The following is a 202,535-nucleotide window of genomic DNA, read 5'->3' as shown; positions in this document are numbered from 1 at the left end:
TGAAAAAGTTTTTTTAAGTTGTTTTGCTCGGTTGTCGTTGTCTGTTGTGACAACTTCTATATCTTATCATCTCGTTTGTTATTTGTCAACAACTTTTTTGTTGTTTTTTCAAACTTTTTTCGAGAGATTTGAAATCAAGAATTGTTATTTAATTATTGATTTCTGAATCGCTCAGCTGTGTGACTCGCCTTGCGACATGTAATAATATACCAAGATTTCAAGCATTGGTCAATCATTATTTTCACTTTTTTTAAACTTTTTTTCAATACCGATTATTATGATTGGTCTAGGTGTTTTCGTTCGTTTTTTACCCCCTTTCATCCTTTTTTGGCTATAGTTTATTAACTTTTAGCAAAATCTTCTAAATTTATCGTAATATATCAAGGATTTTGTCCTTTTTAGCGATTATTTGTTAAAATATGGAAAAGAGATTTTTTTATATAATGGAGGAAATGAACGCTTATGAAAATTTTAGTTGCAGATGATGATAAAGAAATTGTAGAACTGTTGAGTATTTACATTCATAATGAAGGATACGAAGTCGTGAAAGCTTATGATGGAAAAGAAGCGTTATCCAAATTGCACACAACACCAGATATTGATTTATTAATCTTGGACATTATGATGCCAATCATGGATGGAATGGAAGTAGTAAAAGAACTTCGAAAAGAATCGCAAATTCCAATTATTATGTTAACAGCAAAAACAACCGATATGGATAAAATCAAAGGCTTAGTTGCTGGTGCAGACGATTATGTCACCAAGCCTTTTAATCCTTTAGAAGTAATGGCTCGGGTAAAGTCTATTTTACGTAGAAGCCAAATGCAATTAACCAAAGAAGAACCCGATGAATTAGAAGTCGGCCCATTAATGATTAATAAGGACTCTCACGAAGTCAAAACAATAGAAGGAAAAGAAATTCAATTAACCGCTTTGGAGTTTGGTATCCTCTATCTATTAGCTAGTCATCCAAATCGTGTGTTTAGTGCGGATGAAATTTTTGAGCGTGTGTGGCAACAAGAAAGTATTGTTTCTGCTAAAACCGTGATGGTTCACGTCAGTCATTTAAGAGATAAGATTGAAGAAGCAACTGGTGGAGAAAAAGTCATTCAAACAGTGTGGGGAGTTGGATATAAGATCGATGCTCGTTAAACCTAAAAAGATTGAAAAACAAAAACGAATTACCTTAACTTCTAAAGAAATCAGCGAGTTATTAGCAGAAGCAATTGTGACAATTGTTTTATTACTACTATTAAATGTCTCAATTATGTTCCTTTTAGGACAACTACTTAGTGAAAACTCGCCCTTAGCTGGTGTCATCTGGGCCACTAAAGATGCGGTCGCTAAAGAATTAAATACTGATTTGTTTTGGAGCTGGAATAAATTTGTCTTACCCATTTTCTTTTTAGTAGATGCAGCTGTTCTCTATTGGCGCTTAATTCGTCGCTACCATCAAATGCAATTGCGTCATATTATCAGTGAGTTACATTACATCGCTGATGGTAATTACAATCACCGCATTCCGTTTGAATTAAGTGGTGACTTAGCAAAAGTCGTGACGAGTATTAACGGTCTGGTGGATAGTACTGTCGCAGCCATTGAAGATGAACGGCGAATTGAAAAATCAAAAGATGAATTAATTACGAATGTCAGTCATGATATTCGGACACCGTTAACTTCTATTATTGGCTATCTGGGATTGATTGAAGATCGTCAATTTCATAGCCAAGAAGATTTACTGAAATATACGCATACCGCTTACGTCAAAGCGAAACAAATGAAATTATTAGTTGATGATCTTTTTGAATATACAAAAGTCCGTCAACCAAGTGTACCGATTCATACGACGACTTTTGATATGGCACAATTAATTGAACAGCTTGCTGCCGATTTTGAATTGGAAGCGAAAAAGATTAATATGCAAATCCAAGTAAAAGCCAATCCAGCTTCTTTAATGATGGAAGGCGATACGGAAAAACTAGTCCGAGTCTTTAACAACCTTCTTTCAAACGCTTTGAAATATGGCAAAGGCGGCCATCATATTGTGATGGAAGTAGACAAAGTCGGCACCGAAGCAATTATCGCTGTTCGCAATGATGGTCCAGCTATCCCTAAACATTCTTTAGATCAGTTGTTTGACCGCTTCTATCGTGTCGAAGAATCCCGATCACAAGAAACAGGGGGTACTGGTTTAGGTCTGGCTATTGCACAAAGTATTGTCGCTTTACATGGTGGATATATTTATGCGAAGTCTGATCAAAAGTGGACTTCCTTTATTATTCATCTACCCTTACAGCGTACCAACAAGAAATCAGAGAGTTAATTGACATCCCTGAACTTTTTCGGTATTCTATAGAAAAGAGAAAACTAAGAGAAAAAGTATTTATGGCACTGAATTCCAGAGAGTTTGCGGGGGTGCGAGCAAACATTCATCTATAAAGAAGTCCGTCTCTTCCAGGTGTCCAGCGAAATAAGTTGGAACGGTCTGCAGCCGTTATCTGCAAATCAAGGGCAGTAACATTACTGAACTTGGGTGGTACCGCGAGATTTCCAGTCATTTCGTCCCAAGAATATTTATTTTTGGGGTGAGATGGCTTTTTTGTTGTTTTCTACAACAGTTATTATTGATTATGTACTAATTTTAAGGAGGAAAAAATATGTTAGATGTAAAAATGATGCGTCAAAATTTTGACGAAGTAAAAGCAAAGCTACAAACCCGTGGCGTAAAAGAAGAAATCTTAGTGGAATTTCTGCGTTTAGATGAAAGTCGCCGTGATTTATTAGTCAAAGTCGAAGAAATGAAAAAATACCGGAACGATGTGTCTGCTGAAATTGCTCAATTAAAACGGAACAAAGAAGAAGCAACGGCTAAAATCGCGGAAATGAAAGAAGTCGGCGGCAATATTAAAGCATTAGATGCAGAAATTAATGCTATTGACGAAGAGCTACGTGGGATCACAACTACTTTACCGAACTTGCCAGATGATTCTGTGCCTGTTGGTGCTGGTGAAGAAGAAAATGTAGAAGTACGTCGTTGGAGTGAACCAAGAACTTTTGCTTTTGAACCAAAACCACACTGGGAAGTCGCTGAAAACTTAGGCATTCTAGATTTTGAACGTGGTGCCAAAGTAGCTGGTAGCCGTTTTGTTTATTACAAAGGCCTAGGTGCTCGCTTAGAACGTGCGTTATACAACTTCATGTTAGATTTACATGTTTATGAACATGGCTATACAGAAATGATTACGCCTTATATCGTTAATGACACCGCCATGTTCGGAACTGGCCAATTTCCTAAGTTTAAAGAAGATGTCTTCCAATTACAAGATACGGATTTAACGTTAATTCCAACTGCGGAAGTCCCTTTAACCAATTACTACAACAATGAAATTTTAGATGGCAAGGATTTACCGATTTACTTTACGGCCTTGAGCCCTTCTTTCCGTTCTGAAGCTGGTAGCGCTGGTCGTGACACACGTGGGTTAATTCGTTTACACCAATTTAATAAAGTCGAAATGGTTAAATTTAGTGATGCAGAGCATTCTTATGAGGAATTAGAAAAAATGACGAATAATGCCGAAGAAATTCTGCAAAAACTGGGATTACCTTACCGTGTCATGGCTCTTTCAACAGGTGACATGGGCTTCTCAGCTGCGAAAACTTATGACTTGGAAGTTTGGATTCCTGCTCAAGAGACGTACCGTGAAATCAGTTCATGCTCAAACTGTGAAGATTTCCAAGCGCGCCGTGCGATGATTCGTTACCGTGATGAAAACGATAAAGTCCAATATGCGCATACACTCAATGGTTCTGGTTTAGCCGTGGGACGGACAGTCGCTGCTATTTTAGAAAACTACCAAAACGAAGATGGCTCTGTAACTGTACCAGAAGTCCTAGTTCCTTACATGGGTAACCTAACAGTTATTAAATAAAGGGAGAATAAAAGTCGTTGTCTGATATCAGATAACGGCTTTTATTCTATAGGAAAAGGAGCCTGTAACAAAAATCACTTTGGATTTTTGTTACAGGCTTAAAAATTGATAAACAGTGGAAACAGAAGCACCTCCTTTATTCTAAAGAAAAAGAGGCAGACGTCGAAATGACGTCTGCCTCTTTAAATTTTAAAAAAATCAGCTTTTATTTTATTGAACAGAATAGTTTGGTGCTTCTTTTGTGATTTGAACGTCATGTGGATGTGATTCTTTCAATCCGTTACCACTCATTTGAACAAATTGTGCTTCTTCACGCAACGCTTTCAGGTCCGCTGCACCGACGTAACCCATCCCAGATTTCAAGCCACCGATTAATTGGAAGACAATATCAGAAACGCTTCCTTTGTAAGCAACACGTCCTTCAATTCCTTCTGGCACTAATTTGTTTGCTTCATTGACACTTCCTTGGAAGTAACGATCACTTGATCCTTTTTCCATTGCGCCCAATGAGCCCATGCCACGGTAAGTTTTGAAACGACGGCCTTGATAAATTTCAAATTCGCCTGGAGATTCATCTGTACCTGCTAACATACTTCCTAGCATTACAGCATGTCCACCAGCAGCTAAGGCTTTCACGATATCACCAGAATATTTAATACCGCCATCAGCGATAATTGCTTTACCATATTCTCTAGCTACAGAAGCAGCATCATAAATCGCTGTTAATTGAGGAACACCAACACCGGCAACGACACGTGTTGTACAAATTGAACCAGGTCCAATACCAACTTTAACAACGTCAACGCCGACATCATACAATGCTTTGGTTGCTTCAGCAGTGGCAACATTACCAGCAATTAATGTTGCTTCAGGGAACGTTTCACGAATTTCTTTAATTTTGCGAATAACGCCGGCACTATGGCCATGTGCAGTATCGATAACAATCGCATCGGCACCTGCTTCTAATAATGCTTCCGCACGTTCGAACGTATCACTAGTAACACCGACTGCTGCCGCCACAAGTAAACGACCGTGTTCGTCTTTGGCAGCATTTGGGAATTCAATCACTTTTTCAATGTCTTTAATTGTAATTAAGCCACTTAAGCGACCTGCTTCATCAACGATTGGTAATTTTTCGATTTTATGTTTCTGTAAGATTTTTTCTGCATCTTTTAAAGATGTGCCAACTGGCGCAGTGACTAAATGATCTTTTGTCATGACTTCTTCAATTTTGATTTGGTAGTCGGTTACAAAACGCATATCACGGTTTGTAATAATTCCGACTAATTTACGGTTTTCCATTGTTTCTACAATTGGCACACCGCTAATACGGTAACGACTCATTAATTCTTCTGCATCCGCTACTAAGTTTGTTGGTGTTAGAAAGAATGGATCAATGATAACGCCGCTTTCAGAACGTTTGACTTTACGTACTTCGTCTGCTTGTTGGGCGACAGTCATATTTTTATGTACGACACCTAGTCCACCTTGACGAGCCATCGCAATTGCCATATTACTATCTGTAACAGTATCCATACTGGCACTCATCAATGGAATATTTAACTTGATATTTTTAGCTAATTGTACACTCATGTCTACATCATTTGGTAAGACATGGCTTTCTGCAGGGATTAATAGCACATCATCAAATGTAAGACCTTTTTTCGCAAATTTTGTTTCCCAATTTGACATTTTTTTGTCCACTCCTCGACTTAATTTTATATATGAAAATAACAGATAATACTAAGGAAGTCAACTAGATTTGTTTAAATAATCAATGAGGAATAAAGGACAAAATGCCGAAATCGGTTTGTCCTTTATTCAACTCTTCCTAATTAAGGTCCTACTTTCATCGTTGTTCTTTTATCTTGTGTTTCTTTTTTTGTTGTAAAAATCGGCTAAATCCAAAACCACCAACAGAAAGCAAGGTAATCATTGTCCCTATTTTTTGCACTTTTGTTCTTTGGTAACGGATGTCGACATGTCCTGTACCAGATAAAGAAAGAGCGGCTAAGCCTCCTTGATTGGTTAGGCTCATTTTTTTAGCGCCCGTTTGGTTTTTCATTTGAATCGTGGCTTGATAGCCTAAGTAATAAATAAAAGGAACGGTCACCTTCGCTGATTGCTTCACCACTTGGTAGTCAAATGAAATTTTCCCATAAGGCATTCTAACATTTGTAATGGTTACTTGTTCTGCCGAATAATCAAGTGGTCGTTTTTTCTGTTTCAATAATTCCTGATAATTGATTTCATCTGGCAAATATTCATGGCCCGCACCGATATAAAAAGGCGTTGGTTGCTCATACTCAGCTTTTGTTAACAGGCGGCCTTGTTGTGACTGAATACTTTGATATTGATAAATGCCTAAATTGCTGATGGCAAGGAAAACCAACAAAGCCACGGTCCAAGATTTACGGAAAACGCTCCATTCGTCTTGTGCAACGAAAAAAGCGAGCATTACGGAAAGAATCCCTAAAAACCGCCAAGGAAACTGAATCGTATTTAAAGGCGTGTGGTTCAGCAAGTGCCAAGGAAAAAGCTTGGTAATCATCAATAAGAGTACCAGCGTCAAACCAATAAACCGTTTGTCCTGAATTTTTTTGCTAGCAAGCGAAACCACTGCTACAACAAGCCCTACAAACAAAAGGGTTCCTAGATTCGCTGTTTTCGCGTGAAAAACACTGCTCTTTAAACTATTAATGAAAACAGAAACAATGGGATAACTTCTTTCGGAAATATAAGTGAGTGGATTGGATGTAACTTTAAACACTTGATTTTTCATTTGTTCAGCAACTGGTAAAAGATAAAAGGCCAGCCAAAGCAATGTCAGACCTGCAGCCTTCGCTAATGCCCACAGGACCTCCTTTTTAAAAAACTGCTGCCAATAAAACAGAATGTATAACCCAATCCAAATAGAAACCATTTCAATAGAAATAAAGTGAGCCAACCCAATCCCAGTCATCGCCAGCGTTAACAACGGCCAATATTTCGTGGTTCCCTTTCGTAATAAAAACAGGCTCGCTAAGACCAACGGAAAAAAACTTAGCGCCAAAAATTCTCCTAACGCTTGGCGATTAAACAAGTCTTGCATGCGGTAAATAGATAAGCCATACAAAATGGCAAAGATATAGCTTCTTTTTTTAGAGAGCGCCATTAATCGGCCTGCATAATAAGTAAGACTAAATGTTGCCAAGTTTACTGCCAACACAAAAATCGCCATACTAGCGACAAAGGAAATCCCCAGAACACGCAAAAGCGCAGGTAAATAAAGATACGCATCTGGATAAAACAAACTAGAGGCATAGCCATAGCCTCCCAAGAAAAAATAATTGATTTTAGGAAACCAGTCGTTGTTTTTAATTGCTAATGCGAGACCTTCCACTCGATTTTGATGAAAGCGGAAATCACTTGCTCGTAAAAAATTCTCTTGAAAATAGACAAAATAGAGAGAAAGTCCACTTAATAAGAGAAAACTAATAAAAATGAGTAGCCGCTCGTGTTGACGGCACCAAGACTTCACTTGTTGTCCCATAAGAGGCTCCTTTCTTTAGCAAACTTCTGAAAACAGAAGCCTGGGACACTAGTTTTTTCGACTAATCCCCCAGGCTTTAACTGTTAAAACGCTCTATTGAGAGAGCGACTTTGCTTGTTGCAGTTTCTGCGTCAGCCGAGCGCCTTCACAATTGAGCGCGCGCCGTTTATTGACGTGTCATGAAACTACCTTGAATATTGTATTTTTTCTTGAAGAAATAGCGTGCTACAAAGGCTAACGCACCGATTACTAAAGCAATCATCGGATCTAAAATGGGATTGATCACTGGTGGCAGCATTGCTGAACCAGCGAAAACTGCAATCCACAAGAACATTCCGCCAAATAGAATGGCAGTCGTTTTTAACCAACCAGGACGTTTGCTTTTGTCGCCACCTTGACGATCAAAACGGTAAACATATTTGTGCATTAGATAGAAAACATAACCCCCAGCCATCGCACCTAAGATATATGTGGTTAATCCGAGAGGTTGTGCGGTTCCTTTTGAAAATAGAGACATCGCCGCTAACATGATTGTTAATAAACCAAGTAATAGTAAGGTATTGTCGAGCCAAATCATCCAGCCCGCTGGTTCTTTGACTTCTGCTGGTTTATTTAAAATTGCTTCCGTCCGTTCTGAAACAGTGCCAAATAACTGACGGGCTGTTTTGCCTGTTTTTTGACCGGCTACTAATTCTGGTAAAATACCGTGTAGAGCCAATGCTAGCTCTTCTTCAGATAAATTAGCCGCTTTTAATGATTTTTTTAAGTCAAAAATGTATTGTTCATTTCTTTTAGTCAAATTCTGTTCTAATTGACGATTCTCAGCCACGATTGCTCGTAATGCTTCTGCTTCCATAGTTGTATCCTCCTCACCCTCATGTAGAGGGAACCTCTTTCTAAACGGCTGAATGGCCTTAAATATGTGGGCTTACCCCAAAACAAATTGCTTGTTGGGCATGGGTCTTTTCTTAAACGTTAAAACGGAACAACATAACATCGCCATCTTGAACGACGTAGTCTTTTCCTTCTAAACGAACACGGCCCGCTTCTTTGGCAGCTTGCATATTGCCATATTTATCTAGGTCTTCATAAGAAACAGTTTCCGCACGAATGAAGCCTCGTTCAAAGTCACTGTGGATAATCCCAGCTGCTTGAGGTGCCTTGATTCCCTTACGGAACGTCCACGCACGAACTTCTTGTTCACCAGCTGTAAAGTAGGTAGCTAAGCCTAACAAATCGTACGCCGCACGAATCAATTGATCTAAGCCAGATTGTTCAATGCCCATTGCTTCTAAAAATTCAGCCTTGTCTTCTTCAGAATCCAATTCAGCAATTTCTTCTTCTGCTCGCGCACTAACCACGATTACTTCCGCATTTTCACTGGTTGCAAAATTACGAACTTGTTGTACATACTCGTTGTTGTCTGGATCCGCCACTTCATCTTCTGAAACATTTGCTACATAAAGGACCGGCTTTGTGGTTAATAAGAAAAGAGATTTAACAATTTTCTCTTCTTCTGGCGTAAATTCAATCGTACGAGCAGATAAACCTTCTTCTAAAACTGGTTTAATTTTGTCTAAAACAGCTAATTCTTCCACCGCTTCTTTATCTTTTGCTTTCGCCATTTTAGCCACGCGAGTATAGCGCTTATTGATTGAATCTAAATCTGCTAAAATCAGCTCTAAATTAATTGTATCAATGTCTGCTAAAGGATCAACGAAATCCGCATCCCGATTTTGTTCACGCATGATATTTTCGTCATCAAAACAACGAACCACGTGACAGATTGCATCTACTTGACGAATGTGACTTAAAAACTGATTTCCCAGCCCTTCTCCTTTGCTGGCACCTTTAACAATTCCGGCGATGTCTGTAAATTCAAACGTTGTGGGAACTGTTTTTTTCGGTTTTACTAGTTCTGTCAAGCGTTGTAAACGGGCATCTGGTACTTCAACCATGCCGACGTTCGGATCAATCGTTGCAAAGGGATAATTTGCAGCTTCTGCTCCTGCTTTTGTAATTGCGTTAAATAGGGTCGATTTACCAACGTTTGGTAAGCCGACAATTCCAGCTGTTAGTGCCATTTGTTTTCCACTCTTTCTCTCAGTCTATTCTCTTTTCTATTAGAGGCATCAAAGCATTAGTCTGCTTTTTTCTCGATTACTTTTTTTAATTTTTTAGTAAAATCACGACGCGGCATCATGACAATATGCCCGCAATTCGTGCACTTGATTTTGATATCAGCGCCCATGCGAATGATTTGCCAACGATTTGCTTGGCAAGCATGCGGCTTTTTCATTTCGACAATATCGCCTAAATCATACATGTTCCAAGCCTTCTTTCTTCTCTTACTTATATAAAAATACCATGATTACAATACCATTTTTTAACGAAACTAGCAAAAGGATTTGTGACTTTCTGTCTTACTTTCTCACTTTGCTTTTTATTCCTCGTCAAAATGAATATCTAAAATATCTAAAATTCTAGCCAAATCCGAAGAGGACAAGTACTCAATTTCAATTTTTCCTTTGCCTTCTTTTTCTTGAATTGCTACGGTTGTCCCAAATTTATCCATTAAGCGGTCTTCACTTTCACGAATATAAATGGGTTTTTCTTTGATGGCTTTTTTCGCTTTTTTGCCCTTTTTGCCTTGTGTTTCGTTTAATTCAGCGACAAGTTGTTCTAATTGTCGAACCGTTAAATTGTCTTTAATACAACGATTAGCTAATGGCAATAGCTGTTCTTTGTTCTTCAAGCCTAATAACGTCCGTGCTTGACCCATTGACATGCTTTGTTTTTGAACCATTGCTTTGACCGCATCTGGTAAGGTTAGCAATCGTAAATAATTGGCAATATACGGGCGACTTTTGCCCAAACGTTCTGCGACTTCCGCTTGTGTTAATTTCAAATTTTTCATTAGCATTTCATAGGCTTCTGCTTCTTCTAGCGGATTTAAATCTTCCCTTTGTAAGTTTTCCAAAACAGCAACTTGCATCATGGATTCTTCATCAAATTCGCGAATAATTGCGGGAATTTTTTCTTTGCCGGCTAATTTAGAAGCCCGGAACCGACGCTCACCTGCAATAATTTCATAGCCTTTAACTGCCGATTTACGGACAATAATCGGTTGAAACACACCGGAATGTAGAATCGAGTTTGCAAGTTCTTGTAAAGAGGTTTCATCAAATGTTTTCCGCGGTTGGTAAGGATTGGGACGAAGTTCGTTTAATAGAATTTCTGTCACTTGTTCGTTCTTAACGTCGACATCTTCTAGCTTTGCGATATCTTGAAACAAGGCATCGATGCCTCTGCCTAAACCTTTGCCTTTATTCATTCTCCAACACTTCCTTTGCTAGTGCTTGATACACTTCGGCACCTTTTGAGCGAATATCATAGTCAATGATTGGTAAACCATGACTTGGTGCTTCGGATAAACGGACATTTCTTGGAATAATCGTGTCATAGACTTTTTCACGGAAATATTTACGGACTTCTTCAACGACTTCGGCACCTAAATTGGTCCGAGCATCGTACATGGTTAACAAGACCCCTTCAATTTTCAATTCAGGGTTAAAATGTTTTTGAACCAAGCGAATCGTATTTAGCAATTGACTCAAGCCTTCTAATGCGTAATATTCACATTGAACAGGAATTAGAATCGAATCACTTGCTGTAAAAGCATTGATTGTTAAATGCCCTAGAGAAGGCGGGCAATCAATTAAAACGAAATCATACATGTCTCTTACTTCATCAATTGCTAATTTCAAGCGCGATTCTCGAGCCATCATTGAAGTTAACTCAATTTCGGCGCCTGCTAATTGAATAGTTGCAGGAACAATATCTAAATTTTCACGGCTGGTATGTTGAACCACGCTAGTGATTGGTTCTTCATTTACAAGGACATCATACACATCGTGTGCGACATCTGGTTTAGGGACACCCATGCCACTGGTAGCATTTCCTTGTGCATCAATGTCGATCAGTAAGACTTTTTTGCCTAAGTTTGCTAAACATGCGCCTAAATTTACAGTGGTCGTTGTTTTACCAACGCCGCCTTTTTGGTTCGCTACAGAAATAATTCGTGTCATGTGTGTGCCTCCATCTTATTTAATCGGTTGTTTATTTGGTAATCCAGGTTTTCTGGGATATTTTTTAGGGGTTTCTTTTTTCTTTTGAATCACGACAATGTGGCGTTCGTCTGCCGTAATCGGCAAAGTAAAACCAACTTCTTTCTGAAATTGACCGCCTAATGTAGCGATTGCAGGTTTTGCTTCATTAATTTCTTCTTCACTTTTCGATGCTTTTAAGGCTAAAAAATAGCCTTCTTTTTTAACTAAGGGTAAACACAGTTCACTTAAAACATTTAATCGTGCAACTGCTCGCGCTGTAACGTAATCAAACGCGCCACGAAATTCTGCTTTTTGACCAAATGTTTCTGCACGATCATGATACAAAGAAACATTAGCCAAACCTAGTTGATTCACCAACTCTGTTAGGAAAGTAATTCGTTTATTTAAAGAGTCAACAATTGTGACATTTAATGAAGGAAAAACAATTTTCAAAGGAATACTTGGAAATCCTGCGCCTGCGCCAACATCACAAATGGCTTTATCGCTGGCAAAGTCTTCAAAGAATGCCAACGAAACAGAATCATAGAAATGTTTCAAATAAACTTCTTTTTCTTCTGTAATGGCTGTTAAATTCATTTTTTCATTCCATTCTACTAGTAAATGGAAATATTGGTCAAATTGTGTCATCTGTTGGTCTGTCAATTCAATGCCTTTTGCGGCTAATAGTTGTCTAAATTCTTCGGGTAGCATAAAGACTCCTTCCTTTTTTGTGAAACAGAAAAATGTTTCACAATCATCTTTTCCTACTTTAACGCAAATAGCAATTTCTTGCAATGCTTTTCGGAAGATTTTTGCCTGAATGATAAAAGAAAAACCCGCCTTTTTATGTAGTAAAAAGTCTCTAGCCACGGGCCAAAATGTTCAATTGGCGGCAACGAAAACCGCCTTTCTCTAAGAGTAAAACAAGCCAATGTTTCATGTGAAACATTGGCTTGTTTTACTTACTATAATCATCGCACTTTATTTGTCGTTCTCTGCGGTAGTCGTATTCTTGGATACGGGGACTTAACCAACCTTTTTTGGCTGTTTTTCGTAATTGATGATCAAATCTCCCTGGTGGTGAACTATCTAGTAATTCATGGGTACGATTATTCCGATTTGCATAATTAAACGATTCACCATTCAAGACTTTTTCCTGGTATTCATTGTTTTTGGCCGCTTGATAATAAGCTGGATTACTAATTAATCTGCCTCGCCAGTCTTCAACTAACACATCCCACTGGGTCACAAAGGTCCCTTCTTCATTCAAAATAAACTCACTGTGAAAATTAGGTGTCAATCGTTTCTTATTAATTAAAGAATAGGATGCCCCCTCAGGGTATTTGTTATGCAAACGAGCAGAGCTTTTTTTCAGCTTCCTCCCGCCCATTCCTTGCGGCTTGGCCGCAAAAACATAGCGTTTTAATGCCTGTTCATCGGTGTCCCCTTCTTGTTTAAAAAAATCGCGGATATACGTGATATTTTGACGATCAATATACATTCTTAATTGATGTATCTTTTTCGCTTTCTCTTGATTAAAGCTCCCAAGAAGACCTAACGGATAGGCTTTTTGAACTGTTTTTGCCAACAAATCCCAAAACGTCGCATGCGGTGCAATCGTCTTCGAGAAACGATAAGGTCCTACTAATTGCAACATGCCATGCTGATCCAACACTGCACCTAATTGCCATAACAGTAACGAGAGCTTTTCTTGCGGACGATAAGCCGAAAAGCGAAATAATCGCTCATACGCTGAAGAGCCCACTTCTTCCACTTCAGAAAACAGTTCCGCGACTGCTGTTTTCGCTTGCTCAAGTGGCAAGAAACGCGTGTCTTTTATGGCGCTTTCCACTAATCCATAAACAGCTTGGCGGTCCCAGCCAGCGTCAATCGCCGCCTCTACACCAGCACTCATTGCTTGTTGTAATTTTTGCCAACGTCCCATCTTCTCGCCGCCTTTTTCTATATACTTCTTCTATAATGATAATCCTTTCCCCACAAAATGCCAACTGCTTAACGCAAAAAAACAACCCGCCCTTTGGGGAAGGGCGGGCGGAGGAGTTAAAAAATGAAAAAGTGTTTTGTTAGGGTTTTGTTTATCGGGTATGTTTAAATAATAGCCGTTAAATGTGAAGAAACTATGGTAAAAATGCGCCTTCTTTTCAACAAAATTTTGAAAAAGTCTCTTCAGAAATTAAGATTTTTTTGCGAAGTTGTTTACTTGCTACCTCCATTCAATATATTATATATTTAATATCCATAAAATCATAAAAGAAATATACACAATAACGAATATTTATTCAACGGTTAATAAAACAACCAAAAAAGAGCGTGGAGCAAAAACTGATAAACGGCGGGAACAGAAGCAACTCCTTCGGAAATAAGCCGAAATTCTCCAAAAATTATAGAACAATTTTCGGAAATTCCTTCTTATTTCTCGGAGTTAAACACTTCTATCCCGACCTCTTTCAACTAAATTAAATGATTTTCTCTTAAAATATCACCAATATACGTATCCTCAAATTTCTTCACAAAGTGTTCAACCATTTTGCGTTCCACGAACGGCATATCCATTTCTGTTAATTTTTTCTTGTCAGATAAATAATAAACAGAGTTTGCTAAGACGCGCAAGTCGTATGCAGAAGCAAACACTTCTGGTACTCCGCGTTCAACCTCTAGCAATTGATAAACAGCTTCCATCGCTGTCCGTACAGAATACTCTGTTGTAAACACCGTATCTCGTTCAGTATCTGCGAAGTTCCCAATGAAAGCAAGATTTTTAGAGCCGTTTGGTACAACTAATGGTCGATCGCCTGGTTCTCTTAACATAAAGTAAGAAGTGATAAACGGCATATAAACCGGAATAGTGGTAGCCGATTCTTCTGAAATACGTTCAATTTCCCCTTCTGGGACCCCTAAATGATAAAGTAACTCTTGCGTAATTTCTTGGCCTGTACATTGTTCGATTGGTTTTTTAATATAATTTCCTGGTTTATTAGAAAGTAATCCATATACCCAAGTTATAGATTGTTGATCATTTTGTTCTTTAAAATGCGGTTGTCTATGCATAGCGAAACTCATCATCCAATTAGAGTCTTTGATAGTAATAATACCACCTGTGACAATTTTTCCTGTGCGTAATTTACGATGTGTTAACCGAGAAAGATACGGTTCAATATCGAAATTTTCCCACGTAATCGTTGCTGATACAAACCAACTTTCATCTGGTAAATTTTCACAGAAAACTTCTGGGTGCCCAAATTCTGGGGATTGTTTTGCTAAGTTTTTCCAGAGATTCCAACTTCCCCCTAGTTCATGAGTAATTGGTGCTGGTGTATGATGATCTCCTTGCGTCGAACTTTCAGTAATTGAACCATTCGTTACGAAGACTAAATCATTTTCAGTTAAAGGAATTTCTTTGGTTTTGCCCGCTTGTGTCAACAATAATCGCCGAGCAACTTTAGTAGCTCCTTTGATGTCGACTTGGATATCATTGATCGTTGTTTCATATTGAAAGTCTACCCCTTGATTGGTTAAAAAGCTTAGTAATGGTTTCACTAACGATTCGTATTGATTGTATTTGGTAAACTTCAAGGCTGTAAAGTCAGGCAAACCTTTGATGTGATGGATAAAGCGCATGATGTAGCGGCGCATTTCAATGGCAGAGTGCCATTTTTCAAAAGCAAACATTGAACACCAATAGATCCAAAAGTTGGATTCAAAAAATTCTTCGCCGAAAACATCTTCAATTTTTTTGCCAATTAATTGATCTTCAGAAGTCATAAATAAATCAACGATTTCTTTTTGTGCTTTTTTGGATAAAGTAAATTGTCCATCGTCTGGGACACGTTCGCCACGGTTATGAATAATGCGGCAATTTGAAGAATTCGGATCATCTAAATCTAACCGGTAAAACTCATCTAGGACAGAGGCATCTTCTACTTCTAATGATGGTACCGAACGAAATAGATCCCACAAACACTCGAAATGGTTTTCCATTTCGCGTCCGCCGCGAGTGACAAAGCCATCATGGGGAATAAATTTACCATCTAAAGAACCGCCAGACAGCGTGAGTTCTTCAAAAATGTGAATATTTTCGCCCTTCATTTGACCGTCACGAATTAAGAAAACAGCCGTTGCTAAACCTGCTAGGCCACCACCAACAATATAGGCACTCTTGTCATCTACACCTTTTGGTTTTCTTGGTCGAGCAAATGCTTCATAATTTCCATTTGTGTATCTCATTCTCGTTTCCTCCTATCATTTGATACCCTCATCATACTGCTACCAAAAAAAATACCCAAAAGATAACCCTTTTTTTTAAGAAATTCTTTGACAAATAAAGAAAATTGTCTAATTTTTAAGCAAGTGAATAATCGTAGATGTTTCATGTGAAACAAAAAAAGAACGAGAAGAAAAATGGCCGCTTTTTCTTCTCGTTCTTTTTATGCTAATTCGTTTACCGTTTCTACTCCAAAAACAGCAACCCAATCTTCCTGAAAATCAGTTACTGCTTTTTGAATGGCGGGCATTGCCAAGCCTTGTGTCACGAGTTCTGGTGCGATAGTGACCGCTTGCGCCCCCATTTGACAGGCTTGATTAATTTGTGCCACGTTTTTAAAACTAGCAGCTAAGATCTTACTCTTTGCGTTCGTCCGTTTAATTTCTGCAGCTAAATGCTCAATAACCTTTTGAGAATCAATTGTTAAATTCTCCATCCTATTATAATACGGTGCTAAATAATCTGCACCTGCCGCAATCGCTAGGTAGCCTTGAAATTCTGTATAAATAGCGGTTGCTGTTATCCGATAATTTGCCTGCTTTAGTTGTTTGATGGCTGCCAATCCTGCTTCATTGACTGGGATTTTAATGAATGTTTCTTGGCCTAATTGTTGTACAATGGTTTGGGCATCTTCTAGCATCTCTTCTGTCGTTTGACCGACCACTTGGACGTGCAAACTCGCTTGTCCAATCGTTTTTTTGATTTCTTTCATCTGCGCAAAGAAGTCAATTTTTCCTGCTTGCTTAACAATACTGGGATTAGACGTTACGCCTGCCACTGGTAAAATTTTCTGATACTTTCGAATAGCCTCAAGATTAATTGTATCTAGCATAAATTCCATCTTTTACGTTCCTCCCTTAAACGATAATTATAGAATAGTGATTGTTGTACCAACAGTTATTTCAGGAATAGCTTTTTCTTCAACATATAATGTACCTGGTAATTCAGGTGTTGTTGCGCCATCAAATTTAATAGTAATGTGACCCAATGTGTCTAAATTAGTTAATACTACCTCGCCTACAGCGGTAATCTGGTAAGTTTGTTCATCAATCACTAACGTTTGCTTGTCCGTAATCGCTTCTGTGACTGGCTGAACCTCAATGTTATAACAATAATCTGCTAAAGCATCTGGTGCATCTTTTCCAAATAAGATGACCATTTTTTCTTCTTTAAATAATTCGGCTTCTGGCCCAATAGACTGAACCTTTGTTGTAAATACTGACATTTCCCATCCTCCAAAAAATTTTTTAACTATACAATCCAAAACTTGCTAACCAAGCAACTAGTACTCGAGGGGCACCATTTAAGAAACGAGAATATAAAACAGAAGGAACCCCGACTTCAACGGTTTCAGCTTCAGCTTCTTCCAAGCCTAAGCCCACGGGAATAAAGTCGCACGCGTTTTGTGTATTAATAGCAAACAATGCTGGTAAGGCTAGTTGTGGCGGAATGTTGCCTTTCCCAATTTCCACACCAATTAACGTACCAATTACTTGGCTGATTACTGCTCCAGGACCTAATAAAGGAGAAAGAAATGGCAGAGAACAAATAAAACCAATAATTGTTAACCCCACAATGTTTCCTGCCAATGGCGCCATGATATTGGCAAAAAATTCACCAATTCCTGAACCTTGAATCACACCAATTAATAAAGAAACAAATGCCATAAACGGAATCACTGTGTTGATCATCGTTTGTACGCCTTCACGGGCTGATTGGTTGAATGTCGCTACAACTTTTCCTGCACCCATACCAATTTTCGCAACAAAACTTTGTTGTTCCGCTTTTTGTTCAGTAATTTTTTTACTTGTATCATATTTAAATTCTGTTTTTTTCGAGGTGGGCTTTTCTGTATCAGCAGCAGCTTCTTCTGATGTCAATGTAATCTGTTTCGGGCCTACAGCGGAAACATAAATTGTCTCATTAATGTATTGTGCTAAGGGACCACTTTTGCCAGTTGGAACAACGTTAATAGTAGGAATTCCTTTTTTAGGATAAATCCCGCAACGAAGAGTGCCTCCACAATCAATAATGGCTAATGCGATTTCATCATCTGGAATCGATGTCTTAAAACCATTGACCGCTTCCATTCCTGTCAATTCTACGATTTTATCAACAATTGCGGGTTTCTCGCCGCCACCTGTAATGTAAATAAATTTATGTTTTTCTTCTGTCGGTGTAATCACTAAGGGCCCACCATAACCGCCATTTCCTTTAACTACCTTAATACTATTGTACGTCATCGCACCTTGCTCCTTTCTAATCCACAGCAATCTCTACTGTTTTACTAAGGGTAATTCCTTGTTGTTTGCAAACATAGGCGGTAGTGAAATCGGTAACCCAACCGCCAATAAAATTCATTAATATCCCTACAAACATATAGCGAATCGCTAGGTCCATCGAATTTAGTCCTAACGTATCAATCCCTTGCGCAATCCCTAACCAAACGAACAATTCACCAGGATTAATATGAGGGAAAACCCCATTACTGGTATGACAAAATTGCGCTTGTGCAGCATAATAGCTAGGTTTATAGTATTCTGGTAAAAATCGTGCCATCGTAAAGGACATTGGATTGCCTAACATAAAAGCGGATAAAAAAGGCAGCACTAAATACCGCGTAACAGGATTTTTGGCAGAAAGTTTGGCTACTTTGGTTACTCTTTCTTCTCCTAGAAAAGCAATTAAAGTATTCATAGCTACCATTAACATCAAAACAACAGGTACGATGCCTGTCATCCAAGAAATAAATGTTTCTGCTCCTGTTTGGAAAAGGTGCATAAATCCTTCCGCAAATTTTGTAATATAAGACATTACTCGACACTTCCTTTCAATTTTGTTTGTACTTTATTTTTCCATAATTGCCATTGAATTTTGGCTCCATTAAGCGGCGTTAATGGTTGTGTTTCTTGATAATTGCCAAGCTCAACACGTAAGTAAATTTCTCGTGCATTTTCCATCGCTTGTTGGGTTAATTTATTTTCCTTTTGTACGAGTGGATGGTAATGATCCATATAATGAATATCCTCGTTCACGTACTGAGGTAAGGGATGAAATTTAGCTAGAACGGTGACACCTTGCATCTTTCTAGCGGCTAAGATTTTCCCTTGCGAATCCACAGCAAACAAGATAATCGTGCCTGCTTTTAACTTCCCTGCACGTCGACCAATCGCGACTTTCCCTAATTGTCGCAATTCTTGGTAGTTTTGATTAAAGTGTTTAATCTGTTTCATTCCCATAGCTATCTGAACGAAGTAAGCTGTTAAAAAAAGCGCCCCGAATACGTAGATAAAACTCATATGATAATCCCCTTCCTTTGCATCCACTCTTTAACCGCTAAAACATCTCGTTGCTTCCGTAACTCATTACGTAAACGTTCGTCTCCTGCGATTGTAAACAAGCGGTCATATAGTTGTAGTAACTCTGCTTCAACAGTGGCAGTCAGCTCTTCTGGAATACCCAACAGCAAAATAACATCAACTTTACCTTCTGGTGTAACCAGTGATTCTTCAAAAACCCCAATCGATAAAATAATCGTTGGTAAGGCTTGATTAATTGTATGGGGAAAGGCAATCCCCGATTCAAAAATAGTTGTTTGTTGATCTTCTCTAGTAAAAATTCGTTCGATAAATTGGGAATCTACTAATTTTTCTGCTTCTAAATCAGCAATCATTTTTTGGATATTCGCTCGGTAACCTTGAGTATTCTCTAATAATTGATAGGTCATATGAATATTTTGAGATTCCACGGAACGAATTTCTTTTGCTCTCTGCCACTCATTTCTGAGCCAAGTATCGTTAAATAAATTAGTTAAATGGATCATCGGTGTTTGTGGTCGAATATTTTTTAAGGGAATGGTTGTAAAAATAGCAAAATATTGATTCAATTCTCTTCTCTCTGCCTCTTCTTCAGAAAAATGGGCAATCTGGACGTCTGGACCCAAAACTTTTTCCAATTGCCGCTGAATGATCAAGGCCGTTCCATGACCTGTACTGCAGATTACAGCGATTTCTTTTTTGGCTCCCGCTTCATAGTTCCCTCTCAATGCTAGTTCAAAATACAAAGCGAGATACCCAAATTCAACCGTCGGCACACAACGATTTAACAAACGGCCCAATTCTTGCAAGCCAATCTTGGCTAATTCATAGGCCAAAGGATATTGTCGTTCAATTTCTCCATAAAATAAATCGTGACATTCCACATGAAAAACGAGTCGATTCATCACGTTTCTTAAATGATCTTTCATTTCTGAAAACAAGAAGTCCTCATCAAATTCAACAACAACTGAATGATGAATTTTTTTCATCATTTTTTGAAAATAGTCAGCTAAGAGTCCTTCATCAGCCAATAAAGAATTACGAATATGGTTTGTGTTGATGTTAAAAGGAAAGCTGATAAAGGAACGTTCCCATTGGCTTAACGTTACATTATAGGTTATTTCCAAGTGATACATCAGTTCTTCAATCTGCTCGTTATGACGAACATAATCAACATATTCTGGTGGTAGTTCCGTAATGAGTTTTCCAGCTAAAACACGCTGCAAAACAATTGAAACCACTCTTCGTAAAAGAAAACTATCTTGTTTCGCTAGTCTTGTTTCTTTGATTATTTTTTGTATCATTTGTTTGGTAGTTTCATGAAGAAACTGTTCTTCAAAATATTCTTGGACGTAATTCACATGAAGCAAGCGTAAATCAAACTCTTTTCCTTCTAAATGAATGCCACGGTTTGGCGTGCCTACAACCGCAACCTGCCAAGGAGCAATCAGCTCTTTCATGCGCTTAATGTCTTTATTAACTGTGCCGCGGCTAACGGCGAGTTCTTCGGATAAATCATAAGTTGAAATAAATTGATCTTCTTCTATTAATCGTTTGATAATGTAGGAAACACGCTTGCTTGAAGAATTAAAATCAGATTCCCTTTTTAGCCGTCCAGACAAAACCTCTTCAAAACCTTCAAAGTTATTGATTTCTAACTGAAAGAGATTTTCCTTCTGAATAATTTGGGCGATACCGATTAATTCATCATTCAATGTATCAATGTTTTTACGAACTGTTTGAGGACTTGCGGCTAATTTTTCTTGCAATTCCTGTAAGCTCATTCCTTTGTGATCAACTAGTAATTTTATTACTTGGTACCATCTATTTACTAGCGTCATTTAGTTTTCCCACCTCTATCCTCTTGTTTTACCTCCAGCTACGTTTGTGGTGATGCCTGTAATATAGCTTGAACGGTCTGATAAATAATAGCATACTAAGTCAGCGACTTCATGGAGTTTTCCGCTACGACCTAATGGAATCGTACTTGTTTTTGAATAACCTGCTCGCAATTGCTCAACAGAAATGTTTCGTGTATAAGCCAATGCTTCTTCATATGCTAAAGTGCGCAAGCCCGTTTCTTCCATAATGCCTGGCGCAATCCCCACAACACGGACGTTTGATTTTCCTAACTCTTTAGCCCATGAACGTGTATAACTGCTGACCGCTGCTTTCGTTGCAGCGTAGGCGCTTTGCCCTTCGGAGCCTTCTAATCCAGCTTCTGAAGACATATTAATAATGACACCTGCTTGTTTTTGTACAAGAATCCGGCCCACTGCTTGGCTCATTAGGTAGAGCCCTTTTTGATTGATGGCTACAATTTTGTCGAATACCTCATCCGATAATTCATAAGGCCCATGAGGATGATTTTTATCCACCAATAGACGAGGAATATTGATTCCGGCGTTATTTACTAGGCCATCTACGGTTCCAAATTTTTCCACCACTTGAGCGACACCTGCTTCTACTTCTGCTCGAGAAGTTACATCGACTTTCACAAAGAGTAAATGCTCATGTTGCGTTTCTGATGCTGAAATATCAAAATTAGCGACATAGACCTCTTCTGCTAACAAGCTTTCAACAATGCTGCGACCAATACCAGATGAGCCTCCTGTAACAATCACTACTTTTCCTTTAATTCCTAACCAATCTGTCATTTGTTCCACTCCTATCATTTGTTTGCGCTTTCAGTATAGGTCAGTTTGTGAAATTATTTAAGACAGTCTTTTTTTGCAGTTTAGAAAAAAAAGTAGACTAATTCAAAACAAAAAAACAGTTGCTTCTTCACAATCAATCATCCGTGAAGAAGCAACTGCTTCAAATTTTTATTATCCTTGCACTTTCGCGATTTTTCCTTGTTCGATGTAGACCATCAAAATGCTAATGTCAGCGGGGTTCACACCGCTGATACGGCTTGCTTGGGCAATCGTTTCTGGTTGGATTTTTTGTAGTTTTTGTTTTGCTTCTGTCGCCAAGCCGTTAATCGCTTGGTAATCAATGTTTTCTGGAATGCGTTTTGCTTCCATGCGTTTTAGTTTCTCAACTTTTTCCATGGCTTTTTTAATGTAGCCTTCGTACTTGATTTGAATTTCTACTTGTTCAATTACTTTCGGATCGAGCGCCTCTTCAGGTGCGGGAATAAATTGAGCGACTTCTTGATAACTGATTTCTGGGCGTTTCAGAAAATCTCTAGCTAAAATACCGTCTTTTAAGCCAGCAGCGCCTTTGGTTTCCAAAAATGCTTGCACTTCTTTGGTTGGTTTAATCCGATGTTTGCCTAAGCGGGCAATTTCCGCTTCAACAGCCGCTTTTTTGACTAGATAGGCGGCATATTGTTCTTCTTTGACTAAGCCAATTTCATGACCCATTTCTGTTAAACGTAAGTCCGCATTGTCATGTCGTAAAATCAAACGATACTCCGCACGTGACGTTAATAAGCGATAAGGTTCGTTAGTGCCTTTTGTAACTAAATCATCAATCATGACGCCAATATAGCCATCACTACGTTTTAAAACAAGAGGCTCTTTGCCTTGAATTTTCAATGCAGCATTAATTCCTGCCATCAAGCCTTGACCAGCAGCTTCTTCGTAGCCACTAGTTCCGTTCGTTTGACCTGCTGTATAAAGATTCTCAATGACCTTTGTTTCTAATGTTGGGCGTAATTGGTGAGGGACTACCACATCGTATTCAATAGCGTAACCTGTACGCATCATTTCTACTTTTTCTAATCCTTCAATAGAATGAAGCATTTCTGTTTGGACATCTTCTGGTAAAGAAGTAGATAAGCCTTGGACGTAAACTTCTTCGGTATTCAACCCTTCTGGTTCCAAGAACAATTGGTGTCTTGGTTTGTCTGCAAAACGAACAATTTTGTCCTCGATGGATGGGCAATACCGAGCACCCACACCTTCCACAATCCCAGTAAACATTGGGGCGCGGTGTAGATTTTTTTGAATAATTTCATGCGTTGTTTCATTCGTATAAGTTAACCAACAAGGTTCTTGGTTTTGATTGTAGGCACTATCTGGCGTGCTGTAACTAAAGTGGTTGGGTTCTTTATCGCCTGGTTGTTCCTCTGTCACAGAATAATCAATCGTACTTGATTTTACTCGTGGCGGCGTTCCTGTTTTAAAGCGATCGATTTCTAAACCTAATTCTTTTAAATGATTGGCTAAACCAACGGAAGGTTGCGAATTGTTTGGTCCTGATGAATATTTTAATTCACCAATAATAATTTCGCCACGCAAGGCAGTACCGGCAGTAATCACCACTGCTTGACTACGGTATGCGGCACCTGTTGAAGTTACGACACCACGACAAACGCCATCTTCCACGATTAATTCTTCAACAATCCCTTGACGAAGGGTTAAATTTTCTTCTTTTTCAATGGTATGTTTCATTTCTGTCGCATAGGCATGTTTGTCAGCTTGCGCGCGCAACGCACGCACTGCTGGACCTTTACCAGTATTTAGCATCCGCATTTGGATGTAGGTTTTATCAATGTTTTTACCCATTTCGCCGCCTAATGCATCGATTTCTCGGACAACGACTCCTTTGGCAGGTCCACCAACAGAAGGGTTACATGGCATAAAAGCAACCATATCTAAATTAATCGTTAAAAGTAACGTTTTAACGCCCATTCGTGCGGCTGCTAAGGCTGCTTCAGAGCCAGCATGTCCAGCACCGACGACAATAACATCATATGATTCTGCTTGATATTGATTCATAAAAAATTCCTCTCTTGTCTTATTTTCCTAAACAAAATTGACTAAATAACTGTGTAATTAATTCATCTTGGACACTATCGCCGACGATTTCCCCTAAATAATCCCAACAACGGGTCATATCAATTTGAACTAAATCGACTGGCATACCTGCTTCGATGCCGTTAATCACTTCTTGTAACGAAAGCGCTGCTTGATCTAGCAAAGCAATATGACGTGTATTAGAAATATAGGTAGCATCTTTTTCGCCTGTTTGGCCGCCAAAGAAAAGATCAGCAATTTTCGCTTCTAACTGGTCTAAGCCTGTGTTTGACAACACCGAAACGGATAAAATTTCTTCTGCAGGGACTAATTCTTGTAATTCGTTAGGATCTAGTTTTGTCGGTAAGTCCATTTTATTTAAAAGAATAACGCGTTTTAAGCCTTTCGTTGCTTCCAACAGTTGACGATCTTCCTCTGTCAATTCTTCGCTTTGATTTAAGACTAACAAAATTAAATCCGAATCTGCTAACGCTTTGCGGCTGCGTTCGACACCAATTCGTTCCACAATGTCTTCTGTTTCGCGAATCCCCGCTGTATCAATTAATTTTAAAGGAACGCCGCGAACGTTAACGTATTCTTCAATGACATCACGTGTCGTTCCAGCAATATCTGTAACGATAGCTTTTTCTTCTCGTAACAGATGGTTTAACAAACTGGATTTCCCGACATTTGGTCGGCCAATAATTGCTGTACTTAGACCTTCTCGCAAAATTTTTCCTTGTTTAGCGGTCGTTAATAATTGTTGAATCTGCGCTTTCACAAATTCGGCTTTTTCTAAAAGTAATTTCGTGGTTAATTCTTCGACATCATCATACTCTGGATAATCAATATTAACTTCTACTTGTGCTAAAGTATTTAAAATTTCTTGTCTTAATGAACGAATTAACGCCGACAAGTTACCATCCAATTGGTTCAATGCAACATTCATCGCTTTATCCGTTTTAGCACGGATTAAGTCCATCACTGCTTCTGCTTGTGAAAGATCCATTCGGCCATTTAGAAAAGCACGTTTTGTAAATTCCCCAGGTTCGGCCATTCGTGCGCCTTCACGTAACAGTAATTGCAGTAATTGGTTCACCACGACAATGCCGCCATGACAGTTAATTTCTACCACGTCTTCTCGTGTAAATGTTTTCGGTGCCCGCATCACAGAAAGCATGACTTCATCAATCAATTGATCGTTTTGCGGATCAACAATATGACCATAATGAATCGTGTGCGTGGGGACTTTAGCTAAATCTTTAGTGCCTGACCGATAAACTTTGTTTGCAATAGCAACTGCTTGCTCGCCACTTAAACGAACAATACTAATCGCACCTTCACCTGGCGGCGTAGAAATCGCCGCAATTGTATCAAATTCCATTGTAGCTGATTGCATAATTAGCTTCCTTTCTTCATAGCAACAAAAAAAGCGCCCACTCCTCCTGCATTAAAAAATTCAGGTTGGATTTAGCACTTTCACTGCTTGTTCCTTCGATTTTCTGAAAATAGAATAGCACATTTTATTCTATTTGGCAATTTTTCTTCATTAAATGGAACGAGAAAACGTATCATTGAGTGGGGAATTCTCAACAATACGTTTTCTCATCTATAGGAATTAAAGGAGAGAGCTAGTTTTTACGTTTGCGTTTGATGATTCCCATGCTCGCAAGGAGTGCGACAAAGGCGCCAAACAAACTTGTTGTCACGGCTGAGGACTCTTTTTCACCTGTACTAGGTAAGTAGCCTGTTTTCCCGTGATTTCCAGTGCCATAACTGATGGTACTTAGTTTAGGGTGGTAGCCACTACCATTTGTACCGAGGCCATTGCCTAGTGAACCTAAGCCAGAACCTGTTGTGCCTAAACCAGAACCCCCATTTGGATTTGAACCTGTGTTTGAACCATTCCCATTATTCCCACCAGTTGCGCCATTGTTTCCTGTGTTGCCGCCTGTATTGCCGTTATTTCCGCCAGTGTTACCATTGCCTCCTCCAGGATTCGTTGGGTCGGCTGGTGTCATGAAGGTTGTAGCCGTACTGTAATGTCCTGCGCCATCGGTAGCTGTCGCAAGTAAACTTTGTTGAGCAGTCGCTTGTCCCGCTGTTAATTGGATAGCGAAGTTGCCTTCAGCATCGGTGGCACCTACAGCAATCACACTTCTTAATAGTCGGTTACTAATTTGAATGATTCGGTTTGGTTCAGCTGTTCCTTTGATGAGGTAGCCGGCTTTAGACGTTCCTAAAACTGAAGAAACAGTTGGCGCCGCAATTTTAATTTCTGGTTCTCCCGTAATATCGGCTGGCGTCATAAATGTGGTTTTAGGACTCACATTTCCTTGTGTATCTGTGGTTAGTGCGGTTAACGTTTCTTTTTCTGTTGCTAACCCTGCTGCAATATGAACGGAGAAGGTGCCTCCAGTAGTTGTATTGCCACTTGCCAATAATTTTTCACTGCTATTGTAAAATTGAACCGTGACATTTGGATCAGCAGTTCCAGTGACTGTATAGCCATTGGCTTTGTTTCCTTCAACCTTCGTAATAGTTGGCGCCGCTAAAACAACATCCGCTGGAATAACGGCTGTAGCTGGTTGACTTTCATTGCCAGCGCCATCTTTGCTAATAATCGTAATCGTTTCTCCTGGTGTCACTACGCCAGCTGGTAGAGTCACCGTATATTGGCCGGTTTCGTTAGCAGTTGTAGCAGCAATGATGGTTCCGTCTGCGTCACGGACATCAATAGTGGTTTTTGGCTCCGCCGTTCCAGTGATTTCGTAACCTTTACTAGAATTTCCGGTAACAGAATCAATGGTTGGTGTGGCTAAGTCGGCTGGTGTAGTTGCTGTAGCCGGCTGACTTTCTTTCCCTGTTGCATTTTTCGCTACGACAGTTATTGTTTCGTTAGCTGAGGCCTTCCCTGGCTCTAAAGTCACTGTGTATTTGCCATCAGTTCCAGTAGTTGCCATGCCAAGGACTGTGCCATCGGCGTCACGCACCTCAACTGTTGTACCAACTTCTGCTGCTCCTACTACTTGATAGCCTTTTGTCGTGCTACCAGTGATTTTGTCAACAGTAGGTGTCGCGACTGGTGCATCTGGATCAGCAGGTGTTTTGAAAGCAGTCGGATTACTTTCTTTCCCAGCGGCATCTTTCGCAATGGCAGTTAAGGCTTCGTTGGCTGTTGCTGTGCCCATCGGAAGAGTGATTGTAAAGGCGCCAGCACCATCAGTCGTTCCCGTAGCAATAACTAAACCTGCTTCATTGTGAATCTCAATGGTGACATTTGGCTCTGCCGTGCCGGTTACTTGATACCCAGTGGCAGTTGTTCCTGTAACAGTCGTCACAGTTGGTGCTGCTACGGTTGCATCTTCAGGGACCGTCACTTCCGTTGGTTGACTTTCATTGCCGTCACCGTCTTTTCCAACAACTGTTAATGTATCACCAGGATTAGCGGCTCCCGCTGGAAGGTCCACAGTAAAGTTTCCTTGATCATCCGTTGTCGTTGTACCAATAATTGTTCCATCTGGGTTCCGTACTTCAATGGTGGTATTAGGGTCCGCCGTCCCAGTGATTTCATAACCAGTTGTTGAATCTCCAGTAATGTCACCAATTGTTGGTGTGGTAACATCAGCGGGTGTCATAGCTGTAGTTGGTTGACTCTCAAGTCCAGTATCATTTTTAGCAACTACATTCACTGTTTGTTTCGCTGTTGCTTTTCCTGAAGCTAATGTCACAGTATATTGGCCAGTCGGTCCAGTTGTTGCGGTGCCTAAAACTGTTCCGTCTGTTGCACGAACTTCAATGGTGGTGCCAAGTTCAGCGGTACCTGTCACTTGATATCCTTGTGTTGTATTCCCAGTAACTTTGTCGACACTTGGCGGTGCCACTACTTCATCTGCTGGTGTTTGGAAGGTTGTCGGTGTACTTGTATTGCCAGCAGGATCTTTGGCTAACGCTGTCAATGTTTCATTCGCATTTGCCGTCCCAGCTGGAAGGTTCACAGCAAAGGAACCAGTCCCATCGGCAGTCCCTGTTGCAATCACGTTCCCATCTGCATCACGAATTTCGATGGTAGCATTCGGATCAGCGGTGCCTGTCACCTGATAACCAGCAACTGAATTACCTGTTACTCCTGTTACAGTTGGTGCTGTAACCGTGGCATCAGCAGGAACAAGGACTTCAGTCGGTTGACTTTCATTTCCCGCGTTATCCTTTCCAATCACTGTTAACGTATCCCCAGGATTGGTCGTTCCCGTTGGTAGCGTGACAGTAAAATCACCATTCGTATCAGAGGTACCTGTACCAATAACTGCCCCAGCTGGATCATGAACTTCGATTGTTGTGTTAGGGTCTGCTGTTCCTGTAATTTCATAACCCGAACCAGAGTTGCCTGTGATGTTATCAACTGTTGGTGCAGTGACATCAGCTGGTGTTGTCGCCGTTGCTGGTTGACTTTCCGTGCCACTAGCGTTTTTCGCTACAACGCTCAGCGTTTGATTTGCTGTTGCTTTCCCTGAATCTAAAGTCACTGTATATTTTCCGTCAGTTCCAGTTGTTGCAGTACCAAGGACCGTGTCAGCTGCATCGCGAACCTCAATGGTGGTGCCAACTTCAGCAGTCCCTGTGACCTCATAGCCTTTTGTTGTACTACCTGTTACAGTCTCAACAATTGGCGTCGCCACGGGTGTATTAGGATCCGCTGGCGTTTGGAACGTGGTTGGCGTACTTTCTGTACCGCTAGCGTTTTTCGCTACGGCGGTTAACGTTTCATTGGCACCTGCTTCACCTGCGGGAATGGTAACTGTAAATGCCCCTGTCCCATCAGCGGTACCTGTACCTATTACGGTGCCTCCTGCATTTCGGATTTCAACCGTGGCATTGGCATCGGCAGTTCCTTTAACTTCGTAACCTGCCGTTGAATTACCTGTCACTCCTGTGATTGTTGGTGCGGTTACGGTTGTCTCATCCGCTGGTGTTTGGAACGTTGTTGGCGTACTTTCTGTACCGCTAGCGTTTTTCGCTACGGCAGTTAACGTTTCATTGGCGCCTGCTTCACCTGCGGGAATGGTAACTGTAAATGCCCCTGTCCCATCAGCGGTACCTGTACCTATTACGGTGCCTCCTGCATTTCGGATTTCAACCGTGGCATTGGCATCGGCAGTTCCTTTAACTTCGTAACCTGCCGTTGAATTGCCTGTCACTCCTGTGATTGTTGGTGCGGTTACGGTTGTCTCATCCGCTGGTGTTTGGAACGTTGTTGGCGTACTTTCTGTGCCGCTGGCGTTTTTCGCTACGGCGGTTAATGTTTCATTGGCGCCTGCTTCACCTGCGGGAATAGTAGCTGTAAATGCCCCTGTCCCATCAGCAGTACCTGTACCTATCACGGCACCTCCTGCATTTCGGATTTCAACCGTGGCATTGGCATCAGCAGTTCCTTTGACCTCGTAACCTGCCGTTGAATTACCTGTCACTCCTGTGATTGTTGGTGCGGTTACGGTTGCTTCATCCGCTGGCGTTTGGAACGTTGTTGGCGTACTTTCTGTACCGCTGGCGTTTTTCGCTACGGCGGTTAACGTTTCATTGGCGCCTGCTTCACCTGCGGGAATGGTAACTGTAAACGCTCCCGTCCCATCAGCGGTACCTGTGCCTATTACGGTGCCTCCTGCATTTCGGATTTCAACCGTGGCATTGGCATCGGCAGTTCCTTTAACTTCGTAACCTGCCGTTGAATTACCTGTTACTCCTGTGATTGTTGGTGCAGTTACTTCACTAGTAGTACCTGCAGCAAAATAAATGTTGGATACACCATCTGCTGTTGCTAATAAATTAACGTCTAAAAGATCTGTTTGAACGACTGTTCCTACAAAACGAGCATCTAAATTATTGGATAAATTTTGAGGTGTTGAAACGGTAGTTGGTAAAGTAACCGTAGTTGCGCCTAGTAAAGAAGCATCCACTAACTCATTCACACCTGAACCACCAACCGCTAATAAAGGCAAAGCACCTGAAACAGCCACGTTTACCGTGCCTTTGACAGGAAGCAAGGCTGCATTTATGGCTGTAGCGACAAGATTACTTGGGATACTGGTTCCTTTTGCCTCCAAAGCTTGAACTGCTGCATTCAAATCTTGTAAGATGTTTGAAACATTTTGGGCTAAAACTAACCCTAAACCATCACTAATCGGTGCACTAATGTATGAGCCGTCAGCTGCTAACGTTTCCGGAGCTGTAAATGAAGCAGCACCTAAGTTTTCAATGTTATTCACTAATTCCAATTGACGATTCACTTCCGTCAAATCAATATCAACACCAGTTAAATTCCCTAACGCTCCACTGGTAATTTGAGTAATGACATTGGTTAAATCATTGGCTGCATTCAAAACGGCAGTCAAAAAAGTAACTTTTGAAAGATCAATCGTAACGTTGGTATTGATTGCTGCGCTGCCTGCTGCAGCTACATTTCCTCTTAACTCAGGAGGAACCACTAACACCGCTTGTTTTTGTCCACTAAACACAGCGGAAGCATCTGCTAAAGCACCACCAGAAACAGTGAAATTAACTGGTTGATTTTGGTTTGCGGCTGTCCAACGATTACTCGTTGAAGTGCCACTGTCATTATTTGACGTAACATTTGATAATAGTTCGATATCCAAGACCGCTGCTGATGCACTGATTGTGCCAGAGGTAACAGCTATACTTACAGGGATTGCTAATGACGTAAATAATAAACCACTTGATATTGCTAAATTAAGCATCTTGCGTTTTGTCCATTTTTTATGCTGACTTTTCCGATTAAAATCCTCAACAATTTTCTTTTTCATCTGATCGTCCCTCTTTTCTTTAAAATAAACGATAAATACCAAGATCATTAGCTTCCCCTAGTTGTTCATCTCCCCCTTTAGCGATTTAAATGGATTTAACACCTGCAGTTTAGTACATTTCCTCAGCTTTTCAAAATATAATGCTGTGAATTTTTATATAAAAATTCATTTGATAACAAACGTCTTGCATATGTTAAAAAACTCACTAATTCATTAGTGAGTTATTATACAATGAGAGGAAAATGAGGAAGTTTATACGTTTCTCCCCAATCATTAAAGATAAATAAATTATTTTATTATAACTTATCGTTTGATAAATCGATAATTAAATAACGAAAAATTTTTTTATTTTTTTGAGAAATTCTACTATTATTTTTTCTGCTTCTTTGACTGTTTTATCAATTTTATGGCTGTAAGTCATAAAAACTTTACATCAAAAAAATGACTCTAATCTATAACAATTTTTTCTGTTTTTAAGATTTTTTTTATGAAATTTTTTATATTAAAAAAATTTCATAAAAAAAGGCGACAGCCGTTTTTGAACGAATGCCGCCTTTTAGACAAACAAAAACCTGATTCTAAAAGAATCAGGTTTAGGAAAAGCAAATCAAGATTCGCTTCAACTGTTTATCATCGTATTTGTATACTCTGATAAGAATGATTTCGTAATAAAATATACTGTGTTTCGTGGTATTTGTCAATCGCTTTCTTGAATTCTATTGAGACCTTTCCATAGGCATATAAGGTCAAAATAACTGACCAAATCAGCGGTGTAACTATCTTTTTAATTAAGGCGTTAGCCAATTTAATTTCATTATTTTATCTAAAAACACCACCAAAATTAAAGCATCTGCACTGCCACCAATACTCCAATTTTTTTCTTTGAATAAGTGATTCAATCTTTCTAAACAAAGGGTTCCCCGTAACGTTTGTGTCCCCCCTAAAGCAAAATATTCCTGAATTAACGGTTGATATACTTCAAAAATTTGGACATTCTGACTTCGTTTAATCAAATTCGTATCCTCAACATAGAGCGATAAATAAAGGAGCGTATCAATGAGTTTTTGTTGTTGTGTGCCTTGATGTTTTTGATAATAAGGCACTCCCTGTTCAAAGACAGCGGGATAACCTTGTTGCGCCTCACCACGGATTCCAGTCAAGCCATGCTGAACAAATAGTCGTTCACCCCAAGTTAGTTTTTCTAGCTCATTCGTAGCGAGGTTTTCAAAGTCAGCCAATAAGTCTTGCGTCATTGTTTGAAGCGTTTGTTGAAACAATTGTAAGGTGCAAGGGGTCTCCCAAATCATTAGACGACCACAGATAGCTAAAAAAATACCTAGAGAAAAAATCGCTCCTTTATGTGTGTTGATACCTTCTGTTGCCTCAAACATCGCTCGTTCTGCTTCTAAACCAACTTGTCGAATCGCGCGAAATGTTGCCTCAATCGGCAAATGACGTAGCTCTGTCCCAGCTTGAACGAAGGTTTCAAAATAAGGAGTCAAAACCACACTACTTTCTAAAAAAGTGAAAACATCCATATCTTGATGGGCGCCTGCATCGACTGGATCCACCAAGCCTGGTTTATTTAAACAGGTCACTTCATAGAGTAGTGCCAATTGTGCTTGCTGCGCTAATTTACTCCTTGCTTGCTTTGTCATTGCCTTTTACGTCCCTTCTTCTGCCGTGGCCTTTTCTTGTTTTATATAGTCTAGTACAGCATTAAAAACCGTGTCAACTACACCGCCATCAAATACATTAGGTATGAATTTTTCTGCTGTGGGTTCTGAAATCATAGCGGCCAAGCTTCGTGCTACTGTCATTTGCAAACCGACATCGACTTTTCTGCCTTTCGCTGCCAATAACCCTTTAAAAAGACCTGGAAAAGCTAAAATGTTGTTCACTTGATTCGGATATTTGGAAGAACCAGTTGCTAATAAACGGACGCCATTGGCTTGGGCGAGGGCTGGTTCAATTTCTGGTTTAGGATTTGCTAAAGCAAAGATAATTGGGTCTTGGTTCATTGATTTAATCAGGGCTGGCGTTAGCACATCCGCTTCTGATAAGCCTAAAAAAACATCCTGATTGACGACAGCGGTGGCTAAATCTTTGTTTTCTACTGATGGTTTTATTACCTGTCGAAGCAAAGCACGTTGGTAAGGATTCAATGTCGGGTCTTCTTCTCTTAAAACACCTTGGCGATCTACTAAGGTGAGATGCGTAATCCCCGCTTGAATACATAACTTAGCGGTCGCTACACCAGAAGCACCAACTCCGTTAATCACCACACGTAATTGATTTAAAGGTTTTCCTTTAATTTTAGCTGCGTTGATTAGCCCAGCTAAAACGACAATGGCTGTGCCTTCTTGGTCATCATGATACACAGGAATGTTCAAACGTTGTTGAAGTTTTTCTTCAATTTCAAAACATTTTGGTGCAGAAATATCTTCTAAGTGGATTCCTGCAAAACTATTTTGTAAATTTTCAATTGTTTGAACCATCTCGTCCACTGATTTTTGTTCCAGCGCTAAAGGAATAGCATCGACCCCCGCCAAATTTTTATAAAGCAAAGCTTTGCCTTCAACAATTGGCAAGCCCGCTTGCGTGCCCATATTGCCGAGACCCAGAACAGCTGACCCATCTGTAATAACCGCAATTAACTTACCACTAATGGTCCACTCGCGCGCTAATTCATGATTTTGAGCAATCATTAAACTCAATTCTGCGACACCAGGTGTATACATTTTGGCTAAATCATGATGGTTTAATACCGCTTCTGTTGCTTCAAGACTTAGCACACCAATATTTTTTTGATGAATTGCTAGAACTTCTTCTAACACATTGTCACTTCCTTTCACGGGCTGCCTTTTTTCTATTTGATGAAGCAAGGGTTTGAACAACCGTTATCGTCGCTCAAACCCTTGCTTCTTTATACATTTGCGGAGCACTTGCCCGTTCTATTCTGGCAAGTCAAGTTTGACTGTCACTTTCTGTAACGGTACATCGTAAAAAGGATCTTCACGACGTCCTAAAAAGTCTTTTCCTTGTTGTGGGAACATCGCATATAATAGGACATCCTCTTCAGATTTTGCATATTGTTGGATTTCATTTTCTAAACTATGCAACTCTGGTTTCAATAAATCCGCTGGTCGACAAGTAATTACTTCTTCATCCCCAATGATTTTTTGCTTAATCTCTTCTGCGATAGGTGCTGGTGATTTGCCATATTCTCCGCGCACATAATCTTTGATTTCATTCGGTATTAAGGAATATCTTTCCCCAGAAATCACATTCATTAAGGCTTGTGTTCCGACCATTTGTGAAAGCGGCGTAACTAGTGGCGGATACCCTAAATCCGCTCTTACTTTAGGTACTTCAGCTAAAACTTCTTCATATTTGTCTTGTAAGCCTTGCTCCGTTAATTGACTTAATAAGTTTGATAACATACCACCAGGTACTTGATAAATCAAGGTTTTCGGTTCCGTATCTTTAACTTTAGGGTTTAAAATGCCTTCACTTCTAAAGCGATCACGAATCGGATTGAAATAGTCAGCAATCTCTGTTACTTTTTCCATATTTAAACCTGTTTCAAAGCCTAAATCTTCTAACGCAATGGCTACAGATTCTGTGGCTGGTTGACTCGTACCGCCAGCGAAAGAAGAAATAGCTGTATCGATGATATCCGCACCTGCTTCAGCAACTTTTAAATAGGTCATCTCAGAAATACCACTAGTCGCATGCGTATGCACCTCTAAAGGTAAATCAATGGCATCTTTCATTTTGCTCACTAATTCAAAACCAGTTTGTGGCGTCAAAACGCCTGCCATATCCTTAATACAAATGGAATCCGCTCCTGTTTGACTTAATTCTTTGGCTAATTTTACAAAGTAATCGATGGTATGAATTTCACTCGTGGTATAAGAGATCGCTGCTTGACAGTGTCCGCCAGCTTCTTTTGTTGTTTGAATTGCTGTTTGTAAATTACGGACATCATTCAAGGCATCGAAAATACGAATAATATCAATCCCATTTTCAACTGATTTTTCGACAAAGGCCCGCACCACATCATCAGCGTAATGACGATATCCTAGTAAATTTTGTCCTCGTAATAACATTTGAAGTTTGGTATTTTTAACTTCTTTGCGAATTTGGCGAAGACGTTCCCAAGGATCCTCGTTTAAATAGCGGACACAGGAATCAAACGTTGCCCCGCCCCACATTTCTAATGCATGAAATCCTGCCTCGTCCATTGTTTTAATAATCGGCAGCATATCTGAGGTTGGCATCCGTGTTGCAATTAAACTTTGTTGTCCATCCCGTAGCACTGTTTCTGTAAAACGAATTTTTTTACTCACTTGGCTGCTCCTTTCGTGTCAAAATTATTTCTGTTATTTTTTCTTGCATTGCTTCAAGGCTGTGACGTCGATTTCGTCCACAGACTTTCGCCTCTTCTTGGCAAATAAAACAGCGCCGTGGTGGCAAGCCTAAATCTCCTCGATGAAGGCTTTTTAGTTCCTCATTTCCCCATAAAACATCTAGGTCCACTAAACGACCATAAGGATGTGTTTCTTCAATTTTGACCATTCTTTGTTTTAACTCTTGCGGGGCTAACGAAACCGCCAAATAATATTCAGGACCTGTTTTTTCATTCCGGTAAAAATTAACAATCGGTACTTGATCCAGCAATTGTTGCTCGACTTCGTCAATTACTTCTAAAAAAACAGCCGTTAAAGTGGGCGAATTTTTTACTTCTCCAGGAATATTCATTGTGGCAGATAAGAGACTAGCTTCTGGTGCTGTTTCTAACAACTCCTTCTGTGTGGCAGCTCTTTGTTCGCGAGCATCCAACATCTCTAAAAGTGTTACTTTTTCCCCATTAAACATTGCGTACCACATCAATTAGACTACCATCTCGGTATTCAATTAACGCAACAACTTTGTCTCCATATTTAATTGGTTCCGGGGTGCCAACAATGTTGTAGGCTTTGTCTTTCAACTCTTCTAACGTAAACTGAGGAACATCTAAGGTTTTAAAACAATCAATTAAGTCTGTTCTTTTTGGATTGATTGCAATGCCGACTTCTGTTACTACGACATCGACACTCGTACCTGGTGTAACGACTGTATTTACTTGCTCGACGATTGTTGGAATCCGTCCACGAACAAGTGGTGCAATCACTAGACTCATTTTACAAGCCATACTTGTATCGGAATGTCCGCCAGAAGCACCACGGATGACACCATCTGAACCAGTAATGACATTTACATTAAAATCTGTGTCCACTTCTAAAGCAGATAAAATAGCTGTATCTAATTGATTAATAACCGCCCCTTTGCTAAGCGGTGAAGCATACATATTGGCATCAATTTCATAATGATTGGCATTTTCTCCTAAAGAAATAGCTGATGGATGATCAAAGTCTTGGACGTCAATAATTTTTTCTACTAAACCTTCTTCCAAAAGTTCCACCATTGCATTCGTAATTCCGCCTAAAGCGAAACTTGCTTTAATGCCATCTTTAAGCATTTGTTCTCTCATGAACCGCGTAACTGCTAGTGAAGAGCCACCTGTTCCTGTTTGGAATGAGAAGCCTTCTTTGTAGTAAGGAGAATGTGTAATTATTTTTGCGGCATATTCAGCAATCAATAATTCTTTAGGATTCTTTGTAAAACGTGTCGCGCCTTTGGCAATTCCATCTGGATCACCAATTGCATCAATTTCTACCACATAATCAACATCTGTTTGTGGAATACTAATAGGGGTATTAGGATATGGCACTAATGTGTCAGTAATGATGACCACTTGATCCGCATATTTTGCATCGACCATCGCATATCCAAGAGAACCACAGGTGGCTTTTCCTTTGGTTCCATTCGCATTTCCATAAGCGTCTGAACTTGGTGCACCTAAGAAAGCTACATCAATATGGATATCGCCTGCTGCTACTGCCCGTGCCCGGCCACCATGTGAACGAATCACCACAGGATTTTCCATGATACCTGCTGAAATAGCGGCTCCTACTTTATCTCTCAAACCTGAAGAAGTAATGTTGGTGACTACTCCATTTTTAATGTGTTCAATCAAAGGTTCATGAACATTTGCAATTGAACTAGGTGCAATCGAAATGTTTTTCAGCCCCATAGCGGCAATCTCGGCTAAAACTAAATTCATCACATAGTCTCCTTCACGGAAATGGTGATGGAAAGAGATGGTCATGCCATCTTTTAAACCTGTTTTTTCAATTGCTTCACGAATACTTCCTAAAAGTTTTGTCTCCCGAGGTTTCACTGGTTTAATTGCTCGGCTCGCTTCTTGATAAGCATCAATGTGTGCTAATTCTCCTTCATAAATGCCGTATTGCTCTGCATAAGATTGAGGAATGTCTTTGCCTACTTTATTTACTACCATGTCTATATTTCCTCCTCGGTAATTAATTTAGCCGCCAATGCTAACGCAATGACCCGTTCAGCTCGTTCAACAATTGGTTTATCAACCATTTTTCCATTTACGGAGATAACACCGGAACCTTTTGCTTCGGCTTCCCGAATGCCCCAGATTACTTCCTTAGCATTCTGGATTTCTTTTTCTGTTGGCGCATAAATAGTATTAACCAATGGGATTTGACGAGGGTTAATCACCGATTTCCCATCGAAACCTAGCTGTTTAATCAAACGAACTTCGGCTTCAAAGCCTTCCGTATTGTCTACATCTGAATAGACCGTATCAATAGCTGCAATCCCAGCTGCTCGAGCGGCATGTAAAATCATGCTACGAGCAAAGAATAGTTCTTGGCCATCTGGATGACGCCGTGTTTTCATATTGGTAACATAGTCTTCGGCGCCTAACGCGATGCCAATCAAGCGAGTTGAACTTTTGGCAATCGCGGGCGCATTTAGAACACCTTCAGCCGATTCGATAGCAGCCATCATTTTCGTTGTTCCTACGGGAATGTCATTTTGCTGTTCTACTTCTGTAATGACTGCCTCGACATCAATGATATCTTGGGCTGTTTCTGTTTTTGGTAAACGAATCACATCGACACCAGCTAAGACCATTGCTTCAATATCTTCTGCGCCACCGGCATCTAAAGCATTGATTCGAACAACAATTTCAATATTGCCATAATCGAAAGTTTTCAAAGCAGAATGGACTAAAACACGGGCAGAGTCTTTTTCTTTTAATGAAACTGCATCTTCTAAATCAAACATGATTGAATCTGCCCCATACAAAGGTGCATCTCTTAGCATTGCTGCGTTCGCTCCAGGGACAAACATCATTGTTCTTCTTAAACGTTCCATGAGTCCAACTCCTTCCAATCATACGTTTCTTTTTCAGCGCCTCGATGTAAAACTGTAATCATCCGAGCTTTGATTGTACAATCTAATGCCCCTTTATCAATCGCCTTGACCGCAACGCCTTGGACATCTAAATGTTCCAAAGTTGTCGTAATCACCTGACGAATTTGATTGCCAAATTGTTTTTCGACACTACTTTCTAATTCAATGGTATTTTCTGTTGATTCAATGGGTTGGACGGTAATCATAATATCACTTGATTCTACTGTTCCTGCAGTAGCATTTTTGATAATCTTCACTTTCTTCACCTCATTAGTTTCTTGTGTTCTACTAAGTATTGATAACTTGTTGCTGGTAAAAACTTCTTGAGTGTCTCTTTGTCGCCTTCAGCCATCGCTTTGCGAACTTTCGTCGCACTAATCAGCTCTCCACCAATCGCTAATCGCGGGACAATGGTTAGCGTTATCGTTTGTCCGAAAACTTGTTGCATTGCTTGATTGTAGACATCGGTCACTTCTGAATAAGGCTCTTCTCCCACATAACGTTGCTGAATTTCAAGTATTGGCGCAATTCTTTCTTTAAATAACGTTGCATCAAGCGTTGCTTGAATTGCAGCTACCTCTAATGGCGCTTTTTCTTTCAAAAAATAGGTAGGAAAAGTCGCAGACGAAACTAAGTAATCTTCTGTAGATAGGACTGTCACATTGGGTAAATGGGCTACCCCTTTTTGCACCATTGCGAAACGTGCTTCTTTTGAAAACAGCGATTTATCTTCAGATAAAACAAACACATAAACGTGCGGACTTTCTTTGGCTGCTTTTTCGACTAAGTACTGATGGCCTTTCGTAAAAGGATTTGCATTCATGACAATGCTACTGGCTGGTCCTGCTTTTTTATGCTGTGTCAGGTAACCAAGATAATCGGCAAAATCTGGTTTGCCTTGCTCCATAAATAGCACCTCTTGATTCGCAACCACTTTTTGAAAGCCTAGCGACTGAAAAATTTGTTCATTTTTTGGTTTTGTATACAAAAAACTGTGTAATTGGTTTTCTTCTCTCAGTTTTTCAAGTAGATGAACTACCAATTGGGTTAACAAATTTTCAGATTGATATTTTTTACAAACGGCCACGCACTTAATCGTTTTGCCTGAAAGCGAGCCAGAGGCGATTAATGCTGTGTCATCATATATGCCAACGGTGTAATCAAGTGCTTCTGTCGTTTGCAATGCGGCTTTTTCCATTAATTCGCGCCAAGCTTGATAAGCTTTTTTATCTTTTTGCAACCAGATTCTTTTCATTGTATATACGCTGTTCACAGCAATAACCTCCTTTATTTTTTAATTGGAAATAATTTTGTTAGTAATTTAGATGCTAGATAAATGATAAATAAAACAACGAAAACGCCGCCCCAACCAAAACCTAACAGTTCAAAAGCAATTTTTAAATCTTCCATGTTAACAGACATGTATTCGTTCTCCTTTCCGTCCTATGTTAAAAAGGCTAATAGTAAGCCACCAGCAATTACAGAAGCGATTTGTCCTGAAACGTTGGCACCAGCAGCATGCATTAAAATAAAGTTTTGTGGGTCTTCATCCGTAGCCATTTTTTGAATAACCCGACTAGACATTGGGAAAGCGGAAATACCCGCAGCACCAATCATTGGATTAATTTTTTCTTTTCTAAATAAATTCAAGAATTTAGCAAAAAGTACGCCGCCGACTGAGTCCATAATAAAGGCGACTAACCCTAAGCCAATAACCATCAACGTATCGACTTTTAAGAACTCTGCATAGTTCATGCTAACGGAAATAGATAGTCCTAGCAAGATACTAATAATATTCACCAATTCATTTTGAGCTGTAATGGATAAGCGATCCAAAACGCCACATTCTCTTAATAAGTTCCCAAACATTAAGAAACCAACTAATGGTAATGACACCGGCGCAATTAACCCTGCGACAATCGTAATAACAACCGGGAAAAGAATTTTCGCTGTTTGAGAAACTTCACCGGCCCGATAAGTCATACGGATCCGACGTTCGGCTTTCGTCGTCACTGCTTTAATCGCTACTGGTTGAATAATCGGAACTAACGCCATGTAGGAGTATGCGGCAACCATTATGGCCCCCATGTATTTTGAATGTAAGGTATTTGCTACGAAAATAGACGTTGGGCCATCAGCGGCACCAATAATCCCGATCGAAGCAGCATCGTTTAAATCAAAACCTAATAAAACAGCCATAATAACTGTAAAGAAAATCCCAAACTGTGCAGCGGCACCAAACATCAACATAAACGGATTTTGTAACAATGGACCGAAATCAATCATTGCCCCAATCCCAATAAATAATAATAACGGGAATAACTCTGTTTTTATTCCAAAATCAAAAAGAACATTAAACGGACCAGGCTCGCCGCCAGCGCTCAATACGCCGGAATTAGGAAAGTTCACTAAAATCGTTCCTAAACCCATCGGCACTAAAAGTGTTGGTTCATACTCTTTTTTTATTCCTAAATACATTAATAGTCCACCAATCAGCATCATCACAATGCGTCCTGGTTCTTGGCCCATTCCTATAACACCTTGAATCAGTGTCTCCACACAAATCACTTCCTCTTCTTAAATTAATTCTAGTTAATTGTTATTAATGGTTCCCCTGGATTCACAATTTGGCCTTGGGTAACATGAATTCCTGTTACCGTACCTGCTTTTCCTGCAACGATTTCATTTTCCATCTTCATTGCTTCTAAAATTAACAATGGTTGGTTCTCGGACACCGTATCACCAACATTGACTAATACTTTTAACACAGTTCCTGGCATTGGCGCAGGCATTGCATCTGCTCCTGCTGGGGCGGCTGGCTGTGCTGCTGGCGCTGGGGCTTCTTCAACAGCAGGGGCTGGTGTTTCTGTCGTAGCAACTGGCGCTGTTGGTTGTGGCGCAACAGGTGCTGGTTGTGGGACGCCACCGATTTCTTCCATCTCGACTAAATATTCTTTCCCATCAATTGAAATTTTAAATTTGCGTAACATAATGATCCTCCTCAAGGTTTTGTTTTGAAATTCTTTTGACAACTAGCTGAGACTCTTCTGAAAGCTCTGCAGCTATACTGGCTGCAATAATGGCAACTTCTTTTGCTTCTGGATTTCGTTTTGCGATTTTTTTGATAACAAAACGACTTTCTGGAAACTCTCCTGCTGCGATGGCAGTGGCCACAATACTTACCAATTGATATTCTTTTGGTTCAGCAGGAATATATGCTGGTATATCTATCCATCGCTTTTCCAAGTTATCCGCTTCACGTTGGATAACGCTTTCATTAATCTCGGTATCCTGCGTGTGTTGCTCTTTCTTGAATAAGGACTTAAATAGGCCCATATTGTCTCTCCTTTCACTAATTCTTGGTATACGTTCATTATAGAAAAAACCGTTAAAAAACCTAGTGAAAACACTAGCTCAGATTGTTCTTTTATTGTTTATTTTGTGAAAAAAACTCTGTAAACATTGGTATATAAGCATTTATCAGCCGTTAAGATTCTATTAATATTATATTAAGTTATTAATAAGAATTTGATTGTTGAATTGTTTTTTTGATGTTCTTTTTGTTTTAGGCTATTTATTCTCTGCGAAAGTTTGTATATTCTCACACTATAGACAAACACAAAAAATATTTTTTGTTGTAAACCAGAATACTGTGAAACATTTCTCATGGCTATTCTTTTTTATTAACACCGGTTGTTAACGCTTACAAAAAAGTTCTAAAAAAAGAAAGGAAGAAAAACATGTTACTCACTATTTTAGCTTATGGTATGATTATCATCTTTATGTATGTAATCATGAAAAAGAAATTGTCACCGTTTACATCTTTAGTAATTATTCCTCTTATTTTTACTTTGATTGCAATTGCAACTGGAGTAGCGAGTCCGCCACCTGGTGCTGACGGTGTTGTCCCTGAAGTCAACATTGGGAATTTCGTCTTAGATGGGATTTCAACTACTTCAAAAACTGGTATTATGTTATTATTTGCCATTCTTTACTTCTCTATTATGTTGGACGCTGGTTTGTTTGACCCAATCACTAAAAAAATGATTTACTTTGCTAAAGGCGATCCAATGAAAGTCTTGATGGCTACTGCGGTAGTTGCTGCTGCTGTTTCCTTAAACGGAGATGGAACAACCACGACCTTGATTTGCTGTTCTGCGTTTATTCCCATCTACAAAAAACTTAATATGAAATTGATGAATTTAGGTGTGCTTGTTATCTTACAAAACACCATTATGAACTTATTACCTTGGGGCGGTCCAACAGCTCGTGCCATGGCCGTACTAGAAGTTGATGCCGACATTCTTTCTTATTTAGCACCTGGTATGATTTTATCTGTATTGTATGTTATCTTCTTTGTTGCTTATCGCATGGGGAAAAAAGAACGTGCTCGCTTAGGCGTGACAACGCTTACTGATAAAGAATTGGAAGAAATGACTATTGTTAACGATCCAGAATTATTAGAAATTCGTCGTCCAAAGAATTTTGCGTTCAATGGTATTTTAACGATTGTCTTAATCGGTTGGTTAGTCCTAAGTTCATTCGTTGGTCAATTAGGTTTGCCTTCGTGGATTGAAATGCCACCGTTATTATTATTCCTAGTTGGTACTTGTATCGCTTTAATGATCAACTATCCAAAATTAAAAGATCAAAGCAGCCGCATCAGTGCAAATGCTGGTGATGCTGTGCAAGTAGTTATCTTAGTTTTTGCTGCTGGCGTCTTCATGGGCTTATTCCAAGGTTCTGGTATGGCCAATGCCTTAGCAAATAGCTTTGTTAATATTATTCCAAAACAATTAGCCGGCGCTTGGGGCTTAGTGATTGCGTTCATTTCAGCACCAGGAACATTCTTTATTTCAAACGATGGTTTCTATTTCGGTGTCTTACCAGTCCTAGCAGAAGCTGGACGTTCTTATGGATTTGACAATATGTCTATGGCTTTAGCTTCCTTAATGGGGCAAGCGTTCCACTTATTAAGTCCATTAGTGGCATTTATTTACTTGCTATTACGTTTAACTGGTTTAGATATGGGTCAATGGCAAAAAGAATCGGCAAAATATGCCTTAGGAATTTTCGTTATTTTCGTTGTAACAATTGTTGCTTTAGGTCACATGCCTTTATTTATTCCACAAAATTAAACGTCGTCGCTGAAACCGTAGGAGTACCTTTTCTCCTCGGTTTTCTTTTCATTTTGTCTTTTCTTGCGTTATATTTTCATTTTTAATATTATATTTATTATCTATAAAAATAACCTATAGGGAGGTGCCTCATATGAATCCAACGGTTGAAGCAGTAAAACGGAACTTAGATTTAACCAGCAGTAAACCTCTAAAAATTTGTACCTATGAAGCCTTTAAAAAAACCATTATTTTAGGGGATATTCCTGCGGGTGAACGGATTAACGAAAAAGAATTTTCCGAGCAATTAAACATTAGTCGGACGCCCATTCGCTTTGCTTTACAAGAATTGGTCAAAGAACAATTGGTGGAACATATACCTATGGTGGGTATCGTGGTTAAAGGGATTAGTATGAAAGATGCTTATGAAATTTATGATATTCGTAAATCTTTGGACACTTTAGCAACCATTAAAGCCATGGAACTCATGACACCAGAAGATTTTGATGAATTGGAAGCCTTACTTCTCGAAGGAGAACAATACAATAAAAATAACCAAGTAGATGACTTACTACAGAACTTTTCAGATTTTAATTCCTTTATTTATACTAAGAGTCAGATGCTACGTTTAAAAAAAATTGTGACTGATCTCCATGCTTACTTAATCTATTTCAGAGATATTGCGATTCGTGCCTCAGAACGTCGTAGTATTGCCCTAGAAGAACATTGGTTAATTTTCCGCGGAATGAAAACAAAGAATATTGACCAGATCACACTTTTAACCCATGAACATCTAAATCGTTCGCTTCAATTTATTTTGAAAGAAATGGAACGTCGACAAATTGAATAAGCAAAAAAGACCCGCAGTCGCTCGTGCAACTGCGGGCCTTTTTTCATTTTTTTTGTACGCAACCATCTGGCGTAAAGGTATAACCAATGCCCCAAACGGTCCGAAGGTAACAAGGTTCTTTCGGGTTTTCTTCTAATTTACTTCGTAAACGATTAATAAAAACCATAATCGTATTCGCATCGACATCCCCAGTACCCCAAACACTGCTGTAAATTTGTTCTTTAGAGAATACTTGCTCGGGATTCTCCAGAAAAAATTGAATTAATTGAACTTCTTTCGAAGACAATGAGATAGGTAAATCCTTTTTAAATAGTTGATAACGACCATAATCAAAACGGAAATCGCCTACCTGTAGCTCTTCTTTTTTGTAAACATTCAATTGTTTTCGAATCATTCGAGCCCGATTCAACGAAGCAATCACCTGAGCCTTAAAAACATTCAAGGAAAAAGGTTTCGTTATATAACTATCCACGCCCATTTCCAAGGCTGCAATAATATCCTCTTCTTCTTTTTTGCTACTAAAAAAGATAATTGGCACCAGTGGATATTTCTCTCTAATCATTTGGACTAAGTAGTAACCATCGCTGTCATGTTCCAAGTTATCATCTAAAATGAACAAATCAAAGGTAACTCTGGACACGATATCTTTTGTTTTTTCAATTGATTCACTTTGGTAAATAAGAATACCTGTTGATTGTAACGCTTTCCAAATCAAACGACGAACTGCTGCATCATCATCTACAACCAGTATTTTCTCCGTACGCATACCTGTTGCTCCCCCTACGTCTCTTTACAAAACTTTTTCATTTGAATTTACTACTGGAGTAATTACTGATTATCATAACACAAAAAAAGAAACGGAGACGGCTAAAAAATCATTTAACAAAGAAACGTTGGCAACTATTCAGTCCCTGCTGAGAGTTGCCAACGTTTCTTTGTTTGTTTAAAAATACTTCTTAACTGGTTCAACCACTAAATACCGATAAGGTTCATCCCCTTCAGAATGGGTTTTGATTTGCTCATCTTTACTTAGCGTGTGATGAATTTGTTTTCTTTCAAAAGCCGGCATTGGTTCCAAGAAGACTGGCCGCCCAGTGCGTTTGGCTTTTTCCGCGGTGCGTTTCGCTAAACGTTCCAAAATTTCATGACGTTTTTCACGATAATTTCCGACATTTACAACAATCGATAGCTTATTGCTTGCAATGCGGTGAATAAAGACTTGCGCTAAGTACTGTAACGCATTTAACACTTTTCCGTGTTTTCCAATTAAGATACCTTGTTTTTCTGTTTCTAAATGGAAGATAATATTGCCATTCTCGCGCGCTATGCGAACCATGGCAGGGGCGTTCAGTTCATTTGAAATATTCGTTAAATACATCGCTAATTCAGTAATAGCAGCTTCGTCTTCCAGATTTTCTAAAGAATGTGTTGATTCCTCTGAGAGACTAGGAATTGCTTCGGTTAATTCCTCAACTGCTTCTTCCACTGCTGTTGCTTCATCGGCAACAACAATATCTTCCACTGTTTCTTCGACCGCTTCTGTGACTTGCTCACTAATCGTTGGTTCCATTGAAATTTGGGCAAGTTTTTTTCCTAGACCTAAAAATCCTTTTTTTCCTTCGTCTAACACATCAATTGTAACATCCTCTTTAGTTAAACCAAGTGCTTGTAAGCCTTTCTGCGTTGCTTCTTCGATTGTATTTCCTTCATAAATCGGCATCTGAACGACCTCCTTTATTTTTTCTTCCCTTTTTTCTTAGGACTTTTTGCTCGTTCAAGCGCTCGCTCCCGTGCTTTGGCTTGACGTGCTGCTTCCTCCCGCTCTTTACGGATTTTGAATGGATTGTTTAATAACAATGTTTGCCCTGTTTGGAAGGCATTTGAGACCACCCAGTAAAGAGATAAACTGCTGGCTAATGAAATCCCCATAAAGAAGATCATCGCTGGCATAACGTAATTCATAATTTTCAGTGAGGCATTTGTTTCTAGTTGGCTCATACTTGAAAGATACGTACTAGCAAACGTAAAGACAGCCGCTAAAATCGGTAAAATTAAATACGGATCCGGCTTATCGAGGCTTAACCACAAGAACGTTCCTTCTTTTAACTCAGGCACGCGTGAAATGGCTTGATACAAAGCCATCATGATTGGTAGTTGAACCAACAGTGGTAAACAGCCAATGTAAGGATTCACATTATTCTCTGCATACAAACGTTGCTGTTCTTCTCGGAATAAGCGTTGTGTTTCAGGATCTTTTGAAGAGTATTTTTGTTGCAAGGCCTTTAATTGCGGTTGCAACTCTTGTGTTTTACGCATACTCTTCGTTTGGAAATGCATCAACGGCAATAAAATAATCCGGATGACTAACGTAAATAGGATAATCCCAATTCCAACACTGCCGCCTAATGATAGGAACTTAATCGCTTGGGCAAAATAATAAACAATGTATCGATCCCAAATTCCTGTACTACTTTCACTTACGGGCGCGGTTCCGCAGGCGGATAAAACAAAGACTAAGGTCACTAACCCAGCCATTAATAATAAGCGCTTATACTTCTTCACTACTCAATTCCCTCTCTTACATCTAATATTTTAGCTAAATTTAACACATGTGTTAAATTAGCTTTCACTTCTTCAGACGATAACTTTTCCAATCCTGGACGTGCAATCACGATAAAATCAATTTCTGGAGAGATACGGTCTTTTAATTGAAATAAACTCGCGCGGATTTTCCGCTTCACAGCATTTCTTGTGACCGCGTTTCCAATTTTCTTCCCAACAGAAATCCCCACCCGAAAATGGGCTTGTTGTGGTTTCTCTAAAACGTACACCACGAAACGACGATTTGCACAAGATTGTTTTTTATTAAACACCTGTTGAAATTCTTTTTCTTTCTTGACACGGTAGGACTTTTTCATCGGCATCCCTTTGTTTCTATATTTTTTTACTTCTTAATAATAATAGCATATTTCCGCTCTTTTTTAGTAGCCTTTTCTATAGAATCCTGCTTTCTTTTATTGAAAATAGAAAAAGAACCCTTAGTTATCTTCACATCTTCCAAAAAATTATGGAGATAACTAAGGGTTCTTAGAAATTGACTGTTTAAAAGACCAGACCATCATTAAGCAGAAATAACTTTTCTACCTTTACGACGACGGCTTGCTAATACGCGACGGCCATTTTTAGTGCTCATACGTTTACGGAATCCGTGAACTTTTTGGCGTTTACGTTTGTTTGGTTGATACGTTCTTTTCATGCAATTACACCTCCTGAAATTGTAACTATCCATCAATATATAGACATACTTTGATAGTATAACGAGTAATAGGGTCTTTTGTCAATAAAATTTAAGAAATATTTCCTGAGAAAGATTCGTTTCAATTATCCACAGATTAAATTTTCCTGTGAGTAGCTTGTGGATAGTTTTCCACATTTTTTTCTGTTCACAGCCATTTTTCCACTAGTTTTACACAAAAAAACAGCCTGTTAAAAAGTTTTACACAGGTGTTTTTTTGACTGTTGATAAGTTCTTGAAACATGATTGTGTCAAGCTTAATTATTCTCAACTTTTTGTGGATAACTCATTCAACAACCACTTTCTTCCGCAAGTGTCGACACCCTGTGGAAAACTTTTTTCACCCTTGTGTACTTTTTTTCCACATTGAACAATTGCTTGTGGAAAAAGTTTTAAAAAAATGCTAAAATCGACTATGCTCATTCTTTTAAGTTATCCACATTTTTTAGATAACCAAAATTTAAACATATAGGAGGTCACTGTATGCCCGACGTGGAAAGTTTTTGGCATAGCCTTGAAGAAGCCTATCAAGCGATTTTGTCGGCGCCAAGTTTTGATGCTTGGATTAAAACCACACGCCCTTTGAAATTAGACAACAATCAATTGTGGCTAGAAGTCCCTTCTGCAGTTCATCGTGATTACTGGGAAAAAAATCTTTCGGCAAAAATTGTCGAAACTGGATTTAAATTGACCGGTGCAGAAGTGATGCCCCATTTTGTTGTTGCCGATGAAAAAGACGCAGCACTGGCACAAGAACTCGAAGAACCTGCCGAAGAAGAAGTTGTTTTTAGTGAACAAAGTAAAAAAGCGATGCTTAATCCTAAGTACACTTTCGACACCTTCGTTATTGGTAAAGGAAACCAAATGGCTCACGCTGCAGCGCTTGTTGTTGCCGAGGATCCGGGTTCGATTTACAATCCCCTTTTCTTCTATGGCGGTGTAGGGTTAGGGAAAACCCATTTGATGCATGCTATTGGTCATCAAATGTTAGTGAATCAACCAGATGCCAAAGTCAAATATGTTAGTAGCGAAACGTTTACGAATGAATTTATCAACTCAATTCAAACAAAAACATCCGAACAATTTCGGAAAGAATATCGCAATGTTGACTTATTATTAGTCGATGATATTCAATTTTTGGCGGAAAAAGAAGCGACATTGGAAGAATTTTTCCATACCTTCAACGATCTTTACAATGAAAATAAACAAATTGTTTTAACAAGTGATCGCCCGCCGAATGATATTCCAAAATTACCTGAACGATTAGTTTCTCGCTTTGCTTGGGGTTTGTCTGTCGATATCACCCCGCCTGATTTAGAAACACGAATTGCAATTTTGCGCAAAAAAGCAGATGCCGAGCGTTTAGAAATTCCGGATGATACACTAAGTTATATTGCTGGTCAAATCGATTCCAACATCCGTGAATTAGAGGGGGCTTTGGTCCGCGTTCAAGCCTTTGCAACTATTAATGGAGAAGATATTACCACTAGTTTAGCGGCGGACGCCTTGAAATCTCTAAAATCAGTTGGTAGTAAAAATCAATTGTCCATCTTACAAATTCAAGAAGAAGTATCCAAATATTATCATGTGCCTCTTAAGGATTTAAAAGGGAAAAAACGGGTGAAAACAATTGTGGTTCCTCGTCAAATCTCAATGTATCTTGCTAGAGAAATGACCGACAATTCCTTGCCAAAAATTGGTGCCGAATTTGGCGGCAAAGATCATACAACGGTGATTCATGCGCACGAAAAGATTCAGCAATTATTGGAAAAAGATCCAGCGATTCAAAAAGAAGTCAGTGAAATTAAAAATTTATTGAACTCTTAGGATGTGGAAAACTAAACAAAAAAGAACAAAGTTATCCACAACTTATACACAAGTGGATAACTTAGTAAAATCAATGCTTTTTTGACTTTTCCACAGAATCAACATGCCCTATTACTTTTATTATTTATTTATATATAATATACAAAACAGTGGCGTACAAAATTAGAACGTATTGAAAATACTTAAAAAGGAGTTTACATTATGAAATTAACGGTCAAACGAAGTGTCTTTTTACAAGAATTACAAACTGTTCAACGAGCAATTTCTTCTAAAACAACGATTCCAATCTTAACAGGTGTTAAAATTGTGTTATCAGAAGATGGCTTATCACTTACTGGGAGTAACGCGGATATTTCAATTGAAAGTTTTTTAAGTAAAGATGATGAAAAAGCTCAAATGACGATTGAACGCACAGGTAGCATCGTTTTACAATCTCGTTTCTTTGGCGAAATTATTCGTAAATTACCAGAAGATATGTTCACAATGGAAGTTCTAGATAACAATCAAGTTGCAATTACTTCAGGAAAAGCTGATTTTACGGTTAATGGATTAGATGCTGACAATTATCCGCACTTACCAGTAATTGATACTCAAAACCAAATGAAATTACCTGTTCATTTATTGACAAAAATTATTAGTGAAACAGGTTTTGCTGTATCGATGCACGAAAGTCGTCCAATTTTAACTGGGGTTCACTTTATTTTAGAAAATCAAAAATTACTTGCCGTTGCGACAGATTCACATCGTTTAAGTCAACGTGTGATCCCGACAGAACAAGCAGTAGAAGACTTTAACATTGTAATTCCAGGAAAAAGTTTAACTGAACTTTCTCGTTCATTAACCAATGAAGAAGAAATGGTTGAAATCAGCATTATGGAAAACCAAGTGCTATTTAAAACAGAAACAATGTACTTCTATTCTCGTTTGTTAGAAGGAAATTATCCTGATACCAACCGTTTAATTCCAACTAGCCATAACACGCAAATTGAATTTTATGTACCAGAATTGCTTTCAGCAATCGAACGTGCCTCTTTACTTTCTCATGAAGGACGTAACAATATTGTTCGCCTTTCAATTTCACCAGATTCTGTTGTTTTATATGGAAATTCACCTGAAATTGGAAAAGTCGAAGAAGCGTTAAATTATGAAAATGTTTCTGGTGAAGCGTTGGATATTTCTTTCAACCCAGATTATATGAAAGATGCGTTGCGAGCGTTTGGCGATATGAATATTACCGTGAAATTCCTTTCTCCAATTCGTCCGTTTACATTGGAGCCAACCGAAACAGAACTAGATTTCATTCAACTAATTACACCGGTTCGTACAAATTAATCATGTTTAAAAAAGACCTTCGGAAAATCACTATGATCGCCGAAGGTTCTTTTTTGTCGTCTATTTAAAGCCGATAAACGCTGCTAGATAAGCTTTTTAAAATCGTAATAGCTTTTACGCTAATTATATTGTGAATGTTTGAACTATCGTTTGACGAATAAATTCTGCCTTTTTTTTCGGGGATAAAGAAAAAAGCCCTTTAATTTTTCGTTTAAGGGCTGTTCATTTTTTTATGAATATTTCCTAGTGAAAGAAGTTCACGTTGCTTAAAACGACGCTCAGACCTCTACAAGCTACTTTTCTTCAATGCACGCCCTCTTCGTTTGTCGTTGAGTTACCCCTAATTGTTTTTTAGTTAAACGCTACTCGTCATTTCTGCCAAATCAGGCCCCTTTTTTCTCAAGAAAATATCAATTTCCGTTTTAAAATGCTTTTTAAGAGTTTTTTTATCCTAATAATATTTTCGGTCATTTAGAATTAAAATTGCTTAGAATGAAAATTAGACAGATAAATTTGTTTTCTCTTATGAAAAAGGGTATAATATATATGAGAACGTATTAGAAAAAAGAGGGATGCACATTGAAAAAAACGTTTGTTTTAGCAACTGAGTATATAACGCTTGGTCAGTTTCTTAAAGAAATCAACGTCATTGGTAGTGGCGGCCAAGCCAAATGGTATTTGGCAGACAATAGCGTGTTTGTTGATGGCGAGTTGGAAAATCGTCGCGGACGGAAACTTTATGCGGGCATGATGATTGAGATACCTGAAGAAGGTACTTTTTTTATGGTGAAAAACGGAAACGAGTCCGACGATGCGGCTGAATGAGCTGACACTTCAGCATTATCGTAATTATGAAACAGTCAGCTTAGATTTTCCAAAAACGTTAAATCTTTTTTTAGGCGAAAACGCCCAAGGAAAAACCAACTTGTTAGAAAGCATTTATGTTCTAGCAATGACACGAAGTCATCGAACCAGCAATGAAAAAGAATTAATTGGCTGGGAACAAGCAGCAGCTAAAATTAGCGGCGTGGTTGAAAAAAAGACAGGCACCGTGCCGTTGGAAATTTTAATTTCCAACAAAGGACGTAAAACCAAGGTTAACCACATTGAGCAAAAAAGGCTCAGTGCGTACATTGGGCAACTGAATGTTATTTTATTTGCCCCAGAAGATTTATCTTTGGTGAAAGGCTCACCTCAAGTCCGCCGGAAATTTATTGACATGGAACTCGGACAAGTGAGTCCTATTTATCTTTATGATCTTGTCCAATATCAGTCTGTTTTAAAGCAACGGAACCAATACCTAAAACAACTAGCTGAAAAGAAACAAACAGATACTGTTTATCTGGATATTTTGACAGAGCAGCTAGCTGAATTTGGCGGGAAAGTTCTATACGCTCGGTTAGGTTTTCTTAAAAAATTAGAACACTGGGCAAACTTACTCCATCAAAAAATTAGTCATGGACGCGAAACGCTCACCATTGACTACGCATCAAGCATCCCAATTGACAACACGGATCTTTCCTTAGAAGCACTTCAAAATCAATTGCTCCAACAATTAATGAACAATCGTAAGCGTGAATTGTTTAAAGCGAATACTTTTTTAGGCCCTCATCGTGACGATTTGCTATTTATTGTCAATGGTCAAAATGTTCAAACGTATGGCTCACAAGGCCAACAGCGGACGACAGCTTTAAGTATTAAATTGGCAGAGATTGATTTGATGCATTCAGAAACAGGAGAATATCCTGTGTTATTACTAGATGATGTCATGAGTGAATTAGATAATGAACGTCAAATTCACTTGTTAGAAACGATTGAAGGCAAAGTTCAAACGTTCTTAACGACAACTAGTTTAGATCACATAAAAGACAAGCTAACAGTTGAACCAGATATTTTTTATGTTCAACAAGGCAAGATAGAAAGGAATTCAGCGACATGACAGAAGAAGAAAAAAACATGAGAGAACGTGCGCAAGAATATGACGCTAGTCAGATTCAAGTTTTGGAGGGCTTAGAAGCTGTCCGGAAACGTCCTGGTATGTACATAGGTTCTACTAGTGGCGAAGGGTTACACCACTTAGTATGGGAAATCGTTGACAACTCTATCGACGAAGCCTTAGCAGGATTTGCTAAATCAATTCAAGTAATTATCGAACCAGACGATAGTATTACTGTTATCGATGATGGTCGTGGAATTCCAGTCGGGATTCAAGCCAAAACAGGTCGCCCAGCTGTGGAAACAGTGTTTACAGTGCTACATGCCGGCGGGAAATTTGGCGGTGGCGGCTATAAAGTATCAGGTGGCTTGCACGGTGTTGGTTCCTCTGTTGTTAATGCTTTATCGACCAGTTTAGATGTTCGTGTTTATAAAGATGGCAAAGTGTATTACCAAGAATATCGTCGTGGTGCGGTTGTTGATGACCTAAAAGTTATCGAAGAAACGGATCGTCACGGAACCACTGTTCACTTTATTCCAGATCCTGAAATTTTTACAGAAACAACCGTTTATGATTTTGATAAATTAGCAACACGGGTTCGTGAATTAGCCTTTTTAAATCGAGGCTTACACATTTCAATTGAAGACCGTCGTGAAGGACAAGAAGATAAAAAAGAGTATCACTATGAAGGCGGGATTAAGAGTTATGTTGAGCATTTAAATGCCAATAAAGACGTTATTTTCCCAGAGCCAATCTTCATTGAAGGAGAGCAACAAGATATTACAGTGGAAGTGTCAATGCAGTATACAGATGGCTACCACTCCAATATTTTAAGTTTTGCCAACAATATTCATACTTATGAAGGCGGAACGCATGAATCTGGTTTTAAAACTTCTTTAACACGTGTGATTAATGATTATGCACGTAAACAAAAATTGATGAAAGAAAACGATGAAAAATTAACTGGGGAAGATGTTCGTGAAGGTTTAACCGCAGTGGTTTCCATCAAACATCCCGATCCTCAATTTGAAGGGCAAACGAAAACGAAATTAGGGAACTCAGAAGTACGGACCGTTACGGATCGTTTATTCTCAGAATACTTTACAAAATTCTTGATGGAAAATCCAACAGTCGGTAAACAAATTGTCGAAAAAGGTATGTTGGCCTCAAAAGCTCGTTTAGCCGCTAAAAGAGCCCGTGAAGTCACCCGTCGTAAAGGCGCGTTAGAAATTAGCAACTTGCCAGGGAAGCTGGCTGATTGCTCAAGTAAAGATCCGGAAAAATGCGAATTATTTATCGTCGAAGGAGACTCGGCCGGCGGTTCAGCAAAACAAGGACGTAGCCGTGAATTCCAAGCCATTTTACCAATTCGTGGGAAAATCTTGAATGTTGAGAAAGCCAGCATGGATAAAATTTTAGCCAATGAAGAAATTCGGTCATTATTTACAGCTATGGGAACAGGCTTCGGCGAAGATTTCGATGTTTCTAAAGCACGTTATCACAAACTAGTGATTATGACCGATGCCGATGTCGATGGTGCGCATATTCGAACGTTGTTATTAACCTTGTTCTATCGCTTCATGCGGCCAATTGTTGAAGCTGGTTATGTGTATATTGCCCAACCACCACTATATGGTGTGAAACAAGGGAAAAACATCACCTACGTTCAACCGGGCAAACATGCTGAAGAGGAACTAGCAAAAGTGTTAGAAGAATTACCTGCTTCACCAAAACCAAGTGTTCAACGTTACAAAGGGTTGGGTGAAATGGATGATCACCAACTTTGGGAAACAACAATGGACCCAGAAAAACGATTAATGGCGCGAGTGAGTGTCGATGATGCCATTGAAGCTGACCAAATTTTTGAAATGCTAATGGGCGATCGTGTGGAACCACGTCGTGCGTTTATCGAAGAAAATGCCCATTACGTGAAAAACTTGGATATTTAATGTGTCGCAACGTTGTAAGAGACGCTAGAACATATATTTAGAGGGGAAAAAATTCATGAGTGAAGAAATTAAAGAAAACATTCAAGACGTCAATCTGACCAGCGAAATGAAAGAATCTTTCATTGACTACGCAATGAGTGTTATCGTAGCCCGCGCGTTACCTGACGTTCGTGACGGTTTAAAACCTGTTCATCGCCGAATCTTATATGGAATGAACGAATTAGGGGTAACCCCTGATAAACCACACAAAAAATCAGCCCGGATTGTTGGGGATGTTATGGGTAAATATCACCCCCATGGGGACAGTGCGATTTACGAATCAATGGTGCGGATGGCACAACCTTTTAGTTATCGGGCTATGTTAGTTGACGGCCACGGAAACTTCGGTTCTGTCGATGGTGACGGCGCTGCCGCTATGCGTTATACCGAAGCACGTATGAGTAAAATTGCTTTAGAAATGCTACGAGATATTAACAAAAATACAGTCGATTTCCAAGGAAACTATGATGATTCAGAACAAGAACCAGTAGTTTTACCTGCTCGTTTTCCAAACTTACTAGTTAACGGAACAACGGGGATTGCGGTGGGGATGGCAACAAATATTCCACCACACAATTTAAGTGAAGTGATTGATGCAACAAGTTTATTGATGGACAATCCTGATGTAACGACGAATGAATTGATGGAAGTGTTACCTGGACCAGACTTTCCAACAGGCGGTTTAGTGATGGGGAAATCAGGGATTCGTCGAGCATATGAAACAGGGAAAGGTTCGATTACTGTTCGTGCAAAAGTTGAATTGACTGAAATGCCGAATGGAAAAGAACGTATTTTAGTAACTGAATTGCCTTATATGGTGAATAAAGCCAAATTAATCGAACGAATTTCTGAATTACACAGAGATAAACGAATTGAAGGAATTACTGATTTGCGGGATGAATCTTCTCGTGAAGGCATGCGGATCGTCATCGATGTTCGTCGAGATGTGAGTGCCTCTGTTGTGTTAAACAACTTGTACAAAATGACTGCCTTACAAACATCTTTTGGTTTTAACATGTTAGCCATTGAAAAAGGTGTACCGAAAATTTTAAGCTTGAAACGTATTTTAGAAAATTACGTCGAGCACCAAAAAGAAGTCATTACTCGCCGGACGATTTTTGACAAAAACAAAGCAGAAGCACGGGCGCATATTTTAGAAGGTCTACGAATTGCCTTAGATCATATCGATGAAATCATTGCCATTATCCGTGGGTCACAATCAGATGATGAAGCAAAAGCAACGTTAATTGAACGCTTTGAATTTTCAGATCGTCAAGCGCAAGCGATTTTAGATATGCGTTTACGCCGTTTAACAGGCTTAGAACGCGACAAAATTGAAAATGAATATCAAGAGCTATTGAAATTCATTGCGGACTTAGAGGACATTTTAGCCCGCCCAGAACGCGTCATTGAAATCATTAAAACAGAGTTAAATGACGTTCGCACAAAATTTGGTGATGCACGACGTACAGAACTATTAGTAGGTGAAGTCCTAAGTCTTGAAGATGAAGATTTAATCGAAGAAGAAGAAGTCGTGATTACATTAACCAATAACGGCTACATTAAGCGGATGGCAAACTCCGAATTCCGGGCGCAACGCCGCGGCGGACGTGGTGTCCAAGGGATGGGCGTTCATGATGATGATTTCGTGAAAAACCTAGTTTCTTGTTCAACACACGACACGTTATTATTCTTTACGAACACTGGGAAAGTTTACCGAGCAAAAGGTTACGAAATCCCTGAATACGGTAGAACAGCAAAAGGAATTCCAGTAATTAACTTACTGGGAATTGATTCTGCAGAAAAAATTCAAGCGATTATTTCTGTTGAGGGCAAAGCGGAAGCAGGTAAATACTTGTTCTTCACAACCTTAAAAGGAACTGTCAAACGGACAGCCGTAACAGCCTTTTCTAATATCCGTAGTAATGGATTAATCGCCATTAGCTTAAAAGAAGATGATGAGTTAGTTAACGTAGTAACGACTAATGGCAATCAGAAGATGATTATCGGAACACATGCAGGATACTCTGTCACATTTGATGAAAATACTGTACGTGATATGGGCCGGACAGCATCAGGCGTTCGTGGAATCCGTCTCCGCGAAAATGATTATGTGGTCGGCGCAGCGATTCTGGATGAAAATAAAGAAGTCCTAGTCATTACTGAAAATGGTTATGGTAAGCGTACAAAAGCTTCTGAATATCCAGTTAAAGGACGTGGCGGTAAAGGGATTAAGACAGCAAATATCACTGAGAAAAATGGTCCATTAGCTGGTTTAACCACGGTCAATGGGGATGAAGATATCTTATTGATTACGAACAAAGGCGTCATTATCCGCTTTAACGTTGATTCTGTTTCTCAAACAGGACGCGCAACATTAGGGGTTCGTTTAATGAGAATGGAAGATGGTGCCAAAGTGGTAACAATGGCTGTTGTAGAACCAGAAGAAGTGGAAGAAGAAATCGTTGAAGTTGTAGAAACAACAGAAAACGAAACAACATCAGAAACAGAAGAATAACATAAAAAAGTTTCGCCAACTGGCGAAACTTTTTTATTGGGGCTTTTCAAAACTATTTCTTGCTTTTGTCCATCAATTAGCATATAATTAGAGATTGTGAACTACCTTTTTAGGTATGTTCTCCTTGCTCTTAGCCAACTAAGAGCCTTGAAGTCCATAGGGAGGTGAAAATCAATGAGTCAAGATACGAAGTACGAAATCATGTACATTATTCGTCCGAACATTGATGAAGAAGCAAAAACTGCTTTAGTAGAACGTTTCGACACAATCTTAAAAGATAACGGAGCAGAAGTTATCGAATCTAAAGATTGGGAAAAACGCCGCTTAGCATATGAAATGAACGGATTCCGTGAAGGCATCTATCATATCGTTAATGTTACTTCTCCATCAACAGCTGGCGCAATCAACGAGTTTGATCGTTTAGCAAAAATCAATGACGATATTATCCGTCATATGATCGTGAAGGTAGAAGCATAATTTGTTTCACATGAAACATTTATTGACGAAAGGAGATGTTTTGAATGATTAATAACGTTGTATTAGTCGGAAGATTGACAAAAGATCCTGACTTACGTTACACCGCTAGTGGTTCAGCTGTTGCGACCTTTACACTTGCTGTAAACCGTAACTTTACGAATCAAAATGGTGACCGTGAAGCAGACTTTATCAACTGTGTGATTTGGCGTAAACCCGCAGAAACAATGGCTAATTATGCCCGTAAAGGTACATTATTAGGTGTTGTCGGAAGAATTCAAACTCGTAATTACGAGAACCAACAAGGTCAACGTGTCTACGTAACTGAAGTGGTTTGTGAAAACTTCCAATTGTTAGAATCTCGTTCTGCTTCAGAACAAAGAGGAACTGGCGGCGGTAGCTTTAATAACAACGAAAATGGTTATCAATCACAAAATCGTAGCTTTGGTAATAACAATGCCGGTTCTGGATTTAATAACAACAACAATAGTTTCAATCCATCATCTTCTCAGTCGCAAAACAATAACGGTATGCCTGATTTCGATAAAGATTCTGATCCATTTGGTGGCTCAGGTTCATCTATCGACATTTCAGATGATGATTTACCATTCTAAACGAATTTGATAGGAGGGAACAAGAATGGCACAACAAAGAAGAGGCGGACGTAAACGTCGGAAAGTCGACTACATCGCAGCAAACCACATCGAATACATCGATTATAAAGATACTGAATTGTTAAAACGATTCATTTCAGAACGTGGCAAAATTTTACCACGTCGTGTTACAGGTACTGGCGCTAAAAACCAACGTAAATTAACGATTGCTATTAAACGCGCACGTATCATGGGATTATTACCATTCGTTAGTGACGAACAATAATTTTATGACAATTTCCAGAACCAAAGAGCTTGCTCTTTGGTTCTTTTTTATCTTGACTAGTGTTTCACGTGAAACATAACAAGGTTCGCAGAATGAAGTGTTTTGTGATAAAATAAGGGATGAAATAACTAGTGAATCACCAGAGCAATACGCTCGTTGGAACAAGTCGCCTCAAAGGTCTGCAGAAAGATTGGAGGCAAAAAAATGCAAAAGAAGAGAATTCAAAAAAACGGTTTCTTAATTGTTGTGGGTCTTCTCTTAGTAGAATTTCTCCTCTATTTCTTACTAACAAATAAATGGCTGCTATTGGCGGTAATTATCGCATTAGATATCTTTCTCTTAGTGGTTATTCGGCTGTTGATTAGAGATGTAGAAATTACGAACGTGGAAAAGATTCAAGAAGCAAGTTCCATTGCTGAACAATCGTTGGATTATGTTGTAAATGAAGTACCTGTGGGAATTATTACGTATAACGGGGAAACACGCGCGGTAGAATGGCTTAATCCTTATGCTGCTTCTATTTTTAATAAAGACAATCAGCTAACGTTAACCGCTAGCCAAGTTACGTCTTATTTAGAATTAGCAGAACGAAACCAAGATATTTTTACGATTGACGAAAATACCTATCGCTTTAGCGTCAATAAAGAACAACATACAATTACTTTTGAAGATATCACTAAAGAAAGTAATTTGTATCAAGAAAAAGTCGAAATGCAAACGGCTATTGGCATTGTGTCTGTCGATAATTATGATGATGTCACCGATACAATGGATGAGAAAGAAATTTCTTATTTGAATAGTTTCATTACAACGATGGTTTCTGATTGGATGGACCAATACAAAGTTTTTTATAAGCGAATCAACGCAGAACGTTATTTTTTCATTGCCCAATGGGAAGATATTCAAAAAATGATGGACGAAAAATTTTCTATTTTGGATACGATCCGTAAGGAATCAGCTAACCATGAAGTAGCCATTACGTTAAGTATGGGGATTGCTTATGGGGGGCCAACCTTAGATCAAACCGGGACCACGGCTCAAACGAACCTAGATACAGCTTTAGTTCGTGGTGGTGATCAAGTGGTTGTAAAAGAAGCCAAAGATGAAGCGAAGCCGTTATTTTTTGGTGGAAAAACGGCAGTAACGACGAAACGTTCCCAAGTACGTTCTCGCGCAATGAGCATGGCAATTAAGGGAATTATTGCGGAATCTGCTGACATCTATATTATGGGCCATCGTTATCCAGATATGGATGCGTTAGGTTCAGCATTTGGTGTTGCTCGTTTAGCCTCGTTTAATAATCGAAAAGCGTGGATTGTTTTAGATGAAAATGAAATCATTCCCGATGTCAAAAGAGTGTTAGAGGCGATTAAAGAGTACCCAGAATTAGAAGAGCGTATTATTAGTCCTAAAGAGGCCATGAAGCGCAAGAAAGAAAGTAGCTTATTAGTTATGGTAGATTACCATAAACCGTCTCTATCGATCTCACAAGAGCTCTATGAGCGTTTTGATAAAGTGGTAATCATTGATCACCATCGAAGAGGAGACGAATTTCCAGCAAAACCCTTGCTTTCTTATATTGAATCTTCTGCCTCTTCTGCTTCAGAATTAGTCACAGAATTGATCGAATACCAAAGTAATAGCGCAAATAAACTGCAGGCCTTTGAAGCAACCATGATGTTGGCGGGAATTGTGGTTGATACGAAAAGTTTCAATACACGAACGACGGCGCGAACATTTGATGTGGCTAGTTATTTACGAACTTGTGGAGCAGACTCATCTTTAGTACAATATCTATTAAGTTCTGATCTTACAAGCTATCTGGAAATGAACAATTTAATCTCTAAAAGTGAATATGTCACAAAAGATACCGTCGTTGTTGCCGGGAGTGAAGACAAAGAATATGATAGTGTCACAGCTGCCAAAACAGCGGACACATTACTTTCTATGGCAGGGATTAATGCAGCATTTGTCATTACCAAGCGGACGGATCAACAGATTGGCATTAGTGCTCGAAGTAATGGTTCAATTAATGTCCAAATTATTATGGAAAATTTAGGTGGTGGCGGTCACTTTACTAATGCGGCAGTACAATTATCAAACGTAACAGTAGCAGAAGTAAAAGAGCAACTACTTGATGTAATTCGTCAAAATATTAATGAAATGTATGAACAGGAGTGAAGGAAATGAAAGTCATTTTTTTACAAGATGTTAAAGGAAAAGGAAAAAAAGGGGACGTAAAAGAAGTGCCAACTGGTTACGCCCAAAACTTTTTAATTAAAAACGGCTATGCGAAAGAAGCCAATAAAGGAAGCATGAGTGCGTTAGCGGGTCAAAAGAAAGCTCAAGAAAAACATGAAGCAGAAGTTTTAGCACAAGCAAAAGAAATGCAAGCCTTTTTAGAAGATGAAAAGACTGTTGTAGAGATCAAGGCAAAAGCTGGAGAAGACAGCCGTTTATTTGGCTCAATTCCTTCAAAACAAATTGCAGAAGCCTTAAACAAACAATACAATGTAAAATTGGATAAACGCAAAATCGAATTAGCCAACCCAATTCGTTCTTTAGGTTACACTAACGTACCAGTCAAACTACATCATGAAGTTACAGCGAAAATTAAGGTTCATGTCGTAGCGGAATAATACAATCGATAAAAAAGAAGCCGATTTCTCCGGCTTCTTTTTTATGCAAAATAAATTACTAGAATTATTTTTTATAATGTTTAAAAATCAAATATACAACAATTTGAATTAACGAAAGTATTATGTTTTTATTAATTGTATATTTTTTAAAATTGGAAAGTGAACTAAAAATAGAGAAATCAGCAGAGAAAAAATGTACTTTTTTTAATGAAATTGTGTTAAAATGGATAGACTAAATGAACCAGAAAGTAAGACATCGTGGGAGAGAACAAAATGAATGAATTATTGCAAGATAGGGTACCGCCACAAAATATTGAAGCGGAACAAGCCGTTTTAGGTTCTATTTTCTTAGATGCAGATGTGCTAATAGAAGCGATGGAATATGTGGAACCTAAAGATTTCTATCGTCGTAGTCATCAGTTGATTTTCCAAACGATGATGACCTTAAGCGACCGAAATGAAGCGATTGATGTGGTAACAATCAAAGATCGCCTAGAACAAGAGAATTTGTTAGAAGATGTTGGTGGACTAAGTTATCTGTCAGATTTAGCTTTAGCTGTGCCGACAGCTGCCAATGTCATTTATTATGCAAAAATTGTTGAACAAAAATCGTTGCTGCGCAACTTAATCCAAACCGCTACAGAGATTGTAACTAAAGGCTTTGAGCAAGGTGAAGATGTTGAATCTATTTTGGATGATGCAGAACGAAGCATTTTAGAAGTCTCCGAAAAGCGGAATCGTAGTGGCTTTTTATCAATTTCAGATGTTCTAAATACAACTATTGCGAATATTGACCAATTATACCAAAATGATGAAGAGATTACTGGTTTACCTACAGGCTATCAAGCATTGGATAAAATGACTGCCGGCTTGCAAGCGGAAGAGCTAATTATTTTAGCGGCCCGTCCAGCGGTAGGGAAAACCGCTTTTGCATTAAATATTGCCCAAAATGTCGGCACCAAAACAGATAAAGCTGTCGCTATTTTTAGTTTAGAAATGGGGGCAGAATCATTAGTGAACCGGATGCTTTGTGCAGAAGGATCCATTGAGGCCAGCCATTTAAGAACAGGGCAATTATCTGAAGAAGAATGGCAAAACTTAATTATTGCGATGGGTAGTTTGTCCCGTGCGAATATTTATATTGATGACACACCAGGGATTAAAATTACCGAAATTCGTGCGAAATGTCGTAAATTAGCACAAGAAAAAGGCAACTTAGGTCTAATTTTGATCGACTACCTACAATTGATTGAAGGAACTGGAAAAGAGAACCGCCAACAGGAGGTTTCTGATATTTCACGTCAATTAAAAAAATTAGCGAAAGAATTAAAAGTCCCGGTTATCGCTTTGTCACAGCTTTCTCGTGGCGTGGAACAACGTCAAGATAAACGTCCTGTGTTAAGTGATATTCGTGAGTCAGGTTCCATTGAGCAAGATGCCGATATCGTTGCCTTTCTTTATCGTGATGATTACTACGATCGTGGTGAAGGAGAAGACGGTGATCATGAGCCACCAGAAGTTGACAATGTTGTAGAAGTCATCATTGAGAAAAACCGTAGTGGTGCGCGTGGAACGGTCGAATTACTTTTCATTAAAGAATATAATAAATTTTCTTCGCTTTCGCCGAGGACAGAATTTTAAAAAAACGAACTCATTTTTTGAGTTCGTTTTTTTGCTTATTAAGGGATTAAAATCAGAGAGTAAAACACGAACAATATTCGTATATTTTATTATTTTACAAAAACATAACTAAAAATGTTCGTATTTTTGACAGAAACGCTTTTGATTGTGAAAGAATATTCGATTTTTACCCTTGAAAGGGACTGGTTTTACTGGTACAATGATTCAGGACAAAAAAATTATGAACGAGGTGTTCGAATGTCATCAGTAGTAGTTGTTGGAACGCAATGGGGCGACGAAGGTAAAGGAAAAATTACAGACTTTCTAAGTGAAAATGCAGAAGTGATCGCTCGTTACCAAGGCGGAGATAACGCCGGACATACCATTAAATTCGACGGCGTAACGTATAAATTACATTTAATTCCTTCAGGGATTTTCTATAAAGAAAAAATTAGTGTAATTGGTAACGGCGTAGTTGTGAATCCAAAATCTTTAGTAAAAGAATTAGCTTATTTAAAAGAAAATAATGTTGCCACTGATAATTTACGTATTTCAGATCGTGCCCATGTCATCTTGCCGTATCATATTAAATTGGATCAATTGCAAGAAGATGCGAAAGGTGAAAACAAGATTGGGACAACGATTAAAGGAATTGGCCCAGCCTACATGGATAAAGCAGCACGGGTGGGAATCCGTATCGCTGATTTATTGGATAAAGAAATTTTTGCGGAACGTTTGAAAATTAACTTAGAAGAAAAAAATCGTCAATTCGTTAAAATGTTTGATAGCGAAGCCATTGAATTTGATGATATTTTTGAAGAATACTATGAATACGGACAACAAATTAAACAATATGTTACAGATACTTCGGTTATTTTAAATGATGCATTGGATGCTGGAAAACGGGTTTTATTTGAAGGGGCACAAGGTGTCATGTTGGATATCGATCAAGGAACCTATCCATTTGTTACTTCCTCTAATCCAGTAGCTGGTGGCGTAACTATCGGTAGTGGCGTTGGTCCATCAAAAATTAATAAAGTGGTTGGTGTCTGCAAAGCGTACACTTCACGTGTCGGTGACGGCCCATTCCCAACAGAATTATTTGATGAAACAGGAGAAACCATTCGTCGTGTCGGTAAAGAATACGGAACAACAACAGGACGTCCGCGTCGTGTCGGTTGGTTTGATTCAGTAGTTATGCGTCATTCAAAACGTGTATCAGGGATTACAAACTTGTCATTAAACTCGATTGACGTGTTAAGTGGTTTAGAAACGGTGAAAATTTGTACAGCTTATGAACTTGATGGTGAATTAATTTATCATTATCCAGCAAGCTTGAAAGAATTAAGCCGCTGTAAACCAGTTTATGAAGAATTACCAGGTTGGTCTGAAGATATCACTGGTTGCAAAACTTTAGCCGATTTACCAGCTAATGCTCGTAACTATGTGCATCGGATTTCAGAATTAGTTGGTGTGCGCATTTCAACATTCTCTGTAGGTCCAGACCGTAACCAAACGAACGTTTTAGAAAGCGTTTGGGCACAAATTTAAGCAGATTTTTAAGGGAACGTAAAGGATGGCTTATGCCAGTTCAGCCTTTACGTTCTTTTTTAATTTTATATAAAAATGAAAAACTATGGTAAAATAAAAGAAAACATGAAGGGGGCAATTGTCCGTGAATTATCAATTAGTGACAGATTCTTGTTGTGACTTGCCGTATACATACTTAAAAGAAAACCAAGTACCTTTTATTAGCATGAATATTCAAATTGACGGGAAAGAATATCGCGATGATTTAGGCGAAACGTTTGATTATCAGAACTTCTTAACGGCCATTAAAAATGGAAGTATGCCCACTACTTCTCAAGTTAATGTGGGACGCTACAATGAATTTTTCCGTCCTTTTGTGGAGAAAGGGTTACCGGTGATTTATTTAGCTTTTTCATCTGGGTTAAGTGGCTCTTATCAAAGTGCGTTGCAATCAGTAGAGATGTTAAAAGAAGAGTACGATAATGTAGAAATTCATATTATTGATACAAAAGCAGCTAGCTTAGGTCAAGGGATGTTAGTCCGAGAAGCCATTCGATTACAAACAGATGGTCATTCATTAGGAGAAGTTGTTGCCTATCTTGAAGAGCAAAAAATGAAACTTCACTCGTGGGTAACGGTAGATGATTTAAAACATTTAGAACGTGGCGGACGGATTTCTAAAACAGCGGCAGCACTTGGTGGCTTAATGAACATTAAACCAATTATTCGCGTGGATGCGGCAGGCAAACTAGCATCCGTTGGTAAAACTCGTGGACGAAACAAGTCCTTGCAAAAGATTGCGCAAGAAACGATTCAAGGCATTGTAGAGCCAATGAAACAAACACTGTTGATTGCATATGCGGGAACGAAAGATGACGCGGAAAAAGTCAAAGAATTAATTGAAAAAGAAATAGAGGTTAATGAGATACTGATTTATCCTCTAGGACCCACCATTACTAGTCATACTGGAATAGGTTGTATTGCTGTGTTTTCTTTTGGTGAAAAAAGAAAATAAAAAATGAGCCTGGGACAAAAATCACTTTGGATTTTTGTCCCAGGCTTAAAAATTGATAAACGGCGGGAACAGAAGCAACACTACGCGTTGCTCCGATCTCAACAACTTCTAAGGTGTTTTCTCGACATGCGTCTCGTCACAGTACAGCCTTCAAAAGAGCTACAGCTCTAAGAGTTGCGATGTTTCACTGTGAAGCATGAACAGATGAAATCATCGTACCTACTTGGTGAAGGTCCTTCGGAAATAAGCCGAAATTGTTGAGAATCACGAAGAACGTAGTGATTCGATGATGAACAATACCTACTTGGTCTCCAAAAATTATAGAACAATTTTCGAAAATTCCTTCTTATTTCTCGGAGTTAAACGCTTCTGTCCCGACCTCATTTTTTAATAATCTGAACTGAATAAAACGTCCATTTGTTTTTGAATTTCTGGGTTTTCCAAGAATTCATCATAGGTTGTTTCTGCCCGATCAATAACCCCTTTATCAGAAACAGCAATAATTCGGTTCGCTAATGTTTGGATAAATTGGTGGTCATGTGAAGCAAAAAGAATTGAACCAGTGAAAGCCATCAACCCATCATTTAATGCAGTGATTGATTCTAAGTCTAAGTGATTCGTTGGATCATCTAAAACTAAGACATTGGCTTTGGAAAGCATTAATTTTGAAAGCATGACACGCACTTTTTCGCCTCCGGAAAGAACATTGACTGGTTTTAGTACCTCTTCACCAGAGAATAACATCCGACCTAAGAAACTACGTAAGAACGTATTGTCATCTTCTTCTTTACCAGCAAATTGACGTAACCAATCTAAAATGGTTAATGGCTCTTCAAAGTCTTTGCTGTTGTCTTTTGGTAAATAAGCTTGGCTAGTTGTAACGCCCCAACGAACAGAACCTGTATCGGGAGTAATTTCGCCCATAATCACTTTGAATAACGTAGTCGTTGTAATATCTGAGTCAGCGATGAATGCCACTTTATCATCTTTTGTTAAGTTGAACGAGATATTATCTAAGATTTTTTTGCCATCAATCGTTACAGAGACATTTTCAACTTGTAATAAGTCATTGCCGATTTCACGTTCTGGTGTAAAACCAACGAATGGATAACGACGAGAGGAAGGTTGAATGTCATCTAAGGTAATTTTATCTAACATTTTTTTACGTGACGTTGCTTGTTTTGATTTTGAGGCATTGGCGCTAAAACGAGCGATAAAGTCTTGTAATTCTTTGATTTGTTCTTCTTTTTTGGCATTAGATTGTGCTTGCAATTTTGTCGCTAGTTGGCTTGATTCCAACCAGAAATCATAGTTACCAACGTAAAGTTTGATTTTACTAAAGTCTAAATCTGCCATGTGGGTGCAGACTTTGTTTAGGAAATGACGGTCATGGGAAACCACGATAACGGTATTTTCAAAGTTGATTAAAAATTCTTCTAACCAATTGATTGAGCGGGTGTCTAAACCATTTGTCGGCTCGTCTAATAGTAAGACATCTGGTTTACCAAAAAGAGATTGAGCTAATAATACTTTGACTTTTTGACCAGCTGTTAATTCGCTCATTTTTTGATCATGTAATTCTTCTGGAATGTTTAGCCCTTGGAGTAAAACAGCTGCTTCAGGTTCTGCTTCCCAACCGTCAAGTTCAGCAAATTCGCCTTCTAGTTCTGCGGCACGAATCCCATCTTCATCTGAAAAATCTTCTTTCATATAGATAGCATCTTTTTCTTTCATTACTTCGTAAAGACGTTTATGTCCCATAATTACAGTTTCTAAAACAGTGTAGTCTTCGTAGTCAAAGTGATTTTGTTTCAACGTTGCTAGTCGCTCATTAGGACCCATTGAAACCACGCCAGTTGTCGGTTGAATCTCACCTGATAAAATTTTAAGAAACGTTGATTTTCCTGCACCGTTTGCGCCGATTAAGCCGTAACAGTTGCCAGGAGTAAATTTAATATTCACTTCTTCAAAAAGTTTACGATCTGGAAATTGTAAACTTACATCATTAACAGTAATCAATTGTTTTCCTCGCTTTTAATATATTCTTGAACCTCTCTGCATTATATCGGCTACAGAACCTTTTTTCAAGGAGTTTCAATCTTTTTACAGAAACGAATAAAAAGGTGGGTTTTTTATAGAAAAAAGGCGCTTTTTTAAAATGTTTCATGTGAAACAGAAATTTTTTTCATGAAAGGGTTTTTAGTGTATTTTTTTAATGATACACTGTATCATGTAAATTAATTAGTGTATCGATTAAAGGAGCCATCAAAAATGAAGCGGATTGAAAAAATCTATCAATATGTTAAAGAGCAAACGAAGAATTTAACGCCAATGACCTTAACAAGTGATGCGGGAGTCACGACACAAGAAATTTCAGAACGTTTAAACATTCAGCGGACCAATGCTAGTAAAGATTTGAATCAACTCGTTCGTGAAGGGCGCTTGAAAAAATTATCTGGTCGACCAGTAAAATATGTCGCGCAGGTGGCGTTTCAGCATCGACCATTAACCAAGCCAGTTAAAAGTTATCGGGAAAAATCAATGGATCACTCCACAAAAACTTTTATCGAACCATTGGTTGAACCAGTAGTCACGACAAGTAAAACCCCAGAAGTTGAAGATATTTTCAAAAAAATTATCGGTTCAGCTGGAAGCATGAAAACGCCGGTGGAACAAGCCAAAGCAGCGATTTTATATCCGCCAAAAGGCTTGAATTGTTTAATTACTGGATCAACAGGTTCTGGAAAAACTTATTTTGCTCATGCCATGTTTCAATTTGCGAAGCTGAACCAAATTGTGGCCAAAGAAAAAGAGTTTGTGGTGTTTAACTGTGCAGACTATGCGCATAATCCAGAACTTTTGATGTCGCATTTATTTGGGTATGTAGAAGGGGCCTTCACAGGCGCTACGAAAGCGAAAGAAGGGATTATTGATGAAGCAGATGGCAGCATTCTGTTTTTAGATGAAGTACATCGGTTACCACCCGAAGGACAAGAAATGATTTTTTATTTTATGGATCACGGCGTGTACGCGCGTTTAGGTGAAACAGTGAAATCACATCATGCGGATGTTCGGATTATTTGTGCTACGACGGAGAATCCTACTTCTTCTTTATTGAATACTTTTGTGCGACGCATTCCGATTATTATTCAATTACCGAACTTCAGTGACCGTCCTGCGAAAGAAAAAATTGACCTCCTAAAAGTGATGGTTTCAATGGAAGCAGCGCGGATTCAACGGCGAATCTCTTTGTCAGAAGATGTGGTCAAAGCGTTAATCGGAAGTGTTTCTTATGGAAATGTCGGTCAGCTAAAATCGAATGTGCAACTTGTGACTGCGCGAGGGTTCCTTAATCAGATGGAACAAGAGGAATTAATGATTACGATGGACGAATTAACGGACAATATTAAAGAAGGCATTATGCAACTTGCCAGTAATCGAGAAGTATTGTCGGAGTTATCGAAATATCTGGAACCGCAATTAGTGGTATCACCAAATGAATCTTTAGTAGCTATTCAGTCAGATGCCTATGAATTGCCTTACAATCTATATGAGATTATTGGAGATAAAGCGGCTCTCTTAAAAGCAGACGGCTTGGACCAAGAACTAATTAATAATTTTATTACAACGGATATCAATGTTCATTTAAAATCTTTCTACAAAGATTATGGATTCACCTTTGATACAGAAAATAAATTGGCTGAAATTGTTGACCAACGAATTATTGATGTCACTAAGAAAATTTATAATTTTGCAGCGAAGCGGTTATCGTATTCGTTTCAACCCAACTTTATTTATGCAATGAGTTTACACATTAGTTCTTTCTTGAAACGCATCCAATTAGGCAAAGATCCTAAGCATCCTTTAAATGAAAGTATTCGAAATATGGTTTTAGATTATCCAACAGAGTTTGAAACAGCAAAAGAAATTAAAAATATTATTGAAAGTAGTTATCAGATGGAGATTCCTGAATCTGAAAGTTACTATTTAGCTGTTTTGCTCATTTCTTTAAGAGAAAATCCTGAGGCTGGCCGGATTGGCATTGTCGTGGCTGCGCACGGAAATAGTACCGCTAGCAGTATGGTACAAGTGGTTTCTCAATTGTTAAATGTTGATAATTTGAAGGCTGTGGATATGCCTTTAGATATGCCACCGAAAGAAGCTTTGCGTAAAATCGTTGAAGCAGTTGGTGAAGTGAATGAAGAGAATGGCGTACTATTATTGGTGGATATGGGTTCATTAAGTACGTTTTCAGAAGAAATTGTACGCCAGACAGGCATTGATGTGCGGACAGTAGACATGGTGACCACGCCAATTGTTCTTGAAGCGGCCCGCAAAACCGCATTAATTGATACGCAATTGGAAACACTTCACGAGTCTTTAAAAAACTTTCATGGCTATGCCGATATTCGCCAAAGTGAAACGAAACAAATCATTGAAAATTGGAAAACAAGAGCAATTATTGCTATCTGCGCTTCTGGAGAAGGAACTGCGCGCCGAATGAAAGAGCTTATTGAGGAAGCTGTCTTGCCACAAATAGACTGGCATTTAGAAGTGATTCCTTTGTCCATTGTAAATATGAAAGAAGTCTTGCCTAAAATTCAAGAAGACTATGAAATTATTGCGACAACTGGGATTACCAATCCCAAAATTGGAGTTCCTTATATTTCCATGGAAAATTTCTTTTCCGGTGAAGCAGAAAAAATTATTCAGCAATTACTAGCAGAGCGGAAAGAAGAAGTAATGAATAAGCCGTTGGACGAAGCGGCAGCAAAAGAAATTTGTCTAAAATATATGGAGCAAAGTTTCACTTTCATTAATGGAAAAAAAATCATTGAGCTGTTGTGGTCATTCGCTAAAAATATCCAAACCCAATTAACGATGCCAGAAGAGTACACATTTTATATCAATTTGATTATGCACACATCGGGCATGTTGGAGCGTATTTTACGGAATGATACACTGACGGTTTCAGAAAAGGAACTTGGTCGATTGGTTCAAGAACCAATTTATCCAGTGATTGTGGCCTCAATTGAGACTATGGAAGAAGCTCTTAATATGGATGTTCCAGCAGAAGAAGTTTATTTTATCGCACAGTTAGTCAAAAATACCCAGTGTATCGAAGATAAAATCACCGAAATTGATACACTAGATTAATACAGAAAAATCGATACACTATTTATTAGTGTATCGATTTTTTGATTTTCTTAAAAAAACCTATAATTTTCTAGGTTTCGAACCGATACACTAAAGTTGGCACGAAACTTGCTTATAATAAGGTGTCCCTTTTTACCTAAAATTTTTAAGTAAAAAGACAAAGGTCCTAACCTTTAAAAATGAATTTAAAGGAGCATTCCCGATGGTAATGGATATTCGTTTAGCTCGAATTGATGATCGATTAATTCATGGCCAAGTAGCAACTGTTTGGGCAAAATTGACGAACATTAATCGCATTTTAGTGGTTAGTGATTCCGTTGCTCATGACAATTTGAGAAAAGCCTTGTTGGTTCAAGCTGCTCCACCTGGTGTCAAAGTAAATGTCATCACTGTTCAAAAAATGATTGATGTTTACCCTGATCCTCGTTTTGATTCGTTTCGAGCCATGTTGTTATTCACTAATCCTTTGGACGTGAAACGAGTGGTCGAAGGCGGTGTACAACTAACTTCTGTGAATATTGGCGGAATGAGTTTCAGTACAGGCAAGCGAATGATTACGAATGCAGTCGCAGTGGATGCCAACGATTTAAAAGCATTTCTGTTTTTAAATGAACAAGGTATTGAATTGGAAATTCGAAAAGTCGCAGCAGACAGCCAAGTGAATTTGATGGATTTACTGAAAAAAGAGCGTAGCAAAGAAAATAACGCCAGCTGACGTTCATTTTTACAGACGAAAGACATTGAAAGGATGTGGTGGCCTAGGACCAACATCATTGCTTCATGAACTGTATTGATAAAGGCAAGTGCTGATGTTGAAAAAAATCAAGAACTATTGAAATTTTTTCATTTATTTTTGTCAGAATCTGATTTATCTGATTTTTTTCAAAAAGTGAAAGCGTTTAGCAGTACAACCATGAAAAAAAACATCAATTATACAGGAGGTATAAAAATGGTAGGAATTATCCTAGCAAGTCACGGTGAATTTGCTGAAGGGATCTTGCAATCTGGTGCAATGATCTTTGGCGAACAAGAAAATGTAAAAGCAGTTACGTTAATGCCTAGCGAAGGTCCCGATGATGTAAAAGCAAAAATGCAAGAAGCCATTGCATCGTTTGACAATCAAGACGAAGTACTATTTTTAGTTGACCTATGGGGAGGAACACCATTTAACCAAGCGAACTCATTGTTAGAAGATCATAAAGACAAATGGGCAATCGTTGCAGGTATGAATTTACCAATGGTTATTGAAGCATATGCTTCTCGTTTCTCTATGGAATCAGCACAAGAAATTGCGACACACATTCTTGAAACAGCAAAAGATGGTGTCAAAGTTAAACCAGAAGAGTTACAACCAGCAGAAGCACCAAAAGCTGCTGCGACAGAAGATGCACAGCCAAAAGGTTCGTTACCACCAGGTACAGTTGTTGGCGATGGCAAAATTAAATTTGTGCTAGCACGTATTGATTCACGTTTATTACATGGTCAAGTAGCAACAGCTTGGACAAAAGCAACACAACCAAACAGAATTATTGTTGTTTCTGATGCCGTTGCAAAAGATGACTTACGTAAGAAATTAATCGAACAAGCAGCTCCTCCAGGAGTAAAAGCCAATGTTATTCCAATCAGTAAAATGATTGAAGTAGCGAAAGATCCACGTTTTGGCAATACAAAAGCATTATTATTATTTGAAAATCCTGAAGACGTCTTAAAAGTGGTTGAAGGCGGCGTAGAAATCCCAGAAGTAAACGTTGGTTCAATGGCTCACTCTGTTGGAAAAGTCGTTGTAAGCAAAGTATTATCAATGGGTCAAGAAGACGTTGATACGTTTGATGAATTAAAAGCCAAAGGCATCAAATTTGATGTGCGTAAAGTGCCAAATGATTCAAAAGCGAATATGGACGAAATTTTGAAAAAAGCAAAAAATGAGTTAGCAAACGCGTAACTCGCCAAATACAAATCAAAATAGGAGGCTTATCATGTCTGTTATATCAATTATTTTAGTTTTACTCGTTGCCTTTCTAGCTGGTATGGAAGGGATTTTGGATGAGTTCCAATTCCACCAACCGTTAGTAGCATGTACATTAATCGGATTAGTTACTGGTAATTTAGAAGCCGGAATTGTTTTAGGTGGTACTTTACAAATGATCGCGTTAGGTTGGGCGAACATCGGGGCTGCCGTTGCACCGGATGCCGCTTTAGCATCTGTTGCCTCAGCAATTATTTTAGTTTTAGGTGGCCAAGGTGTTAAAGGTGTTCCTTCAGCGATTGCCATCGCAGTTCCTTTAGCGGTTGCAGGTTTGTTCTTAACAATGATCGTTCGGACAGTTGCGGTTCCAATCGTTCACATGATGGACGCGGCTGCTGAAAAAGGCAACATTAAACAAGTTGAAATGTTACACATTTTCGCTGTATGTTTACAAGGTATTCGTATTGCGATTCCAGCAGGTGCGTTACTATTCATTCCTGCTGACACTGTTCGTAATTTCTTAGAATCAATGCCAGCTTGGTTAACTGATGGTATGGCTATCGGTGGTGGTATGGTCGTTGCCGTAGGTTATGCATTAGTAATCAACATGATGGCAACAAAAGAAGTATGGCCATTCTTCATTATCGGTTTCGTAGTCGCAGCGATTTCTCAATTAACATTAATCGCATTAGGTGCTTTAGGTGTCGCTTTAGCTCTTATTTACTTGAACTTATCTAAAATGGGCGGTTCTTCTAACTCAAATGGCGGAGGCAACTCTGGCGACCCATTAGGCGATATTTTAAACGACTACTAATTCTGAAGGAGGAGCAAAGAAAATGGCAGAAAAAATTCAATTAACTAAAAAAGATCGTTTAGCTGTAGCTTGGCGTTCAACATTTATCCAAGGTTCTTGGAACTACGAACGTATGCAAAACGGCGGCTGGGCATTCTCAATGATTCCAGCAATCAAAAAATTATATAAAACGAAAGAAGAACGTTCAGCGGCGTTAAAACGTCACTTAGAATTCTTTAATACACACCCATACATTGCCTCACCAATCCTTGGTGTAACATTAGCTTTGGAAGAAGAACGTGCCAATGGCGCACCAGTTGATGACGTAGCGATTCAAGGGGTTAAAGTTGGGATGATGGGTCCTTTAGCCGGTGTCGGTGACCCAGTTTTCTGGTTTACTGTTCGTCCAATGTTAGGAGCTTTAGGTGCTTCCTTAGCAATGGGTGGTAACATCTTAGGCCCAATCTTATTCTTCGTTGCTTGGAACTTAATTCGTTGGTCATTCATGTGGTATACACAAGAGTTTGGTTACAAAGCAGGTTCTAAAATTACTGATGACCTTTCAGGTGGTTTACTACAAGATATTACAAAAGGTGCTTCTATTTTAGGGATGTTCGTACTGGCCGCATTGGTTCAACGTTGGGTATCGATTAAGTTCTTACCAATTGTCTCACAAGTTAAGTTAGACAAAGGTGCTTATATCGAGTGGGATAAACTTCCTGCTGGCGGTGAAGGAATGCATAAAGCCTTTGAACAAGTGAACCAAGGCTTGGCGCTTTCACCAACGAAAGTTACTACTTTACAAGATAACTTAGATCAATTGATTCCAGGTCTAGCACCATTACTACTTACATTCTTATGTATGTGGTTATTGAAGAAAAAAGTTAGCCCAATCGTTATCATTCTTGGTTTATTCGTAGTCGGCGTAGTCGGCCACTTAATCGGCTTATTATAAGAATGACGAAGTAAGTTTATTACTTCTAATCAAAAAAAGCGGAAGAGAAGTCGAGAAACTTTTCTTCCGCTTTTTTAAACAAAGATGTAATTTTGTTTGTTTCGATCAGGAAAGAAACGTATAATAAAGAGGAATTAGTCGAATGAAATGGAGCAGATAACATGGTACAATCATTAAACACAAAAGTTGATTTAGTTATAGATGCGACGGCATTTACAGGATTAACAGATTATGGACAAATTATGATAGGTGACCGCGGGTTTGAATTTTACCATGCCAAAGATCCACGTAAGTTTATCCAAATTCCGTGGGAAGAAGTCGATTACGTGTTGGCTTCAGTAATGTTCAAAGGAAAATGGATTCCTCGTTATGCGATTCAAACCAAGAAAAATGGGACGTATACGTTTGCTTCAAAAGAGCCGAAGCGAGTGTTACGAGCTATTCGTGAATATGTTGACCCAGATCATATGGTCCAATCTTTGAGTTTCTTTGATGTCATAAAAAGAGGGATTCTCTCGATTGGGAAAAAGAAAAAATAATTTATAACTGTTACTTTTTTATAAACTAGATGAAAAAGTAGCGGTTTTTTTGTGGGAAAACGAGGGACTTATTTATACAAAAAAGGCACAATTGTGCACCAAAAAAGAGACAATCAAGTGATACGTTGTTTTTAATGGAGTTATCATTGAAATGGTTTTCAGAAAGCACGATGAAAATATTTGACACCTTGTAAAATAGTAGTAACATAATAAGTGTAATAAATTATTTTATAGAGGAGTGAGTGTCATGGAACAACGACAACATCATGGAATGGACTGGGGTTCATTAGTATTAGGAATTCTATTTGTTCTGACTGCATTAATTTCTTTCCAAAATCCTGCCGGTAATTTAATTGCCATTGTGATGGTTTTTGCGATTTTTGCTATTATTAAAGGGATTTTCGAAATTTTTGTACGTAATCGTATGAAAGAATTGCTAGGCTACAAAGCTTATGCACCGATCATCTTAGGGATTATTGATATCCTCATTGGTGTTTACTTATTGTTTAACTTAAATATTGGTGTCGCTGTGTTACCATTTGTTTTTGCAATTTGGTTTTTATTCGACTCAATTTTCGGCTTATTTACTTTAGATTTTGCTAAACGAGTAAGCACAGGTTACTTCTGGTTCACATTAATTGTTGACGTTTTAGGGATTATCTTAGGTGTAATGTTATTATTTAATCCATTGTCTTCAGCACTAACTTTAAGCTTCTTAGTTGGCTTCTACTTTATGATGTTTGGTATTAGTAATATTGTATATGCTTTTAGATAAAAGAAGTAAAAAAACAGGTTTTCCGAAAAGGAAAACCTGTTTTTTTTTAATAACGACGGCGGCAGTTGCCATTATTTCCCGAAATTGTTCGAACAAGCCACACGATAATCGCTACGGGAACTAAAATTTTTACTGCTAGCCACAATAAGCTTCCCACGATACCGACAACGGCACTAAAGAGTGAACCGACAACTAAAAATAAAAGGACCACTAAAAGAATATTTATAAACATTGGTCGTTGATTATTCATACGTACTACCTCCAAATTTTTCCTGTTTTCTATATACAGAGTATAGCAAGAAAGCGCAACAAACACCTCCATCGGAAGGCTGATTTTTTTCTCTGGCGAATGATGGAGCCGCTGTTGGTTATTTTGGACTTTCTTATTGAAATAATCAGAATATTCTGGTGTATAATTATAAAAAAGGATTTAAAGTGAGGGATTGGATGACGACTGAGGGATTAATCGCTTTGTTAGAAAAGAAACGAAATGATTTAAGTAAAATTGAAAATCAAGTACTGGATTATATTTTGACGCATATGACGGAAATTAGTTCACAAACCATTTATGAGGTGGCGCAGGCGTTGTTTGTCTCAACAGCCACTATTTCTCGAACGGCAAAACACTTAGGTTATCGAGGCTTCCAAGAATTAAAATACGCAATCGTCCAATCGGTGCAGAGCGAGAGCACAGAAAGCGATAGTCGTAGTTTTCAAGCTATTACGCAACAGTTGATCGCCAATGTGCAAGACAGTTTTCAACAAATGGATGAAGCCAAAGTCGCGGAAATGCTTAAAATGATTGAGCGTGCGAATACGATTGAAGTGTTCGGTGTTGGTGGCAGTTTTCCTATTTGTACTGATTTTGCACGAAAGCTAACATTTTTAGGAAAAAAAGCCTATGCACGATCTGATTGGGATGAACAAGCGGCAGCAGTTAAGAATCTGGATGGACAGGATTTAGCCATTTTTGTCAGTTATACAGGAGAAACTAAGGGGATTTTAGCGTATGCACGTGTAGCACAGGAACAGCAGGTGCCGATGATTAGTTTGATTTCGACTAAAGGAAGCACCTTGGAAAAATTGTCGACGACGACGTTATTTGCCAAAGGGACGACACGTTATCATCAGCGCGTGGATTTAAGTTCAAGAATTGCTGTCATTTGTTTGTTCGATACGGTTTTATTAATGTACGCAGAGGCAAAGCAACCGCGGTAATTTTATGCAACACCATACTAAATGATGTAAGGGGATACAGAAAAAGTGTAGCCTCTTTTTTCTTTGTTTTGGGCTAGTTATAATGAGGGCAATGAATGTAAACGCAATCATTTTTAGTTTTGTAAAGAATGAATGGAGGAGTTAAGAAATGGCAGTAAAGAAAAAGAAAGCGACTTTCTGGGAGTTTTTCCAAGGATTAGGTAAAACGTTTATGTTGCCAGTGGCTTTATTAGCTTTTATGGGGATTTTGTTGGGATTAGGAAGTTCTTTTTCCAGTGAATCCATGATTGAAACGATCCCGTTTTTAGGAAAGCCCGCAGTAAAAATTATTTTCCAATTTATGTCGACAATTGGTGGTTTTGCGTTTGCCTATTTACCTGTCATGTTTGCAATGGCCATTCCGTTGGGGTTAGTTCGGAAAGAAAAAGGAATTGCTGCGTTTTCAGGTTTCGTAGGCTATACGGTGATGAATTTAGCGATTAATTTCTATTTAGTGCAGACGAATCGCCTCGTGGATCCTGAGCAGTTGCGGGAAGCCGGCCAAGGAATGGTTTTTGGGATTCAAACGATTGAAATGGGCGTTCTTGGTGGAATTATCGCTGGGCTTATTGTCTATAAGTTGCATAATCGATTTTATACGGTGCAACTACCAGATAGTTTTGCCTTCTTTTCTGGCGCACGGTTTGTACCAATTATTACTTCATTAGTGATGGCATTCGTGGGCTTAGTAATTCCGTTAGTTTGGCCACTTTTCGCGCTAATGATTATGGCGATTGGCCAACTTATCCAACGTTCTGGTATTTTTGGGCCTTTTCTGTTTGGATCAGGGGAACGTCTACTGTTGCCGTTTGGGTTGCATCATATTTTGGTTTCCATGATTCGTTTTACTGAAGCAGGGGGTTCAGCGGTGGTGGCTGGCAAAGAAGTGTTTGGTGCGTTAAATATTTTCTATGCAGAATTGCAAAATAATTTACCGATTTCACCAAGCGCAACAGCTTTCTTGTCACAAGGGAAAATGCCGACCTTTATTTTTGGCTTACCAGCGGCGGCGCTTGCGATGTATCATACTGCAGCTCCGGCGAATCGACATAAGATTAAAGGCTTACTCCTTTCGGGTGTGATTGCAACGGCTATCACTGGCATTACAGAACCAATTGAATTTTTATTCTTATTTATTAGTCCATTATTATGGCTGTTTCATGTCATTATGACTGGTCTAGGTTTCATGGTAATGGCTTTATTAGGTGTTGTGATTGGGAACACTGATGGCGGGCTACTGGACTTTGTTATTTTTGGCTTGTTACAAGGAACTTATACAAAATGGTGGTGGGTTCTCATTGTCGGCGCTATCTGGTTTGTTGTTTATTATTTCGTCTTTAAAACAGTCATTGTAACCTTTGATTTAAAAACACCTGGACGAGACAAGGTCTTAGATGAGACTGAATATACCGATCAAGAAGTTCAATATAAGAAAACGGGTGGCTATGATGCTCCTGGGATTTTAGCGGCTTTGGGTGGGCAAGAGAATATTCAAGCTATTGATAATTGCATTACGCGTTTACGTTTAGTGTTAGCAGATGCTAATAAAGTAGATGATGACAAATTAAAGCAATTAGGGGCTTTAGGCGTTGTACATTTAGATGCGCAGAATGTGCAAGTGATTATCGGAACCAAAGTGACAACGGTCCGTAATCAATTAGAGATGATTTTAGGTTAGAAAAAAGACAGAAGGTGAAGAGTGTGTCGTTTGATAAAGCAATTGATCGACGAGGAACGTATTGTACACAGTGGGATTTTGTAGAAGACCGATTTGGGGAAGCGGACTTGCTTCCCTTCACTATTTCCGATACGGATTTTGCTGTGCCAGAGGCAGTTCTGGCAACATTACAGGAGCGTTTGAAACATCCCGTATTTGGCTACACGAGGTGGAACCATCCGCAATTAAAAGAAGCAATTCAAACGTGGTACCAGACAAGATTCCAGACGAAGATTGAAGAACACTGGATTATGTATACCCCGACTGTTATCTATGGTATTTCTGCTTTGATTCAATTATTGACTAACGAAGGGGAGGGCATTATTTTACAAACACCTGCCTATGATGCATTTTTTAAAGTTATTCAGGAAAATAAGCGGCAAGTAGTGGCGAATGAACTGCTTTATCAAGAGAAGCGCTACAGCATTGATTTTATTGATTTAGAAAAAAAACTAGCGCAACCAGAAAATCGCTGTTTGCTTTTATGTTCCCCGCATAATCCAACAGGACGTGTTTGGGAGCAATGGGAATTAGAGCGAATGGTTTCATTGTGCCAACAGTATGATGTGTTTTTACTTTCTGATGAAATTCATATGGATATCGTTAATAAAGGCCATGTTCATCGACCAATTACGCAATTTGGTTATAAAAAATCTGCCATTATTACCAGTGGCACGAAAACCTTTAATTTTCCAGGGCTGATTTTTGCTTACGCCCTAATTCCAGATAACGAATTACGTGACGCTTTTCAGCTCAAATTAAAAAATGCCGATGGTCTATCATCAACAAGTATTTTGGGAATGCTAGCAACCATGACGGCCTATCAAAAATGTGGTACTTGGGTGGACGAGTTGAATGATTATTTAGCGGAGAACCAACGTTACGTGAAAGATTTTTTACAGACATATTTGCCAAAAATTAAAGTGACGGAGCTGGAGGCAACTTATTTAATGTGGTTGGATGTATCAGCGGCAGTTCCAGATGTGGCCCGCTTACAAGAGGCTTTAGTTTCTGTGGGGAAAGTCGCCATTATGGACGGCTCGATTTATGGCGGTAATGGGCAACGATTTTTACGGTTAAATATTGGCTGTTCGCAAGCAAAACTACACGAGGGACTTGAAAGGATGCGTCAAGGTTTTGAAGCTGTTTTACAAAAGGATGGCACAGCATCAGCGCTTAGGAATAATTGAGAAAAGATAGCATTCCGAAAATGGTTGCAGTACAATGGAAAAATAGAAACAAATAAAATAACAAAAAGTAACAACTTGTCATTTACTGGGGGAAAAGAAATGAAAACAATTAAAACGAAGCAAGCACCACAAGCAATTGGGCCATATTCACAAGCAAAAATTGTGAATGGTTTATTGATTACTTCTGGTCAGATTCCACTGGATCCTGAAACAGGCAAGGTGGTTGGGACAACGATTAAAGAACAAACCAATCAAGTACTGAAAAATATTCAAGGGATTTTAACAGAAGCGGGTAGTGATTTTGCTCATGTAGTCAAAACGACATGCTATTTACAAAATATGGCGGATTTCGCGGCATTCAATGAAGTCTATGCTGAGTATTTTAGTGCGGAATATCCTGCACGCACAACGATTGAAATCTCTAAATTACCGATGGATGTGTTGGTGGAGATTGAGATTATCGCAGAAGTAGTGGCGTAAAAAATACAGTTAAAAGAGTGAGAAAAAATCGTCTTAGATTTTTTTCTCACTCTTTTTTTTTCAATAAAACAATACGATTCAGCCAAAATGTCTAGCCGTGCTGGAAAATTTTCAGCAAATAGGCTACCATGGAAGAAAATCGATAAAACGAAAGTTAAATGAATAGAAAAGAGATATGAAAGAGGCTATAAGATGAAAAAAAATATTAGCCAACTAACGCAGTGGTTGAAAGAACACAGTTTATTATTGAAACTAATTTTTCTTGGTTCTGTATTAGTTTTCGTGGCTAACCAAGTGACACATATCGCTCAAGGCATGACCTGGGCGGATATTTTTTCCACGATGGAACAACAAAGTACGGGGCGTTTAATTGGCATGGTCTTGGCAGGACTGTTAGGGGTTATTCCAATGCTCCTTTATGACTATGTAGTCGTTAAGTTATTGGAAAAAGAAGGTAAGCCACCAATGAAACGAATGGATTGGTTAACTTCGGCTTGGGTCACCAATACCATTAATAACTTAGCGGGTTTTGGCGGTGTGGTTGGGGCAACGCTACGGATTAATTTTTACGGAAAAGATGTACCACGGGGCAAGGTTGTAGCAACGGTCTCAAAAGTTGCTCTGTTCTTGATTTCAGGGTTATCTATTTTATCTTTTGTGGCGTTTGTTGATTTATTTTTTATTCGAACCCAAAATGTTTTTCGTGAATATTGGGTTTGGTTATTATTGGGCAGCCTGATTGCGCCAGCGCTCTGGTTTTTCACGTATTTAAAACGGCGAACATTGTTTAAAACATTTTTTCCAAAAGCGGTGCTCCTATTATTCGGCGCTTCATTAGGTCAATGGCTAGGTGGGATGTTTGCTTTCTTGATGATAGGTCGCTTGATGCAGGTGCCAGTTTCGATGGTTTCTGTTTACCCAATGTTTGTTATCGCTACGTTAATCGGTATGTTAACCATGGTTCCTGGTGGTATGGGAACGTTTGATGTCTTAATGATTTTGGGCTTGTCACAATTAGGGATTGATCGATCACAAGCGGTCGTCTGGTTGTTGTATTATCGTTTGTTCTATTATGTGACGCCTTTTATGACAGGAGTTATTTTGTTCTTGCAACAAGCAGGCATGAAAGTTAATCAATTTTTTGATAATTTACCTCGGTTATTTTCACAAAAAGTGGCGCATTTTATTTTGGTGGCGGCGTTATATTTTGCAGGAATTATGATGGTTCTATTGTCGACTGTGACGAATTTGTCGAATGTCAGTCGTTTATTCCAAGTGTTACTTCCCTTTTCTTTTAATTTTTTAGATCAAACATTGAATTTATTTGTAGGATTCTTGTTATTAGGTTTAGCTCGAGGCATTTCTATGAAAGTGAAAAAAGCTTATTGGCCTACAATTATTTTACTAGGATTTTGTATTGTAAATACGGTGGCACGAACGACTTCGTGGCAGTTAATTGCTGTTTATGCTGTTATTTTATTGGCGGTTATTTTGGCTCGTAAAGAATTTTATCGTGAAAAGTTTGTTTATTCATGGGGCGCTTTAACGGTAGATAGTATTTTGTTTGGCTGCTTGTTTATCGGTTATGCGGTTGCTGGCTATTACGCCGCACGACCAGCTGGTGGCAATCAAGTTATCAATCACTTTTTGTTGTTTCCGTCAGATGATGTTTGGTTTAACGGATTGATTGGTTTAAGTATTTCCTTGATTGGTTTATTCTTTTTGTATCAATATTTAGCCGAAACAACTGTTACTTTAGGTGAGGGGTTTGAGGAAGCGCGGTTGACACGCTTTTTGGAAAAATTTGGTGGCAACGAAGGCAGTCAATTTTTATATTTAAAGGATTATGGTCATTTTTACTACCAAGAAGAAGGCGAAGATCAAGTACTTTTTGGGTTTCAAATGAAGTTTAATAAATGCTTTGTCTTGGCGGATCCGATTGGGCAACGAGAGAAATGGACAGCGGCGACACTGGCGTTTATGGATCAAGCTGATTTGTTAGGTTATCAATTAGTTTTTTATCGTATCTCGGAAGAATATGTTATGAATCTTCACGATTGCGGCTTTGAATTTATGAAAGTTGGGGAAGAAGGCTTGATTCAATTTGATGAGCCGTCAACAGTGAATCAAACAGCCTGGACGGAAACAGTGACTGAAAAAATAGCAGCAGAAGCAGCGGATTTTCAGTTTGAATTTTATCCCGAAACGATTAGTGATGCCTTATATCAAGAGTTAGAACGAGTTTCTGCGGACTGGTCACGGAATCAAAAAGAGCGCTACTTTATTGGTGGACGGTTGGATCCCGAGTACTTGAAATGCAGTAGCGTGGGCTTGGTGAGACAGAAACAAACGGTCATCGGTTTCATTACGGGAAAAGAAATGGAAAAAGGCAAAAGTATTTCGTATGATTTGTTACGTATTCGTTCAGACGCACCTGCTTTTACTAGAGAATATTTGTTCACTCATTTTATTGAAACCTATCAACAGCAGGGCTATCAATTAATTGATATTGGGATGGCGCCGTTGGCTAACGTAGGGGAGAGCAAGTACTCTTTCTTAAAAGAACGCTTTGTTAATATTTTTTACAAGTATAGTTATCAAATTTATGCGTTTCAAGATACACGCAAGCGCAAAGAACAATATGTCACTAGTTGGCAACCTCGTTATTTTGCTTATCCTAAGCGGACCAGTGTACTCTTTGCTTTTGTGCAACTTTCCTTGTTGATTACGAAAGGAAGACATCAAAGTGTTTCGCTTGTGGAAGAAGCAATGACTGAAATTTAAAAAAATCACGCGATGACTTAGCCATCGCGTGATTTTTTATTTGTCTTCTTTTTTACGGTTTCGTCTAGCAGGAATCAAGGTTACGTAGGCAACGAAACCACCAGTACATAGAACGAATAACACGATGCCAGGAATCAATCCTTCTGGTAAATAAGAGAACTGAATAGTATGGGTTCCAGCGCTGACAGGAACGCTTAGAAAGGCATCTTTAAAGGCTTTTGGGGTAACTTTTTTGCCATCAATTTTGACACGCCAACCTTTGTCATAAGGAATTGTAGTGACGAGTACTTGATCTTTGTCGGCGGTAAAGGTACCTGAAGCAGAGCGTTTGCCAGTGGTTAAATCAACGCCTTTTTCTTGCACGGCGGAAATGGCTTTTTCAAATGCATTGGTATTTAAACCAACCACTTGCGGCTGAACAAAACTTACTGCTTTGGTTCCATAAAAACTTACTTTGAAGTTAACAGTTGTATCTTTGGGATAGTAACCTAAATTATAATATTGGCCAGTAATGCCAATTTGTGATTGCTGACTTGAGCCGTTCACGGTGACCGTCGCAGTGGAACTTTCCAATTGAGCAAAATCCGTTGGGAATAAACTCAAATAAGCTTGCGTATTGGCGGGCACATTGACTGTATAAGAAATCTCTTTGGCTACGTTATGTTGTTTCTCCGTAAAAGTTACACCAGCTGTATTTTGCGTAATTGTCACGTTATTTTGAAGCGTCATCGTTGGTTGATAAAAGGTAAAATACCGTTCATTGGTATTGGCTAAAGCATTTAGTAAATTTGTTTGACTACCTAAATTATCATTGAGAGGTTGCCGGACATTGTAAATCTCTTTGTCTGCTAAAAATCCTAACGGCAAAGCATTTTCGTTACGATAAAGCTGATATTTACCAGCAGCAGCTTGTCGCTCAAAGCCGAATTTCATTGGATTGTTTTCAGCAATATTGTATTTAATGCCCATCAAAGCATCCATTAACAAGGTATTATTTTGGTAACGAATATTTAAATTCGTGCCTCGCGAGCGGAAACCTAAGGCGTTTAGGTATGTTGAAGAATGTCGGTTCCGCACGGAAGAAAACATGCTAATGCCACTGTAGCCATAGTTAATGCCGTCATTGGCCGAAACACCATTTAAATTTTCCAAGCGGTAAAAGGTATCATTTTCTTTTTTTGTTTGATCGACTAGATTTTTTAAGTCAGGATAAGGCTCAGAATACAAGCTGCGTGATGCGTAGTTCCAATCATCTAAAATACCAGTGACCATCGCCCGTGTATTAATGATTGCTTCACCAGAAACGAGCAGCAATAACAAAATCACTAAGTATTGCATAGGCGCTTTTTTCAATTGATAAAAAGCAATTCCGAAAAAGTATAATAGTAAAAAAGTTGCCGTTAATACGAAAGAGGTTAAAGTCACATACGTATAACTAGTAGCACCTTTTGTGCCCATTGCAAGAGCAAAAATTGCTAAAAGAATCAAAATCAAGCCGCTTAAGATGCCGAGATCATCCTTTTCAAATTTCTCCCAACCATAACCAGCAAGCAAAATAACTAGGAATGAAAAGAGGAAACTATAGCGGAAAAGAAACATGTTCGGCGCATGCATGCCGTGCCAGAATAAATTTAAGGGCGTGATGTAAAAGCTAGCAATCAATAGGACAAACAAACTGCCAAAAAGTAGTTTGTTTTTCAATGGAACTTCTTTCGTAACGAAATAGAAGAGACAAAAAATCAAAGGCAACAACCCAATGTAAATAAAAGGAATGGACCCATATTTGGTTGTATCGTAAACGCCAATCATATTTTTCATAATAATATCTAAAAAGGCAGTCGCTTCTGTTTTAAAGGTTGTAATTTCAGAAAGAGTTTCACCATTGGTTCGTAAATCTAAGACAGCAGGTAAAACCATAATCATGGATGCTCCACCAGCTAAAAGAGAAGTAGTAAAATACGCAACGATTCGAGATTTATATCGTTGCCAGTCTGTAAACGTTCGTGCAAAATAGTACAGGAAGGAAAACAACCCAATCATAAAGCCAAAATAATAATTTGTAATGAAAAGCAAGAAATAACTGACAAACAATAATGTCGGTTTTCGTTGGTCCATTAAACGATGAATTCCTAAAATTACGAGTGGCAGATAAATAAAGGCATCCAGCCACATAATTAATTCTGAATGGGCCACAATGAAGGACATTAGCGCATAAGACACACTTAAAGTCACATGGGACCATTTAGGAATCTTAAAGGTTTGTTTTGCCAAGAACCAAAAACTCAAGCCAGCACTCCCAATTTTCAACAACGTTAGGAAATAGAGCGCATCAGGCATGTTTTGATTGTTAAAGAAAAAGACAAGCGGCGTAAATAAGCCACCAAGATAATAGGAAATTAAGGACAAGTAGTTTAGTCCCAAAGAAGCATTCCACGTATAGAAAAGACTTTGTTTTCCATGAAGAACATTGTTAAAGCTTGCGTGAAAATTTGAAAATTGAGAAAAGGCATCGCTGGCTAAAACACTGCGACTACTTCCTGGATAAATCCCAATACTCAAATAGATAATTGCCATAATTAAAAATGGAATGAAGAAACTGGCTAACATATAAGGCCAGTTGTTTTTTAAAAACTGCCTACTTTTATTTTTCATAAATAACCTCACCTGATTTTTCGAAAGTACCTATAGTTTATCATACTCTTTATTTGATGTACCAATAGAAGAAAAACTTTAAAATTTTATTAGGATCCTAAGGGTGGGGGGGGAACGATTTTCCTACACTCAAGCTAGCTTTTAGCAAGAGATTAAAAGACTCTCAAACGGTTATATGAAGTCGATTTTCCAATCACCACATCAAAAGACGAATATTCTCCGAAAAATTGCTGAAAACTCCCTGTGGATAACTTTGTGCATAACTCTGTTGAAAACCACAAAAAAGCTTTTTATCTCGGTTTATCCACAAGGATAAGTTTTCGAGTTGCTAAAAAAAATAGACGCAAGTTCAGAAGTCCTGCTTGCTAAAAGTAAAGGAATCCCTAAAGTTGAAAGAAGATGAAAACGTTATTAAAACAACGTTTTCATCTTCTTTTTTCTAGAATTTACAAAGATTTAATGTCGAACAAATAAGCATTGTGGAAAAGTTTTTTGGAAAAAATAAGAAATTTCATCCACAAAGTTTTCTGTGGAGAATTTAAAAATGCTTGTCAAGCTTTTTTTGAAAAAATGTGGATAACTTTTTAAAGACACGCTTTTTTCCATTTGCGAATTTGCGTTCGGAAACTAGTAAAAGGGGCAACGCTATTAATGTGAATCCATTTCCAAAGAGGCCATTGTGCTTTGGTGGTCGCCCAAGCCCGTTGTTGAGGTAAAAATAATTCGTCTTCGGAAAGCGAGTCAATCCAATGAAGTAATTTTTCTAAGGTGTCTTGCAACGCAATCAGCTGACTTTCTAAACTCATTTGTCCATAGGTTTGATAAAATGATTGATAGAGAGCGCCCAGTTGATTCCATTTATAACCTTCAGCTGGCGTTTGAACGGTCAGACCACGTTGTTCTTGTTCTTCCCAAGAAAGCAGCAAGTTGAGCCAACCTAATTGATAGGCTAAGTTCTCTGAAGGTGTTTTAGCTACTGTTTCAATTCGGTGATCTTTAAGTGTTTCAGGAATTTCTGCAAATTCAGCTAAATATTTTTGTGAAGCTATTTGAATGGCCTCAATCAAGGCTTCTTTTGATTCATAGGTTCGCATTCTTCGGCTAACGTCCTTTCTTGGTAGGATCTGCTTGTTTTTCTTGAGTAATTTGAGTGACTAAACCAAAAGGATCTTTCACAATCGCATAAAATGTTGCAAATTCATTTTCAATTGGTTCTTGGATAATACAGGATTCGGGATGGCGCGTGAGTTTTTCAAAAATTGTTTTGGCAGAGTGACGGCTATTGACGGTTAAGCTTAGGGTCAATTGTTCTGTGGGCGTGGTATTCATTCCTGCAAACAAAGGATTATCAGCTAGTTGTAATTGAAAAGTGTCCATTTGTAAAATCGAGTGAGAAAGCCAGTGTTCTTCGCCAGCGGGAATGGTCAAAGAAGGATTTAAACGCTCTTTAAATTCTTGATTAGTAATTTTAAAAAGAATATCACCAGCAAAGGCTTCTTGGTAAAACGTCAAGGCTTCCGTTGCTCGTCCGTTTAAGACCATAAAAAGGGCAAATTGTGTTTTTTTCATTGTTTGAACCTCCTAAGATTGATAAGATAAGCATAACAATAAAAGGTGTCAAAAAGTGACACCGATGGAGGGGAAAATGAAAAAATCAGAACGTTTAAATCAGGAACTTTTTTTCTTGAGAACCCATCCTCAGTTTAATTTAAATCAGTTAATGAAAACTTTTGGGATTTCTAAAAGCACAGCTTTGCGGGATATTGAAGCTTTGGAAAATTTAGGCGTGCCGCTATATGTGGAGAATGGTCGTTATGGTGGCTATCGAGTTTTAAACAAACCGTTGTTGCCGCCGATTTATTTTAACGAAAATGAAGTGTTAGCGATCTTTTTTTCGTTACAATTACTGAAATTAGTCGCAGAGTCACCGTTTGGTCATTCCTATCAGCAAATTAAGCAAAAATTATTGCATTCTTTAGATGAACCAACCCAATTTAAAATTAGTCAAATGAGTAAGGTCGTCTATTACGAAGGAATTGAACAAGTAGAAGCACCAGGCAATTTAGAGCAGCTGTTTCATTGTATTTTGGCGCAACAAGTAATTCAGTTTAACTATACCAGATATGAAGCAACAACGAAAAAAATCTTACCAACCCGGTTAACTATTTTAGAAGGGTATTGGTATTGTTCAGGCTATGATGTGACTAAAAAGGCTTGGCGTACTTACCGCTGTGATTTTATGGAGGCTATTCAGCAGTTAAACCAAACACTGGATTTTACGACTGAAGAATTGAAAGAATCGTATCGCCATCAACAAACGACGGCACGTACGATTCCATTTAAAGCAATCATTACAGAAAAGGGCAAAGAATTTTTTTATAAACATCGCTTTGACAATATTCAGTTGGAAGAAACGCCCACGCAGTGTTTTTTAGTTGGACAGATTCATCCAACAGAAACACAATTTTTAGCCAACTATTTTATGGGCTTTGGTGAAGAAGTAACAATTTTAGAGCCAGTCCAAGTGAAACAAGCGTATGTAGAAAGTATAATGAGGATTCAAAAAAAATATCAAGAATAGATTGTGGGACTGTGAACAATTCCATGTGTAAAAAGGCACATTGGAGAAGAGAAAGAAAAACCCTTAATTTTTAAATCAAGGGTTTTTCTTTCTAAGAACGTGCTTGCCCATTTCCATAAATAACATATTTTGTCGAAGTAAGCTCTGCTAAGCCCATAGGTCCACGGGCATGTAATTTTTGCGTACTAATACCGATTTCGGCGCCAAATCCAAATTCAAAACCGTCCGTGAAACGAGTTGAAGCATTCGCATAAACAGCGGCTGCATCCACTTGTTGTAAAAATTGTTGTGTGGCAAAGTAATTATCACTAATAATACTTTCAGAATGTTTTGTATTGTAGCGATTAATATGCTGGATGGCTTCGTCTAAAGAATCAACGACTTTCACTGCTAAGATAAAGTCGAGAAATTCCGTTTCCCAATCTTGTTCAGTCGCTGGAATGGCTTCTTCAAAAATTGCTAACGCACGTTCATCTGCTCGAAGTTCCACGTGAAACTCCTTCAAGGCTTTTTCAATTGTTGGTAAAAAGGCTTCAGCCACTTCTTGATGAATTAATAACGTTTCGGCGGCGTTACAGACAGAAGGGCGTTGACATTTAGCATTGACAATAATTTCAGTTGCCATTGTTAACTGGGCGTCTTTGTCCACGTAAATATGACAATTGCCCGTGCCCGTTTCAATAACAGGAACAGTGGCCGTCGTCAAAACAGTTTTGATTAAGTTGGCGCCGCCACGTGGAATGAGGACATCCAAGTAGTCATTTAAGCGCATAAGTTGTTGGGCTGTTTCTCTAGAAGTATCATCAACAAATTGAATGAGATGGGGAGAAACGGCTTCTTGTATTAGCGCTTCTTGTAAAATTGTCACCAATATCTGATTGGAATGAAACGCTTCTTTTCCGCCTCGAAGAATAACAGCATTTCCCGATTTGAAACAAAGGCTAGCGGCATCTGTTGTCACGTTTGGCCGTGATTCATAAATAATCCCAATAACACCTAAAGGCACGCGTTGTTGCCCAATTAACAGCCCCGCTTCATTGCGCCACATTTTATCTACTTCCCCAATTGGATCGGGTAAAGTAGCGACTTGACGTATGCCCTCGGCCATCGCTGTGATCCGTTCTTCTGTTAAACGTAAGCGGTCTTGCATTGTTTCAGAAATTCCGTGGGTAGCGGCTTGCTCTAAATCTAATGCGTTTGCTTGTAAAATGCGGGGCGCATTGGCTTCAATGGCTGCGGCCATTTTGTTTAACAAAGTATTTTTTTGACGAGTATCCATCAAGCCTAGCGTATAAGAGGCTTCTTTAGCTTGTTGCCCTAGTTGCTTTAAATCAGTCACTTTCATGCCCTCCTTTAATAAATAACGTACCGATATCTTTTCCTTCTAAAATTTCAAAGATGATTTTTGGTTGTTTTCCGTTTGCTAAAATCATCGCCTGTTGATTAGCTAACACACGTTCAGCGGCTTTTAATTTACTAGACATCCCACCAGTGCCAAAGCGGCTCCCCTTACCACCGGCTAATTGGAACAAGTCTTCATTAATTTCATTGATTTCAGAAAATAACGTGGCTTCTTTGTTGACAGTAGGGTTATCTGAAAAGAAACCATCAATATCTGATAACATAACTAACAAGTCAGCTTGAACAATTTGGCAGACAATGGCTGACAATTGATCGTTATCCCCGAACTTGGTTAAGTGATCCAATTCTTCAATTGCGACAGTATCATTTTCATTGACGATAGGAATAATATTCATTTTTAACAGTTGTTCAAAAGTATTGGTAACATTATTGCGACTTTCAGGGTATTCAATAACATCACGTGTTAATAAAACTTGTGCCATTTGTTGGCTATAGGTTGAAAACCGCTGATTATAAATGTTCATTAATTCTGCTTGTCCGACTGCAGCGACTGCCTGTTGTTCTGGAATTGTCGTTGGGCGCACAGATAGATTTAATTTATTCAGTCCGACACCAATTGCGCCAGAAGAAACTAAAATAATTTCTTTGCCTTGGTTGCTTAAATCACTCAAAGTAAAGGCTAATTGATCAATTGCTTTTAAGTTAATATTGCCATTGGGATAAATCAGAGAACTGGTTCCGACTTTGATCACAATTCGTTTGGCCTGTTGGAGTTTGTTTCTCATAAGTGCCTCGTTTCTTTTTACAGTAAAATTTGACACTCATTATAACAAAATCAGCGGCTACTAGAAAGTGCTAAATAATGAATAGTAAAGAAAGTTTAATGAAAGTGTGAACTTTTTGAGGGAATCTTGGGACTTTTTGGGATTTGGTCTGTTTATTTTAAGAGAAGATGATAGACTAAAAGAAGGAAAATAAACAAAAATTCTCCTCTTTTTTGCGTAGTCTAGATTAACTGGGCTTTTAGAAATGAGAAACTTACTAAAAACAACCAGAGTATCAGAGATTATGGTAAAATAGGAGTAGTTTAGACAGTAGGGGAGAATGAATATGAAACAACGTGGTTTTGAGATTATTTCTAAGTATCAAGAAGAGGGCTTGAGTGTCCCACAACGAGCAACAAAAGGTGCCGCGGGGTATGATTTTCAAGCAGCCGAAACGGTCGTTGTACCAAGTCTTTGGAAGTTACAACAAGCTGGAGAAAATCCCAAACCAATTTTAGTTAAAACAGGAATTAAGGCGTATATGCCTGATTCTGAATATTTAGAATTGGTGAGTCGTTCTTCGAATCCGCTAAAACGGTTCCTACTTTTAGCGAATGGTGTCGGAGTCATTGACAGTGATTATTATAATAACGAGAATAACGAAGGACATATCATGTTCCAATTTTTAAACTTTGGATATGAAGATGTTGTCATTGAAAAAGGTGAACGAATTGGCCAAGGGATTTTTAAGCCGTTTTTATTAGCGGATGATGACCAAGTCGAGGCAGAAAGAACGGGCGGTTTTGGTTCGTCGGGACAAAAATAAAGCCCATTTTTTCAGTAGGCAACGTTATTCAAACCATTTAATAAATGTTAAAATAAACAACAGATAAGGAGATTCTACATGGCAAAAAAAGCAAAAGTTCAATTTGAATGTCAAAGCTGTGGGTATGTGTCTCCAAAATATCTCGGCCGCTGTCCTAATTGTGGACAATGGAATTCGATGGTGGAAGAGGTTATTCAAGATACTTCTGATCGTCGTGCTAGAGTAAGTTTGACTGGTAAAAAGACACAACCACAACGGCTATCTGAAGTCGTACCTAAAAAAGAGCCACGTGTAAAAACTGAATTAGTGGAGCTGAATCGGGTTTTAGGTGGTGGCGTTGTTCCAGGTTCATTAGTTTTAATCGGTGGCGATCCCGGAATAGGTAAGTCAACATTGCTCTTACAAGTATCGCAACAATTAGCAGCCACAGGTGGCACGGTTTTATATGTTTCTGGTGAAGAAAGTGCTGAGCAAATTAAATTACGAGCGGAGCGTCTAGGCACCGTCAACGAGACATTTTACTTATACGCAGAAACAGATATGCACGAAATATCACGAGCCATTGAAAAATTAGAACCAGATTATGTCATTATTGACTCGATTCAAACAATGACGCAGCCAGATGTTACCAGCGTTGCTGGTAGTGTCAGTCAAGTCCGAGAAACAACTGCCGAATTATTGAAACTGGCAAAAACGAATGGGATTGCCATTTTTATTGTCGGACACGTAACGAAGGAAGGGTCTATCGCAGGGCCACGGATGTTGGAACATATGGTAGACACGGTTCTTTATTTTGAAGGAGATAAGCATCACACCTTTAGAATCTTACGGGCTGTCAAAAATCGGTTTGGCTCAACGAATGAGATTGGTATTTTTGAAATGCAGACACATGGATTGGTTGAAGTTATGAATCCTTCTCAGGTCTTTTTAGAAGAACGTTTAGAAGGAGCCACCGGATCTTCAATTGTGGTAGCAATGGAAGGTTCACGCCCCATTTTGGTGGAAATCCAAGCGTTAGTTACCCCAACGATGTTTGGCAATGCCAAGCGAACGACCACCGGGTTGGACTTTAATCGCGTTTCTTTAATCATGGCGGTTTTAGAAAAACGGGCAGGCCTTTTGTTACAAAACCAGGATGCGTATCTAAAAGCGGCTGGTGGAGTCAAAATTAATGAACCAGCTATTGATTTAGCGTTAGCAATCAGTATTGCTTCTAGCTATAAAGAAAAAGGAACCTCATCTTCGGAATGTTTCATTGGTGAGATTGGTTTAACTGGTGAAATTCGCCGCGTGAATAGTATTGAACAACGAGTGCGTGAAGCGCAAAAACTAGGCTTTACAAAAGTCTATGTCCCTAAAAATAACCTTGGTGGCTGGGAAGCGCCTGAAGGGATTGAAATTATTGGCGTTTCAACAATTGGTGAAACGTTAAGAAAAGTTTTTAAATAATGAAAGTAGAAATAATCCGTTTAGGTTGTTGGTGGCGTATGATTTTTGTACGCCCCACAACACTAGACGTCTTTATTAAATAAACGAGGAGGATGGCTATATGCAAAAACGAATCATCACGTTGCTGATGATCATTGCTGGTGCAAGTTTAGGAATTTCTCTTTTCCCAATGGCTTGGGAAATGGCTAAGCAAGGCAATAACAGTTGGTTAAACAATAACTTTACGAACGGATTAATCGGTGCAATTATTTTCTTTATTTTATCTTTAGGGTTAGCAAAGTATATTGTTTCCGCTGTCAAAAAAATCGAAGCAGCTTTAAATGAAATGAGTTTAACCTATTTATTATTTGGAAGTATTGGTGCCATCATTGGTTTAACAATTGGCGTCATTATCTCCATTCCAATGTACAACTTACAAATTCCTGTCGTGAATAGTTTACTGCCAATTCTAGTTATGATTATTCTGGGTTACTTAGGTTTCCGAATGGGAACAACACGGATTGAGGAGTGGAAAAAAGTTTTTACACCTCGCCAAAAGAAAGCAAATACGGAAGACACCGAAGGACAAATGTTGGAACGTAAAGTGGAAGACAACTTCCATAAATACAAAATTTTAGACACTAGTGTCATCATTGATGGCAGAATCTACGATATCGCTAAAACAGGCTTTTTAGAAGGTGTTTTGCTCATCCCTAACTTTGTTTTATATGAATTACAATACATTGCTGATTCTGGAGACAGTTTAAAACGGGTGAGAGGTCGTCGTGGCTTAGATATTTTAAATGCTTTACAAAAAGAAGAAGGTATCTCCGTTGAAATGTATGACGGAGATTTCGAGGATATCTCTGAAGTAGACAGTAAATTAATCAAATTAGCAAAATTATTAGATGGCGTGGTTGTGACCAATGACTACAACTTAAACAAAGTCTCTGAATTTCAAAATGTGCCTGTTTTAAACATTAATGCTTTAGCTAATGCTGTGAAACCAGTGGTGATTCCAGGTGAAACGATGAATGTGATGGTTGTAAAAGCCGGAACAGAGCGTCAACAAGGGGTCGCTTACTTAGATGATGGCACAATGGTTGTGGTTGAAGATGGCCAGCATTACATGAATGAGCAAATCGAAGTGGTCGTTACAAGTGCTTTACAAACCGCAGCTGGGCGTATGATTTTTGCCAAACCGGCGCATGCGGGTCGCGGGATTAATGATCGCAAGGATAACCATCCTAAAAACGATAAAAATTAAGCAAAGCGAGGACTTAGTATGATTCGAATCGGTCAAGGTTTTGATGTTCATCAATTAGTTCCGCAACGACCTTTAATTATTGGTGGGGTTACTCTTCCTTATGAAAAAGGTCTGTTAGGTCACTCAGATGCCGATGTTTTAACACATGCAATTATTGATGCAATCCTTGGTGCCGCTGGTCTGGGTGATATTGGGCAACTGTTTCCCGAAACCGATCCGCAGTTCAAAAATGCGAATTCTGTAAACTTATTAAAAAAAGTAAATGAAAAAGTTGGGCGGTCGGGCTTTACTATTGGCAATATTGATTGTACAATTTTAGCGGAAGAGCCAAAGATGAGCCCATACTTGGCAGAGATGAAAAAGAATCTAGCCGCGAGTTGCCACTTAGCGGTCACACAAGTGAACATTAAGGCAACGACCATGGAAACGATGGGCTTTGTTGGTAAAAAAGAAGGAATCGGCGCAATTGCCGTTGCTTTATTGGAAAAATAACTGAAAACGACGTTAAACCGTCTGTTTTTAAAAAATGGAAAGAGGAATGAACATGACGAAAGTTCGTGTGCGTTACGCACCAAGTCCAACTGGACACTTGCACATTGGGAATGCAAGAACAGCATTATTTAACTACTTATTTGCCCGCCACAATGACGGAGAATTTATCATTCGTATCGAGGATACCGACCAAAAACGGAACATCGAAGACGGCGAGAAAAGTCAGTTGGAAAACTTAGCATGGTTAGGGATGGAATGGGATGAATCACCTGCTCATCCGGGAGAATATGGTCCATATCGTCAATCAGAACGTAAAGAAATTTACCAACCATTGATTGATCAATTATTAAGTAGCAATCGTGCGTATAAGTGTTATTGTACGCCAGAAGAATTAGAAGCAGAACGTGAAGCACAACAAGCTCGTGGGGAAATGCCTCACTACGCAGGCACTTGTGCGAATTTAACACCTTCTGAACAAGCAGCCAAAGAAGCGGCTGGTCTAGAACCAGTGATTCGTTTCCGTGTGCCACGTAATACAGAATACAAATTTGATGACATCGTGAAAGGTGAAATTACTTTTGAGTCAGATAACATTGGTGGCGATTTTGTCATCCAAAAACGCGATGGGATGCCAACGTATAACTTTGCCGTTGCAGTAGATGATCACTTAATGAAAATTTCTCACGTTTTACGTGGCGATGATCACATTGCGAACACACCAAAACAATTAATGATTTACGAAGCGTTTGAATGGACACCACCTGTCTTTGGCCATATGACCTTAATCATTAATTCAGAAACTGGCAAAAAATTGAGCAAACGTGATGAAACAATTTTACAATTTATTGAACAATACCGTGAATTAGGTTACTTACCAGAAGCCATGTTCAACTTTATTGCTTTACTAGGATGGTCTCCTGTTGGCGAAGAAGAAATCTTCTCACAAGAAGACTTGATTAAATTGTTTGATGAACAACGCTTAAGCAAGTCACCAGCGGCCTTTGATGCGAAAAAATTAGAATGGATTAACAATCAATACATGAAACAAATGGACTTAAGTGAACTAACAGATATGTGTATTCCTTATTTAGTCGCTGACGGTCGTGTTGAAGAAAATCCATCTCCTGAAAAAATCGAATGGTTAAAACAATTAGTTAGCTTGTATCAACCACAAATGAGTTATGCAGCTGAAATTGTGGAACTATCAAACTTGTTCTTTAATGAACATCCAGTTTTAGATGATGCTGCGAAAGAATTCTTGCAAGGAGAAACAGTGCCAACTGTGTTACAGGCGTTTAAAGAACAATTAGAAGCCTTGGACGTTTTCGATGTGCCAAGTATTAAAGCAGCGATTAAAGCCGTCCAAAAAGAAACCGGCGTTAAAGGCAAAAACTTGTTTATGCCAATTCGAATTGCTGTTTCTGGACAAATGCATGGTCCTGAATTAGGCGAAACCATCGAATTATTAGGCAAAGAAAAAGCATTAGATCATTTAAATAAAGTGTTATAAAAACACAAAGAATAGAAGAAGTAGACAATCAGATGGATTTCAGAGACGCTGTGGGTGGTGAGAACAGCGAGCATCTTTTGTCGAAATGCATCTATGAGTGGCTTCGGTGAAAAAAGTAACCGAAGACGTCGGCAGGCGTTAACTGTATCGAGGCAAGAGCTAGTTCTTGTGAAGAAAAGTGGAACCACGCATGGGCGTCTTTTAAGCAACGTTTTTTTGTTGCTTAAAAGACGTTTTTTATTTTTGTATAATAGAAAGGAGTTCACCCTATGAGTTGGTTGAAACGTAGCGTCGCAGCTGTTAAAAGAAACGATCCTGCAGCGCGGACTACACTAGAAGTTCTTTTAACGTATCCTGGCTTGCACGCCCTGTTTTGGCATCGCTTGTCTCATTTCTTATATAGGCATCAGTTGTTTTTGTTGGCGAAGATTCATGCACAATTTTGGCGTTTCATAACGGGCGTAGAAATTCATCCAGGAGCCACAATTGGTGCGGGGGTTTTTATCGATCACGGCATGGGCATTGTGATTGGGGAAACAGCGGAAATAGAAGAAGATGTTGTTTTGTTTCACGGAGTGACGTTAGGTGGGACCGGTCGTGATACGGGTAAACGCCATCCAACAGTGAAAAAAGGAGCGATGATTTCGGCACGAGCTCAAATTTTAGGGCCAGTAGTGATTGGTGAACGTTCAAAAATTGGGGCGGGTGCTGTTGTTATTTCAGACATCCCAGCAGATGCTACAGCTGTGGGTGTGCCTGCGAAAGTCGTTCGTCTAAATGGAAGAAAGGTGGAAAAAGGGCATGATTAAAATTTATAATACATTGACCAGAGAAAAAGAAGTATTTACGCCAATTGAGGCGCATAAAGTTCGGATGTATGTCTGCGGACCAACCGTGTATAACTATATCCATATCGGTAATGCGCGCAGTGCGATCGCCTTTGATACAATTCGTCGTTATTTTGAATATCGTGGGTATGAAGTGAATTATGTCTCGAACTTTACAGATGTCGATGATAAAATTATCAAGGCAGCTAAAGAATTGAAAATTACTGCGCCGGAAGTGGCGGAGCGTTTTATCAAAGCCTTTGAAGAAGACACGCAAGCATTGAATGTTCAACCAGCAACGCTACATCCCCGGGTGATGGACCACATGCCTGATATCTTAGCTTTTATCGACGTTTTAATTGAAAAAGGTTTTGCTTATGAGGTCGCAGGTGATGTGTATTATCGCACCCGTAAATTCCCTAATTATGGTAAATTAAGCCATCAATCGATTGATGAATTAGAAGTAGGAGCAAGTCAACGAACTGGCGTTGAACAACAATTAAAAGAAGACCCATTGGATTTTGCTCTTTGGAAAAGTGCCAAAGAAGATGAAATTTCTTGGGATTCTACTTGGGGGAAAGGACGTCCCGGCTGGCATATTGAATGCTCTGTCATGGCGACAAAACACTTGGGAGAGACGATTGATATTCATGGCGGTGGACAAGATTTAGAATTTCCACATCATGAGAATGAAATTGCACAGAGCGAAGCCAAAACAGGTCATACCTTTGCCAATTACTGGATGCATAACGGCTATGTCACAATTGGTGAAGACGATGAAAAAATGAGCAAATCCCTAGGTAACTTCATTACTGTTCATGAAATGATTCAAAAAGTGGATCCGCAAATTTTACGTTTCTTTATGTCCACTACCCAGTACCGTCGCCCGATTCGTTATAGCGAAAGCACTCTAAAAGAGGCAGCAGCCAATTATCAAAAATTGAAAAATGCGTTTGAAAATTTACGTTTTAGACAAGCAGATGCGGTCGCAAGTTTGCCAGAGGATGAACACTATTTGGCTCAATTAAACGAATTAGAACAACGTTTTATTACGGAAATGGACGATGATTTCAATGCAGCTAACGGGATTACGGTCGTTTATGAATTAGCGAAGATGATGAATCAGTACAGTGAACAAGCGACAGTTTCGGAACCAGTTCTAGTGGCGATGGATAAGCTTTTCAGTGGCTGGTTAGCTATTTTTGGTTTATTCTTTAAAAACGAAGAATTAGTGGATGCACAAGTCGATGCGTTAATTGAAGAACGGAACCAAGCACGGAAAGACCGTGATTTTGCCCGAAGTGATGAAATCCGCGATTTATTAAAAGAACAAGGCATTGTTTTAGAAGATACTCCGCAAGGAACGAGATGGAGAAGAAGTGAATGAGAGATTACAAACAATTAAACGGTTTAGCTTTGGCCTATGTTGGCGATGCGATTTATGAAATTTACATTCGTGATTATTTAGTTTCCTTGGGACAAACGAAACCGAATGTTTTGCATCGCATGGCGACACACTACGTGTCAGCAAAAGCCCAAGCAAGCTTAATGCAAGCGATGTTAGCGGGAGAAATGCTAACGGAGGAAGAAGAAGTGATGTACAAACGCGGTCGGAATGCTAAAAGTCACACCTTTGCCAAAAATGCTGATGTGACGACCTATCGGGTAGCGACCGGTTTCGAATCCTTGATGGGTTATTTACATTTAACACAACAAAAAGAACGTTTAGAAGAATTAATTAACTGGTGTATCAAGAAAGTAGGTGAAACCAATGAAAAATGAAAAATCTCGTCCTTTTAAAAAAGGTAAGAAACGTCCAGAACGTTCAGATAAGCGTTCAAAAGAACGGAACCCACGACCAGCGACAGCAGGTGCTGATGGAACCTCAGAAGAGCTAGCAGATAACTTTGTCTTTGGTTTCCATGCCACTGTTGAGGCGTTGCAGCAAGGACGCGGGAATAAATTGTTTTTACAAGAAGATGCTCGTGGCGAGAAAATTGAGCAATTAAAACAAGCAGCGAAAGAACAGGCTGTTCCAGTCAAATGGGTGCCTAAAGCAAAATTAGATACGATGAGTGATTACGGCGTGCATCAAGGCATGGTTTTAGCAATCACGGCGTATCAATATTTAACTTTAGAAGAATTATTGGAACAAACAAAAGAAAAGACAGCAACACCATTTTTCCTAATTTTAGACAGTCTAGAGGACCCACATAACTTTGGCTCAATTTTGCGAACTGCTGATGCGACAGGCGTGGACGGTATTATCATTCCGAAACATCGTGCAGTGGGAATTACACCAACCGTAACCAAAGCATCAACAGGGGCCGTGGAACATATTCCAGTGGCTCGTGTAACGAATCTAGCGCAAAGTATTGCAACGCTAAAAGAGAATCAATTTTGGATTTTTGGTACAGATATGTCTGGGACGGATTATCGTCGCTGGAATACACAAGGCGCAATTGCCTTAATCATCGGAAATGAAGGTCGTGGCATGAGTCAAGGTCTTCATAAAGAAGTGGATGAATTATTAACGATTCCAATGACTGGACACGTTCAAAGCTTAAACGCTGGTGTGGCTGCAGGCTTGCTAATGTATGAAGTCTATCGTGGCCGCAACCCATTATAGAAGCAGGCGATTGTATGAAAAAACAATTGTTAATCGTTGATGGCTATAATATGATTGGTGCTTGGCCAGAATTGGTCCAGTTGAAAAAGCAAGAGCGTTTAGAGGATGCGCGTGAACTGCTTCTTAGTCGTCTGTCCAATTATGCCAAATATGAAGGGTTGGAAATCATTGTGGTCTTTGATGCCCAATTAGTCCCAGGTATTCAGCAAACGTACAAAAAGTACCTTTTGACCGTGGTTTTCACCAAAGAAGATGAAACAGCAGATAGTTATATTGAACGTCTAGCTGGTGAAAAAAATGATCGTTTAACGCAAGTAACAGTCGCAACGAGTGATTTGGCTGAACAATGGGTGGTCTTTTCACAAGGTGCATTGCGGACTTCGGCCAATGAACTTTACAAAGCTGTCCAGAAAACAGAAAAGACGATTGCCATTCATGCAACAGATATCCATTTCCAGCAATTTCGTCGAAATTCTCCATGGAACGTGGAGCAGTTATCAAAACTTTCTGAGAAGCTAGAAGAATTGTCTCAAAAAAAAGATTAAACAAATGTTCGCTTAAGTCATAAATTTCTAACATGCTATGCTCTCCTAAATCATTCGATACGTTTATCGAAAAGGAGGGCTTTTTATGTTAGAACAGATTCAACAAGCATTAGCAGGAGACCAAGAACAATTTCAAGCCTTATATGGGCAATATCAGCCAGTGATTTATAAGTGCATGAAAAAATACTATTTAAAAGATTATGATACTGAGGACTGGCTTCAAGAAGGGCGAATTGTCTTCTTTCGGACGTTAGAACGATTTGATTCAGAAAAACAAGCATCATTAGGAAAGTTTTTTAAACGAAATTTTGAAAATCACGTACATAGCTTAATTCGCCATCAATGCGCCTATAAGCGGCGAACAGATACCTTGTCTATTTCTCTGGAACAACGATTAGAAAGCGCTGGTGAAGAGTTAGTGGACTATTTGGGGACAGCGGCTACCGACCCATTAGGTCAATTAATGATTCAAGAAAAATTGGCAGCTTTTCCGACACGTCTTTCCTCGTTGGAACAACAAATTTTAAACGCATACTTAAAAGGCTACACGTTAGAAGAAATTGCTAAAGTACGTGGGGGAACTTTTTCAGCTGTCCGAAGTGCCTATGATCGTGCCAAAGCAAAAATGAAATATACATTAGAAAATGAATAAAAATTCGACAAAACAGCCGGTTTGTCGAGCAAAAGTAGTTGCAAACAGACTTCTAGTATGATAAACTTGAAATTTTTTAAAAAAAGTGATATAATGTTTCTCGAGGTGAATGCAATGCCAACAACGTTATCGTCAATTAAGAAAGATTTGGAAGGCCGTATCGGCAGTGAAATTATGTTAGTTGCTCAGACTGGAAGAAAGCGCCAAACAGAACGTAAAGGAATCTTAACGGAGACTTATCCATCTGTTTTTGTTGTTGACTTGGATCCAGACGAGAACTCATTTGAACGTGTATCTTACAGCTATTCAGATGTTTTAACACGCACCGTTGAAATCGAATTCATCGGTCAAGCCGTATAATTTAGAAAGTCCGCTTAGGAGTGAAGGAAGAGCCCTTCGTTCCTAAGCTCTTTTTAATTTCAGCCATCTGTCGTCAGAGAAAGAGCAATCTTCGGTGTACTTCTTCATGGACATATGATAGAATCTAAAAGATTAAAATGTTGGTAGACAAAAGATTAAGGAAGGTGAATCAGGGAACCGATGGAAATAATCGAACGAGCTCCTGCGAAAATTAATCTTGGGTTAGATGTTCTGCATAAACGTGTGGATGGCTATCATGAAGTTGAATCTATTTTTGCAAGTGTAGATTTAGCCGATCATTTAACTTTTGAAAATCTAGAAGAAGACATCATTCGTATTGAAACGGACAGCTCTTTTTTACCCGTGGATCGACGGAATCATGTCTATCAAGCAGTTGACTTATTAAAGCGTACCTATAATATTCATAAAGGAATTAAAATATATATTGAAAAACGTATCCCTGTGGCAGCTGGTTTAGCAGGGGGTAGCAGTGACTGTGCCGCAGCATTACGAGGCTTGAACAAACTGTGGAATCTGGGGTTGACGATGGACGAACTCTGTGAAATTGGCAGCCAAATTGGTATGGATGTTCCTTATTGTTTAAGGGGCGGAACAGCCTTTGCAAACGGACGTGGGGAGAAAATTGAAACATTACCGACCATGCCTCAATGTTGGATTGTGTTAGTAAAACCAAGAATTAGTGTATCCACTAGTACTGTTTTTAATGATTTAGCGGTAGATGAATTGCACCATCCAGATATTGCTGGACTAAGAATAGCTATTGAAAATGGTGATTATACTGGGATGACCCAGACGGTCGGCAATGCGTTGGAAAGTGTCACGATTGCCAGACATCCGATCGTGCAACAAATCAAGGATCGCATGCTGAAGTACGGCGCTGATGCAGCGTTGATGAGCGGCAGTGGACCGACAGTCTTTGCTTTATGTGAAAAGAAAACGCGAGCACAACGGATTTATAATGGACTCAAAGGCTTTTGCGAAGAAGTTTATTTGGTTCGGACATTGAAATAAATAAAAACAACAGAGCGTGGGACAAAAATCACTTTGGGTTTTTTGTCCCACGCTCTGTTGTTTTTTTTAATTTATTCCTTGACGTCCCGTGATCCATTTGGTACATTATTCCTGGCAAATCGTAAATATTACGGTTTATAATAGGTAAATCGAAAAGAGGACAGAACATGACGAAAATCTACCGCCGTTTGATAATCGGCGTTACTTTAGCAATCAGTGCTTTTCTTTTAGCTAGTTGTGGGCAAACCACACAATCGCCAAAAGAGAAGAAAGAGCTCACGGTAATGACTACTTTTTATCCGATGTACGACTTCGCAAAACAAGTCGTTGGTGATGAGGGAGAGGTTGAGCTGTTGATTCCAGCTGGAACGGAACCACACGATTATGAACCAAGCGCAAAAGACTTAGCGAAAATTACTGATGCGGATGTCTTTGTTTATAATAGTAAAGAGCTAGAAACTTGGGTTCCGAATGTTATTGAAAACTTGGATACGAAAAAAGTTTCAATCGTGGAAGCCAGTCAATCCATTCAATTGATGCAAGGAACAGAAGAGGAAGAATCTGGCGAAGAAGGTCATGAAGGCCATAACCATTCCCACGAACTGGATCCGCATGTCTGGTTAGATCCCGTGTTAGCACAAAAAGAAGTGATAGCGATTCGGGATGCGCTTATCAAAAAATATCCTGAGAAAAAAGCCGTATTTGAAAAAAATACCGCTGCTTATTTGGAAAAATTGACTGCGCTAGATAAGGAATACCAAGCTGCGTTTGCAGGCGCTAAAAATCGGACCTTTGTGACGCAACATGCTGCATTTGGCTATTTGGCAAAACAATATGACTTGATCCAAGAACCGATTGCTGGGATTTCTCCAGACCAAGAACCTTCGCCAAGTCGTTTAGCCGAATTAAAAAAATATATTAAAACAAACAATGTTTCTGTGATCTATTTTGAAGCATCGGCTTCTACAAAAGTAGCCAAAACATTGGCAGATGAGACAGGCGTCGAATTAGCCGTATTGAATCCTTTAGAGAGTTTAACTCAAAAAGAACAAGAAGCAGGCGAGAACTATGTGTCTGTCATGAAAGAAAACCTCGCTGCTTTACAAAAAAGCATTCATTAATCTGGCAACAGAAAGGAGCCAACTTATGCATTATATTGAAGTCGAAAATTTAACCTTCTATTATGATGATGAACCTGTTTTAGAAGATGTTTCTTATTATGTTGATCCAGGGGAATTCGTTATTTTAACAGGAGAAAATGGCGCTGCCAAGTCAACGCTGATCAAAAGTACCTTAGGGTTATTAAAACCAACAAGTGGCAAAATTACGGTCGCTAAAAAAAATAGTGCTGGTGAAAAAATCAGCATTGGCTACATTCCACAACAAGTCGCTTCTTTCAATGCGGGCTTTCCTAGTACCGTCATTGAATTAGTACGTTCAGGTCGCTTTCCCAGAAATCGTTGGTTCAAACCATTGACGAAAAAAGATCATCTTCATGTGGAAAAAGCTTTGAAATCAGTGGACATGTGGGAAATGCGCCACAAACGAATTGGCGAGCTTTCTGGAGGGCAAAAGCAACGAATTAGTTTAGCGCGAGTGTTTGCGACCGATCCAGATTTATTTATTTTGGATGAGCCAACAACAGGTATGGATGAACAATCGCGCAACGAATTTTATCAATTGTTGCAACACAGTGCGCATGAACATGGAAAAGCTATTTTGATGATTACGCATGATCATGAAGATATCAAAACCTATGTAGATCGTCAAATTCGTCTTGTCCGCAAAGAAGATTCGAAATGGCGTTGCTTCCATATGAGTGAAGAATCGTATACGTAAATTTTCCAATAAAACGTTATCTGGCTCGATCATAACGAAAGTCAAGGAACGGCTTAAAGAAATGCTGGAAAAATTTAAAAAATAAGCAGGAATTAAAAAATTAATTCGCTTAAACGTCGCTACAATGGTAGTGTTCATTTTAGCGGTAAGGAGTGAATCGTATGGCAGAAATGCTTTCTTATGCATTTATGCAAAAGGCCTTTTTAGCAGCACTGTTTATCTCAGTGATTGCCCCAATGCTCGGCGTCTTTCTAGTTATTCGCCGACAATCTTTAATGGCAGATACCCTTTCACATGTGTCATTAGCCGGTGTGGCACTAGGCTTCTTTTTTAATTGGAATCCTAATTTAATGACCTTAATTGTCGTGATTGTGGCTGCAATCATTCTAGAATATTTACGAATGATTTATAGCACCTATTCAGAAATTTCGATTGCTATTTTAATGTCAGGCGGTTTGGCTTTGGCGTTAGTTTTGATGAATTTAACAGGAGGCAATTCAGCTGCTAGTATTCAATCGTATTTATTTGGTTCCATCGTCACGATTACGTGGGATCAAGTGGTTATGTTGGCAATTTTATTCGTAGTTTTAGTTCTATTGTTTATGTTATTTAAACGCCCAATGTATGTTTTAACATTTGATGAAGATACTGCTCATGTTGATGGGCTACCTATTCATTGGATGTCGATGCTTTTTAATGTAATTACTGGTGTGGCGATTGCTGTGATGATTCCGATCGCGGGAGCCTTGTTAATTTCAGCAATTATGGTCTTACCAGCTGCGATAGGTATGCGAATTGGTAAAGGCTTCAACACGGTGATCATCATCAGTGTGTTTATGGGCTTGATTGGCATGCTAACAGGGCTGACTAGCTCGTATTATTTGGAAACACCACCGAGTGCAAGCATTACCCTAATTTTTATTGGTTTATTCTTATTAGTCAATATTTATCGCCGAGTGGTTGTTATGGTCCAACGAAAACAAAAAATGCAAAGAAACTAAGGAGAAAAACGAAAGTTTTTCTCCTTTATTTCTTTTTTTTAAAAGAAATGGCGAACTATTTTCAGTTATTTGAAAAAAATCCTCGAATTTTTCGGTTAAACCCCTTATAATAAGGAACGATAGAATGAAAAGGAGTGACGAATTTGAAAATTCGGAGAAGTGAACGATTAATCGATATGACCCAATATCTTTTAGATCATCCCCATACATTGGTTTCTTTGACATATTTTGCTGACCGATACCAATCTGCCAAGTCTTCCATTAGTGAAGATTTAGCAATTGTTAAAAAAACATTTAAAGAACGTGGAACAGGTATTTTAGAAACGATTCCAGGCGCTGCAGGCGGTGTCCGCTTTATCCCTGAAATTCCTTATGAGGAAGCGGAGCAGTTGATTATGGATTTATGTGATCGTTTGTCAGAACAAGATCGCTTATTACCTGGGGGCTATGTTTATCTTTCAGATTTACTTGGGGAACCGAATTTATTAAGACAAGTGGGCCGGATTATTGCTTCTAAATATTTAGGCAAACAAATTGATGCGGTAATGACCGTTGCGACCAAAGGAGTACCAATTGCGCAAGCTGTGTCTTATTACTTAAATGTTCCGTTTGTGATTGTTCGTCGCGATTCTAAGATTACTGAAGGTTCAACGGTGAGCGTGAACTATGTATCAGGGTCTTCAGAACGTATCGAAAAAATGGAACTTTCAAAACGCAGCTTAAAACGCGGATCAAAAGTTTTAGTCGTGGATGACTTCATGAAAGGCGGCGGCACCGTCAATGGTATGAAGAGTATGATTGAAGAATTTGAAGCAGAACTTGTGGGCATTACCGTTTTTGCTGAGTCAAAATTCAATGGCCGTCGTGCAATCGATGACTACACTTCGCTATTATATGTGGAAGATGTGGATACACAAACAAAAACGATTAGCGTAGTCCCAGGAAACTATTTCACAGAGAAATAATTTGAAAAAGAACCTGAAAATGGTCCATTCCATTTTCAGGTTCTTTTTTTCTGTTTTATTCCTTTAAAAAAAGATGAGAAAATAAATTGGTCTACCTTTTAAATGCCTTATTTTGTTGAAAAAGACAAAAGAGTAAGATAAACTAGAAAAGGTATAATGAGGACGATTTAGAAGAAAATCAAACAATTTAGTTAATTTGAGGTGGCAAACGTGGAAAATAGATACGCAATTATTTTAGCAGCTGGTAAAGGAACACGCATGAAATCTAAACTTTATAAAGTATTGCATCCAGTTGCTGGTAAACCAATGGTCGAACATATTTTAGATCAAGTAGAACAAACAGAACCAACAGAAATCGTGACGATCGTTGGACACGGGGCGGAAATGATTAAAAGCCATTTAGGCGAACGTAGTCAATATGCCTTACAAGCTGAACAATTGGGAACTGGGCATGCAGTCATGCAAGCACAAGAGTTATTAGGTGGTAAACAAGGAACAACATTAGTTATTACAGGGGATACGCCGTTATTAACTGCAGAAACCTTGAAAAACTTATTCGATTACCATCAAGGTAAGAATGCAAGTGCGACTATTTTAACAGCGCATGCGGAAGACCCAACAGGCTATGGGCGAATTATTCGTGACCATGTGGGCATTGTTGAACGAATCGTGGAACAAAAAGATGCCAGTGAAGAAGAAGCACGTGTTCAAGAAATTAATACAGGAACCTTCTGTTTTGATAATGAATCATTGTTTGAAGCGTTAGCGAAAACAGATACAAACAACACACAAGGGGAATACTATTTAACAGATATCATTGAAATTTTGAAAAAAGAAGGCAAAGCTGTCGCTGCTTATCAAATGGCAGACTTTGACGAAGCAATGGGTGTAAATGATCGTGTCGCTTTATCCACTGCTAATAAAATTATGCATCGTCGTTTAAATGAAATGCATATGCGAAATGGTGTTACATTTATTGATCCAGATACAACGTATATTGATGAAGGCGTGGTAATTGGTTCAGACACAGTCATTGAAGCGGGAGTCACTATCAAAGGAAAAACAGTGATTGGCGAAGATTGCTTGATTGGCGCACATTCAGAAATTGTTGATAGTCACATCGGCAATCAAGTGATTGTTAAACAGTCTGTGATTGAAGAAAGTGTGGTTCGCGAGGGGGCCGATGTGGGTCCGTATGCACATTTACGTCCTAAAGCAGATGTGGGGGTAAACGTACACATTGGTAACTTCGTGGAAGTAAAAAATGCAACAATCGATGAAGGCACAAAAGTGGGCCATTTAACATACGTTGGTGATGCAACATTAGGCAAAGATATTAATGTCGGTTGCGGCGTTGTTTTTGTTAATTATGATGGCAAAAATAAACACCAAACAGTCGTGGGTGATCACGCGTTTATTGGCTCTGCAACGAACATTGTTGCGCCAGTCACGATTGGTGATCATGCGGTGACTGCTGCTGGTTCAACCATCACAGAAGATGTCCCTTCAGAAGATTTGGCGATTGCCCGGGCACGTCAAGTGAATAAAGAAGGCTATGCTAAAAAGTTACCTTATATGAAGGATTAATCTCAAATAAAAAAGAACGCTCTTTTGCTTAAGCAAAAGAGCGTTCTTTTTCCTCCTTAAAGACTAGACCAATTGCTGCTAATATTTGTTTAGAGACGTTCAAGGACTAGACCAATGCTGTTTATTCGGTATTTTTAGTTATTTTTTTCAAAAAAATAGTTTTTGTTCCGCTTTTCCAATATAAAAAGACTTTCTTTTTTATAAAGTTCGTGTTTTGGTCAAAATTACTATTTTTTTCACAAACAAATCCGCTATATTGTCCAAAAATAAAAACAATTTACAGGAAAAACATCTTATTTTAACGGAATTTACTGTTTTTTATTTAACGGATATATTATGATAGGAAAAGAAGAGCAGCGTGATGGGGGAAGGCTCTTTTTGTTGTTTGTTACTTTGACAATTGTTTGTTGCAAATGGGTTGAAACACAAGGAGGAAATTTGTGAAAAAGTTGAGCTTTAAAAAAGTGAAGTGGGGCATGCATTTTTTAATGGCTGTTGCGTTGATAGCGCCAAGCGTTACTAGTACGGCATATGCAGTAGAAACAACGAGTCAACAAAGTTCAGAAGCAGTAACAAGTACCACCGATTCAAGTAGAAAACAAGAACCAATCATCACACAGGAAACAACAGACATCAAGCAAGAAGCACCAAATCAGGCTACGAGTGACAGTGTCAAGCAGTCACAAGAAACCACAGCACCAACAGAGACGACGAATTTAGAAACGTCAACCGCTGAAAAAGAAGAAACGAGCACGCCGCAAAAAATAACAATTTTAGGTACGTCAGATGTTCATGGTCAATTATGGAATTGGTCTTATGAAGATGATAAAGAATTACCAGTTGGTTTGTCCCAAGTAAGTACAGTCGTCAACCAAGTCCGGGCACAAAACCCAGCAGGCACCGTTTTAATTGATAATGGCGACAATATTCAAGGCACTATTTTAACAGATGACTTGTATAATAAAGCGCCTTTAGTGAATGAAAAGACCCATCCAATGATCACCGCCATGAATGTGATGAAGTATGATGCAATGGTTTTGGGGAATCATGAGTTTAATTTTGGTTTACCGTTAATCAAAAAAATTCAACAAGAAGCTACTTTTCCAATCTTGTCTGCGAATACCTACAATAAGGATGGTAGTCGTTTTGTTGAAGGGACTACCACGAAGGAACTTGATCTTAATCAAGATGGGCAGCCAGATTTAAAAGTTGGGATTATCGGCTTAACAATCCCGCACATTCCTTTGTGGGATGGCCCTCGTGTTACTTCGCTTAATTTTTTACCTTTGAAAGAAGAAGCAGAAAAAGCAGTTACTGAGTTGAAAGCTAACGATCAGGCTGACATTATTGTTGCTTCGATTCATGCGGGACAACAAAATAGTGATCCGGCTGCCAGTGCCGACCAAGTAATTGAAAATGTCGCGGGGATTGATGCGTATATTCTGGGTCATGACCACCTTTCTTTTACCAAGCAAGGAGCAGCGCCGAATGGAAAAACTGTACCGGTAGGGGGACCTAAAGATACAGGGACAGAAGTTGTTAAGATTGATCTTTCAGTTGCTAAAAATGCCGATAAGTGGGAAGTGCAAGAAGGTACAGCAACGATTGTACCAACAACGAATGTTCCAGCAGATGAAGCAGTTAAGGCAGCGACAAAAGAATACCATGAAAAAACGCGAGCGTTTATTCAGGAGGAGATCGGCACAGCAACAGCTGATTTTTTACCAAAACAAGAAATTAAAGGAATTCCCGAAGCACAATTACAACCAACAGCGATGATTTCTTTAATTAATAACGTTCAAAAAGAAGTAACAGGCGCACAATTAAGTGCGGCAGCGCTGTTTAAATACGACAGTAAATTACCTGCGGGGAAGATTTCCTATGCCACGATTTTTGATATCTACAAATACCCAAATACCTTAGTGAGTGTTCCCATTAACGGTGAAAACTTACTGAAGTATTTAGAAAAACAAGGGGCGTACTATAACCAAACACAGCCAGATGATTTGACCATTAGTTTTAATCCAAACATTCGTGTATATAACTATGACATGATTTCTGGAGTGGACTACAAGATTGACATTTCAAAACCAGTGGGTGAACGAATTGTAGATGCGAAAATCGACGGCCAACCGTTGGATCCTGCCAAAGAATATACGATTGCTATGAATAATTATCGTTACGGCGGTTTAGCTAGCCAAGGGATTCAAGTAGGGGAACCTATTAAAAATTCTGATCCAGAAACCTTACGAGGAATGATTGTTGATTATATTAAGAAAAAAGGAACGCTTGATCCAGAACAAGAAATCGAACGAAATTGGTCAATTATTGGGACAAATTTTGATGAAAAATGGCGTGCCAAAGCAATCGAATTAGTGAATGACGGCACTCTTCAAATTCCGACTTCTCCTGATGGACGTACACCAAACGCCGCTGCTATTACGAAACAAGACGTCCGTAATGCGGGCTTTGATTTAGATAATGCATATACCATTATGCACACAAATGACGTTCATGGCCGACTAGAAGCAGGGAAAGGCGAATTGGGTATGGCGCGTCTAAAAACCTTTAAAGACCAAGAAAACCCAACCTTGATGGTGGATGCAGGGGATGTTTTCCAAGGATTACCAATCTCCAATTTCTCCAAAGGCGCGGATATGGCCAAAGCAATGAATGAAGTTGGTTATGATGCCATGGCGGTGGGAAATCACGAGTTTGATTTTGGTTTAGAGATTGCACTAGGTTATAAAGATCAACTGAATTTTCCGATTCTATCTAGTAATACGTATTACAAAGATGGCAGTGGACGGGTTTTTGATCCGTATACAATCGTAGAAAAAGCCGGGAAAAAGTTTGCCATTGTAGGTGTGACGACCCCAGAAACAGCAACGAAAACACACCCGAAAAACGTGGAGAAGGTGACATTTAAAGACCCGATTCCAGAAGTAGAAGCAGTGATTAATGAAATTAAAGAGAAGTACGCGGATATTCAAGCTTTCGTGGTTACTGGGCATTTAGGCGTAGATGAAACGACGCCGCATATCTGGCGTGGTGATACGCTAGCAGAAACCCTTAGTCAAACATATCCTGAGTTAGATATCACTGTGATTGATGGACATTCGCATACAGCCGTCGAAAGTGGCAAACGTTATGGCAAAGTGATCTATGCTCAAACAGGTAATTATTTAAATAATGTTGGAATTGTCACAGCACCAGAGAGTGAACCAACTAAGAAAACAGCAAAATTGATTTCAGCAGCAGAGTTGCTAGAATTGCCAGAAAACCCGGCAGTTAAAGCCATCGTTGATGAAGCACGTACGAATTTTAACGCTGAAAATGAAAAAGTAATTGTCGATTATATTCCATTCACATTGGATGGACAACGAGAAAATGTGCGCACACGAGAGACCAACTTAGGGAATTTGATTGGTGATGCGATTATGTCATATGGCCAAGACGCATTTAGTCAACCTGCTGATTTTGCAGTAACTAATGGTGGCGGCATTCGCGCTGATATTAAGCAAGGACCGATTAAAGTTGGGGATGTCATTGCTGTGTTACCTTTTGGCAATAGCATTGCGCAAATTCAAGTAACCGGCGCTCAAGTTAAAGAAATGTTTGAAATGTCTGTTCGTTCGATTCCACAAAAAGATGAGAATGGCACAATTTTACTAGATGATGCTGGCCAACCAAAACTTGGCGCAAATGGTGGTTTCCTACATGTTTCAAGCTCTATTCGTATCCACTATGATTCCACAAAACCAGGTACTCGCTTGGCTAGTGACGAAGGCAATGAAACAGGACAAACGATTGTCGGCAGTCGCGTATTAGGAATAGAAATTAAAAATCGACAAACACAAAAGTTTGAACCGTTAGATGAGAAGAAACAATACCGGATGGCCACCAATGATTTCTTAGCTGCTGGTGGTGATGGTTACGATATGCTAGGTGGTGAACGAGAAGAAGGAATCTCACTAGATGCTGTCTTAATTGAATACTTGAAAAGTGCCACCAGCTTGCGGTTGTATCGTGCAGCAACGACGATTGATTTAGCACAATATAAAGAACCATTCCCAGGCGAACGAATTGTTTCTATTTCGGAAGAAGCATACAAAGAGTTAATCGGTGGAGGAGAGACGCCAACACCAGATCCGAAACCAGATCCAAACCCAGATCCAAACCCAGATCCAAACCCAGATCCAAACCCAGATCCAAACCCAGATCCAAACCCAGATCCAAACCCAGACCCGAAACCAGATCCAACACCAACACCAGAAACACCAGTAGCAACCAATAAACAAAACCAAGCGGGAGCAAGACAGAGCAATCCATCCGTAACAGAGAAGAAAAAGTATGGCGGCTTTTTACCTAAAACAGGTACAGAAACAGAAGCGCTTGCGTTATATGGTTTACTGTTCGTTGGACTTTCTTCTTCTGGCTGGTATATTTATAAACGACGTAACAAAGCTAGTTAGTCATTTTTAAGAACCGTCCTTCGGGATTGGTTCTTTTTTTATTTTAATGCTTGCCATTTGTTTTTAATTTTAGTATTATAAGAATATTCTAAAAATTAAAAAATGAAGAGTTTTTTCTGTGAAGGGAGAAAGGCATGAAAAGTAAACGTATAAAAGGACTTATCGGGTTAAGTTTAACAACGCTGTTAGTTTTAGCTGCTTGTGGTGGTGATGGGGGAGCTGGCGCCGAAAAAGCAAAAGGCGGATCAGAGAAAACCGCCGCTAAACAAGAATTTAAAGTAGTAGTTCAACAAGAAATGCCTTCTGCAGATTTATCTTTAGGAACAGATACAATTAGTTTTACGGCACTGAATAATGCGTATGAAGGAATTTATCGTTTAGATGATAAAAGCAAGCCGCAACCAGCAGGGGCTAAAGAAAAAGTGCAAGTCAGTGATGATGGTTTGACGTACACAGTGAAACTAAGAGAAGAAGCAAAATGGTCCAATGGTGATCCTGTCACAGCTGCCGATTATGTTTTTAGTTGGCAACGTACAGCAGATCCTCAGACTGGCGCTGAGTATGCTTATTTTCTAGAAATGATTGAAAACGGCGCAGATATTGTAGCTGGTAAGAAACCAGTCTCTGAATTAGGCATTAAAGCAAACGGAGATTACGAGCTAGAAATTAAACTGGCAAAACCAACACCATATTTTGATTATTTACTGGCCTTTCCACTATTTTTCCCGCAACATCAAGCAACCGTAGAGAAATATGGCAAAGATTACGCTGCTTCCAGTGAAAAAGCAGTCTATAATGGTCCGTTTGTCTTAGCTAACTTTGAAGGGGCTGGCTCAGATACCAATTGGACTTTGGAAAAAAATGAAAACTATTGGGATAAAGACAATGTCAAATTAGATAAAATCAATTTTGATGTTGTCAAGGAGGCGCCAACTGCCTTGAACTTATTCCAAGATGGCCAGGCAGACGATGTTATTTTAAGTGGCGAATTGGCCCAGCAAATGGCGAAGGATCCAGAATTGGTTATCGAAAAAGAAGCACGAACCAGCTATTTGGAATTTAATCAGCGAGATAAAAATTCACCGTATAATAATGTGAATTTACGCAAAGCAATTTCAGCAGCGATTGATCGCAACGCATTAGTAGATAAAATTTTAGGCGACGGCTCAGTAGTCGCTACCGGCTTAATTCCAGAAGGGATGTCGTATTCGCCGACAGATGACAAAGATTTTGCTGATGAAAATAAAAAAATTGTTGAATATAGCCCAGAAAAAGCAAAAGAATATTGGGCAAAAGCGAAGAAAGAATTGGGCATAACAACACTCAAAATGGATATTGTTGCCGATGATGTCGATTCTACGAAAAAGTTAGCGGAATATATTCAAGGTACGTTAAAGGATACTTTAGAGGGCATTGATGTAACAGTGAGCCCAGTGCCGTTTTCAGTTCGAATTGATCGAGGTAGTCGCGGCGATTTTGAGACAATCTTAGGTGGTTGGGCTGCGGATTACGCAGATCCAAGTAGTTTCTTAGACCTTTTTGTTACTGGTAATAACTATAATCGCGGGCGTTTTTCAAGTAAAGCCTACGATGAGTTGATTGAGGCTTCAGCTACAAGAGATGCTTCAGATCCTGAAAAACGTTGGGAAGACATGGTTAAGGCTGAGAAGTTATTGATTGGTGAAGAGACCGCTTTAGCACCACTTTATCAAAAGGCGACTGCCCATCTACGCAGTAAAGAAGTGAAAGGCGTCGTTGCCCATGGTGCTGGCGCACAATATGATTATAAGTGGACATATGTAACAGAAGAGTAGTTAAAAAGAGACACAGAATAGTCAAATCGACTGTTCTGTGTCTCTTTTAATCAAAATATTTCTGCTGTTCTTCTTTTAATTTTTCTGGGGTCACATCTTCACCAGTAGGATCATAAATAGTGACGCCCATTAATGTTTTATTGAATTGTTCACGAATGGTCCGCAAATATTCTTGTCGCAAATCGACACGAAGAGCTTGTTCTTCAGATGTTAAACCTTGTTCACGCTCTTTTTGTGCAAGCGTATTAATTCTTTTTAAAACCTCTAACATTTCTCATTTCCTTTCTATAATAATTCTTTTGCTAGGCGTTCAAACGATTGAAAGCGCGTTTGTTTGTCATAACCTGGGGTGATTAGCATTGCTTCTGTCAACCCTAGTTCTTCTTGTTGGTGGAAAAACTCCGCAACTTCTTGGCTACTGCCAATGACAAAGCGTTGTTTATTTTGTTCTAAAACCAGTTTGTCCATTTCACTGTAAGGGAAAGCTAGGGCTTCTTCTGGCGATAAAAATTTATTTGGAAGCCCATGTTCGGTGGCAAAGATATAATGCTCAAAACTAGCCGCATGGTATTCTGCTTCTTCTTTCGTGTCGGCGGCGAAAGTGAAATACGCAGCGCTCACTTGCGGCTCTTGTTGTTCAGTTACTGGTCGGAAATGCTTGTAATATGCTGACAATACTTCTTTGGGCAAATGTCCATGAATAAACTGCGCAAAGGAAAAATTAATGCCATATTCACCAGCTGAACGTGCGCTTTCTTTACTAGCACCTAGTAACCAAGGTTGTGGTAATAGAACTTCCCGCGGAACAGCTGAAATTTTAGAATATAAATGATCTTCAGGAAATTCCTCTCTTAAAAAGAGTAAAATTTCAGGTAATTTATCAAATTGGTCTAGCTGCGGTGGCTGACCATTATTTAACGCCAACGTAGTTAAAGGGCTGCCGCCAGGCGAGCGGCCCATGCCTAAATCGATTCGATCAGGATATAAAGCTGCTAACGTTTTAAACGTTTCTGCGACTTTAAATGGCGCATAATGCATGGTCATGATGCCACCCGCGCCAACACGAATTTTGTCGGTGGCACTAGCAATATGTGCAACTAAAATTTCTGGCGTTGCACTGGCAAAGGCATCTGAACCGTGATGTTCGGCATACCAAATTCTTGTGTAGCCAAGTTTTTCCGCTAATTGAGCGAGCTCTTTGGCTTCTTGTAATGTGTCGCTTGCTGATTGATTTTTAGGAACCGTTAATTGATCTAAGATACTTAATTTCATGTATGTAGTCTCCTTTTTGGTTATTTTTTTGAAGCTACCGCTATTATTACGCAAGCATGTCAAAAAAAACAGTACGCACTTTTTAATTCCCTAGTGAGTGAAAAGTAACAAATAGATGTAGCCAAGGTCGATGATAAAAAATTCTCCGCTATGGCTTTTTGATGCTTTGTGTTAAAATGGAACATATGTACGCAATCAGCAATTGGAAAGGTGACAACATGTACGAATATATTATTGGAAAAGTAACGTTTGTTAGCCCATACTATATTGTCGTTGAAACAAATGGCATTGGCTATCAGATTTCAGTCGATAACCCGTATCGCTATTCAGGAAAAATGGATACGGACATTAAACTATATCTTCACCAAGTCGTGCGGGAAGATGCACAACTTTTATTTGGTTTTGGCAGTTTAGAAGAAAAACAATTGTTCTTAAAATTAATCAGTGTCTCTGGAATTGGCCCTAAAAGTGGTTTAGCTATCATGGCTTCTGTGGCTGATCATGGTGGTTTAATCAATGCAATTGAAGGGGAAGATGTTACATATTTAACGAAGTTCCCAGGTGTTGGCAAGAAAACAGCCCAACAAATGATTTTAGATTTAAAAGGAAAACTAGGCGAATTAGAGTCTTCCGAAGCAGCGGTGGCGGCCATGACCGCAACCGAAGCGGTGACAACAAGCAATCAAGCATTGGCAGAAGCGTTAGAAGCATTAAGTGCCCTAGGCTACAGTGACCGAGAGATTAAGCGTATCACTAAGCAATTGGAAGCGTTAGGTGAGACAACGACAGATGTTTATTTGAGCAATGCGTTAAAATTCATGATGAAACGCTAAGGAGGAATAACGATGACAGAAGAAGAACGGTTGCTTTCAGCTGCAAGTCAAGAAGCAGAAGCTTCAATTGAAAAATCGTTACGTCCACAATTTTTAGCACAATATATTGGTCAAGACAAAGTAAAACAAGAACTAACGATTTATATTGAAGCGGCGAAAAATCGGAATGAAGCGTTGGATCATACCCTTCTTTATGGTCCGCCAGGTTTAGGGAAAACGACAATGGCGATGGTCATCGCCAATGAAATGAATGTGAACATTCGTACCACAAGTGGACCAGCCATCGAACGGGCGGGAGATTTAGTCGCTATTTTGAACGAATTAGAGCCTGGTGATGTGTTATTTATCGATGAAATTCATCGTTTGCCGCGAGTTGTGGAAGAAATGCTGTATTCCGCAATGGAAGATTTTTACATTGATATCATGGTTGGTCAAGGAACCACGGCACATCCCGTTCATTTTCCATTACCGCCTTTTACTTTAGTGGGCGCTACCACACGGGCAGGGATGCTTTCAGCACCATTACGAGATCGTTTTGGGATTATTTCTCACATGGAGTATTATCAAGAGCAGGATTTAAAAGAAATCGTTCTCCGTTCCGCGGATATTTTTCAAACGGAGATTTTTGAGGAAGGTGCCTTTGAAATTGCGCGCCGCTCAAGAGGAACCCCCCGAATTGCTAACCGTTTGTTAAAACGTGTCCGTGATTTTGCCCAAGTCCAATCAGATGGCAAAATCGACCGAGCGATTGCAGACAAAGCGTTAACCTTACTGCAAGTGGACCATCAAGGCTTGGACTATGTCGATCAAAAATTGTTGAAAACAATGATTGATTTATACGGCGGCGGTCCGGTTGGTTTAAGTACCTTGTCTGTAAACATCGGTGAAGAAACCGAAACGGTGGAAGATATGTATGAACCCTATCTTATTCAAAAAGGTTTCATTAAACGAACACCGCGAGGACGAATTGCAACGCCATTTGCGTATGCACATTTTGGGTATGATTATTTAGAGGGTCGTAAAAATTAAAAATAAGTCAAAAGAAAGCAAGCCTTAACCGCTTGCTTTCTTTTGTTTCACGTGAAACGTTTGTTCTTATTTAGAAGAGTGGCATATTTCAGCTGTTGTAGTTATACTGTGTTTGTAATCGCTTTTAAATTGGAGGGATCAATGTTGAATAAAGAAATCAAAGGGGCATTAATTGTTTCTTGCCAAGCGTTGGCAGACGAACCGTTGCATAGTTCTTTTATCATGTCCAAGATGGCTTTGGCCGCTAAACAAGGAGGGGCTAAAGGTATTCGAGCAAATTCTGTGGTAGACATTCGAGCAATCCGGAAAGAGGTTGATTTACCAATCATTGGGATTATTAAACGAGATTATCCTGACGCAGAAGTATATATTACCGCAACTATGCGTGAGATAGATGAATTAATGGCTGTTCAGCCAGAAATTATCGCTCTCGATGCAACCCATTCAAAACGACCAAATGGCGAAACGTTAGCCACATTTTTCAAAAGAATAAAAGAAAAGTATCCTAACCAAGAATGGATGGCAGATTGTTCCACGCTGGAAGAGATGATTGAAGCGGCGGAGTTAGGTTTTGATTATATTGGCACAACGTTAGTCGGCTATACGCCGCAAAGTGAAAATCAGCGGATTGAACAAAATGATTTTGAACTGTTAAGAGAAGCAAAGAAGCATTTTACTACACCAATCATTGCAGAAGGAATGATTGATACGCCAGCAAAAGTCCAACGTGTTCTGGAGCTAGGTGCTTATAGCGTGGTGGTGGGATCTGTTATTACACGACCGCAAAAAATTACTGAAAAATTTGTGGAAGCTACGAAAATAAAACAGAATCAAGCATAAACTAAATACACTATCGATACACTCGTTATTTTTTGATCAATACACTTCGATACGGTCGCTTTTTTTCTAGAGAAAGTTGAATCTTTCAATAATAAAAAGGGATACACTCCATTTGGCATAGTCCTTGCTGATAATAAATCAGTGTATAAAGCGCTATCATTTTATAGGAGGGGTTTTATGAAGGGTTTATCAAAAAAGAAACGGGTGTCTACTTGGTTAGCGTTAGGAATCACCGTAGTCAGCTGTTTTGCGTTAAGCGGGGAAGTGCAAGCAAGTGTTGAAAGAACAAAAGTTGATGAATTTGCAAATGTTTTAGATGTGAGTGCATCACCAACCGAACGGACGAATGGCGTATACGATACCAATTATTTTAATAATTTTTCTGATTTAGGTGCATGGCATGGCTACTATTTACCTGAAAAAAGCAATAAAGAGCTACTGGGTGGTTTTGCGGGGCCATTGATTATTGCGGAAGAATATCCAGTAAACTTGGCGGCAAGTTTAAACAAATTAACGGTCAAAAATAAAAAAACGGGAGAAACCTATGATTTAAGCCAAAGCAACCGCATGGACCTGTCTTATTATCCTGGGCGCCTAGAGCAAACCTATGAATTAGACGATCTAACGATTCATTTAGCTTTAATTTTTGTCAGCAATCGAACGGCGCTTATCCAAACGACACTTGAAAACACTGGTGAAGAGCCCTTGTCACTTGAAGCAAGCTGGACAGGTGCGGTCTTTGACAAAATTCAAGAGGGAACGGAAACCTTAGATATTGGCACTCGTTTAACTGCTAAAGACAATGACATTCAAGTGAATTTTGGCGAAGTCAGAGAAACGTGGAATTATTTTGCTACGAAAGACACAAAATATACGATTCATCATGCGGATAAAGTTTCAACAAAAATTGATAATCGGAATTATACAGCAACCGCTGAACCAATTGAATTGAAGCCTAAACAAACGTACAACACCTATACGACAGAAAGCTATACTTTTACAAAAGAAGAAGAGGCAAAGGAACAACAACAAGCACCCGAATACACCAAAAATGCGGCGCGCTATTTCAAAGAGAATAAGCAAAGATGGCAAGGATATCTAGATAAAACGTTTGATCAAAAGAAAACAGCAGAATTTCCTGAATATCAAAATGCGCTAGTCAAATCGATTGAAACGATTAATACCAATTGGCGAAGTGCGGCAGGTGCCTTTAAGCATGACGGGATTGTTCCGTCCATGTCTTATAAATGGTTTATTGGTATGTGGGCTTGGGATTCGTGGAAAGCGGATGTAGCAACGGCTGATTTTAATCCTGAGTTAGCTAAAAATAATATGCGGGCCTTGTTTGATTATCAAATTCAAAAAGATGATACCGTACGTCCACAAGATGCAGGAGCGATCATTGATGCTGTCTTTTACAATCAAGACAGTGCGCGTGGTGGTGAAGGTGGCAACTGGAATGAACGAAATTCTAAACCACCATTGGCTGCATGGGCAGTTTGGCATATTTATCAAGAAACCAAAGATAAGGAATTTTTAAAAGAAATGTATCCCAAACTTGTGGCTTATCATAATTGGTGGTATACCAACAGAGACCACAATAAAAATGGGATAGCAGAATATGGAAGCATGGTCAGTGATGCTCACTGGCAAAAAGACGACAAGGATCAAATCATTAAAGATAAAAATGGCCAACCTAAAGTGGATGATGATGCTGTTATTGAAGCAGCCGCGTGGGAAAGTGGCATGGATAACGCTACACGGTTTGACAAAGAAGGTGTGGGCAAAGGCGACGTGGGAGTTAAAGTTTTTGAAAACAAAAATAAAGGAAAAGTAGTGGGGTATTCGATTAATCAAGAATCAGTGGATTTGAATGCGTATCTCTACGCTGAAAAGGGCTATTTAGCTTCGATAGCAGAAGAACTAGGCAAAAAAGAGGACTATAAGAACTATCAAAAAGAAGCGAAGAAACTAAAAAAATATATTCAAGAAAATATGTTTGATGAAAAAACAGGCTTCTTCTATGACTTACAAATAAATGAAGACGGCTCGAAAACAAAATTGTTAGTCAATCGTGGCAAAGGAACAGAAGGCTGGTTGCCGCTCTGGGCAAAAGTAGCGACCAAAGAACAGGCGGCGGCAGTTAAGAAAAACATGATGAATCAAGAAATGTTCAATACCTTTATGCCATTCCCAACGGCATCCAAAGACAATGAAAAATTTGCTGCAACGAAATATTGGCGGGGACCAGTTTGGCTTGATCAAGCCTTGTTTGGTGTAGAAGCTCTTCAAAACTATGACTATACAAAAGAAGCAAAAGAAATGACACAAAAACTCTTCTTACATGCCGAAGGATTGATGGGAGAAGGACCTATTCATGAAAATTATGATCCACTAACAGGGAAGGGCCTAAGTACGAAAAACTTTAGTTGGTCAGCGGCAGCATACTATTTACTGTATAAAAACACCTTATTAAGTAATAATCCCACAACGCAAACCGCTTTTGAAATAAAATAGAAAAACAGCTCTTGAGAAAATATCTCTCAAGAGCTATTTTTTTCTTCACTTGCTACAATCTGTTTCCCTCTGATTTAATTAAATGTAATTTATTTGTTTAAATAAATATATTTCAAATAATTAAATAAAATATCTAAAAATAAACGATATGTACTTTTATTAAAAATGTTATTTAATAAAAATGAAATAGATATTAAATGGAATTGATTGTACAATGGTTAGTGAAGAGTGGGTTTAACGGAACCGAGTAATAAGAAATAAACTAATATTGAAACCAAACATTGCGACACCTCCTGCTCTAAGTTATGTTGAATTTCATTATAAGACAGATATCTTAGTTTCTTCAAGAACGAATTAGAAAAGTTTTTTTTAATTTGTTGACGTCTAACAATTATAATGTGCAAAAAAAATAATTCAAACAAATATATTATTTGATTATTTGGTAATATTAAAGTTCGTAAAAATAATTTTTTATAAAATGTTATATTTTAGTTAATAAAAAAATAATACTTAATATTAACTTATTAATAGAAAGGAGCATATTATGGATGTGTTAGAGGCATTAAAGTATTTTAGAAAAAAGAAAAAAATTGCTCAGAAAGATGTTTTACCAAAAAAAGGGAAACAAACCTATCGAAGAATCGAAATTGGTGAAGCCAAGCTAAGTTACGAGGATTTAATGACAGCATTACAGTCACTGGGGATTACCTTTAATGAATTTTTTCATATGGTCTCTGAAACAAGAAGTACGGCTTCATCTAAAATTATGCATCAAATTGAATGTTGTCAAATGGGAGTGAACAATACAAGTGAAAAAAAGAACCTGATTCATTACTTTTATCAATTAGAGCGCAATCCCCACAAAAACGCAGTAGAGATGTCTATTTATACAGATATTAAGCTAACTTTCAGTAATGATTGGGAGGAAATTCCAGAATTTGATGAAACTGATCGAATGGCAATTCTCGCACTTATCTCTAGCAAAAGCTACTATACATATTACGATTATCAAATGGTGACTAATACAGGGGCGTTATTTTCTGAAAACGAAGTCCTTCAGATTCTTGAGCAGATGTTTCCTGTCAAAGATGCTGAATTACGTGATACCCAAACATTAAATGTCGCCTATGGTTTTTACCTAAATATCATTACAGCGCAACTTTATAAGAAAAATTATGCGAAAGCCCGGGAGTATTTAGCGCTAATGAGTGTTACCACGATTCCTGCCGAAATCTACTATATTCATTTTAACTTACGTTATTTAAAAAATCTTACGTATTATCTGTACACTGGCAAAATGAGATATTATAAAGAAGTAATCACCGTTATTGATATGATTGAAAGTTTTGGGGATGCACGTTTGGCGGAAGGCATGAAAAAAGAAATGCTTCAGCTGACGGCTGGCCGGACATTTAATTTAGATTATGGACAATTTCCTGTGAATATTGTCACTGAAAAATAAAAAGCAACCCCCGCAAGGTCAAACTTGCGGGGGTGCTGATGTTAAACAATAATGTTATCTCTAATCATATCTAAATCTTTAATCAAAATTTTGCGGTTACGTAGTTCAATTGCCCCTAACTCTTTTAGTTGCTGCATCATCCGGTTAACGCTACTAGCAGAAGTTATCCCACAAAAATGCGCAATTTCTTCATTGGTCACCACGAAATCAATTAAAATACCTTCCTCTGTTTCTACGCCAAATGAATCGTACATTTCATAGATTTGTGTACAAACGGCCCCAAATTTGCCATTCATCAACATTTGCTGCATCTTTTTCATGGAATGCATTAAACGGTCCCGATAGTATTCTTTGACATACATTTGCAAGTCTTTACTATTATTGATATCCCGCCAAAATTGAACACGGTCGATTTGGTAAAGTTCTGCTTGTGGAGATTCGATGCGAATATTAAAAGGTGCATCAATAAATTCTGAATATTCATCACGTAGCAATGAAACAATTTCCAAATTGTTGATATAACGTAAATTAAATTCACGACCGTCTTTGGAAATAACGCTAGTTTTGATGATGCCACTTTTTAAAATATAGGCATAACGATCTTGCAGTCCTTCATAAGTTAAATAATTTTTCTTCTTTTTTACAACGACTCGAAAGGAATGTTCATCTAAGTAGTCTTGTAAAACATTTCTCATTGGCGGTAACTCCTCAATTATCTCTAAATATTTTTGTTTTTGCCTGTTGGGCTTCTTTCTTATTTAAGCGAATTGGACATCATATGTCAATAACAAATGTTGATAAAAAAGGTCAATTAAACGCTATTTTGAAAAATAAAATCAGCTTTTAGATAATTTTGCCAAAAATTTCGCTTAATGAGTATTAAAAATATTTTTTTTATTTTATGTGCTCAAATATTTTTCAAAAAGAAAAAATTGTATTAAGGTAATAGTAGAAAGGGAGGAGATTTAATGACAGAACCAAACTTAAAAGACCCAAGAAAGTTATTTTATAGTGATGGATTTCCGCAACAAGATCAAGAAACTCCCGCATTACAGGACAAAATGGTCCCTAAACCAGATTGTGGGGAAGACAGCTATGTCGGAAATCACAAATTAGAAAATCGTCGGGTATTAATTACAGGCGGTGATTCTGGGATTGGACGAGCGGCGGCGATTGCTTTTGCTCGCGAAGGCGCAGATATCGCCTTACATTTTTTCCCAGGTGAAGAAAAAGACGCCGAAGAAGTGGCGCACTATATACGAGAAGCTGGCCGAAAAGTTGTTCTTTTGCCAGCAGATTTAAGAGATAAACAGGCACCTGAAAAATTGGTTGCACAAGCTCATGAAGCATTAGGCGGCTTGGATACCCTCGTTTTAAATGCAGCCCAACAAATTTCCTGTGCCGCTATTGAAGAATTGCCAATGGAACAAGTGATAGACACTTTCCATGTCAATATTATTGCGATGTTTGGCATTGTCAAAGCAGCAGTGCCTCACTTGCCTGCCGGAAGTAGTATTGTGACAACGACTTCCGTCCAAGCCTTTAATCCCAGTGAGCATTTGTTGGATTATGCAGCAACGAAGGCATCAATTGCCAACTTTACCGTTGGTTTAGCAAAACAACTGGCACCAAAAGGCATTCGGGTAAATGGCGTGGCTCCAGGACCAATCTGGACACCGTTACAGTTAGATCATGGACAACCAATTGAAGAGTTGCCAGAATTTGGGCAACATTCTTTACTGGAACGTGCGGGTCAGCCTGCTGAATTAGCCCCTGTTTATGTTTTCTTGGCGTCCAATGATGCAAGTTATGTTACGGCTCAAGTTTATGGCGTAACTGGTGGAGAAGCAATTAATCTTTAGGAGGGATGTTCCGTGAATAAAGTTGTTAAAATACTTTTGCTTCTAGGTTCACTGATTTTAATGGCATTATTTGGTGCGGTGGCCATCACCACTTGGTCAGCCGATACAGCTTGGCAACCACCAGATAATGTCCAATGGTTCTTGCAAGACAACGAGTACGCACGTCAAGCAATCTTTTGGGTAGCGCTGGTTTTACTAGGAATTATGCTCTTTCTATTTTTATTCATTCTTTTATTCCCAAGAAGAAAAGGCACGTTTGAATTAAAAGAAGAGCAAGGAAAGTTAGTGTTACACCGTAAAGCCATCGAAGGATTTGTACGCTCTAGCTTGCAAGACAGCGACTTTCTGGAAGCACCAACCATTCGTGTAAAGGCGACAAAACGGCGCATTAAGGTCAATGTCAAAGGCACACTGAAACGAACGGCAGATTTAATTGGACAAACAGAAGCTTGGTCAAAAACAATGGAAGAACGGCTTGCTCGTTTGGTGGGAACTGGTCACAAGATTACGATTGATGTTCATTTTGAAGATATTCAATCAATGAAACGACCACAACAACAGCAAACACAAGCACGTGTGGAGTAGGAGGGATGTACAATGGTTGAATGGATAAAACAATATGCCGTTCCGTTAATTGGTGGCCTAGTCGGCTTGGTTTTTGCAATCTTGTTTCTGTCAATCGGCTTCTTTAAAACATTGTTAGTAGTACTCCTGACAGGACTAGGTATTTGGCTAGGTTTGTATTTGGAACAGACAGGCATTGTCAAAAATTATTTTCATCATAAATAGGAGGTTTTGGCTATGGAAAATGCAAATGTATCGATTGTTAAAGGTGAGTTGACGTTTGAGGATAAAGTAATCCAAAAAATTATTGGCATTGCTTTGGAAGAAGTCGACGGTTTGTTAACTGTGGACGGTGGTTTTTTCTCGAATTTACGAGATAAAATGATTAACAGTGAAGATGTTACAACAGGCATTCACACCGAGGTCGGCAAAAAACAAGTCGCAGTGGATATGGACATTGTAGCCGAATACGGGAAAGATATCGAGACCATTTATGATCAAATGAAAGAGGTTATTACTCGCGAAGTCCAACAAATGACTCACTTGGAAGTAATCGAAGTCAATGTCAACGTAGTAGATATCAAAACACAAGCAGAGTACCAAGAAGAAAGTGAAACAGTCCAAGATAAACTTGGCAACGCCGCTGAAGCGACAGGTAGTTTTATGTCAAAACAAACCAACAAAGCCAAACATGCGGTAACTAAAGGCAAGACAAAAGTCAAAGAAAACACGGCACCTCGTGTTCAATAATTGGTTATTATTTTATTAAAAATAAAGCAATAATAGAAGAAACTAGGAGGAATGAACCATGAGTAACGAAAAATTCAATAATGTACCAAAACCAGCAGGAAACGGACCACACACACCAGATGATCATGCAATCAAAGGTGAATTAACATTTGAAGATAAAGTCGTTCAAAAAATTATCGGTTTAGCCTTAGAAAATGTCGATGGTCTATTAACAGTCGATGGCGGCTTTTTCTCAAATATTGCTGAAAAATTAGTAAACACAGATAACGTCACAGCTGGTATTGATACCGAAGTTGGTAAAAAACAAGTCGCTGTTGATATGGATATCGTAGTAGAATACGGCAAAGATATTCAAGACATTTACGAAAAAATGAAAGAATTAATCAGCCGTGAAGTGAAAAAAATGACCCACTTAGATGTGATTGAAGTGAATGTTAACGTAGTTGATATCAAATCAAAAGAAGAATACGAAGAAGATAGCGAAACGGTTCAAGATAAAGTCACAGGCGCTGCCAAAAGTACCGGTGAATTTGCTTCTGAACAAACAGAAAAAGCAAAAAAAGCTGTGAATAAAGGAACAGAACAAGTCAAAGAAAATATGGAACCACGTGTAGAATAAACAGTTAAAGGGAGGAAACAATCATGGGCTTTATTTGGGCATTAATTGTCGGCGGTGTCATTGGGGCAATCGCTGGAGCAATTACTAAAAAAGGATCATCGATGGGCATTATTGCCAATATCATTGCAGGGTTAGTTGGTTCAACAATTGGTCAAGCCATTTTAGGCACATGGGGACCAAGCTTAGCTGGGATGGCTATTGTGCCATCGATTATCGGGGCAGTGATTTTAGTTGCCATCGTTTCATGGATTTTAGGACGAAAATAGAGAAGATTTTTCAGAAGAGTTTGGGCGATTGTCCAAACTCTTTTTTTATATTCTTTAATATCATTCAGTTTATTAGAATTAGATTAAATATAACTTTCCTTTGATAGGCGGTTTTGTTAAAATTTAATTAAAAAGTCGTTGCGTGGCAAAAAGGAGGTGCATCAGTGAAACATAGGAAACAATGGTTAATCGGACTACTCATTATTTTAATCATAGGAATTGGCGGAAAATGGTATATGGACAAACAAGAAAAAGCGAAACTACACGAAATTCAAACAGACTTAGCGAACTATTTGTATAATAACTATCGGATTTATACAAAAAATAAAGAAAAATCGGAAGAAATAAAGAAAAAATATAATCGAGGAAATGGTTCAATAACAGAAAAAGAGTATCTACAAAAAATGAAAAGTATTAGAGAATACTCTGATATCAACAAAATAGAATTTACAAGTTTTTCAGTGGGACCAATGAATAGTTTGGATGTCGAATTTATTATCAATGATGTTTATCCAGATTATACAATATTAGGTACTATCTCAGCAGAAACAGGAAAATTTCGCTATAGTTTTAACACAGGCAACACGATAAATAATTATGTTTTGGAAAGAAAAGAACAGCCAACTTCTGTAACAGTGCTAAAGAATAAAATTATTTATTATGAAGGAGGAATAAAGTAGTGGGCAATTATCGTACATAAAGAACAAGGAGGTGAACAAGTGAGACATAGGAAGCAATGGTTAATCAGTTTAATCATTATCTTAATCATAGGAATTGGAGGAAAATGGTACATGGATGAACAAGAAAAAGCAAAACTACACGAAATCCAAACAGATTTAGCGAACTATTTGTATAATAACTATCGAATTTATACATTTGATGAGCAAGAAAGAGCACAATTAGAGAAGAAATATAATAAGGGAAATGGAGAATTGAGTTATCGAGAGTATTCAAATAAATTAGATGAAATTGCCAAATACTCCGATATTAAAAAAGTAGAATTTACTAGTTTTATAGTAGGACCAATGAATACATTAAAAGGTTATTTTACCATCAACGACGTGTATGAAGAAGAAGTGGATTTAGACACGATATCAGCAGAAACTGAAAAGTTCATTTATAGCATAACAAATGGTACAGGCAAAGGTCCCTATTACATTGAAAAAAAAGATAAACCTACAAAGGAAAGAATGCCAGAAGACTTAATTGTGTATGATGAAGGAGGGATAAAGTAATGGATAACTATCGTACATAAAGAACAAGGAGGTGAATCAGTGAAACATAGGAAGCAATGGTTAATCGGATTACTCATTATTTTAATCATAGGAATTGGAGGGAAATGGTACATGGACGAACAAGAAAAAGCAAAACTACACGAAATCCAAACAGACTTAGCGAACTATTTGTATAATAACTATCGGATTTATACGAGAAATCAAAAAAAAGTCGAAGAGATTTATCAAGAGTTTAATAAGGGAAAAGGAAGTATTTCAGAAGAGGAGTATTTTAATAAATTAAGTGCGTTAAGAGAATACTCCGACATTACCAAAATAGAATTTACAAGTTTTTCAATAGGACCAATGAAAGGTTTAGAGGTCGAATTTATTATTAACGATGTGTATGAAGATAATACAACATTAAGTACTATCTCAGCAGAAACAGGAAAATTTCGCTATAGTTTGGATCCAGGAAATACGAGAAATAATTATGTTTTAGAAGAAAAAGAACAGCCAACTTCTGTAACAATGCCCAAGAATAAAATTATTTATTATGAAGGAGGGATAAAGTAATGGATAACTATCGTACATAAAGAACAAGGAGGTGAATCAGTGAAACATAGGAAGCAATGGTTAGTTGGAATACTCATTATTTTAATCATAGGAATTGGAGGGAAATGGTATATGGACGAACAAGAAAAAGCGAAACTACACGAAATCCAAACAGATTTAGCGAACTATTTGTATAATAACTACAGACTTTACACAGTAGATGAAGCAAAGGATGAACAGCTAAATAAGGAATACAACAGAGGGGAAGGTAGTTTAACTACGGAAGAATTTCTAAAAAAATCAGATGAATTAAAAGAATACAGCGATATTAAAAAAGTAGAATTTACAAGTTTTTCAATAGGCCTAGTAAACACGTTGAAAGTTTATTTTACCATCAACGATGTTTATGAAGAAGAGGTCAGTTTAGACACAATATCGTCAGAAACCAAGAAATTTATCTATCGAATAACGAATAGTACAGGTAGAGGTCCCTATTATATTGAACAAAAAGATAAACCGACAGAATTAACGATTCCGGAAAATTTAATTATGTATTATGAAGGAGGGATAAAGTAATGGATAACTATCGTACATAAAGAACAAGGAGGTGAATCAGTGAGACATAGGAAGCAATGGTTAGTTGGAATACTCATTATCTTAATCATAGGAATTGGAGGAGCAATGTATATGAACGAAAAAGAAAAAGCAGAATTACACGAAATCCAAACAGACTTAGCGAACTATTTGTATAATAACTATCGGTTATATACAGTGAACGAAAAAGAAGAAGAGAAAATTTTTAAAGAATTTAATAGAGGTAAAGGTTCCCTGACAGAACAAGAGTTTTTTGACAAGCTTGAAAAACTAAAAGAATACTCCGATATCAACAAAATAGAATTTACAAGTTTTACAGTGGGACCAATGAATAGTTTGGATGTCGAATTTATTATCAATGATGTTTATCCAGACTATACAATATTAGGTACTATCTCAGCAGAAACAGGAAAATTTCGCTATAGTTTTAACACAGGCAACACGATAAATAATTACGTTTTGGAAAGAAAAGAAAATAGTAGTACAGAAAAAATGCCAGAAGAAAATATTATCTACACTAATAAAGGAGTTGAATAAGTAGAAATGACAGAAAAGAAAATGGGTAAGAAATTGGATGATTTTAATAAGTTGTCTAAAGAAGTCTATAAAGTTGAAAGGGAACAAGTTGTTTCTGATAAAACGGTAGTTGAAGATAAATATTTAGTACTGGACACCATCGATACCGATAAAGATACCCTTGGATACGAACGTGAACCTAGAAATAACAGTATGCAGGCTATGACGGTTGCAGAAATTAAAAATCAGTATAAACATTTAAAGGACAATCAATTAAAGGAAGTACCAGGCTATCCCCAATCCGTAATCAACCAAAATCTCACCATTGTCTACGCTGGTACCAAATCATGGCAAGATTGGAAAACCAATTTTCGAGAAATTGGCTTTAATGACAAACACCAAGCTGGAGCGTTCCAATCTGCTTTAACATATGCCAGTCAGATTGAGCGCCAATATTCTCCTGAAGCTGGCTATACAATTAACACGACAGGTCATTCTCTTGGTGGTGCCGAAGCAATTTACGTTGCGGTTTTGAAAGGCTACAATGCCATCACGTATGGTGCGGCTGGTTCAGGATTGACAGACGAACAAATTAAAAACTACAAAGGTCAAATTATTAATTTCTATGATACTTCAGATGCGGTCACCAGCAGTTTTGTAACAGGTGGACAAGGGAAAATTCCTTTTTATAGTTTTGGAGTTGATAATTATAGTGGCGTAATTGTCGGCTGGGTTAAAAAGACGTTCGGCCATGATTTGGATATGTTTAAAACTGATGATGACGGAAATTATATTGATAAATGGGGCGACATTGCTGTCTATTCAGATGGGCATGGTGGCGTCGCAATCGAGCAAACCATCCTGGCGCAGCAGATTTTAGAAAATAAAAATAGAATCCGTGGGCTGGAGACTTACGACGGCACGAATCCTGAGACATTGGCAGAAATCAACCGTTTAAAAAAAGAAAACAAATGGCTTCAAGAACAACTGAAACAATTTAATCAGTTGAATGAATTACGTGTTTCTTTAACGGCGAGCGGTGGCGGATTATCTAGTAATGAACGGATTTATTTAGAAGATAGTCAAGCCTTAGCGGTTGTTAAAGTCGCCGCATCACAATTTGATGTAGCGATGGAAGAGTGCCTACATATTTACAAAAAAGTGATGCAAGAATTACAAGAAGATTGGGAAAACGGATTGCAACTCATTCAACGACATACACCAGAACTTTCGTATGCAGAAATGAGAGAGGCGATGGATCAAGTCCAATGTACGAAACAAACGATGGTTGACCAAGATCTGGAATATTTCCAGAAAAAATTCAGCAAAATCAATCGTATTAGAACTTCATTTGTTCAATTAACCCAACAAATTACCGCTAAAATAAATGAATTGGTTCAGAGAGATCAAGAATTAGCGAACCAACTGAAAGGAGCCTTAACATGACGACAGCCGATGAGCTAGAAAGATGCCGCAGACAATTGCGGGAGTTAGATGAGCAAGAAATGCTCTTAGCTTCTTATCAGAGAAAAAGCCACCAACTCGCTGAAGAAACCTATTATAACATTCAGTCTGCTATTCGAATGATTGCCGAAAATCAGCAACCACTACAACAAGCGAGACAAGCGCTTGGCCGATTAGAATATGACTTTTCAGAAGAAGTAAGTCATGCTAAGAGAAAACTTTACCGTCAGAGGGAAGAGTTAGAAATAACGTATAGAAAATTAAATGCACAGCGGGAAAGTTAACGAAGGAGGATGTTCATGGAGTTATTGGAGAAATTATGGAAAGAATACCAAAAGAATCTGCAAAAAGTAACAGCGCAGTCTCTCGGTTTATCGCTGTTACAACAACAGAGTAAAAAAGTACAGAAAAGCAAGCGAAGGGAAAAAAATGCTTTAGCACAAGCCAAACGCTCAATAGAAAATGCAAATACTGGCTTAGAAAAGTCGATCCAAGGACAATTTGGCCAAAAAGTAACCGATGTCTTAGACATACAGAGTCAAACTATAGACAGTTTGTAATAGATGTGAACTCTTTCTTCAACAAAAATCAACAACATTTGTTGAAGTTATTTGTAGATAACGTTTATCATTCACAAATTTACATTTTTTTGTAACGGATATCTCGTATAGTAATAACTGCAAATGAATTTCAGAAAATTTTTTGATAAGTCATCAAAGTGAGGGGATAGCGGTCTTTTATTGAAAAATAGCAACACAAAATAAACAGAACAAAAGAGAGAGGAATTCAAAGAATTATGACAGAACAAACACCAACAAAGCTTTTGAATAAAGGCTTTATCAGTATTACAGTGATTAATTTCATTGTCTATCTTGTTTATTATTTATTAATGGTTATTATTGCGGTGATTGCGCAAGATAGCTTACATGCTACTTTAGGTCAAGCGGGTTTGGCCTCAGGAATTTACATCATCGGGACATTGCTTGCACGACTTTTCATGGGAAAACTCCTTGAACTGATTGGGCGCAAACAAGTCTTACGTTATGGGGCTTTGTTTTATCTTTTAACGACTGTTGCGTATATGTATATGCCAAGTATGGGCATTCTTTATCTGGTCCGTTTTTTAAATGGGTTTGGTTACGGAACCGTTTCGACAGCGACCAACGCAATTGTTACCGCCTATATCCCTAAAAATAAAAAAGGGGAAGGGATCAATTATTATGGGTTGAGTACTAGTTTAGCAGCCGGCATTGGGCCATTTATTGGGATGTTATTGTTAAATGTTTCCAACTTCCATGTCATTATTAACTTTTCAATTATTTTAATTTTGTTAACAACCATTGCTTGCTTCATTTTCCCAGTGAAAAATATTGAGTTAACACCTGAACATCGTGAAGCTTTATCTAAATGGAACTTTGATAGTTTTGTTGAAAAGAAAGTTTTATTTATTACATTTATCGCCTTTTTAATGGGTCTTGCTTATTCAAGTGTCTTATCTTTCTTATCTTCTTATGTCAAAGTAATCGATTTAGTTGATGTCAGCACCTTCTTCTTTATCGTCTATGCAGTCGTGATTACCTTAACACGTCCATCGACAGGTCGGATTTTCGATGTCAAAGGGGAACGCTACGTCATGTATCCGAGCTACATTTTCTTAACACTAGGCTTGTTCTTATTAAGTATGACTACGTCTGGTTGGATGTTATTAGTCTCAGGTGGGTTAATTGGCTTAGGTTATGGTACCTTCATGTCAAATGGCCAAGCGGTTTGTCTTCAAGAAAGCCCAAGTCCTCACCGTATCGGGATTGCTTTATCGACTTATTTCATCGGTTTAGACCTTGGATTAGGCGTTGGTCCGTACGTTTTAGGTGAATTACGTAACTTTATGTCATTCCAACAAATGTACTTCTTAGCAGGCTGTATCCCAATCGTTTGTACCATTTTATATATGGTCTTCCACAAAGCTAAAAATGATGCCAAAGATTTGTCTCTTGAAACGATTGAAGAGATTGAACACGGCTCAGAACTATAAATGGACAAGGAGTGATTTCAATGCCTAACGATGAACGGATTTTAAACGTTTTACAACAAACACTGACGGAAATTCAACGCATGAACACGCGTTTAGCTAAAATTGAAACAGAGTTAGCCGATGTCGATCAACATCACGCGACTTTGGATCATTACTTGCAAGAGCTAGAATTGGTGACAGAAAATAACAACGTCATGTAAAATGAGTAGTTAGTAAATGAACGTTCCACGCTTCGTTATCATTAGAGTGGAACATTGAAAAATTTTCGTAACGTCAAAAGGTAGCAGTTTTTCTGCTACCTTTTGACGTTTTTTGTAATTTAAAGAAAATAAGCAAGAAGAGCGTGGGACAAAAATCACTTTGGATTTTTGCTCCATGCTCAAAAACTGATAAACGGCGGGAACAGAAGCAACTCCTTCGGAAATAAGCCGAAATTCTCCAAAAATTAAAGAACACCAGGTAGGTATCATGCAACATCAACTCGTACCTCGTTGTGTTTTATGACAATTTTCGGAAATTCCTTCTTATTGCTGAGAAACACTATTTGCAAAGCAAATAGATGTTGAACAGTACCTACTTGGTTCTCGGAGCTAAACACTTCTGTCCCGACCTCCTCTTGCTTATTTTTATCACTTAAAATGTTTCACGTGAAAACTTTTAAAAGTGGCGTGGACTTTGTTTGGTGACAATTTGTGTATTTAAATTTTCTAAGCTCTGCGCTAGTTCACCAATGCTAGCGGAAAAATCAACATAATAAGTAGGAATCGTTGATTTGACACTAATTTCTGAAAAGATATTTGTAATAATTACATCGAAAGGCTTTTCTGGTGAAGCGACAAAAATTAATTTTTTATCCACGGCTTTACTTAGCTTTTCATAAAGGGTATCTAAAATTAAGTTACTTTGGTTGGTCCGTACTAAGACACGAATCGGTGGTAAAGATTTCGTTTTCAGTGTACAAAAAAGAATGAACAAGCAGTCAACTAACAATTTTTCATTGCCCATCAATGTTGGAAGCATTTCAATTGTAAGTCGCTTCACATCTTTGTAGAGACTCGGATTTTTTTGAAGTGCTTCTTTTAAAAAGCTTTCTTGCACAAATGGATTGGCAATCGTAACAAAGGTCTTAAAAAAGACACTTAAATTTTGGATAGAAGTATATAGATAAAGATACTCGTGAAATGTCAATTTAATTTGATAAAAAGACGTCAGTTGATAAATAATCTCTTTAATGGGCGAGCCTAACAGCTGGACCATATGCATCCGAGCTGCTGGAATTTCCAAGACCTCTTGTGTGGCGTAACTGACACTAATCGTTAATAAGAAAAAGGCAAAAAGCCCTTCTTTTTGTATAAATTTTGTTGGAACTTGGTGTAAAGCTTCTTCTTTAAAAAATAATTCAAATTCACTCAGATTAACAAAGGGATTAACAATCGCTTCTTCCTCTACAAAAGTTTCTTTGATAAAAAAGCCCTCTTTCCAACGCGCTAAAATCACCGCAGAAAAAATCAAGTCTTTTGTAAAATCTTGTGTTGTATTGAAGGAAACAGAATGTTTTAAACGTCGAAAGAGACTATGGACTTCTTTTTTAGTGATCGTGTGCAACGGCCAGTCTCCTTCAGAATAATTGTTCCAAAAAAGCATCATAAAGAAAATTCGGATGTCTTTTTCTTTGCCCACCAACACATTGGTACGTTTTAAATTGATTTCAATTTGATATTTTTGAAGCCATTGATTTAGTTGACCAATTTTTCGTGTAAAGGTTGACGAAGAAATTTCTAGGACTTTTTCAAAATGTTTGCTATCAATTGCATTATGATTAAAGGCGTAGGTCAACACTTGATATGCGAAACTTTTTTTGACAAAGTAAGGCATCAAGAACGATAGTTGGAAATAGGGTGCAAACCAAAATGTGATTTCTTTGGCGTTTGCCGACAAAGAAAATAAGTTCTCCCAGCCGTTCTTTTCAATTTCTGTTTGGAGCAAAGCCACGGATTGTAGAATGGTATTTTGTTGCATTTTTAATTGAGTGGCTAAAGTAGAAATCGCCAATGTTTGCTCTTCTGCTTCACGACGTTCGAGTAACTCTTCTAAAAGAGCAAAACTTTTACGATAAGGTACATCAAGTAATCCTGTTAACATCCGATTCCCTCCAAACTGTTTTCCCCACGTAATTTAGCAAAATAAATTTTGCGAACTACTTGTTTTAGGTTATAGTATTCGTCTAGATAAGGAACGGGATGCCAATAAAAAGTTTTACTGGCGTGAAAAAGCGGATTATTTTTGTCAGTAATGACTAGGTCAGGCACTTCTTGAATATGATTGACGAATTTCAAAGGAACATCACAATAATTATTGATTTCCTTTGCTAACCAATTTTCTTGTATCTGATTAATAGATGAATGAAGCAAAATTTTAACCGGAATTTGTTTGTTTAATAAAACACTCCGAATAATTAAAAAAATGGTTTCTTTAAATAATGCATCTAGTGGGTGCTCTTTGTCAAAAGGCAAACGCTTTAAGAAGTAGTTGGTTGTTCGCGAAACGTTTGGATATTGCTTTTCATACAAAGAGACGTTAGCAACCTCATAGCTTAATTCCTCTTCCACAGGAAAATGAATTAGTCGTTCACTGGCATTGGATAAATTAACCAACAAAAAGACAACTTCTATTGCGCTTAAATCCAACTGTAATTGCGTACATTTTTCAAAAATCCAGGTGACATGTGGACTTTCATCCATGCCCATAATCGCTAAGTTGGCAAAGTTGACCGTTTCTATTTGTTCAAGTGAATACATCGTTAATGTACTGAAAAAATCATAGTAGAAACGAATTTCAGCCCGCCATGTGTCGGGTTCTTTTTGTTCATTAATAAAACAATCATTCACTAATAATTGAAATTCTGAATAAGGAAAGGCTAAATTGATCGTAGCAATTTCAGGATAATCGCTGATTGTAAAATCAGATTGGTAACGGAGTAAACCTATGGACATAATTAATTTTAATTTGCGTAAATCGGTATATGTAAAGTAAGGATAACGGTTTTTGATGATTTCAATAAAATTCTGCAATTGCGCTTGATTGGTTTTAGATAAAAAAGGAACGAGAGAAGTTCCTGAAATGAAAAATAAGGAGTAAAAGAAACTACGAAAATCTTTCTCTTTGCCACAAATTTTTTCTCGCCTTTTTAAATTTAAATAACAATTAAATCTAGCTAGATAATTGTTTAAACGGTCACTGACTTGTTTAAAGATAGAAAAGTTAATGAAATGCTCTTCACAAAAATCTTTGGCTGAAGTGTAGCGTTTTAAAAGTAAATCTAAGGCTAACATATAGGTTAATGACCCGCGGACTACGGCTTCTTTCATTAACTCAATCGGGATATTTTCATCGGCGACTAATTCTATGGACTGTTGATTATTAATAATGCGAATATGTACATTTTCATGTGTATTGACTCGAGAAATTAATAAAGTTAATTGATTCAATAAATTGTTGATATTGTAATGGGAAAATTCATATTTTCGCCGGAGTACTTGCATGGGGACTTTTTCTTTACTGTCATACAAGTATTCAATTAGGGAAAGTAACTGAATTTCCTGTTTGGTTAATAAGTTATGCATAATAACCACCTTTCTATTGGTTACGCTTGTTTGATTTTTCAGATAATACAGATAGAGCATTCTTTTCTAAGCGACATTGACAATTGCCAATGAAAGAACTAGTTGTTCTTATGCTACTGTATCTATTCTTAAAAATCAAGAAGAACTAAATGTGTTAAATAGAAGAAAATGCGGATAAAAAATGATAGAGCAAAAAATTATTAAGAAAAACAAATGGTTTATATAAAACATTTAAATAACAAAAATGATAATTTCAATCTGTTGATTTTTTAGCTTAAATAGCTTATACAAACAGGCTTTTTTGTCTAGTTCGTTCTTGTGAAAAAGTTTAAAAAAAACGGTATAGTGGAAGAAGGACTAGTACAAATAAAAAAGGATTAAGGGAGTGTTTTTATAAAGGTGAAAAGGGTTTCTAGTGTTTTATCAACTTTTTCTATTTGGAGGAGAAGTTGTTGATAATTTTTGCTGAAAAATCCCGTTATACTCTTCTTATTCTTATAGAAGGGTCTATAGGAATAAGCAGAAAATGAATCCGCATTCGAAGCAAGAGTGCGTTTTGAGGAGATAAAAAGAAAAGGTGTGTTGGCTGTCTGTTTTAGCAAGGAAGAAAGACAACAGAAGAGCACTCACTTATTTGGTTTAAAATAAAAAATTGGTACGAAGTGAACGTTCTCTTCTATGTGTCGTTAGTAGAGGAAGGATGAAAGAAATGAGAAAGAATGGTCCAATGGTAAACCGTTGGCTCTACGGGTTGATGTGTTTGTTACTTGTTCTAAATTATGGCACACCACTCATGGCTTTGGCGGAAGATGTTAACAGCGATGGCCAGTTAACGTTAGGAGAAGTGAAGCAAACCAGCCAGCAAGAAATGACCTTAGCGCTTCAAGGAAAAGCACAACCAGCAACACAAGAGGTTGTAGTGCATTATAGTGCCAATGTGTCACTCAAAGCTGCACATTGGGCAGCGCCCAATAATACGCGCAAGATTCAAGTGGATGACCAGAAGAAACAGATTCAAATTGAATTGAATCAGCAAGCGTTAGCAGATACGTTAGTCTTAACGTTGAACCCTACAGCTACAGAAGATGTGACGTTTTCTTATGGACAACAACAACGAGCGTTGACGTTAAATACCGGTACTGATCCGACAGAATCAACGACAATCACGAGTTCGCCAGTCACATCAGCGAATGAAGGTTCAACAGAAGAAGCATCTACAAACTCCTCTGTTCCTCGTTCGTCCGAAGAAACTGTCACCAGCACGACAAAAGCGATAGAAAGTAAAACAACCGAGTCTACGACTGTCAAACCGCGCGTAGCAGGACCAACAAATATCAGTAACTATTTTACAGGCGATGAAACAACGATTATCGATAATTTTGAGGATCCGATTTATTTAAATCCTGATGGCACACCAGCAACACCGCCGTACAAAGAAGATGTGACCATTCATTGGAACTTTAACTGGTCGATTCCAGAAGATGTGCGGAAACAAATGAAAGCAGGCGATTACTTCGAGTTTCAATTACCTGGCAATTTGAAACCTAATAAACCAGGTTCAGGTGATTTAGTTGATGCAGAAGGCAATGTCTATGGAACCTACACAATTAGTGAAGATGGTACGGTTCGTTTTACCTTTAATGAGCGAATTACATCTGAAAGTGACATTCACGGGGACTTTTCTTTAGATACTCATTTGAATGATTCAGATGGGCGGGGCCCAGGAGATTGGGTGATTGATATTCCTACACAAGAAGATTTGCCGCCTGTAGTGATTCCGATTGTCCCAGATACCGAACAACAAATTGATAAACAAGGCCATTTTGATCGAACGCCCAATCCTAGTGCGATTACTTGGACGGTAGATATCAATCAAGCGATGAAAGATCAAACAAATCCAACTGTGACGGAAACATGGCCAACAGGGAATACCTTTAAGTCAGTGAAAGTCTATGAGTTAGTGATGAATCTTGATGGAACAATTAAAGAAGTGGGGCGCGAACTTAGCCCAGATGAATATACCGTCGATAAAAATGGCAATGTGACGATTAAAGGTGACACCAATAAAGCGTATCGTCTTGAGTACCAAACGACGATTGACGAGGCGGTTATTCCAGATGGCGGCGGCGATGTGCCTTTTAAAAATCACGCGACGTTAACAAGTGATAATAATCCAAATGGGTTAGATGCTGAAGCAACTGTGACGGCAACCTATGGCAAAATGTTAGATAAGCGCAATATAGATTATGACGAAGCCAATCAAGAATTCACTTGGGAAATTAACTACAACTATGGTGAACAAACCATTCCAAAAGACCAAGCAGTCATTACAGACACAATGGGCGATAATTTAACGTTTGAACCAGATTCTTTACATTTATATTCAGTGACGTTTGATGACAAAGGAAATGAAGTCGTTGGAGCAGAACTTGTGGAAGGAAAAGATTACAAAGTGGTAATCAACGGAGACGGTTCCTTTGCAATTGACTTTTTACATGATGTGACTGGTGCAGTCAAGATTGATTATAAAACCAAAGTTGATGGAATTGTCGAAGGCGATGTTGCCGTGAATAATCGTGTGGATGTTGGCACTGGTCAGCATTCAGAAGGTGATGGCACAGCCAGTCAACAAAATATTATTAAAAACACTGGTGCAGTGGATTATCAAAATTCAACGATTGGTTGGACGTTAGCTGTGAATCAAAATAATTATTTGATGGAAAATGCCGTGATTACGGATACGTACGAACCAGTTCCTGGCTTAACTATGGTACCCAATTCGTTGGTTGTCAAAGATACAACCACTGGTGCTCAGTTGACGTTAGGCAAGGATTTCATGGTAGAAATAACTCGTAATGCAGATGGTGAAACAGGCTTTAAGTTAAGTTTCATGGGGGCGTATGCCAAAACAAGTGATGCTTTCCACATAACCTATACTACCTTTTTCGATGTTACCGAGTTAGACGCTAATGATCCCGCGTTGGACCATTATCGAAATACCGCTGCCATTGATTGGACGGATGAAGCGGGAAACAATCATCATTCAGAAGATAGTAAACCGTTTAAACCTTTACCTGCTTTTGATTTAAATGCGCAAAAAAGCGGTGTTTACAATGCCGTCACCAAAGAAATCACTTGGACGATTGCGGTTAATTTAAGTAATAATCGTTTAGTTGACGCCTTTTTAACGGATCCAATTTTAGCCAATCAAACCTATTTGGCTGGGAGTTTGAAGGTCTATGAAGGCAATACGAAGCCAGATGGTTCGGTTGAAAAAGTGAAACCAACGCAACCGTTGACGGATATCACAATGGAAGAACCAAGCGAGAAAAACCAAAATACTTGGCGTGTTGATTTTCCTAATGATAGTCGTACGTATGTGATTGAATTTAAGACGTCTGTTGATGAAAAAGTTATCGAAGGTTCGGCTAGCTATGACAACACCGCATCTTATACAAACCAAGGTTCTTCACGTGATGTGACAGGAAAAGTTTCCATTCAACATGGTGGCGAATCAGTGAAAAAGGGTGGGGAATACCACAAAGATGATCCAGACCATGTGTACTGGCATGTAATGATTAATGGCGCCCAATCGGTTTTAGACGATGTGGTTATTACTGATACACCCTCACCAAACCAAGTATTAGATCCCAAGTCATTAGTGATTTACGGTACCAACGTAACAGAAGACGGAACGATTACCCCAGATAAATCTGTTGTTTTAGAAGAAGGAAAAGATTACACATTGGAAATTACCACCGATAATGAAACAGGACAACAAAAAATTGTCGTTAAAATGGCTCATATTGAAGCACCTTATTATATGGAATATCGTAGTTTAGTGACTTCTTCAGCGGCGGGGAGTACAGACACGGTATCCAACCAAGTGTCAATTACTGGAAATGGTTCAGAAGTCGTTCATGGGGATGACAATGGCGATGTGGTCGTTGACATTGATCACAGTGGCGGGCATGCCACAGGGACCAAAGGCAAAATTCAGCTGAAGAAAACAGCCATGGATGGGACGACTATTTTAGCAGGCGCTCATTTCCAAATTTGGGACCAAGCTAAAACACAAGTCCTACGTGAAGGTACAGTAGACGCCACTGGGATTATCACATTTGGTGGGTTGCCGCAAGGGCAATACATTTTGGTGGAGACAAAAGCACCAGAAGGTTATACAGTTTCGGACGAACTAGCTAAAGGCCAAACCATCACCATCAATGAAGAAACTTCAGCAGATGATGCACAGCCAACCATTATTAAAAACGATGTCAGTAAAGTAATTTTAGAAAAAACAGATGAGAAGGGCAAAAAATTAGTCAATGCACGCTTTAAATTAGAGCATGCCGTAACCACGCCGTTTACTCATTGGGAAGAAGTTCCCCTTGCGCCGGATCGAACCAACGCGAATGGCCAGTTAGAGGTGGATAGTTTAAAACCAGGGCTTTATCAGTTCACAGAAATCGAAGCACCGACAGGCTATCTTTTAGACACGACACCCAAACGATTCATTGTGACACAAAATACGAGCGGGCAAATTCGTGATGTTCATGTCAAAATGCTTAATTACCAAGGTTCTGCTGAACTAATTAAAAAAGACCAAGCAGGCAATCCATTAGCAGGTGCTGAATTTTCAGTCCTTGATGCCACAGGACAAGCGGTTCGAGAACACGTAGTTTCGGATGCAAACGGAAAAGTCACAGTGACGGATTTAGCCCCAGGCAAATATCAATTTGTGGAAACCAAAGCGCCAGCAGGGTACCTTTTAAACACTGAACCAAGTGCTTTCACGATTGCAGCAAGCGATCGGGGCAAACCAGCAACAGTTATAGCAACGGCTAACTTTGTTAACTATCAAGGCGCAGCTAAATTAATCAAAAAAGATGTGAATGGACACTTATTAAGTGGTGCGACATTTAAAGTGCTTGATGCGAAGGGACAAACGATTCAAACAGGCTTGACGACAAATAATCAAGGGGAAATTGTTGCAGAGCACTTAGCCCCAGGAAAATATCGCTTTGTAGAAACCAAAGCGCCAACAGGCTATTTATTAAATACCACGCCAGTCCCATTTGAAATTGCTGAGAAAAATGCTGGTAAACCAGCGGTCGTTGTTGCTAGTGACAACTTTGTTAATTACAAAGGGGCTTTCCAAATCGTGAAAACGAATAGCGCAGACCAACCATTAGCAGGTGCTGTTTTTGAATTATATGATCACAATAAACAATCATTAGGGATTACAGCAACGAGTGGCAAAGATGGCAAAATTATCTTTAGAGACTTGGCGCCAGGTACCTATTATTACAAAGAAATCAAAGCACCAAAATTACCAGATGGCGCAGATTATATTATTTATCCTGAATTAGTAAAAGTAGAAATTCGTGGTGATTTCAAAGGTGATCCGGAGATCTTCCAATTAGGAGCCTTCGCCAATTTCAAAGGACGCGCCGTCTTTAAGAAAATTGATGCCAATGCGAATCCACTTCCAGGAACAATTTTTAAATTGTATCGAATCGAAAACGGGGAAAAAATCTTTGAAAGAGAAGTAACTGCTGAAAAAGATGGTTCATTGGCTATGGACGATTTAGGCGCTGGTAGCTATGAATTAGATGAACTGGATGCAACGGATGGCTATATCGTCAATAAACAACCCATTTATTTTGTAGTGAAGAAGAATTCAAATGATAAACAACCACTAGATGAGTTAGCGTTTGTAAATTATCAAGCGGAAGTAACGGGACGTAAAGTCAATGAGCAAGGTCAAACCTTAGCGGGTGCAGTTTTTGCAATTTACAATGCCGATGAGCAGAATCAGCCACAAGGTTCACCGATAACATTCTTGAATCGTGCAGGAGAAAAAGTTTCTGAAATAACAACGGATAAGACTGGCGAAATTTACGCTAAAGGGCTGAATGAAGGGCATTACGTTTTAGTGGAAACGAAAGCACCAACAGGCTATCTGTTAGACACAACGCCACATCCATTTGATGTAACCGCCCAACTAGGAAAAGGGCAGCCAATTGCTTTAGGCGATCTTATCAATTATCAAGGAACTGCTCAATTAACCAAAGAAAACGAAACAGGTGAAGCATTGGCAGGTGCGGTGTTTAAGGTCATTGATGAAACAGGGCAAACCGTAGCTGGACAAACCAATCTGGTGTCCGACAAGCAAGGCAAAGTCATTGCGAAAAACTTAGCACCGGGAACGTATCGTTTTGTGGAGACACAAGCGCCAACTGGCTATCTTCTTAATGAAACGCCAAGCGCAAGCTTTACGATTGCCAAAGACAACCAAGGCAAACCAGCCACTGTGGTACTTAAAGCCCCTTTTATTAATTACCAAGGTGCTGCCAAGCTGGTGAAAATTGATCAGCAAAAGAATGCCTTAGCAGGTGCTGAATTTAAAGTGACAGATGTAGAGACAGGGCAAACTGTCGCTCGTTCATTACGTTCTGACAACCAAGGGTTAGTTCAAGTGAACCACTTACAACCAGGGAAATATACCTTTGTGGAAACAAAAGCACCGGATGGTTACCAACTGTCTAAGCAAGCAGTCGCATTCACTATTGCGGCAACAGCGAAAGACAAACCTGAACTCGTGGATGCGGGCACGTTTGTTAACGAGAAACAACCTGTATCCAAAAAAACAAAACCAAATCAGCCAACAACGAAACATGCAGCTAGAGAGACAGGTTGGCTTGGTTTACCGAAAACCAACACACAAGTCAATTACTTCTTTGTCTTTATCGGCCTCCTGTTGGTCGGTTTGGCAAGTTGGCTCTTCTATAAAAAGAGCAAGAAATAAGCAAAAGCTATAAAAAAACAGGCCATCCGTCCTTTCGACGGATGGCCTGTTTTTTCATCTTAAGCTAATCAACTGAACAAAAGTAGCTCCTTCTTATTGACATTCTCAGGTATCCCTTCATCTCAGTTTAGCCTTTGAACAGAACTTACTGGATTCTTGGAGATAACCGCTTGTGCCTCAGCCGTTGTTTTTCGATGCTATCTTTAGGTATTTTGGCTAAAATATTGTACACTTTACATGTGCAAGAAATTTAGTTAGAGATATGAGGATAGAATGATGAAAAAGATGATGGTTTTATACAACGAAACTTCAGGAAGTAGTGAAAGTAAAGAGATTGCAGAACGCTTTAAAAAAGCTGCAGAAGCGAAAGGGGAAGCGGTTATTTTGCAACCTTCCAATCCAGACATTGATCCTGAAGAAATGCGGAAAAATGCCAAGGAAAATCAAGTGGGTGTCTTGGTCGTCATTGGTGGTGACGGGACCATTCATCATGCCGTTCAAAATTTTAAAGACACCATTCGTGACTATCAAATAGGGATTATTCCAGGTGGAACAGTCAATAATTTTGCACGTGTGTTAAGTATTCCTTTGAAAGAAGAAGACGCCTTTGAGACCATTTTGGCAGGACAGACCACGCCAGTTGATTTTGGGATGGTAAATCAAGATGTGATGATTTCGACCTTAACGATTGGACTATTAGCAGATACAGCAGCAAATGTGACCCAACAGGAGAAACAAAAATATGGTCCTTTAGCCTTTACAAAGCAATTTTTCCGCTTATTAATGAAAAAGAAAAAATACAAACTAAAAATTGATGGCGATGAAAGACGTTGGCATGGCAAAGCCCAATTATTAACGATGACCATGACGAATTCTGCTGGCGGCTTTACCAATTTCGATGCCAATGCCACGCCAGATGACGGCGAAGTGCACATTATCATTTTACCTAAGTTAGTTTTTTACAAGTTTGTCTATTATTTACCTAAAATTATCAGAGGACAATTAAATGAAATTCCTGGTGTCGTGTATTTCTCTGGGAGTCAATTTAAAATTAGTGGCGAAAAAGACAAGAAAGTCCAAACACGAACAGATGGCGACCCTACTGATGATTTACCGATTAAAGTAACGGTGGAAGCTGGGGGACTCAACGTGTTTGTTCCTGAAACGTCCACATCTACGAAAGAATAAAAGAAACAACTGTTATTTTTTTCGTGGAATAGATTTCTCATTTTGTGTACAATAGAACAGAAGAGAGGCAGTTGAGTGAACAGTGAAATGGGATGAATATGTTGATATATTCGATACAGATGTCGTTTCTAAAATTATTATTTTAAGAAACTTGCCAATTAATGAAGGCTGGATTGACATCAATGAGTTAGCAGAAGAATTACAATTAAACAAAAAATCAGTCAAAAAATACGTAGAACTTCTAAAAGATGACATTACGTATTATGCTGTGGATAATGATGCTTCTTTGGCTTTTGAAAAGGGGCATGGCTATCGCTTGAACTTGGCGTCTAGCCAAGCGTTCCAGAAACTTTATACAGCAATTTTTCGGGATAGTTTAACTTATCAAGTAATGGAAGATTTATTCTGGGGTCGATTTAATGGAATTGTGCCAGCGACAGCAAAATATCATACCAGTGATGCCACGATTCGGCGCTTGCTTAAAGGGTTTACAGAAATTTTAGCGCCATTGGGGTTAGTGATTAATAAAAGCACCTGGAAAATTGAAGGCAATGAAGCGTATTTGCGCCATTTTGCTTACACTATTTTTATGGACTTAATCCGTGATACTTGGCCTTTTGACTATATACAAGAAACGGAAGTCGCACAAACCGTCCAAAAAATGATGGCTTTTTTCAACGTAGAAGTTGCGGAAACGGTGATACGCCGAGTTAAATATATGGTCGCTATCTCAAAAGTCCGTAGTGCGCAAGGTGCCGAATATCGACCTTCAGCCGAGCAAGAAACTTATTTAGAAGGTAATAAACATTACCAAGCTTTTATAGAAGAGATGACAGCTACAACCCTTTTCCTTAATAAAAACGACTTGACCTTTGTGTACTTTTTCTTGTTGGCCAATGACCAATTTTATCAAGACGAAGCCACTGCACAAGCTATTTTAGCGCATTTTGATGAGTCTGAAGCGCCTGTTTACATGTTGACTCATTTAGTCCAACATTTCTTATTAGAAGAAATACACATGACGCCGCAATTGGAGAAAATTCGTCCGCAAATTTTTTATTATTTGTTTGCTACACATTTATTTGCCGAACTTTACTATGTCCAAAATGTGAAAATGTACAATGTCTTTTGGAATAAAATCAAAGAAAAATATCCGGTTCTTTTAGCAGAGTTAATTCAAGGTTTAAATCAACTTTACGAACAAACAGGCAATGAATTATTTACAAATAAAGAATTTTTGGCTTTGCGTTATTCTAGTGTTTTGGCGCTTTCCAATGATTTAATTCATCGCGAACAAAAAATTGTTTTAGGGTTAAAATCAGGCTTGCCAGTACTGGAAGAAGAACGGGTGAAACTTTCGATTGAAAATAATTTTCGTCGGTTTTATGCATTGGAAGTTTTACGATACAGTGAAGCAAGCAAAGAAGAATGGCAAAATATTGATTTACTATTAGTGACTTCTTTGGCAGATGTGGAAACGGGCCATCCAGAGATCTTTTTACTTTCAAGTGAGTTAACGTTTGAGCAATATAATCGTTTGAACCAAAAAATAGTAAAAATTAACGAGAAAAGAACCACGTCACTTTAATAAAAAATAGGCTATTTTGATGCACATATCTGATAAATTGTAAAAAAATTTTTCTAAAAAGTAAAAAAAGACAAGAAGAAAACGTCAATAAGTAGGTGTTGATTACCTACTTATTGACGTTTTCTCGTTGTTTTTTAATAAATACTGCGTCAATTCTTCTGAAAATTATGTCAAAAAGGTACTTTTTTTGCTTTTTTTATCGTAAATAATAGATGATTAGCTATTGATAGCAAAGGAACTACTACTTTTTTTAACAGTCAGTTAAAAAATATTGAGGTTTCTCACAAGAATTTTTCTATATAATAGAAAGAGCAAGGGAAGGAAGGCGGGATAAGATGAAAAAACGGATGGAACAAATTGAAGAAATCTTAAGTTGTGAAGAAAATAGTGCAGGCATCCGATTAAAGGAATTGGTTGAAGCTTTAGAATTGGAAGTCACAAATCAAAACTTGTTAAAGGTAACAAGTATCTTACATATGAATCCAAAATTCAAAAAAATTTATGCATACGAAGACAGTCGTGTTATTACGCTGTATCAACTTTTACAAAATAAGCCGTTGGAAGTAACGGAATGAAAAGAGGGAAACACATGAAGAAAACAATGCTCATTCTTCTATTTGGTTTATTGACAGTGGTTGGTCTGCCAATGGTGACCGAAGCGGTTGAACCAGTTAACGCAACAGATACAACGATTTTTGGTGCGCAAGCGATGGTGCCTAATAGCACAGAGGATCAAACAGAGAAGTTACAGACGTTGCTGAGTCAGACAGCAAAGGAAGGACGGGCATTATTTTTACCACAGGGAAGTTATGCTCTGTCAAAAGATATTGCGATTTCTTCAAATTATCAATTAATTGGCGATACAACAGGAGCCACTATTTTACATAATGCTACAGGTGCGCCGATTCAGCTAACAGACACAACGTACGGGACGAAAACCAATGTACGACTTCAAAATATTGCTTTTGACGGCATCAATGTGACCTTAAAATTGACGAATCAATTAACGCTAGCAAACAATATCTTTTATAATCCATTAAAAGGATTCGTGGTCAATTTAAATGCAGATATTGGCGTTAAAATTTCAGGTAATATTTTCATGCGAGACACGGCACATATGCAATCGGGAGGTGATTTTAACCGAGCGATTTACATTGGTGGTTATTCAACGCCAAGTCGCTTCCAGTATATGTCAGATGTAGACATCGTGGACAATCTATTTGGGTTAAAAGTGACAGAATTAGATGCGATTAAAAGTACCAGTCGTTCAGACTTAGCAGCGACTATTACACGTTTACAAACAGCCATTGAAGCCGGTGCTATTTCAGTACCTAATGAACAAAATTATCTATCCACCGGGGTTAATTCTTTTAATATGCTGAAGGATGTAACTGTCCAACATAATTTTTTCTATTCACCCTATGATAATGAAAACTTGAATGGTCTAGTGGGAGATCATGCAATTTATTTCCGTGGCGCCCAAAACATCACGGTAGTAGGGAATCATTTACGCGGACTACAAAATGGTCCAGCTGGCGGATTTAAGTTTAAATCAGGCCGTAATATTACGATTATGAATAATTATTTGCGAAATACAGGTCTCATTATGTATGGAACACCAGAGATCGGTTTGGCAGAAACGCAAGCAGAGGGGGCTATTTCAGAACTCTCTAACTGGTTAGTGGCTAATAACATTTTTGATTGGAAGTATTGGGACAATCAATATGCAATTGGGATGGAATACAATCGACATACAGGAAATAACAATGTGTTCAATGGCGTATTTATCAACAATCAGTTTGTTAACTACCATAATATTCCGCAAAACCGACGTCGGGAATTGTTAATCGCTAGTGGCGGTGGGTTCCGACCAGAAACGAGTTTTGTGAAAGACAATACTCGAGATGATGGCCTTAAAAACGGCCAATTATTGGTAGAAAATTGGACAGAGGCGGACTATCGCTTAATGCCAGCAACATGGGAATCATTAATTTCACCAACGCTTTATGAGCAATATAAAAATACGCCAATTCCGGTTAGAAATACTTTAGCAACCCCTGTGGCTACAACGATTGTGCAAGGACAATCGATCGATCCGCAGCAACTGGTTGCTAATACAAATGACGCGGATGAAGCAGTCCCAACTGCTAAAATCGTCAATCCAGAGGTCTTAAATGAAATCGGCCAACAAAAAGTGACTGTTCAATTAACTTATGAAACAGGTTCATTGGTAACAGTGAACGTACCGGTGACGGTAGAGGCCCCGGCAAAAAAGCTTGATTTGTCCCAACTACAAACCGTTTATGCTTCGATTGGTGAAGCAAACCAATATACGGTCTACTCTTGGCAGTTATTCACTGCCATTGGGCCTAAAACGATTGTTCCTTCCTATTATCAGCAGGCGACACAATTGTTAGCAGAAGGTCAGGAGAGTGGGGACAAAACCCAAGAACAAGTGGATCAGTTAACAGCTAATTTGCAATCTGCAATGAAAGTATTAGTCAAAAAAGCCGATATCACGCTAGAGCGTGCAGAAGCAGAAACTGAACTGGCAATCGTCCATAAATTAGACGAATCTGTATATACCACAGACTCTTGGCAAGCCATGCAAGAAGCCTTAATAGATACAACAACTGGCGAAGAAAGTCCTAAACAGTTAAAAAAATTGCTTGCTTGGTCAGATGAAGAATTATTGGAGCCAACACTTGGTGACTTTAAAACACCTTCAGATGCACAAAAGCGTATTAATCAATTAACACAAACCATAAAAACGGCGTTACTTCTGTTAGTTGAAAAATCAACAGAGACAACTAGTAACACAAGCGAAAGCAGCACCTCAAGCACAACCAGCGAAACCAACAGTACAAGTGAGAGTAGCACCCAAAGCACCGTAAACGAAAGCAGCCAAAACAAAGGCCAGAATTCTGTCATTTACGCGGTAGAGTCTAATCAAGATCCTAATGCCGCTCAAAGTAATTCAAAGCCCTCTGCCAAGGCTAGTCAAACAAAGGAATCAGTAGCAGAAAACCAAGCAACTAAACAGATACAGACGAATCAAGAATCGTCAGGAACAGTCAAAAAAGCGGATAATACGACCAAAATTGCCAAGAAAAAATTCCCCAAAACAGGGGAACAATCTTCAGCAGTTGGGAGCTTCCTAGGCCTGAGCTTTTTATCGTTAGCCATAGCAACCTATTGTTTTAAAGTGAAAAGATAACTCTTTAAAAACGGATAAGTAAACATCCTGAAACAAGAAATGGGACTTGTTTCAGGATGTTTTTATATAAAATTAAAAGAACTACAGTTTTTAGTGAAAAAATACACAAAAGTACTTGAATTTCTGTGATATAAGGGTAAAGTAAAGGAGGACAAAAAACAAAGGAAGTGAAATGTTTGTATACACCAGATGAAATTTTAAGTATCAGTATTGAAAATGGTCAGAAAAAAATTCAAAAGCCTTTGGTAGCAAAACTCATTTTAGGATTTATCGGCGGGGCTATGATTTCCCTCGGCTATTTGGCTTATGTGCGTGTTTCCGCCTCTATTCCAGCAGATTTAGCCAGTGTTCAAGCTTTAGTGGGAGCTGCGGTTTTCCCAATTGGTCTAATTGTTATTTTAATGGCTGGTGGTGAGTTAATCACAGGAAACATGATGGCGGTGAGTACGGCTTGGTTTGCTAAAAAGGTTTCTTTCAGAGAATTGCTCGTGAACTGGGTCACAATTACATTGGCAAATATGGTTGGCGCCCTATTTGTTGCCTATTTTTTTGGCCATTATTTAGGTTTAACCAGTAGCGGCGCCTATTTAAATCAGGTTCTTTCTCTTGCAGAACATAAAGTTGCAGCAACTTGGCTTCAAGCAATTATTTCAGGTATTGGCTGTAACTGGTTCGTAGGGCTGGCCTTATGGCTTTGTTATGGTGCGAAAGATGCAGCGGGGAAACTATTAGGCATCTGGTTTCCAGTAATGATTTTTGTTGCAATTGGCTTTCAGCATAGTGTGGCGAATGCATTCATCATTCCAGCCGCAATTTTCGAAGGCGGCGTTCAGTGGGGGGATTTTTTCCGTAATTTTGTTTTTGTTTATTTAGGTAATATCATTGGTGGCGCTATTTTTGTTTCTGGCTTTTACTATTTAAGCTATCGCAAACATTAAATCCATTTAGCAGATAAAAACCTATACAAAGGCTAAATGCCTTTGTGCAGGTTTTTTCTTTTTAAACAAAAAGGAAAACGGTTGAAAAATTATTGCTAGATTTTTAAAACAATGTTACATTAATGTTACAAAAAGATTTCTGGAGGTAACGAAAAATGAAAAAAATTGCTTTGTTCAGTATGTTAACGTTCAGTGTATTGTCTTTAAGTTTAGCAGGATGTGGAAACAAAAAAACAGCAAGCACAAATGATTCTAAGCCAAAGCAAGAAACAAAGAAAGCCACGCAGAAATCCTCTAGCCAACAAGAAATGAAAAGTAGTCATTCGTCTGTCACGGGTCAAAATTCTAATGTGACAGGGGAAAATCCGTCAGAAAATGCCACGCAGCCTTCTGCAGGAACTGATGAAACGAATGAAGTCCCTCAAAACCAAGCACCTGATACAAACATTACAATTACCAATGTTGTTTTCAATCCTGAAAGAAATGAAATTAAGGGTACTACATTACCTAATGCAACCATTACAGCAACGGTAGTCGGTGATGCTTCTGCACAAGCAGGTGTTTTTTATGCGGATGCCAATGGCAATTTTACAGTAATTAGTCCCAGAGCGGGAGCGACTACTCAATTAATCGCAACCGTTGATCAACAGAATAGTGCACCTGTCCAAATTGACATTCCAAGTTCAGGACAAGAAGCAGCGCTTTCTTTTAGCAATATTACGATTGATCCGAAACAAGGGACAATTTCTGGTAAAACAGCACCGAATGCAACTATTTTAGTGTCACGTGCAGATGATGCGCGGGTGATTTTAGCAAGTTTTACTGCGGATGCCCAAGGGAATTTCACAGCCAGTAATTTAGTTCCTGGCACAAAAAATCGCTTAGATGTTACGTTAAATGGAGAAATAGGGACACCTTACTTGTTTGATTTACCAAATTAAAATAGAAGAGAAGTGATCAAAGCCACCAACGCTAGTTAGCGTTGGTGGCTTTGATGGTTTAAGCTTCTTCTTTTTTATGATTGCGGATATGTAAATAGATGGTATTTTTTGAAATACCTAATCGATCGGCAATCTTTATGACAGAATCTTTGAGATTAAAAATTCCTTGATCATATAAACGAATAACAATTTCTTTATTTTGATTCAAATGTGATACATTTGGATCGCTTTCTACTGCTTGTTTTACTTTTGTCAGTGAAGTAGTGATTAATTCGTCAATATTGTCAGAAAAATGTTCAGAATTTTTAAGCTCTTGGGACATATCATTTTGTTGTCCTGAAGGTAATAAGTCTTGCAAGTAATCAATTAATGGCATTTCTAAATGCATATTGATACAGATCAATCCAATAATACGATCATTTTCACCGATAACTGGAATGGTGGAAGATTTTAAAATAACCCCTTTTTGATTTTTATTGTAGTAGGGTTTCACAGCGTAATCATGTTCCGACTCTACTTGACTTAACATTTTTAACGCCATATCAGTAATGGGGGCACCTTCCTTGCGGTTACTGAAATGGCCATTGATGACTTTGATAGCTGAACTTTCCAAATTTTCTAAACTATGAAGAATGACTTCATGGGTACTACCAAAGAAGTTCCCTAATCCATCAAGCATTAAGGCATGTGAATGTAAGATTTGTTTATCTACTTCACTTAAACGTAAATATGACTCCAAGTGATATCCTCCCCTACACTGAAATTAATTTTAGTGTAATACTTTTTTAATGGAAAAGCAATAAGATTCTTTACGTTAAAAAAATACATTGACTAAACTTTTGTTTAGTCGTATACTCTGAATGTGGAATGAAATTTTTATTACTCATTGTACTTTAGTTCATCGGAATGCTCGCTCATTCTTTCACTTGTTGAGCAATAAAAATTTTATTCAGGAGTACCATCCGTTATAAAAAAATATAGTTGGAGGCAAAAAAATGAAAACGTTATCAGGAATCTTGATGTTAGTCTTAGTTTTATGTGGCATGTCCCTATTCTCTTTTAAAGCACCGCGAGGGAAAAAATCTTTAAGTGCTTTGTCTGGTGCAGCTTGTGCCACCTTTCTACCAGAGGCATTTTTGCGGTATGCAGTAGGCGGCGTTTTTCATTTAGATTATGTGTCGCAAATTGGTGAAACTATGGGTAGTCTAGGTGGTTTAGCAGCTGGAGCTCTTGTGCCGCTGGCTTTCGGGATTAGTCCAGTTTTTTCAATTATTTTAGGTCTGTCATTGATTAAAGTCAGCTTGTTACCAGCCTTTATTACCGCGTATCTTTTATCTTTTGTTGTTGAGCAGATGCAAAAACGTATTCCAGAAGGGATTGACTTATTAGTCGTTATTTTAGTCATTCCAGTCGCTGCTTCGTTAGTTGCTGGTTTTATTCAACCCGTTGTATTAGGTGTCCTAGAAGTTATTGGGGGCACGATTTTAAGTGCAGTAGATGGCAATCCATATGTGATGGGCGCAATTTTAGGTGCTATTATCCCGATTGTTGGTATGACACCGTTAAGTTCAATGGTTTTAACTGCCTTGATTGGTTTGACTGGTGTACCAATGGCTGTCGGTGCGTTGACTTGTTACGGCAGTTCCATTGTCAATGCGGCGCTATTTAAAAAGTTAAAACTAGGCACAGCTTCAACCCCATTAGCTGTGGCAATTGAGCCATTAACACAAGTCGATATCATCAGCTCAAATCCAATACCTATTTACGCAACAAATTTATTTTCAGGAATGGTTAGTGGTATTGTAGTGACTTTCTTTGGCTTAAAAGTACCTGTGACAGGAATGGCAACGCCGTGGGCTGGTTTACTTGTGACATTAGGTAACAATGCCATTCAAACGACTTTACTAGCAGTAGCGATTATCACAGTGGTCAGTCTGATGTTTGGATTTTTAGGTGCGCTGGTCTTTAAACGTTACAGAATTGAAGCGGTGGATAATACACCAGAATTTGAAGGAACGACGGAAGTAACCAGTGAAAAAGAAGCAGTAAAAACCAAAGGAGGAGTTACGTATGAACACAGCTATGGCCATCAATAAACCTAAAAAAGTGAACAAAGTAATGAACTACAAAAGTTGTTTTGACATTATTGGTCCTATTATGATTGGTCCTTCTAGTTCGCATACAGCTGGGGCCTTAGCAATTGGCTTAGCGGCAAGAAAGTTATTCGGCGGAACGCCAGAAAAAATTGTGATTAAATACTATGAATCTTTTGCAGACACGCATAAAGGACATGGGACTGATTTTGCAATTATTGGCGGAATTCTTGGACTAGCAGCAGATGATGCCAACGTAACACAATCCATTGAACTTGCGGAAGAACAAGGAATCGAGATTCAATTTTTAGAAATGAGTGAAGAAAGTCCAGTGAAGCATGCTAATACAGCATGTGTGACACTCAGTGATGCAGCGCACGAAATTCATTTAACAGGAATTTCTGTAGGTGGCGGCACTATCGAGGTGAAATACATTGAATTAGATGGTTTCAATGTTCAACTACATGGTCCTTTACCTATTTTGTTAGTCATTAATCAAGACGAGCAGGCGATGCAAGCTTTTAAAGATACGTTACAAAAAAATAATATTCAAGTGAATGCGGTGTCTCGTTATGTGGAAGGGAATCAAATTTTATTCATCTTTGACTTAGATTCGGCACCAATTTCCTCGGTGAAAGAACAATTGTTTTCACTAGATGACACATCGAAAATAATCTTATTATGATAGGAGTTTGACATATGTACCTTTCGATTGAAGAATTTATCGATAAAGCTGAAAAAACAGGAAAAAAAATCTCTGATTTGATGATTGAGCAAGAAATGGAGCGTAGCCAAAAAAGCTATGAAGAAATTTGGACACAGATGGGTCAAAATTTGGATGTCATGGATGCTGCTGTCAAACGCTCGCAAGAAGGAGCAGGCGTTTTTTCTCCTACTGGGTTAACGGGCGGTGATGCGGCTCGTTTAAAAAAATACCGCGCAGCTGGCAAAACGTTATCAGGTGATTTAATGATGTCTGCAGTTCAAGCCGCACTAGGTACTAATGAAGTCAATGCAGCAATGGGCGTTGTTTGCGCAACGCCAACCGCTGGTGCAAGTGGCACCTTACCAGGGGTTTTAACAGCGATTAAAAATACCTTGAATTTAACGCGTGATCAACAAATTCGTTTCTTATTTACCAGTTCTTTATTTGGGATGGTCACAGCCAACAATGCGATGATTGCTGGTGCTGTTGGTGGATGTCAAGCCGAAGTAGGCAGTGCTTCAGCGATGGCCGCCGCTGCAGCTGTTGAAGCGGCTGGCGGAACACCACGCCAATCTTCTGAAGCTTTTGCTATGGCTTTAGGGAATTTATTAGGTTTAGTTTGTGACCCAGTGGCTGGGTTAGTCGAAATTCCTTGTGTCAAACGAAATACAGTAGGTGCAGGCAATGCGTTAATCGCTGCAGATATGGCTTTAGCTGGAATTGTAAATAAAATACCAGCAGATGAAGTGGTGGAAGCCATGAATAAAGTCGGCCGTCAATTACCACGAGAATTGAGAGAAACGGGTTTAGGTGGCTTAGCTGGCACAGCGACTGGCCAACGAATGAAGAATGAAATTTTTGAAAAAGTAAAATTCACCATTGTTTAAAATTTAATCATGAAGAGGGAAATAAGATGCTGGATATGAAAAAAATTCGCCAAAATGTAGAAGTAGTGCAGAAAAAGTTAAAAACACGTGGTGTGGACGAGGAAGTTTTATTACGCTTTTTGGCTTTAGATGAAGAACGAAGAGCGTTACTTGTTAAAGTTGAAGAACTGAAAAAACACCGTAATCAGGTATCAGGAGAAATTGCACAATTAAAGCGTGCACAAAAAGATGCTTCACAACAGTTGCTAAATATGCAAGAAGTTAGCGAGCAAATTAAAGTTTTAGACCAAGAAGTTGTTCATTTGCAAGAACAATGCACAGCAATTGCAGAACGTCTGCCTAACTTACCTCATGAGAGCGTGCCTGTTGGCGCAGACGAAGCCGCCAACGTAGAAGTTCGGCGGTGGAGTACGCCGAAAACTTTTTCATTTGAACCGAAACCACATTGGGAAATCGGTGAAGCCTTAGGAATTTTAGATTTTGAAAGAGGCGCGAAAGTATCTGGTAGCCGTTTTCTTTATTACAAAGGCTTAGGGGCTCGTTTAGAACGAGCGGTCTATAATTTTATGTTAGATCAACATGTTAATGAACATGGGTATACCGAGGTGATTCCTCCTTATTTGGTCAATAGCAAAGCAATGTTTGGCACCGGTCAGTTTCCTAAGTTCAAAGAAGATGTCTTCCAAGTTGCAGAAAGTGATTTGACGCTGATCCCCACAGCGGAAGTCCCGTTAACTAACTACTATAATAACGAAATTTTAGAGGCGCAAGAGTTACCGATTTATTTTACTGCTTTAAGTCCTTCTTTTCGCTCGGAAGCGGGTAGCGCAGGCCGTGATACCCGAGGATTAATTCGTTTACACCAGTTCCATAAAGTAGAAATGGTTAAATTTAGTGATGCAGAACACTCCTATGAAGAATTAGAAAAAATGACCAACAATGCTGGAGATATTTTAGAAAAATTGGGCCTCCCTTATCGAGTGATTATTCTTTCGACAGGTGATATGGGCTTCTCGGCAGCGAAAACTTATGATTTAGAAGTTTGGATTCCGGCACAGAAAACGTATCGAGAAATTAGTTCTTGTTCAAACTGTGAAGACTTCCAAGCACGTCGGGCGTTGATTCGTTATCGTGATAAAACGGGTCAAGTTCAATATGCTCATACTCTTAATGGGTCAGGACTTGCTGTTGGTCGAACAGTGGCTGCCATTTTGGAAAATTATCAAAATGAAGATGGCACCGTAACGATTCCAGAAGTTCTACGTCCTTATATGGGCGGTTTAACGAAAATAGATTAAAAAGAGGTCGGGATAGAAGTGTTTAACTCCGAGAAATAAGAAGGAATTTCCGAAAATTGTTCTATGATTTTTGGATAATTTCGGCTTATTTCCGAAGGAGTTGCTTCTATTCCCGCCGTTTATCAGTTTTTGAGCGTGGAGCAAAAATCCAAAGTGATTTTTGTCCCACGCTATTTTTAATTCGTTAAACCCGTTAACCAATGCCCAATTTCTTGAAAAACTGTTGCTTTTTCCGTTTCTAATAAAATTTCATGACGCAATGTGGGAAATAGTCGTAACGTCACGTGCTGAAAACCTGCATGCTTTAATTGCTTTTGAATTTTTGCTGGCCCCTTGCTGAAATCACCAACTGGGTCTTCAGCGCCACTAATGATTAAAATAGGCAATTCTTTTGGGATCGCTTGGTACCAATTCCTTTGATTGGCTCGTTTAACAAGCGAAAAAAGGGTAGCAAAACCATTATTGGTAAATACGAAGCCCATTAATGGGTCATTTTCATAGTCAGCCACATTGGCTTGATTTTTAGAAAGCCAATTAAAGGAACTTGCTTCAGGAAATTTTTTGCTAAAAGAACCAAATGCCAGCTTATCAATGAACGGAGCTGGTTTTTTCGGCTGTTTCTCGGCCATTTTTTTAATAAAAGGCAATGCGGCGGTTAAAGGTAACGGACTTGTGCCAGTGCCCATGAAAATGACTCCTTGCATAGTCACAGGATAGTCTTGCAGATAGTTGCGCAAGGCGAAAGACCCCATGCTGTGACCCATCATAAAATAGGGCAATTGTGGATAGTGATTCATAGCCCATTGTTTCACTTGATGAATATCTGTAACGACATTTTCAGGCCCTTGTTCTCCAAAAAAACCATAGATCGGTGCGCTTGGTTGTACAGATTCGCCATGACCTAGATGATCATGACCAATTACGGCAAACCCTAATTGATTTAAAAAACGAGCAAATTCATCATAACGTTGGATATGCTCTGCCATGCCGTGAATCAATTGAACTACGGCTTTGGGTGAAGGACAGGGCCAATGACGTACATTGAGCTGAGTTTGTTGATCGTTTGAAGTGAGTATGAATTGTTCAGTCATAAGAAACCCTTTCTTTGCTTTTTGATTATTATACAAAAAAAAGACGGTGTTCAAAAGAAAAACTCATGAGAAAACGCCTCAGCTTTCACTGAGACGCCTTTTTTATTTATCTTTAATAAAAATAGCAATGATGTCAAAAAATAGTCGATTTCACTAAGTGACGAATTATGGGTGGTACAAATACTGCTGGAAATAGTTGTTAACTTCAAGGGCATCTTCTTTATTTTTTGAAAGAATTAAGATGGTATCATCCCCAGCGATGCAGCCCAAGATATGAGGGTTGTGGATACGTATGCGATCAATTAAAACCCCAATGGCTTGCCCGTTGCCAGGTAAGACGGTTAAAAGATTTGTGAACTCTATTTGTGTTAAAGAAACACCAGTTTCAATAATAATGTCAACAAGACGTTCTTCATCTGTTTTATATTTTGGACGAAGGGCAGAATTATTCAAGATACGATAATAGGCTTCTCCTTGACCATTGTCTACTTTGTTTAAATTCAGCTCACGAATGTCACGAGAAATAGTTGCTTGTGTGGTGTGAATATTTTCTTTTTCCAATAATGCTAGTAATTCACTTTGTGTATGGATTTCATTTTCTGTGACCAATCGCTTAATCATCGTTTGGCGTTTTAATCGGTTCATTACTTTCCTCCAGTTCAGTTAATCATGCAAAAAAACATCATTGCTGTTATTTAAAACGGTGCCAGTAATTCCCTAAAATCACTGTACAACGTTTTACTAAATTGTGCAAGTCTCACTTTTTTAAATGCGAAATATCCGACAAAATCAATGAGAACCTTTTAGCTAAACGACCCTTTTTCTATTCTAATAAGAGAGATTCTGCTAGTATTGCTTTGTAAATGTCTGGAGGAAGGGTGTTATTTGTGAATAAGCAAACACGCCAAAGTTTGATTAAAGAAATCATTCAAACAACTGTAATTCATAGTCAAAATGAGTTGTTAAGAGAATTAAAAAAGCGCGATATAAATGTCGCACAAGCAACGATTTCACGGGACTTATGGGAATTAAAAGTCGTCAAAGCATTAGATGAGTCTGGCGAGATGCGGTTAACGGTTTTTGAACAATTCACTTCTTTAGAAGAACGAAAAAAAGAACAGTTGATACAAGCAATTCGTGAGGTAGTGACCAAAGTTGAACGTGTCGCCTTTTTACTAGTGGTTCATACATTACCAGACAACGCAACATTGTTTTCAGCTGTACTTGATGAAGTGTCTTTGTGTGAAAAGAAATGTTCTGTCGCTGGCTTCGACACTGTTATTATTGTTTCATCATCCGAGGAAAAAGCACAAGAACTAGAGCAGTATTTTCAACAATTTATTCAGCCAACACCTTTGTCAAAAAGTAACGCATAAAAGTAAGGGAGCCAGAAGTCGTTTTGACTTCTGGCTCCCTTACTTTTACCTCTATAAGATTATAACTTTATGAAATGCATGGAGAAATAATTTTTTTTGAATAAATGCATTTTTTTTTATTTAATTATGCATTATTTTTTTAGAATATCTATGAAAGCGCATTCTTTTAGGTTGAAAATATGCATAAGAAAGAATACCGTTGTATATTTGGTATTTTGTTTGGCAAATGGCTCACGTCCTAGGTTAATCAGGTCTGTTATTCTGTGTTTGTAATTAAGTTGAGGAGGTTATTTCACATGAGTCATCCAATTAATGTATTTTCTGAAATCGGGAAATTGAAAACAGTGATGTTACATCGTCCAGGTAAGGAATTAGAAAATTTAATGCCAGATTATCTGGAGAGACTGTTGTTTGATGATATTCCGTTTTTAGAAAAAGCACAAGCAGAACATGATGCATTTGCAGAGTTGTTACGATCAAAAGATATCGAAGTGGTCTATTTAGAGGACTTAGCTGCTGAAGCGTTGATTAATGAAGAGGTCCGCCGACAATTTATTGACCAATTCTTAGAAGAAGCCAATATTCGCAGCGAATCAGCAAAAGAAAAAGTTAGAGAGCTAATGTTAGAAATTGACGACAACGAAGAACTGATTCAAAAAGCGATTGCAGGCATTCAAAAACAAGAATTACCTAAATATGAGCAAGAATTTTTAACAGATATGGTTGAAGCGGATTATCCATTCATTATTGATCCAATGCCTAACTTATACTTCACGCGTGATAACTTTGCGACAATGGGGCACGGGATTTCTTTAAATCATATGTATTCAGTAACTCGACAACGGGAAACCATTTTTGGGCAATACATTTTTGATTATCATCCTCGTTTTGCTGGAAAAGAGGTTCCTAGAGTCTATGATCGTTCAGAATCAACCAGAATTGAAGGTGGCGATGAATTAATTCTTTCAAAAGAAGTAGTGGCCATTGGGATTTCTCAAAGAACGGATGCCGCGTCAATTGAAAAAATTGCGAGAAATATTTTTGAACAAAAATTAGGGTTCAAAAATATCTTGGCTTTTGATATCGGTGAACATCGTAAATTCATGCATTTAGATACCGTTTTTACCATGATTGACTATGATAAATTTACGATTCATCCAGAAATCGAAGGTGGTTTGGTTGTTTACTCGATCACTGAAAAAGCAGATGGAGACATCCAAATTACAAAAGAAAAAGATACATTAGATAACATTTTATGCAAATACTTGCATTTAGACAATGTTCAATTAATCCGTTGCGGTGCTGGAAATTTAACAGCAGCAGCCCGTGAACAATGGAACGACGGTTCAAATACATTAGCAATTGCCCCTGGGGAAGTTGTTGTTTACGATCGGAATACGATTACGAATAAAGCGCTAGAAGAAGCAGGCGTGAAATTGAATTACATTCCAGGAAGTGAACTAGTACGTGGCCGTGGTGGCCCTCGTTGTATGAGCATGCCACTTTACCGTGAAGATCTTTAAAAAAACACCCAAAAATAGGAGGAATCATCATGAATTCAGTATTTCAAGGACGTAGTTTATTAGCAGAAAAAGATTTTACAAGAGCAGAATTAGAGTATTTGGTAGACTTCAGTATTCACTTAAAAGAATTGAAGAAAAAAGGGATTCCACATCACTATTTAGAAGGAAAAAATATCGCTCTTTTATTTGAAAAAACTTCGACACGGACACGCTCTGCATTCACGACAGCAGCTATTGATTTAGGGGCACATCCTGAGTATTTAGGCGCCAACGATATTCAATTAGGTAAAAAAGAATCTGTTGAAGATACAGCGATTGTTTTAGGTAGTATGTTTGACGGGATTGAGTTCCGTGGGTTTAGTCAAGAAGTAGTGGAAGATTTAGCGAAATATTCTGGTGTTCCTGTTTGGAATGGTTTAACGGATCAATGGCATCCAACACAAATGATTGCGGACTTTATGACAGTGAAAGAAAACTTTGGTCGTTTAGAAGGAATCACTTTAGTATACGTCGGCGATGGCCGTAATAACATGGCAAACAGCTTGTTAGTGACAGGTGCTATTTTAGGCGTAAATGTTCGCATTTGTGCACCAAAAGAATTGTTCCCTTCTGATGAAGTCGTTAATTACGCAAAAGAATTTGCGAAAGAATCTGGTGCAGAATTAATGATTACAGACGACGTTGCTAAAGGTGTTAAAGGAGCCAACGTGTTATATACAGACGTTTGGGTGTCCATGGGTGAAGAAGATAAATTTGAAGAACGTGTCAATCTGTTGAAACCTTATCAAATTAATATGGCTATGTTAGAAAAAACCGAAAATATGGATGGCGATTTAATCGTATTACACTGTTTGCCAGCCTTTCATGATACGAAAACACAATACGGTGAAATGGTTGCTGAAAAATTCGGCATTACTGAAATGGAAATCACGGATGAAGTCTTCCGCAGTAAATATGGTCGTCAATTTGAAGAAGCAGAAAACAGAATGCATTCTATTAAAGCAATCATGGCAGCTACTTTAGGCAACTTATTCATTCCTCGTGTGTAGGAAGCAACTGAAAAAACATTGAAAAAAGAATAGTCGCTTCGCCCTTTAAGAGATTCTTTTGAAGGGCGGCCTATTCTTTATTATGATAGGAAAGAAGGATTTGTAATGGGGAAAAAAATGGTCGTTGCACTAGGCGGAAATGCCATCCTTTCAAATGATGCTAGCGCACACGCACAACAGCAAGCATTAGTTCAAACATCTGCCTATTTAGTTCATTTAATTAAACAAGGGCATCGGTTGATTGTTTCACATGGCAATGGTCCACAAGTCGGAAATCTATTATTGCAACAACAAGCAGCTGATTCTGAAAAAAATCCAGCAATGCCGCTAGATACGTGTGTTGCTATGACACAAGGAAGTATCGGCTACTGGTTGTCCAATGCGCTTAATCAAGAATTAAACAAAGCAGGAATCAAGAAACAAGTGGCTACTGTTTTAACACAGGTGGTCGTAGATCCAGCAGATGAGGCATTCAAAAATCCAACAAAACCGATCGGTCCATTTTTAACAGAAGCTGAAGCCAAAGAAGCAATGCAAGCAGGTGCTATTTTTAAAGAAGATGCAGGACGTGGCTGGCGCAAAGTCGTTCCAAGTCCTAAGCCAATTGACATCCACGAGGCTGAGACTATTAATACCTTAATAAAAAATGATATAATTACCATTTCATGTGGTGGTGGCGGCATCCCTGTCGTAGGACAAGAATTAAAAGGTGTCGAAGCAGTAATCGATAAAGATTTTGCTTCTGAAAAACTAGCAGAATTAGTGGATGCGGATGCACTAGTTATTTTAACTGGCGTGGATTATGTGTGCATTAATTATGGCAAACCAGATGAAAAACAATTAACCAATGTCACTGTAGCAGAGTTGGAAGAATACAAACAAGCGGGTCATTTTGCACCAGGTAGTATGTTACCGAAAATTGAAGCCGCCATTCAGTTTGTAGAAAGCCAACCCAATAAACAAGCAATTATCACTTCTTTGGAAAACTTAGGAAGTATGAGCGGCGATGAAATCGTAGGAACGGTTGTGACAAAATAAAGTATAGTATTTAGGAGAATTAAGATGATGATAGAGAAAATAATCACTAAAAATAATCAAGATTTTCAATACTTTTCTGAATCAGAACTAACAGAATTGCGCAACGAGAGTTTCGTTCGCTCCTATAAAAAAGGCCAAGTCCTTTTTTATCCAGGTGATCCGAGAAATCATTTAATTTTATTGGTTTCAGGTGTCATTAAAATTGAAAAAAATGATCGCAGTGGTAATTTTTCCTATCTGCATTTTATGAAAAAGCAGGCTCTTTTTCCGAGAATCGGACTGTTTCAAGATGAGGTTCATTACGACTCCGCGATTGCCTATACGGATATTGAGGTTGTGTTTGTGCCAGTTAAACTGTTTGAGCGTTTTCTCCAAAATAATCCCCAGCAATTGATTCATTGGATTCAAGAACAATCGGTCCTTTTAAAAGAAAGCATGATCAAAATCCAAAAAGGAACAACCAATGATGCATGTGAACGGATTGTGACATCACTGGCGATGTTATTAAATGATTTAGGAGAACGAATTGACAACAGAGAACGCGTTGCAATTGCTTGTCCAATTACCATTAATGACATTGCACGGATGAGTGGAACTACGCGGGAAACAGCAAGCAGTGTTATGAAAAAATTAGTCCAAATGAACCGTATTAGCTACAGTCATAAATTCTTAACTTTTCTAGATACGCCATTCTTTATTGATCGATTGAGTAATTAATCATAGAGAAGGGAGATACAGGAAAGTAGGTTCCTGTATAAAAGGATATGGCAGAAAAAAAGAAGAAAAACAAAAAACAGCTTTCGTCTTTTAGTATTTTATTTATTATTTTAATTGTTTTAGGTATCGTAACGGTCTTGCTAAATGGCCAGCCATTTACCCCAAGAGAAATTGATGGCAAAATGGTTGATCACGTGGTAGGGGCCAAATTATCGGATATTATCATGGCTCCATTCAATGGGTTTAAAGATGCCATTGAAATTAATATTTTTATTTTAGTACTCGGTGGCTTTTTAAATATTGTGACACAAACTGGGGCTCTTGAAGCAGGGATTCAATCAGTCGTTAAAAAGTTAAAAGGGAACGAATTGAAAATCATTCCGATTTTAATGATTTTATTTTCTATTGGTGGGTCGACTTATGGAATGGCAGAAGAAACAATTCCTTTTTATGGTTTATTGAGTGCTACCATGGTCGCCGCTGGGTTTGATACGTTTGTCGCAGTAGGCACTGTGCTATTGGGTGCAGGATCAGGTGTTATTGGTTCAACGGTTAACCCTTTCTCCACAGGGGTAGCGATGGATGCGTTACGAGGTATTGGCATTCAGCCGAATACAGGAATTATTTTAATTGTCGGTGCTATTTTGTGGGCGGCCTCTACTAGCTATTCTATTTTCATTGTGATGCGTTATGCGAAAAAAGTGAAGGCTGACAAAGGTTCAACAATTTTATCTTTACAAGAACAAGAGGATATGGAAAAAACGTATGGACAAGCAGCGTCGAAAGAAATGCCATTTACGAATCGTCATAAAAAAATCTTAATGGTATTCGCTTTCTGTTTTGTCATTATGATTGTTTCCTTAATTCCATGGAACGACTTTGGAGTGACGATTTTCAAAGGCTGGACGTCTGTTTTAACAGGCAACAGTTTCGGTGACTGGTACTTTGGCGACTTAGCGATGTGGTTCTTCCTTTTAGGGATCATTGCTGCCTTGATTGGTCGCTTTACTGAAAAAGAAACCATTGAAGCATTTATCGACGGTGCCAAAGATATGTTATCCGTTGTTTTAATTATCGTAGTTGCTCGCGGGGCATCTGTTTTGATGTCTAAAACGTATTTAGATTCATTTATCCTTGATAAAGCGGCAGGCTTATTACAAGGACTCTCCCCAGTCTTATTTGTCATCGGTGCCTTTGTTTTATACTTAGGTTTATCTTTCCTAATTCCTTCAACTTCTGGTTTAGCATATGTTTCTATTCCTGTAATGGGTGCGTTAGCTAAAAACATTGGTTTAAGTCCAGAAGTGATGGTTATGATTTTTGCTTCAGGTTGTGGCTTGATTAATTTGATCACGCCAACATCTGGTGTTGTAATGGGTGGTTTGGAAATTTCCAAAGTTCAATATGCCACTTGGACAAAATTCATGGCCAAACCAATGATTGTCTTAGGCTTAATTAACCTAATTATCTTAATTGGCGCGATGTTACTCTTTAGCTAATCAAAAATTTTTTATGTTAGGGCTTCGGCTTTCGGAAAAAAGAAGAAGCAATGAAACAACAGCGACTACCTAAAAGTAGTCGCTGTTGTTTCATTTTGATAGTTGTTGAATTAACAATCTTGCGACAGCGCGGACAGAAAAAGGATTTTGCCCAGTGATTATACGGCCATCTTGATACGCAAATTCTTTATAAGGACGCTTTTTCGCAAAAGTAGCACCATGTTCTTTGGCAATTGTTTCGTTTAAGAAAGGAACAACTGCTTTTTTCATGGCTAAAATTTCTTCTGCAGTAGTGAAGCCAGTAATGGTTTTATCTGCAATCAAATAATTTCCTGACGCATCTTTGACATTTAAAAGGCCAGCAATTCCGTGACAAACAGAAGTTAGGTATTTGCCCTGTTCGTAAAGGCTACGAGTGATTGCTTGCAACTGAGGGTTATCAGGAAAGTCCCACATAACGCCATGACCTCCTGTAAAGTAAATTGCTGCGTATTCATCTGGCTCAATTTCTTCAAGAGAGAGGGAATGCGCTAGCGCTCGTTCTTGAAAATCGGCACTTTCATAAACCGCCATAATGGATGAATCTACATATTTCATACTCCGGGGATCCAAAGGGACATAGCCTCCTTGGGGACTAACATAGTCAACTGAAAATCCTGCTTTGGTTACTTCTTCCACGAACTCCGTGGCTTCACCTAGCCAGAGGCCAGTCGGTTCTTCGGTGCCGTGATAACGAGAGACGTTTGTGAGGACCACGAGAATTTTTTTCATGCTTGCTTCCTCCCTGGCATAATCGACGTAATGTGGGTCAATAGTTGTTGGAGTTGCTCAATTTTGGTGGTATCGTGAGAAAGTGAGTAATAATTTTTAGTTCCTTCACTGCGACAATCAATTAATTTGGCTTGTTTCAAAATTTTTAAGTGGTGAGAAACAGCGGGGCGTGAGAGCTGTGTCGCCTCTGTTAACTCAGTGACACGACGGCCAACACAGGCTTGGTCTTCTAACAGTGCAATAATAATTGCTTGGCGTTTTTCATCACCCAATGCGATTAAAAAATCACTAAGCGCAGTAAATTCTGTTTGAATTTCTTCTAATTCTTTCATATTTTTCCGCCTCTTTGGTTCGTATTTTTAAACGATTAAACCATTTTTCGTGTTTTTTGTCAATAAAATACGCTGAGGGCTGAAACTTGACGTGGATTCCATTATTCGTTAAGATACTAATTGATTAAAGGTTTAAACTTTTAAACCAATAAAAGAGATAGAAAGAAAGGAAAGATTCAATGATGAAAGCCGCTTTAATTCATAAATACGGACAAAAAGAATTAGCAATCGAGGAGGTGCCCTTACCCGCCATTCATGACAATGATGTTTTGGTCAAAATTATCGCTGCCAGTATCAACCCGATTGATTTAAAAACAAAAGATGGCAAAGTAAAGATGCTTTTAAATTATCAAATGCCACTGATTTTAGGCAGTGATTTTGCTGGGATTGTTGTTTCTGTTGGAAAAAATGTTCAAAATTTTAGGCTGGGCGATGCAGTTTACGGACGAGTACCCAAAAATCGCGTGGGAACTTTTGCTGAATATATTGCTGTGGATCAAGCGGCTGTAGCTATGAAGCCGAAAAATTTAACGTTTGAAGAAGCTGCGGCCATTCCGTTAGTCGGTTTGACAAGTTATCAAGCGCTACATGATATTATGAATGTACAGCCAGGCCAGAAAGTCCTGATTCAAGCAGGTTCAGGAGGGATTGGAACCATTGCGATTCAATTAGCAAAACTAGCAGGGGCTTACGTTGCCACCACCACGAGTAGTAGAAATAAAGAATGGGTTCAAGCGTTGGGAGCAGATGAAGTGATTGACTATCGGACACAAAATTTTGAAGAAGTTTTATCCGACTACGATTATGTGTTTGATACAATGGGGGGTACAATCTTAGAAAAAGCTTTCTCAGTGGTTAAACCTCAGGGAAAAGTCGTTACATTGTCAGGCATTCCCAACGAACGTTTTGCTAAAGAGTATGGTTTGCCGCTTTGGAAGCAATGGGCCTTTAAAATAGCTACTCGCAAGATTCATCGATTGGAGCAAGCCACAGATGTTAGTTATCATTTTTTGTTTATGCGTCCAGATGGCGAGCAATTAGCTTTACTCACTGAGTTCATTGAACAGGGGAAATTACAGCCGATAATTGACCGAGTCGTTCCTTTTAGCCAAATTCAAGAAGCGGTGGACTATTCACTGACAGGGCGAGCACAAGGGAAAATTGTTGTGAAAATCGCCGATGTTGATTACGACTAAGTAAAGGAGACTTGCAAGAAAAATAGGCCTGTTTTTCTTGCAAGTCTAAAAATTTACCATTTAAACGCCGTCTAACAAAAGTGATTTTAGGCGGGAAAAGATTTTTATAGAAAATCCTCATTTTTCCAGTTTCTATTTTGCAAATTCGTTATTTTTTGTTATTCTATTGATGGTTGTGTATGCGCTTTCTTTTTAGGCGGATACACAAAAATGAACGGAGTGCAGAAAGGAATGGTGTTCAAAGTGGGGAACAATTTATCGACAAGAAAAGGAGAAAACAGAGAAACAATTGTCAGTTGGCTGGGTCTTTCGTTATTGGTTGGCTTGGCGTTTATCTTATTTAGTCTGTTTCATCAGCCAATGGTCAGCCAAGCCAATGAGCCGACCCAAGAGAAACATTTTATGGTTTATTATCGGGCTTGGCGTGACAAAACGATGCAAGGAGTTAATACAACATTGCCAGATGAAAATTGGCTAACGATGCACGATATTCCTTATGGTATTGACATTGTGAATGTCTTTAGTTATGTGCCAAAAGGACAAGAAGCACTTGCACAGCCATTTTATGATACGTTAAAAAATGAGTATGCGCCAGCATTACATGCACGAGGTGTTCGTTTAGTTCGTGGGATTGATTATAGCGAGCTATTAAAAGTTCCTTATGCAGGAACAACGCCTACAGAAGCAGAATTTGATGCTTATGCGAAAGAGCTGTTAACCAAATTTGTCGATGATTTAGGAATTGATGGGTTAGATATTGACATGGAAACTCGTCCAAGTGAAAAAGATATTGTTCTATCTAATGGTGTCATTCGTGCATTATCAAAATACATTGGACCGAAGTCGGGAACGGATCGTCCATTTTTGTATGATACCAATGCAGAATATTTACCACCTTTACAAGATGTCAGTGACTGTTTCGATTTTCTCGCTTATCAACAGTATGGCAGCGATGACCAACGCACGCAACGAGCATTAAATAATTTAAGTCCGGTTCTCAATGGGGAACGATTTGTTCCAGGATTAACTTTCCCAGAAGAGCAAGATCGCAACCGCTGGTATGACACAAAAGAGCCGTATATGGAAAGTAACATGTATAAAGTAGCTCGTTATTCTTATGAAAATAATTTAGGGGGCATGTTCCTCTATGCCTTAGATCGCGATGGTCGCACCTATAATGAAGACGATTTAAATCAGATAAAACCTTCTAATTTACTTTGGACAAAAACGGCCATTGCAGAGAGTAAAGGCGTTTCTCTTGGAGCGATGAAAGCGGCTGCGGAACACTATTTAAAACGAATTAGCTACGCCAACACAGACCTTGAAGCACAAAATAAAGCCGCAGAAGCAGTGACACAAGCAACGACGCTTTATGATGTGAATAAAGCTATTTTAGGTGGCGATTATGGCCAAGGGCTTTCAAATACCTATGATGCTGAATTAGAAAAAGGCCTGTTAGCCATTGACTTAACCACTTTATATCGTGCGTTGGATCAAGCAGTTGCAGCCATTGAAAAGGCAGAAAGCTATACACCAGAAACGATTCAAGCACTACAAACAACAAAAGAGACAGTCGCAACAGAACTTGCGGGAAAAACGTATACAGCCGCGCAAGTGACTACTTGGCAAACGGAGGTCCAAACAGCTTTGGATAATTTAAAAGAGAAACAAACACAACCTTTAAAAAGTGTCTTTTCCATTGATGCAGGAAGAAAATATTTTTCCGTGGAGCAACTGGAAGAATTAGTGGCCAAAGCCAGTCAAAATGGGTACACAGATGTCCAATTAATTTTAGGAAATGATGGCTTACGGTTTATCTTGGATGATATGTCGGTCAATGTGAATGGTAAAAAATACAACCACAACCGGGTTTCAAAAGCAATCCAACGAGGCAACAACGCGTATTACAATGATCCTAATGGCAACGCGTTAACACAAAAAGAAATGGATCGGTTGTTGGCTTTTGCGAAAGCGCGCAACATCAACATCATTCCCGTGATTAACAGTCCAGGACATATGGATGCCTTGTTAGTGGCCATGGAAAAACTAGCGATTAAAAATCCCGCTTTTGATGGCTCAAAACGAACAGTAGACTTAGGAAACCAAAAGGCAGTGAATTTCACAAAGGCGATTATCAGTAAGTACGTGGCTTATTTTTCCGCGCATAGTGAAATTTTCAATTTTGGCGGCGATGAGTATGCAAATGATGTCGACACAGGCGGTTGGGCGAAACTGCAATCTTCTGGGCGCTACAAAGATTTTGTCGCTTATGCGAATGATTTAGCTAAAATAATTAAAGATGCGGGCATGCAGCCAATGAGCTTCAATGATGGCATTTATTACAACAGCGACGATTCTTTCGGTACATTTGACCCAGAGATTATTATTTCTTATTGGACAGCCGGTTGGAGCGGATATGACGTAGCCAAACCTGAGTACTTTGTTCAAAAAGGACACAAAATTTTTAATACCAATGATGCGTGGTATTGGGTAGCTGGCAATGTTGATTCTGGCATTTATCAATATGACGATGCTTTAGCAAATATGTCGAAAAAAGCATTTACAGATGTGCCAGCAGGTAGCCCAAATCTTCCAATTATTGGAAGTATTCAATGTGTTTGGTATGATGACCCTCGTCGTGACTATGATTTTGAACGAATTTATACGCTAATGGATACGTTCTCGGAAAATTATCGTGAGTATATGGTGGTTAAATAAAACTAGTTAAAGCTAACGAGTTATCTATAAAGACTGGCACGAATCAAGCTTGATTCGTGCCAGTCTTCTTTAACTGAAGAAGATTTGTTTGAGGGCCAACAATCAATTTAGGAATGCCTTATTGAAATGTTCCTGTTCTTATTGTAGACTGAAAGAAGTGGTGGTGGAAAGCTATCACCATTAATAGAAAAGCAGGAAAATAAAAAGGATCTTGTTGGAAGTTTAATGTTTGAAAATGTAAGCGGAATCATTTTTGTTGGAATGCTAAAAAAGGGAGTAGAGTTATGAGTAATGAAAATATCGTCTTAGCAAGAAATACAGAGCGTGCACCAAAGCATCCTCTCGCAACCCAAACAGTCGCATTTTCCCACTATAATCATTTGTCGGCACAGTTACCTATTGAGCCAACCTCTGGACAATTGGTAGAAGGTGGCATTCGGGCCCAAGCGACACAATGTTTGAAAAATATCCAAGCGGTTGTTGAAAGTATTAACCATGTGATGAGTGACATTGTCAGAATGACCATTTTTGTCAAAGATATGCGGGATGTTGCCGCAGTTGAGGAGGTCTATGCGGCCTTTTTTATCCATTATTATCCAGCTAAAACAGTGGTCGCCGTCGCAGATTTGCCGTTAGGCGCTTCTGTTCAAATGGAGGCACTTGTTTCAAATGGGGAAGGAACTATCCCTAATGCACCTCAAGCTGGGGATTTAATTAAATTAACAAATCAGACTGTTCAGGCACCAATTGATGCTCTAGCCAGTCAAACGGTCGCGTTTTCTCACTATAACAATCTGTCTGCACAATTGCCTATAGATCCTCAAACGGGCAGAGTTGTGGTTGGCTGTGTTAAAACGCAAACAAAACAATGTTTGAAAAACATAAAAGCCATTTTAACCAGTATTGATGTGCCTTTTGATGATATTGTGAAGGTCAATATTTATTTAAAAGATTTATCTAAGCTAGAAGCTGTCAATCAAGTATATGCCGCTTTTTTCCCAGATTCAGGAATTGCGCGTACGGTCAATTACGTGCCAGCACGAACAGTGATTGCTGTTGCTGATTTACCAATGGGCGCGGCGGTTCAAGTAGAAGCGGTGGTTTCTCATGGGGATGGTACGCCACCACAAGCGATTGAAGATCGACATGGATTAATTATTGAAGCAAATAATACAGAGCACGCACCGAAGTGTCCATTTTCGACACAAACTGTTGCTTTTTCTCATTACAACCATCTATCAGCTCAGCTACCATTGGACCCTAAAACAAATGCGTTAGTCGCTAGCGGAATCAAGGAACAAACGACGCAATGTTTAGAAAACATTAAAGCGATTATTGAAAGTGTGGATCACAGCTTAGCTGATCTGGTGAAAGTGAACATTTTTGTGAAAGAGATTGAAGAGCTGGCGGCAGTAGATGACGTCTACCAAACGTACTTCCCTGAAGGCACGCCTGCAAGAAGAGTGATTGGTGTGACGGATTTACCAAAAGGTGCTCAGATTCAAATCGAAGCGATTGCTGGGAACGCAGAAGGTACGCCACCAATTGGTTAAACAGTAGAAGAAACAAACGTCAGCTGGCTTCTGAAGCCAGCTGACGTTTTTAGTATTTAGATAAATCAGTAAAGTAAGCTAGTTGCCATTTTTGTGTTTTTTTGGCGGTTTGATTAAGGTTTTGGCACCAAGAAGGATAAAAACGGGCCGCCATTTTGCCTTTTTGTTGGTGCGTTTTGAGAATTTTTTGTTGGATTAAACATTCTTTCGGCAGAAGAAAGAGACCTTGCTTTTTCTGATCAGCAATGACAATTGCTAACATTTCAGGGGCTTCCGTTGCATCAAAGGCTTCGTTCTGATTTTGTTGATTTTTTTCCCAGAAGGCTACAAAATAGCCTTCTTTTTTCGGCGTTTTTTTGGCTAAGCGACTGCGGATAAATTGTTGCGATTCATTAACTTGACATAAAAAGCCTTCATATTCGGCATTTTGTTTTTCTTCGGAAAGCAGGGTGATCGTGCCCACTGCTTTTTCAAGTATTGGCAATGAATTCATCATCTTCCTCCAAATTAAATAGAATAGTTGCGAGAAACAAAGGGGACTTCTTCACCATTTTCGAGCTGATTTAGGTACAAAGCTAACATGAAAAAGTAACCTGAGAGTAAGTTGACTATATCATACAGCTGCGGATCAATTTTTTTACCACCATAGTCCATGCGATAAAGCAAACGAACAATATCTTTGGCTTTGGCTCTTAAAATGTGTGCATAAGAGGAACAGATTGTGCCCATCGGTAAAACAAAAGGACGATTTTCTTCGTATGTCAGTTCATTCATAGCATTGACACGTTCCAAAAGCCAGGCTATTTCTTCCTCTGTGACTGTTAATTTTGTTCGGGTCGTTGGATTGACATGGTAGATTAACTCGCAAATTTTAGCTAGTTCTTCTGTTAGTGCAGGCTGTTCAGGGACGTCTAATTGTTGCACATATCCTCGTAGAAGACCTGTCATCGAGGCCAATTCATCAGTCATTAATTCAAAATCACATCGTAAATCTTCTGGTTTAGAAGATAGATACGGGTACGCTTCATATGGACTGCGGTACATTTTTTCCATTCAATTTCCCTACTTTCTAAAAATAAAAAGCCCTCAAAAAGAATGCACGAAAGCCAATCTTTTTGAGCGCCGTTGCTCGACTGTTCACAGTACACCATTGTACTTGCTAAGGTAATCATAGCCAAGAGTGAAGGGAGAGTCAAGGGGGAATCAAAGTTGGAGAAAGAAAATGAAGCTAAGAATTACTAGAAGTAAACCAATCAATAAACTGACAAGACCAGAAAGTTGACCTAATCGTTGTTGGGTAGAAGAAGGCTGGTCGGCAACTGTGAGCAAACTTGAGAAAAAGTTCATTTTTTTCACGAGTATTAAATACGCAACAACAAGCAAAAGAATACCCGAAAAAAGGTACGAAAGGGGCTCAGAAATAAATTTTTGGGCACGAAGTAAAAAAATTCCTATGAAGAGGACAACAAAACCATACTTAAGAAAAGTTTCTTTTGACATGTTGAAATCGCTTCCTTTTAATTGATGAATTTTATTAATAGTCACTATTCTTATGATTAAATTATAGGACTTTGAGGGCGGTGGAGCAAAGGAAAAATGGAGAATGGTGGGAGGAAAGTGTGATAACGCAAAAGAAAACCCGCTAGAAAACCTATTGTTATTACAGTGTTTCTAAGCAGTCATAGTATCCTCTGGGGACAGCACTTTTTTAATAAAAGAGAAAAATCAGCAGCTTGTTGTAGGAACAAATCTTGGGAATACAGGGGGCAAGAGTTGTTTTTCATCTAAGAGAGTATCATTTTCAGAATTCTTTGTTTCAGGTAAAACGGACATCAGTCAGGATAGAACTGTAATAGGACAAGCTTCTTCAAATACTGATGAAGTCTACTATCCACTTTCCCAATAAAGATAGCAAGAAACATACTAAGACAAGTTTCCTTCCTCTCTAATCTTAGTATGTTTGCTTACAGTACAAAAATATTTACTAATTTATTAATTTGGCTTAGTTTTACACTATCTTGAAAATTTAAAATTGTATGGTTTGGTTAATCAAGAAAGTAATCCCTTATCATTCGGGGTTCTACACCTATGGCTTGTTCCTGTAGAAATGGTTGGATAGCTAATTGCAGTTCAAAATTTTCACTATAATCACAAAGTATTGCAAAGTGCTTTTTATCCAAACCTCTAACTACTGTCTTTCCGTAAATTAAATTTGAGTTTTCTATAGCTTCTACTTTTGAAAAAAATAGACGTAAAAAAGATTTCCCATTCGCTGATATATTTCTCATATATGTACCAGTTATTTGATCGTCTCCCCCACTCTCCATAATACAATAGAATGGTTGACCAACTACAGATTTATCAGGTAAAATGACATTTAATTTTTCGCCAGCAGTTAAAGTGAGTAATGATTTTTCGATTCCTGATACTAGCTCTATTCCATGATGTTCAGCAAACTGTTTTGCACCATGCTGATAACCTTTGGGAGCTATCATTATTCCTACTGAATTAGGAATATCATCCAGAATTGATTTAAAAGCCAAAACCTTTTCTTTCGATATTTTTGTCTTCCAGTTCTTGCATTCAAAAATAACCTTATGGGTTATTCCATTTAATTTGAATTGATAATATACATCTATATTGTGCTTAACTCCTGATTTACCAATTATGTCATGCTTGTTAATGACTTCTATTTTTTGATTTGAGGAATTAGATAGCACTTAGTATACATATTGAACAAGAGATTCGAGTCTGTCTTCTTTATTTTTGAACACAATATGATCAACTCCTTGTTTGGATTATAACACGTTGAGTATGGTTGAGATAGCTTGTATTGATAGAAAATATAAAAAAATATGATGAGGTCAACTTTTTGTTAAACATTCTCCTTTCATTTGGTATTATAGTTATAGGTAATAAAGTGAAATATGCATAAATGGTTTATTTAACTCAATTTAATATTAAATTGAGTGTAAATTAAGGGTAGGTGAAAATAAATATGGATATGCTGAAAATTGCTGATGGAATATCACAATTAACTGATACAGAAATAGGTGGTGACAGTGCATTAGATGGTTTTGAATTTCAATTATCTTCTGCAATTTATTTAATGTTTGAAAAAATTGCTGAGGACAACCCATTTGCACTTTTATATGAAAAAATTGAAGATTTTATAATAATATCAGAAAAAATAAACCTGTATCAATCTAAAGGAATTAATACTAATATCACATTAGGTTGTTTAACACAAAATAGAAGTAAGAGTACAGATAAAAAAGAGTCTATTATTGAAAAAATGTATGATAATTATTTAGAAGTAAAAAGGGAATTTTCAGAATTACCTGTGGAAACAACTTTAGTAACTTGTACGACAAAAGAATTTTCCAATAATTTATGGAATAACAAAAAAGAAGCTCCTGAATTGTTAAAGGATATGAGAGTATTATGTTTTGAAGATATAGGCGACAAAGTAAAAAAGGAAATAGTCACAAAAACAAAACACACTTCTTACGACTGGGAAAATATAAAAGCAAGAAGATTAATTCCTAAGCCTTATCATGAAGAAGTCACACGCATCTTTATAGAAGATGTAATAACTGAAAAATTTGGTTCTAATAAAATTAATAGTAGAGCACTTTATGCATCGCTGTTATTAAAAATAAAAAGTATTAGAAAAAGTAAAAAGAGCTTAACGTATAGTTTTTTAATGGAAGAGTTAAAAAAATATTTGAAAATGGATAACGATAAAGAGTTTCATTTAGTTTCCAATAATTTAAGCAGTGAAGATCAAGGGAGATTAAGCATAAAACGAAGTTTTGAAATGTATAAAAATATTTATACAATCGAACAACACGCAATCAATAAAGATTACCATATCCTTAAGGAATTATATGAGTTGAATATTTATGATAGTATTAATGATTTTTATGAGGAGATACTTAACAATTATCAATGTGAAGACATGGTTTTAAGATTGGAAGAACATGAAATAAAGGCGTTAATATTATTAGTAATTTAACACGAGGTGATAGAATTGCATTTAAAAATAAGAAAATTTTCTATATTAGACTCTTTAAACTCTAAAGCATTTCATGAAACTTTCGAAAAAGGTTTGAATTTGATTGTTGGAGAAAAAGATTCTGGGAAAACTTCTTTAGCCAGAGCTATTATGTATACATTTGGATGTGATGTTCGTAATTTTGAATTACAAAATCAAAATAACAATTTGATCTTTGTAATAGAATTTACGGTAAACCAGTCAGACTATATTCTGGTTAGAAGAAAATTAGTTGAAAAAGGGAAAGGTAAAAACTATTTCAAATTATTTTCTAACAATGAGTCTCATACCTATTTTAGTACTAAAGACTTTAAGGATAAGTTGAACGAAGTATTGAATATAGATTTAGAGACTTTGGATAAACAAGGAGAAAAAACAAAATTATATCCCAACCATCTATTTTTGCCATTCTATATGGATCAAGATTATAGTTGGCAAACTTATCTAAATTCTACATTTTCAAATATAAATTTCATAAATAATTACAAAAAAATAGTACTAGAATTTTATACAGGAATGCGTTCTAATGAATACTACAGGTTGAGTTTACGCAAAAATGAACAAAAGAAGCGTTTATTATATACAAATTCCTTAATAGAGAGTAAAAATACTATTTTACAAGAAAATTTGGCAAATATGAAAATAATAGAAGACGTTGATATAGATAAATTCCAAGAAAAATATAAAGTAGTTCTGTCTGTTTATGAAAATATTGTTAATACAGAACATAAACTGAAAGATAAGTATAATAAGTCTTTATATGATCACAACAGAATGGAAAGCCAAATAGCACAGCTGAATCAAGTAATAAATCAAATCATACCAGAGGAGTTAGAAGCGCATTGTCCAAATTGTAATCAACTGATATATAAAAAAATGTCAGATAACTATGAATTACTTTTGAAAAAAGAAAATTTAATTAATGAAAGAGAAAAATTAGTTTTGTTGTTTGAGGAAAATAGAAATGAACTATCTACCATAAAAACAGAGTTAAAAAACACTTTAGAGAGAGAAAATGATTTCAATAAAAAAATGAATGCTACAAATGAAACTATATCTCTTTCTGAAAGAGCCGAAAGTTATGCTTTTTCTCAAGTAAATATTAAATTAGAAAAAGAAATAAATGAATTACGAAATAGTAGGTATAAAATTGAAGAAGAGCTTGAATTAATTGAGGAGCAATTAAATAGTTTAAATAAAAATCGTATTCATGAAAAATATCAAAAATTGATGAGGTCAGCTTTTGAGGAGTTGGATATTCCATTTTCATATAATGCATATTACAGAACTAACTTCGAATCGGTTAACATTAATCAATCTGGCTTATCAAAAGTTCAAGCATTTTTATCACAATATTTATCGATTTATGAAATAATTGATAAAAATGATTTATGTACTTCGTTACCTATATATATAGATACTTATATTAAAGATGATTTTTCCAAAAACGATTTTAATAAGACTACAGATTTTTTAGTATCAAAAATGGGGCATTTCACACAAAGCTTTTTATCCGTTACAGATAATGAAGAAACAATAAAAAGAATTATGGAGAGTGGGGTTGAATTAAATATTTTGAATTTGAAAAAGAATAGAGGTCTCTTTACAAAAGAATATGAAGACATATATATAAAGTATAAAGCTAATTTAGAATAAAATTTTTAAAGAGCTTGGGACATTTGTCCTAAGCTCTTTATTTTAGTTTTTGGGGACCGTTCGGGGACACTTAACCCGAACTAACCCGTTTTTAAGCTGTTTTATACCTCTACAAACGCCTTAAAAAACCTTGATTCTATTGAACCTTGTGATTTTAGGCTATTCCCACTCCACAGTTGCAGGTGGTTTTGAAGTAATATCGTACACGATACGGTTTACATGTGCAACTTCGTTCACGATGCGCACAGAGATTTTTTGTAAAACATCCCAAGGGATACGAGCAAAGTCAGCGGTCATGCCGTCGATAGAAGTCACAGCACGGATACCGACTGTGTAATCGTAGGTACGGCCATCGCCCATAACGCCTACTGAGCGGATGCCAGGTAAGACAGTAAAGTACTGCCAGATGTCACGATCTAAGCCAGCTGCTGCGATTTCTTCACGTAGGATAGCATCTGAATCACGAACGATTTGTAATTTATCTTCTGTAATTTCACCAAGCACACGAATACCTAATCCTGGTCCTGGGAATGGTTGGCGCCAAACGATTGCATCAGGCATGCCAAGTTCAGTTCCTAAGGCACGAACTTCGTCTTTGAATAATGTATTTAAAGGTTCAATTAATTCAAATTGCATGTCTTCAGGAAGACCACCAACGTTGTGATGTGATTTAATTGTTTGCGCAGTTTCTGTACCAGATTCGATGACGTCTGTGTAAAGAGTTCCTTGTGCTAGGAATGAAACGCCTTCTTCCCCGGCAAGTTTAGTTGCTTCGTCATCAAAAACATACACAAATTCGTTACCGATGATTTTACGTTTTTGTTCAGGGTCAGAAACGCCTGCTAATTTGCTTAAGAAGCGTTCTTTCGCATCTACTTTAATAATGTTTAAGCCAAATTTACCGCCTAAACTTTCCATTACTTGTTCTGCTTCACCTTTACGTAATAATCCATGGTCAACGAAGATACAAGTTAATTGGTCGCCAATGGCTTTTTGTAAAAGCACGCCGACAACACTTGAGTCAACGCCACCTGATAAACCAAGTAAGACTTTTTTATCGCCTACTTGTTCACGGATTTTAGCGACTTCCATATCGATGAAGTTTTCCATGCTCCAGTCACCAGTACAGCCACAAACATCAAAAGCAAAGTGACGTAATAAGTCGTTACCATATTCTGAATGCCGAACTTCTGGGTGAAATTGTACGCCGTAGAATTTGCGGTTGGCATCTTCGATAGAAGCGATTGGACAATCGTTGCTTGTCCCAACTTTTTCGAATCCAGGAGCGATTTCTGTTACTAAATCACCGTGGCTCATCCAAACGGTTTGTTTCGCAGGTGTTCCTTGGAATAATGTCGCATCACCAAGGATTTCTAATTCTGCTTTTCCGTATTCACGGTTTGCGGCAGGTTCTACTTTTCCGCCTAAGTTATGAGTCATTAATTGCATACCGTAGCAGATGCCAAGAATGGGAATTCCTAACTCATAAATTTCTGGATCAATGCTAAAAGCATCTTTGTCATACACGCTGTTTGGTCCACCTGAGAAGATGATTCCTTTAGGCGCGATTTTGCGAATTTCTTCTGCCGTAGTTCGGTGGCTTAATAACTCAGAGAATACGCCAAATTCACGAATACGACGAGTAATCAATTGGTTAAACTGACTACCAAAGTCTAAAACAATAATTTTTTCGACAGATGTCAAATCGGCAACGTTAGTCACGTCTATTACCCCTTATCCATTTAAATTTATCTAAAGAAAAGGCGGTTAAAAAGTGGTTCACTTTTGTTCCGTACTCTTCTTTGTCTAGCTATACTTATTAAAACATTTTACTCCTTGAAAGTCATGCATTCTGCTGAAAATTTTCAAGGATATTTCTACAAAAGATACAGGATATTTCTTAGCTCGTCAACCCTTAATATTTACGTAGATAGATTTGGTCAATCAAATGATTTTCCGTTTTATGCAAAATAATGTCCGCACGTCCGCGCGTTGGCAAGATATATTCCTCCAAGTTCGGTAAGTTCACGGTTTTCCAAACATTCCGTGCCATGGCGAAAGCATCTTCTCGTTTGCCAATTGCATATTGGTAATAATAATTATTAGGATCTAAGAAAGCCGTATCTAATAAGGCCCCAAAACGTTCTAGGTACCATTTTTCAATTAAGGCTGGATCGGCATCTACAAAAATAGAAAAATCAAAAAAATCACTCACATAAATTTGTTGATTGGCGGGTAACTGTAAGGTGTTAATGCCTTCAACAATCAGAATATCTGGTTGTTGAATCAACTCATATTCGCCTTCGATAACATCGTAGACACTGTGAGAATAGACGGGTGCTTTAATTTCGTCTTTGCCGCTTTTGACTTCGTTTAAGAAATTAATTAGCTTCTCCATGTCATAACTTTCAGGAAACCCTTTTCGGTCCATAATTCCCTGTTCTTCTAACACTTTATTGGGATACAAAAATCCATCCGTTGTAATGAGTTGAACGTTTCTTCGTTTAAACGTTCGGGCCAGAATTCTTTGCAAAAGACGAGCGGTGGTGCTTTTACCAACGGCGACACTGCCGGCAATTCCAATGATGAATGGTGGTACAGAGACATATTCATGTAGGAATAATCCTTTGCTAAGTGTTAGCGATTCAAATTCTTTCATGTATAAATGAATAAGATGCGTTAAGGGTACATAAATTTCTTGTACATCTTTTAGTGAAATTTGGTCGTTCACACTTTTAATGTTATCCAATTCTGCTTCGGTTAACGGTGCTTTGCCGTCATGATAAAACCCATGCCATTCTTCTCTGGAAATTGGGTAGTAATTCATTTTATCGTCCATTGTTCCTCCACCAAACCCTGTTCAATCTTTGTACATTTTACCATAATTTCACAAGGGAAACACAGGATTTTACAAAAGAATTCCCTTCTTCGCCAATTTATGATGAAAATGGTATCATGAAAAGAGAAAACTGTTAGAAAAGAGGGGAAAAGCCATGAGAAAAATTGTATTATTTGGTGATAGCATTACTGCTGGTTATTTAGACGAAGCCGTCTCACCTGTTCTTGTTGACTTAGTGAAACGGGATATTGCTGCGATGGGTCTAGAAGAAGTGGCTGTCATTAATGCTGGAATGCCTGGCGATACAACAGAAGATGGTTTAAAACGATTAAATAAAGAAGTGCTAATTGAGAAACCTGATGAGGTAGTGATTTTCTTTGGCGCCAATGATGCGTCACTGGATCGAAATATAACAGTAGCCACGTTTAGAGAAAACCTTGAAACAATGATTCACGAAATTGGTTCAGAAAAGGTGATTTTAATTACGCCACCATATGCGGATAGTGGCAGACGTCCAGAACGTCCACAAACGCGTATCAAGGAATTGGTCAAGGTTGCACAAGAAGTCGGAGCGGCACATAACTTGCCAGTTATTGATTTGTATAAAGCGATGACTGTTTATCCTGGAACGGATGAATTTTTACAAGCAGATGGTTTGCATTTTTCACAAGTGGGCTATGAATTATTAGGTGCCTTGATTGTTCGAGAAATAAAAGGTAGACTAAAACCAAAACAAGCATAGATAGGAAGAACAAAATGGCGAATCATTATTATACAGAAAATCCAGAATTAGCACATGATTTAGAAAGCTGGTCTTTTCCATTACGTGGTCGGACCTTTCAGTTTACGACCGATAGCGGGGTCTTCTCAAGAGGAACAGTGGATTATGGTTCTCGTGTGTTGATTGATGCCTTTGAATGGGAAAATTTACCAGCAGGCCGTTTGTTAGATGTTGGTTGTGGCTATGGACCAATTGGGTTGTCCTTAGCAGCGGCGACTGGTCGACTGGTGGAAATGGTGGATGTCAACCAACGGGCGGTTGGGCTAGCTCAAATGAACGCCCAACGCAACCAAATTACTACTGTGGATATCCATTCTTCCAATGTGTATGAAACCTTAAACGAAACGACCTACGCGGCGATTGTTAGCAATCCGCCCATTCGTGCAGGCAAAAAAGTTGTCCATGGCATTTTAACAGGGGCTTTTCCGTTGTTGAAAGTTGGTGGCACACTAACGGTGGTTATTCAAAAGAAACAAGGCGCACCTAGTGCAGAAAAGAAAATGGCTGAAGTATTTGGCAATGTTGAAATTGTGACAAAAGACAAAGGCTATTATATTTTACGAAGTGTTAAAGAAGCAGAGTAAAAAAGAACCGCCACTTTAGTGGCGGTTCTTTTTTAGAATAGATATGCTTGATCAATTTTTTGGTTCAACATTTTTTTTTCGTCTGGCGATAAAAAAGCACCTGCAAGCGCATTTTTAGTGAGTTGCTTCATTTCGTCATAACTTAATTGATACCAAGTGGCCAATTTCATGAATTCTTTCGTTAACGTAGTATCTGAAACAGTGCGATTATCGGTATTGATGCAGACGGCTAAGCCAGCCTCTATAAATTGTTGAAAAGGGTATTCAGCCAATGTTTTGACGGTGCCTGTTTGGAAGTTGCTAGTTGGACACATTTCTAAAAGAACCTTTTTTTCTTTTAAGAGCGCCAAATATTCGGGTGTATCTTTCAAAGCAATACCGTGGCCAATCCGAGTGGCACCTAAAGTGACAGCATCAGCGACATTTTTGCCACAGCCGCATTCCCCAGCGTGGAGTGTTAATGGAATTGACAATTGGTTGGCTAAAGCTAATACGTCTTCAAATGTGTATGGAGGAAAATCGACTTCATTGCCAGCTAAATCAAAGCCGACAACGCCTGTTTCTCTGAAATCATGCGCTAAGTGAACGATTTTTTCTATGGCTTGTTGTTGGTCATGTCGCATGCCGCATAACAGTGCATTGCTTTTTACACCAAAATCTTCTTCGCCTTGTTTTAAGCCAGTTAAAACAGCAGTCACGATTTCAGGTAACCGTAAGCCTTTTTCTGTATGTTGGGAAGGCGCAAAACGCACCTCTATGTAGGCCACGCCATCTTCGGCAGCTTGGCTAATCACGTCATACGCCGCTGCTTGCAAAGCTTCGGCCGTTTGTAGACAGGTTAGCACGAAGTCGAACCGAGTTAAATAATCATTCAAATCGGTGCATTTTTCAGGGGCAACCACTAACTCTTTCAAGGCTTGTTCGTCTTGGGGTAATGGAATGTTTTGTTTTTCAGCAATGGTGCGTAAAGTGGTTGGTCGAATCGACCCATCTAAGTGACAGTGCAGCTCGATTTTTGGTAATTGACGGACACGGGATTCTTCCATGAAAAAAATAGCCTCCATTTTCTTTTGTTTTTTAATCTTTTTAGTCTATTTCTTTTGTCTTTTTTTTGTTAAAATGTAAAAGATTCGATAAGTATTTTGAAGACTGTAACACGTCTACAAATGTCTGTCAATGCAAAAGGAGACGTTGGGAGGGGCGCGATGAAACTAACGATTAAAGAAATTGCTGATATGGCTGGTGTTTCTGTCACAACCGTCTCACAAATTCTGAATAATAAAGGGAGTCGTTTCAGTGAAAAAACCCGCAACAAGGTGTTGGCGGTAGTCGCTGAAAATCATTACAAACCAGATTACTTTGCTTCGAATGTAATCAACCGTCATTCCAAAACCATTGGTATGATTGTGCCAGATGTGACGGATTTCTTTTTCTCAAAAGTGATTGAAGGTGTAGAAACATATTTAAATTCGTTAGGCTACATGATTTTGTTATGCAATTCAAAGCATGATTCCGAGCAAGCGATGCAATATGTTAGCGAGTTGATTCATCGGTCGGTGGATGGCATTATTTTTGCCACGCCGAATGTTTTGCCAGAAAATCATATTTTAAAAGACCGACGAGAACATCCGATTCCTGTCATTCTTGTCGATCGTGGGATTAATCCACGAGATAGTGGACGATTAATCGTTAAAGAGTACGAAGGTGCTTATCAAGCGGTCCATCATTTGATTCAACAAGGCCATCAGCATATTGGCATGTTGCGTGAAAGTGCCGGCTATTATCGTTTAACGGAACGAGTGACGGCGTATCAGCATGCGTTACAGGACAACAATTTACCTTTTCGTCCGCATTATGTTTGTGCTGGGGAATTGAACTTGCATGGCGGCTATGCTGCGGCGAAAGAAGTTTTGAAAAATGAAGAAATCACAGCAATTTTTTGTGGCAATGATGAAATGGCGATGGGAGCTTATCAAGCCATTGAAGAAGCGGGCAAGAAAATTCCTGACGATATTTCGGTGGTTGGTTTTGATGGCTTGGAAATTTCCGAATATTTGGTGCCGAGTTTAACAACCGTCTATCAGCCGAGTTTTGATATTGGCTATTATGCAGCAAAATTTTTGGTGGAAGCTATTGCAGATCCAACAGGGAAAGTTCCAAATAAAGTTTTTGATGCGACGTTTATTGCTAGAAAAAGCACAAAACCGATTTAAAAAACAGCTTAGAAATAGAATGTTCGTGTTGTTTGCGTTTTCACAAGAAAAAAATAATAGTAAACTGGTTTACTAAATGGTTTAAAGCTGAACGATTTTGTTGTATAATACATTATCGGGAAATCGGAGGGAACGAATTCATGAGAATGGTAGACATTATTGAAAAGAAACGTGACGGGCATCAACTAACAAGCGAAGAAATTCAATTTATTATCAACGGATACACAGATGGTTCAATTCCAGATTATCAGGTAAGTGCCTTTTTAATGGCTGTTTTTTACCAAGATATGACAGACGAAGAAATTACACAAATGACGTTAGCAATGGTCCATTCAGGCGAAATTGTGGATCTTTCTTCTATAGAAGGAATCAAAGTCGACAAGCATTCTACAGGTGGCGTAGGCGACACTACGACGCTTATTTTAGCGCCATTAGTTGCTAGTGTCGGGGTCAATGTAGCAAAAATGTCTGGTCGTGGCTTAGGCTACACGGGCGGTACGTTGGATAAATTAGAAGCGATTCCTGGTTTTAAAGTTGAATTGACAGAAGAACGTTTTATTCAATTGGTCAACGATACAAAAGTGGCAGTAATTGGTCAGTCAGGTGATCTAGCACCAGCAGACAAAAAACTTTATGCGTTACGCGATGTGACCGCCACTGTTGACTCAATTCCATTAATTGCAAGTTCCATTATGAGTAAAAAAATTGCCGCAGGGGCAGATGCGATTGTCTTAGACGTGACTACTGGTGAAGGGGCCTTTATGAAAGACCTAGCAAGTGCTCGTCGATTAGCGGAAACAATGGTTCGCATTGGAAAACTGGCAAATCGCCAAACGATGGCAGTAATTTCAGACATGTCACAACCTTTAGGGGAGGCCATCGGAAATAGTTTAGAAATCGTTGAAGCAATCGAGACCTTGCAAGGAAATGGGCCAGAAGATTTAGTGGAGATGTGCTATGTCTTAGGAAGTCAGATGGTCGTTTTAGCTAAAAAAGCCGAGACGTTAGACGAAGCACGGGCTTTATTAGAAGAAGCATTAACAAGCGGTCGAGCGCTCGCAAAATTTAAAGAAATGATTGAAAATCAAGGCGGCGACAGTTCCGTTGTTGACCAGCCAGAAAAATTATTAACCGCAACTTATCAATTTGATTTACCTGCCAAAGAAACAGGCGTGGTACAAAAAATCGTTGCCAATGAAATTGGCGTTGCCGCAATGTTGCTGGGCGCTGGTCGTGCTACGAAAGAAGATACGATTGATTTTGCAGTTGGCTTGAAACTTCACAAAAAAGTGGGGAGCCCAGTTGAAAAAGGCGAATCATTATTGACCATTTACGCCAATCGTGAAGACGTGACAGAAGTTGAACAATTGCTTTATAAAAACATTGAAATTGGACCAACCGGCGAAGAGCCTATTTTGATTCACGATATTATTACGGAATAAAACAAAAAGAAAAGAGGAATTCTCATCATGGAATTAAACCGCATGATTGACCACACTATTTTGAAACCAGAAGCGACAGAAGCCGCTGTCCAAAAAATTATTGACGAAGCTAAGGAGTACAACTTTTTCTCTGTATGTATCAATCCTTGTTGGGTCGCTTTTGCTAGCGAGCAATTAGCAGATACCGACGTCGCTGTGTGTACCGTTATTGGCTTTCCTTTGGGGGCAAATACACCAGAAGTTAAAGCATACGAAGCAGCTGATGCGATTAAAAATGGTGCGAATGAAGTGGATATGGTGATTAATATTGGTGCATTAAAATCACAACAATATGATCACGTACGTCAAGACATTCAAGGCGTAGTAGATGCAGCCAAAGGAAAAGCGTTAGTCAAAGTGATTATTGAAACAGCATTATTAACAGACGAAGAAAAAGTTAAAGCTTGTGAGTTAGCCAAAGAAGCAGGTGCCGATTTCGTTAAAACATCTACTGGCTTCTCAACAGGCGGCGCTAAAGTAGCAGACATTCGTTTAATGCGTGAGACAGTTGGTCCTGACATGGGCGTTAAGGCTTCTGGTGGCGTGCATAATGCAGAAGAAGCGTTAGCAATGATTGAAGCGGGGGCAACACGCATCGGTGCAAGTACGGGTGTAGCAATTGTTTCTGGCGCAACTGGCGAAGGGTATTAATTCGTATTTCAAATTAAACGAAGGTGTGGCGAAAAAGATGACAGTAAAACAAGAATGGCTTGATTGTGCCGTAGAAGCATTGGCACACGCCTATGTACCGTATTCTAATTTTCCTGTGGGCGCTTGCTTAGTGACTGCAGACGGGAAAATGTATCAAGGAGTCAACATTGAAAATGCCTCCTTTGGTTTAACAAATTGTGCAGAAAGAACGGCGATTTTTAAAGCCATTTCAGAAGATGAACGGACCTTCCAACATTTAGTTGTAGCAGGTAATACAGAGGCACCCATTTCTCCATGTGGCGCTTGTCGTCAAGTAATGGCTGAATTCTTTGATCCACAAATGCCGGTCACGCTAGTTGGTAAAGATGGCGCGACTAAAACAATGACAGTTGAGGCATTATTGCCCTATTCATTTACAGATAAAGATTTTTAAAAAAAGGACATAAGGTTTCGTTGGGCTCAAAGTAGATTTCAATAGCATAAATGCGAATGAAATAATAGATAAAATAGTAGGGGGCTTTTCGGAAAGTGAAACAAGCAAAATTTTTAGGTCTAGGATTAGCGGCAGTTGCCTTAACCATTGGGTTAGCTGCATGTGGTGGCAATAGCAAAAAGAACGCCAACACAAAAGGTGATCCACAACATAGTGTCGTAATGGTCACAGATACAGCCGGCATTGATGACAAATCTTTTAACCAATCTGCGTGGGAAGGAATGCAAGAGTGGGGCAAAGAGCACAAACTTCCAGAAGGACCTCAAGGGTACGCGTATATTCAATCAAATGAAGCATCTGATTATACATCAAACATTGACCAAGCCATTTCAAGTCAATTTAAAACGATTTTTGGCATTGGCTATTTACTAAAAAATGCAGTAGTAGATGCAGCGGACGCCAACCCAGAAACGAATTTCGTTCTAATCGACGATACAGTTAATGGGAAAAACAACGTCGCTTCTGCAACATTTAGAGATAATGAATCTGCGTATTTAGCAGGTGTGGCAGCAGCTAACACTACGAAAACCAACAAAGTAGGATTTATCGGCGGGGTTGAAGGACCTGTTATTGGCCGTTTCCAAGCTGGTTTTGAAAAAGGTGTAGCAGACGCTGGCAAAAAATTAGGCAAAGATATTCAAATTACGTCTACTTATGCAGGGACATTTGCAGACGCTTCAAAAGGACGGGCCTTAGCTTCTTCTATGTATCAAGCAGGTGCCGACATTATTTATCACGCAGCGGCGACTACAGGACAAGGAATCTTCCAAGAAGCCAAAGCGCTAAATGAAACAGGTTCAAAAGATAAAGTTTGGGTGATTGGTGTTGACCGTGACCAAAACGAAGACGGTAAATATACAACCAAAGATGGCAAGGATGATAACTTAACGTTAGCTTCAACCATTAAAGGTGTAAATATTGCTGTAAAAAAAATCTCTGATCTTGCATTAGAAGATAAATTCCCTGGCGGCGAACATTTAACTTATGGATTGAAAGATGGCGGTGTTGATTTAACAACAGAAGCCTTAAGCGATCAAGCCAAAACGGCAGTTAAAGAAGCCAAAGAACAAATCATCTCTGGTGACGTAAAAGTCCCAGACCAACCTTAGAAACAACTTAGTTGTTTAAATACATTAAACTATTTTTAGGAGGCTTTACAGAAATGAAAAAAGCAAAATTATTCGGTTTTAGTTTGATTGCATTAGGTTTATCAGTTTCACTTGCAGCATGTGGTGGTGGCAAAGGAAAAACCGCTGAAAGCGGCGGTGGCAAAGGGGATGCAGCGCATAGTGCTGTAATCATTACAGATACAGGCGGCGTGGATGACAAGTCGTTCAACCAATCTTCTTGGGAAGGATTGCAAGCTTGGGGTAAAGAACATGATTTACCAGAAGGTTCAAAAGGGTATGCATATATTCAATCGAATGATGCAGCTGACTATACAACAAATATTGACCAAGCGGTATCAAGTAAATTCAACACAATCTTTGGTATTGGCTACTTGCTAAAAGATGCAATTTCTTCTGCAGCAGATGCCAACCCTGATACAAACTTTGTTTTAATCGATGATCAAATCGATGGCAAAAAGAATGTCGTTTCTGCAACATTTAGAGATAATGAAGCAGCTTACTTAGCCGGTGTTGCTGCTGCAAACGAAACAAAAACGAACAAAGTCGGTTTTGTTGGTGGTGAAGAAGGGGTCGTAATTGACCGTTTCCAAGCTGGTTTTGAAAAAGGTGTGGCTGATGCTGCGAAAGAATTAGGTAAAGAAATTACTGTTGATACAAAATATGCGGCTTCATTTGCTGATCCTGCTAAAGGGAAAGCTTTAGCTGCTGCAATGTATCAAAACGGCGTTGATATCATCTTCCATGCTTCTGGTGCGACTGGACAAGGGGTCTTCCAAGAAGCAAAAGACTTGAATGAATCAGGCTCTGGCGACAAAGTTTGGGTAATCGGTGTTGACCGCGATCAAGATGCTGATGGCAAGTACAAAACAAAAGACGGCAAAGAAGACAACTTCACGTTAACTTCAACGCTTAAAGGTGTCGGTACAGCGGTTCAAGATATTGCCAACCGTGCGTTAGAAGACAAATTCCCTGGTGGCGAACATTTAGTTTATGGATTAAAAGATGGTGGCGTTGACTTAACAGACGGCTATTTAAACGACAAAACAAAAGAAGCTGTTAAAACAGCAAAAGATAAAGTAATCTCAGGTGACGTAAAAGTCCCAGAAAAACCAGAATAATTTAAGCTCCTAAATGAAAAAAGAAGGGCTCATTATTGTTCCTTCTAAAAATAAAGTGGTCCTTGGCAGCGACGGCTGCCAAGGAAACCCTTTATGATGTTTAGATTTTTAACTAAATAGTTGAGGTTCTTCAACTACTTAGTTAAGGGTCAAAATTACCCTCTAAAGTATTGCCAATATAATTTTGTTAGGAAGTGAATAGACCTTGTCTCAAGAAGAAAACGTAATTGAGATGCGTAAAATCACCAAAGAATTTGGGACGTTCAAAGCCAACGACCAAATTGATTTACAAGTAAAACCTGGTGAAATCCACGCACTGCTAGGTGAAAATGGTGCAGGCAAGTCGACCTTGATGAATATCTTATCAGGGCTATTGGAACCGACCTCAGGTGAGATTTATATGAATGGCGAAAAAGTCAACATTACAAGTCCTACTGCAGCCAATCGTTTAGGAATCGGAATGGTCCATCAGCATTTTATGTTAGTTGAAGCCTTTACTGTGACTGAAAATATTATCTTAGGTAGTGAACCTACCCATGGCGGTATTTTAGACCGGAAAAAAGCGAAAAAAGAGATTGAAGAAGTGTCTAAGCAATACGGGTTGGATGTAAATCCCAATGCCTATATTCGCGATATTTCTGTGGGTATGCAACAACGGGTTGAAATTTTAAAGACCTTATATCGTGGTGCGAACGTTTTAATTTTTGACGAACCAACCGCAGTATTAACACCACAAGAAATTGATGAATTAATGATTATTTTGAAAGAACTAACCGATGAAGGCAAATCGATCATTTTAATTACACATAAGTTAGATGAAATTAAAAAAGTGGCAGACCGTTGTACGGTCATTCGCCGGGGGCAAAGTATTGGCACCGTCAATGTGAAAGATGTTTCTTCGCAACAGTTAGCCGATATGATGGTGGGCCGTTCTGTTTCCTTCAAAACAGAGAAAAAACCAGCGCAACCGAAAGAAACAATTTTATCAATTAAAGATTTAGTAGTGAAAGAAAGCCGCGGCTTAGATGCAGTGAAAAATCTTAGTTTAGATGTCCGAGCAGGGGAAGTTGTTGGGATTGCGGGGATTGATGGCAATGGACAAACAGAATTAATCCAAGCCTTAGCAGGATTAACCAAAGTCGAAAACGGGTCCATTCATTTGAATGAAAAAGAGATTACTAATCGCAAACCTCGGGAAATTACGGAAATGGGTGTCGCCCACGTTCCTGAAGACCGACATAAATATGGCTTGGTATTAGAGATGACATTGGCTGAAAATATTGGCCTACAAACGTATTACCAAAAACCATACAGTTCAACAGGTATTTTAAACTATCGAATGATTAACAAACACGCCCGTGAATTAATTGAAGAATACGATGTACGGACTCCTAATGAATTAGTACCAGCTCGGGCGCTTTCAGGTGGGAATCAGCAAAAAGCGATTATTGCCCGAGAAGTTGACCGTGATCCAGATTTGTTGATTGTTTCTCAACCAACACGCGGTTTAGATGTCGGAGCCATTGAATACATTCATCGTCGACTAATTGAACAAAGAGATAAAAATAAAGCTGTTTTATTAGTAAGTTTTGAATTAGACGAAATTTTAAACGTCTCTGATCGTATCGCTGTTATCCATGCGGGAGAAATTGTCGGAATTGTTGATCCGAAAGAAACGACAGAAAATGAATTGGGCTTGTTAATGGCTGGCTACTCATTGGAAGAAGCCCGCGCTGAGTTATCAAAAGTAGAGGCAGGTGAAACTGTTGAATAATCGTTCTGAAAAAATAAGAAATATTTTAGTCCCTGTGTTATCTGTTATTATGGGTTTCCTCTTAGGGGCAATTATTATGGTTATCTTTGGCTATGACCCAGTGGCTGGGTATCAAGCGATGTTTGAAACAGCTTTCCAAGGAAAGAAAAGTATTGGTGAGATTTTTGTCACCGCAGCACCGTTGATTTTTACCGCTTTAGGATTCTCAGTGGCAAATTCGGCTGGATTCTTTAATATCGGGCTTTCTGGACAAGCCTTATGTGGTTGGGTGGCTAGTATTTGGGTCGCTTTATCCATGCCTGATGCACCCCGGATGATTGCGTTGCCGGTGGCGATTATTGTTGGCGCGGTTGCAGGAGCTTTAGCAGCAGCCATTCCAGGTTTCTTGCGTGCCTATTTTGGGACGAGTGAAGTTATTGTTACGATTATGTTGAATTATATTTTATTGTACACAGGAAATCATATTGCTAATAATGTCATGAAACCAAGTATTATGGCGAACAAAGGGATCACCAAAATGATTGGTGCGAATGCATCATTACGCTCACCGTTTTTAACAAGTATCAGTGATGGCTCTCGTTTGAACATCGGCATTTTCTTGGCCTTCATTTTCCTTATTCTTGTGTGGTTCTTGATGAAAAAAACAACGCTTGGTTTTGAAATTCGGTCGGTGGGGTTAAACCCATTTGCTTCTGAATATGCTGGAATGAGCAGCAAGCGAACGATTATTTTATCCATGATGATTTCAGGAACGCTAGCTGGCTTAGGTGGTGCGGTCCAAGGATTGGGAACTTTCCAAAACTTCTTTATTCAAAACACATCGTTGAGCATTGGGTTCGATGGTATGGCCGTGTCTCTATTAGGAGCAGGTAGCTCAATCGGGATTTTACTTTCCGCATTACTGTTCGGGATGTTAAAACTTGGTGGACAAGGGATGCCGTTGATAGCTGGTGTACCAACCGAATTAGTTGATGTTGTTATTGCAGCGATTATTTTCTTTGTGGGAATTAGTTATTTAATTCGTTTCTTGTTAGCAAAAGCGTCTGGTAGTAAAAAAGAAGTAGCGATTGTAGAAACAATTGAAGCGGCGCCAGACAAAAACAATCAAGAGGGGGGAGACATCTAATGGATTTAGCAACAATTTCCTCAATCATCACGCAAACATTAGTGTATGCAACTCCGCTCATCTTGACAGCATTAGGCGGAACGTTCTCAGAACGAAGTGGTGTGGTTAACGTTGGTTTAGAAGGTATTATGGTAATGGGCGCTTTCAGTTCGGTCGTTTTTAACTTGACGTTTGCTGATACATTTGGCGCGGCGACACCATGGATTGCTTGTTTAGTAGGAGGCGTTGTCGGGATTGTCTTTTCTCTCTTACATGCCGTTGCAACTATTAACTTACGAGCAGATCATATTATCAGTGGTACTGTCATTAACTTGATGGCACCGGCGCTAGGGGTTTTCCTAGTAAAAGTTATTTATCAAAAAGGACAAACAGATATGATTACACAATCATTTGGTTATTTTTCTTTCCCAGGATTGTCAAAAATTCCAGTGATTGGTGAACTATTCTTTGCAAAAACCTCTTTGCCAGCTTTCGTAGCAATTTTGATTGCGATTTTAGCTTGGTTTGTCATTTATAAAACACGTTTTGGCTTACGGTTACGTTCTGTGGGAGAACATCCACAAGCGGCAGATACATTGGGAATTAATGTCTACTTAATGCGTTATTCTGGCGTCTTGTTATCCGGCTTCTTAGGCGGTATGGGCGGAGCTGTCTTTGCTCAAAGTATTGCGGGTCGTTTTGGGATTACCACAATTGCAGGACAAGGGTTTATTTCAATGGCCGCAATGATCTTTGGTAAATGGAATCCACTTGGGGCAATGGGCGCAGCCTTATTCTTTGGCTTTGCACAAAACTTAAGTATTGCTGGGGAAAACCTACCAATTATTTCAGAAATTCCAAAAGTTTATCTACAAGCAGCACCATACGTATTAACCATTTTAGTCCTAGTTGTGTTCTTCGGAAAATCATCGGGACCAAAAGCGAACGGGAAAAATTACGTCAAAACGAAATAAGAAAAGAAATAGGCCCTCCGTCAAAGCGACGGGGGGCCATTTCTTTTCTTAGGATAATCAGTTGAACACAAGCGGCATTAGGCACTGCCTCACTGTAAAAAAGCGAGTTGATAAAGGTAACTTTTCTTTTTTCTTTTAGCTGTTCTTTACAATTCGAAGGAAGTGTCGAAATTTTGAAAAAAACCAAACAGGTCTAGCAGCTTTTTTTCAAAAATCGTTGGTTTTTCTGCTATACTTTTGTTTGTAGTAAGCATAGGAAAAGTGGAGGACGTTCAATGAATAAAACACGCGTAGAAGCATTTAGTGATGCAGTCATCGCCATCATCATGACCATCATGATTTTAGAAATTAAAACTCCTCAAGTGGGTGTTTTGGCAGGTTTGATAGAAAATATCCCATATTTTTTATCGTTTATTGTCAGTTTTATTTTTATCTGTATCGCATGGTACAATCATCATTACATAATGTCCGTAACTCATTGGTTTTCTAAAAAAGCGTTTTGGGCAAATAATTTTTGGTTATTCTCCATGGCCTTCATTCCGGTAGCAACTGCTTGGGTGAGTGAATTTTGGTGGATGCGGGCACCTGTTTATTTTTATCTTGTTGTGTATACGGTTTGGGATTTTGCCTACTTCTTGTTAACAAGGATCATTTATGAAGACAATGCAGTGAAAGATCCACAAGGTGCAGCTAAGTTAAGAAAATCGAAATCTTATAGTAAGGCAACAAAAATCATTCATCTTTGTCTTTTCGCAATCGGATATATCGGCATTTATTTTTATCCGCCCATTGGCATTGGTGTGATTTTATCAGAAGCGGTTATCTGGTATTTAAATGTGCCAAAAGAGGGAGACCGCTTGGAGTGTTAAAAGTTTTGATTGTATAAAGAGTCGTGTTCTTTTTAAGGAGCAGGCTATTCGAAAAAAACAATAAAAAAGTTTCCTAATTACGGTGGGAGACTTTTTTTCTTTCAATTTTTAAGCCCTGCTAAAATCGAAGGAATCATTGAAAATTTTAATGCTCTTTCAGGCAATAATAGCGGATTCATGGTATAATTGAAGAGCTGAGAATAAATAGATTGTTCTGTTTGATTCTCGAGACTATTTAAAAGGCTAGCGTAAAATAATTGTCATTCTTGACGTATTTACGACCTTAGAGGAGGAAGCAAGTGTGTTTAAACGTGTTCATTTAATCGTACTAGATTCAGTCGGTATTGGTGAAGCACCAGATGCTGAAAAATTTGGAGATGTCGGCAGTGATACACTGGGTCATATTGCCAAAGAAGCGGGACTAACCATTCCTCATTTAGAAAAACTTGGATTGGGAACTATTGCTCCTTTAACAGGTGTCAAAGCAGTGGCAGACCACGATGGCTATGCTACCAAATTAGAAGAAATTTCTGTTGGAAAAGATACTATGACCGGTCACTGGGAAATTATGGGCTTGAACATCAAAAAACCTTTTCGGGTATTCCCAAACGGCTTTCCTGAAGAATTACTGAAACAAATTGAAGATTTTTCTGGGCGAAAAGTTGTTTGTAACAAACCATATAGCGGGACAGCAGTCATTGATGATTATGGCGAACATCAAATGAAAACAGGGGATCTAATTGTTTATACTTCAGCAGACCCTGTTTTACAAATTGCGGCGCATGAAGACATTATTCCATTAGAAGAATTGTATAAAATTTGTCAATATGTTCGTGACATTACGAAAGACGAACCTTATATGATTGGTCGGATTATCGCTCGCCCGTATGTTGGTGAACCAGGTAATTTCACTCGAACCAGTAACCGTCATGACTATGCTCTAGATCCTTTTGGCCATACTGTTTTAGATTCGTTGAAAGAAAACGGCAATGATGTGATCGCTGTTGGGAAAATTAACGACATCTTTAATGGACAAGGAATTACTGAAGCTATCCGCACGAAGAGCAATATGGATGGGGTGGATCAATTATTAACGGTCATGAACAAAGAGTTCACAGGTTTAAGTTTTACTAACTTAGTGGATTTCGATGCGCTGTATGGTCACCGTCGTGATGTAAAGGGCTATGCAAAAGCCATCGAAGATTTTGATGGTCGTTTGCCAGAGATTATGGCAGCTATGGCCGAAGATGATTTGCTTTTAATTACAGCAGATCACGGGAATGACCCAACTTTCCCAGGAACAGACCATACACGTGAATATGTGCCTTTATTGGCTTATAGTAAAAAAATGACAAAACAAGGCAGCTTGCCACAAGGATTTTATTCAGATATTTCAGCAACGATTGCTGAAAACTTTGAAGTTCCTGCAACGGAAAACGGTCAAAGCTTTTTAAATCAATTACAATAATTCGAGGAGGCAACACATGACAACGTTAACGAATCATTTAAACGAAACAACTGAGTTTTTGAAAGAAAAAGGGGTGCAACAAGCAGACTTCGGTCTAATCTTAGGTTCAGGGTTAGGTGAATTAGCTAATGAAATAACCGATGCGATTGCTATTCCTTTCTCTGAAATTCCCCATTTTTCTGTTTCAACAGTCGTTGGACATGCTGGACAATTAGTTTACGGAACGCTTTCTGGAAAAAAAGTTTTGGCGATGCAAGGACGTTTTCATTATTATGAAGGACATTCGATGCAAACGGTCACTTATCCCGTTCGTGTGATGGCTGCTTTAGGCATTCGTTCAATGATTGTAACCAACGCAGCTGGTGGCGTAAATGAAACATATACACCGGGGAATTTGATGTTAATCAATGACCACATTAATTTTACAGGCGATAATCCGTTAATTGGTGAAAATGATGAAGAAATCGGGCCGCGTTTTCCAGATATGAGTCATGCTTACACGCAAGAATATCGGGAAGTGGCAAAAAAAGTGGCTGCGGAACAAAATATTGATTTAAAAGAAGGCGTGTATATGGGCTTTTCTGGCCCGACATATGAAACGCCTGCAGAAATTCGGATGTCACGGACGATGGGTGCGGATGCAGTCGGCATGTCAACTGTTTCGGAGGTCATTGTAGCTGTGCATAGTGGCATGAAAGTACTAGGCATCTCTTGTATTACGAATTTAGCAGCTGGTATGCAAAGTAGCTTAAATCATGCAGAAGTAGTTGAAACAACTGAACGCGTTAAAGGACAATTCAAAGAGTTAGTGAAAGCAACACTAGCAGCTTTATAAAAAAAGGAGTAAACCAGAATGAGTGTGCATATCGAAGCAAAACCAGGTGAAATTGCCGATAAAATTTTACTACCAGGGGATCCCCTCCGAGCAAAATATATTGCGGAAACTTTTTTAGAGAATCCTGTCTGCTATAATCAAGTTCGTGGGATGTTAGGTTACACAGGAACGTATAAGGGACAGCGTGTTTCGGTCCAAGGAACAGGGATGGGGATGCCTTCAGCAGGTATTTATGCCCATGAGTTAATTAACTCTTACGATGTGAAGAAGTTAATTCGTGTTGGTACGTGTGGTTCTATTTCAGAAAAAGTCAACGTTCGTGAATTAGTTATCGCACAAGCAGCAGCGACGCCTTCTTCCGCGATTCGCAATGATTTTCCTAAATATGATTTTCCACAAATTGCGAGCTTTGATCTTTTACTCAAATCTTACGAAATTGCTAAAGCAAAAGGCTTTACTACCCATGTTGGTAACGTATTGTCAGATGATGTTTTTTACAAAGATAGCTTAGATGATGTCTTTCGTTTAGGTCGATACGGGGTATTAGCGATTGAAATGGAAGCGGCAATGTTATATTATTTAGCAGCAAAATTTGATGTAGAAGCATTGGCGATTATGACGGTGAGTGATAGCTTGGTGACAGGCGAAGAAACAACGGCAGAAGAACGCCAAACGACGTTTAATGAAATGATTGAAGTTGGCTTAGAAACGGCAATTGCTAATTAAAAAAATGCTTGGATGATTATTTTCATCCAAGCATTTTTTTAATTTAAGAGCGCTTTTTTTACATCTTCAACAATTTGGGTATTCGCAATAGGTCCGTTGTATAACCAACTACTTTTTTTATCATAGGTATGAACTTGGTTATTTTTCACAGCAGGTAAGTTCTTCCAAATTGCTTCTTGGAAAAGAGGTGCTGATTCATCGCTATTTACAAGGAAAATATGGTCTGCGTCAAGCTCAGCTAATTTTTCTAAAGAAACTTGATTCCAATCCGCAGTAGCATTTTTAGAAATTTCTTCCACTAATTTTGGAACTTGGAGGCCTAAGTCTTGATAGAGCACGGTTCCGCTTGAGCGATTATCGCTAACCATAAAGACTTGGTTGTTGGTTACCCATAAGACTGCCGCAGATTTGCCAGCATCTTTTTTGCCAAGGTCTTCTTGGACGCCTTTGGTTAAGGTATCATAATCTTCTAACACTTTTTTCGCTTGTTCTTTTTTATCTAAAACAGTGGCAATATCTTCCAATTGATCACGCCAGGTGACATTTTCGCCGTTTTTGACTACATAAGTTGGCGCAATTTTACTGTATTCTTTGTATTTACCACCTTCAACTAGAGCAGATGAACTGATTAATAATAAGTCAGGTTCAAATTTTAGAACCGCTTCATATGGCAAGTCATAGGAAATAGTGGGGACATCTTTCAATTCTTTCGCTAAATAATCTTGAATGCTGCCTTGTCCAACTGTCCATTGTGCCACTGGTTTTTCTCCTAGTGCAACTAGATAATCTTCTAAATAACTCGCAATAATCCGTTTGGGTTTCGCGGGGACGGTTACTTTATTGCCTAAGGTATCTGTTACTTCATGTGTTTTGTCAGCGTTGTTGGCTTCTTTATTCGTATTACCACAAGCTGCGAGTAAGAATGAACCAAGAAGAAGGGTGGTACCAATTAGGACCGTCTTTTTTAAAAGTTTCATTGTGTAACTCCTTTATTTTTAGTTGATAACGATTCTCATTATCAGTTAAAAACGACCGTTTGTCAATCATCGCTTGCTTTTTTGAGCAAATAAGTTGCATTTTTTAGATAATTCGTTTTTTTTGATTGGAAGAAACATTGCTTTTTAAGGAAGGGTCTTTTATAATCAAGGAACAATGAGTGAGAACGATTCTCAATAAATGTAAAATAACGACAGAAAAATTAAAGAGGAATGGTTATGAATTATTTAGAGGCAGAGGACTTAACTACAGGATATGGTCGTCAAGTGATTAGTGAAGCGCTGAACTGTTCATTTGAAGCGGGAACTATTACAAGTATTATTGGACCAAATGGTTGTGGCAAATCGACCTTGTTAAAAACACTTGCGCGTATTTTGCCAGCTGAGAAAGGCAAGGTGTTCATTAAGAACCAAGAACTTCAACATTTTTCTTCAAAAGAAGTGGCGCAAGAACTAGCGATCTTATCACAAACGCCAGAAAATACAATCGATTTATCTGTTTTTGACCTCGTCTCTTTCGGGCGATATCCTTATCAATCGGGCTGGAAAAGTGTCACCACAGAAGATCAAGAGTACATACAATGGGCATTAGAATTAACAGGCTTAACTGAGTTAGCTAGAGAGTCTGTGGCAATTTTATCAGGTGGACAACGACAACGGGTTTGGATTGCTATGGCGCTAGTACAGGATACAGATATTTTAATTTTAGATGAACCGACCACCTATTTGGATCCTGCGCATCAGCTAGAAATTTTAAATGTGTTAAAACGAATCAATCAAGAACATCAGAAAACAATCGTGATGACGATTCATGATATTAATTTAGCTTCTCGTTTTTCTGATCGCGTGATTGCGATGAAAGAGGGAAAGATTATCAATGAGGGAACACCGCAAGAAGTGATTACTGTTACTGGCTTAGCAGATGTTTTCGCTATTCAAGCAGAAATTAGTTATCATAGTCAGACACAGCGGCCACTAGTGCTTTCTTATGAGTTGATGGAAATGGAGCTGGATGGATGAAAGGCATAAGCGGATTTTATAGACACCAATGGCAAGTGTTACTTGTCTGTCTTTTTTTGCTACTGGGGACAATGCTTCTGTCGCTGATGTTTGGTGCGACGTCGGTTTCGATTCAAACGATTATTGAATCATTTACGCACTTCGATGCGACTAATCAAGCGCATCAAGTCATCCAAACGGTTCGGTTGCCGCGGATTTTAGGGGCCGCTTTTGTGGGAGCAAGTTTAGCGGTGAGTGGGGCGTTAGCGCAAGGGATTACACAAAACCCATTGGCAGATTCTGGCTTGCTGGGTATCAATGCTGGGGCTGGCTTGGGCTTAGCGCTTGTTTTTGCTTTCCTCCCTCAGGCAAGTTATTGGTGGCTTTTAGTTGTTTCTTTTCTTGGTGCCGGCGTGAGTGTGGCACTGATTTATTATCTTTCTAATCATTCAATTCGAGGAGCAAGCCCCATACGTCTGACCTTGGTGGGAGCTGGTATTAGTGCCCTTTTTTTATCATTTAGTCAATTCTTAGCCATTCAGTTCAATTTGAGTCAAGAGTTAACGTTTTGGTTTCTTGGCGGTGTCAGCGTTATTTCTTGGGCGCAATTAAAAATAGTCGTCCCGATCTTTCTGGGCGCATTTGCATTAGCAATTCTGATTAGTCCGTCGGTGACTATTTTACGGTTTGGCGATGATGCAACAATTGGTTTGGGGCGAAATCCGCAGCGTATTCGGTTGTTCGCCAGTATAACGATTTTGCTTTTATCAGGATTGTCTGTGGCGCTGGTCGGCTCGGTCAGTTTTGTTGGCTTGGTGGTGCCTCATGTGATGCGAACAGTTTCTGGAGAAAATTACCGTCGCTTGATTCCGTTCTCGGCGTTAGGCGGTGCGCTCCTTGTTTTGGTGGCAGATTTAATCGCTCGAATGGTGAATCCGCCTTTTGAAACACCATTTGGGATTATCACGGCTTTAATTGGCATCCCATTCTTTCTTTATTTATTTCGTAAAGGAGGGCAACTAGGATGACACAGAAAAAAGTGTCCCGTTGGGTGGCTATCTTAATAGTTGGGATTATCCTAACTGCTTGTATCAGTTTAACGCAAGGGGAATTATCTGTTTCCTTCATGGATTTGAAAGCCCTTCTTTTGGGACAGGGAAGTCAGGCCAAACAACTGTTAGTTTGGGATTTTCGGTTACCACGGATTGTGCTTGCGGTCCTAGCGGGCGCAGCTTTAGGATTAAGCGGCGCTATTCTTCAAGGGATTACTCGGAATCCGTTAGCAGATACTGGGATTTTAGGCATTAATGCGGGTGCGGGTTTGGCAGTGATTTTGTTTATTAGTTTTGTTGAGACGACAAGTATCACGACGTTTGCACTTCCGCTCGTGGCCTTAGTTGGCGGCTTGCTAGCGGCTGTTGGGATTTTGGTAATTGCGTATCATCATCGTTTAGGATTGACGCCAGTTCGAATGGTCTTAGCGGGTGTCATTTTGAGTACGGGTATTTCAGCACTCACCTTATTAATTACATCAAAAATTGACACTGAAAAGTACCGTTTTGTTACAATGTGGCAAGCAGGCAGTATCTGGGGCAGTAATTGGTTCTTTGTGGGCGCTTTGTTGCCTTGGCTAGTCATCGGGTTCTTTTTTGCGATGAAGCGTCATCGTCTGTTGGATATCTTACAATTGGGGGACGAAACAGCTATTTCTGTAGGTATTGCTGTGAAAAAAGAACGAATCGTTTCGTTGCTGTTAGCGGTGATGTTGGCGGCTTCAGCGATTTCCGTTACAGGGGGAATTAATTTTTTAGGTTTACTTGCGCCACATATTGCTCGCAAATGTGGTTTTACGCAACAAAAACAGGTATTGCCATTGGCGGCGTTGTTTGGGAGTTTACTTTTATTGGTTAGTGATACGATTGGTCGGCTATTGCCTGGCAATGGAGAAATGCCTGCAGGGATTATTGTTGCGATCATCGGTGCGCCTTATTTTCTTTATTTGTTAATCAAAACAAGCGATTCGTTATAAAAAAGAATCAAAAGCTGGGTCAATTGGTCGTTGTGAAAGCAACTGTCATTTGCTCGGCTTTTTTATTGGCGGATTTTTGAAAAAATAGTATGATAAATGCGTAAGAGCATTGAATGGAGGATGAAAGAATGGAAAACTTTAATTTTTATGTACCAACAGACATCCGTTTTGGGAAAGATCGTTTAGACGAATTACCTGCTGTGTTAGATCAATTTGGCAAAAATGTCTTACTTGTTTATGGTGGCGGTAGTATCAAACGTAATGGCTTGTACCAACAAATTACTGATTTGGCCCAAAAAAACGGGCATACACTAATTGAGTTGAGCGGTGTCGAACCAAACCCGCGCATTGAAACCGTTAGAAAAGGAATTGCGTTGTGTAAAGAAAACCAAGTCGATGTTATTTTAGCAGTTGGCGGTGGTTCAACCATTGACTGTTCCAAAGCAATAGCTGCGGGCTTTTATTCGGAAGAAGATATCTGGACAGTTATTGCAGCCAGAAAAGGGTATACTGGTCCTGCTTTACCAATCGTGACCATCTTGACTTTAGCAGCAACAGGTAGTGAAATGAACGCAGGTGCTGTCATTTCTAACTTAGAAACCAATCAAAAATTAGGCTTTGGTGGTCCGAATATGATTCCAAAAGTTTCGTTCTTGGATCCAACGAATACTTTTACGGTTCCTCAAAATCAAACAGCAGCTGGCTCAGCGGATATTTTCAGTCATTTGATTGAAAACTATTTTAGTATTTCGACAGGCACGGACGTCCAAGATTTTGTGTCAGAAGGCTTAATGCGAACGGTTATCAAAAATTGTCCTATTGCTTTAGAAAATCCAGAAGATTATGATGCACGTGCTAATTTAATGTGGGCAAGTAGTTTAGCCTTAAATGGGTTAACAGGGCGCGGCAAACAAGGTGTTTGGTCTTGTCACCCAATGGAACATGAATTAAGTGCGTTTTATGACATTACGCATGGGATTGGCTTAGCAATTTTAACGCCTCGTTGGATGAATTACGTTTTGTCTGAACAAACCGTAGGCAAGTTTGCACAGTTTGCTCGAAATGTTTGGGGAATAGTCGAACAAGAAGAGGAAGTAGCAGCGAAAAAAGGTATTCAAGCATTATATGATTACTTTGTGGCTTGTGGCATTCCAATGACATTACCAGAAGTTGGCATCGAAGCAGATAAATTTGAAGAAATGGCACAACAAGCTGTGGCCCATAGTGCAATTGCCGAAAAGGCTTATGTACCATTGGATGTAGCGGACATAGTAGCGATTTATAACGATTGTTTAACCGAAAGTCAATTTATTTAATCCATAAAAAAGCGGTTTGCCAAGGCAAACCGCTTTTGTTAATAAGAAACAAGTTCTTATAAGTAGTATTTTTCTTTCACAGTTAAATCATCGTTTAATTCATAAACTAATGGTTTACCTGTTGGGATTTCAAGATCCATAATATCTTCATCAGAAATGCCTTCGATGTGTTTAGCTAAAGCACGTAATGAATTACCATGAGCCGCTACTAAGACAGTTTTGTTGTCTTTTAAAGCTGGCGCAATTTCATCTTGCCAGAATGGTAATGCACGTTCCAAAGTAACTTTCAAGTTTTCGCCACCAGGAATATCGCGTTGGTCTAACATTGCATAACGACGGTCGTTTGCTGCAGAACCTTCATCTGTTGCTTCCATTAATGGAGGAAGAGTATCGTAAGAACGACGCCAGATGTGGACTTGTTCGTCTCCGTATTTTTCAGCAGTTTCTTTTTTGTTTAGTCCTTGTAATTTACCATAGTGACGTTCGTTTAAGCGCCAAGATTTGATTTGAGGTACCCATAATTGATCTGAGTATTCTAGTAAATAGTTACAAGTTTTGATGGCACGAGTTAAAACAGAAGTATAAGCAACGTCGAATTCGATGCCTGCTTCTTTAATTTTACGGCCGCCTTCTTTTGCTTCTTCAACACCTTCAGGTGCTAAATCTACGTCAGCCCATCCAGTAAATTGGTTTAAGGCATTCCATTCGCTAAGTCCATGACGAGAAAAAACTAATTTTGGCATGTATAAGCTCTCCTTTGAGTTTAGTTTTCTGAAAATAAGATTTCCACGTTTATTGTACACCGTTTTGCGTAAGATTTCCAATGGAAAATAGTAAAAAAACGTGAAAGTTGCTGAAAAATTAGAGTGAAATCGAATCAAAAAAGAAGCCCCATCTGAAGGACTTCTTTTTTCTTCTTAGGAATACAGCCGCTCGACATCTGTCTCAGGTAAATTGATGTACTTATAACAAGTGCCCACCGAAACGCCGCATTTATTAGAAATAAATTGGATTGTTTCTTTGTTTTCGTAATATAATGCACGGATTTTGCGGACGGTACGTCCATCAATTTTTGGACGTCCACCTACTTTTCCGTTTTCACGAGCTTTGTGGAGCCCGACGAGTGTTCGTTCTTTAATTAGTGCACATTCCATCGCAGATAAGCTCTCCATTAATTGGAAATAGGCTTCACCTGTTGGAAGGTGAGTATCAATTCCTTCTGAAATGCTGACAAAATCAACTTGTTTTTCCTTTAACATTTTCATAAAGTCTGTTAATTGGCGGGTTGTTTTACCTAAATGGTGCAATTTACAAACAATAAGTGTATCCCCAGCAGAAAGAAGTTTTTCGACTTCGTCTAAGACACTGATCTCCGCTTGAGGATCAAATGTCTCTTGGAAAATATCATCACAACCAAACGATTGGAGAGTGGTTAGTTGATTTTTTAAATCGTCTTCAATAATAGTTGTGCGTGCATAACCAATTCGTTTCATATATTATCCTTCCTATATAAATAATCTTTTTTCACACATTCTTAACGTGTGGGAACATGTAAGGTTTTCGGTCCATCTTCATAACCGACGATTACCATAGAAACCATATTTAAAAATAAGCCGTGTTCAACGACGCCAACCAAGTTGTCTAAATAAGAACCTAAAGCTTCTGGATCTGTAATTTTTTCTAAATGCAAATCGATGATATGGTGGCCTCCATCTGTTATTAATGTTTCGCCAGCAGCGTTTAGACGAAGTGCTGGGTGATAGCCTTTTTCTTCAAATAAATGCACTAGTTGGCAGCTGCCATAAGGGACAACCTCAACAGGAAGTGGGAAAGCCCCTAAATCGTCCACCATTTTTGATTTATCCACAATCCAAATACATTTCTTTGAATAAGTGGCCACAATTTTTTCAAAAAGTAAGGCAGCGCCACCGCCTTTGATTCCTTGAAAATCAGCGCTGATTTCATCGGCGCCATCAATCGTAAGATCTACATACGGAACCTCATCAATACTTTTTAAAGGAATGCCCAAGGCCAAGGCTTGTTTCTCTGTTTCTTTTGAAGTAGTAACCCCTACGATTGACAATCCTTCTTCTTTTACGCGACGACCAATTTCGTCTACCATAAATTTTGCTGTTGAGCCAGTACCCAAACCGACAATCATGCCGTCTTCTACATATTTTGCAGCTTCGATTCCTACCATTTGTTTCAGATTCATCGCTGTTTTCCGCCCCCTTCAATAGTCAAAGATATTGTACCGTTATTTAACTAAAAAAGATAGAAAGTTTTTGAAAAAGTCATAAAAATTTTTAAAGGAAAAGTACGTTTAAATAGAAGGAAAATCTTTTTTTCGAAAGGCGAAAGAAGAGGGTTGACAGCTGATACTTATCGTGGTATCCTAACAAAGGTGCTTTATCTACAGGTTCCTTATAGGGACGTGCTGACTGTCTATCAAAGCATATTTGATAAAGAGTGCAGAGATTGCATTATTTTTTATCGCGAAAAAAGAACCACCTGGATGTGTGGAACTAGAAGCGAAGTAAGGAAGGAGGAGAACAAGGAATGCCTACAATTAACCAATTAGTACGTAAACCTCGT

General features: G+C 38.6%; 180 protein-coding genes and 2 other annotated features (1 of these 182 only partly in view). Of the genes, 115 read left to right on the top strand and 65 right to left on the bottom strand.

Annotation, left to right across the window (positions count from 1 at the left end):
- Positions 1–462: 462 nt before the first annotated feature.
- From AB3I34_RS10270 to serS (AB3I34_RS10260), 3 genes are all read left to right on the top strand, one after another.
- On the top strand, positions 463–1,152 hold the full coding sequence (locus AB3I34_RS10270) for a response regulator transcription factor (RefSeq protein WP_002355963.1): 690 nt from the start codon (positions 463–465) through the stop codon (positions 1,150–1,152).
- Positions 1,142–2,323 (top strand): cell wall metabolism sensor histidine kinase WalK, encoded by a 1,182-nt coding sequence (locus tag AB3I34_RS10265; protein ID WP_002363566.1) that lies wholly within the window; start codon positions 1,142–1,144, stop codon positions 2,321–2,323. The genes AB3I34_RS10270 and AB3I34_RS10265 overlap by 11 nt, the downstream gene beginning before the upstream one ends.
- A gap of 38 nt (positions 2,324–2,361) precedes the next feature.
- Positions 2,362–2,570: a binding site (T-box leader), on the top strand.
- A gap of 87 nt (positions 2,571–2,657) precedes the next feature.
- Positions 2,658–3,929 (top strand): serine--tRNA ligase, encoded by a 1,272-nt coding sequence (serS, locus tag AB3I34_RS10260; protein WP_002415388.1) that lies wholly within the window; start codon positions 2,658–2,660, stop codon positions 3,927–3,929.
- A gap of 210 nt (positions 3,930–4,139) precedes the next feature.
- On the opposite strand, the gene guaB is transcribed toward serS (AB3I34_RS10260), so the two are convergent.
- From guaB to AB3I34_RS10100, 32 genes are all read right to left on the bottom strand, one after another.
- Entirely contained in the window at positions 4,140–5,621 is a 1,482-nt protein-coding gene (guaB, locus tag AB3I34_RS10255) for an IMP dehydrogenase (protein ID WP_002355966.1), read from the bottom strand.
- A 157-nt stretch (positions 5,622–5,778) separates the two neighbouring features.
- Positions 5,779–7,461: a 6-pyruvoyl-tetrahydropterin synthase-related protein gene (locus AB3I34_RS10250; protein WP_085444229.1), complete on the bottom strand. Its 1,683-nt coding sequence runs from the start codon at positions 7,459–7,461 to the stop codon at positions 5,779–5,781.
- Between the two features lie 166 nt (positions 7,462–7,627).
- Positions 7,628–8,317, bottom strand: coding sequence for a DUF1129 domain-containing protein (locus AB3I34_RS10245; RefSeq protein WP_002363563.1), 690 nt, complete (start codon positions 8,315–8,317; stop codon positions 7,628–7,630).
- Between the two features lie 112 nt (positions 8,318–8,429).
- A complete protein-coding gene (gene ychF, locus AB3I34_RS10240) occupies positions 8,430–9,545 on the bottom strand; it encodes a redox-regulated ATPase YchF (protein ID WP_002355971.1) in 1,116 nt (371 codons plus the stop codon).
- A gap of 56 nt (positions 9,546–9,601) precedes the next feature.
- A complete protein-coding gene (locus tag AB3I34_RS10235; protein WP_002355974.1) occupies positions 9,602–9,787 on the bottom strand; it encodes a DUF951 domain-containing protein in 186 nt (61 codons plus the stop codon).
- A 117-nt stretch (positions 9,788–9,904) separates the two neighbouring features.
- On the bottom strand, positions 9,905–10,795 hold the full coding sequence (locus AB3I34_RS10230) for a ParB/RepB/Spo0J family partition protein (protein ID WP_002355975.1): 891 nt from the start codon (positions 10,793–10,795) through the stop codon (positions 9,905–9,907).
- Entirely contained in the window at positions 10,788–11,549 is a 762-nt protein-coding gene (locus AB3I34_RS10225; RefSeq protein WP_002355976.1) for a ParA family protein, read from the bottom strand. The genes AB3I34_RS10230 and AB3I34_RS10225 overlap by 8 nt, the downstream gene beginning before the upstream one ends.
- Positions 11,550–11,564: 15 nt before the next feature.
- Entirely contained in the window at positions 11,565–12,281 is a 717-nt protein-coding gene (gene rsmG / locus AB3I34_RS10220) for a 16S rRNA (guanine(527)-N(7))-methyltransferase RsmG (protein ID WP_002355977.1), read from the bottom strand.
- A gap of 247 nt (positions 12,282–12,528) precedes the next feature.
- Complete coding sequence (locus tag AB3I34_RS10215) at positions 12,529–13,515, bottom strand: DUF3114 domain-containing protein (protein WP_002415385.1); 987 nt, start codon at positions 13,513–13,515, stop codon at positions 12,529–12,531.
- A 527-nt stretch (positions 13,516–14,042) separates the two neighbouring features.
- Complete coding sequence (locus AB3I34_RS10210) at positions 14,043–15,815, bottom strand: oleate hydratase (RefSeq protein ID WP_002361446.1); 1,773 nt, start codon at positions 15,813–15,815, stop codon at positions 14,043–14,045.
- Positions 15,816–16,015: 200 nt separating this feature from the next.
- Positions 16,016–16,693, bottom strand: coding sequence for a fructose-6-phosphate aldolase (locus AB3I34_RS10205; protein ID WP_083578774.1), 678 nt, complete (start codon positions 16,691–16,693; stop codon positions 16,016–16,018).
- A gap of 27 nt (positions 16,694–16,720) precedes the next feature.
- Positions 16,721–17,077 (bottom strand): PTS glucitol/sorbitol transporter subunit IIA, encoded by a 357-nt coding sequence (locus AB3I34_RS10200; RefSeq protein WP_002355981.1) that lies wholly within the window; start codon positions 17,075–17,077, stop codon positions 16,721–16,723.
- Positions 17,078–17,099: 22 nt separating this feature from the next.
- Positions 17,100–18,095 carry a PTS glucitol/sorbitol transporter subunit IIB gene (locus AB3I34_RS10195; RefSeq protein ID WP_002355982.1) on the bottom strand — a complete coding sequence of 332 codons (996 nt, stop codon included), beginning with the start codon at positions 18,093–18,095 and terminating at the stop codon, positions 17,100–17,102.
- Positions 18,096–18,111: 16 nt separating this feature from the next.
- On the bottom strand, positions 18,112–18,666 hold the full coding sequence (locus AB3I34_RS10190) for a PTS glucitol/sorbitol transporter subunit IIC (protein WP_002355983.1): 555 nt from the start codon (positions 18,664–18,666) through the stop codon (positions 18,112–18,114).
- Complete coding sequence (locus AB3I34_RS10185; RefSeq protein ID WP_002355985.1) at positions 18,666–19,151, bottom strand: transcriptional regulator GutM; 486 nt, start codon at positions 19,149–19,151, stop codon at positions 18,666–18,668. The genes AB3I34_RS10190 and AB3I34_RS10185 overlap by 1 nt, the downstream gene beginning before the upstream one ends.
- Entirely contained in the window at positions 19,148–21,010 is a 1,863-nt protein-coding gene (locus tag AB3I34_RS10180; RefSeq protein ID WP_016615254.1) for a transcription antiterminator, read from the bottom strand. Before AB3I34_RS10180 ends, AB3I34_RS10185 begins: the two co-directional genes overlap by 4 nt.
- A 15-nt stretch (positions 21,011–21,025) precedes the next feature.
- Complete coding sequence (locus tag AB3I34_RS10175) at positions 21,026–21,826, bottom strand: SDR family oxidoreductase (RefSeq protein WP_002376273.1); 801 nt, start codon at positions 21,824–21,826, stop codon at positions 21,026–21,028.
- A gap of 171 nt (positions 21,827–21,997) precedes the next feature.
- The gene (mnmG, locus tag AB3I34_RS10170) at positions 21,998–23,896 is read right to left on the bottom strand and encodes a tRNA uridine-5-carboxymethylaminomethyl(34) synthesis enzyme MnmG (protein ID WP_002355988.1); all 1,899 of its coding nucleotides are present in this window, start codon (positions 23,894–23,896) and stop codon (positions 21,998–22,000) included.
- 19 nt (positions 23,897–23,915) lie between these two features.
- Positions 23,916–25,313 carry a tRNA uridine-5-carboxymethylaminomethyl(34) synthesis GTPase MnmE gene (gene mnmE / locus AB3I34_RS10165; protein ID WP_002355989.1) on the bottom strand — a complete coding sequence of 466 codons (1,398 nt, stop codon included), beginning with the start codon at positions 25,311–25,313 and terminating at the stop codon, positions 23,916–23,918.
- Between the two features lie 232 nt (positions 25,314–25,545).
- Positions 25,546–30,780 (bottom strand): Ig-like domain-containing protein, encoded by a 5,235-nt coding sequence (locus tag AB3I34_RS10160; protein ID WP_075582756.1) that lies wholly within the window; start codon positions 30,778–30,780, stop codon positions 25,546–25,548.
- Between the two features lie 740 nt (positions 30,781–31,520).
- Positions 31,521–32,390 (bottom strand): triphosphoribosyl-dephospho-CoA synthase CitG, encoded by an 870-nt coding sequence (gene citG, locus AB3I34_RS10155; RefSeq protein ID WP_002415112.1) that lies wholly within the window; start codon positions 32,388–32,390, stop codon positions 31,521–31,523.
- A 6-nt stretch (positions 32,391–32,396) separates the two neighbouring features.
- Positions 32,397–33,569 (bottom strand): NADP-dependent malic enzyme, encoded by a 1,173-nt coding sequence (locus AB3I34_RS10150; protein ID WP_085444164.1) that lies wholly within the window; start codon positions 33,567–33,569, stop codon positions 32,397–32,399.
- 117 nt (positions 33,570–33,686) lie between these two features.
- Positions 33,687–35,084, bottom strand: a complete 1,398-nt coding sequence (locus tag AB3I34_RS10145; RefSeq protein ID WP_002359205.1) for an oxaloacetate decarboxylase subunit alpha — start codon at positions 35,082–35,084, stop codon at positions 33,687–33,689.
- Positions 35,077–35,613 carry a citrate lyase holo-[acyl-carrier protein] synthase gene (citX, locus tag AB3I34_RS10140; RefSeq protein ID WP_002390266.1) on the bottom strand — a complete coding sequence of 179 codons (537 nt, stop codon included), beginning with the start codon at positions 35,611–35,613 and terminating at the stop codon, positions 35,077–35,079. The genes AB3I34_RS10145 and citX overlap by 8 nt, the downstream gene beginning before the upstream one ends.
- Positions 35,606–37,138, bottom strand: coding sequence for a citrate lyase subunit alpha (citF, locus tag AB3I34_RS10135; RefSeq protein ID WP_002355996.1), 1,533 nt, complete (start codon positions 37,136–37,138; stop codon positions 35,606–35,608). Before citF ends, citX begins: the two co-directional genes overlap by 8 nt.
- 2 nt (positions 37,139–37,140) lie before the next feature.
- The gene (citE, locus tag AB3I34_RS10130; protein WP_002355998.1) at positions 37,141–38,028 is read right to left on the bottom strand and encodes a citrate (pro-3S)-lyase subunit beta; all 888 of its coding nucleotides are present in this window, start codon (positions 38,026–38,028) and stop codon (positions 37,141–37,143) included.
- A complete protein-coding gene (gene citD, locus AB3I34_RS10125; RefSeq protein WP_002355999.1) occupies positions 38,016–38,324 on the bottom strand; it encodes a citrate lyase acyl carrier protein in 309 nt (102 codons plus the stop codon). Before citD ends, citE begins: the two co-directional genes overlap by 13 nt.
- A 5-nt stretch (positions 38,325–38,329) precedes the next feature.
- Positions 38,330–39,322 (bottom strand): [citrate (pro-3S)-lyase] ligase, encoded by a 993-nt coding sequence (citC, locus tag AB3I34_RS10120; protein WP_002368656.1) that lies wholly within the window; start codon positions 39,320–39,322, stop codon positions 38,330–38,332.
- Between the two features lie 32 nt (positions 39,323–39,354).
- Positions 39,355–39,489 (bottom strand): OadG-related small transporter subunit, encoded by a 135-nt coding sequence (locus tag AB3I34_RS10115; RefSeq protein ID WP_002356001.1) that lies wholly within the window; start codon positions 39,487–39,489, stop codon positions 39,355–39,357.
- A gap of 21 nt (positions 39,490–39,510) precedes the next feature.
- On the bottom strand, positions 39,511–40,626 hold the full coding sequence (locus AB3I34_RS10110; protein ID WP_002383526.1) for a sodium ion-translocating decarboxylase subunit beta: 1,116 nt from the start codon (positions 40,624–40,626) through the stop codon (positions 39,511–39,513).
- 29 nt (positions 40,627–40,655) lie between these two features.
- Entirely contained in the window at positions 40,656–41,057 is a 402-nt protein-coding gene (locus tag AB3I34_RS10105) for an acetyl-CoA carboxylase biotin carboxyl carrier protein subunit (protein WP_002363547.1), read from the bottom strand.
- Positions 41,041–41,403, bottom strand: coding sequence for a hypothetical protein (locus AB3I34_RS10100; RefSeq protein WP_002356004.1), 363 nt, complete (start codon positions 41,401–41,403; stop codon positions 41,041–41,043). The genes AB3I34_RS10105 and AB3I34_RS10100 overlap by 17 nt, the downstream gene beginning before the upstream one ends.
- Positions 41,404–41,807: 404 nt before the next feature.
- Between AB3I34_RS10100 and AB3I34_RS10095 the strand changes: the two genes are divergently transcribed.
- Together AB3I34_RS10095 and AB3I34_RS10090 are read left to right on the top strand one after the other, a co-directional pair.
- The gene (locus tag AB3I34_RS10095) at positions 41,808–43,205 is read left to right on the top strand and encodes a CitMHS family transporter (protein ID WP_002356005.1); all 1,398 of its coding nucleotides are present in this window, start codon (positions 41,808–41,810) and stop codon (positions 43,203–43,205) included.
- Between the two features lie 133 nt (positions 43,206–43,338).
- A complete protein-coding gene (locus tag AB3I34_RS10090; protein ID WP_002356006.1) occupies positions 43,339–44,034 on the top strand; it encodes a GntR family transcriptional regulator in 696 nt (231 codons plus the stop codon).
- Between the two features lie 43 nt (positions 44,035–44,077).
- Here AB3I34_RS10090 and AB3I34_RS10085 read toward each other — a convergent pair whose 3' ends face one another.
- The 5 genes from AB3I34_RS10085 to rpmH all read right to left on the bottom strand — a co-directional run bounded on the left by AB3I34_RS10085 (position 44,078) and on the right by rpmH (position 47,290).
- Positions 44,078–44,800, bottom strand: coding sequence for a response regulator transcription factor (locus tag AB3I34_RS10085; protein WP_002363545.1), 723 nt, complete (start codon positions 44,798–44,800; stop codon positions 44,078–44,080).
- Positions 44,801–44,977: 177 nt separating this feature from the next.
- Positions 44,978–45,754 (bottom strand): RNA-binding cell elongation regulator Jag/EloR, encoded by a 777-nt coding sequence (gene jag / locus AB3I34_RS10080; RefSeq protein ID WP_002361456.1) that lies wholly within the window; start codon positions 45,752–45,754, stop codon positions 44,978–44,980.
- Positions 45,755–45,768: 14 nt separating this feature from the next.
- Positions 45,769–46,596, bottom strand: coding sequence for a YidC/Oxa1 family membrane protein insertase (locus tag AB3I34_RS10075; protein WP_002356010.1), 828 nt, complete (start codon positions 46,594–46,596; stop codon positions 45,769–45,771).
- Entirely contained in the window at positions 46,596–46,952 is a 357-nt protein-coding gene (rnpA, locus tag AB3I34_RS10070) for a ribonuclease P protein component (RefSeq protein WP_002356011.1), read from the bottom strand. Before rnpA ends, AB3I34_RS10075 begins: the two co-directional genes overlap by 1 nt.
- A gap of 203 nt (positions 46,953–47,155) precedes the next feature.
- A complete protein-coding gene (rpmH, locus tag AB3I34_RS10065) occupies positions 47,156–47,290 on the bottom strand; it encodes a 50S ribosomal protein L34 (RefSeq protein ID WP_002356012.1) in 135 nt (44 codons plus the stop codon).
- Between the two features lie 522 nt (positions 47,291–47,812).
- On the opposite strand from rpmH, the gene dnaA reads away from it, so the two are divergent.
- The 14 genes from dnaA (at position 47,813) to AB3I34_RS09995 (ending at position 65,087) form a co-directional block, all read left to right on the top strand.
- On the top strand, positions 47,813–49,156 hold the full coding sequence (gene dnaA / locus AB3I34_RS10060; protein WP_002356013.1) for a chromosomal replication initiator protein DnaA: 1,344 nt from the start codon (positions 47,813–47,815) through the stop codon (positions 49,154–49,156).
- Between the two features lie 201 nt (positions 49,157–49,357).
- Positions 49,358–50,488, top strand: coding sequence for a DNA polymerase III subunit beta (gene dnaN / locus AB3I34_RS10055; protein WP_002356014.1), 1,131 nt, complete (start codon positions 49,358–49,360; stop codon positions 50,486–50,488).
- A gap of 579 nt (positions 50,489–51,067) precedes the next feature.
- Positions 51,068–51,313, top strand: a complete 246-nt coding sequence (gene yaaA / locus AB3I34_RS10050) for a S4 domain-containing protein YaaA (RefSeq protein ID WP_002356015.1) — start codon at positions 51,068–51,070, stop codon at positions 51,311–51,313.
- Positions 51,300–52,427 carry a DNA replication/repair protein RecF gene (recF, locus tag AB3I34_RS10045; protein ID WP_002356016.1) on the top strand — a complete coding sequence of 376 codons (1,128 nt, stop codon included), beginning with the start codon at positions 51,300–51,302 and terminating at the stop codon, positions 52,425–52,427. Before yaaA ends, recF begins: the two co-directional genes overlap by 14 nt.
- A complete protein-coding gene (gene gyrB / locus AB3I34_RS10040; protein ID WP_002359210.1) occupies positions 52,424–54,373 on the top strand; it encodes a DNA topoisomerase (ATP-hydrolyzing) subunit B in 1,950 nt (649 codons plus the stop codon). Before recF ends, gyrB begins: the two co-directional genes overlap by 4 nt.
- A 55-nt stretch (positions 54,374–54,428) precedes the next feature.
- A complete protein-coding gene (gene gyrA / locus AB3I34_RS10035; protein ID WP_002361457.1) occupies positions 54,429–56,930 on the top strand; it encodes a DNA gyrase subunit A in 2,502 nt (833 codons plus the stop codon).
- 174 nt (positions 56,931–57,104) lie between these two features.
- Positions 57,105–57,407 (top strand): 30S ribosomal protein S6, encoded by a 303-nt coding sequence (gene rpsF / locus AB3I34_RS10030; protein WP_002356019.1) that lies wholly within the window; start codon positions 57,105–57,107, stop codon positions 57,405–57,407.
- Between the two features lie 44 nt (positions 57,408–57,451).
- Positions 57,452–58,018: a single-stranded DNA-binding protein gene (gene ssb / locus AB3I34_RS10025; RefSeq protein ID WP_002364599.1), complete on the top strand. Its 567-nt coding sequence runs from the start codon at positions 57,452–57,454 to the stop codon at positions 58,016–58,018.
- A gap of 25 nt (positions 58,019–58,043) precedes the next feature.
- Positions 58,044–58,283 (top strand): 30S ribosomal protein S18, encoded by a 240-nt coding sequence (rpsR, locus tag AB3I34_RS10020; protein ID WP_002356021.1) that lies wholly within the window; start codon positions 58,044–58,046, stop codon positions 58,281–58,283.
- 156 nt (positions 58,284–58,439) lie between these two features.
- Positions 58,440–60,464, top strand: a complete 2,025-nt coding sequence (locus AB3I34_RS10015) for a DHH family phosphoesterase (protein ID WP_002363542.1) — start codon at positions 58,440–58,442, stop codon at positions 60,462–60,464.
- Between the two features lie 5 nt (positions 60,465–60,469).
- The gene (gene rplI, locus AB3I34_RS10010) at positions 60,470–60,922 is read left to right on the top strand and encodes a 50S ribosomal protein L9 (protein ID WP_002356023.1); all 453 of its coding nucleotides are present in this window, start codon (positions 60,470–60,472) and stop codon (positions 60,920–60,922) included.
- A gap of 273 nt (positions 60,923–61,195) precedes the next feature.
- A complete protein-coding gene (gene dnaB, locus AB3I34_RS10005; protein WP_002381331.1) occupies positions 61,196–62,563 on the top strand; it encodes a replicative DNA helicase in 1,368 nt (455 codons plus the stop codon).
- Between the two features lie 237 nt (positions 62,564–62,800).
- Complete coding sequence (locus AB3I34_RS10000; RefSeq protein ID WP_002376293.1) at positions 62,801–64,093, top strand: adenylosuccinate synthase; 1,293 nt, start codon at positions 62,801–62,803, stop codon at positions 64,091–64,093.
- A 124-nt stretch (positions 64,094–64,217) separates the two neighbouring features.
- The gene (locus tag AB3I34_RS09995; protein WP_010709100.1) at positions 64,218–65,087 is read left to right on the top strand and encodes a DegV family protein; all 870 of its coding nucleotides are present in this window, start codon (positions 64,218–64,220) and stop codon (positions 65,085–65,087) included.
- Between the two features lie 387 nt (positions 65,088–65,474).
- On the opposite strand, the gene AB3I34_RS09990 is transcribed toward AB3I34_RS09995, so the two are convergent.
- The gene (locus tag AB3I34_RS09990; RefSeq protein ID WP_002359215.1) at positions 65,475–67,106 is read right to left on the bottom strand and encodes an ABC-F family ATP-binding cassette domain-containing protein; all 1,632 of its coding nucleotides are present in this window, start codon (positions 67,104–67,106) and stop codon (positions 65,475–65,477) included.
- Between the two features lie 252 nt (positions 67,107–67,358).
- On the opposite strand from AB3I34_RS09990, the gene AB3I34_RS09985 reads away from it, so the two are divergent.
- The 7 genes from AB3I34_RS09985 (at position 67,359) to AB3I34_RS09955 (ending at position 75,272) form a co-directional block, all read left to right on the top strand.
- Positions 67,359–70,244 carry a sigma 54-interacting transcriptional regulator gene (locus AB3I34_RS09985; RefSeq protein WP_368027845.1) on the top strand — a complete coding sequence of 962 codons (2,886 nt, stop codon included), beginning with the start codon at positions 67,359–67,361 and terminating at the stop codon, positions 70,242–70,244.
- A gap of 202 nt (positions 70,245–70,446) precedes the next feature.
- On the top strand, positions 70,447–70,959 hold the full coding sequence (locus AB3I34_RS09980) for a mannose/fructose/sorbose PTS transporter subunit IIB (RefSeq protein ID WP_002385473.1): 513 nt from the start codon (positions 70,447–70,449) through the stop codon (positions 70,957–70,959).
- 234 nt (positions 70,960–71,193) lie between these two features.
- Positions 71,194–72,186, top strand: coding sequence for a mannose/fructose/sorbose PTS transporter subunit IIA (locus AB3I34_RS09975; protein WP_002356030.1), 993 nt, complete (start codon positions 71,194–71,196; stop codon positions 72,184–72,186).
- A gap of 34 nt (positions 72,187–72,220) precedes the next feature.
- Entirely contained in the window at positions 72,221–73,024 is an 804-nt protein-coding gene (locus tag AB3I34_RS09970; RefSeq protein WP_002356031.1) for a PTS mannose/fructose/sorbose transporter subunit IIC, read from the top strand.
- A gap of 22 nt (positions 73,025–73,046) precedes the next feature.
- Positions 73,047–73,958: a PTS system mannose/fructose/sorbose family transporter subunit IID gene (locus AB3I34_RS09965; RefSeq protein ID WP_002356032.1), complete on the top strand. Its 912-nt coding sequence runs from the start codon at positions 73,047–73,049 to the stop codon at positions 73,956–73,958.
- 161 nt (positions 73,959–74,119) lie between these two features.
- Positions 74,120–74,497: a DUF956 family protein gene (locus tag AB3I34_RS09960; RefSeq protein ID WP_002356033.1), complete on the top strand. Its 378-nt coding sequence runs from the start codon at positions 74,120–74,122 to the stop codon at positions 74,495–74,497.
- A gap of 247 nt (positions 74,498–74,744) precedes the next feature.
- The gene (locus AB3I34_RS09955) at positions 74,745–75,272 is read left to right on the top strand and encodes an HdeD family acid-resistance protein (protein WP_002356034.1); all 528 of its coding nucleotides are present in this window, start codon (positions 74,745–74,747) and stop codon (positions 75,270–75,272) included.
- Positions 75,273–75,318: 46 nt separating this feature from the next.
- Here AB3I34_RS09955 and AB3I34_RS09950 read toward each other — a convergent pair whose 3' ends face one another.
- Positions 75,319–75,522, bottom strand: a complete 204-nt coding sequence (locus AB3I34_RS09950) for a hypothetical protein (RefSeq protein ID WP_002381332.1) — start codon at positions 75,520–75,522, stop codon at positions 75,319–75,321.
- Positions 75,523–75,719: 197 nt separating this feature from the next.
- On the opposite strand from AB3I34_RS09950, the gene AB3I34_RS09945 reads away from it, so the two are divergent.
- From AB3I34_RS09945 to mprF, 5 genes are all read left to right on the top strand, one after another.
- The gene (locus tag AB3I34_RS09945; RefSeq protein WP_010711865.1) at positions 75,720–76,490 is read left to right on the top strand and encodes a MurR/RpiR family transcriptional regulator; all 771 of its coding nucleotides are present in this window, start codon (positions 75,720–75,722) and stop codon (positions 76,488–76,490) included.
- A 148-nt stretch (positions 76,491–76,638) separates the two neighbouring features.
- Positions 76,639–78,207: a maltose/glucose-specific PTS transporter subunit IIBC gene (gene malX / locus AB3I34_RS09940; protein ID WP_002378674.1), complete on the top strand. Its 1,569-nt coding sequence runs from the start codon at positions 76,639–76,641 to the stop codon at positions 78,205–78,207.
- A gap of 14 nt (positions 78,208–78,221) precedes the next feature.
- Positions 78,222–79,436, top strand: coding sequence for a MalY/PatB family protein (locus AB3I34_RS09935; protein ID WP_025189266.1), 1,215 nt, complete (start codon positions 78,222–78,224; stop codon positions 79,434–79,436).
- A gap of 99 nt (positions 79,437–79,535) precedes the next feature.
- Positions 79,536–79,916: a RidA family protein gene (locus AB3I34_RS09930; RefSeq protein WP_010711867.1), complete on the top strand. Its 381-nt coding sequence runs from the start codon at positions 79,536–79,538 to the stop codon at positions 79,914–79,916.
- A gap of 192 nt (positions 79,917–80,108) precedes the next feature.
- Positions 80,109–82,700: a bifunctional lysylphosphatidylglycerol flippase/synthetase MprF gene (gene mprF / locus AB3I34_RS09925; protein ID WP_002370602.1), complete on the top strand. Its 2,592-nt coding sequence runs from the start codon at positions 80,109–80,111 to the stop codon at positions 82,698–82,700.
- Between the two features lie 36 nt (positions 82,701–82,736).
- On the opposite strand, the gene AB3I34_RS09920 is transcribed toward mprF, so the two are convergent.
- The 3 genes from AB3I34_RS09920 to AB3I34_RS09910 all read right to left on the bottom strand — a co-directional run bounded on the left by AB3I34_RS09920 (position 82,737) and on the right by AB3I34_RS09910 (position 86,921).
- The gene (locus tag AB3I34_RS09920; protein ID WP_010711868.1) at positions 82,737–85,352 is read right to left on the bottom strand and encodes a YfhO family protein; all 2,616 of its coding nucleotides are present in this window, start codon (positions 85,350–85,352) and stop codon (positions 82,737–82,739) included.
- Between the two features lie 584 nt (positions 85,353–85,936).
- On the bottom strand, positions 85,937–86,446 hold the full coding sequence (locus tag AB3I34_RS09915; RefSeq protein ID WP_002356044.1) for a ClbS/DfsB family four-helix bundle protein: 510 nt from the start codon (positions 86,444–86,446) through the stop codon (positions 85,937–85,939).
- Between the two features lie 7 nt (positions 86,447–86,453).
- On the bottom strand, positions 86,454–86,921 hold the full coding sequence (locus AB3I34_RS09910) for a VOC family protein (RefSeq protein ID WP_262231399.1): 468 nt from the start codon (positions 86,919–86,921) through the stop codon (positions 86,454–86,456).
- A 64-nt stretch (positions 86,922–86,985) separates the two neighbouring features.
- On the opposite strand from AB3I34_RS09910, the gene AB3I34_RS09905 reads away from it, so the two are divergent.
- The gene (locus AB3I34_RS09905) at positions 86,986–87,933 is read left to right on the top strand and encodes a YafY family protein (RefSeq protein WP_002389777.1); all 948 of its coding nucleotides are present in this window, start codon (positions 86,986–86,988) and stop codon (positions 87,931–87,933) included.
- A 91-nt stretch (positions 87,934–88,024) separates the two neighbouring features.
- Here AB3I34_RS09905 and AB3I34_RS09900 read toward each other — a convergent pair whose 3' ends face one another.
- Both AB3I34_RS09900 and proB read right to left on the bottom strand, forming a co-directional pair.
- Positions 88,025–89,278, bottom strand: coding sequence for a glutamate-5-semialdehyde dehydrogenase (locus AB3I34_RS09900; RefSeq protein WP_002385467.1), 1,254 nt, complete (start codon positions 89,276–89,278; stop codon positions 88,025–88,027).
- A complete protein-coding gene (gene proB / locus AB3I34_RS09895) occupies positions 89,265–90,080 on the bottom strand; it encodes a glutamate 5-kinase (protein ID WP_002389550.1) in 816 nt (271 codons plus the stop codon). Before proB ends, AB3I34_RS09900 begins: the two co-directional genes overlap by 14 nt.
- 319 nt (positions 90,081–90,399) lie before the next feature.
- Here proB and AB3I34_RS09890 point away from each other — a divergent pair, with 319 nt between their 5' ends.
- From AB3I34_RS09890 to AB3I34_RS09795, 20 genes are all read left to right on the top strand, one after another.
- On the top strand, positions 90,400–90,885 hold the full coding sequence (locus AB3I34_RS09890) for a dUTP diphosphatase (protein WP_002361472.1): 486 nt from the start codon (positions 90,400–90,402) through the stop codon (positions 90,883–90,885).
- Positions 90,886–90,963: 78 nt separating this feature from the next.
- On the top strand, positions 90,964–92,334 hold the full coding sequence (radA, locus tag AB3I34_RS09885; RefSeq protein WP_002356050.1) for a DNA repair protein RadA: 1,371 nt from the start codon (positions 90,964–90,966) through the stop codon (positions 92,332–92,334).
- A 100-nt stretch (positions 92,335–92,434) separates the two neighbouring features.
- The gene (locus AB3I34_RS09880) at positions 92,435–93,580 is read left to right on the top strand and encodes a PIN/TRAM domain-containing protein (protein ID WP_002368622.1); all 1,146 of its coding nucleotides are present in this window, start codon (positions 92,435–92,437) and stop codon (positions 93,578–93,580) included.
- 18 nt (positions 93,581–93,598) lie between these two features.
- Entirely contained in the window at positions 93,599–94,072 is a 474-nt protein-coding gene (gene ispF / locus AB3I34_RS09875) for a 2-C-methyl-D-erythritol 2,4-cyclodiphosphate synthase (protein WP_002367570.1), read from the top strand.
- 52 nt (positions 94,073–94,124) lie between these two features.
- Complete coding sequence (gene gltX / locus AB3I34_RS09870) at positions 94,125–95,582, top strand: glutamate--tRNA ligase (RefSeq protein ID WP_010707928.1); 1,458 nt, start codon at positions 94,125–94,127, stop codon at positions 95,580–95,582.
- Positions 95,581–95,787: a binding site (T-box leader), on the top strand. Its footprint overlaps the gene before it by 2 nt.
- A 64-nt stretch (positions 95,788–95,851) precedes the next feature.
- Positions 95,852–96,391, top strand: coding sequence for a serine O-acetyltransferase EpsC (epsC, locus tag AB3I34_RS09865; protein WP_002356054.1), 540 nt, complete (start codon positions 95,852–95,854; stop codon positions 96,389–96,391).
- Entirely contained in the window at positions 96,384–97,796 is a 1,413-nt protein-coding gene (cysS, locus tag AB3I34_RS09860) for a cysteine--tRNA ligase (RefSeq protein ID WP_010711869.1), read from the top strand. Before epsC ends, cysS begins: the two co-directional genes overlap by 8 nt.
- The gene (locus AB3I34_RS09855) at positions 97,793–98,191 is read left to right on the top strand and encodes a Mini-ribonuclease 3 (RefSeq protein WP_002356056.1); all 399 of its coding nucleotides are present in this window, start codon (positions 97,793–97,795) and stop codon (positions 98,189–98,191) included. Before cysS ends, AB3I34_RS09855 begins: the two co-directional genes overlap by 4 nt.
- The gene (gene rlmB / locus AB3I34_RS09850; RefSeq protein ID WP_010711870.1) at positions 98,181–99,038 is read left to right on the top strand and encodes a 23S rRNA (guanosine(2251)-2'-O)-methyltransferase RlmB; all 858 of its coding nucleotides are present in this window, start codon (positions 98,181–98,183) and stop codon (positions 99,036–99,038) included. The genes AB3I34_RS09855 and rlmB overlap by 11 nt, the downstream gene beginning before the upstream one ends.
- 14 nt (positions 99,039–99,052) lie before the next feature.
- Positions 99,053–99,583 (top strand): NYN domain-containing protein, encoded by a 531-nt coding sequence (locus tag AB3I34_RS09845; protein ID WP_002356058.1) that lies wholly within the window; start codon positions 99,053–99,055, stop codon positions 99,581–99,583.
- Positions 99,584–99,668: 85 nt separating this feature from the next.
- Entirely contained in the window at positions 99,669–100,235 is a 567-nt protein-coding gene (locus tag AB3I34_RS09840; protein ID WP_002356059.1) for a sigma-70 family RNA polymerase sigma factor, read from the top strand.
- A 57-nt stretch (positions 100,236–100,292) separates the two neighbouring features.
- Complete coding sequence (locus AB3I34_RS09835) at positions 100,293–100,595, top strand: Veg family protein (RefSeq protein WP_002383497.1); 303 nt, start codon at positions 100,293–100,295, stop codon at positions 100,593–100,595.
- A 180-nt stretch (positions 100,596–100,775) separates the two neighbouring features.
- Positions 100,776–101,627 (top strand): 4-(cytidine 5'-diphospho)-2-C-methyl-D-erythritol kinase, encoded by an 852-nt coding sequence (ispE, locus tag AB3I34_RS09830; protein WP_002379846.1) that lies wholly within the window; start codon positions 100,776–100,778, stop codon positions 101,625–101,627.
- 167 nt (positions 101,628–101,794) lie between these two features.
- A complete protein-coding gene (locus AB3I34_RS09825) occupies positions 101,795–102,748 on the top strand; it encodes a metal ABC transporter substrate-binding protein (RefSeq protein WP_010711871.1) in 954 nt (317 codons plus the stop codon).
- 25 nt (positions 102,749–102,773) lie between these two features.
- Positions 102,774–103,466: a metal ABC transporter ATP-binding protein gene (locus tag AB3I34_RS09820; RefSeq protein WP_002356064.1), complete on the top strand. Its 693-nt coding sequence runs from the start codon at positions 102,774–102,776 to the stop codon at positions 103,464–103,466.
- Between the two features lie 161 nt (positions 103,467–103,627).
- On the top strand, positions 103,628–104,467 hold the full coding sequence (locus tag AB3I34_RS09815; RefSeq protein WP_002383493.1) for a metal ABC transporter permease: 840 nt from the start codon (positions 103,628–103,630) through the stop codon (positions 104,465–104,467).
- A 143-nt stretch (positions 104,468–104,610) separates the two neighbouring features.
- Entirely contained in the window at positions 104,611–105,432 is an 822-nt protein-coding gene (gene purR / locus AB3I34_RS09810; RefSeq protein WP_002381336.1) for a pur operon repressor, read from the top strand.
- A 201-nt stretch (positions 105,433–105,633) separates the two neighbouring features.
- Entirely contained in the window at positions 105,634–107,019 is a 1,386-nt protein-coding gene (gene glmU / locus AB3I34_RS09805) for a bifunctional UDP-N-acetylglucosamine diphosphorylase/glucosamine-1-phosphate N-acetyltransferase GlmU (protein ID WP_025189267.1), read from the top strand.
- A gap of 440 nt (positions 107,020–107,459) precedes the next feature.
- The gene (locus AB3I34_RS09800) at positions 107,460–111,494 is read left to right on the top strand and encodes a 5'-nucleotidase C-terminal domain-containing protein (RefSeq protein WP_262231398.1); all 4,035 of its coding nucleotides are present in this window, start codon (positions 107,460–107,462) and stop codon (positions 111,492–111,494) included.
- Positions 111,495–111,628: 134 nt separating this feature from the next.
- Entirely contained in the window at positions 111,629–113,308 is a 1,680-nt protein-coding gene (locus AB3I34_RS09795; RefSeq protein WP_002361487.1) for a peptide ABC transporter substrate-binding protein, read from the top strand.
- Between the two features lie 46 nt (positions 113,309–113,354).
- Here the strand turns inward: AB3I34_RS09795 and AB3I34_RS09790 are convergent, their stop codons facing one another.
- Together AB3I34_RS09790 and AB3I34_RS09785 are read right to left on the bottom strand one after the other, a co-directional pair.
- Positions 113,355–113,579 (bottom strand): DUF896 domain-containing protein, encoded by a 225-nt coding sequence (locus AB3I34_RS09790; RefSeq protein ID WP_002356070.1) that lies wholly within the window; start codon positions 113,577–113,579, stop codon positions 113,355–113,357.
- Between the two features lie 14 nt (positions 113,580–113,593).
- Entirely contained in the window at positions 113,594–114,580 is a 987-nt protein-coding gene (locus tag AB3I34_RS09785) for an LLM class flavin-dependent oxidoreductase (RefSeq protein WP_002376325.1), read from the bottom strand.
- Between the two features lie 218 nt (positions 114,581–114,798).
- Between AB3I34_RS09785 and ruvA the strand changes: the two genes are divergently transcribed.
- The 5 genes from ruvA to AB3I34_RS09760 all read left to right on the top strand — a co-directional run bounded on the left by ruvA (position 114,799) and on the right by AB3I34_RS09760 (position 121,261).
- Positions 114,799–115,413 carry a Holliday junction branch migration protein RuvA gene (gene ruvA / locus AB3I34_RS09780; protein WP_002359241.1) on the top strand — a complete coding sequence of 205 codons (615 nt, stop codon included), beginning with the start codon at positions 114,799–114,801 and terminating at the stop codon, positions 115,411–115,413.
- A gap of 12 nt (positions 115,414–115,425) precedes the next feature.
- Positions 115,426–116,442: a Holliday junction branch migration DNA helicase RuvB gene (gene ruvB / locus AB3I34_RS09775; protein WP_002381340.1), complete on the top strand. Its 1,017-nt coding sequence runs from the start codon at positions 115,426–115,428 to the stop codon at positions 116,440–116,442.
- 141 nt (positions 116,443–116,583) lie between these two features.
- Entirely contained in the window at positions 116,584–117,282 is a 699-nt protein-coding gene (locus AB3I34_RS09770; protein WP_002364575.1) for an N-acetylmannosamine-6-phosphate 2-epimerase, read from the top strand.
- A gap of 177 nt (positions 117,283–117,459) precedes the next feature.
- Entirely contained in the window at positions 117,460–119,799 is a 2,340-nt protein-coding gene (gene ygjK, locus AB3I34_RS09765) for an alpha-glucosidase (protein ID WP_002386404.1), read from the top strand.
- Positions 119,800–120,343: 544 nt separating this feature from the next.
- The gene (locus tag AB3I34_RS09760) at positions 120,344–121,261 is read left to right on the top strand and encodes a helix-turn-helix transcriptional regulator (RefSeq protein WP_002376329.1); all 918 of its coding nucleotides are present in this window, start codon (positions 120,344–120,346) and stop codon (positions 121,259–121,261) included.
- A gap of 41 nt (positions 121,262–121,302) precedes the next feature.
- Here the strand turns inward: AB3I34_RS09760 and AB3I34_RS09755 are convergent, their stop codons facing one another.
- Complete coding sequence (locus AB3I34_RS09755) at positions 121,303–121,956, bottom strand: Crp/Fnr family transcriptional regulator (protein ID WP_002356081.1); 654 nt, start codon at positions 121,954–121,956, stop codon at positions 121,303–121,305.
- 273 nt (positions 121,957–122,229) lie between these two features.
- Here AB3I34_RS09755 and AB3I34_RS09750 point away from each other — a divergent pair, with 273 nt between their 5' ends.
- The 16 genes from AB3I34_RS09750 (at position 122,230) to AB3I34_RS09675 (ending at position 131,897) form a co-directional block, all read left to right on the top strand.
- Positions 122,230–123,123, top strand: a complete 894-nt coding sequence (locus tag AB3I34_RS09750; protein WP_002356084.1) for an SDR family oxidoreductase — start codon at positions 122,230–122,232, stop codon at positions 123,121–123,123.
- 12 nt (positions 123,124–123,135) lie between these two features.
- Entirely contained in the window at positions 123,136–123,708 is a 573-nt protein-coding gene (gene amaP / locus AB3I34_RS09745) for an alkaline shock response membrane anchor protein AmaP (protein WP_002381343.1), read from the top strand.
- Between the two features lie 12 nt (positions 123,709–123,720).
- Positions 123,721–123,912: a DUF2273 domain-containing protein gene (locus tag AB3I34_RS09740; RefSeq protein ID WP_002356087.1), complete on the top strand. Its 192-nt coding sequence runs from the start codon at positions 123,721–123,723 to the stop codon at positions 123,910–123,912.
- A 12-nt stretch (positions 123,913–123,924) separates the two neighbouring features.
- The gene (locus AB3I34_RS09735) at positions 123,925–124,437 is read left to right on the top strand and encodes an Asp23/Gls24 family envelope stress response protein (protein WP_002383483.1); all 513 of its coding nucleotides are present in this window, start codon (positions 123,925–123,927) and stop codon (positions 124,435–124,437) included.
- A gap of 58 nt (positions 124,438–124,495) precedes the next feature.
- The gene (locus AB3I34_RS09730; RefSeq protein WP_002368605.1) at positions 124,496–125,056 is read left to right on the top strand and encodes an Asp23/Gls24 family envelope stress response protein; all 561 of its coding nucleotides are present in this window, start codon (positions 124,496–124,498) and stop codon (positions 125,054–125,056) included.
- Between the two features lie 23 nt (positions 125,057–125,079).
- The gene (locus tag AB3I34_RS09725; protein ID WP_002356092.1) at positions 125,080–125,322 is read left to right on the top strand and encodes a GlsB/YeaQ/YmgE family stress response membrane protein; all 243 of its coding nucleotides are present in this window, start codon (positions 125,080–125,082) and stop codon (positions 125,320–125,322) included.
- Between the two features lie 164 nt (positions 125,323–125,486).
- Complete coding sequence (locus AB3I34_RS09720) at positions 125,487–126,002, top strand: hypothetical protein (RefSeq protein ID WP_010711876.1); 516 nt, start codon at positions 125,487–125,489, stop codon at positions 126,000–126,002.
- A 39-nt stretch (positions 126,003–126,041) separates the two neighbouring features.
- On the top strand, positions 126,042–126,557 hold the full coding sequence (locus AB3I34_RS09715) for a hypothetical protein (protein WP_010711877.1): 516 nt from the start codon (positions 126,042–126,044) through the stop codon (positions 126,555–126,557).
- Between the two features lie 39 nt (positions 126,558–126,596).
- On the top strand, positions 126,597–127,112 hold the full coding sequence (locus tag AB3I34_RS09710; RefSeq protein WP_075582765.1) for a hypothetical protein: 516 nt from the start codon (positions 126,597–126,599) through the stop codon (positions 127,110–127,112).
- Between the two features lie 39 nt (positions 127,113–127,151).
- On the top strand, positions 127,152–127,667 hold the full coding sequence (locus AB3I34_RS09705; protein WP_025189269.1) for a hypothetical protein: 516 nt from the start codon (positions 127,152–127,154) through the stop codon (positions 127,665–127,667).
- Positions 127,668–127,706: 39 nt separating this feature from the next.
- Positions 127,707–128,222 (top strand): hypothetical protein, encoded by a 516-nt coding sequence (locus tag AB3I34_RS09700; RefSeq protein WP_010816883.1) that lies wholly within the window; start codon positions 127,707–127,709, stop codon positions 128,220–128,222.
- A 33-nt stretch (positions 128,223–128,255) separates the two neighbouring features.
- Positions 128,256–129,647: a DUF2974 domain-containing protein gene (locus AB3I34_RS09695; protein ID WP_025189270.1), complete on the top strand. Its 1,392-nt coding sequence runs from the start codon at positions 128,256–128,258 to the stop codon at positions 129,645–129,647.
- Positions 129,644–129,949 carry a hypothetical protein gene (locus AB3I34_RS09690; RefSeq protein WP_010711882.1) on the top strand — a complete coding sequence of 102 codons (306 nt, stop codon included), beginning with the start codon at positions 129,644–129,646 and terminating at the stop codon, positions 129,947–129,949. The genes AB3I34_RS09695 and AB3I34_RS09690 overlap by 4 nt, the downstream gene beginning before the upstream one ends.
- 9 nt (positions 129,950–129,958) lie before the next feature.
- Positions 129,959–130,225 carry a hypothetical protein gene (locus AB3I34_RS09685; RefSeq protein WP_025189271.1) on the top strand — a complete coding sequence of 89 codons (267 nt, stop codon included), beginning with the start codon at positions 129,959–129,961 and terminating at the stop codon, positions 130,223–130,225.
- A gap of 236 nt (positions 130,226–130,461) precedes the next feature.
- The gene (locus tag AB3I34_RS09680) at positions 130,462–131,697 is read left to right on the top strand and encodes an MFS transporter (protein ID WP_002356101.1); all 1,236 of its coding nucleotides are present in this window, start codon (positions 130,462–130,464) and stop codon (positions 131,695–131,697) included.
- A 20-nt stretch (positions 131,698–131,717) separates the two neighbouring features.
- Positions 131,718–131,897, top strand: a complete 180-nt coding sequence (locus AB3I34_RS09675) for a hypothetical protein (protein WP_002381345.1) — start codon at positions 131,718–131,720, stop codon at positions 131,895–131,897.
- A 457-nt stretch (positions 131,898–132,354) separates the two neighbouring features.
- Here AB3I34_RS09675 and AB3I34_RS09670 read toward each other — a convergent pair whose 3' ends face one another.
- Both AB3I34_RS09670 and AB3I34_RS09665 read right to left on the bottom strand, forming a co-directional pair.
- Positions 132,355–133,839, bottom strand: coding sequence for a helix-turn-helix domain-containing protein (locus tag AB3I34_RS09670; RefSeq protein ID WP_010711884.1), 1,485 nt, complete (start codon positions 133,837–133,839; stop codon positions 132,355–132,357).
- Entirely contained in the window at positions 133,833–135,320 is a 1,488-nt protein-coding gene (locus AB3I34_RS09665; RefSeq protein ID WP_010711885.1) for a helix-turn-helix domain-containing protein, read from the bottom strand. The genes AB3I34_RS09670 and AB3I34_RS09665 overlap by 7 nt, the downstream gene beginning before the upstream one ends.
- A 709-nt stretch (positions 135,321–136,029) precedes the next feature.
- On the opposite strand from AB3I34_RS09665, the gene fss1 reads away from it, so the two are divergent.
- The 7 genes from fss1 (at position 136,030) to AB3I34_RS09630 (ending at position 150,000) form a co-directional block, all read left to right on the top strand.
- Positions 136,030–142,128, top strand: coding sequence for a fibrinogen-binding MSCRAMM adhesin Fss1 (gene fss1 / locus AB3I34_RS09660; RefSeq protein ID WP_010826296.1), 6,099 nt, complete (start codon positions 136,030–136,032; stop codon positions 142,126–142,128).
- 273 nt (positions 142,129–142,401) lie between these two features.
- Positions 142,402–143,316, top strand: a complete 915-nt coding sequence (locus AB3I34_RS09655) for a diacylglycerol kinase family protein (RefSeq protein WP_002407569.1) — start codon at positions 142,402–142,404, stop codon at positions 143,314–143,316.
- Between the two features lie 82 nt (positions 143,317–143,398).
- Positions 143,399–144,904, top strand: a complete 1,506-nt coding sequence (locus AB3I34_RS09650; protein ID WP_002376347.1) for a helix-turn-helix domain-containing protein — start codon at positions 143,399–143,401, stop codon at positions 144,902–144,904.
- A 335-nt stretch (positions 144,905–145,239) separates the two neighbouring features.
- Positions 145,240–145,479, top strand: coding sequence for a hypothetical protein (locus AB3I34_RS09645; RefSeq protein ID WP_010711887.1), 240 nt, complete (start codon positions 145,240–145,242; stop codon positions 145,477–145,479).
- Positions 145,476–148,121 carry a glycosyl hydrolase family 28-related protein gene (locus tag AB3I34_RS09640; protein WP_368027844.1) on the top strand — a complete coding sequence of 882 codons (2,646 nt, stop codon included), beginning with the start codon at positions 145,476–145,478 and terminating at the stop codon, positions 148,119–148,121. The genes AB3I34_RS09645 and AB3I34_RS09640 overlap by 4 nt, the downstream gene beginning before the upstream one ends.
- Positions 148,122–148,297: 176 nt before the next feature.
- Entirely contained in the window at positions 148,298–149,059 is a 762-nt protein-coding gene (locus tag AB3I34_RS09635) for a formate/nitrite transporter family protein (RefSeq protein ID WP_010707950.1), read from the top strand.
- Positions 149,060–149,214: 155 nt separating this feature from the next.
- Positions 149,215–150,000, top strand: a complete 786-nt coding sequence (locus AB3I34_RS09630; RefSeq protein ID WP_010711889.1) for a lipoprotein — start codon at positions 149,215–149,217, stop codon at positions 149,998–150,000.
- Positions 150,001–150,058: 58 nt separating this feature from the next.
- Here the strand turns inward: AB3I34_RS09630 and AB3I34_RS09625 are convergent, their stop codons facing one another.
- Complete coding sequence (locus AB3I34_RS09625; RefSeq protein ID WP_002383467.1) at positions 150,059–150,679, bottom strand: transcriptional regulator; 621 nt, start codon at positions 150,677–150,679, stop codon at positions 150,059–150,061.
- Positions 150,680–150,995: 316 nt separating this feature from the next.
- Between AB3I34_RS09625 and AB3I34_RS09620 the strand changes: the two genes are divergently transcribed.
- From AB3I34_RS09620 to serS (AB3I34_RS09605), 4 genes are read left to right on the top strand one after another with little or no spacing between them, the layout of a single operon-like run.
- Positions 150,996–152,096: a PTS sugar transporter subunit IIC gene (locus AB3I34_RS09620; protein WP_002386389.1), complete on the top strand. Its 1,101-nt coding sequence runs from the start codon at positions 150,996–150,998 to the stop codon at positions 152,094–152,096.
- Entirely contained in the window at positions 152,083–152,778 is a 696-nt protein-coding gene (sdaAB, locus tag AB3I34_RS09615; RefSeq protein ID WP_025189275.1) for an L-serine ammonia-lyase, iron-sulfur-dependent subunit beta, read from the top strand. Before AB3I34_RS09620 ends, sdaAB begins: the two co-directional genes overlap by 14 nt.
- Before the next feature lie 14 nt (positions 152,779–152,792).
- Positions 152,793–153,686: an L-serine ammonia-lyase, iron-sulfur-dependent, subunit alpha gene (gene sdaAA / locus AB3I34_RS09610; RefSeq protein WP_002356122.1), complete on the top strand. Its 894-nt coding sequence runs from the start codon at positions 152,793–152,795 to the stop codon at positions 153,684–153,686.
- A gap of 26 nt (positions 153,687–153,712) precedes the next feature.
- A complete protein-coding gene (gene serS, locus AB3I34_RS09605; protein ID WP_010711891.1) occupies positions 153,713–154,984 on the top strand; it encodes a serine--tRNA ligase in 1,272 nt (423 codons plus the stop codon).
- Positions 154,985–155,160: 176 nt separating this feature from the next.
- On the opposite strand, the gene AB3I34_RS09600 is transcribed toward serS (AB3I34_RS09605), so the two are convergent.
- Together AB3I34_RS09600 and AB3I34_RS09595 are read right to left on the bottom strand one after the other, a co-directional pair.
- A complete protein-coding gene (locus AB3I34_RS09600; protein WP_025189276.1) occupies positions 155,161–156,111 on the bottom strand; it encodes an alpha/beta hydrolase in 951 nt (316 codons plus the stop codon).
- 129 nt (positions 156,112–156,240) lie between these two features.
- Positions 156,241–156,720: an arginine repressor gene (locus AB3I34_RS09595; protein WP_002356125.1), complete on the bottom strand. Its 480-nt coding sequence runs from the start codon at positions 156,718–156,720 to the stop codon at positions 156,241–156,243.
- Positions 156,721–156,938: 218 nt separating this feature from the next.
- Here AB3I34_RS09595 and AB3I34_RS09590 point away from each other — a divergent pair, with 218 nt between their 5' ends.
- The 6 genes from AB3I34_RS09590 to AB3I34_RS09565 all read left to right on the top strand — a co-directional run bounded on the left by AB3I34_RS09590 (position 156,939) and on the right by AB3I34_RS09565 (position 163,277).
- The gene (locus AB3I34_RS09590; RefSeq protein WP_025189277.1) at positions 156,939–157,451 is read left to right on the top strand and encodes an arginine repressor; all 513 of its coding nucleotides are present in this window, start codon (positions 156,939–156,941) and stop codon (positions 157,449–157,451) included.
- Between the two features lie 296 nt (positions 157,452–157,747).
- Positions 157,748–158,974: an arginine deiminase gene (gene arcA, locus AB3I34_RS09585; protein WP_002356129.1), complete on the top strand. Its 1,227-nt coding sequence runs from the start codon at positions 157,748–157,750 to the stop codon at positions 158,972–158,974.
- Positions 158,975–159,000: 26 nt separating this feature from the next.
- A complete protein-coding gene (gene argF / locus AB3I34_RS09580; RefSeq protein WP_160747730.1) occupies positions 159,001–160,023 on the top strand; it encodes an ornithine carbamoyltransferase in 1,023 nt (340 codons plus the stop codon).
- Positions 160,024–160,128: 105 nt separating this feature from the next.
- Positions 160,129–161,061: a carbamate kinase gene (arcC, locus tag AB3I34_RS09575; RefSeq protein ID WP_002356132.1), complete on the top strand. Its 933-nt coding sequence runs from the start codon at positions 160,129–160,131 to the stop codon at positions 161,059–161,061.
- Between the two features lie 24 nt (positions 161,062–161,085).
- Positions 161,086–161,778 (top strand): Crp/Fnr family transcriptional regulator, encoded by a 693-nt coding sequence (locus AB3I34_RS09570; RefSeq protein ID WP_002363490.1) that lies wholly within the window; start codon positions 161,086–161,088, stop codon positions 161,776–161,778.
- Positions 161,779–161,825: 47 nt separating this feature from the next.
- The gene (locus AB3I34_RS09565; protein ID WP_002356134.1) at positions 161,826–163,277 is read left to right on the top strand and encodes a YfcC family protein; all 1,452 of its coding nucleotides are present in this window, start codon (positions 161,826–161,828) and stop codon (positions 163,275–163,277) included.
- Positions 163,278–163,367: 90 nt separating this feature from the next.
- Here AB3I34_RS09565 and AB3I34_RS09560 read toward each other — a convergent pair whose 3' ends face one another.
- Positions 163,368–164,048 (bottom strand): type 1 glutamine amidotransferase domain-containing protein, encoded by a 681-nt coding sequence (locus tag AB3I34_RS09560; RefSeq protein WP_002359260.1) that lies wholly within the window; start codon positions 164,046–164,048, stop codon positions 163,368–163,370.
- On the bottom strand, positions 164,045–164,380 hold the full coding sequence (locus tag AB3I34_RS09555; RefSeq protein ID WP_002356136.1) for a helix-turn-helix transcriptional regulator: 336 nt from the start codon (positions 164,378–164,380) through the stop codon (positions 164,045–164,047). Before AB3I34_RS09555 ends, AB3I34_RS09560 begins: the two co-directional genes overlap by 4 nt.
- Positions 164,381–164,559: 179 nt before the next feature.
- On the opposite strand from AB3I34_RS09555, the gene AB3I34_RS09550 reads away from it, so the two are divergent.
- The 3 genes from AB3I34_RS09550 to AB3I34_RS09540 all read left to right on the top strand — a co-directional run bounded on the left by AB3I34_RS09550 (position 164,560) and on the right by AB3I34_RS09540 (position 169,847).
- Complete coding sequence (locus AB3I34_RS09550; RefSeq protein ID WP_010711894.1) at positions 164,560–165,576, top strand: NADP-dependent oxidoreductase; 1,017 nt, start codon at positions 164,560–164,562, stop codon at positions 165,574–165,576.
- Positions 165,577–165,786: 210 nt separating this feature from the next.
- Positions 165,787–168,294, top strand: coding sequence for a family 20 glycosylhydrolase (locus tag AB3I34_RS09545; RefSeq protein ID WP_010711895.1), 2,508 nt, complete (start codon positions 165,787–165,789; stop codon positions 168,292–168,294).
- Positions 168,295–168,578: 284 nt separating this feature from the next.
- Positions 168,579–169,847, top strand: a complete 1,269-nt coding sequence (locus AB3I34_RS09540; RefSeq protein WP_010711896.1) for a RidA family protein — start codon at positions 168,579–168,581, stop codon at positions 169,845–169,847.
- Between the two features lie 49 nt (positions 169,848–169,896).
- On the opposite strand, the gene AB3I34_RS09535 is transcribed toward AB3I34_RS09540, so the two are convergent.
- From AB3I34_RS09535 to AB3I34_RS09520, 4 genes are all read right to left on the bottom strand, one after another.
- Positions 169,897–170,340, bottom strand: coding sequence for a MepB family protein (locus tag AB3I34_RS09535; protein WP_010711897.1), 444 nt, complete (start codon positions 170,338–170,340; stop codon positions 169,897–169,899).
- A gap of 14 nt (positions 170,341–170,354) precedes the next feature.
- Complete coding sequence (locus AB3I34_RS09530) at positions 170,355–170,900, bottom strand: ATP--cob(I)alamin adenosyltransferase (protein WP_010711898.1); 546 nt, start codon at positions 170,898–170,900, stop codon at positions 170,355–170,357.
- Between the two features lie 150 nt (positions 170,901–171,050).
- On the bottom strand, positions 171,051–171,392 hold the full coding sequence (locus AB3I34_RS09525; RefSeq protein WP_025189278.1) for a hypothetical protein: 342 nt from the start codon (positions 171,390–171,392) through the stop codon (positions 171,051–171,053).
- A gap of 500 nt (positions 171,393–171,892) precedes the next feature.
- Positions 171,893–172,567, bottom strand: coding sequence for a restriction endonuclease (locus AB3I34_RS09520; RefSeq protein WP_080487595.1), 675 nt, complete (start codon positions 172,565–172,567; stop codon positions 171,893–171,895).
- A 278-nt stretch (positions 172,568–172,845) separates the two neighbouring features.
- On the opposite strand from AB3I34_RS09520, the gene AB3I34_RS09515 reads away from it, so the two are divergent.
- Together AB3I34_RS09515 and AB3I34_RS09510 are read left to right on the top strand one after the other, a co-directional pair.
- The gene (locus tag AB3I34_RS09515) at positions 172,846–173,865 is read left to right on the top strand and encodes a dsDNA nuclease domain-containing protein (RefSeq protein WP_010711901.1); all 1,020 of its coding nucleotides are present in this window, start codon (positions 172,846–172,848) and stop codon (positions 173,863–173,865) included.
- Positions 173,866–173,880: 15 nt separating this feature from the next.
- Positions 173,881–175,560 (top strand): hypothetical protein, encoded by a 1,680-nt coding sequence (locus AB3I34_RS09510; RefSeq protein ID WP_010711902.1) that lies wholly within the window; start codon positions 173,881–173,883, stop codon positions 175,558–175,560.
- Positions 175,561–175,719: 159 nt separating this feature from the next.
- Here AB3I34_RS09510 and guaA read toward each other — a convergent pair whose 3' ends face one another.
- Both guaA and coaA read right to left on the bottom strand, forming a co-directional pair.
- On the bottom strand, positions 175,720–177,282 hold the full coding sequence (gene guaA / locus AB3I34_RS09505; RefSeq protein WP_002356158.1) for a glutamine-hydrolyzing GMP synthase: 1,563 nt from the start codon (positions 177,280–177,282) through the stop codon (positions 175,720–175,722).
- 193 nt (positions 177,283–177,475) lie between these two features.
- A complete protein-coding gene (gene coaA, locus AB3I34_RS09500) occupies positions 177,476–178,399 on the bottom strand; it encodes a type I pantothenate kinase (protein WP_002356160.1) in 924 nt (307 codons plus the stop codon).
- A gap of 154 nt (positions 178,400–178,553) precedes the next feature.
- Between coaA and AB3I34_RS09495 the strand changes: the two genes are divergently transcribed.
- Together AB3I34_RS09495 and AB3I34_RS09490 are read left to right on the top strand one after the other, a co-directional pair.
- Positions 178,554–179,141 (top strand): SGNH/GDSL hydrolase family protein, encoded by a 588-nt coding sequence (locus AB3I34_RS09495; RefSeq protein ID WP_002356161.1) that lies wholly within the window; start codon positions 178,554–178,556, stop codon positions 179,139–179,141.
- Positions 179,142–179,155: 14 nt separating this feature from the next.
- The gene (locus tag AB3I34_RS09490; protein ID WP_002356162.1) at positions 179,156–179,764 is read left to right on the top strand and encodes a class I SAM-dependent methyltransferase; all 609 of its coding nucleotides are present in this window, start codon (positions 179,156–179,158) and stop codon (positions 179,762–179,764) included.
- A 32-nt stretch (positions 179,765–179,796) separates the two neighbouring features.
- Here AB3I34_RS09490 and add read toward each other — a convergent pair whose 3' ends face one another.
- Positions 179,797–180,828, bottom strand: a complete 1,032-nt coding sequence (gene add / locus AB3I34_RS09485) for an adenosine deaminase (protein ID WP_025189280.1) — start codon at positions 180,826–180,828, stop codon at positions 179,797–179,799.
- A 141-nt stretch (positions 180,829–180,969) separates the two neighbouring features.
- On the opposite strand from add, the gene AB3I34_RS09480 reads away from it, so the two are divergent.
- The 13 genes from AB3I34_RS09480 (at position 180,970) to deoD (ending at position 194,601) form a co-directional block, all read left to right on the top strand.
- The gene (locus tag AB3I34_RS09480; RefSeq protein ID WP_002356164.1) at positions 180,970–181,977 is read left to right on the top strand and encodes a substrate-binding domain-containing protein; all 1,008 of its coding nucleotides are present in this window, start codon (positions 180,970–180,972) and stop codon (positions 181,975–181,977) included.
- Between the two features lie 140 nt (positions 181,978–182,117).
- Complete coding sequence (locus tag AB3I34_RS09475) at positions 182,118–183,419, top strand: pyrimidine-nucleoside phosphorylase (protein ID WP_002356165.1); 1,302 nt, start codon at positions 182,118–182,120, stop codon at positions 183,417–183,419.
- A gap of 27 nt (positions 183,420–183,446) precedes the next feature.
- Positions 183,447–184,109 (top strand): deoxyribose-phosphate aldolase, encoded by a 663-nt coding sequence (gene deoC, locus AB3I34_RS09470; RefSeq protein ID WP_002359333.1) that lies wholly within the window; start codon positions 183,447–183,449, stop codon positions 184,107–184,109.
- Entirely contained in the window at positions 184,078–184,542 is a 465-nt protein-coding gene (locus tag AB3I34_RS09465; protein WP_002387503.1) for a cytidine deaminase, read from the top strand. Before deoC ends, AB3I34_RS09465 begins: the two co-directional genes overlap by 32 nt.
- Before the next feature lie 95 nt (positions 184,543–184,637).
- Complete coding sequence (locus tag AB3I34_RS09460; protein ID WP_002356168.1) at positions 184,638–185,711, top strand: BMP family protein; 1,074 nt, start codon at positions 184,638–184,640, stop codon at positions 185,709–185,711.
- Between the two features lie 53 nt (positions 185,712–185,764).
- Positions 185,765–186,850 (top strand): BMP family protein, encoded by a 1,086-nt coding sequence (locus AB3I34_RS09455; protein WP_002356169.1) that lies wholly within the window; start codon positions 185,765–185,767, stop codon positions 186,848–186,850.
- A gap of 205 nt (positions 186,851–187,055) precedes the next feature.
- Positions 187,056–188,624: an ABC transporter ATP-binding protein gene (locus tag AB3I34_RS09450; RefSeq protein ID WP_002381361.1), complete on the top strand. Its 1,569-nt coding sequence runs from the start codon at positions 187,056–187,058 to the stop codon at positions 188,622–188,624.
- Positions 188,617–189,750 (top strand): ABC transporter permease, encoded by a 1,134-nt coding sequence (locus AB3I34_RS09445; RefSeq protein ID WP_002356171.1) that lies wholly within the window; start codon positions 188,617–188,619, stop codon positions 189,748–189,750. The genes AB3I34_RS09450 and AB3I34_RS09445 overlap by 8 nt, the downstream gene beginning before the upstream one ends.
- Positions 189,750–190,703 (top strand): ABC transporter permease, encoded by a 954-nt coding sequence (locus AB3I34_RS09440; RefSeq protein ID WP_002356172.1) that lies wholly within the window; start codon positions 189,750–189,752, stop codon positions 190,701–190,703. Before AB3I34_RS09445 ends, AB3I34_RS09440 begins: the two co-directional genes overlap by 1 nt.
- Positions 190,704–190,978: 275 nt before the next feature.
- Positions 190,979–191,572, top strand: coding sequence for a TMEM175 family protein (locus AB3I34_RS09435; RefSeq protein WP_002359336.1), 594 nt, complete (start codon positions 190,979–190,981; stop codon positions 191,570–191,572).
- A 301-nt stretch (positions 191,573–191,873) separates the two neighbouring features.
- Complete coding sequence (gene deoB / locus AB3I34_RS09430; protein ID WP_002387505.1) at positions 191,874–193,040, top strand: phosphopentomutase; 1,167 nt, start codon at positions 191,874–191,876, stop codon at positions 193,038–193,040.
- 16 nt (positions 193,041–193,056) lie between these two features.
- Positions 193,057–193,875, top strand: coding sequence for a purine-nucleoside phosphorylase (locus AB3I34_RS09425; RefSeq protein WP_010711904.1), 819 nt, complete (start codon positions 193,057–193,059; stop codon positions 193,873–193,875).
- Between the two features lie 18 nt (positions 193,876–193,893).
- Complete coding sequence (deoD, locus tag AB3I34_RS09420; protein WP_002359338.1) at positions 193,894–194,601, top strand: purine-nucleoside phosphorylase; 708 nt, start codon at positions 193,894–193,896, stop codon at positions 194,599–194,601.
- 38 nt (positions 194,602–194,639) lie between these two features.
- Here deoD and AB3I34_RS09415 read toward each other — a convergent pair whose 3' ends face one another.
- Entirely contained in the window at positions 194,640–195,578 is a 939-nt protein-coding gene (locus tag AB3I34_RS09415) for an iron-hydroxamate ABC transporter substrate-binding protein (RefSeq protein ID WP_002361532.1), read from the bottom strand.
- 231 nt (positions 195,579–195,809) lie between these two features.
- On the opposite strand from AB3I34_RS09415, the gene AB3I34_RS09410 reads away from it, so the two are divergent.
- From AB3I34_RS09410 to AB3I34_RS09395, 4 genes are all read left to right on the top strand, one after another.
- Complete coding sequence (locus tag AB3I34_RS09410) at positions 195,810–196,616, top strand: ABC transporter ATP-binding protein (protein ID WP_002356183.1); 807 nt, start codon at positions 195,810–195,812, stop codon at positions 196,614–196,616.
- Positions 196,613–197,623 carry an iron ABC transporter permease gene (locus tag AB3I34_RS09405; protein ID WP_010711905.1) on the top strand — a complete coding sequence of 337 codons (1,011 nt, stop codon included), beginning with the start codon at positions 196,613–196,615 and terminating at the stop codon, positions 197,621–197,623. The genes AB3I34_RS09410 and AB3I34_RS09405 overlap by 4 nt, the downstream gene beginning before the upstream one ends.
- A complete protein-coding gene (locus AB3I34_RS09400) occupies positions 197,620–198,624 on the top strand; it encodes an iron ABC transporter permease (protein ID WP_002392918.1) in 1,005 nt (334 codons plus the stop codon). Before AB3I34_RS09405 ends, AB3I34_RS09400 begins: the two co-directional genes overlap by 4 nt.
- Before the next feature lie 113 nt (positions 198,625–198,737).
- On the top strand, positions 198,738–199,940 hold the full coding sequence (locus AB3I34_RS09395; RefSeq protein WP_025189281.1) for an iron-containing alcohol dehydrogenase: 1,203 nt from the start codon (positions 198,738–198,740) through the stop codon (positions 199,938–199,940).
- 56 nt (positions 199,941–199,996) lie between these two features.
- Here AB3I34_RS09395 and gpmA read toward each other — a convergent pair whose 3' ends face one another.
- From gpmA to rpiA, 3 genes are all read right to left on the bottom strand, one after another.
- Positions 199,997–200,683 (bottom strand): 2,3-diphosphoglycerate-dependent phosphoglycerate mutase, encoded by a 687-nt coding sequence (gene gpmA, locus AB3I34_RS09390; RefSeq protein WP_002359343.1) that lies wholly within the window; start codon positions 200,681–200,683, stop codon positions 199,997–199,999.
- A 174-nt stretch (positions 200,684–200,857) separates the two neighbouring features.
- Positions 200,858–201,433, bottom strand: a complete 576-nt coding sequence (locus tag AB3I34_RS09385; RefSeq protein ID WP_002356188.1) for a recombinase family protein — start codon at positions 201,431–201,433, stop codon at positions 200,858–200,860.
- A 41-nt stretch (positions 201,434–201,474) separates the two neighbouring features.
- Positions 201,475–202,155 carry a ribose-5-phosphate isomerase RpiA gene (rpiA, locus tag AB3I34_RS09380; RefSeq protein WP_113793212.1) on the bottom strand — a complete coding sequence of 227 codons (681 nt, stop codon included), beginning with the start codon at positions 202,153–202,155 and terminating at the stop codon, positions 201,475–201,477.
- A gap of 344 nt (positions 202,156–202,499) precedes the next feature.
- Here rpiA and rpsL point away from each other — a divergent pair, with 344 nt between their 5' ends.
- Positions 202,500–202,535, top strand: partial view of a 30S ribosomal protein S12 gene (gene rpsL, locus AB3I34_RS09375; protein WP_002356190.1) — the 5' portion only. 378 nt of this gene lie beyond the right edge of the window; only the first 36 of its 414 coding nucleotides appear in the window; its start codon is at positions 202,500–202,502; the stop codon falls past the right edge of the window.

The sequence above is a fragment of the Enterococcus sp. C102(2024) genome (assembly GCF_040888205.1).
Lineage (GTDB): Bacteria > Bacillota > Bacilli > Lactobacillales > Enterococcaceae > Enterococcus > Enterococcus faecalis.
Note: the sequence above shows the minus strand (reverse complement) of the source record. Positions and strands in the feature narration are given on the sequence as shown.

What these genes read in the sequence shown, in the direction of transcription:
- AB3I34_RS09455 (WP_002356169.1), top strand. Translation starts at nt 185,765, where the DNA reads ATGAAAAAAGCAAAATTATTCGGTTTTAGTTTGATTGCATTAGGTTTA.
- AB3I34_RS09825 (WP_010711871.1), top strand. Translation starts at nt 101,795, where the DNA reads ATGACGAAAATCTACCGCCGTTTGATAATCGGCGTTACTTTAGCAATC.
- rsmG (WP_002355977.1), bottom strand. Translation starts at nt 12,281, where the DNA reads ATGCTACCCGAAGAATTTAGACAACTATTAGCCGCAAAAGGCATTGAA.
- rnpA (WP_002356011.1), bottom strand. Translation starts at nt 46,952, where the DNA reads ATGAAAAAGTCCTACCGTGTCAAGAAAGAAAAAGAATTTCAACAGGTG.
- AB3I34_RS09795 (WP_002361487.1), top strand. Translation starts at nt 111,629, where the DNA reads ATGAAAAGTAAACGTATAAAAGGACTTATCGGGTTAAGTTTAACAACG.
- AB3I34_RS09655 (WP_002407569.1), top strand. Translation starts at nt 142,402, where the DNA reads ATGATGAAAAAGATGATGGTTTTATACAACGAAACTTCAGGAAGTAGT.
- AB3I34_RS09890 (WP_002361472.1), top strand. Translation starts at nt 90,400, where the DNA reads ATGAATATGAAACAACGTGGTTTTGAGATTATTTCTAAGTATCAAGAA.
- ruvB (WP_002381340.1), top strand. Translation starts at nt 115,426, where the DNA reads ATGACAGAAGAAGAACGGTTGCTTTCAGCTGCAAGTCAAGAAGCAGAA.
- dnaA (WP_002356013.1), top strand. Translation starts at nt 47,813, where the DNA reads ATGCCCGACGTGGAAAGTTTTTGGCATAGCCTTGAAGAAGCCTATCAA.
- AB3I34_RS09415 (WP_002361532.1), bottom strand. Translation starts at nt 195,578, where the DNA reads ATGAAACTTTTAAAAAAGACGGTCCTAATTGGTACCACCCTTCTTCTT.
- AB3I34_RS09945 (WP_010711865.1), top strand. Translation starts at nt 75,720, where the DNA reads ATGACGACTGAGGGATTAATCGCTTTGTTAGAAAAGAAACGAAATGAT.
- AB3I34_RS09590 (WP_025189277.1), top strand. Translation starts at nt 156,939, where the DNA reads ATGTCTGGAGGAAGGGTGTTATTTGTGAATAAGCAAACACGCCAAAGT.
- AB3I34_RS09770 (WP_002364575.1), top strand. Translation starts at nt 116,584, where the DNA reads ATGTTGAATAAAGAAATCAAAGGGGCATTAATTGTTTCTTGCCAAGCG.
- AB3I34_RS09855 (WP_002356056.1), top strand. Translation starts at nt 97,793, where the DNA reads ATGAGAGATTACAAACAATTAAACGGTTTAGCTTTGGCCTATGTTGGC.
- fss1 (WP_010826296.1), top strand. Translation starts at nt 136,030, where the DNA reads ATGAGAAAGAATGGTCCAATGGTAAACCGTTGGCTCTACGGGTTGATG.
- AB3I34_RS09910 (WP_262231399.1), bottom strand. Translation starts at nt 86,921, where the DNA reads ATGAAAAAAACACAATTTGCCCTTTTTATGGTCTTAAACGGACGAGCA.
- AB3I34_RS10175 (WP_002376273.1), bottom strand. Translation starts at nt 21,826, where the DNA reads ATGACAGATTGGTTAGGAATTAAAGGAAAAGTAGTGATTGTTACAGGA.
- AB3I34_RS09685 (WP_025189271.1), top strand. Translation starts at nt 129,959, where the DNA reads ATGTTCATGGAGTTATTGGAGAAATTATGGAAAGAATACCAAAAGAAT.
- AB3I34_RS09560 (WP_002359260.1), bottom strand. Translation starts at nt 164,048, where the DNA reads ATGAAAAAAATTCTCGTGGTCCTCACAAACGTCTCTCGTTATCACGGC.
- AB3I34_RS09640 (WP_368027844.1), top strand. Translation starts at nt 145,476, where the DNA reads ATGAAAAGAGGGAAACACATGAAGAAAACAATGCTCATTCTTCTATTT.
- citC (WP_002368656.1), bottom strand. Translation starts at nt 39,322, where the DNA reads ATGAAAAGAATCTGGTTGCAAAAAGATAAAAAAGCTTATCAAGCTTGG.
- citE (WP_002355998.1), bottom strand. Translation starts at nt 38,028, where the DNA reads ATGGAACGTTTAAGAAGAACAATGATGTTTGTCCCTGGAGCGAACGCA.
- AB3I34_RS10180 (WP_016615254.1), bottom strand. Translation starts at nt 21,010, where the DNA reads ATGACGCTAGTAAATAGATGGTACCAAGTAATAAAATTACTAGTTGAT.
- AB3I34_RS10210 (WP_002361446.1), bottom strand. Translation starts at nt 15,815, where the DNA reads ATGAGATACACAAATGGAAATTATGAAGCATTTGCTCGACCAAGAAAA.
- citG (WP_002415112.1), bottom strand. Translation starts at nt 32,390, where the DNA reads ATGACAAAGCAAGCAAGGAGTAAATTAGCGCAGCAAGCACAATTGGCA.
- AB3I34_RS09490 (WP_002356162.1), top strand. Translation starts at nt 179,156, where the DNA reads ATGGCGAATCATTATTATACAGAAAATCCAGAATTAGCACATGATTTA.
- AB3I34_RS10250 (WP_085444229.1), bottom strand. Translation starts at nt 7,461, where the DNA reads ATGGGACAACAAGTGAAGTCTTGGTGCCGTCAACACGAGCGGCTACTC.
- AB3I34_RS09840 (WP_002356059.1), top strand. Translation starts at nt 99,669, where the DNA reads ATGTTAGAACAGATTCAACAAGCATTAGCAGGAGACCAAGAACAATTT.
- AB3I34_RS09750 (WP_002356084.1), top strand. Translation starts at nt 122,230, where the DNA reads ATGACAGAACCAAACTTAAAAGACCCAAGAAAGTTATTTTATAGTGAT.
- AB3I34_RS09620 (WP_002386389.1), top strand. Translation starts at nt 150,996, where the DNA reads ATGAAAACGTTATCAGGAATCTTGATGTTAGTCTTAGTTTTATGTGGC.
- AB3I34_RS10000 (WP_002376293.1), top strand. Translation starts at nt 62,801, where the DNA reads ATGTCATCAGTAGTAGTTGTTGGAACGCAATGGGGCGACGAAGGTAAA.
- arcC (WP_002356132.1), top strand. Translation starts at nt 160,129, where the DNA reads ATGGGGAAAAAAATGGTCGTTGCACTAGGCGGAAATGCCATCCTTTCA.
- guaB (WP_002355966.1), bottom strand. Translation starts at nt 5,621, where the DNA reads ATGTCAAATTGGGAAACAAAATTTGCGAAAAAAGGTCTTACATTTGAT.
- AB3I34_RS09665 (WP_010711885.1), bottom strand. Translation starts at nt 135,320, where the DNA reads ATGCATAACTTATTAACCAAACAGGAAATTCAGTTACTTTCCCTAATT.
- AB3I34_RS09965 (WP_002356032.1), top strand. Translation starts at nt 73,047, where the DNA reads ATGGCAGAAAAAATTCAATTAACTAAAAAAGATCGTTTAGCTGTAGCT.
- AB3I34_RS09670 (WP_010711884.1), bottom strand. Translation starts at nt 133,839, where the DNA reads ATGTTAACAGGATTACTTGATGTACCTTATCGTAAAAGTTTTGCTCTT.
- mnmG (WP_002355988.1), bottom strand. Translation starts at nt 23,896, where the DNA reads ATGAATCAATATCAAGCAGAATCATATGATGTTATTGTCGTCGGTGCT.
- AB3I34_RS09530 (WP_010711898.1), bottom strand. Translation starts at nt 170,900, where the DNA reads ATGGAAAAAATGTACCGCAGTCCATATGAAGCGTACCCGTATCTATCT.
- gyrB (WP_002359210.1), top strand. Translation starts at nt 52,424, where the DNA reads ATGACAGAAGAAGAAAAAAACATGAGAGAACGTGCGCAAGAATATGAC.
- AB3I34_RS10245 (WP_002363563.1), bottom strand. Translation starts at nt 8,317, where the DNA reads ATGGAAGCAGAAGCATTACGAGCAATCGTGGCTGAGAATCGTCAATTA.
- AB3I34_RS10200 (WP_002355981.1), bottom strand. Translation starts at nt 17,077, where the DNA reads ATGTCAGTATTTACAACAAAGGTTCAGTCTATTGGGCCAGAAGCCGAA.
- recF (WP_002356016.1), top strand. Translation starts at nt 51,300, where the DNA reads ATGCGGCTGAATGAGCTGACACTTCAGCATTATCGTAATTATGAAACA.
- AB3I34_RS09495 (WP_002356161.1), top strand. Translation starts at nt 178,554, where the DNA reads ATGAGAAAAATTGTATTATTTGGTGATAGCATTACTGCTGGTTATTTA.
- rlmB (WP_010711870.1), top strand. Translation starts at nt 98,181, where the DNA reads ATGAAAAATGAAAAATCTCGTCCTTTTAAAAAAGGTAAGAAACGTCCA.
- AB3I34_RS10235 (WP_002355974.1), bottom strand. Translation starts at nt 9,787, where the DNA reads ATGTATGATTTAGGCGATATTGTCGAAATGAAAAAGCCGCATGCTTGC.
- AB3I34_RS09730 (WP_002368605.1), top strand. Translation starts at nt 124,496, where the DNA reads ATGAGTAACGAAAAATTCAATAATGTACCAAAACCAGCAGGAAACGGA.
- AB3I34_RS09440 (WP_002356172.1), top strand. Translation starts at nt 189,750, where the DNA reads ATGGATTTAGCAACAATTTCCTCAATCATCACGCAAACATTAGTGTAT.
- AB3I34_RS10265 (WP_002363566.1), top strand. Translation starts at nt 1,142, where the DNA reads ATGCTCGTTAAACCTAAAAAGATTGAAAAACAAAAACGAATTACCTTA.
- AB3I34_RS09725 (WP_002356092.1), top strand. Translation starts at nt 125,080, where the DNA reads ATGGGCTTTATTTGGGCATTAATTGTCGGCGGTGTCATTGGGGCAATC.
- AB3I34_RS09960 (WP_002356033.1), top strand. Translation starts at nt 74,120, where the DNA reads ATGGTACAATCATTAAACACAAAAGTTGATTTAGTTATAGATGCGACG.
- AB3I34_RS10185 (WP_002355985.1), bottom strand. Translation starts at nt 19,151, where the DNA reads ATGAGTTTTATCTACGTATTCGGGGCGCTTTTTTTAACAGCTTACTTC.
- AB3I34_RS09930 (WP_010711867.1), top strand. Translation starts at nt 79,536, where the DNA reads ATGAAAACAATTAAAACGAAGCAAGCACCACAAGCAATTGGGCCATAT.
- sdaAA (WP_002356122.1), top strand. Translation starts at nt 152,793, where the DNA reads ATGTACCTTTCGATTGAAGAATTTATCGATAAAGCTGAAAAAACAGGA.
- AB3I34_RS09845 (WP_002356058.1), top strand. Translation starts at nt 99,053, where the DNA reads ATGAAAAAACAATTGTTAATCGTTGATGGCTATAATATGATTGGTGCT.
- AB3I34_RS10095 (WP_002356005.1), top strand. Translation starts at nt 41,808, where the DNA reads ATGTTACTCACTATTTTAGCTTATGGTATGATTATCATCTTTATGTAT.
- AB3I34_RS09425 (WP_010711904.1), top strand. Translation starts at nt 193,057, where the DNA reads ATGACAACGTTAACGAATCATTTAAACGAAACAACTGAGTTTTTGAAA.
- AB3I34_RS09540 (WP_010711896.1), top strand. Translation starts at nt 168,579, where the DNA reads ATGAGTAATGAAAATATCGTCTTAGCAAGAAATACAGAGCGTGCACCA.
- AB3I34_RS09985 (WP_368027845.1), top strand. Translation starts at nt 67,359, where the DNA reads ATGAAGCGGATTGAAAAAATCTATCAATATGTTAAAGAGCAAACGAAG.
- serS (WP_010711891.1), top strand. Translation starts at nt 153,713, where the DNA reads ATGCTGGATATGAAAAAAATTCGCCAAAATGTAGAAGTAGTGCAGAAA.
- dnaB (WP_002381331.1), top strand. Translation starts at nt 61,196, where the DNA reads ATGAATGAATTATTGCAAGATAGGGTACCGCCACAAAATATTGAAGCG.
- AB3I34_RS09630 (WP_010711889.1), top strand. Translation starts at nt 149,215, where the DNA reads ATGAAAAAAATTGCTTTGTTCAGTATGTTAACGTTCAGTGTATTGTCT.
- AB3I34_RS09645 (WP_010711887.1), top strand. Translation starts at nt 145,240, where the DNA reads ATGAAAAAACGGATGGAACAAATTGAAGAAATCTTAAGTTGTGAAGAA.
- AB3I34_RS09675 (WP_002381345.1), top strand. Translation starts at nt 131,718, where the DNA reads ATGCCTAACGATGAACGGATTTTAAACGTTTTACAACAAACACTGACG.
- AB3I34_RS09900 (WP_002385467.1), bottom strand. Translation starts at nt 89,278, where the DNA reads ATGAAAGTGACTGATTTAAAGCAACTAGGGCAACAAGCTAAAGAAGCC.
- AB3I34_RS09570 (WP_002363490.1), top strand. Translation starts at nt 161,086, where the DNA reads ATGATGATAGAGAAAATAATCACTAAAAATAATCAAGATTTTCAATAC.
- AB3I34_RS10100 (WP_002356004.1), bottom strand. Translation starts at nt 41,403, where the DNA reads ATGGGCCTATTTAAGTCCTTATTCAAGAAAGAGCAACACACGCAGGAT.
- radA (WP_002356050.1), top strand. Translation starts at nt 90,964, where the DNA reads ATGGCAAAAAAAGCAAAAGTTCAATTTGAATGTCAAAGCTGTGGGTAT.
- AB3I34_RS09550 (WP_010711894.1), top strand. Translation starts at nt 164,560, where the DNA reads ATGATGAAAGCCGCTTTAATTCATAAATACGGACAAAAAGAATTAGCA.
- AB3I34_RS10105 (WP_002363547.1), bottom strand. Translation starts at nt 41,057, where the DNA reads ATGTTACGCAAATTTAAAATTTCAATTGATGGGAAAGAATATTTAGTC.
- sdaAB (WP_025189275.1), top strand. Translation starts at nt 152,083, where the DNA reads ATGGCCATCAATAAACCTAAAAAAGTGAACAAAGTAATGAACTACAAA.
- AB3I34_RS09785 (WP_002376325.1), bottom strand. Translation starts at nt 114,580, where the DNA reads ATGAAATTAAGTATCTTAGATCAATTAACGGTTCCTAAAAATCAATCA.
- rpmH (WP_002356012.1), bottom strand. Translation starts at nt 47,290, where the DNA reads ATGAAAAGAACGTATCAACCAAACAAACGTAAACGCCAAAAAGTTCAC.
- AB3I34_RS09880 (WP_002368622.1), top strand. Translation starts at nt 92,435, where the DNA reads ATGCAAAAACGAATCATCACGTTGCTGATGATCATTGCTGGTGCAAGT.
- gyrA (WP_002361457.1), top strand. Translation starts at nt 54,429, where the DNA reads ATGAGTGAAGAAATTAAAGAAAACATTCAAGACGTCAATCTGACCAGC.
- AB3I34_RS09535 (WP_010711897.1), bottom strand. Translation starts at nt 170,340, where the DNA reads ATGAATTCATTGCCAATACTTGAAAAAGCAGTGGGCACGATCACCCTG.
- rpiA (WP_113793212.1), bottom strand. Translation starts at nt 202,155, where the DNA reads ATGAATCTGAAACAAATGGTAGGAATCGAAGCTGCAAAATATGTAGAA.
- citX (WP_002390266.1), bottom strand. Translation starts at nt 35,613, where the DNA reads ATGTTTAATGGGGAAAAAGTAACACTTTTAGAGATGTTGGATGCTCGC.
- rpsF (WP_002356019.1), top strand. Translation starts at nt 57,105, where the DNA reads ATGAGTCAAGATACGAAGTACGAAATCATGTACATTATTCGTCCGAAC.
- AB3I34_RS09625 (WP_002383467.1), bottom strand. Translation starts at nt 150,679, where the DNA reads ATGCTTGATGGATTAGGGAACTTCTTTGGTAGTACCCATGAAGTCATT.
- mnmE (WP_002355989.1), bottom strand. Translation starts at nt 25,313, where the DNA reads ATGCAATCAGCTACAATGGAATTTGATACAATTGCGGCGATTTCTACG.
- ruvA (WP_002359241.1), top strand. Translation starts at nt 114,799, where the DNA reads ATGTACGAATATATTATTGGAAAAGTAACGTTTGTTAGCCCATACTAT.
- epsC (WP_002356054.1), top strand. Translation starts at nt 95,852, where the DNA reads ATGAGTTGGTTGAAACGTAGCGTCGCAGCTGTTAAAAGAAACGATCCT.
- AB3I34_RS09950 (WP_002381332.1), bottom strand. Translation starts at nt 75,522, where the DNA reads ATGAATAATCAACGACCAATGTTTATAAATATTCTTTTAGTGGTCCTT.
- ygjK (WP_002386404.1), top strand. Translation starts at nt 117,460, where the DNA reads ATGAAGGGTTTATCAAAAAAGAAACGGGTGTCTACTTGGTTAGCGTTA.
- ispE (WP_002379846.1), top strand. Translation starts at nt 100,776, where the DNA reads ATGGAAATAATCGAACGAGCTCCTGCGAAAATTAATCTTGGGTTAGAT.
- AB3I34_RS09555 (WP_002356136.1), bottom strand. Translation starts at nt 164,380, where the DNA reads ATGAAAGAATTAGAAGAAATTCAAACAGAATTTACTGCGCTTAGTGAT.
- malX (WP_002378674.1), top strand. Translation starts at nt 76,639, where the DNA reads ATGGCAGTAAAGAAAAAGAAAGCGACTTTCTGGGAGTTTTTCCAAGGA.
- deoD (WP_002359338.1), top strand. Translation starts at nt 193,894, where the DNA reads ATGAGTGTGCATATCGAAGCAAAACCAGGTGAAATTGCCGATAAAATT.
- AB3I34_RS09820 (WP_002356064.1), top strand. Translation starts at nt 102,774, where the DNA reads ATGCATTATATTGAAGTCGAAAATTTAACCTTCTATTATGATGATGAA.
- AB3I34_RS09915 (WP_002356044.1), bottom strand. Translation starts at nt 86,446, where the DNA reads ATGCGAACCTATGAATCAAAAGAAGCCTTGATTGAGGCCATTCAAATA.
- arcA (WP_002356129.1), top strand. Translation starts at nt 157,748, where the DNA reads ATGAGTCATCCAATTAATGTATTTTCTGAAATCGGGAAATTGAAAACA.
- serS (WP_002415388.1), top strand. Translation starts at nt 2,658, where the DNA reads ATGTTAGATGTAAAAATGATGCGTCAAAATTTTGACGAAGTAAAAGCA.
- AB3I34_RS09690 (WP_010711882.1), top strand. Translation starts at nt 129,644, where the DNA reads ATGACGACAGCCGATGAGCTAGAAAGATGCCGCAGACAATTGCGGGAG.
- AB3I34_RS09545 (WP_010711895.1), top strand. Translation starts at nt 165,787, where the DNA reads ATGAACGGAGTGCAGAAAGGAATGGTGTTCAAAGTGGGGAACAATTTA.
- mprF (WP_002370602.1), top strand. Translation starts at nt 80,109, where the DNA reads ATGAAAAAAAATATTAGCCAACTAACGCAGTGGTTGAAAGAACACAGT.
- ychF (WP_002355971.1), bottom strand. Translation starts at nt 9,545, where the DNA reads ATGGCACTAACAGCTGGAATTGTCGGCTTACCAAACGTTGGTAAATCG.
- AB3I34_RS09970 (WP_002356031.1), top strand. Translation starts at nt 72,221, where the DNA reads ATGTCTGTTATATCAATTATTTTAGTTTTACTCGTTGCCTTTCTAGCT.
- AB3I34_RS10190 (WP_002355983.1), bottom strand. Translation starts at nt 18,666, where the DNA reads ATGTCTTATATTACAAAATTTGCGGAAGGATTTATGCACCTTTTCCAA.
- AB3I34_RS10115 (WP_002356001.1), bottom strand. Translation starts at nt 39,489, where the DNA reads ATGTCTGTTAACATGGAAGATTTAAAAATTGCTTTTGAACTGTTAGGT.
- citF (WP_002355996.1), bottom strand. Translation starts at nt 37,138, where the DNA reads ATGGTAGTAAATAAAGTAGGCAAAGACATTCCTCAATCTTATGCAGAG.
- AB3I34_RS10230 (WP_002355975.1), bottom strand. Translation starts at nt 10,795, where the DNA reads ATGAATAAAGGCAAAGGTTTAGGCAGAGGCATCGATGCCTTGTTTCAA.
- proB (WP_002389550.1), bottom strand. Translation starts at nt 90,080, where the DNA reads ATGAGAAACAAACTCCAACAGGCCAAACGAATTGTGATCAAAGTCGGA.
- AB3I34_RS10205 (WP_083578774.1), bottom strand. Translation starts at nt 16,693, where the DNA reads ATGGAATTTATGCTAGATACAATTAATCTTGAGGCTATTCGAAAGTAT.
- AB3I34_RS09790 (WP_002356070.1), bottom strand. Translation starts at nt 113,579, where the DNA reads ATGTTAGAGGTTTTAAAAAGAATTAATACGCTTGCACAAAAAGAGCGT.
- rplI (WP_002356023.1), top strand. Translation starts at nt 60,470, where the DNA reads ATGAAAGTCATTTTTTTACAAGATGTTAAAGGAAAAGGAAAAAAAGGG.
- AB3I34_RS09920 (WP_010711868.1), bottom strand. Translation starts at nt 85,352, where the DNA reads ATGAAAAATAAAAGTAGGCAGTTTTTAAAAAACAACTGGCCTTATATG.
- jag (WP_002361456.1), bottom strand. Translation starts at nt 45,754, where the DNA reads ATGCCGATTTATGAAGGAAATACAATCGAAGAAGCAACGCAGAAAGGC.
- AB3I34_RS09405 (WP_010711905.1), top strand. Translation starts at nt 196,613, where the DNA reads ATGAAAGGCATAAGCGGATTTTATAGACACCAATGGCAAGTGTTACTT.
- AB3I34_RS09435 (WP_002359336.1), top strand. Translation starts at nt 190,979, where the DNA reads ATGAATAAAACACGCGTAGAAGCATTTAGTGATGCAGTCATCGCCATC.
- AB3I34_RS10090 (WP_002356006.1), top strand. Translation starts at nt 43,339, where the DNA reads ATGAATCCAACGGTTGAAGCAGTAAAACGGAACTTAGATTTAACCAGC.
- AB3I34_RS09475 (WP_002356165.1), top strand. Translation starts at nt 182,118, where the DNA reads ATGAGAATGGTAGACATTATTGAAAAGAAACGTGACGGGCATCAACTA.
- deoC (WP_002359333.1), top strand. Translation starts at nt 183,447, where the DNA reads ATGGAATTAAACCGCATGATTGACCACACTATTTTGAAACCAGAAGCG.
- AB3I34_RS09565 (WP_002356134.1), top strand. Translation starts at nt 161,826, where the DNA reads ATGGCAGAAAAAAAGAAGAAAAACAAAAAACAGCTTTCGTCTTTTAGT.
- coaA (WP_002356160.1), bottom strand. Translation starts at nt 178,399, where the DNA reads ATGGACGATAAAATGAATTACTACCCAATTTCCAGAGAAGAATGGCAT.
- AB3I34_RS09400 (WP_002392918.1), top strand. Translation starts at nt 197,620, where the DNA reads ATGACACAGAAAAAAGTGTCCCGTTGGGTGGCTATCTTAATAGTTGGG.
- AB3I34_RS10215 (WP_002415385.1), bottom strand. Translation starts at nt 13,515, where the DNA reads ATGGGACGTTGGCAAAAATTACAACAAGCAATGAGTGCTGGTGTAGAG.
- AB3I34_RS09835 (WP_002383497.1), top strand. Translation starts at nt 100,293, where the DNA reads ATGATAAACTTGAAATTTTTTAAAAAAAGTGATATAATGTTTCTCGAG.
- AB3I34_RS10160 (WP_075582756.1), bottom strand. Translation starts at nt 30,780, where the DNA reads ATGATCTTGGTATTTATCGTTTATTTTAAAGAAAAGAGGGACGATCAG.
- cysS (WP_010711869.1), top strand. Translation starts at nt 96,384, where the DNA reads ATGATTAAAATTTATAATACATTGACCAGAGAAAAAGAAGTATTTACG.
- AB3I34_RS09975 (WP_002356030.1), top strand. Translation starts at nt 71,194, where the DNA reads ATGGTAGGAATTATCCTAGCAAGTCACGGTGAATTTGCTGAAGGGATC.
- AB3I34_RS09740 (WP_002356087.1), top strand. Translation starts at nt 123,721, where the DNA reads ATGGTTGAATGGATAAAACAATATGCCGTTCCGTTAATTGGTGGCCTA.
- AB3I34_RS10270 (WP_002355963.1), top strand. Translation starts at nt 463, where the DNA reads ATGAAAATTTTAGTTGCAGATGATGATAAAGAAATTGTAGAACTGTTG.
- AB3I34_RS09955 (WP_002356034.1), top strand. Translation starts at nt 74,745, where the DNA reads ATGGAACAACGACAACATCATGGAATGGACTGGGGTTCATTAGTATTA.
- gpmA (WP_002359343.1), bottom strand. Translation starts at nt 200,683, where the DNA reads ATGCCAAAATTAGTTTTTTCTCGTCATGGACTTAGCGAATGGAATGCC.
- AB3I34_RS09395 (WP_025189281.1), top strand. Translation starts at nt 198,738, where the DNA reads ATGGAGGATGAAAGAATGGAAAACTTTAATTTTTATGTACCAACAGAC.
- dnaN (WP_002356014.1), top strand. Translation starts at nt 49,358, where the DNA reads ATGAAATTAACGGTCAAACGAAGTGTCTTTTTACAAGAATTACAAACT.
- AB3I34_RS09480 (WP_002356164.1), top strand. Translation starts at nt 180,970, where the DNA reads ATGAAACTAACGATTAAAGAAATTGCTGATATGGCTGGTGTTTCTGTC.
- AB3I34_RS09410 (WP_002356183.1), top strand. Translation starts at nt 195,810, where the DNA reads ATGGTTATGAATTATTTAGAGGCAGAGGACTTAACTACAGGATATGGT.
- AB3I34_RS10225 (WP_002355976.1), bottom strand. Translation starts at nt 11,549, where the DNA reads ATGACACGAATTATTTCTGTAGCGAACCAAAAAGGCGGCGTTGGTAAA.
- AB3I34_RS09735 (WP_002383483.1), top strand. Translation starts at nt 123,925, where the DNA reads ATGGAAAATGCAAATGTATCGATTGTTAAAGGTGAGTTGACGTTTGAG.
- ssb (WP_002364599.1), top strand. Translation starts at nt 57,452, where the DNA reads ATGATTAATAACGTTGTATTAGTCGGAAGATTGACAAAAGATCCTGAC.
- AB3I34_RS09755 (WP_002356081.1), bottom strand. Translation starts at nt 121,956, where the DNA reads ATGAGAAATGTTTTACAAGACTACTTAGATGAACATTCCTTTCGAGTC.
- AB3I34_RS09385 (WP_002356188.1), bottom strand. Translation starts at nt 201,433, where the DNA reads ATGAAACGAATTGGTTATGCACGCACAACTATTATTGAAGACGATTTA.
- AB3I34_RS09760 (WP_002376329.1), top strand. Translation starts at nt 120,344, where the DNA reads ATGGATGTGTTAGAGGCATTAAAGTATTTTAGAAAAAAGAAAAAAATT.
- AB3I34_RS09980 (WP_002385473.1), top strand. Translation starts at nt 70,447, where the DNA reads ATGGTAATGGATATTCGTTTAGCTCGAATTGATGATCGATTAATTCAT.
- AB3I34_RS09515 (WP_010711901.1), top strand. Translation starts at nt 172,846, where the DNA reads ATGGATATGCTGAAAATTGCTGATGGAATATCACAATTAACTGATACA.
- AB3I34_RS09815 (WP_002383493.1), top strand. Translation starts at nt 103,628, where the DNA reads ATGGCAGAAATGCTTTCTTATGCATTTATGCAAAAGGCCTTTTTAGCA.
- rpsR (WP_002356021.1), top strand. Translation starts at nt 58,044, where the DNA reads ATGGCACAACAAAGAAGAGGCGGACGTAAACGTCGGAAAGTCGACTAC.
- gltX (WP_010707928.1), top strand. Translation starts at nt 94,125, where the DNA reads ATGACGAAAGTTCGTGTGCGTTACGCACCAAGTCCAACTGGACACTTG.
- add (WP_025189280.1), bottom strand. Translation starts at nt 180,828, where the DNA reads ATGGAGGCTATTTTTTTCATGGAAGAATCCCGTGTCCGTCAATTACCA.
- ispF (WP_002367570.1), top strand. Translation starts at nt 93,599, where the DNA reads ATGATTCGAATCGGTCAAGGTTTTGATGTTCATCAATTAGTTCCGCAA.
- AB3I34_RS10085 (WP_002363545.1), bottom strand. Translation starts at nt 44,800, where the DNA reads ATGCGTACGGAGAAAATACTGGTTGTAGATGATGATGCAGCAGTTCGT.
- AB3I34_RS09680 (WP_002356101.1), top strand. Translation starts at nt 130,462, where the DNA reads ATGACAGAACAAACACCAACAAAGCTTTTGAATAAAGGCTTTATCAGT.
- AB3I34_RS10195 (WP_002355982.1), bottom strand. Translation starts at nt 18,095, where the DNA reads ATGACGTACAATAGTATTAAGGTAGTTAAAGGAAATGGCGGTTATGGT.
- AB3I34_RS09905 (WP_002389777.1), top strand. Translation starts at nt 86,986, where the DNA reads ATGGAGGGGAAAATGAAAAAATCAGAACGTTTAAATCAGGAACTTTTT.
- AB3I34_RS09595 (WP_002356125.1), bottom strand. Translation starts at nt 156,720, where the DNA reads ATGAACCGATTAAAACGCCAAACGATGATTAAGCGATTGGTCACAGAA.